203 protein-coding genes, 1 tRNA gene and 7 pseudogenes (2 of these 211 cut by a window edge) are annotated in these 228890 nt (G+C 58.0%); 152 read left to right on the forward strand and 59 right to left on the reverse strand.

Annotation, left to right across the window (positions count from 1 at the left end):
• The 3 genes in view from CGLAMM_RS08645 to CGLAMM_RS08655 are tightly spaced (at most 40 nt apart) and all read right to left on the reverse strand, a layout consistent with a single transcriptional unit that may run on beyond the window.
• A protein-coding gene (locus CGLAMM_RS08645) for an ATP-grasp domain-containing protein (protein ID WP_394818571.1) crosses the window boundary here: on the reverse strand, positions 1-1053 show its start. 1611 nt of this gene lie to the left of the window's left edge; only the first 1053 of its 2664 coding nucleotides appear in the window; it begins with the start codon at positions 1051-1053; its stop codon lies off the left edge, out of view.
• Positions 1054-1076: 23 nt separating this feature from the next.
• Positions 1077-1841 carry an iron-containing redox enzyme family protein gene (locus tag CGLAMM_RS08650; RefSeq protein WP_394818570.1) on the reverse strand — a complete coding sequence of 255 codons (765 nt, stop codon included), beginning with the start codon at positions 1839-1841 and terminating at the stop codon, positions 1077-1079.
• A 40-nt stretch (positions 1842-1881) separates the two neighbouring features.
• Positions 1882-2169 carry a 2Fe-2S iron-sulfur cluster-binding protein gene (locus CGLAMM_RS08655; RefSeq protein WP_394818569.1) on the reverse strand — a complete coding sequence of 96 codons (288 nt, stop codon included), beginning with the start codon at positions 2167-2169 and terminating at the stop codon, positions 1882-1884.
• 489 nt (positions 2170-2658) lie between these two features.
• Here CGLAMM_RS08655 and CGLAMM_RS08660 point away from each other — a divergent pair, with 489 nt between their 5' ends.
• Positions 2659-2856, forward strand: coding sequence for a hypothetical protein (locus CGLAMM_RS08660; protein ID WP_394818568.1), 198 nt, complete (start codon positions 2659-2661; stop codon positions 2854-2856).
• A gap of 547 nt (positions 2857-3403) precedes the next feature.
• On the opposite strand, the gene dps is transcribed toward CGLAMM_RS08660, so the two are convergent.
• On the reverse strand, positions 3404-3940 hold the full coding sequence (gene dps, locus CGLAMM_RS08665) for a DNA starvation/stationary phase protection protein Dps (protein WP_394818567.1): 537 nt from the start codon (positions 3938-3940) through the stop codon (positions 3404-3406).
• A gap of 342 nt (positions 3941-4282) precedes the next feature.
• Between dps and CGLAMM_RS08670 the strand changes: the two genes are divergently transcribed.
• Positions 4283-5497, forward strand: a complete 1215-nt coding sequence (locus CGLAMM_RS08670) for an MFS transporter (protein WP_394818566.1) — start codon at positions 4283-4285, stop codon at positions 5495-5497.
• A 30-nt stretch (positions 5498-5527) separates the two neighbouring features.
• Here CGLAMM_RS08670 and CGLAMM_RS08675 read toward each other — a convergent pair whose 3' ends face one another.
• A complete protein-coding gene (locus CGLAMM_RS08675) occupies positions 5528-8038 on the reverse strand; it encodes a glycosyltransferase family 2 protein (RefSeq protein ID WP_394818565.1) in 2511 nt (836 codons plus the stop codon).
• Positions 8039-8481: 443 nt separating this feature from the next.
• Here CGLAMM_RS08675 and pstC point away from each other — a divergent pair, with 443 nt between their 5' ends.
• The 8 genes and pseudogenes from pstC to CGLAMM_RS08715 all read left to right on the forward strand — a co-directional run bounded on the left by pstC (position 8482) and on the right by CGLAMM_RS08715 (position 16241).
• On the forward strand, positions 8482-9456 hold the full coding sequence (gene pstC / locus CGLAMM_RS08680) for a phosphate ABC transporter permease subunit PstC (protein ID WP_418115606.1): 975 nt from the start codon (positions 8482-8484) through the stop codon (positions 9454-9456).
• Between the two features lie 71 nt (positions 9457-9527).
• Complete coding sequence (gene pstA / locus CGLAMM_RS08685; protein ID WP_394819063.1) at positions 9528-10340, forward strand: phosphate ABC transporter permease PstA; 813 nt, start codon at positions 9528-9530, stop codon at positions 10338-10340.
• Between the two features lie 16 nt (positions 10341-10356).
• Positions 10357-11163: a phosphate ABC transporter ATP-binding protein PstB gene (gene pstB, locus CGLAMM_RS08690; RefSeq protein WP_394818564.1), complete on the forward strand. Its 807-nt coding sequence runs from the start codon at positions 10357-10359 to the stop codon at positions 11161-11163.
• A 23-nt stretch (positions 11164-11186) separates the two neighbouring features.
• Positions 11187-11897 (forward strand): phosphate signaling complex protein PhoU, encoded by a 711-nt coding sequence (gene phoU, locus CGLAMM_RS08695; protein ID WP_394818563.1) that lies wholly within the window; start codon positions 11187-11189, stop codon positions 11895-11897.
• Entirely contained in the window at positions 11881-12594 is a 714-nt protein-coding gene (locus CGLAMM_RS08700; protein WP_394818562.1) for a response regulator, read from the forward strand. The genes phoU and CGLAMM_RS08700 overlap by 17 nt, the downstream gene beginning before the upstream one ends.
• Positions 12595-12603: 9 nt before the next feature.
• Complete coding sequence (locus CGLAMM_RS08705) at positions 12604-13791, forward strand: ATP-binding protein (protein ID WP_394818561.1); 1188 nt, start codon at positions 12604-12606, stop codon at positions 13789-13791.
• Positions 13792-13948: 157 nt separating this feature from the next.
• Positions 13949-14904 (forward strand): annotated as a pseudogene (gene pstS / locus CGLAMM_RS08710) (phosphate ABC transporter substrate-binding protein PstS).
• Between the two features lie 92 nt (positions 14905-14996).
• Positions 14997-16241 carry a dicarboxylate/amino acid:cation symporter gene (locus CGLAMM_RS08715; protein ID WP_394818560.1) on the forward strand — a complete coding sequence of 415 codons (1245 nt, stop codon included), beginning with the start codon at positions 14997-14999 and terminating at the stop codon, positions 16239-16241.
• Positions 16242-16270: 29 nt separating this feature from the next.
• Here CGLAMM_RS08715 and CGLAMM_RS08720 read toward each other — a convergent pair whose 3' ends face one another.
• Complete coding sequence (locus CGLAMM_RS08720) at positions 16271-16438, reverse strand: hypothetical protein (protein ID WP_394818559.1); 168 nt, start codon at positions 16436-16438, stop codon at positions 16271-16273.
• Between the two features lie 39 nt (positions 16439-16477).
• On the reverse strand, positions 16478-17917 hold the full coding sequence (locus tag CGLAMM_RS08725) for an amino acid permease (RefSeq protein WP_394818558.1): 1440 nt from the start codon (positions 17915-17917) through the stop codon (positions 16478-16480).
• A gap of 580 nt (positions 17918-18497) precedes the next feature.
• Between CGLAMM_RS08725 and CGLAMM_RS08730 the strand changes: the two genes are divergently transcribed.
• The 3 genes from CGLAMM_RS08730 (at position 18498) to CGLAMM_RS08740 (ending at position 20576) form a co-directional block, all read left to right on the forward strand.
• Positions 18498-18743 carry a hypothetical protein gene (locus CGLAMM_RS08730; RefSeq protein WP_394818557.1) on the forward strand — a complete coding sequence of 82 codons (246 nt, stop codon included), beginning with the start codon at positions 18498-18500 and terminating at the stop codon, positions 18741-18743.
• On the forward strand, positions 18740-18880 hold the full coding sequence (locus CGLAMM_RS08735) for a hypothetical protein (protein ID WP_394818556.1): 141 nt from the start codon (positions 18740-18742) through the stop codon (positions 18878-18880). Before CGLAMM_RS08730 ends, CGLAMM_RS08735 begins: the two co-directional genes overlap by 4 nt.
• 73 nt (positions 18881-18953) lie before the next feature.
• A complete protein-coding gene (locus tag CGLAMM_RS08740; RefSeq protein ID WP_394818555.1) occupies positions 18954-20576 on the forward strand; it encodes a dihydroxyacetone kinase subunit DhaK in 1623 nt (540 codons plus the stop codon).
• A 19-nt stretch (positions 20577-20595) separates the two neighbouring features.
• On the opposite strand, the gene CGLAMM_RS08745 is transcribed toward CGLAMM_RS08740, so the two are convergent.
• Entirely contained in the window at positions 20596-21420 is an 825-nt protein-coding gene (locus tag CGLAMM_RS08745) for a fructosamine kinase family protein (RefSeq protein WP_418115607.1), read from the reverse strand.
• Between the two features lie 5 nt (positions 21421-21425).
• Positions 21426-21923 (reverse strand): low molecular weight protein-tyrosine-phosphatase, encoded by a 498-nt coding sequence (locus CGLAMM_RS08750; protein ID WP_394818553.1) that lies wholly within the window; start codon positions 21921-21923, stop codon positions 21426-21428.
• 291 nt (positions 21924-22214) lie between these two features.
• On the opposite strand from CGLAMM_RS08750, the gene CGLAMM_RS08755 reads away from it, so the two are divergent.
• The 20 genes from CGLAMM_RS08755 to CGLAMM_RS08850 all read left to right on the forward strand — a co-directional run bounded on the left by CGLAMM_RS08755 (position 22215) and on the right by CGLAMM_RS08850 (position 44238).
• Positions 22215-23048, forward strand: a complete 834-nt coding sequence (locus tag CGLAMM_RS08755) for an urease accessory protein UreD (protein WP_418115608.1) — start codon at positions 22215-22217, stop codon at positions 23046-23048.
• A gap of 12 nt (positions 23049-23060) precedes the next feature.
• On the forward strand, positions 23061-23363 hold the full coding sequence (locus tag CGLAMM_RS08760) for an urease subunit gamma (RefSeq protein ID WP_394818551.1): 303 nt from the start codon (positions 23061-23063) through the stop codon (positions 23361-23363).
• Positions 23347-23694: an urease subunit beta gene (locus CGLAMM_RS08765; RefSeq protein ID WP_394818550.1), complete on the forward strand. Its 348-nt coding sequence runs from the start codon at positions 23347-23349 to the stop codon at positions 23692-23694. Before CGLAMM_RS08760 ends, CGLAMM_RS08765 begins: the two co-directional genes overlap by 17 nt.
• Positions 23691-25397 carry an urease subunit alpha gene (gene ureC, locus CGLAMM_RS08770; RefSeq protein ID WP_394818549.1) on the forward strand — a complete coding sequence of 569 codons (1707 nt, stop codon included), beginning with the start codon at positions 23691-23693 and terminating at the stop codon, positions 25395-25397. The genes CGLAMM_RS08765 and ureC overlap by 4 nt, the downstream gene beginning before the upstream one ends.
• Positions 25397-25867, forward strand: a complete 471-nt coding sequence (locus CGLAMM_RS08775; RefSeq protein ID WP_394818548.1) for an urease accessory protein UreE — start codon at positions 25397-25399, stop codon at positions 25865-25867. Before ureC ends, CGLAMM_RS08775 begins: the two co-directional genes overlap by 1 nt.
• A 37-nt stretch (positions 25868-25904) precedes the next feature.
• On the forward strand, positions 25905-26597 hold the full coding sequence (locus tag CGLAMM_RS08780) for an urease accessory protein UreF (protein ID WP_394818547.1): 693 nt from the start codon (positions 25905-25907) through the stop codon (positions 26595-26597).
• Positions 26597-27235: an urease accessory protein UreG gene (ureG, locus tag CGLAMM_RS08785; protein WP_394818546.1), complete on the forward strand. Its 639-nt coding sequence runs from the start codon at positions 26597-26599 to the stop codon at positions 27233-27235. The genes CGLAMM_RS08780 and ureG overlap by 1 nt, the downstream gene beginning before the upstream one ends.
• Before the next feature lie 17 nt (positions 27236-27252).
• Positions 27253-28134: a HoxN/HupN/NixA family nickel/cobalt transporter gene (locus tag CGLAMM_RS08790; protein ID WP_418115609.1), complete on the forward strand. Its 882-nt coding sequence runs from the start codon at positions 27253-27255 to the stop codon at positions 28132-28134.
• A 1254-nt stretch (positions 28135-29388) separates the two neighbouring features.
• On the forward strand, positions 29389-31503 hold the full coding sequence (locus CGLAMM_RS08795; protein WP_394818544.1) for an AfsR/SARP family transcriptional regulator: 2115 nt from the start codon (positions 29389-29391) through the stop codon (positions 31501-31503).
• A 111-nt stretch (positions 31504-31614) separates the two neighbouring features.
• Positions 31615-32142, forward strand: a complete 528-nt coding sequence (locus tag CGLAMM_RS08800; RefSeq protein ID WP_394818543.1) for a DUF3576 domain-containing protein — start codon at positions 31615-31617, stop codon at positions 32140-32142.
• A 71-nt stretch (positions 32143-32213) separates the two neighbouring features.
• On the forward strand, positions 32214-34811 hold the full coding sequence (leuS, locus tag CGLAMM_RS08805; protein ID WP_394818542.1) for a leucine--tRNA ligase: 2598 nt from the start codon (positions 32214-32216) through the stop codon (positions 34809-34811).
• Positions 34812-34814: 3 nt separating this feature from the next.
• Positions 34815-35465, forward strand: coding sequence for a hypothetical protein (locus tag CGLAMM_RS08810; RefSeq protein ID WP_394818541.1), 651 nt, complete (start codon positions 34815-34817; stop codon positions 35463-35465).
• A 6-nt stretch (positions 35466-35471) separates the two neighbouring features.
• A complete protein-coding gene (gene holA / locus CGLAMM_RS08815; RefSeq protein ID WP_394818540.1) occupies positions 35472-36482 on the forward strand; it encodes a DNA polymerase III subunit delta in 1011 nt (336 codons plus the stop codon).
• Between the two features lie 225 nt (positions 36483-36707).
• The gene (locus tag CGLAMM_RS08820; RefSeq protein ID WP_394818539.1) at positions 36708-37733 is read left to right on the forward strand and encodes an SDR family oxidoreductase; all 1026 of its coding nucleotides are present in this window, start codon (positions 36708-36710) and stop codon (positions 37731-37733) included.
• A gap of 291 nt (positions 37734-38024) precedes the next feature.
• On the forward strand, positions 38025-38960 hold the full coding sequence (locus CGLAMM_RS08825; RefSeq protein ID WP_394818538.1) for an ABC transporter permease: 936 nt from the start codon (positions 38025-38027) through the stop codon (positions 38958-38960).
• Entirely contained in the window at positions 38957-39928 is a 972-nt protein-coding gene (locus tag CGLAMM_RS08830) for an ABC transporter permease (RefSeq protein WP_394818537.1), read from the forward strand. Before CGLAMM_RS08825 ends, CGLAMM_RS08830 begins: the two co-directional genes overlap by 4 nt.
• Complete coding sequence (locus CGLAMM_RS08835; protein ID WP_394818536.1) at positions 39925-40881, forward strand: ABC transporter ATP-binding protein; 957 nt, start codon at positions 39925-39927, stop codon at positions 40879-40881. Before CGLAMM_RS08830 ends, CGLAMM_RS08835 begins: the two co-directional genes overlap by 4 nt.
• A complete protein-coding gene (locus CGLAMM_RS08840) occupies positions 40878-41822 on the forward strand; it encodes an ABC transporter ATP-binding protein (RefSeq protein WP_394818535.1) in 945 nt (314 codons plus the stop codon). Before CGLAMM_RS08835 ends, CGLAMM_RS08840 begins: the two co-directional genes overlap by 4 nt.
• 130 nt (positions 41823-41952) lie before the next feature.
• Positions 41953-42765 carry an N-acetylmuramoyl-L-alanine amidase-like domain-containing protein gene (locus CGLAMM_RS08845; RefSeq protein ID WP_394818534.1) on the forward strand — a complete coding sequence of 271 codons (813 nt, stop codon included), beginning with the start codon at positions 41953-41955 and terminating at the stop codon, positions 42763-42765.
• Positions 42766-42777: 12 nt separating this feature from the next.
• Positions 42778-44238 (forward strand): SH3 domain-containing protein, encoded by a 1461-nt coding sequence (locus CGLAMM_RS08850; protein ID WP_394818533.1) that lies wholly within the window; start codon positions 42778-42780, stop codon positions 44236-44238.
• A gap of 422 nt (positions 44239-44660) precedes the next feature.
• Here the strand turns inward: CGLAMM_RS08850 and CGLAMM_RS08855 are convergent, their stop codons facing one another.
• The 4 genes from CGLAMM_RS08855 to minC all read right to left on the reverse strand — a co-directional run bounded on the left by CGLAMM_RS08855 (position 44661) and on the right by minC (position 46909).
• Complete coding sequence (locus CGLAMM_RS08855; RefSeq protein ID WP_394819061.1) at positions 44661-45071, reverse strand: YidB family protein; 411 nt, start codon at positions 45069-45071, stop codon at positions 44661-44663.
• Between the two features lie 2 nt (positions 45072-45073).
• Complete coding sequence (gene minE / locus CGLAMM_RS08860; RefSeq protein WP_319807040.1) at positions 45074-45334, reverse strand: cell division topological specificity factor MinE; 261 nt, start codon at positions 45332-45334, stop codon at positions 45074-45076.
• Entirely contained in the window at positions 45331-46146 is an 816-nt protein-coding gene (gene minD / locus CGLAMM_RS08865; protein ID WP_394818532.1) for a septum site-determining protein MinD, read from the reverse strand. Before minD ends, minE begins: the two co-directional genes overlap by 4 nt.
• Before the next feature lie 100 nt (positions 46147-46246).
• Positions 46247-46909 carry a septum site-determining protein MinC gene (gene minC / locus CGLAMM_RS08870; RefSeq protein ID WP_418115610.1) on the reverse strand — a complete coding sequence of 221 codons (663 nt, stop codon included), beginning with the start codon at positions 46907-46909 and terminating at the stop codon, positions 46247-46249.
• Positions 46910-47084: 175 nt separating this feature from the next.
• Between minC and CGLAMM_RS08875 the strand changes: the two genes are divergently transcribed.
• Together CGLAMM_RS08875 and CGLAMM_RS08880 are read left to right on the forward strand one after the other, a co-directional pair.
• On the forward strand, positions 47085-47753 hold the full coding sequence (locus tag CGLAMM_RS08875) for a glutathione S-transferase family protein (RefSeq protein ID WP_394818530.1): 669 nt from the start codon (positions 47085-47087) through the stop codon (positions 47751-47753).
• A 131-nt stretch (positions 47754-47884) separates the two neighbouring features.
• Positions 47885-48568 (forward strand): DJ-1/PfpI family protein, encoded by a 684-nt coding sequence (locus tag CGLAMM_RS08880; protein ID WP_394818529.1) that lies wholly within the window; start codon positions 47885-47887, stop codon positions 48566-48568.
• Here CGLAMM_RS08880 and CGLAMM_RS08885 read toward each other — a convergent pair.
• Positions 48556-48990 (reverse strand): hypothetical protein, encoded by a 435-nt coding sequence (locus CGLAMM_RS08885; RefSeq protein WP_394818528.1) that lies wholly within the window; start codon positions 48988-48990, stop codon positions 48556-48558. The genes CGLAMM_RS08880 and CGLAMM_RS08885 overlap by 13 nt on opposite strands.
• Positions 48991-49244: 254 nt before the next feature.
• Between CGLAMM_RS08885 and CGLAMM_RS08890 the strand changes: the two genes are divergently transcribed.
• From CGLAMM_RS08890 to rplF, 32 genes are all read left to right on the forward strand, one after another.
• Positions 49245-50474, forward strand: a complete 1230-nt coding sequence (locus CGLAMM_RS08890) for a DNA recombination protein RmuC (protein WP_394818527.1) — start codon at positions 49245-49247, stop codon at positions 50472-50474.
• Between the two features lie 46 nt (positions 50475-50520).
• Complete coding sequence (locus CGLAMM_RS08895; protein ID WP_418115611.1) at positions 50521-51246, forward strand: response regulator transcription factor; 726 nt, start codon at positions 50521-50523, stop codon at positions 51244-51246.
• Between the two features lies 1 nt (position 51247).
• Positions 51248-52675, forward strand: coding sequence for a sensor histidine kinase (locus tag CGLAMM_RS08900; RefSeq protein ID WP_418115612.1), 1428 nt, complete (start codon positions 51248-51250; stop codon positions 52673-52675).
• A 155-nt stretch (positions 52676-52830) separates the two neighbouring features.
• A complete protein-coding gene (locus CGLAMM_RS08905; RefSeq protein WP_394818526.1) occupies positions 52831-56001 on the forward strand; it encodes an efflux RND transporter permease subunit in 3171 nt (1056 codons plus the stop codon).
• A gap of 82 nt (positions 56002-56083) precedes the next feature.
• Positions 56084-57268 (forward strand): efflux RND transporter periplasmic adaptor subunit, encoded by a 1185-nt coding sequence (locus tag CGLAMM_RS08910; RefSeq protein WP_418115613.1) that lies wholly within the window; start codon positions 56084-56086, stop codon positions 57266-57268.
• Complete coding sequence (locus tag CGLAMM_RS08915; RefSeq protein ID WP_394818524.1) at positions 57265-58854, forward strand: efflux transporter outer membrane subunit; 1590 nt, start codon at positions 57265-57267, stop codon at positions 58852-58854. Before CGLAMM_RS08910 ends, CGLAMM_RS08915 begins: the two co-directional genes overlap by 4 nt.
• Before the next feature lie 221 nt (positions 58855-59075).
• Positions 59076-59510, forward strand: coding sequence for a 50S ribosomal protein L11 (rplK, locus tag CGLAMM_RS08920; RefSeq protein WP_394818523.1), 435 nt, complete (start codon positions 59076-59078; stop codon positions 59508-59510).
• Positions 59511-59514: 4 nt separating this feature from the next.
• On the forward strand, positions 59515-60201 hold the full coding sequence (gene rplA, locus CGLAMM_RS08925) for a 50S ribosomal protein L1 (protein ID WP_394818522.1): 687 nt from the start codon (positions 59515-59517) through the stop codon (positions 60199-60201).
• A gap of 285 nt (positions 60202-60486) precedes the next feature.
• Positions 60487-61002 (forward strand): 50S ribosomal protein L10, encoded by a 516-nt coding sequence (gene rplJ, locus CGLAMM_RS08930; RefSeq protein ID WP_394818521.1) that lies wholly within the window; start codon positions 60487-60489, stop codon positions 61000-61002.
• Between the two features lie 94 nt (positions 61003-61096).
• Positions 61097-61483 carry a 50S ribosomal protein L7/L12 gene (rplL, locus tag CGLAMM_RS08935; RefSeq protein ID WP_319807054.1) on the forward strand — a complete coding sequence of 129 codons (387 nt, stop codon included), beginning with the start codon at positions 61097-61099 and terminating at the stop codon, positions 61481-61483.
• 191 nt (positions 61484-61674) lie between these two features.
• The gene (rpoB, locus tag CGLAMM_RS08940; protein WP_394818520.1) at positions 61675-65850 is read left to right on the forward strand and encodes a DNA-directed RNA polymerase subunit beta; all 4176 of its coding nucleotides are present in this window, start codon (positions 61675-61677) and stop codon (positions 65848-65850) included.
• Between the two features lie 82 nt (positions 65851-65932).
• A complete protein-coding gene (gene rpoC / locus CGLAMM_RS08945) occupies positions 65933-70186 on the forward strand; it encodes a DNA-directed RNA polymerase subunit beta' (RefSeq protein ID WP_394818519.1) in 4254 nt (1417 codons plus the stop codon).
• Positions 70187-70505: 319 nt separating this feature from the next.
• A complete protein-coding gene (gene rpsL / locus CGLAMM_RS08950) occupies positions 70506-70877 on the forward strand; it encodes a 30S ribosomal protein S12 (RefSeq protein WP_023979007.1) in 372 nt (123 codons plus the stop codon).
• Between the two features lie 14 nt (positions 70878-70891).
• A complete protein-coding gene (gene rpsG, locus CGLAMM_RS08955) occupies positions 70892-71368 on the forward strand; it encodes a 30S ribosomal protein S7 (protein ID WP_319807057.1) in 477 nt (158 codons plus the stop codon).
• Between the two features lie 97 nt (positions 71369-71465).
• On the forward strand, positions 71466-72656 hold the full coding sequence (gene tuf / locus CGLAMM_RS08960; protein ID WP_319807058.1) for an elongation factor Tu: 1191 nt from the start codon (positions 71466-71468) through the stop codon (positions 72654-72656).
• A 120-nt stretch (positions 72657-72776) separates the two neighbouring features.
• Positions 72777-73085 carry a 30S ribosomal protein S10 gene (rpsJ, locus tag CGLAMM_RS08965; protein WP_319807059.1) on the forward strand — a complete coding sequence of 103 codons (309 nt, stop codon included), beginning with the start codon at positions 72777-72779 and terminating at the stop codon, positions 73083-73085.
• Positions 73086-73095: 10 nt separating this feature from the next.
• Entirely contained in the window at positions 73096-73779 is a 684-nt protein-coding gene (rplC, locus tag CGLAMM_RS08970; RefSeq protein WP_394818518.1) for a 50S ribosomal protein L3, read from the forward strand.
• An 11-nt stretch (positions 73780-73790) separates the two neighbouring features.
• A complete protein-coding gene (rplD, locus tag CGLAMM_RS08975) occupies positions 73791-74408 on the forward strand; it encodes a 50S ribosomal protein L4 (RefSeq protein WP_394818517.1) in 618 nt (205 codons plus the stop codon).
• Positions 74409-74449: 41 nt separating this feature from the next.
• Positions 74450-74746 carry a 50S ribosomal protein L23 gene (locus CGLAMM_RS08980; protein WP_319807790.1) on the forward strand — a complete coding sequence of 99 codons (297 nt, stop codon included), beginning with the start codon at positions 74450-74452 and terminating at the stop codon, positions 74744-74746.
• Positions 74747-74762: 16 nt separating this feature from the next.
• A complete protein-coding gene (gene rplB, locus CGLAMM_RS08985; protein ID WP_319807062.1) occupies positions 74763-75593 on the forward strand; it encodes a 50S ribosomal protein L2 in 831 nt (276 codons plus the stop codon).
• An 18-nt stretch (positions 75594-75611) separates the two neighbouring features.
• On the forward strand, positions 75612-75890 hold the full coding sequence (rpsS, locus tag CGLAMM_RS08990) for a 30S ribosomal protein S19 (protein WP_319807063.1): 279 nt from the start codon (positions 75612-75614) through the stop codon (positions 75888-75890).
• A gap of 1 nt (position 75891) precedes the next feature.
• A complete protein-coding gene (rplV, locus tag CGLAMM_RS08995; RefSeq protein WP_319807064.1) occupies positions 75892-76329 on the forward strand; it encodes a 50S ribosomal protein L22 in 438 nt (145 codons plus the stop codon).
• Position 76330: 1 nt separating this feature from the next.
• Complete coding sequence (gene rpsC / locus CGLAMM_RS09000) at positions 76331-77008, forward strand: 30S ribosomal protein S3 (protein WP_319807065.1); 678 nt, start codon at positions 76331-76333, stop codon at positions 77006-77008.
• Positions 77009-77055: 47 nt separating this feature from the next.
• Positions 77056-77472: a 50S ribosomal protein L16 gene (rplP, locus tag CGLAMM_RS09005; protein ID WP_319807066.1), complete on the forward strand. Its 417-nt coding sequence runs from the start codon at positions 77056-77058 to the stop codon at positions 77470-77472.
• A 1-nt stretch (position 77473) separates the two neighbouring features.
• A complete protein-coding gene (gene rpmC, locus CGLAMM_RS09010; protein ID WP_319807067.1) occupies positions 77474-77707 on the forward strand; it encodes a 50S ribosomal protein L29 in 234 nt (77 codons plus the stop codon).
• Between the two features lie 13 nt (positions 77708-77720).
• A complete protein-coding gene (gene rpsQ / locus CGLAMM_RS09015; protein WP_319807068.1) occupies positions 77721-78002 on the forward strand; it encodes a 30S ribosomal protein S17 in 282 nt (93 codons plus the stop codon).
• Positions 78003-78016: 14 nt separating this feature from the next.
• Entirely contained in the window at positions 78017-78385 is a 369-nt protein-coding gene (gene rplN, locus CGLAMM_RS09020) for a 50S ribosomal protein L14 (protein WP_319807069.1), read from the forward strand.
• The gene (gene rplX, locus CGLAMM_RS09025) at positions 78385-78705 is read left to right on the forward strand and encodes a 50S ribosomal protein L24 (RefSeq protein WP_319807070.1); all 321 of its coding nucleotides are present in this window, start codon (positions 78385-78387) and stop codon (positions 78703-78705) included. The genes rplN and rplX overlap by 1 nt, the downstream gene beginning before the upstream one ends.
• A gap of 9 nt (positions 78706-78714) precedes the next feature.
• Positions 78715-79281, forward strand: a complete 567-nt coding sequence (gene rplE / locus CGLAMM_RS09030) for a 50S ribosomal protein L5 (protein ID WP_394818516.1) — start codon at positions 78715-78717, stop codon at positions 79279-79281.
• A gap of 115 nt (positions 79282-79396) precedes the next feature.
• Positions 79397-79702, forward strand: a complete 306-nt coding sequence (rpsN, locus tag CGLAMM_RS09035; protein ID WP_319807072.1) for a 30S ribosomal protein S14 — start codon at positions 79397-79399, stop codon at positions 79700-79702.
• A 15-nt stretch (positions 79703-79717) separates the two neighbouring features.
• Positions 79718-80116 (forward strand): 30S ribosomal protein S8, encoded by a 399-nt coding sequence (gene rpsH, locus CGLAMM_RS09040; RefSeq protein WP_319807073.1) that lies wholly within the window; start codon positions 79718-79720, stop codon positions 80114-80116.
• A 12-nt stretch (positions 80117-80128) separates the two neighbouring features.
• The gene (rplF, locus tag CGLAMM_RS09045) at positions 80129-80662 is read left to right on the forward strand and encodes a 50S ribosomal protein L6 (protein ID WP_418115614.1); all 534 of its coding nucleotides are present in this window, start codon (positions 80129-80131) and stop codon (positions 80660-80662) included.
• 107 nt (positions 80663-80769) lie between these two features.
• On the opposite strand, the pseudogene CGLAMM_RS09050 reads toward rplF, so the two are convergent.
• Positions 80770-80949: pseudogene (locus CGLAMM_RS09050) on the reverse strand (30S ribosomal protein S3); the annotation flags it as partial.
• Between CGLAMM_RS09050 and CGLAMM_RS09055 the strand changes: the two are divergent.
• The 11 genes and pseudogenes from CGLAMM_RS09055 to CGLAMM_RS09105 form a co-directional block, all read left to right on the forward strand.
• Positions 80947-81025: pseudogene (locus tag CGLAMM_RS09055) on the forward strand (50S ribosomal protein L18); the annotation flags it as partial. The pseudogenes CGLAMM_RS09050 and CGLAMM_RS09055 overlap by 3 nt on opposite strands.
• A gap of 13 nt (positions 81026-81038) precedes the next feature.
• On the forward strand, positions 81039-81617 hold the full coding sequence (rpsE, locus tag CGLAMM_RS09060; protein WP_418115615.1) for a 30S ribosomal protein S5: 579 nt from the start codon (positions 81039-81041) through the stop codon (positions 81615-81617).
• Positions 81610-81798, forward strand: coding sequence for a 50S ribosomal protein L30 (gene rpmD, locus CGLAMM_RS09065; protein ID WP_319807077.1), 189 nt, complete (start codon positions 81610-81612; stop codon positions 81796-81798). Before rpsE ends, rpmD begins: the two co-directional genes overlap by 8 nt.
• Before the next feature lies 1 nt (position 81799).
• The gene (gene rplO, locus CGLAMM_RS09070; RefSeq protein ID WP_394818515.1) at positions 81800-82285 is read left to right on the forward strand and encodes a 50S ribosomal protein L15; all 486 of its coding nucleotides are present in this window, start codon (positions 81800-81802) and stop codon (positions 82283-82285) included.
• A gap of 102 nt (positions 82286-82387) precedes the next feature.
• Positions 82388-83749, forward strand: a complete 1362-nt coding sequence (gene secY / locus CGLAMM_RS09075) for a preprotein translocase subunit SecY (RefSeq protein WP_394818514.1) — start codon at positions 82388-82390, stop codon at positions 83747-83749.
• Positions 83749-84354: an adenylate kinase gene (locus CGLAMM_RS09080; protein WP_394818513.1), complete on the forward strand. Its 606-nt coding sequence runs from the start codon at positions 83749-83751 to the stop codon at positions 84352-84354. Before secY ends, CGLAMM_RS09080 begins: the two co-directional genes overlap by 1 nt.
• 196 nt (positions 84355-84550) lie before the next feature.
• A complete protein-coding gene (gene rpsM, locus CGLAMM_RS09085; protein ID WP_319807081.1) occupies positions 84551-84928 on the forward strand; it encodes a 30S ribosomal protein S13 in 378 nt (125 codons plus the stop codon).
• An 85-nt stretch (positions 84929-85013) separates the two neighbouring features.
• Positions 85014-85406 (forward strand): 30S ribosomal protein S11, encoded by a 393-nt coding sequence (gene rpsK, locus CGLAMM_RS09090; protein WP_319807082.1) that lies wholly within the window; start codon positions 85014-85016, stop codon positions 85404-85406.
• Positions 85407-85549: 143 nt separating this feature from the next.
• Positions 85550-86569, forward strand: a complete 1020-nt coding sequence (locus tag CGLAMM_RS09095; protein WP_394818512.1) for a DNA-directed RNA polymerase subunit alpha — start codon at positions 85550-85552, stop codon at positions 86567-86569.
• 41 nt (positions 86570-86610) lie between these two features.
• Entirely contained in the window at positions 86611-87030 is a 420-nt protein-coding gene (gene rplQ / locus CGLAMM_RS09100) for a 50S ribosomal protein L17 (protein WP_394818511.1), read from the forward strand.
• 364 nt (positions 87031-87394) lie between these two features.
• Positions 87395-87568 carry a DUF1328 domain-containing protein gene (locus CGLAMM_RS09105; protein ID WP_394818510.1) on the forward strand — a complete coding sequence of 58 codons (174 nt, stop codon included), beginning with the start codon at positions 87395-87397 and terminating at the stop codon, positions 87566-87568.
• Positions 87569-87615: 47 nt separating this feature from the next.
• Here the strand turns inward: CGLAMM_RS09105 and CGLAMM_RS09110 are convergent, their stop codons facing one another.
• From CGLAMM_RS09110 to CGLAMM_RS09125, 4 genes and pseudogenes are all read right to left on the reverse strand, one after another.
• Entirely contained in the window at positions 87616-89145 is a 1530-nt protein-coding gene (locus tag CGLAMM_RS09110; RefSeq protein ID WP_394818509.1) for an efflux transporter outer membrane subunit, read from the reverse strand.
• Positions 89145-92419: pseudogene (locus CGLAMM_RS09115) on the reverse strand (efflux RND transporter permease subunit). Before CGLAMM_RS09115 ends, CGLAMM_RS09110 begins: the two are co-directional and overlap by 1 nt.
• A complete protein-coding gene (locus CGLAMM_RS09120) occupies positions 92416-95595 on the reverse strand; it encodes an efflux RND transporter permease subunit (protein WP_394819059.1) in 3180 nt (1059 codons plus the stop codon). The pseudogene CGLAMM_RS09115 and the gene CGLAMM_RS09120 overlap by 4 nt, the downstream one beginning before the upstream one ends.
• Positions 95595-96740 carry an efflux RND transporter periplasmic adaptor subunit gene (locus tag CGLAMM_RS09125; RefSeq protein WP_418115616.1) on the reverse strand — a complete coding sequence of 382 codons (1146 nt, stop codon included), beginning with the start codon at positions 96738-96740 and terminating at the stop codon, positions 95595-95597. The genes CGLAMM_RS09120 and CGLAMM_RS09125 overlap by 1 nt, the downstream gene beginning before the upstream one ends.
• A gap of 401 nt (positions 96741-97141) precedes the next feature.
• Between CGLAMM_RS09125 and CGLAMM_RS09130 the strand changes: the two genes are divergently transcribed.
• The 3 genes from CGLAMM_RS09130 to CGLAMM_RS09140 all read left to right on the forward strand — a co-directional run bounded on the left by CGLAMM_RS09130 (position 97142) and on the right by CGLAMM_RS09140 (position 99493).
• A complete protein-coding gene (locus CGLAMM_RS09130; RefSeq protein WP_394818507.1) occupies positions 97142-97435 on the forward strand; it encodes a CsbD family protein in 294 nt (97 codons plus the stop codon).
• Between the two features lie 260 nt (positions 97436-97695).
• Positions 97696-98328 carry a ribonuclease HII gene (locus CGLAMM_RS09135; RefSeq protein ID WP_394818506.1) on the forward strand — a complete coding sequence of 211 codons (633 nt, stop codon included), beginning with the start codon at positions 97696-97698 and terminating at the stop codon, positions 98326-98328.
• Positions 98329-98455: 127 nt separating this feature from the next.
• Complete coding sequence (locus tag CGLAMM_RS09140) at positions 98456-99493, forward strand: site-specific DNA-methyltransferase (protein WP_394819057.1); 1038 nt, start codon at positions 98456-98458, stop codon at positions 99491-99493.
• 37 nt (positions 99494-99530) lie between these two features.
• On the opposite strand, the gene CGLAMM_RS09145 is transcribed toward CGLAMM_RS09140, so the two are convergent.
• The 6 genes from CGLAMM_RS09145 to CGLAMM_RS09170 form a co-directional block, all read right to left on the reverse strand.
• Positions 99531-100127, reverse strand: a complete 597-nt coding sequence (locus CGLAMM_RS09145) for an ankyrin repeat domain-containing protein (RefSeq protein WP_418115617.1) — start codon at positions 100125-100127, stop codon at positions 99531-99533.
• A 110-nt stretch (positions 100128-100237) separates the two neighbouring features.
• Positions 100238-100666 carry a hypothetical protein gene (locus tag CGLAMM_RS09150; protein ID WP_418115618.1) on the reverse strand — a complete coding sequence of 143 codons (429 nt, stop codon included), beginning with the start codon at positions 100664-100666 and terminating at the stop codon, positions 100238-100240.
• The gene (locus CGLAMM_RS09155) at positions 100653-102293 is read right to left on the reverse strand and encodes a hypothetical protein (RefSeq protein WP_418115619.1); all 1641 of its coding nucleotides are present in this window, start codon (positions 102291-102293) and stop codon (positions 100653-100655) included. The genes CGLAMM_RS09150 and CGLAMM_RS09155 overlap by 14 nt, the downstream gene beginning before the upstream one ends.
• Positions 102290-104971, reverse strand: coding sequence for a DUF4159 domain-containing protein (locus tag CGLAMM_RS09160; RefSeq protein WP_394818503.1), 2682 nt, complete (start codon positions 104969-104971; stop codon positions 102290-102292). Before CGLAMM_RS09160 ends, CGLAMM_RS09155 begins: the two co-directional genes overlap by 4 nt.
• Entirely contained in the window at positions 104968-105834 is an 867-nt protein-coding gene (locus CGLAMM_RS09165; protein ID WP_394818502.1) for a DUF58 domain-containing protein, read from the reverse strand. Before CGLAMM_RS09165 ends, CGLAMM_RS09160 begins: the two co-directional genes overlap by 4 nt.
• Before the next feature lie 61 nt (positions 105835-105895).
• The gene (locus CGLAMM_RS09170) at positions 105896-106906 is read right to left on the reverse strand and encodes an AAA family ATPase (RefSeq protein ID WP_394818501.1); all 1011 of its coding nucleotides are present in this window, start codon (positions 106904-106906) and stop codon (positions 105896-105898) included.
• A 79-nt stretch (positions 106907-106985) separates the two neighbouring features.
• On the opposite strand from CGLAMM_RS09170, the gene CGLAMM_RS09175 reads away from it, so the two are divergent.
• From CGLAMM_RS09175 to CGLAMM_RS09185, 3 genes are read left to right on the forward strand one after another with little or no spacing between them, the layout of a single operon-like run.
• Positions 106986-107588, forward strand: coding sequence for a DUF1285 domain-containing protein (locus CGLAMM_RS09175; RefSeq protein ID WP_394818500.1), 603 nt, complete (start codon positions 106986-106988; stop codon positions 107586-107588).
• A gap of 9 nt (positions 107589-107597) precedes the next feature.
• Positions 107598-108800 (forward strand): CCA tRNA nucleotidyltransferase, encoded by a 1203-nt coding sequence (locus CGLAMM_RS09180; RefSeq protein ID WP_394818499.1) that lies wholly within the window; start codon positions 107598-107600, stop codon positions 108798-108800.
• Positions 108801-108822: 22 nt separating this feature from the next.
• The gene (locus CGLAMM_RS09185) at positions 108823-110607 is read left to right on the forward strand and encodes an ABC transporter ATP-binding protein (protein WP_394819056.1); all 1785 of its coding nucleotides are present in this window, start codon (positions 108823-108825) and stop codon (positions 110605-110607) included.
• Between the two features lie 15 nt (positions 110608-110622).
• Here CGLAMM_RS09185 and CGLAMM_RS09190 read toward each other — a convergent pair whose 3' ends face one another.
• The 3 genes from CGLAMM_RS09190 to gpmI all read right to left on the reverse strand — a co-directional run bounded on the left by CGLAMM_RS09190 (position 110623) and on the right by gpmI (position 114450).
• Positions 110623-111102 carry an RNA pyrophosphohydrolase gene (locus tag CGLAMM_RS09190; RefSeq protein WP_394818498.1) on the reverse strand — a complete coding sequence of 160 codons (480 nt, stop codon included), beginning with the start codon at positions 111100-111102 and terminating at the stop codon, positions 110623-110625.
• Between the two features lie 124 nt (positions 111103-111226).
• Entirely contained in the window at positions 111227-112714 is a 1488-nt protein-coding gene (locus tag CGLAMM_RS09195) for a S41 family peptidase (RefSeq protein ID WP_418115620.1), read from the reverse strand.
• Positions 112715-112911: 197 nt separating this feature from the next.
• On the reverse strand, positions 112912-114450 hold the full coding sequence (gene gpmI, locus CGLAMM_RS09200) for a 2,3-bisphosphoglycerate-independent phosphoglycerate mutase (RefSeq protein WP_394818497.1): 1539 nt from the start codon (positions 114448-114450) through the stop codon (positions 112912-112914).
• Positions 114451-114616: 166 nt separating this feature from the next.
• Here gpmI and msrB point away from each other — a divergent pair, with 166 nt between their 5' ends.
• Entirely contained in the window at positions 114617-115006 is a 390-nt protein-coding gene (msrB, locus tag CGLAMM_RS09205; RefSeq protein WP_394818496.1) for a peptide-methionine (R)-S-oxide reductase MsrB, read from the forward strand.
• Here the strand turns inward: msrB and CGLAMM_RS09210 are convergent.
• Positions 114990-117758 (reverse strand): M16 family metallopeptidase, encoded by a 2769-nt coding sequence (locus CGLAMM_RS09210; protein WP_394818495.1) that lies wholly within the window; start codon positions 117756-117758, stop codon positions 114990-114992. The two genes, msrB and CGLAMM_RS09210, sit on opposite strands and share 17 nt — an antisense overlap.
• 186 nt (positions 117759-117944) lie before the next feature.
• On the opposite strand from CGLAMM_RS09210, the gene CGLAMM_RS09215 reads away from it, so the two are divergent.
• Positions 117945-118454 (forward strand): hypothetical protein, encoded by a 510-nt coding sequence (locus tag CGLAMM_RS09215; protein ID WP_394818494.1) that lies wholly within the window; start codon positions 117945-117947, stop codon positions 118452-118454.
• A gap of 11 nt (positions 118455-118465) precedes the next feature.
• On the opposite strand, the gene CGLAMM_RS09220 is transcribed toward CGLAMM_RS09215, so the two are convergent.
• Genes CGLAMM_RS09220 through cysQ form a run of 3 tightly spaced genes read right to left on the reverse strand, consistent with a single transcriptional unit; the run spans position 118466 to position 120839 of the window.
• A complete protein-coding gene (locus CGLAMM_RS09220) occupies positions 118466-119023 on the reverse strand; it encodes a hypothetical protein (protein WP_394818493.1) in 558 nt (185 codons plus the stop codon).
• Positions 119020-120039, reverse strand: coding sequence for an L-threonylcarbamoyladenylate synthase (locus tag CGLAMM_RS09225; protein ID WP_394818492.1), 1020 nt, complete (start codon positions 120037-120039; stop codon positions 119020-119022). Before CGLAMM_RS09225 ends, CGLAMM_RS09220 begins: the two co-directional genes overlap by 4 nt.
• Entirely contained in the window at positions 120039-120839 is an 801-nt protein-coding gene (gene cysQ / locus CGLAMM_RS09230; protein WP_394818491.1) for a 3'(2'),5'-bisphosphate nucleotidase CysQ, read from the reverse strand. Before cysQ ends, CGLAMM_RS09225 begins: the two co-directional genes overlap by 1 nt.
• A gap of 236 nt (positions 120840-121075) precedes the next feature.
• On the opposite strand from cysQ, the gene CGLAMM_RS09235 reads away from it, so the two are divergent.
• From CGLAMM_RS09235 to nadC, 5 genes are all read left to right on the forward strand, one after another.
• Entirely contained in the window at positions 121076-121585 is a 510-nt protein-coding gene (locus CGLAMM_RS09235; protein WP_394818490.1) for an NADH-quinone oxidoreductase subunit B family protein, read from the forward strand.
• Positions 121582-122445: an NUDIX hydrolase gene (locus CGLAMM_RS09240; RefSeq protein WP_394818489.1), complete on the forward strand. Its 864-nt coding sequence runs from the start codon at positions 121582-121584 to the stop codon at positions 122443-122445. The genes CGLAMM_RS09235 and CGLAMM_RS09240 overlap by 4 nt, the downstream gene beginning before the upstream one ends.
• A 149-nt stretch (positions 122446-122594) precedes the next feature.
• Positions 122595-123581, forward strand: coding sequence for a quinolinate synthase NadA (gene nadA / locus CGLAMM_RS09245; RefSeq protein ID WP_394818488.1), 987 nt, complete (start codon positions 122595-122597; stop codon positions 123579-123581).
• 6 nt (positions 123582-123587) lie between these two features.
• Entirely contained in the window at positions 123588-125060 is a 1473-nt protein-coding gene (locus tag CGLAMM_RS09250; protein WP_394818487.1) for an L-aspartate oxidase, read from the forward strand.
• 18 nt (positions 125061-125078) lie between these two features.
• Positions 125079-125939 (forward strand): carboxylating nicotinate-nucleotide diphosphorylase, encoded by an 861-nt coding sequence (nadC, locus tag CGLAMM_RS09255; RefSeq protein ID WP_394818486.1) that lies wholly within the window; start codon positions 125079-125081, stop codon positions 125937-125939.
• Between the two features lie 27 nt (positions 125940-125966).
• Here the strand turns inward: nadC and CGLAMM_RS09260 are convergent, their stop codons facing one another.
• Entirely contained in the window at positions 125967-127436 is a 1470-nt protein-coding gene (locus tag CGLAMM_RS09260) for a mannitol dehydrogenase family protein (RefSeq protein WP_418115621.1), read from the reverse strand.
• A gap of 130 nt (positions 127437-127566) precedes the next feature.
• On the opposite strand from CGLAMM_RS09260, the gene CGLAMM_RS09265 reads away from it, so the two are divergent.
• From CGLAMM_RS09265 to CGLAMM_RS09295, 7 genes are all read left to right on the forward strand, one after another.
• A complete protein-coding gene (locus tag CGLAMM_RS09265; RefSeq protein WP_394818480.1) occupies positions 127567-128781 on the forward strand; it encodes a TIGR03862 family flavoprotein in 1215 nt (404 codons plus the stop codon).
• Between the two features lie 15 nt (positions 128782-128796).
• Entirely contained in the window at positions 128797-130263 is a 1467-nt protein-coding gene (locus tag CGLAMM_RS09270) for a helicase HerA domain-containing protein (protein WP_394818481.1), read from the forward strand.
• A 51-nt stretch (positions 130264-130314) separates the two neighbouring features.
• On the forward strand, positions 130315-130512 hold the full coding sequence (locus tag CGLAMM_RS09275) for a hypothetical protein (RefSeq protein ID WP_394818482.1): 198 nt from the start codon (positions 130315-130317) through the stop codon (positions 130510-130512).
• 451 nt (positions 130513-130963) lie between these two features.
• Positions 130964-131731, forward strand: coding sequence for an SDR family NAD(P)-dependent oxidoreductase (locus CGLAMM_RS09280; protein ID WP_394820225.1), 768 nt, complete (start codon positions 130964-130966; stop codon positions 131729-131731).
• Between the two features lie 255 nt (positions 131732-131986).
• The gene (locus CGLAMM_RS09285) at positions 131987-132940 is read left to right on the forward strand and encodes an alpha/beta hydrolase (RefSeq protein WP_394820226.1); all 954 of its coding nucleotides are present in this window, start codon (positions 131987-131989) and stop codon (positions 132938-132940) included.
• 204 nt (positions 132941-133144) lie between these two features.
• Positions 133145-133393: a hypothetical protein gene (locus CGLAMM_RS09290; protein WP_394820227.1), complete on the forward strand. Its 249-nt coding sequence runs from the start codon at positions 133145-133147 to the stop codon at positions 133391-133393.
• 13 nt (positions 133394-133406) lie between these two features.
• Positions 133407-134300, forward strand: a complete 894-nt coding sequence (locus tag CGLAMM_RS09295; protein WP_394820228.1) for a LysR family transcriptional regulator — start codon at positions 133407-133409, stop codon at positions 134298-134300.
• A gap of 590 nt (positions 134301-134890) precedes the next feature.
• Here CGLAMM_RS09295 and CGLAMM_RS09300 read toward each other — a convergent pair.
• Positions 134891-134967, reverse strand: a tRNA-Arg gene (locus CGLAMM_RS09300).
• Positions 134968-135178: 211 nt separating this feature from the next.
• On the opposite strand from CGLAMM_RS09300, the gene polA reads away from it, so the two are divergent.
• From polA to CGLAMM_RS09315, 3 genes are all read left to right on the forward strand, one after another.
• The gene (gene polA, locus CGLAMM_RS09305; RefSeq protein ID WP_394820229.1) at positions 135179-137953 is read left to right on the forward strand and encodes a DNA polymerase I; all 2775 of its coding nucleotides are present in this window, start codon (positions 135179-135181) and stop codon (positions 137951-137953) included.
• A gap of 5 nt (positions 137954-137958) precedes the next feature.
• The gene (locus CGLAMM_RS09310) at positions 137959-139653 is read left to right on the forward strand and encodes an ABC transporter substrate-binding protein (protein WP_394820230.1); all 1695 of its coding nucleotides are present in this window, start codon (positions 137959-137961) and stop codon (positions 139651-139653) included.
• A 188-nt stretch (positions 139654-139841) separates the two neighbouring features.
• The gene (locus CGLAMM_RS09315; protein WP_394820231.1) at positions 139842-140216 is read left to right on the forward strand and encodes a hypothetical protein; all 375 of its coding nucleotides are present in this window, start codon (positions 139842-139844) and stop codon (positions 140214-140216) included.
• Between the two features lie 52 nt (positions 140217-140268).
• On the opposite strand, the gene purD is transcribed toward CGLAMM_RS09315, so the two are convergent.
• Positions 140269-141525, reverse strand: a complete 1257-nt coding sequence (gene purD, locus CGLAMM_RS09320) for a phosphoribosylamine--glycine ligase (RefSeq protein WP_394820232.1) — start codon at positions 141523-141525, stop codon at positions 140269-140271.
• 57 nt (positions 141526-141582) lie between these two features.
• On the opposite strand from purD, the pseudogene xseA reads away from it, so the two are divergent.
• Together xseA and CGLAMM_RS09330 are read left to right on the forward strand one after the other, a co-directional pair.
• Positions 141583-143015: pseudogene (gene xseA, locus CGLAMM_RS09325) on the forward strand (exodeoxyribonuclease VII large subunit).
• On the forward strand, positions 143012-143323 hold the full coding sequence (locus CGLAMM_RS09330) for a hypothetical protein (RefSeq protein WP_394820234.1): 312 nt from the start codon (positions 143012-143014) through the stop codon (positions 143321-143323). The pseudogene xseA and the gene CGLAMM_RS09330 overlap by 4 nt, the downstream one beginning before the upstream one ends.
• Before the next feature lie 263 nt (positions 143324-143586).
• On the opposite strand, the gene CGLAMM_RS09335 is transcribed toward CGLAMM_RS09330, so the two are convergent.
• Positions 143587-143946, reverse strand: coding sequence for a hypothetical protein (locus tag CGLAMM_RS09335; RefSeq protein WP_418115622.1), 360 nt, complete (start codon positions 143944-143946; stop codon positions 143587-143589).
• Entirely contained in the window at positions 143943-146252 is a 2310-nt protein-coding gene (locus tag CGLAMM_RS09340) for an Rne/Rng family ribonuclease (protein WP_418115623.1), read from the reverse strand. The genes CGLAMM_RS09335 and CGLAMM_RS09340 overlap by 4 nt, the downstream gene beginning before the upstream one ends.
• 846 nt (positions 146253-147098) lie before the next feature.
• On the opposite strand from CGLAMM_RS09340, the gene CGLAMM_RS09345 reads away from it, so the two are divergent.
• The 6 genes from CGLAMM_RS09345 (at position 147099) to rodA (ending at position 154654) form a co-directional block, all read left to right on the forward strand.
• Complete coding sequence (locus tag CGLAMM_RS09345; RefSeq protein WP_394820236.1) at positions 147099-148670, forward strand: 2-isopropylmalate synthase; 1572 nt, start codon at positions 147099-147101, stop codon at positions 148668-148670.
• A gap of 258 nt (positions 148671-148928) precedes the next feature.
• On the forward strand, positions 148929-149975 hold the full coding sequence (locus CGLAMM_RS09350; protein ID WP_319807127.1) for a rod shape-determining protein: 1047 nt from the start codon (positions 148929-148931) through the stop codon (positions 149973-149975).
• Between the two features lie 23 nt (positions 149976-149998).
• The gene (locus CGLAMM_RS09355; RefSeq protein WP_394820237.1) at positions 149999-150937 is read left to right on the forward strand and encodes a rod shape-determining protein MreC; all 939 of its coding nucleotides are present in this window, start codon (positions 149999-150001) and stop codon (positions 150935-150937) included.
• A gap of 13 nt (positions 150938-150950) precedes the next feature.
• Positions 150951-151499 (forward strand): hypothetical protein, encoded by a 549-nt coding sequence (locus CGLAMM_RS09360; protein ID WP_394820238.1) that lies wholly within the window; start codon positions 150951-150953, stop codon positions 151497-151499.
• Between the two features lie 153 nt (positions 151500-151652).
• Entirely contained in the window at positions 151653-153515 is a 1863-nt protein-coding gene (gene mrdA / locus CGLAMM_RS09365; RefSeq protein ID WP_394820307.1) for a penicillin-binding protein 2, read from the forward strand.
• A complete protein-coding gene (gene rodA / locus CGLAMM_RS09370; RefSeq protein WP_394820239.1) occupies positions 153515-154654 on the forward strand; it encodes a rod shape-determining protein RodA in 1140 nt (379 codons plus the stop codon). The genes mrdA and rodA overlap by 1 nt, the downstream gene beginning before the upstream one ends.
• Before the next feature lie 52 nt (positions 154655-154706).
• On the opposite strand, the gene glyS is transcribed toward rodA, so the two are convergent.
• Both glyS and CGLAMM_RS09380 read right to left on the reverse strand, forming a co-directional pair.
• Entirely contained in the window at positions 154707-156776 is a 2070-nt protein-coding gene (gene glyS / locus CGLAMM_RS09375) for a glycine--tRNA ligase subunit beta (protein ID WP_394820240.1), read from the reverse strand.
• Positions 156769-157614, reverse strand: a complete 846-nt coding sequence (locus CGLAMM_RS09380) for a glycine--tRNA ligase subunit alpha (RefSeq protein WP_394820308.1) — start codon at positions 157612-157614, stop codon at positions 156769-156771. Before CGLAMM_RS09380 ends, glyS begins: the two co-directional genes overlap by 8 nt.
• A gap of 189 nt (positions 157615-157803) precedes the next feature.
• Here CGLAMM_RS09380 and CGLAMM_RS09385 point away from each other — a divergent pair, with 189 nt between their 5' ends.
• The 3 genes from CGLAMM_RS09385 (at position 157804) to aspS (ending at position 162276) form a co-directional block, all read left to right on the forward strand.
• The gene (locus tag CGLAMM_RS09385; protein WP_394820241.1) at positions 157804-158574 is read left to right on the forward strand and encodes a DUF2076 domain-containing protein; all 771 of its coding nucleotides are present in this window, start codon (positions 157804-157806) and stop codon (positions 158572-158574) included.
• 242 nt (positions 158575-158816) lie between these two features.
• A complete protein-coding gene (locus tag CGLAMM_RS09390; protein ID WP_394820242.1) occupies positions 158817-160340 on the forward strand; it encodes an FAD-dependent oxidoreductase in 1524 nt (507 codons plus the stop codon).
• Between the two features lie 148 nt (positions 160341-160488).
• Complete coding sequence (gene aspS, locus CGLAMM_RS09395; protein ID WP_394820243.1) at positions 160489-162276, forward strand: aspartate--tRNA ligase; 1788 nt, start codon at positions 160489-160491, stop codon at positions 162274-162276.
• Between the two features lie 17 nt (positions 162277-162293).
• On the opposite strand, the gene CGLAMM_RS09400 is transcribed toward aspS, so the two are convergent.
• Both CGLAMM_RS09400 and CGLAMM_RS09405 read right to left on the reverse strand, forming a co-directional pair.
• Positions 162294-163064 carry an exodeoxyribonuclease III gene (locus CGLAMM_RS09400; RefSeq protein WP_394820244.1) on the reverse strand — a complete coding sequence of 257 codons (771 nt, stop codon included), beginning with the start codon at positions 163062-163064 and terminating at the stop codon, positions 162294-162296.
• Positions 163065-163110: 46 nt separating this feature from the next.
• On the reverse strand, positions 163111-163485 hold the full coding sequence (locus CGLAMM_RS09405; RefSeq protein WP_394820245.1) for a HesB/IscA family protein: 375 nt from the start codon (positions 163483-163485) through the stop codon (positions 163111-163113).
• Between the two features lie 56 nt (positions 163486-163541).
• Between CGLAMM_RS09405 and CGLAMM_RS09410 the strand changes: the two genes are divergently transcribed.
• From CGLAMM_RS09410 to serS, 8 genes and pseudogenes are all read left to right on the forward strand, one after another.
• Positions 163542-164711 carry a deoxyguanosinetriphosphate triphosphohydrolase gene (locus CGLAMM_RS09410; RefSeq protein ID WP_394820246.1) on the forward strand — a complete coding sequence of 390 codons (1170 nt, stop codon included), beginning with the start codon at positions 163542-163544 and terminating at the stop codon, positions 164709-164711.
• Between the two features lie 35 nt (positions 164712-164746).
• Positions 164747-166546 (forward strand): annotated as a pseudogene (argS, locus tag CGLAMM_RS09415) (arginine--tRNA ligase).
• Positions 166546-167724 carry an SPOR domain-containing protein gene (locus CGLAMM_RS09420; protein ID WP_394820248.1) on the forward strand — a complete coding sequence of 393 codons (1179 nt, stop codon included), beginning with the start codon at positions 166546-166548 and terminating at the stop codon, positions 167722-167724. The pseudogene argS and the gene CGLAMM_RS09420 overlap by 1 nt, the downstream one beginning before the upstream one ends.
• Before the next feature lie 3 nt (positions 167725-167727).
• A complete protein-coding gene (locus tag CGLAMM_RS09425) occupies positions 167728-168534 on the forward strand; it encodes a segregation and condensation protein A (protein ID WP_394820249.1) in 807 nt (268 codons plus the stop codon).
• Positions 168531-169103: an SMC-Scp complex subunit ScpB gene (gene scpB, locus CGLAMM_RS09430; RefSeq protein ID WP_394820250.1), complete on the forward strand. Its 573-nt coding sequence runs from the start codon at positions 168531-168533 to the stop codon at positions 169101-169103. The genes CGLAMM_RS09425 and scpB overlap by 4 nt, the downstream gene beginning before the upstream one ends.
• The gene (gene tatB, locus CGLAMM_RS09435) at positions 169078-169701 is read left to right on the forward strand and encodes a Sec-independent protein translocase protein TatB (protein ID WP_418115624.1); all 624 of its coding nucleotides are present in this window, start codon (positions 169078-169080) and stop codon (positions 169699-169701) included. The genes scpB and tatB overlap by 26 nt, the downstream gene beginning before the upstream one ends.
• A 201-nt stretch (positions 169702-169902) precedes the next feature.
• Entirely contained in the window at positions 169903-170697 is a 795-nt protein-coding gene (gene tatC / locus CGLAMM_RS09440; RefSeq protein ID WP_394820252.1) for a twin-arginine translocase subunit TatC, read from the forward strand.
• 14 nt (positions 170698-170711) lie between these two features.
• Positions 170712-171974 carry a serine--tRNA ligase gene (gene serS / locus CGLAMM_RS09445; protein ID WP_394820253.1) on the forward strand — a complete coding sequence of 421 codons (1263 nt, stop codon included), beginning with the start codon at positions 170712-170714 and terminating at the stop codon, positions 171972-171974.
• 251 nt (positions 171975-172225) lie between these two features.
• On the opposite strand, the gene CGLAMM_RS09450 is transcribed toward serS, so the two are convergent.
• Positions 172226-174637: a helicase-related protein gene (locus CGLAMM_RS09450; RefSeq protein WP_418115625.1), complete on the reverse strand. Its 2412-nt coding sequence runs from the start codon at positions 174635-174637 to the stop codon at positions 172226-172228.
• 222 nt (positions 174638-174859) lie between these two features.
• On the opposite strand from CGLAMM_RS09450, the gene CGLAMM_RS09455 reads away from it, so the two are divergent.
• Both CGLAMM_RS09455 and gorA read left to right on the forward strand, forming a co-directional pair.
• Complete coding sequence (locus CGLAMM_RS09455; protein ID WP_418115626.1) at positions 174860-175744, forward strand: ferredoxin--NADP reductase; 885 nt, start codon at positions 174860-174862, stop codon at positions 175742-175744.
• A gap of 41 nt (positions 175745-175785) precedes the next feature.
• Complete coding sequence (gene gorA, locus CGLAMM_RS09460) at positions 175786-177180, forward strand: glutathione-disulfide reductase (protein WP_394820255.1); 1395 nt, start codon at positions 175786-175788, stop codon at positions 177178-177180.
• Between the two features lie 106 nt (positions 177181-177286).
• Here the strand turns inward: gorA and CGLAMM_RS09465 are convergent, their stop codons facing one another.
• From CGLAMM_RS09465 to CGLAMM_RS09475, 3 genes are all read right to left on the reverse strand, one after another.
• Positions 177287-177661: a hypothetical protein gene (locus tag CGLAMM_RS09465; RefSeq protein ID WP_418115627.1), complete on the reverse strand. Its 375-nt coding sequence runs from the start codon at positions 177659-177661 to the stop codon at positions 177287-177289.
• Between the two features lie 205 nt (positions 177662-177866).
• Positions 177867-179171 carry a glycosyltransferase family protein gene (locus tag CGLAMM_RS09470; protein ID WP_418115628.1) on the reverse strand — a complete coding sequence of 435 codons (1305 nt, stop codon included), beginning with the start codon at positions 179169-179171 and terminating at the stop codon, positions 177867-177869.
• A 496-nt stretch (positions 179172-179667) separates the two neighbouring features.
• Positions 179668-181674 carry an HAD-IA family hydrolase gene (locus tag CGLAMM_RS09475; protein ID WP_394820258.1) on the reverse strand — a complete coding sequence of 669 codons (2007 nt, stop codon included), beginning with the start codon at positions 181672-181674 and terminating at the stop codon, positions 179668-179670.
• 318 nt (positions 181675-181992) lie between these two features.
• On the opposite strand from CGLAMM_RS09475, the gene CGLAMM_RS09480 reads away from it, so the two are divergent.
• From CGLAMM_RS09480 to gltX, 4 genes are all read left to right on the forward strand, one after another.
• Positions 181993-183387, forward strand: a complete 1395-nt coding sequence (locus tag CGLAMM_RS09480; RefSeq protein ID WP_394820259.1) for a class II 3-deoxy-7-phosphoheptulonate synthase — start codon at positions 181993-181995, stop codon at positions 183385-183387.
• Positions 183388-183473: 86 nt separating this feature from the next.
• Positions 183474-184610 (forward strand): beta/alpha barrel domain-containing protein, encoded by a 1137-nt coding sequence (locus CGLAMM_RS09485; protein WP_394820309.1) that lies wholly within the window; start codon positions 183474-183476, stop codon positions 184608-184610.
• A 1-nt stretch (position 184611) separates the two neighbouring features.
• Entirely contained in the window at positions 184612-184998 is a 387-nt protein-coding gene (locus tag CGLAMM_RS09490; protein WP_394820260.1) for a hypothetical protein, read from the forward strand.
• A gap of 146 nt (positions 184999-185144) precedes the next feature.
• Complete coding sequence (gene gltX, locus CGLAMM_RS09495) at positions 185145-186479, forward strand: glutamate--tRNA ligase (RefSeq protein WP_394820261.1); 1335 nt, start codon at positions 185145-185147, stop codon at positions 186477-186479.
• Positions 186480-186533: 54 nt separating this feature from the next.
• Here gltX and CGLAMM_RS09500 read toward each other — a convergent pair whose 3' ends face one another.
• From CGLAMM_RS09500 to bla, 3 genes and pseudogenes are all read right to left on the reverse strand, one after another.
• Positions 186534-187388, reverse strand: a complete 855-nt coding sequence (locus tag CGLAMM_RS09500; RefSeq protein WP_418115629.1) for a CDP-alcohol phosphatidyltransferase family protein — start codon at positions 187386-187388, stop codon at positions 186534-186536.
• Positions 187389-187398: 10 nt separating this feature from the next.
• Positions 187399-188075 (reverse strand): annotated as a pseudogene (locus tag CGLAMM_RS09505) (phosphatidylserine decarboxylase).
• A 192-nt stretch (positions 188076-188267) separates the two neighbouring features.
• Complete coding sequence (gene bla, locus CGLAMM_RS09510) at positions 188268-189155, reverse strand: class A beta-lactamase (protein WP_394820262.1); 888 nt, start codon at positions 189153-189155, stop codon at positions 188268-188270.
• 163 nt (positions 189156-189318) lie between these two features.
• On the opposite strand from bla, the gene gloB reads away from it, so the two are divergent.
• Positions 189319-190038: a hydroxyacylglutathione hydrolase gene (gene gloB, locus CGLAMM_RS09515; protein WP_394820263.1), complete on the forward strand. Its 720-nt coding sequence runs from the start codon at positions 189319-189321 to the stop codon at positions 190036-190038.
• Positions 190039-190043: 5 nt separating this feature from the next.
• Here gloB and CGLAMM_RS09520 read toward each other — a convergent pair whose 3' ends face one another.
• The 4 genes from CGLAMM_RS09520 to CGLAMM_RS09535 form a co-directional block, all read right to left on the reverse strand.
• On the reverse strand, positions 190044-191039 hold the full coding sequence (locus CGLAMM_RS09520) for a hypothetical protein (protein WP_418115630.1): 996 nt from the start codon (positions 191037-191039) through the stop codon (positions 190044-190046).
• 265 nt (positions 191040-191304) lie between these two features.
• Positions 191305-192108 carry a lysophospholipid acyltransferase family protein gene (locus CGLAMM_RS09525; protein ID WP_394820266.1) on the reverse strand — a complete coding sequence of 268 codons (804 nt, stop codon included), beginning with the start codon at positions 192106-192108 and terminating at the stop codon, positions 191305-191307.
• Positions 192109-192165: 57 nt separating this feature from the next.
• Complete coding sequence (locus tag CGLAMM_RS09530; RefSeq protein ID WP_394820267.1) at positions 192166-192753, reverse strand: YdcF family protein; 588 nt, start codon at positions 192751-192753, stop codon at positions 192166-192168.
• Positions 192754-192817: 64 nt separating this feature from the next.
• On the reverse strand, positions 192818-193222 hold the full coding sequence (locus tag CGLAMM_RS09535) for a hypothetical protein (RefSeq protein WP_394820268.1): 405 nt from the start codon (positions 193220-193222) through the stop codon (positions 192818-192820).
• A gap of 169 nt (positions 193223-193391) precedes the next feature.
• Here CGLAMM_RS09535 and CGLAMM_RS09540 point away from each other — a divergent pair, with 169 nt between their 5' ends.
• The 5 genes from CGLAMM_RS09540 to CGLAMM_RS09560 are packed head-to-tail and all read left to right on the forward strand — an operon-like array spanning position 193392 to position 199586.
• Positions 193392-195263 carry a response regulator gene (locus tag CGLAMM_RS09540; protein ID WP_394820269.1) on the forward strand — a complete coding sequence of 624 codons (1872 nt, stop codon included), beginning with the start codon at positions 193392-193394 and terminating at the stop codon, positions 195261-195263.
• The gene (locus tag CGLAMM_RS09545) at positions 195260-197209 is read left to right on the forward strand and encodes a response regulator (RefSeq protein WP_394820270.1); all 1950 of its coding nucleotides are present in this window, start codon (positions 195260-195262) and stop codon (positions 197207-197209) included. The genes CGLAMM_RS09540 and CGLAMM_RS09545 overlap by 4 nt, the downstream gene beginning before the upstream one ends.
• A gap of 48 nt (positions 197210-197257) precedes the next feature.
• Positions 197258-197821, forward strand: a complete 564-nt coding sequence (gene hslV, locus CGLAMM_RS09550; RefSeq protein WP_394820271.1) for an ATP-dependent protease subunit HslV — start codon at positions 197258-197260, stop codon at positions 197819-197821.
• A 14-nt stretch (positions 197822-197835) separates the two neighbouring features.
• Positions 197836-199149: an ATP-dependent protease ATPase subunit HslU gene (gene hslU / locus CGLAMM_RS09555; protein ID WP_394820272.1), complete on the forward strand. Its 1314-nt coding sequence runs from the start codon at positions 197836-197838 to the stop codon at positions 199147-199149.
• Positions 199149-199586, forward strand: a complete 438-nt coding sequence (locus CGLAMM_RS09560; RefSeq protein WP_394820273.1) for a SufE family protein — start codon at positions 199149-199151, stop codon at positions 199584-199586. The genes hslU and CGLAMM_RS09560 overlap by 1 nt, the downstream gene beginning before the upstream one ends.
• Before the next feature lie 11 nt (positions 199587-199597).
• Here the strand turns inward: CGLAMM_RS09560 and CGLAMM_RS09565 are convergent, their stop codons facing one another.
• Positions 199598-199912 carry a hypothetical protein gene (locus CGLAMM_RS09565; protein ID WP_394820274.1) on the reverse strand — a complete coding sequence of 105 codons (315 nt, stop codon included), beginning with the start codon at positions 199910-199912 and terminating at the stop codon, positions 199598-199600.
• 333 nt (positions 199913-200245) lie between these two features.
• Between CGLAMM_RS09565 and rpmI the strand changes: the two genes are divergently transcribed.
• From rpmI to lpxB, 5 genes are all read left to right on the forward strand, one after another.
• Complete coding sequence (gene rpmI, locus CGLAMM_RS09570; RefSeq protein WP_011251850.1) at positions 200246-200449, forward strand: 50S ribosomal protein L35; 204 nt, start codon at positions 200246-200248, stop codon at positions 200447-200449.
• An 11-nt stretch (positions 200450-200460) separates the two neighbouring features.
• Positions 200461-200832: a 50S ribosomal protein L20 gene (gene rplT, locus CGLAMM_RS09575; RefSeq protein ID WP_319807167.1), complete on the forward strand. Its 372-nt coding sequence runs from the start codon at positions 200461-200463 to the stop codon at positions 200830-200832.
• Positions 200833-200913: 81 nt separating this feature from the next.
• Positions 200914-201984, forward strand: coding sequence for a phenylalanine--tRNA ligase subunit alpha (gene pheS, locus CGLAMM_RS09580; RefSeq protein WP_418115631.1), 1071 nt, complete (start codon positions 200914-200916; stop codon positions 201982-201984).
• Between the two features lie 3 nt (positions 201985-201987).
• Complete coding sequence (gene pheT, locus CGLAMM_RS09585; RefSeq protein WP_394820275.1) at positions 201988-204450, forward strand: phenylalanine--tRNA ligase subunit beta; 2463 nt, start codon at positions 201988-201990, stop codon at positions 204448-204450.
• A 7-nt stretch (positions 204451-204457) separates the two neighbouring features.
• Positions 204458-205651 (forward strand): lipid-A-disaccharide synthase, encoded by a 1194-nt coding sequence (lpxB, locus tag CGLAMM_RS09590; RefSeq protein ID WP_394820276.1) that lies wholly within the window; start codon positions 204458-204460, stop codon positions 205649-205651.
• Positions 205652-205675: 24 nt separating this feature from the next.
• Here lpxB and hisI read toward each other — a convergent pair whose 3' ends face one another.
• Together hisI and ygfZ are read right to left on the reverse strand one after the other, a co-directional pair.
• Positions 205676-206101 (reverse strand): phosphoribosyl-AMP cyclohydrolase, encoded by a 426-nt coding sequence (gene hisI / locus CGLAMM_RS09595; RefSeq protein ID WP_394820277.1) that lies wholly within the window; start codon positions 206099-206101, stop codon positions 205676-205678.
• Positions 206085-206900, reverse strand: coding sequence for a CAF17-like 4Fe-4S cluster assembly/insertion protein YgfZ (gene ygfZ / locus CGLAMM_RS09600; RefSeq protein ID WP_394820278.1), 816 nt, complete (start codon positions 206898-206900; stop codon positions 206085-206087). The genes hisI and ygfZ overlap by 17 nt, the downstream gene beginning before the upstream one ends.
• A gap of 182 nt (positions 206901-207082) precedes the next feature.
• On the opposite strand from ygfZ, the gene CGLAMM_RS09605 reads away from it, so the two are divergent.
• From CGLAMM_RS09605 to CGLAMM_RS09630, 6 genes are read left to right on the forward strand one after another with little or no spacing between them, the layout of a single operon-like run.
• Positions 207083-209380 carry an adenylate/guanylate cyclase domain-containing protein gene (locus CGLAMM_RS09605; RefSeq protein WP_394820279.1) on the forward strand — a complete coding sequence of 766 codons (2298 nt, stop codon included), beginning with the start codon at positions 207083-207085 and terminating at the stop codon, positions 209378-209380.
• The gene (locus CGLAMM_RS09610; protein WP_418115632.1) at positions 209377-209589 is read left to right on the forward strand and encodes a hypothetical protein; all 213 of its coding nucleotides are present in this window, start codon (positions 209377-209379) and stop codon (positions 209587-209589) included. Before CGLAMM_RS09605 ends, CGLAMM_RS09610 begins: the two co-directional genes overlap by 4 nt.
• The gene (locus CGLAMM_RS09615) at positions 209586-210182 is read left to right on the forward strand and encodes an MlaE family ABC transporter permease (RefSeq protein ID WP_418115633.1); all 597 of its coding nucleotides are present in this window, start codon (positions 209586-209588) and stop codon (positions 210180-210182) included. The genes CGLAMM_RS09610 and CGLAMM_RS09615 overlap by 4 nt, the downstream gene beginning before the upstream one ends.
• Complete coding sequence (locus CGLAMM_RS09620; RefSeq protein ID WP_394820281.1) at positions 210179-210904, forward strand: P-loop NTPase family protein; 726 nt, start codon at positions 210179-210181, stop codon at positions 210902-210904. Before CGLAMM_RS09615 ends, CGLAMM_RS09620 begins: the two co-directional genes overlap by 4 nt.
• On the forward strand, positions 210879-211841 hold the full coding sequence (locus CGLAMM_RS09625) for an MlaD family protein (RefSeq protein ID WP_394820282.1): 963 nt from the start codon (positions 210879-210881) through the stop codon (positions 211839-211841). Before CGLAMM_RS09620 ends, CGLAMM_RS09625 begins: the two co-directional genes overlap by 26 nt.
• Complete coding sequence (locus CGLAMM_RS09630) at positions 211838-212740, forward strand: hypothetical protein (RefSeq protein WP_394820283.1); 903 nt, start codon at positions 211838-211840, stop codon at positions 212738-212740. Before CGLAMM_RS09625 ends, CGLAMM_RS09630 begins: the two co-directional genes overlap by 4 nt.
• On the opposite strand, the gene CGLAMM_RS09635 is transcribed toward CGLAMM_RS09630, so the two are convergent.
• The 3 genes from CGLAMM_RS09635 to CGLAMM_RS09645 are packed head-to-tail and all read right to left on the reverse strand — an operon-like array spanning position 212694 to position 214712.
• The gene (locus CGLAMM_RS09635) at positions 212694-212957 is read right to left on the reverse strand and encodes a hypothetical protein (protein WP_394820284.1); all 264 of its coding nucleotides are present in this window, start codon (positions 212955-212957) and stop codon (positions 212694-212696) included. The genes CGLAMM_RS09630 and CGLAMM_RS09635 overlap by 47 nt on opposite strands.
• Positions 212954-214396 (reverse strand): PepSY-associated TM helix domain-containing protein, encoded by a 1443-nt coding sequence (locus tag CGLAMM_RS09640; RefSeq protein ID WP_394820285.1) that lies wholly within the window; start codon positions 214394-214396, stop codon positions 212954-212956. Before CGLAMM_RS09640 ends, CGLAMM_RS09635 begins: the two co-directional genes overlap by 4 nt.
• Positions 214389-214712, reverse strand: a complete 324-nt coding sequence (locus tag CGLAMM_RS09645; RefSeq protein WP_418115634.1) for a hypothetical protein — start codon at positions 214710-214712, stop codon at positions 214389-214391. The genes CGLAMM_RS09640 and CGLAMM_RS09645 overlap by 8 nt, the downstream gene beginning before the upstream one ends.
• 130 nt (positions 214713-214842) lie before the next feature.
• On the opposite strand from CGLAMM_RS09645, the gene CGLAMM_RS09650 reads away from it, so the two are divergent.
• A complete protein-coding gene (locus tag CGLAMM_RS09650) occupies positions 214843-215667 on the forward strand; it encodes a TonB-dependent receptor plug domain-containing protein (RefSeq protein WP_418115635.1) in 825 nt (274 codons plus the stop codon).
• A complete protein-coding gene (locus CGLAMM_RS09655; protein WP_418115636.1) occupies positions 215664-217076 on the forward strand; it encodes a TonB-dependent receptor in 1413 nt (470 codons plus the stop codon). Before CGLAMM_RS09650 ends, CGLAMM_RS09655 begins: the two co-directional genes overlap by 4 nt.
• Positions 217077-217172: 96 nt before the next feature.
• Here the strand turns inward: CGLAMM_RS09655 and bioB are convergent, their stop codons facing one another.
• Entirely contained in the window at positions 217173-218177 is a 1005-nt protein-coding gene (gene bioB / locus CGLAMM_RS09660) for a biotin synthase BioB (protein ID WP_394820312.1), read from the reverse strand.
• A 215-nt stretch (positions 218178-218392) separates the two neighbouring features.
• On the opposite strand from bioB, the gene CGLAMM_RS09665 reads away from it, so the two are divergent.
• From CGLAMM_RS09665 to fabD, 7 genes are all read left to right on the forward strand, one after another.
• Entirely contained in the window at positions 218393-219214 is an 822-nt protein-coding gene (locus tag CGLAMM_RS09665) for an acyl-ACP desaturase (protein WP_394820313.1), read from the forward strand.
• A gap of 42 nt (positions 219215-219256) precedes the next feature.
• Positions 219257-219910 carry a hypothetical protein gene (locus CGLAMM_RS09670; protein ID WP_394820288.1) on the forward strand — a complete coding sequence of 218 codons (654 nt, stop codon included), beginning with the start codon at positions 219257-219259 and terminating at the stop codon, positions 219908-219910.
• Positions 219911-219989: 79 nt separating this feature from the next.
• Complete coding sequence (locus tag CGLAMM_RS09675; protein WP_394820289.1) at positions 219990-222053, forward strand: M13 family metallopeptidase; 2064 nt, start codon at positions 219990-219992, stop codon at positions 222051-222053.
• 78 nt (positions 222054-222131) lie between these two features.
• The gene (locus CGLAMM_RS09680) at positions 222132-224162 is read left to right on the forward strand and encodes an HWE histidine kinase domain-containing protein (protein WP_394820290.1); all 2031 of its coding nucleotides are present in this window, start codon (positions 222132-222134) and stop codon (positions 224160-224162) included.
• An 89-nt stretch (positions 224163-224251) separates the two neighbouring features.
• Positions 224252-224974 carry a glycine betaine ABC transporter substrate-binding protein gene (locus CGLAMM_RS09685; protein ID WP_394820291.1) on the forward strand — a complete coding sequence of 241 codons (723 nt, stop codon included), beginning with the start codon at positions 224252-224254 and terminating at the stop codon, positions 224972-224974.
• A 656-nt stretch (positions 224975-225630) separates the two neighbouring features.
• Entirely contained in the window at positions 225631-228042 is a 2412-nt protein-coding gene (locus CGLAMM_RS09690) for a TonB-dependent receptor (protein WP_418115637.1), read from the forward strand.
• A 269-nt stretch (positions 228043-228311) separates the two neighbouring features.
• Positions 228312-228890, forward strand: partial view of an ACP S-malonyltransferase gene (gene fabD, locus CGLAMM_RS09695; RefSeq protein WP_394820293.1) — the 5' portion only. It continues 387 nt past the right edge of the window; only the first 579 of its 966 coding nucleotides appear in the window; its start codon is at positions 228312-228314; its stop codon lies beyond the right edge, outside the window.

The raw sequence follows: 228890 nt of genomic DNA on the forward strand, positions 1-228890 counted from the left end.
ACCCGGCACCTCGCCACTATCCGGGTAGCTCAGTCGCTGCAGGGTGGGACGCAAGGCCGCGCCTTCCAGCAGTAAGTCGAGCCAGAGCGTCAACATACTGGCCTCGCCATTCAGCGCCTCGACGCTGTGGGAAATCAGGCTGCCACCGATACGCGGGTTGGCCTCAATCAGATCCCATCGACTTCCGTTGAAACGGGTCTCGATGTGGAAGCAGCCATCATTCACCTCCAGACAATGCAGAGCGCTCCGTATCCACCTTATGCCAGCGGCAATCGCTTCCCGGCCGATGGAAATCGGTGGGCTCGTGCAACTATCCTCAAGGACGGTGACTTGATTCTCGGTCAGACCACATTTTTCGTGGATGGCGAGGATAAAAGCTTCCCCTCCCAGCACCAGCACCTCGAAGCTGAACTCGGCCCCGTCCAGATAGTCCTCGACGAGAAACTCCACGCCGTTGCCAATGACATTGGCGTAGACCGTATCCTGACGAATCTGTTCAGAAATCCGTTCAAGCGTCGACCAGGTCAGATCCGGCGTCAGCTTGAAGGTGCCGTAGGACGCGACACCCTGGATCGGCTTGATAAAATAGTCAGTGCCTGTCCCCTGCAGGGTTTGCAGGCGTTCAGGTGTCAACGTCTCGGCTTTGACCTGGCTGAGGCCCGCGGCGTGCAGGACGTTTCTGACATAGAGTTTGTTGCGCAGTAGCGGCACGAGGGCAGGCGCTACGTCCTGCACCTCCAGCCTTTCATTGGCATAGGCCATCAAGTGTCGGTAACCCTCCCACACTGAGATGCATGCCCGCACGTGAAGGCCCTGCCGGTGGAGAGAATCGATGGTGTTCAGAACATCGCCTTGCTTTAGCTCGTGGGAATCCACGGTGAAGAGGAGCGATGCCTTTGATCGGAGGATCTGCAAACGCTGATCCCCGTGCTCAGGCAATGGCCTGGAACTCAGCACCCACGGATGCAAACCCCGTTTCTCAATCGCAGCAATAAGATCTTCCGCGAATGAGAAGCCGCAATGGCTCAAGATAAGAACGCCACCGTTCTCCATGATGCGTACTCCTTTAGCTGATTTTATGCGGCGAGCGTCTCGGTCAGCGCGCCGACCTTGTCGTCGTGAAGCTCTTTGAAGTACATCGCCAGAATGTCCTGATGCTCCCGGAGGTAGCGTTTCAGTGACGCGATATCTTCCTCACTGCGCAGCAGGTGGCGCACGGCCTGCCAGACTTCGCCAGGATGATCGTCATTAATGTCCGTGTGGGAGTGGGAGATCTGCCCGGAGATGTTCTGCTCGCCGATAGATTCCTTGAGCGCCTCGATCTTGCGTGGCTCCAGCTTCACATTCACATATTCCACCAGATAGGAGTAGGCGACGACACCTAACGGACCCTCATGGTCGAGCAGGTAGGAAAAGTAACCAACCAGCAGCTTGGTCGACAGATAGGGCTCGGTGGACAGGAAGGTCTCCCGGGATACGCCCGCGCGCGTCAGATCCTGAATGAACAGCTCGTCATGGAGCATTTCTTCATTTTCATAATTCGCCCAGATCTGCGCGGCCCGCGGACTTATTTTGGCTATTTCCGCCAAAGCCTTGGACTCCGCGACACGGAGGAGCCGGATGCGCCATGCGGTCTCGATCAGGTGACGTTGATAATAGGCGGAGTTGACCGTCTTGCCTTCAAGGTGCGCGGCGTAAGGCACGGTTTCATACCAGTTATCAACCTGGCGATCGATGATGGCATCAATTTCCGCACGCAATTGCGCGGAACGCTGCGCGTTAATGTAAGGTGCACCATCATGGTCATAACCCACATGCTTCACACGATTTTGAATACTCACGACAATTTCCTTTCGTTTTTCAACCAAAAATCGAATAGTTTTATTTCGCGACACGTAATGTGACCGCACCATTCAGTTGGCATTGACATGCCAGCCTGAAGCCTGGACCAGAGAAGCCAAGCATCTCTAGAAATTCGTCCTCGTCTTCTTCTTTACTGTTGAGATTTGCGAGGCCGTCCAACACCTCGATGACACATGCGCCGCAAGCACCTGATTTACAGCCGAACGGAATGTTGTCCTCACGCAGTTCGTGTTCCAACTCCGTCAATTGCACCCCTGCCGGAAGCAGCACCTCGGTCTCGCTTGGCATCATCTTGATTTTGAACATGTGTCCTGTTCCCCGAAGCCGTTGTGAGCATGCCCGCCTGAGTTGTCGGGGCTCTCAAACCTGAGGGCGAGCATAACAATCTAGTTTCAAAATGCTACTGCATTTTATTCACGAAAAGTTCAGACACAGATAGTTCTCGTATATTAGGGGAAGGGATTTCAGTCCTCTGGCGTGTAGAGCAGCCCAAACGCAACTTAAGGTTGCTGACTTTAAGAGCTTTGCTACTGATCGATTTCACAGGAAATATTTTTGCCCCTCATTAATCCGAAGAACTTCCATCCCGGTTAGTATCGAACGACTGGTCCCCGGAAGTGGCGGCTTAATTTCATATCAACATTACAAGTCGTTCATGTTCCGCGCGACATCGTGATCTCGCATTGCCCCTCGACCATGAGGCGAATCGCCCGACTCGAGTCGGTAGAGACATCCTTCAAGGCCCCTGCCAAATTCTGATTACGCAACGTGCCGCTCCGCGCGTGAGCCAGGACCATGCGCAGCCCGGGTGACGCGGGCATGATGCAATCGGCCTCAAACGTGACGCGTGATTACCGGATGGTCGCGACGAGCCTCATCAGGCCCGGGTCACACGCGGCTCTGCCATGGCTGCTGAACTATAATGAGTCGCGTGAAGCGGCCGCGCGATGGAGAGGTGCTTCTGACGGTCACTATCATCTTGCCCGGCCGTGACGTGTCATATTGGCGGCCCTGCGCGAACCGGCAGTTGGCAAATGCCGGCATAGGAACGTCCCCCCATCGCCGCGCATTGCTTCGAATCGCCAAGGGGAGGCGCTGAGTCGTTAAAGCGCGTTACGCCCGGGTCGTGCCAAGGCCGGATCATCTTCAAATGTTGGTCAAAGCGCCATGGTTTGTCGACCGTCATCGCGGCGGTGACGTTTTCGATGATTCGCAGGACTGCGTCCGTCTTGCCACAGGCGGTCAAGCGGCCTGTTCCAATCCGCATGGGCGCGGTCATCGGGCAGCGCCGATCCGTCCGGAGCCATGTGTTCGGACCTGTCCCATTAGCACGGTCAATTGATGAAAGGCTTTTTGTGGCTTTGAAAACGCAGGCAGCGCGCAGTTCCGATCCGCAGCGCGGCGGCGCATTGGGCACGCGAATGTTGCGCCAGCCAGTCAGGCATGCTGGACGTTACAGGGGCCTCACCCAAATAATTGCTGACGCTTTTTCAGGCAAAAAAACGCCCCCGAAGGGGCGTTTTCATTTTATAAGTTCCGTTTAACGTGCGCCATTATGGTCGCCATCCCGCATGGTGCCCGTCGGCGCCTGGACGTGGGCTTCCAAAAACCACAGATGCTTGTCAAGGGCGCGCGATGCTTCCGTGAAGAGGTCTGCTGTGTCGGCGTCGCCAGCATCATCCGTTTTGTCAATCGCGTCGCGAACATTATTGGCGACGGTGCCATAACGATCAATCAGCGCGGCCACATGGTCGGAAATCATGGAAATATCGGTCGGATACGGTTTGCAGGAGGATGTGCTGGTCACATCTTGCGCCGTGCCGAGGGCGGTCCCGCCAAGTTGCACCACGCGTTCCGCCACTTCATCGACAAGGGCGTCGATACTGTCTCGGAAGCCATCAAGCATTTCATGGATGCCGATAAATTGTGGCCCCTTTAAATTCCAATGCGCCTGCTTCGTGATGAGCGAAAGATCAATCAGATCGGCGAGACGCGCATTGAGCGTTTCGATCGAGACCGCTTTGGCATTGGATTTAAGGTTATTCTGCGTCGTGTGCATCATATTTCTGGAAGTCATCACATTGTCCTTTGCCTTGTAAACTGGGCCAGCCCGCCGCCACGCTGACGCGGGAAATTCCCTGACCTTCAAGGGCTTCAAACTTAATCGTTGTGCGCCCGCGCGCTGAAATCAAGAGGGGTCTGCGGCGCGACAACTTAAATTGCGCGCGGATTCCCCCAATGATTGTCCGCCGCGTTGCGCGTCGTCGGGGATGAACGATTGAGCGCGCGCCGAGTTGAATAAAAAAATAGTCAATCGACGCATTGAACCGGCTTAACTATTTCCTAGGGGCATGCTCTTGGTACATAGACTGCCGAAGCCTGCGTTTGTCGCCGGTGGGTGAGACTTAATGAGGAGTTTATGGGCGCTTCCCATCACGATGTGATCCCCCGCACATCCCGAGAAAATCTGATTATTTTTATCGCCCTTGGTCTTGGTTCCTTCGCGATCGGAACGGCCGAATTCGCGGCCATGAGCATCGTGCCCATGGTTGCGCATAGTTTCGGCCTGACGGACCCGCAGGCCAGTTACGCCATTGTCCTCTATGCTTGCGGCGTGTGCTTCGGCGCGCCCATCATCGCACTCTTTTCCGCCAGGATGAGTCGCAAGCGCATGTTGATCGCGATGATGTTGTTTTATTGCATCGCAAACGGCCTGAGCGCGTTGGCGCCCAATTTTGAGACATTCCTGATCTTCCGCTTCCTCAGCGGCGTGCCGCACGGGGCTTATTTCGGCATTGCCGGGATTGTCGCCTCCTACCTTGTCCCGCCAAATAAAAGGTCGCAGGCCGTGGGGCGTGTCATTCTCGGCCTGACATTAGCGACCATTTGCGGCGTGCCGCTGGCCAATTTCCTCGGGCAGCTTGTGGGGTGGCGCTGGGCCTTTGCCCTTATCGCCGCCCTGGCCGCCCTCACCATGGCGCTGATCGCCCGCTTCTCACCCGATGTCCGTCCGCGGGAGAATGCGAGCATTGTCTCGGAAATGTCAGCCTTGAAGCTCAAGCAGGTCTGGTTGACACTGGCAATTGGGGCGGTCGGTTTCGGGGGGGTGTTTTGCGTCTACACCTACCTCGCTTCGATCCTGACCCATGTGACCCATGTCCCCGCCACGCTTCTGCCTGTGCTCCTCGCGATTTTCGGGGTTGGGATGACGGTGGGCACGGTTGTCTGTGCCTTCCTCGCGGACCGACGCATGGTGCCGACGCTGGGCGGCGTGCTGCTGATGGGGGCGGCCTCCATGGCGGGCTTCCCGGAGGCAGCGCACCGTTTTATCCCCTTATGCATCAATGTCTTTATGATCGGCGCCAGTGGTGGACTCGCCACGGTCGTCAATTCCCGCCTTCTTGCTGTGGCGGTGGGGGCTGAAGGATTAGCGGCGGCGCTTAATCAGAGCGCGTTTAACATCGCCAATGCGGTCGGGCCGTGGCTGGGCGGCATCGCCATTACGTCCGGCCTGGGCTGGAGTGCCGTTGGTTGGGTCGGGATGCTTCTATCCCTCGGTGGGTTTGGGATTTACCTTGCCAGCGTCGCGGAGGAATATCGCACCAGCGGCAAATCAATAACCGAGATGGAGTGACCCAACAGGCGAGGCCCGCATGAAGCGGGCCTAAAGCTTGTCCGGCACGGGGATTTCCTCCGGTCGACGCAGATCCATAAAAGGTGTGGCATCAGTGCGGAAGTAACGCGCAAAATACGGGTCGACCTCGAAATCCTCATATCCAGCCCATTTCTCCCGCATGAACTGCGTCTCCAGGAAGAAGCGCGTCTCATGTTCAGGCCGATCATCCGTGCCGCGGGAATGGCTTTCATAATGATGGGCCACGCTGTCCGCCACATAAAGGACGCGATGTCCGGCCTGACGGATTTTGAGGCACAGATCGACGTCATTATAAGCGATCGAGAGATGATCCTCATCGAATCCACCGACAGCGAGGAAAATGTCGCGTCGCGCCAGCATGCAGGCCGCCGTCACGGCGGAGACCTCATGCGTCAAAGCGATGCGCCCGATATAGCCCTTATCATGGCGTCCAAAGCGGCGATGAGCATGCGCGCCAATCACATCCGGGCCGATTATGACACCGGCATGTTGGATGGTCTCATCTTTATAAAGCAGCATATTCCCGACGACGGCGACATCCTCCGCCGCGAGACACTCATTGACCATGAGGCGAAGCCAGTCGTGATTTTCAATGACGACATCATTATTCATGAACAAAATAAAGGGCGCATCTGTATGACGAACGGCAAAATTATTGAGGCGGGAAAAATTGAAGGCTTCTTCCACCCGTAAAACCGTCACGCCCTTGATTTTACGCATGCGTGAGACAAAGCGCTTTGCGACGGGGGTGACTGACCAGTTATCGATGAGAATAATATCGAAGGCGGCATATTGTGTGCGGTCGAGAAGCGCTGTGACACAGCGTTCCGTCATATCGATCTCATCTTTGAACGGGATGATGATCGTCACGCGTGGCGACGCCCGATATTGCCAGCGCACGTCGTAAATCGTCAGTTTATCGATAGAGGCCGGTTTGGCTTTGAGGCCGCGCCGCTTCAGATGCGCCGCGACAGCCCGCACCCCCGCTTCAACGGCATAGCTTTTATTTTTCAGACTGGCCGCCGTCGAATTTTCAGTAATGCGCCAGTGATAGAGAATATCCCGCACATGACAGATGTCCGAGGGTTGCAATATCTCGACCGCACGAAGGAGGAAATCATGGTCCTGCGCACCGTTATAAGTGCTATCAAGCAGGCCTATTTTGCGGGCGAGCCCCGCGTGAACCATTGTCAGATGACAGATGTAATTGCAGCCCAGTAAATATCGGTAAGAAAAGTCCGGTTTCAAATTCGGGTCGCGGAAGCGCCCACGCAGGTCAATCTTATCTTCGTCGGAATAAAGCAACTGGGCGTTTGTGCGCAGCGCAGCGCGGACCATGACTTCCAGCGCGACATCAACCAGCACGTCGTCATGGTCGAAAAACGCAAAATAATCGCCTTTCGCTTTCATAAGTCCCGCGTTGGTGGCGCCGGCGATGCCTTGATTTTTCGGGAGCGAGATGACTCGAATCCGCTTATCCGCCGCGCAGAAATTATCGATCTGGCGTGAAATTGTCGCATCAGCGCGGCCATCATCAATAAAAATAAGCTCCCAATGCGGGTATGTCTGCGCCATGACGGATTGCACCGCCTGGATAAAATCCGTCAGAATGGGCTTGTAAACGGGGCAGAGAACCGACACGCGGGGCGAATGGGGCAGAGGAGCGTGTGTCCGCTCATGATCAACCGCTGTGCGGAGGCGGGCATAGTAAGCGCGGGCCCAGGCGTCGTAATCTGAGAGATTATATCCCCCATGCGGCATAATGTCGCGGATTTTGCGACGCAGCGCTGAGAGATCGCGATGCAGGCGGTCAATCGTCTCTGTCACATCGACAAGTTCCGCCTCAAGCCGATCGTCGGCGATGGATGATCGCAGCGGGCTGTTGGTAAGCGCCACGCCTGATGGCTCAACCGTGACGGCATAAAGATGCGGCTTTCCATCTCGAAACGCCGTGGGCACGGGCACTGAGAAACCACAGAGCCCGTCCGCATCGAGGGATTCACCGACATCCCCACGGAAGCGATCCGCTTTGACACGCGCAATATGACGTCCGTCAATCGATAAAGCGACCGTTGCCCCGCCTTCCAACGCCCCGCTTTCCCCCGGGATGAGGACCCAACCCACCACCTGACCCTGGCGAAGCCCTTCAAAGTAGCCGGTAATCTGCTGGGCGGCGTACTCGCCGATCAGAAGCTCTTCCGTAAAGTCCTGCCCGCTGCCGGAGGCGCTGACAGGCACAATGCTGCCATCAGGAAAGCGGAAGGAAAGGGCATGTGCCTGACCGTCAAGATAAGTCGCGGGGATTTCGAACGTAAATCCGATATTCTGCTCGCCTGATTTCATAAGACCACCGAGGTCCGGGCGCGCCGCCGCCGCCTCCACCGTGGCGACTTCCTGCCCATCCATCAGCACGTGGATGTGAAGGGGGCCGCGGCGATTGAGATGGATGGCCCAACCGCGTGCCACACCGTTTTCGTAAAAATCAACCAGTCCACGGAATGGTGAATTCTGCGCCGTCATGATGGAACCTGTAGCCTGAGAATGATCGACAGGGAATGTCCCTGTTTTATGTATGGTGTCTCCCTTATGCGCTGTCAAAAAAGCTTTTCCTGATGGTCGCCCGATTTCGCGCCGCCTTATTATTTCACAGTGTGGCAATGTCGTGCAGCGCGCGTGAATGGGGCGTCGGAGGCGTTTTCAAAAAAACTTCACAAATCCGTTGCATAAAGGTCGCTGGAAAACCCTGCCCCAAGAACAGGCAAGGAAAATCATTGTGAGGAACGCCCCTTAACGGGTTGCATGACAGGGCGCGCAAGCAGCGCCTGACCCGCTACGTCGTAAGGGTCGCGCTTCGAACCCTTGACGATTTCAGGCGCATTCGCGTTATAACCGGGTCATTAGCAAAGCGGATTGGTTTTTATTGTTCAGTCTGCTTTCCCGTCAGGTTAGGGTCCGACACACATATGGCGCTTATCCCCGATGCTCGAGACGTCGGTCGATCCATTCCTCAGATTGGCGAGACGCCATTTTGGAAAGGGGATCGCCTTTTTCGGGGTGTAGCGTGCCTCTGCGCGCTCATTGTGCTGCTCGCTCTGGGCGGGCTCGTTGTCAGTATGGGGGTTGGCGGGTTCGCCGCCTTCCGCCATTTCGGCCTTAATTTCATTATCTCCAATGTCTGGAACCCGGTCACCCAGCAATATGGTGCGCTTGCGCCTGTCTTCGGGACAGTGGCATCAACCTTCATCGCGGTGCTCTTTGCCGTGCCGATTGCTTTTGGCACCGCCTTCTGGCTGACCTTCATTGCACCGCGCATTGTGGCCTCCACCTTTGCTTCCGCCATTCAGCTCCTTGCTGCCGTGCCGTCCATTATTTTCGGCATGTGGGGGTTTTTCGTCATAGTGCCTTTCATGGCGCGTCATGTGCAGCCTTTTCTCCATCATTACTTTCGGCACACGCCTTTCATCCAGCATCTTGTGAGCGGACCGGCCTATGGCCTCGGGCTGATGTCTGCCGGGATCGTCCTTGCAATCATGATCACGCCGCTCATGACGGCCATCATGTGCGACGTCTTTAAAGTCGCGCCGACCATGTTGCGGGAAAGTGCTTTCGGCCTGGGCGCCAACAGGTGGGAAGTCATGCGTCGCATCGTGGCGCCCTGGGCGCGGACGGGGATTATCGGCGGGATCGTCCTCGGCACCGGGCGCGCCCTGGGAGAGACGATGGCCGTGACCTTCGTCATCGGCAATGTCAACATCATGGGCTGGTCACTCTTCTCCCCCCGGAACAGCGTGGCCTCGCTTATCGCGCTCGAATTTCCCGAGAGCGCTGCGGGAAGCCTCAAATTATCATCCCTGCTTGCGCTTGGATTTATCCTGATGGTCCTCTCCTTCGCGACACTCGGTGCAGCACGTTGGCTGCTGCGCGGTAAACAGGCATGAAACACCCTCATCAGGCACCGCATCCCCAGCAGCATGGATGGCGAAAAAGCGGTATCCTGCGGCGGCGCCATATGGCGGACCGTTTCGCCACACTCCTCGGCACTCTGGCGACGGTGAGCCTCGTCATCGTGCTCGTCTCCATTTTATGGACGCTGCTTAAAAATGGCCTCGCCGGCATGTCCGTGGCGACGTTTCTGGTTCCGATGGGACCGCCGGGCCATCATTCGGGCCTTGCCAATGCGATCATCGGCAGCCTGATCCAGACATTTATCGGCCTGTTAATGGCGACGCCCATCGGGCTGGGCTGCGGGATCTATCTGTCTGAATGTCGAAGCGGCGGGCGCCTCGCTTTTACGGTGCGCTTTGTTTCCGATGTGCTTCTCTCCGCGCCTTCCATTCTGATCGGACTTTTCGTTTATCTGATCCTTGTCGCACCCTTCCATCGTTTTTCCGGTTTCGCGGGGGCGGTGGCGCTGGCCATCCTGGCTGTGCCGATCATCGTGCGCACGACGGAGGATATGCTGCGCCTCGTGCCGGTTGCGATGCGTGAGGCCGGCTCGGCCCTCGGGGCCACGCAATGGCGCGTCGTGCTGCTTTTATGCCTGCGCGCCGCCGCGCCCGGCGTGCTGACCGGCATCCTGCTGGCACTGGCGCGGGTCAGTGGGGAGACAGCTCCGCTTTTATTTACATCGCTGGGAAATCAGAACTGGTCATTCAGCCTGAACCGGCCGATGGCAAGTCTTCCCCTCGCCATATATCAATATGCCGGGGCCTCATATGAGGATTGGGTTCGCCTTGCCTGGGCAGGCGCGCTGATCGTGACGATTGGCGTGCTGGGCATCAATATTATCGCACGGTTCTGTATTCGCGACACTGGTCGTTAAAGGATAGGCAGATTGCATGAGTCAGGCTTCTGAAGCACTGAAAGAGCGGGACGCGGCGCGCATCAAGGCGGATGCCGCCATCGCCGTCCGGGACCTCAGTTTTTATTACGGACATCACCAGGCACTTAAAAAGATCAATCTGGACTTTCTGAAACAGCGTGTCACGGCCATGATCGGGCCTTCCGGCTGCGGCAAATCCACATTGCTGCGGGTTTTCAACCGGATGTATGATCTTTACCCCGGCCAGCGCGCCGAAGGGCAGGTGACATTTGACGGGGTCAACATCCTTGACCCGTCACTTGACGTGAATGTGTTGCGGGCGCGGATCGGCATGGTTTTTCAGAAGCCAACACCTTTCCCCATGTCGATCTATGAAAATATCGCCTTCGGCGTGCGACTTCATGAGAAATTATCCCGCTCTGAAATGGATATGCGCGTTGAGGATGCCCTCACGCGTGTGGCACTGTGGAAGGAAGTCCGCGACCGCCTGAAAGACGGGGCGACGGGGCTTTCCGGCGGGCAGCAGCAACGCCTCTGTATCGCCCGCAGCATCGCCACGCGGCCGGAAGTCCTGCTGCTGGATGAGCCAACCTCTGCGCTTGACCCGATTTCAACAGCGCGGATTGAGGAGCTACTGGACGAGCTGAAGGAGGATTTCACTATCGCGATCGTGACGCATAACATGCAGCAGGCGGCGCGCTGTGCGGACCAGGTGGCCTTCTTCTATATGGGGGCGCTGGTGGAAGTGGGAGACGCCGACAAGATGTTCACCAACCCCCGCCAGAAACAGACGCAGGATTATATTACAGGACGATTTGGCTGATACGGTTTTCATGAGGTGTCGAGATGGGTATGGATGGCGTACACACCGTTAAAAGTTTTGAGCATGAGCTTGACCATCTGCGCGGCATGATGGCCCGCATGTGCGGCATTGTTGAAAACCAGGTTTCTCAGGCCGTTTCAGCGGTCCTCGACCATAACGTCACCGCAGCGCAGGAGGCGATCGACCATGATCCGATGGTTGATCAGCTTGAACGGGATATTGAAGGGCTTGCGATCCGCCTTCTCGCCCTCCGCAGCCCCATGGCGGGCGACTTACGGGAAATCGTGTCGGCGCTCAAAATCAGCAGTGACCTCGAACGTATCGGTGATTACGCCGCCTCCATTGCCCGACGCAGCACGCGGGTGGACCTGACCGATAGTCTCTCCCTCTCCGGTCTGCGTAATATGGGACGGATGGTGCAGGAAAATCTCCGTCGCGGCGCCGATGCCATGACATTGCAGGACCCGGAACGCGCCCAGGAAGTCTGGGAGGCGGATTGCGAGGTCGATGAATATTACACGGCTCTGTTCCGGGAACTGGTGACTTATATGATGGAAGACCCGCGCAATATTGGGCCCTGCATCCATCTTCTCTTTATCGCCAAAAATCTGGAGCGGATCGGTGATCACACCACCAATATCGCCGAGCGCGTCTTTTACGCGGTAAAGGGTGAAAACCTCCCACCCGTGCGCCCGAGAGGGAAGAGCTCGGCCGCGGATGCGATCGACCAGTGATGTGACGTCCGTGGCGCCCCTTATTTTTCTTGTCGAGGATGATTCCGCCCTCCAGACCATGCTGCGCTATAATCTGAGCAAAATGGGCTATCGGGTCGAGGCGTTCACGATGGGGGAGGCGGCTTGGGCGCGCCTTCAGGATGCGCCGCCGGACGCGATCATTCTCGACTGGATGTTACCCGGCCTGTCGGGGCCCGATCTCTGTCGCCGGATCCGCCTGACCGAGGCCCTGCGCACCCTTCCCGTTCTCCTGATGACGGCGCGATCGGCGGAGGAGGACAGTATTGAGGGACTGGATAGCGGCGCCGATGCGTTTCTGACCAAACCTTATAGCGTAGAAGCGCTGGAAGCCCATCTGCGCGCCCTTCTGCGCCGCGCGACCCCGTCACGCAATGAAGTATTGCGTTTTCAGGATCTCACACTCAATTCGCAGACGCGCCGCGCCTCACGCGGGCCGCATCCTCTGAATCTCGGCCCGACCGAATTTCGTCTTCTCGAATTCTTCATGCGTCACCCGCGGGAGGTCTTTTCGCGGGAAACACTTTTAAAACGTGTCTGGAATGAAAATATCTTCGTCGAATTGCGGACGATCGACGTGCATATCAGGCGCTTGAGGCTGGCGATGAAAGCCCATGACGGCATTGATTACATCAGGACAGTCCGGTCGGCAGGCTACGCGCTTGACGATCAGGCCTGACGGCTTTCCATGCTGACGATCATATGGCTCGTCATGATAGGGGTCATCCTTATCCTTTTCTGGCGGATCTTGCGCGACAGGGAGAGGGGGCGGCGGCTCGTCACGCCGTCACGCCCCGATTTATCGTCGCGCCCGACGGACACGGATGAATCGCGCTTCTCATTTGCGGAATTTGTGCCAGTCCCGTTGATTGTTCTCGATCGAGCGGGGCGTTCTGTCGTCACCAATCATCGTGCGGTCGCGATGTTCGGGGACGCGCTGGGCGCGGTCCTGCGACATCCCGCTTTGCAGGCGGCCGTCAGCGCGGCGCGATCCGGCAACCCGGTCTCCACACAGTTGGAAGTTGACGTGCCGGTGCAGCGTGTCCTCCAAATTCGTTTGAACAGATGGGGGGAGACTGAGACACGCAAGGCACGCAGGCGGGAAGATTTCATGATTGTCGTGCTGGACGATTATACAGAGGCCGCCACCTCGCAGCGCAAGCAGGCGGATTTCGTCGCCTATGCCAGCCATGAGCTGCGCACGCCACTCGCTTCCATTTCCGCGATATTGGAAACAATCGAGGGGCAGGCTGCTGATGACCCGGCGGCGCAGAAGGAATTCCTCGCGATCATGTCGCGCCAGGCAGCGCGGATGGGCCGGCTGATTGACCGGCTTCTGCATCTTTCCCGCGCGCAACGACTCGCCCATTGGCGGCCGGAGACGGAATTGCATCTCGACAGGCTCTGGCCACGTATGAAGGAGGAAATTGCCGGACTTAGCCGACAATATGCCGGTCAGGTGATGATGCCGGAGGCGGTGTCCGCAGCCATTTTCCCCGGTGATGCGGATCAGTTGGTTCAGATGCTTCTCAACCTGGTCGAAAACGCCGTGAAACATGCCGGGCCGCATTGTCAAATTGAGGTGTCGGTGCGTCGTGAAGCCACGTCCGGCATTATTTTCAGCGTATCGGATGATGGGCCAGGTGTCGCCGCGCAGCACCTTCCCCGATTGACCGAACAATTTTATCGCGTCGCCAGTGAGAATATTGGCGGGTCCGGGCTTGGCCTGGCCATCGTCAAGCAAATTGTCGATCGGCACGCGGGCCGGTTGAAAATCAGCAGCGCGGCGGGGGAGGGGTTTCGTTGCGAGGTGTGGCTTCCCGGTGCCGTGACAAACCATGACGCCGAAACCACGCCCCCCATGGATCATGCGTGAACATCATTCCGATGCTTGTCAGGCCCGGGTGAATCGCGCAAAAAACAATGTCCGATGTGAGAGATGAAAAGTGAAGAACGACGCCGCTCAGAAAAGGCTACTGAATATGCGCCTCAAACGATGGACTATTCTTTTCACGGGATGGGCCTTTTGCCTGATGGCGCAGGCAGCTTCGGCGGATGAGATCACGGGGGCTGGGTCCAGCTTCGCGGCCCCAATCTATGGGGCATGGGGTGAGGCCGTCAAAGCCTCGCACCATATCTTCGTCAATTACCAGAGCGTGGGCTCGGGCGCCGGTGTCAACCAGATCCTCGCCCGAACCGTCGATTTTGGTGCAACGGATAAACCGTTGGAGCCGGCAAGTCTGGCAGCGGGCCACCTTTACCAATTCCCCAGCGTTATGGGCGCGATCGTCATTATTGCGCACCTGCCGGGCGTGGATGTTTCCCGCCTGCGTCTTGATGGGCCCACCTTGGCCGGCATATTTGACGGCTCGATTCTCGATTGGGATGACCCGCGGATCAAACGGCTGAACCCGGGCGTGAACCTGCCGGAAACATCTGTCGCGCCCCTGCATCGTGCGGATGCCTCCGGCACTTCTTTCGTTTTCACCGCCTATCTCTCCAAAGTTTCTCCAGCCTGGAAGCGCGGGATTGGCGCCGGGGCTTCCGTCGCGTGGCCGGGCGGCGCAGGGGCAAGGGGGAATGACGGTGTGGCGGCGGGTGTGCGGCAGACGGATGGCGGCATTGGTTATGTCGAATATGCCTACGCAAAGCAGAATCATTTGCCGGTGGTCGCGCTCGCCAATCGAACGGGCGCTTTTATCAAGCCGGATATGGCCAGCTTCGAGGCCGCAGCGCGCGCGGCGCCGTGGCAGCGCGCGAAGGGGAATGTCGTTGACCTGCTCGATACGGGGGGGCGAATGGATGGCCGATTATGAGCGCCACCTACGTCCTCGTCCCGCGCGACCATGTCAAGGAAGCTGTACGGCGTTTTTTCGCCGCGGGCCTGATGGAGGGCGATGCCGAAGCACGTGGACTCGATTATGTCCCTCTGCCGCAGAGTGTCAAATCCAGAATCCTCGCTGAATGGCCGGACCCAGCGCGGAGATGAACCCGTGACGGCCTTCATGGCGTCACGGGATTTGGCGTTACAGGCGAGTCCGGTTAATAGAGCCCTGAACATTTAAAAATCGAGGGTATCGTATGAAGCAAAATTGGATGTTGTGGGCCATCATCATCGCCATGATTGCCGGGATCGCGGCGGGGGGTGCCATCCATGCCCTTTGTGCTTCCGCGGCCATGCAGCAGCAAATCTCCAATTATGTTTCCATCGGCTCTACAATCTTCCTCCGCCTGATTAAAATGATTATCGCGCCATTGGTCTTTTCCACCCTGACGGTCGGAATCGGGCGCATGACTGACGCGGCCAGTGTGGGGCGTGTCGGCGGCAAGGCATTGCTCTGGTTTATATGTTCGTCACTCTTCTCGCTGACATTGGGCATGTTGCTCGTCAATTTCTTTGAGCCGGGTGGCGGTATGCACCGCATCTCCATGTCATCCGCATCCGGCATTTCGACAAGTGGCCTCAACCTCCTCGACTTTGTCAATCATCTCGTCCCGGATTCCATCTTCCGTGCGATGAGCGATAATGAGATCCTCCAGATCGTCGTCTTCTCTATCATTTTCGGTTGCGCTGCTGCGGCCTTGCCTGAGAAGTCGAAACTTGTCCTCGAATGGGTGGAGAGCTTCTCCTACATCATTCTCAAAATGACGAACTTCATCATGCTGATGGCGCCAATCGCTGTTTTCTGCGCTTTGACGGCGACGATTGGCGTCAATGGTCTTTCGATTATCGTCAGTTATGGCAAGTTTATGGGCGAGTTCTATCTGGCGCTCTTCGTGCTGTGGCTTTCGCTCGTCGGTGTTTCTCTGATTTTTCTCGGCAAATCGGCTTTCAAACTGGTTGACCTGCTGCGTGAGCCCTTCCTTGTCGCTTTCTCAACCAGCACCTCTGAAGCCGCGTACCCGCTTATCCTGGAACGTCTCGCTGAATTTGGCGTCGACCGGAAGATCTCATCTTTCGTGCTCCCGCTCGGCTATTCCTTCAATCTCGTCGGGACGATGATGTACTGCTCTTTCGCGAGCATCTATATTGCGCAGGTCTATGATATTCCCCTGGCGTGGAGCACGCAGATCGCGATGTTGTTGACCCTGATGCTGACGAGTAAGGGCGTTGCCGGTGTGCCGCGCGCATCGCTCGTGGTGATTGCGGCAACGCTGACGCAATTTGACCTGCCGGCGGAGGGCGTCGTGCTGATCCTCGGTGTCGATACGTTTCTGGATATGGGGCGGTCTTCAACCAATGTTATCGGCAATTCCCTTTCTGCGGCCCTGGTGGCGAAGTGGGAAAATCAACTTAAGCCCATGGCGAAATTATCGAAGACCTGACTTCTTCCTTTCAGGGTCCGGTCTTCCGATTATAATGTTTTCGCGGGTGCCGCGCTGTGCCATCGCATGAGTTCGAGGCCGCCTTCAGTGATCGCGCGCCCCGTTCCCGCGATGGAGATGCGGACGCGATACCGCCGCGCGACGCGTCCAGCATCGTAGCCGCCATAAATATCGCGCCGGGGAGCGGATTTCTCCATCCCCCCGGCGCACGATGCTTCGCTGAAGCGAGGTGCCGCCTATCCAACTGGATGAATGCGTGCGGACTCTTCCACGCTCTCATCCACATAACGCCCCCGCATTTTCCACCCCAAGATGAGGGCGATCGTGATGACGGGGATGAAGGCGATGGTGATCGTGCCGCTGGGGTAGTCGAACGCCATCATGACGATAACGAGCGCAAAAAAAGCCAGGGTCAGCCAGGAGGAGAAGGGATACCACGGCATTTTGAAATTCTGCTCCGGGATGAGGCCTTCCCGGATGCGGGTGCGCATCCGCATATGGCAGAGAATAATGCAGCTCCAGCTTGCCAGAATGCCGAGCGCTGAAAGATTAAGGGCAATTTCAAACACGGAGGATGGTATCAGATAGTTCAGCGCCACCCCGATCAGATAGACGCTGACCGTCGTCAGGATCGCCACATAAGGGACGGAAAAGCGGTTCATCTTCTTGAGGGCATGGGGGGCGGAGCCGCCGAAGGCCATGGCGCGCAACATGCGCCCTGTCGAATACAGGCCGGAATTGAAGCTTGAAAGCGCGGCGGTGATGACGACGACATTCATCACGTTCTCAATGCCCGGAATATGCAGCGCGTCCAGAAACGTCACAAAGGGGCTTTGATCAGCGCGGTAGGCCCACCACGGCATCACGCAAACGAGGAGTATGACGGAGCCAACATAAAACACGGTCACGCGCAGGAAGATCGACCGCACCACCCCGCGGATAATCTCACGCGGGTTATGGCACTCTCCGGCCGCGACCCCGACAAGCTCAATGGCGGAGTAAGCAAAGATAATGCCCTGAAGCAGGAGGAGCGACGGCATAATGCCATGGGGAAAGAGGCCGCCATTAGCTGAGATCATCCAGAAGCCCGGGCGACGTCCATCGACGGGGATATGCCACCCGCAAACCCAGATCCCGATGATCAGGAAAAAGACGAGCGCCACCACTTTGATGATGGAGAACCAGAATTCAAATTCCCCGAAATAACGGACGCTGATCAGATTGACGAGCCCGATGAAAGAGAGCGCGATCAACGCGAAGACCCATTGCGGCACGTCACCGAAGACCGGCCAGAAATGCATATAGACAGCGACAGCGGTAATATCGACGATGCCCACCATGGTCCAGTAAAGGAAGGTCATCCATCCGGCGATATAAGCCGCGCGCTCACCGTAAAATTCACGCGCATAAGAGACGTAACTCCCGGCGGTGGGGCGATACATAATCAGCTCACCCAGGGCCCGCAGGATGAGGAAGGAGAAAAACCCGCAAATAAGGTAATCAATCGCGAGGGAAGGGCCGATTTGCTGCAGGCGCGCCCCGGCACCGAGAAAAAGCCCGGTGCCAATCGCGCCACCGATCGCGATCATCTGCATCTGTCGACGACCGAGATCCCTGTGGTAACCTTCATTGGCCGGGTCGATGAGAGGGGTATCCGCCGCGTTATTCTGAGTCAAAATTCTTTCCCCTCTTTGCGGATTGCCACTTAACACAAATCGCAATCGTAATGAAAACCGGGCGCCTTGCCAATAGAGCGGTCCCCGTCAAAACGCTTGAGGCGACGGCGTCGGGCACCGTCAGAAAGGGGCGACGCGTGACGCATCCGGGTCGGTCAGGGCACACACCCGCCTGAATTTTGTTGGCCCGGGCGGCCTATTTCAGCATTTAAGGTGATTGCGGCTTTCCACTCAACAAATTATCCCGGAGAGCATGAACTTCCGGTGAAGAAACCGCGTTTACGACAACTAAACGAAAAGTTTTCGTAAATTAAACGGTTTCTTAAATTTATGATCGCATCATCTAGCGTATCCTCCGCGTTGACCGAATGGGAATGTAAACTTCCCGATTTTAAATGACGGCGCGACATCATCGGTCTTCGGACGGTCGAGGGGTGTCCTTGCCACAGCATGAGCAAGAAATTCGATGTTAACGTTTCAAATTATCTTCGAATCCTTACTCGCGATGCTCTTGGTCGCCACCATCGCCGTGACTGCGAGCGTCGGTCGAAACATGAGGCGTCTTCAGCAGGAAAAGAAAATGACTTACGCGCTCGTCGCCATGCTGGAGCGCGCGACGAGCACGGCACAGGCTGAGGCCGTCAGTTTAACGCGCCTCGTGGATATGATCCGGGCGGAACGCGGACAACCCGAATCCGGCAAAAGTGGGACGGCAACGTGCTGCGCGAATAATGAGGCCGACCCCTCGCTTTCTGACAGGAGCGCGCCTCGGACGTCGCGAGAGGATCAGAAATTCGGCTCCCGCTCGGAACATTCTTCTCTATGACGGTTCGGCGCCTCATGCTGGCCGTCATGATTATCCTGCTCACTGTCATCATGATAAGTCTTGCCCAGAAAGTCCTGTTATTCAGGCAGGCGCAGGATGATGTCGGCTACAGCCATATGGCGGAAATGGCGCATTAACACGTCCTGACATTGTGATTTGCCACCCGCGCGCATGTAGGACATCGTCTCCGCATAGGATCGGAGACAGGTCATGCTCAAACGCTTCCTCAACGCGCAGGATAAACTCGTTTCCGAAGCCATTGACGGGCTTCTCACATCATCCCAGGGCGCGCATCTGGCGCGGCTCGATGCGGGTGCCGGCATCAATGTTGTGCTTCAAAAACATGTGCCGCCGGACCGTGTCGCTGTGATTTCCGGCGGCGGGTCGGGTCACGAGCCTGCCCATGCGGGTTTCGTGGGGCGCGGTATGTTGACAGCCGCCGTCTGTGGCGCGGTTTTCGCCTCACCGGGAATAGATGCCATCCTCTCCGCCATCATCGCCGTGACCGGCCCGGCTGGCTGCCTCCTCATCGTCAAAAATTACACAGGCGACCGTCTTAATTTCGGTATCGCGGCGGAGCAGGCGCGTGCGCTCGGCTATAAAATCGCACTTATCATCGTCGGGGATGATATTGCGCTGGGTGAAAATGCACGTGCCAGGGGGATCGCGGGCACGATCCTCATCCATAAAATTGCCGGTTATCACGCAGAGAGGGGGGCCGCGCTGGATGAGGTGACGCGTCACGCGGAGGATGCTTCCCGTAAGGTGCGTTCCCTGGGCCTCGCTTTAACCGACTGCAATGTTTATGACGGGAATCATCAGGATCGCCTCGGCCCCCACGAGGCGGAACTGGGCCTCGGCGTTCATGGGGAGCCCGGCGCGGAAAAGATCCCCCTCGCGTCGCTTGACCAACTGATGCACCAGGTGGTGGCACGGCTCGAAACCGCGATGACCTCCGGCAATCTCATCGTCATGGTCAATACGCTGGGCGCGGTGCCGCCTCTGGAGGCCTGTGCGATCGCTGCAAGCTTCACTAAAACTGCGCTGGCGAAAAGGACAAAATGGGTGATCGGCCCGGCCCCGCTCATGACATCTCTGGATATGGTCGGGTTTTCCCTGTCGCTCCTCCCGGCGGAAGAGGCGTTTGTGGCCGCGCTCCGCGCGCCGGTGGAACCTTCTTTCTGGCCCGGCATGGCCCCATTTTCACCCGTAGCAACCCTGCCCGCACCCGAATTGACGGAAAGTTTCACATCGCCCGCATCACGCCATGCCGCGCTGGAAGCCCACTTGCGGACTGGTCTGGATGCCCTGATCAACGCCCGACAGGATCTGAATGCGCTTGACGCAAAACTCGGCGATGGCGATGCAGGCTCGACTTTCGCGGATGCGGCGCAGATTATCAGCGATGCTTTCCCGAAATTGCCTTTTGCCTGTCCCGACGCGCTGTGCGCGACTTTGGGGCGGTTGCTGGCACGCCATAGTGGTGGGTCAAGCGGCGCTCTGCTCTCCATTATGCTGACGACAGCCGGGCAGGCGAAAAATCCGGTGCAGGGGCTGAAGCGCGGTCTGGAAGCCATGACGCGCTATGGTGGGGCTCAGAGAGGGGATCGCACGATGCTCGACGCCCTCTGGCCCGCGATCACCTGCCTCGACCAGGGGGGCTCCCTGCCTGAAGTGGCGGAGGCAGCACGGAAAGGGGCAGACGATACGGTCAAAATGAAGGCGGGCGCGGGGCGCGCGGCGTATGTCCCCGCCGCACATCTTGATAATATCGTCGACCCCGGCGCTGAGGCCGTTGCGCGATTCTTGGCCGCAATGGCTGCGACGGGCTGAGCAACGCCCCGCGGGCGCCCTATTCACACGCAGGATTGAAATGATCGGCGATCCGGTCAAGCAAATTCGAGACGAGCCCCAGATAAGAGTTGCCAAAAAGTCGATGATGCATCAAAGCGGGCCATAATTGGTAGATGGTGAATTTCGGCTGTAATGACGTCACATCAATTTGATAAGCGTCCCAGAAGGCTTGAGGTGGCGTGGAAAACAGCGTCAGTACGGCAAACTCCGCATGGGCATCGCCAATCATGCAGGCCGGGTCAATCAACGCGCTCACACCGTGATCCGAGAAGAGGACATTGCCCAACCATAAATCACCATGCAAGAGGGCGGGTTTCGGGTGGCTTGGCAGGTGCCGTTCCATCAAGGCCGCCATTCCTTGAAACTGCCTCTGCAAATGCGGGGGCAGGGCGTTTGCGAGGGGGCAAAGTCTTTCCCGCATCCAGAAAGCGGCCCAATCGTGAGATTGTGCTTTCGGCAAGGTCACGCGCCCGATTGCATAATCATCAGACCAACCATAAGGCGCGTCCTGCGCCACATCATGCATCTTCCGAAGGGCGGTGCCGAAACCCCGCCACCCCGCCTCTGACGCGGAGACGTTCGGGATATAAGAGATGATCAGCAGGTGATCAGTCACATGGAGCACGTCCGGAACCGGCGCGCCACAGGCTGAGAGAGCCTGCAACATGCGGGCCTCAGCGTCAGGCGCTGGGCTCGATTTGGCGATAAGTGCCTCATCCCCATCAAGCGTGACATGCCAAACGGAAGACGTGTCACCCCCCTGCATCTCCGCTATGCGGACAATTTTCCGTGGGGCGAGAACCGCCGCCAGCGTCGTTTTCATCGGAGTCATGAGCGGGGTGCTGTTTCGGCGTCATTCTCACCCCGATCGAGGCAGGACCGGGCAAGGGCTGCGCAGGCAGACGTAATTTGCGCCCAGGCTTTTTCAAACGCGGCCATGTCTTTGTAATAAGGGTCTTCGACGCTCACATTTTTCTGCCCAGGTTGAAAATCCATCAGGAGATGAATTTTATCCCGCGCGGCCGGCGGGGCGCGACGTCTCAACGCGCACAAATGTCCGTTATCAAGGGCCAGAATATGGGTGTATCGCTCAAAATCTTCATCTTCCAGCCGCTTGGCGCGGTAATGCCCGATTTCCAGACCCGCCGCCGCGGCAACATGCTGCGCGCGCTCATCCGGTGGGTCACCAACATGCCACCCATCAATCCCTGCGGAGGCGATGTCGATGGACAGGCCACGTTGCGAGGCTTCCTTCCGCATCGCGGCCTCGGCCATGGGTGAACGGCAAATATTCCCCGTGCAGATGAAGAGAAAGGAAGGGCGCATGAATCATCCTTGCATATTGATGGCGTTTGCCGATGGGGCGACGGGAGCATGTCATCGTGCGGTGACGAGATAAAGCCGCGTAACACGGCTATTTGCGCCCGCCGATGCGAGGCCATTTGGTGAAACGCCCATAATCTCCGCGGCTTCTATCCGCATGTCAGATCATCCTCTCACATAATGTGATCAAAATCAGCCATTGCAACTCGTTGCAAAAGCCAAACAACCATGTAACCTGACCGGGAATATTGCTCCGGAGCCAGAAAAGCTTTGCAAGCCCTATCCGAAAAGGCGATGATCCAGCCCCCCGCCCTTAAGCTGCAACGCGCTGAGGGGGCGCTGAGAATGTCCGTAAAAAAGGACGGGGTGAGGACGCGCCTTGATCAGTTACGCCAAAGCGGTTGCCTGAAAACCTTTTTCCCCCATTCGCCGCATTCGGCGCTGGAATGCATCCTTGTCAATGTCTCTGGCGGCATTGCCGCGTCAGATCGCCTTGAAAGCCTGTTCTCGTGCCCCGCGCGCACCCATCTCATCCTCTCGACACAAGGGGCGGAGCGCTACCAGCGCGTGCGTGATGGCGAGGCACCTTCTCAAGTCACGACAATATGTCACGTGGGTGCAGGTGCCCAACTGGAATGGCTGCCGCGTGAGACGCTTTACTATAATGACGCTTATGTCACGCGGAACTTTGAAGTTCATCTGACTGCCGATGCGCGTTTCACAAGCGTGGAGACGCGCGTTTTCGGGCGATCTTATGCCGGGGAGCGCGTGCAACGCCTGCGATTGAAGGAGCGAATGTGCGTCTACCGGGATGGTGCGCCCCTTTTTATTGACGCCGTTATATCGGACGCCATCAGCGATGCGGTGCTTGATCGGGCGGCCATTGGCGATGGGGCGCATGTCCAGCAATCTATCCTCCATGTTTCTGATGAGGCGACCATTTGTCTTGATGAAGTCAGGACCGCAATTCGTGGCGTGAATCATGTTCATATGGCGGCGTCCGCCTGGAATGGCGTGATGGTTATTCGGCTTCTGGCCCGCCATCTGGATCATGCTCTTAAAGCGGGGGAAGCGGCCTTGAAGGTGGTGCGGCGCGGGGCCGACATGCCGCCATCCTGGCGTTATTAGCAAAGGAAGTTCATGCGGCTGACACCACGGGAAAAAGAAAAACTCCTCATCTCTCTCGCGGCGATGGTGGCGCGTAACCGGTTGAGTCGCGGGGTGAAACTGAATCACCCGGAGGCCGTCGCCTTGTTGACGGATCACATTATTGAAGGCGCCCGTGACGGACAGAGTGTTGCAGGATTGATGGAATCTGCCGCGACCGTTCTGACGCGGGGCCAGGTCATGTCCGGCGTGCCGCAACTTATCGCGGAGGTGCAGGTTGAGGCGACGTTTCCCGATGGCACAAAACTGGTGACGGTCCATGACCCCATTCGATGACCGGGATTTCCTCAATCAGGTCGTTCCTGGTGAAATCATCTGTGCCGATGCGGATGTCCCGATCAATGTCGGCGTGCCGCGTTGCGTTTTGCGCGTGCGCAATGCAGGGGACAGGCCCATTCAGGTCGGCAGCCACTATCATTTTGCCGAGGTCAATCAGGCGCTTCTTTTCGACCGTGCTGCGGCGCGCGGCATGCGTCTCAATATCCCCTCCGGCGCGGCCGTGCGGTTTGAACCGGGCCAGGCGCGCGATGTCATGCTGGTACCTTTTCGCGGCCTGCGCGTCGTGATTGGTTTTCAAGGGGCGGTGATGGGGAAACTTGACCCATGACATCCATGCGACGATGGGATTACGTCAGAAGCTTCGGCCCGACAACAGGTGACCGCGTCCGCCTTGCCGATACCAACCTCCTGGTGGAGGTTGAGCGGGACTTCACCCTTTACGGTGAGGAGGTCAAATTTGGCGGCGGCAAGGCGATCCGCGATGGAATGGCGCAATCCCAGCTCAGCGCGGAGGAGGGGGCGTGTGATACGGTCATCACCAACGCGCTGATTATCGATCATTGGGGGATCGTCAAAGCGGATATCGGGTTGCGGGCCGGACGCATCTGCGGGATCGGCAAGGCCGGTAACCCGGATACGCAACCGGCTGTGGATGTCATTATCGGTCCCTGCACTGAGATCATCGCCGGGGAAGGTAAAATCGTGACAGCGGGGGGTGTGGATACGCACATTCACTTCATATGCCCCCAGCAGATTGACGAAGCTTTGGCCGCGGGGATGACAACCTTGCTGGGCGGCGGCACAGGCCCGGCAACCGGCACAGCCGCCACGACCTGCACGCCCGGCCCGTGGAACATCCATCGCATGTTGCAGGCTGCTGAGAATTTGCCTGTGAATGTCGGGTTCGCCGGGAAGGGAAATGCGTCGCGGCCTTCAGCTTTGGAGGAAATGGTGCGGGCCGGGGCGTGTGCGCTCAAACTGCATGAGGATTGGGGCACCACCTTACGCACGATCGATACTTGTCTTTCCGTTGCTGACAGGATGGATGTGCAGGTTATGCTGCATTCCGACACGCTGAATGAAAGTGGTTATGTCGATGACACGATTTCGGCGATCGGGGGAAGGACGATCCATGCTTTCCATACGGAGGGGGCCGGGGGCGGGCACGCGCCGGATATCATCAAACTCGCAGGACTTAAAAATGTCCTGCCTTCCTCCACCAACCCGACGCGCCCTTATACGGTCAATACGCTGGAAGAACATCTCGATATGCTGATGGTCTGCCATCACCTTGATAAATGTTCCGCCGAGGACATGGCCTTTGCGGAAAGTCGGATCCGTAAGGAGACCATCGCCGCCGAGGATATATTGCACGATATGGGCGCGCTCTCCATGATGTCTTCTGACAGTCAGGCCATGGGGCGCGTGGGCGGAGTCATCATCCGCACCTGGCAGACTGCGCATAAAATGAAGGCGCAGCGCGGCGCACTGAAGGGGGATGGCGCGGCAGACAATGAGCGGGTCAAAAGATATATCGCGAAATATACCATCAACCCCGCCATCACCCACGGTCTCGCGCGGGAAGTCGGCTCAATCGCCAGCGGTAAATTAGGGGATCTCGTCCTTTGGGAGCCCGGATTTTTCGGGGTGAAGCCGTCTATCGTGGTTAAAGGCGGCATGATTGTCATGGCGCAGATGGGTGACGCAAACGCCTCCATCCCCACCACGTCTCCCATCATGCCGAAACCGATGTTCGGCGGGCTGGGACGCGCCGTCTCTGAAACCTGCATCACTTTTGTTTCTCAGGCGGCGGTGGAGGAGGACATCAAACACGCGCTTGATCTCAAACGCCTTATCCTGCCGGTCAGCAATGTGCGCGGCGGTATCAGCAAGGCGGATATGGTGCGTAATAACGCCACGCCGCATATTGAGGTGGATGCGGAAAGTTACGAAGTGCGGGCCGACGGTGTGCTCCTGACCTGTGAACCGGCAATGGCCCTGCCCATGGCGCAAAGGTACTTTCTCTACTGATGATACGTGGCACGAAAATCCTCCCCGCGGGGCGTTGGGACGCGGCGCGGGCTGCGACATCTTATCGCGCCGATTATGAAGGCCGGTTCAGGCGGCGCATGGTCCTGACGCTGGCAGATGGGTCGGAGGTTCTACTTGATCTTGACACGCCGACTCTCATGCGTGACGGGGACGGGCTCGCTCTGACGGATGGCCGGATTGTCCTGATCGTGGCGGAAGCCGAGCCTCTCGTCGAAATCCGCGCCGATTCCATGGATGCCCTCCTCAAATTGGCGTGGCATGTGGGTAACCGACATATCGGTGCAATGATCCATCATGATCGCATCACGATCCGGCAGGACCCGGTGATTGAGAAGATGATAGAGGGGCTTGGCGGACACCTGACGCACGTGCATCGCGGTTTTGATCCGGAAAATGGCGCTTACGCCGCGCCCGGCCCCGCAAACCATCATCACCATCACCCTGCATGACGCATCTCCGCGCTAGTTGACCCGTGATCAGACCTTGATGAAACAGCATGAACTGGACTCCGTGCGTCTGTTGCGGCTGCTGAACTGGGTGTCACCCGCTTTGCCGATCGGGAGTTTCGCTTACAGTCACGGGACAGAATGGGCCGTTGAAAAGGGTGACATCCGGGATGCTGAAACGCTGACTCTCTGGGTGCGGGACCTCCTCCACCATGGTTCCTTCCGCGTTGATCTTGCGGCGGTGCTGACGGCGTGGCGCGCCGAGGATGATGACGCGGCCCGTTCCGCCGCGGCCCATACGCTGGCGCAAGCCTCATCGCGGGAGAGATGGGAGGAGACATTGCAGCAGGGCAAAGCCTTTCTGCGCGCTGTCTATAACTGGCCTGATATTGAGGCGCCCCAAACGGAGACGCGCCGGTTGTCACCCCCGCCGCAATGCCCTTTGCCGGTCGCTTTCGGACTGACGTGCCGCCAACATGGTTTCGATGAACAGATAACGCAACTCGCTTATGCTCATTGTGCCGTGTCGGCGGTGATCTCTGCCTGCGCGCGGCTGATCCCGCTGGGTCAGACAGAGGCGCTGCGCGTTCTGGCGGCGCTGGAAGACGAGATTGTGCGGACGATCGCGAGGATGCAGAATGTAACTCTCAATGATGTCGGCAGCATATGTTTCGCGTCCGACCTGGCCGCGATGCTGCATGAAACGCAAAAAACAAGGCTGTTCAGAACGTGATGAAACATCAGAAAAAACCCGATCATTCCCGGCCTCTTCATATCGGGATCGGCGGGCCGGTTGGCTCTGGCAAAACAGCGCTCATGCACAGATTATGCCTGTTTTTCCGAGACCAATACGAAGTTGCGGTCATCACCAACGACATTTACACGCGGGAAGATGCTGAATTTCTGATCCGCGCCGGGTCCCTGCCGGCGGATCGCATCCTGGGTATCGAGACGGGCGGCTGCCCGCATACGGCCATCCGGGAGGATGCCAGCATCAATCTCGCCGGGATTGAAACGTTGACGGAAAAATTTCAACAGCTCGACATCATCCTGATTGAAAGCGGCGGCGATAATCTTGCCGCCACCTTCAGCCCGGAGCTTGTTGACCTTACACTCTATGTCATTGACGTTTCGGCAGGTGACAAAATCCCGCGCAAAGGCGGCCCGGGCATTACGCGCAGCGACCTTCTCATCATCAATAAGACGGATCTTGCCTCCTATGTGGGCGCAGATCTTAACGTCATGGCGCGTGACAGTCGGCTCATGAGGCGGGATCGACCTTTTCTCTTCACCAATCTGCGCGATAATGAAGGTGTGACGGAGATTGCGACTTTCATCATGCAGAAAGGCGGATTGAAAGTCGCAGCCTGAAGGAAGGTGAAGCAAATATGGTGATCAACCTTCTCCTGCTGAATATCGGCCTGTGGGTTTTGGCTGCGCTGACGCCCGGCATCCCTTATGCCGTCATCCTGCTGGCCTGGACGCTCGGGCTGAGGCACGCACTTGATGTCGATCATATCGCCGCGATCGATGCCGTATCACGGCAGATGATGTCGCGCGGCCGTCCGGCGCAGCGTGTCGGGCTGTATTTCTCAATCGGTCATTCCGCTGTCGTCCTGACAGCGACCTGCATCGCCGCGTGGTATGCCTCATCCCATGTCCTGGAAGACGGGCCGCCTTTGATCGGTAATCGTTTCAGTGCACTCTTTTCCGCCATGTTTCTTCTTTTCATCGGTGGTGCCAACCTTGCCAGTCTCTTCCACCCTTTGAGGCCCATGCAGACGCGGAAAGGATGGGGGTGGTTGATGTCGCGGGTGACCTCACCCGGTCATATGGTCGTGGTGGGCTTCCTGTTCGGCCTCGGCTTCGATACGGCGAGTGAAATCGGCCTTATGGCCTTGACGGCGGCGCAGCGCGCTTCAGTCTTCGCGGTCGTGTTGATCCCTGTCATTTTCGCGGCGGGGATGATGCTGGTCGACGGGATTGATTCGTTTCTGATGGTGAAGCTCTGGAGCCGCCCTGCGCAACGTGTCACCTACCGTCGCCTCGTCACACTAGTTTCCGCTGCCATCGCCCTCTTTATCGGGGGGCAGGAACTCCTCGCCTGGGGGGCGTCCAACCATCCCGTCATTGCAAAATTGACGGGTTGGATCGACGCGCATGTTACGCAGATGGGAGGGGCCATTATCGTGGCGTACGTTCTGCTCTACTTCCTCATGAGGCGACGCCTCGATTTGAGTGTGAAAATGCGGATCGGGTCGCACTTATAGACGCGACACCGTCAAAGGTTTTTGAAAGAGCACCGACCCCGTCATGTTGAGCCGGTGCGCCAGGTCCTCGCGCTGAGAGGATGATTTACCCACGCCGTGCGCGCGCGGCTTTGCCTTCACTTGTCAGTGCAGGAAGGCCCTTCGGCCATCGGCGTGTTTGTGAACTGCCACGAGGATCGACCCGCAGACGGGCCGCGGGGATGCGTCGTTCCGTTTCGATCTTCTCCCATTGAGGCGCGGGAAAAACGGCGTTTTAAAGCGGATTTTCCCCGGTCATCGGGAGGATAACCGCATCTCAAATATCTCCGTTCTTCCATCAAAAATGCCGCCGAAGCGGCGATCTGCGGGCGTTGAGATTTTTAGTGGATAACTTTCAGTCTTTCAGCTGGTCTTCCTCTCGAGCCTGCCGATTTCGGCATTTGCAACCCTTAAAAAGGCAATTATTTTCCGCGCGCATGGCATGACCGTTTGATTGACTGAAGCGACAATCCTCGCGTCGTCGGTTTTACATCGTTAGATGCGGGTTTACTTCCCGCGTTTTCCAATTCAACTGGTTTGACTTAAGCCCGATTTGAGCCCGATGCGCCCTGTTGGGGCTGAAGGGCCTTGCTGCTGCCGCATTAATGCACAACATCCAATGATTTAAATGATGAAGATGTAATTATGGTGTCCGCGGCGGGATTCGAACCCACGGCCCCAGGATTCATACCACTTCAGCTTTCACTGCCGGCTCTGACGCCGTTCGTGGTCTGGACTGTCTCTTGGCCTTGATTTCCTGAGGAAATGTTAGGCCCCGCCCGTTCAGTCTCTACACCTTCGCCTGCATGATGCAGTGCGCTTGGCTCGGGATTGGCACGGCCTTCGATGGCCAGAGCTTTCCCCGAATTTGAGCGGATCCGCAGGAGAGGTTTCCCCCTCTAGCGCCCAATTACTTAGGAATCCTGTGCTCTATCCTGCTGAGCTACGCGGACATCATCCGCCCGATGATTAGGTTATTTCCCGATATGAAACAAGCGGCAAATAATACGCCATTATTCACGCGTCTTCAGACAGAGGGCTGCAAGCCAACGCGCCGAGTCGCACGGAGTCGCCCGTTTGGCTTCCGGGTTTATAAGGAAGTTAAGAAAGTATAAGCATGTCATGAGCACCGTTTTGCGGCGGGTGTGTTTGTTGCAGTACGAATAGGTATGATTGTGTCACAAAATGGCGACCTTCGCCGCACCGGTACAGTCCAGGTAAGACGGGGTCCGAGTCATGTATAATCTGCCTTCGAGAAGCTTTGGAACTTCGGAGGGAAGCCTCCTCCGGATCCGCCTTCTCGGAACGATGGGGGCAGAGACATCCGGCGGACTGAGTGTGCTTCCGGTGGGTGGCAAGACGCGGGGTCTGTTAGCTATTCTGGCGCTTTCCGACCGCAAACCCGTTATGCGCAAAACCATTGCGGACCTGCTCTGGAGCAACAGGGCGGATGACCTGGCGCGCGCTTCCCTCCGGCAGGAAATCCATCGCCTCCTTGTCGCATTGAATCCGTTAGGCGCTGATATTGTCGAGGTTCAGCGTCAGGCCCTGACACTCAAGCCTTTCCTGACCTGGGTGGATGTCGAGAAAATCCTGCATGGCGGTATTGAGGCGCTTCAGCTTGTCCCGTCACCCAGTGAGGGGCTGCTGACCGAACTTAACGCCATTGACCCGGCTTTTGACAACTGGCTGGCGGCGCAGCGCAAACGCCTCGATCGTCACGTCCTGTCTCTTTACAGTCAGGCCCTGGCGCAGGTTGAAGACCCGGAAGCCATGCTTGCCTATGCGGAAGGACTCTTACAGCGCGACACCATGAACGAATTGGGCTGGCGTGGACGCCTTCAGGCCTATGTCACCAAAGGTGAGATGGGCAAGGCCTCACGTACCTGCGCAGAGATCATGGATCTTTTCAATTACCGCCTGGGCGCATTGCCCGGGCCGGAAACCATGCGATTGATCCGTGAGATACAGGCTCATGCGGCATCGGAAACAGCCGAGTTCGGATTTTCGGAAAGTCAAAATCTGTTCAAGGAGACGGAGGTCGCGTCGCGTGAGGTGGTAGCGAATGAGACACCGACCATCAGAAGCAAGCCCGCCCCGCATCGACATCCGGTCGTGTCAGGCAACGTCCCCCGCACACTGGGACGCGTCGCTGTCGAAGCTTTTTCAGCCCCGTCGGAAGTTCATCTGACACCCACGGCTTTCGCCCTGGCAGAGCAGCTCGAGGTTGAACTCGTGCGGCTTGATACGCTGCAAGTGGTTTTCCGTCCCGGGCAGAAAAGCGCGTCATCCGCCAGTCCCTTCTTTCAGGCGGCGCATCAGGCCATTGATTTCCGCGTTGTCAGCATCGTTCATTCCGGAGAACCGCGGGAGGCGTCCCAGCGCGGCGTTGACCGGAACTGGGTGACCATCCGCCTGATCAGCTGCAAAGACGATGATTATGTCATCTGGGCGGACCGCCTGAACCTTCCGCAGGAGGAGGCGGAACGAAATGCCTTCAACCGGCATATCGCCTGGTCACTGCAATGGGCGTTGATGATCTGGGAAGGGCAGCGCGCCCTGAACCGCCCGATCGCTGAATTGAGCGCCACGCGTCTCGCCGCGCGGGCCGCCTGCCTGCTGACACATTGTGACTCCGCGCGTTCGGAGGAACTGAATGAGCTTGTCCGACGTGCTGAAGCGAAAGACAGTGAAAACATCATTGTGCTTTACGTCAAAGCGCTGGTCGGGCTGGTGCGGTATTTCACACGATGGCATCCGATCGAAGAGGAAGAGTGCAGGGCGCTCTCCCACGCGCTTGATCGTATCAGTTCCTATCTGAGATATAATCCGCTCAGCATCAATCTCATGCTCTATGCGCGCCTTGTCTTTCCGGGACAATATGAACAGGCACGCGCACTTTATTCGGAAAGTGCGGGGCGCTCCTTCAAATATGTGTCGCCCTCCATAAACTGCTTCAATGCGATCAACGCCCTTCTGGACGGGGATCGCGTGCGGGCCTTGAATGAGATCAGGGAATTCAGCGCCCGCAAAATGGCCTCCGCGGCCCTGGCATTGCTGGAGCCGATCGGCGCCATGGTGTTGCATGCCTGTGGTGAACATGCCGAAGCACACCAGGCCTGCACCGCTTATATCTGCCTCTATCCCAGGTCTGAAGCCGGGCTTCTCGTCTATCTGATGGGGCTGATCCAGCGTCGCGCGACGGTTGACGCCGCCGTGGCGGGCAAGCGCCTCCTACGTCTTGCGCCGGACGCCACCGTGACGGGCATCCTCGCGCGCTTGAGCTACCTGCCCCCCATGATTTATGAATGGGTGCGTCAGATGCTGACCCTTTCCGACCTGCCGCGTTAAGACGCCGTGTCAAAGCTTGGCTTTAGCTGAACCACAGGATAGAAAAGACTCGGACCCAACCACCTTGCGCGCCCACCGGGCCGCGCATAATCGTTTCAGCTCAGAGGTAACATGATCGCATCCGCGCGCCCGAAGCCAGACCACTGGTCCCGCCATCATCACCACATTCTGCGCCTGAATGTTTTTGCGGGCGCGCTCCTGTTTTCCCTGCTTGCAGGCTGTGGCTCCGACCGGGACCCGAGCGGCCTTGCAAAGCCGAAAAATCACCTTATGACGGTCGATCGCGGTGCGTCGGGGGGAGATGATCAACTGAAAGACGGCGTCAATGTCTATCTGTGGCGCGGCGCGCTGGATACGCTGTCATTCATGCCATTTTCCTCCGCCGATGCCGTCGGGGGTATTATCCTGACGGACTGGTATACGCCCCCAACCAGCCCGGATGAGCGGTTTAAAATCGCTGCTTATGTCATGAGCCGCCGCCTGCGCTCAGATTCCCTGCGTGTTGCCGTCTTCCGGCAGGAGAGGCAGGGCGGGCAATGGGTCGATAGCCCTGTTTCTTCCAACACGGTCTCCGATATCACGACCCGAATTCTTAACCGCGCGCGTGAGTTACGGGCCGAGAATAAGGGCGGGGACTAGACGCTGCCCGGCCCGAGAGTGCATCTGACAGCCCGACACACGTGAATTGACGAAAAGAATACCGACCTCCCATGACGACCGCAGAAAACACCATCCTGGATTTTGAAACGACGGAGCTGAAATGGCAGAAAGCCTGGGAGGAAATCGGCGCTTTCTCAGTCGGGGATGTGCCGGATTCTGACGCGTCGACTTACTATGTGCTCGAAATGTTTCCCTACCCCTCAGGCCAGCTCCATATGGGGCATGTGCGCAATTACGCGCTGGGGGATGTCGTGGCGCGCTATAAAAGGGCGCGTGGCTTTCAGGTGATGCATCCAATGGGGTGGGATGCTTTCGGCCTGCCGGCGGAGAATGCAGCGCGGGAGCACGGCGTGCACCCGCGGGAATGGACACTCAGCAACATCGCCAAAATGCGCACGACATTGCAACGTCTGGGCTTCTCCCTTGACTGGTCGCGGGAGGTCACGACGTGCCTGCCATCTTATTTCGGGCATCAACAGAAATTATTTCTCGACATGTTCCGGGCCGGCCTCGTTGAGCGACGTGAATCCGCTGTCAATTGGGACCCGGTCGATCAAACCGTGCTGGCGAATGAGCAGGTGGTGGACGGGCGCGGATGGCGCTCCGGCGCGTTGGTTGAGCGGCGTCATCTCGCGCAATGGTTCCTCAAAATCACCGATTTTGCCGAGGAACTGCTCGACGGGTTGGCGGAGCTTGAGGACTGGCCCGCGCGTGTGCGGGCCATGCAGGCACGCTGGATCGGATTTTCAGAAGGCGCGCGTATCACTTTCCCGCTGCATCACCCGCCGGAAGGGTTTGATGCCACGGCAGATGCGATCGAGGTCTACACAACCCGGCCTGACACGTTATTCGGCATGGGATTTGTCGCCATCGCCGCGGATCACCCCCTCGTGGCGCGACTGGCGCCACATAATGAGGCGGTGCGCCTCTTCGCGGAGGAATGTGCAAGGCTGGGCACGCGGGAAGAATCGATCGAGAGCGCGGAGAAGCGCGGCGTCGATACAGGTTTGCGGGTCGTCAATCCATTTGCGCCGCATGAGATCTCACCTGTGTGGATCGCCAATTTTGTGCTGATGGATTACGGTACGGGCGCTGTTTTCGGCTGCCCCTGCGGGGATCAGCGTGACCTCGATTTTGCACGGAAATATCACCTGCCCGTGCGCTCCGTCATTCTGCCACCGGGTGAATCGCCTGAAAGCTTCGTCATTGAAGACAAGGCTTATGTCGGTGACGGTACGCTTTATAATTCGGGTTTCCTTGATGGGCTCGATACAGAAACGGGCAAAAAAAGGGCGATCACCGCGTTGGAGGATATGGGCGCTGGTGTCGCGTCCGCCAGTTGGCGCCTACGGGATTGGGGCGTGTCCCGCCAGCGTTACTGGGGCTGCCCGATCCCGATCATCCATTGCGCCACGTGCGGTGCCGTGCCGGTGCCGGACGCGCAATTACCGGTGACATTGCCGGAGGATGTTTCTTTCGACATATCCGGCAATCCGCTGGATCACCATCCAAGCTGGAAGCACGTGACCTGCCCCCAATGCGGCGAGGCTGCGACGCGGGAAACGGATACTTTCGACACGTTCGTTGATAGCTCCTGGTATTTCGCGCGTTATGCGTCGCCTCACTCCGTCGCGCCGGTTGATCGGGAAGCGGCTGAGCGCTGGCTGCCGGTCGATCGTTATATTGGCGGGATTGAACATGCCATCCTGCATCTGCTTTATGCACGCTTCTTCACGCGGGCGATGAAGGTGACGGGACATCTCGATGTGAGTGAGCCTTTCAAAGGGCTCTTCACGCAGGGGATGATCACGCATGAAAGTTATCGCGACGCGTCCGGCTGGCTTTCACCCGAGGATGTGCGACGGGAGGGTAACCGGGTTGTGCGCAGGGATAATGGCGCGCCGGTCACGATCGGCCGCTCGGAGAAGATGTCCAAATCCAAGCGGAATACGGTCTCCCCGACGGAGATCATCGCGCGTTACGGGGCGGATACGGCGCGCTGGTTCGTGCTCTCCGACAGCCCGCCCGAACGTGATATTGAGTGGACTGAGGCGGGCATTGCGGCCTCCCATCGTTTCATCCAGAAATTGCACCGATTAATCACGCATATTGCCGAGAATGACGCGCCGGATGCGTCTCATGCCCCGGGTGGCCGCGCCTTGCGGCAGGTGACGCATCGCACCATCGCCGCCGTGACCCAGGCCATGGAGGGCTTTACCCCGAATGTCGCCATTGCACGTATTTATGAGCTGACTTCCGCCCTTGCGGATGCGGAAAAAAGCCATGAAGCCGGCATGGCGGCGGCACGGCGTGAGGCCGGCCGGACGCTGGCCTTGCTGATCGCGCCGATGATGCCCCATCTGGCGGAAACGCTGATGCATCGCCTCGCACCTGAGGCCGGTCTGGTGGTCAGTCAGTCATGGCCGGTCGCGGAGGAAGCGCTCCTGACCGTCAGCCATGTGACTTTGGGCGTTCAGGTGGGTGGCAAGCTGCGCGGCACGATCGATATTTCTGTCGATGCCGATGAGGAGACCGTCTTCTCAGCCGCGATGTCAGAGCCTAATGTTGCACGCGCTTTGAAGGGTAAAACCATCCGCAAGCGCATCTACGTGCCCCGACGCATCGTCAATTTTGTCGTATCGGCCTGAAATATGAAAAAATTTGCGATCCTTTCGGCTTTGCTTCTTGCCTCATGCGGGTTTCGCCCGCTTTACGGTGAGGGGGGTGCGACCAAACAGTCGGCGCGCAGCGAGATGTCGCAGATTTTCGTGGATCGTATCAGTAATCGTGGCGGTCAGTTGCTCCGGCTGGCTTTGCAGGAGGATCTCGGTTCCGACGATGGGGCGATCCCGCAGAAATACACGCTGAGCGTTAGTCGCAATGTCGGAATTGATGCGGTCGATATCCATAAGGACAACACGTCGGGTCGTATGCGCGCCAATGCCTCAGCACATTGGCGCCTTTACACTGTGGCGGATCAGCCGCAGCTCCTGGCGGAAGGGGATGCCTCGCTTCTCGACGGCTACACGACGACCTTCCAGCAATATTTCGCGCAGTCATTGAATATGGAAGCTTTGGACGCCCGCATTTCCAAAAACCTCGCCGGGCAGATTTCGGAGCAGCTGGCCGCGTGGTTTACGTCTCACGTCACGCCCGCCCAGAAAAATAAACCTGTCGTGCCGGAATATTTTGATCCGAACGCCATGCCGTCACGCAATGGCCAGCCGATGCAGAAAGCGGGGCCGGATGGCTTCCCGGCGGCGGCAACAGGCCGGACGGATATCGGTATTGATGATGAGTGAGACCGGATGAAGATCGAACCGCGACGCACCGACCATGTGCTTGGTGACGCTTCATCATGGCGCGGCTTTGTTCTTCATGGTGAGGATCATGGTCTGATCCGTGAGCGGGCGATCAAGGTCGCGGGTCAGATCGTGCCGGATAAAGGTGATCCTTTCCGCGTCGTCGTGCTGGACCGGGAAGGTCATGCCCGCCTTGAAGAGGAGGCCACGGCGCTTTCCCTGATCGGCGGGCGGCGGCTCATCTGGGTGCGGGATGGGCAGGATCCTCTTCTGCCAATGTTGGAGCGCGCGCTTGATGGCGCAGCCGACAATGTCATTCTCATTGAAGCGTCGGGGCTGGCTTCACGCTCCAAACTGCGCAGCGCGATGGAAAAGCGGCCAGATGTCGCTGTGATTGCGTGTTACGCGGAGGAAGGGCGATCCCTTTCTGCCGCGTTGCGCACGATGTTTGACGCGGCACACATCCGGGTGGATCGGGATGCGATGGCGTGGCTGTCAAGCGTGCTTCCCGCCGATCGCGCCGTCATCCGTCAGGAGGTTGAAAAGCTCATCCTGTTTGCTGAACCGTCAGCACCGCTCAGCCTTGATGATGTGCAACTCTGCATCGGTGACACGCGTGCGGAAAGCCTCAGCAATGCCACCTCAAGCGCGCTGGCGGGTGAGCGTGCGCAGGCCGATGCGGCGATTGAGCGCGCCATCGCGGATGGCGCGGCGCCGGTGGCCATTGCTCGCGCGTGCTCTTACGCGCTTCTGCGTGTCCTGACGGTCCGACACGCGATGGATGAGGGCGCATCCCCCTCCGAGGCGGAACGCGGCTTGCGCCCGCCGCTTTTCTTTAAGGTCGCTGATCTCTTTCGCACGGCTGTGCGGCGTTGGGACAGCGCCGCGCTTCTCGCTGCCTGTTCCGCAACGCAGGAGCTGGAGCTGGCCTGTAAGCAGACGGGGGCACCTGATTACGCCCTCGCGCGCCGGCATATGGCCCGCTTATGTTTCGGGCCACGCGCTTTCTCCGCTTGACGGGCCTGGTTTTCAAGCCCGGTCATCGACCGAAAATCCCGGCATCACGCGTTGCGCAGGCGCCGCCTTAAGTCCCTCGAAACAGAAAAGATATAGGATGACCCGCGTCGCCGATCAGCTGTCGGCGAGGCGCGTCAAAATGCGCGCTTTCCAACATTTCATCGCGGGAACACCGTCCCTCACTGATCGTTTAATTAACCTAACATTCAGCAAATGAGATGCGAAATGAGTAACGGAAAAGCGAAAGACAGGAAGATGTCGGATGCACGTCGTTCGGTCTTGAAAGGCGCCGCGGCGGGCCTGGCCGGTCTGGTCGCCACATCGTCCCGCGCCGAGAGTCGGGCAGCGGGGCAGAACATGGCCGCGCCACCGATTTCAGATTACCGGAACCTTTACCCGAAGGGGCCCTTCTCCGAACAACCGCAAAATTGGCCGGGCCTGGCGAGTAAAATGTTGCCGCGGCCGGACCATGGGGAGGAAACCTATCACGGAAACGGCAAGATGGCGGGGCGTAAATGCCTGATCACGGGCGGCGATTCCGGCATCGGGCGCGCCGTCGCGATCGCTTTTGCGCGCGAGGGGGCGGATGTCGCCATCAATTACCTTCCTCAGGAGGAGGAAGATGCGCGTGAAGTCATTGCCCTGATAAAAAAGGAAGGCCGCAAGGCGATTGCCTTGCCGGGCGACCTCCGCGATGAGGCTTTCTGCAAAAAACTGGTCAATGATGCGGCGCGCCAGCTTGAAGGTCTGGACACGCTGGTCAATGTCGCGGGTCGGCAGAAATTTTACAAAGACATCGTCGAGATGACGACGGAAGATTTCGACTGGACGATGAAAACGAATATTTACGCCTTGTTCTGGCTGGTGCGCGCCGCTGTGCCGCTTCTGCCCAAAGGTGGGGTGATTATCAATACGGCTTCCACCAATGCGTATGAGCCGATGGAAATCCTGATCGATTACAGCATGACGAAGGCCGCCATTACAAACATGACGAAATCCCTCGCCAAGCAGCTCGGGCCGCGCGCCATACGCGTCAATGCCGTCGCGCCGGGGCCTTTCTGGACGGCGCTTCAGACAAGTGGCGGGCAGCCGAAGGAAAAATATATGCCGATGGGCCAGGACACGGTTATTGGACGCGTCGGGCAGCCGGTCGAGATCGCGCCGACATATGTAACCCTGGCCTCCAGTGAGGCAAGTTACCTTACGGGGCAGGTTTGGGGTATCACGGGTGGCAATGGGCTGCCGGGGTGACGTTGATAGGGTGGGCGGCGCACATTTATAAGCGCGTTGCGCCGCCCCTTTTTAAAGCGGCGTGCGGCGCGGATCACATTGTCACGCTGGAAAGTGGTCAGGTGCGATTGGACACCCGGCGGGAGAGAATGTTTTCGGAAAGAGCAAGGCGGATTATGTCTTGACGTGCCGGTTGCGTACGCGACGATGCAGGCAAGGTACTACGCTCATGTTACGGAGTTAATGTGCGCGATGGCGGCAAGGCTGGACGTCAGAAGATTACGGGGAGGGAGATCGGTGCGAGCGTGGATCATGCGTATACCCATCTCCGTGCTTCTTGCTCTCGCCGTGCTCAGCGCCATCGTGATGGGCGCGGTCTTCGCAGCGCCCTATGCGCACCTCTATGATATGACGCCGTTTGAAAGTCATATCGTCGACACAATCCAACGGGATGGTCATCGGGTGGGTGTCATGCAACGAAATGACAACTCGCTTCATCTCGGTTACACGCCGATCGGACCAAGCTGGCGAGCCGGTCCCTACGCGCTGGGTGCCGATGCGCAAGGCCGGGATGTCGCGTCACGCCTCCTTTACGGTGGTCGCAACAGCCTCATGATCGCCAGTGCGGCGGCGCTTCTCGGGCTGACACTCGCGACATTTCTGTCCCTTTGGGCAGGTTTTGCCGGGGGGTGGGTGGAACGGATCGTGTCATGGATCATGACCATGTTATGGGCGGTGCCCGTCTATCTTTTCGCAAGCTGCCTCTCCATGACGATGTTGCGGGACGGGCTCCATCTCGGCCCCGTGACTTTGACAGCCGATAACCGCCTCATCCCTGTTTGCGTCATCGCGGCCGTTTACCTTCCTTATGCAGCGCGCCTCCTGACGACCCGCGTCCGGCAATTGGCGCATCGTGACTACGTTAAAATCGCCGCTTCTTTCGGTGCGTCGCCTGTTAAAGTGGTGGTGCGGGAAATCCTGCCGGGGCTGCTTCTGTCCCTCATGACGTTTTTTCCGCTTCTGATGGCGCTTTGCCTGCTGGCGGAATCCGCTCTTTCCTTCCTGTCACTCGGTGTGCAGGCGCCGGATGTCTCCTGGGGGTCAATGATCCGCGACGGGGAGGGGCTGATTTATACCCGACCCGTCATTGCGCTCCTGCCGGGCATGATGATCATGCTGACCGTTCTCAGCCTCTATATCCTATCTGAAAGCTGGACCCGCGCCCTGGGCCGGCGCGACGTGATATGAGCTTCATCCTCCGACGCTTCGCCCATGGTTTCGCGGTCCTGGCGGGTATTTCCGTGGTGATGTTCACAGTCTTTTTCGCGACGCCAGGCACGGACCCCGCCGCCCGGCTCGCTGGTAAAGGCGCCAGCCCGGCTTTGCTGGCTGAAGTGCGTCACCAATATGGTTTCGACAGGCCGCTTCCGCAGCAATATGTCCTCATGATGTATGGGATTTTCATCCAACGCCGCCTGACATCCTATGTGCATCACGGACAGAATGTCGTGTCGCAGGTGATGGCGGCGGCGCCGGTTACATTCTCGCTTGTCGGGCTCGCGGCGGTGATGACCGCCCTGGGGTGTCTGTCCCTCGGTATGGGCGCCGCTTTGCTCGGGCACCGGGCCGGGGCCGGGCTGCTCGCGTTTCTGTGCCTTCTTATGGTGGCGACGCCCGTTTTCTGGCTGGGTGAAATCGTTAATATGGTGACGCAGGGTGCCTGGCATGATCGCTGGATTTTCAGGTGGGTGCCGGGTCTGGGCTACACGCCATGGACTCAGGACCCTGTCAGATGGTTGACGTGCCTCATCCTGCCCGCCGGGACGTTGTCCCTGGCTTTTACGGGCCTTTATGCGCGGATGCTGCGCGCGGAACTTCTGACAGCGATGCGCAGTGCGCCCATTCGGACGGCATGGGCGAAGGGGGCCGGACCGTTCCGGGTCTGGACGGCGCATGGTTTGCGGCTCTCCCTCAGCGGTGTCATTGCCTTATTCGGGATGGATTTTGCCCAGCTCGCCGGGGGTGGCGCGCTCCTCGTCGAAGTTGTTTTCGCTTTGCCCGGCATCGGGCATCTGGCCTTCGAAGCTCTGAACAGTTTTGACCTGCCCCTTTTGATGGCCGTCGTCATGTATGCGGCCCTGTCCATCGTGGTCACACAGGCACTGATCGACATTCTTCTGGCCAGGCTCGACCCCCGTTTAAAGTCCACGCCATGACCCCCGCGCCGCCTCTTCTTGATGTGCGTGGATTATCGGTGGCAACACCGGAGGGTATCACATTGGTCGAAGATGTGTCGTTTCTTGTCCAGCGCGGTGGCTCACTCGGCATCGTGGGAGAATCCGGTTCGGGCAAAAGCGTGACGGCGCTGACGATCGGAGGCCTCGTCCCGGAATTGATCGTGACGGGACAAAGGGTGTTTCAGGGTCAGGACCTGTCAGCGCTTTCCGCCAAAGCTTTGCGTGCGAAACGAGGGAGCGATCTCGCTTATGTCTTTCAGGATGCCGGAACTTCCATGCTCCCCGTGCGGACGATCGGCGCGCAAATCATGGAGCAGATCCGCCTTCATCAGAATGTCAGCCGTCACATGGCCCGGCGTGAGCTGATCACGCTTCTGCAGATGGTTGGCCTGCCGGACCCGCAGGAGATGCAGCATCGCTATGTTCACCAGCTTTCGGGCGGGATGCGGCAGAGAGCGATGATCGCGATGGCGATTTCATGCCAACCCGACCTCCTCATCGCGGATGAGCCTAATTCAGCCCTTGATGTAACGGTGCAGGCGCAGATCCTCGCGGCTTTACGCCGCCTGCAGAAATCCGGCATGGCGCTGATCCTTGTCACGCATGATATCGGCGTGGTGGCCGAAACCTGCGACCACATGGCTGTTTTCTATAGCGGCATGATACTTGAAAGCGGCCCGACCCACCTGATACTAAGCCGCCCGCGCCATCCTTACACCATGGCTCTACTGGCGACCGTCCCCACCCTGGAGGGGAAGCGCGGAGGGCGGCCATCGCCTTTGCCGATCATCAGGGGCACGTTGCCGCACCCTTCGGCGCGTCCGACGGGATGCGTCTTTGCACCGCGATGCCCGCGCGAAGGGCCGGAATGCCATGTCCGCCCCGCATTAAGGGATATTGACGGGCGGCAGGTGCGATGTATCAAAGCATGACCACACCCCTGATCGAGATGCGCGATATTTATAAAAGTTTTCCCGGTCACCGCCGAGGTAGCCCGATCCAGGCACTGCGCGGTGTCAGCCTGTCGCTTCAGCGCGGTGAAACGCTTGCGATTATCGGGGAATCCGGGTGCGGGAAAACGACATTGGGGCACATCATGGCGCGGATGTCGGCACCGGATCGGGGACAGATCCTTTTCGACGGTATTGATGTCACCCGACCGCGCCGACGCCAGAGGAACGCGCTGCGCCGCAAGATTCAGATGGTGTTGCAGGATAGCGGGGCGGCGTTTAATCCTTTCTGGCGGGTGGGGAGTGCGCTGCGTGCGCCGCTGAAAATAATCCGTCATGCCAACCCGACTCAACGTGCGCAGGAGGTGCTGGAAGCTGTCGGGTTGCCTTTAAGTGTCATGCATCAATTCCCGCAGGAATTATCCGGCGGCCAGCGGCAGCGCCTTAATATCGCGCGCGCTTTGACGATTGCCCCCGAATTGCTGATTGCTGATGAGCCCACATCCGCCCTGGATGTTTCGGTTCAGGCGCGCATCATTCAGTTACTGGCGGATCTCAACACGCAGCATCATTTGTCGATGGTTGTGATCACGCATAATCTTGCGACCGTTCCCTACCTCACACGCACGGTGGCAATTATGTATCTGGGGCGGATTGTGGAGTGGGGCGCGAGTGATGATGTGCTTTATGCGCCGCGTCATCCCTATACACGCCTGCTGATTGACTCTCTGCCGGGACGCCGAGGGAGACGTGCGGCGCCGCCGATGGGAGAAGTGCCCAGCCCAGTCCATCCACCCCCTGGCTGCGCCTTTCACCCGCGTTGTGTTCGGGCGCAGTCAATCTGCCGGGAGATCATGCCCGAACTCTCAGGCGCATCACTGAGCCCGCGCCGCGAGGCCTGTCACTTCCCGCTCGATGGATGAAGCGTTGCCACCGCGTGACGAGAGGCGCCTGAATATGAGCGGGCCGGTTCCGACAAGGTTAACTCTCTATCCAATGACAAAATTATCTGAGAAGATCCGATGGATTTTTCTGAAGAAAAGGTGCGTCGTGATGCGAGGAAAGACATGGCTTCTTCTGCTGCTATCGGCATGTCTGGCAAGCTGCGCCGCATCAGAACCGCGTGAATATCAGACCCCTATCAGCAGCCCCACGGAAAAGAAGCTGGATGACATCTTTCGAACCTTTGTGCGCCCGCGAAAAGGTCAGGATCACGGTGAAATCATTAACCGCGTTTCCGCTGCTTTTCTTGGTACAGCTTATCGCGGCGGCACGCTCATTGGCGGACCTGACGTGAAAGAGGCGCTGGTCGTGAATTTCAGTTTCGTTGATTGCACGACATTGATTGAATATGTCGAAGCGCTGTCGCGCAGTCATGACAGGGAGACGTTTCTACGGAACCTCGTTCATATTCGTTACGCGAATGACAAGGTGACTTATACCAGCCGACGACATTTCTTCTCTGACTGGTACTCGAGGCAGCCTCGTATTGCGCGCGATGTCACAGCGGAAATCAGCCCGGATTACGTGACGGTCGAAAAAGACCTTAATCGCCTGCCAAATGGCGAACCCGACTTGCCGGGTATCGGCTTCACGCCGCGCAAATTAACCTATATCCCAGCGGCGGCGATCAATGAGAACGTTCTGCATCATCTCCGGACGGGCGACTATGTGGGGATATATTCTTTTGGGGAACAGGAGGATGTCTCACATGTGGGCATCGTCGTGCGGCATGACGGGCGCGTCTGGTTTCGAAACGCCTCTTCCCTTCCTGAAAATGAAAAGGTCATCGATTCACCTTTTCTGGATTACATCCGCTTTAAACCAGGTATGATCGTGATACGAGCCGAACAGACTGGCTACTGACGGAGATGCCAAATGAAAATCTATCACGCCGTCAGAAATCGTAACTTATTATTTCTGACGATAACCCTCATTTTAACTTCCTGCCAAACGGTCCCATCAGGTAAAGAGGCGCAGGATGCTGCCTATCCTGGTCGTGCGGCAGCTCTTTACATTGATCCGACAAAAACAATCTTTCCACTCGATAATTATCCGCAAATTGTTGATAAATGGCTTCCTGCGGGGCCTGACTCAAATACGCCGCTTATGGATGAGGCGACGCAGCAGAAATATTTTGCCGCTTTGAAAACCCGTTATTTCGGCCTTGGGCGGGATGAAAATTCACCCTGGAACGCGACTTACATCGCCTCTGTCCTGAAAAAAGGGCCGGAAACTGTCCGAGATGCCAGTGTCAGTCAGTTGCTTTCAGATAAGAAAGTTCTGTGGGGGCAGAATTTCAGGCCCCACTCAACCCGTTGGAAGTCGGAAGTTAGGGGGAATGCGGATACGGAAATCAGCCACGACTACCACCCCGCCCATCGCGCCATCGCCATCCGGGAATCATTGGTGAGGGTGCTCCCGACCGATGACCCGGCCTTTGACGATTACCGTCTGGCGGGGCAGGGCTATCCTTTTGATAATCTTCAAATGTCCTCCATCCGTCCCGGCGTCCCGGTTTACATATTGACGACCAGTCGCGATGAACGCTGGAAATATGTGCGCACGCCCACGGTGACAGGTTGGGTGCATAGTGAGGATGTTGCATCCGTCAGTCAGGGTTTCGTAACGGATTGGGTGGGGATGGCCAATCGCAATCTCGGCGCCATCATCCGGGATTCTGTCAGTGTCGCCGATGGCGGTCGATTCTTCTTCACCGCGCGGCCGGGCACGATATTGCCGTTCCGAAAGTTGCGGCATGGTATTTTTCAGGTTGCGGTTCCAGCGCAAGGCCGGGGCGAGGGTGCGGAGCGCCATTGGGTGACGCTGGATGATCAAGCTTTTGTCCCGATGCCGTGGCAAATGGTACCGGGCCATCTCGCGACCCTGTTACGGACAATGGGCGACCGGCCTTATGGATGGGGGAACGACTACTTCCATAATGACTGCTCTGCCGAATTGCGCAGTCTGCTCATGCCGTTCGGCATCTTCCTGCCTCGGAATTCGGCCGCGCAAATCCAATCTGCTGCTCGCGTGGTTGATCTCAGCAAAGAGGACGTTGATGCGCGCCTGGCTTATCTGAGGGATCACGGTAAGCCCTTCAGAACGCTCATCTACATTCCGGGCCATATCATGCTTTATATCGGCAATACGGTAATGAACGGGCAAAATGTCCCGATGACCTATCAGGATCTCTGGGGGCTTCGACCCAAAAACGGGAAGAGCCGCAGCATCGTCGGCGGCTCTGTCTTTTTCCCTCTGCTCGCCGCTTATCCGGAAGACCCGGATCTCGTCTCTCTCGCGGGGAAAACACAGTTCAAACTGGGTTTTATTGAGTAAAAACTCATTGCCGGAAACGTCTCTGAGTGGTGCGTCATTGATTGAGAGGTTGATGATGCACCATCCATACCCGAATTTTTGTCGGAATCCCTGCTCAATTGAGATGGGACGATGGAAACGCGGCGCGCGCGACGGCCGATACGTATCGGAGAGGTGACTTTAAAGAGCGCAGGCGACGCGTGGGCTTCCGATAGGAAGCTTTGACACGCGCCGTGCCAGTCACGGGACAAGGGAGGCGGGCGGCGGGAGCCGTCCGTCCCGTCATTCAAGTAAGGCCGCCAGGAATGCGTTGATAACTTGCGATCGGAAGCGCCGCGACGCTGTCGTGACCTTCCAAGCCACGCAGATTTTTACTGCGCGGCGAAGCATGGCCGCCTCGGCAGAAAGCCGGATTAACCCTGGCAGGTCAGCGGACATGCCGGTCAGGCTGTCGCCGGCGGCTCACCATTGACTTTGCCGTCAGGGGTCTGACTATCGACGAGGCGCGGAAGAATCATGGCCAAGGCGGGCATGATCAGTGACGACGAGATTCCCGTTTTGGAAATCAGCGTCTGCACCTGCTCGTTCGATAGGAGAGTCTGAACTTCTTCCGTGGAGATCGGCAGGTTTTTGCCATTGCCGATCCAGGATCGCACTTTTTCGTCCAATCCCGCCGCTTTCGCCTGTTGAAGAAGGGTCTGGATACCTTGCTCTGACATAAGCAGCTCACTCAGGCTGCCGCCCAGTTTCTTCTGCAGCGGGCCACTTAGGCCGCTTATGGCTGAATTAAGAATGTTATTGAAAAATCCGCTCATGGCACCCAATCCTGTTGATCGGGGAAGGGGTGCGCACAGACTTAACTGGCCTTCTCCAGCCCCGGCATTTCAATGTCAATTTCCAGCGTGGCGCATTCACCATTGGCGCTGTCCATTTTGACGTGAACCTTTTCATCATCAATGGCGACATGCTTTTTGATGACAGCAAGGATCTCGCTCTGTAACTTTTTGATAAGCTCAGAGTTCCCGTGATTGGACCGCTCATGCGCGAGGAGAATCTGCAATCTGTCGCGGGCGACGGAACTGGTTTTGGGCCGGGAGAAAAAGTTGAATAGGCTCATGCTGATCTCTTTTTGAACAACCGGTCCAGGATGCCCTTGCGCTCAACCGGAATCTGAAGGTCGATCTTTTCCCCGTTCAAGCGTTTCGCGGCGTCGACATAGGCCCGCGCCGGGGCGGAATCGGGGTTTGAGAGGGTGACGGGCGCCCCGACATTGGAGGCTTTCAGCACTTCCTCACTCTCCGGCACGATGCCGATCAGCGGGACAGAGAGGATTTCCAGCACGTCCTCCGTATTCAGCATTTCGCCTCGCGCGGCGCGGTTAGGGTCATAGCGGGTGAGGAGGAGGAATTTCTCGACCTTCTCACCCTCAATGGCGCGCTCCGTCGTGCTGTCGAGCAAGCCGATAATGCGGTCACTATCGCGCACGGAGCTGACTTCCGGGTTGGTCACGACTACGGCCATATCGGCGTGATGCATCGCCATCTGCGCCCCACGCTCGATGCCAGCCGGACTGTCACAGATGATCCAGTCGAATTTCTCACGCAGTTCAGCCATGACGCGGGCCACGCCCTCAGATGTCAGCGCGTCTTTATCCCGTGTCTGCGAGGCAGGCAGGATGGAGAGCGTCTCACATCTTTTATCCTTGATAAGCGCCTGGCCGAGCTTGGCATCTCCCTGGATGACATTGACGAAATCGAACACGACGCGGCGTTCCGCCCCCATGACGAGATCGAGGTTGCGCAGTCCGACATCGAAATCGACGACGACCACATTTTTGCCATCCCGCGCCAGCGCGGCACCTAGTGCCGCTGTCGACGTGGTTTTGCCTACACCGCCCTTACCCGACGTGACTACCAGCACTTTGGCCATATGCGCTCCAGGTTCCTCTTAGTTTTATGGTCCGATCAGGACGTCGCAGTCTACTGACATTGAAACGTTCTCGGCAACGCGGAAAATTCAGAAATAAAGTTCAGGTGAGCGGATGCATCAGGACATGATCGGAATCCAACAGGGCTTGCGCGGGTTGACCGACACTTTGCTGATCGATCTCCTCCGCCGTCATGTAAAAGCCATCGATGGCGAGGAGTTCCGCAAACATGCGCCGCGCGAAGATCCGGGCCGCCCCGTTGCCGCCGACCCCGGCAATGGCCCGGCCGCGGAGGGGGCCATAGACATGGATGCTGCCGGAGGCAATCAGCTCCGCCCCGGGGGCCACGCCACCAGCGACGACGATGTCACCTTCCAGCCAGGTCACGATCTGCCCGGATCGCACCGGCGTCTCGACAAAAAGCGTGCGCCCTGCTGTGAGGGTGAATTCGCCTGCCGTGCCCTCCGCCTCCGTTGCGTCCGGGGGCGCGATATCATGGGCGCGCCCCCCGGTCAGAACGGGCGGAAAATCCCAATTGCGCAGGGCCGGCCATGTGCGGTCGCCCCCTTCAATGCTGACCGGTATGATATGGCGATCCCGCAAGGCCGCCTGGAGGTCCGCCAGCCCTTCAGCAGCAGCATCCAGTAGACCGAGATCAAGGATAATCGGCTTGCCGCTGAGAAAAGCGGATGAGCGCGCCACCTGATGATCAAGCGCGGACAGCCAATCCGCAATCGGGGCCTGAGGGGCAAGGACGAGGGCCATAAATGAGCGCCCACAGGCCCGTATGGTCATAGGACGCGGGGATTGGGCGATGTCGACTGTTTGCTCGGACATTAAATCTTCTCAAAAAGCATGAAGCGAATGCGGGCTTTTAAAGTTTGAGCTTGTAACACGGTTTGGCTTGTTGCCAACGTCAACGCCCATTAATGAGTACCGGATGCGCATTCTTTATCACCTTCCTTTATCACCTCAAAGTCGTCTTGCACGGCTCTCTCTCTCGGAAAGACGCATTCCCTTTGAGACGCGCGTGGAAAACGTCTGGGAAAGTGGCGAGGACTTCCTCGCACTCAACCCGGCGCGTGAAGTGCCCGTGTTGGTTGAGGAGTACGGCCTTGCCGTCCCTGGCGGTAGTGTTATCGCGGAATATCTTGAGGAAGCCTATACGGGCGCAACTTTATTGGGTCATACTCTCGAAGAGCGTATCGAGACGCGTCGGCTTCTCAACTGGTTCGACGTTAAATTTCATAATGAAGTGTCACGAAACCTGTTGGGGGAAAAGGTCGATAAGCGGATCTCCGGCCGTGGCACGCCGGACGGGACGGCGATCCGCGCTGGTTACGCCAATCTGCGCTTTCACCTCGATTATATTGGCTGGCTTTCGGAAACGCGTGCCTGGCTGGGCGGCGCACAGCTCACTTATGCCGATCTCGCGGCTGCCGCGCATCTGTCCTGTCTCGATTTTATCGGGGATATTGACTGGTCACGCGCCCCCTTCGCGAAGGACTGGTATGCGCGCGTCAAATCCCGCCCCAGCTTCCGGGCTCTTCTGCATGATAAGCTGCCCGGCTTTACCCCGCCGCCTTATTATATGGACCTTGATTTCTGAAGCGTCGACTCTGGCGACAGAGCGCCAGTCACGCCCTGATAAAATCCAAGCCCCGTGCAACGTAAGGCAAACGAACCCGACACCGGCCTGATGCGCTTACGTGAGAAGAGATTCCGTGCGGAGTGACAAGGATGACGAAAGTAATCGCGATTTTGGCCACCCATGGCGTTGAGGAGGTTGAACTCCTGAAACCCTGGAAGAAACTCAAAAAAGCAGGTTATGAAACCTGGCTCGTCGCGCCGGAGAAGGGTCGCATCCAATCCATGCGGGGCGATATCAAACCTCGGAAGAAATATAAGGCAAATTTAACGCTTGAGGAGGCTGCCGACCGGCGCCTCGACGGCCTTGTCCTGCCAGGTGGAACGGTCAACGCGGATACGTTACGTGGAAACCCCGCCGCCATTGCCTTTGTCCGCAAATTTGTCCGCAGCGAGGCGCCGATTGCGGTCATCTGCCACGGTGCCTGGATTCTGATCGAGGCGAAGGGCGTCAAATCACGACATATGACATCCTGGCCCACATTGAGGACGGAGCTCGAGTACGCAGGCGCGCATTGGAGAGATGAAGCGCTGGTTGAGGACCGAAATATGATCTCCTCACGCAAGCCTGATGATCTCGACATCTTCTGTGAGGCGCTTATCGGGCAATATGAACGCCCCACCCCCGAGGCGCAGCCGCGGCGGCGGCCCCTCCGCGCGGCCCCGTCAAAAGTGAAGCGGGGTAGTGAGGCGGAAGGGGCCAAAGCCCGACCTGCCGCGGGGACCAGAAAACGCAAACCGTCGGCAAGGCCCGCTACGGCGCGTCAAGGTGCGTGATTGAGCAGATGAAAGGCGGCAATCCTGTCACCCTGCGGCGCCACGCCAAGAAACGCCCCCCGTGCATCATAGACGCGACCGTCCGAATTTTGCCGACCGAGAATGCCGCCTTCCGCTGAGGTGAAGCGCCCGTTATCAACACGCGCCAAAAGTCGGCCCCGCGCGTCGGAAATGCGACCCAACGCGTCCAGATGCAGGCGGAAATCACTGCGTGGACCGGTGACGAGATCATTCGCCGTGCGATGGTTGAAAAGCCTGCCTGCGCCTTCATAAGCCTGGCCTTCCGTCAGATCTTTGGAGAAGATCCCGCCACGCGCGTCGGTGGTGCGGCCGAGATCATCCATGTCCTGAGCAGCCGCCATGCCCGGCATGATCGTAAAAAAGGTCAGGATGCAGAGACAGGGTGTACGGAATAATCTCATCAAGAGCCTCATATAATAACCATGGTCACGAAGGCGAGGTGGTATAAATCACAGCAAATCATCACATGTTTTTATTGTGGAAGATACGGTAAAAAATAATGAATAGCGGCGCGATGCTTAGGTATCCCCGAACCTGCCATCGCGGGACAGGAAAGTTTTATCGCGCAAATCGGTGATTGACCCTTGACGCGACGCCGTCTTGAGGCAGGCTTTCGCCATCCTTCACAAATTAACAGATCACGGAATCATTCTCCATGCATGTCGCCGTCGCCTCCTTTCTCCCCTGGCTCATCGCGTTTTTCTGCCTCGGGGTCGCTCTTTCTGTCTGGTTACGCGCGGGGAGGCGCGGCACGGCGGATCTTCTGACGCAGCTCGATCAGATGAAGACGCATGTTCAGGATACGCAGAGCACGGAAAGTCGCGCGACGCAACTGGCATTTCGGGAGGCGGAGCGCGCCCTGACCGCGCGCATGGAACGCATGCATCTGGACGTGAATGAGCGGCTCGGCGATGTCGCGCAACGCCTCTGGCGAGAGCACGCGGAGGCCCGACTTGCGCAATCAGATGCGCTGAAGGAAATGGCAACTTCCAACGCGACGCAGCTTGCGGCCATACGCGCTTCCGTCAATGAGCAATTGAGCGCCAGCGTTGAAAAACAGATGCAGACCTCCTTCGCCCGTGTGGTCGAGCAATTTGCCGAAATGCAGAAAGCGATCGGGGAAGTAACGGCTGTCAGCGCCCAGATCGGTGATCTCAAACGTTTATTCACCAATGTCAAAACCCGTGGTGGCTGGGGTGAGGCGCAGCTTAAAGCGATCCTCGATGATATTCTGCCGCCCGACGCTTATGAATGTAATTTCCGCATCCCGGAGAAAAACGTCTTCGTCGAATTTGCGATCAAAATGCCTTCACGCGCCCATCCGGCACCTTACCTGTCGATCGACTGTAAATTCCCGACCGATTCATATGAGCGGCTTCTGAGCGCCATCGAGCGCGCCGATGCACCCGCGGAGCGGATTGAGCGCCGAAATCTCGAAACGGCGATTCGCCTTGAGGCCCGAAAAATGGCGGAAAAATACATTTCGCCGCCCTCGACCGTGGAATTTGCCGTCCTTTACCTGCCGACCGACGGATTATACTCGGAAATCGCCCGTATCCCCGGCTTGATCGACGAACTTGGCCGCGTTTCCCGCATTATAGTGATGGGACCGTCAATCATCCCCGCGTTGTTGCGCACAGTGCATCTCGGTTATGTCACGATTGCCCTTGAGGAGCGGACAGACACCATCGCGCGGCTGCTTGGCGTCACCCGACAGGAAATCATGAAAATGGACAGCGTTCTCGAAAAATTGGCCAAAGGCGCCGGAACGATGAGCAACACAATTGAGGCTGCTCGTCGCCGCACGCGCGTACTCGGCAAGAGGCTTCGTGAACTCGATGCGATTGAGGACGCGACGGAAAGGGACCTCGAGGATGAAATTTAAATTCGCTTTTAGTTCAGACATCTCAACGTTTAAGTAATTATAAGCCATGGTCAGACAGGATAGAAAAGTTTCGCAGGACGATCGTGACGAGAAAGCGCCGCATGTGCTCGTCGTTGAGGATGACGACACATTGGCTGCCGAAATCGTTGCGGAGCTTGAGTCGCGTGGTTTCAAGACGGACCGCGCTGCCGACGGGCGTGAAGCGCTTTCGACCGCGCGGAGCGGACAATTTGATATATTCGTGATGGACAGGATGCTGCCGCATGTTGACGGGCTGAGCGTCATTGAAGAGCTGCGTCAGAGTGAAATCATGACGCCGGTCCTCGTGCTCTCGGCTTTATCTGCCGTTGATGAACGCGTGCAGGGTTTCAAGGCGGGTGGGGATGATTACCTCGTCAAGCCCTTCGCGATGGATGAGCTGGTCGCACGTCTGGAGGCGCTCCTGCGTCGCCCGAATTCGTCCCGCGCCACTAAACTTCGCGTGGGACCACTTGAGATGGACCTTATCGATCGCAAGGTGGATCGCATGGGGCGCGAGGTTGACCTCCTGCCGCGTGAGTTTCGCCTGCTTGAATATCTCATGCGACGCCCGAATCAGGTCCTGACCCGCACCATGCTGCTTGAGGATGTCTGGAATTATCGTTTCATCCCCCAGACAAATCTCGTCGATGTGCATATCGGCAAATTGCGGCGCAAGGTGGATGCCCCCGGTGAGACGCCGCTTATCCATAGTATCAGGGGGGCCGGGTTCATGCTGCGTATCCAGGACTGATTTGCAGATTCTGGGGCTTTTCAGGACCGCGACATTCAGACTGACGCTCGCCGTCGTCTTTACCGTCGTTGCGGGTGTCGCGAGCAACCTGACCTTCTTCTATCTGAGATTTGTCAGTTCGGAGATTATTTATCTTCAGAATGTCCTGCGGCGTGAGGCTTTCATGATCGCCCAGCGCCCGGAACTGACAATCGTGCAGGTGCTCGAGGGTATCAATGGCAGTAAAATCCACCTGACTCTTGATGGGGTTGGGCTTTTTGACCGGGATTTAAGTTATATCGCCGGAGATTTCCCTTCCTGGCCCGACGGGTTACGTATTGAGGATGACGTTCAGCAGCTTAATTATGCGCCACCCCTCCGCCCGCGCTATAATTACCTGTTTCTGACAGCGCGCCTTCCGTCACGCCATGTGCTTGTTTTTGCGATTTCGCAGCGGCGTCTTGATAGTTTGCGCAATTCTCTGCTGCACACGATGGTTTACTCCCTCCTGCCACTTATCGCCTTCGCTTTAAGTGTCGGGATTTACCTCAGTCACCGCACATTATCCCGCGTTGGCGGGCTGAATGAGGCGATTGAGCGTATCATGGAGGGGGACCTCTCGGGCCGTTTACCTGCAGGCCGGTCCCGCGATGATCTTGAACGTCTGGCGGGTTCCGTTAATCGGATGCTGGACCGCATTGAATATCTGATGGTTGAAATCCGCAATGTCGGGAATGACATTGCGCATGACCTCAGGACTCCGCTTTCCCGTATGCGGGTGCGGTTGGAGCGGGCCTTGAATGGAGAGCGCAACGCAGCCGAATTGCATGAGGTAATCGAAAAAGCGACGCAGGATCTTGACCAGTGCTTTTCAACCATCACGGCGATCCTGCGCATTGCGGAACTTGAGGACGGACGGCGCAAGGCGGGTTTTGCGACGCATGATCTCCGCATTATCGTGGCAGATATGGTTGAGCTTTACGAGCCGATTGCCGAGACCCATCAGCTCACCCTGATTGATAAATCATCCCGTGGCGACCCGTTGCCGATCAATTGCGACCGGGATCTGCTGATTGAGGTCATGGCCAATCTTCTCGATAATGCCATCAAATTCACGCCCGCTGGCGGTCACATCGAGGCAGCGGCCTATCGTGAGGGCAATCAGATTGTGCTGCGTATCGCGGATACCGGCATTGGCATCCCTGAATCTGAGCGTAAGGCGGTGATCGGGCGTTTTTACCGGTCGGATAAAAGTCGCCACATCCCAGGGAGCGGCCTTGGGCTCAGTCTGGTCATGGCCATCCTCCGCCTGCATGGAACTGCGCTCGAAATCTCGTCTTATCGAGAGGGGACGGCCAATCCAGGCGCTGTTTTCCAGATGTCTTTCACGATGCATCAGGAGGAGGAGACCGACTCATTGCTGACAGAACCTCTACCCGAAACCCTCTGAACCGCCGGCGGGCTTCGTTATAACCAGCCGATTTTCAAGCCAATCCGAGCAGAAACCTGACCATAGTTTCATGTGGCGCGGTGTGGAGTCGATGCGTCGAAACGTGATAAAGCTGCGTTTCGCCCGCATACGCCCTCGATTTTCGGACCGTCTGGATGAATAAAGTTGTCATCACCGCGCTGCGGCGCCCCTATAGTTTTGTCGTCCTTTCCGTCCTGATTGTCATTTTCGGCGTGCGCGCGGCCATCACGACGCCGACCGATGTTTTTCCGAGCATTAAAATCCCGGTTGTGGCCGTCATCTGGTCCTATCTTGGCCTCATGCCGGAGGATATGTCGGGCCGGATCGTCTATTATTATGAGCGCGCCCTGACCACGACGGTCAATAATATCGAGCATATTGAAAGTGGCTCTTTCTACGGGCGCGGCATCGTCAAGGTGTTTTTCCAGCCGGGCGCGGATGTTTCAACGGCGCAGACGCAGATCACCTCCGTCTCCCAGACAATTATCAAGCAGTTGCCGCAAGGGGCGACGCCACCGCTGATCCTGGCCTATGACGCGTCCTCCGTCCCCGTTTTGACTCTTCAGATCAATTCAGAGACGATGAACGGTGCGGACCTTTATAATCTGGCGTCCAACCTGATTCGCCCGCAACTCGTGTCGATACCGGGCGTGGCCATACCCGCACCTTATGGCGGCCTTGCGCCCTACATCACCGTGGACATCGTGCCATCCAAGCTCATGGCGCATAATCTTTCGGCGGTCGATGTCGGGAATGCACTCAATAAACAGAATATCGTGCTCCCCGCCGGTGATCAGCGCATCGGTCCCTATGATTATATGGTTGAGACGAATGCCCAGCCGAAAGAGATCGAGGCTTTCAATAACCTCCCTCTCAAACAGGTTGGGAATGCCGTCGTCTATCTGCGCGATGTCGCCAATGTGCACCCGGGTGGGCCGCCGCAAACAAATATGGTGCTCGTTAAAGGGCGGCAATCCGTCATGATGGTCATCATGAAAAGTGGTGACGCCTCGACGCTTTCCGTCGTGTCGGGGGTGAAAAAACTGCTGCCGCAGATTTCAGAGTCCCTCCCCAAGGGGACAAAAATAAAAATCCTGACGGATGCCTCAAAATTCGTCAAAGACTCCGTTGAGGATGTGGTGCGCGAAATGGTGATCGCCGCATTGCTGACCAGTCTGGCTGTGATGCTTTTCCTCGGCTCATGGCGCTCTACCCTGATTGTCTCGACATCCATCCCGCTGGCGATCCTCTCTTCACTGATCTTTCTGCAAATCTCGGGGCAGTCCATCAATGTGATGACGCTGGGCGGGCTGGCCCTCGCTGTCGGCATCCTTGTTGATGACGCGACCGTCATGGTTGAGAATATCGACGCGCATCTGGAAATGGGGAAGGATCTGGAAATCGCGATTATCGACGCGGCCAATCAGATCGTAATCCCGACCTTTGTCTCGACGACCTGTATCTGCATCGTCTGGTTTCCCCTCTTTGAACTGACAGGGGTGGCGGGATGGCTTTTCATGCCGATGGCGGAAGCGATTATTTACGCCATCGCGGCCTCTTTCATCCTGTCCCGAACGCTCGTGCCCACCATGGCGAAATATTTGCTGGCCGGTCATGATAAGGCGCAGGAGCACCCGGCAGATCATCATACGGCCGGGTTTTTCACACGGTTTCAGATGCGTTTTGAGACGGGTTTCAAGGATTTTCGCGACCGGTATGAGGTGCTCCTCAGCCATCTGATCGCGGCGCGGCGGCTTTTCATCCCTTCTTTCCTCGCTGTTTCGGTGGCGTCGATGGGCCTCTATCTTTTTGTCGGGCGTGATTTCTTCCCCGAAATCAAGTCGGGGACTTTACAGCTGCACATGCGTGCGCCCATTGGCACGCGATTGGAGGAATCCGGCAAGATCGCCTCGCTTGTCGAAAAGAAAATGCATGAGGTACTCCCCGGTAAAATCAGCTCCGTCCTGAGCAATTGCGGCCTGCCATTTTCCCAGATGAACCAGGCCTTCATCCCTTCACCGACTTTGGGCGCCGAGGATTGCGATATCACCGTGTCCCTGAAAAATGACGAGAGCCCGATCGCAACCTACCGCCAGGAATTGCGCGCGGCCTTGCTGGATGCGTTCCCGGGGACGCAATTTACCTTCCAGCCTGCCGATCTGACCGCGAAAATCCTCAATTTCGGGTTGCCCGCGCCGATTGATGTGCAGGTGGTGGGGCGCGACCTGTTCGGAAATTATGAATTTGCCAAAAGGTTGAAGAAGAAACTTCTGACCGTCCCCGGCCTGGCGGATCTCTCCATCCAGCAACCCATGACGAAGCCCACGATACGCGTGGCCGCGCAAAGAAGTTACGCCATGGGGACAGGCATTACGGAAGAGGATGTCGCGCGTAATGAACTCGTTGCGCTTTCAGGCAGTGCGCAGGTGGGGCAGGTTTACTGGCTGAGTCCGCAGGGCATCGCGCGCCTGATCGATGTGCAGGTGCCCGCAACCTATCTGCAAACCATGAATGATCTGGAGACGCTGCCGATCGATAAAGGGGATGGCAATCCTGAGAACAAGCCACCCCAGCTGCTTGGAGCGCTGTCAAAAATCAGCATGACGGGCACGCCGGCGCAGGTGTCGCATTATAACATTATCCCGGTCTTCGATATTTATGGGTCCAATGAAGGGCTGGATCTCGGCCGTGTCGTGGATGAGGTTAAAAAAGTGGCAGACTCCATGCGATCGCAATTACCACGCGGGTCCCACATTGTGTTGCGGGGACAGGCAGTGACGATGGTCGAGGCTTACGGGCAGCTGATCATCGGGCTCATTCTTTCTGTCGTGCTGGTTTATCTCGTGATCGTGGTCAATTTCCAATCCTGGCTTGACCCTTTCGTCATCATCACGGCTTTGCCAGGGGCGCTGGCCGGAATTGCGTGGAGCCTGTTCCTGACGCATACATCCCTTTCCGTCCCGGCCCTGACGGGGGCCATTATGTGTATGGGCACATCGACGGCCAATGCCATCCTCGTCGTCGCCTTCGCGCGGGAGCGGCTTGAAATCCACGGTGACGCCCTCAAAGCCGCGCTGGAGGCCGGGTATGAGCGGATACGCCCGGTTATCATGACGGCGCTTGCCATGATTGTCGGCATGATCCCGATGTCAATGAGCAACTCGGATAATGCGCCGATTGGTAAAGCTGTGATTGGCGGGTTGTTGGTGGCGACGGTTGCGACGTTGCTTTTCGTGCCCTGTGTTTTTGCCATGGTCCATCATCGCCGGACGGACCCCACCCCGGCAGAAGGAGTGCGGACATGAAGCTGGCCCATAACATTACGCTTCAACGAAAGCAGATCCTGATGCTGGTGGGGCGGCGGCGCTGCTGATTGCGCTGATCGGCATGATTGAACGGCACTTCCACTACCGTGCCCTGCGCAAAGAGGTGGAAGACCTGGCGCGCGTCCGCGTCACCATCATCCATGCCGAACCGGCACCGAAGGAGCGGAAGCTTGACCTGCCCGCCAATCTGGCCGCGTGGTATCAGGCGCCGATTTACGCGCAGGTCTCCGGCTATGTGAAGATGTGGTACAAGGATTACGGGGCGCACGTCAAAACCGGCGATATCCTCGCGGAAATCAGCACGCCAAGCCTTGACGCGCAATATGAGGCCGCGAAGGCCAATTACGAAGTCGTGGCCGCGCAATATCGATTGGCCGTCATCACCGCCGAACGCTGGGCGGCGCTGCGCAATACGCAGGCCGTCTCACGTCAGGAGGTTGATGTCCAGGCGGCGAATGCGGCAGCAAAAAAGGCGCAGGTGGATCAGGCGCGCCATGAGGTTGAGCGCTTCGAGGCGCTGGAAAATTTCAAGAAAATTGTCGCCCCCTTCGATGGGATTGTCACGTCGCGTCGCGTCAATGTTGGTGATTATGTCAATGAGGGCAGTGGCGACCTCAATGGGCGTGGCGGCGCGTCGGAATTATTCACGGTTGCGGATATTCACCGCATCCGCGTCTTTATTTCCATCCCGCAAGCCTATGCCTCGATCATCTCAGACAAGCTTTCGGCCAAAATAACTGTGCCGCAATATCCGGGTCGGAAGTTTACAGCGGCTTATCTCGCCACGGCGCAGGCATTTTCACCCGCGACGCGCACGGTCGTGACGGAGCTGGCGCTGGATAATAAGGACCATATTTTATGGCCGGACTCTTATGCGACGGCGCATTTCATCGTGCCGGGAACGCCGGATATCCTCATCATCCCGGTCAATGCGCTTATTTTTAGAGCGCAGGGGACGCAGGTTGCCACGGTGGTGGATCATCATATCCACCTTGTCAGCGTCGAGACCGGGATCAATTACGGCATGACGATCCAGATTATTGACGGTATCAAGCCGGGCGATGACATTGTCGGGAACCCGACCGCCGATATGATGGAGGGGGATGAAGTGAAGATTGTCCCCACCACGAAGGGTTACAATGACAAGGCCGCGCAATCCGCCGCCCCGCCGAACCATCCGGTCGCGCCCATCCAGGTGCTGCCGGACCGCGCTGCGCCGGAACATGTCGGTGCAACCCGCAAATGAGGCGCGTCCGGGGACAAAAACGCGGTGAAAGAGGGCGCGCTGCGCGTCGCTCCTTTTCAACGCTCCTCATTTTGCTGACGGGGTGTGATCTCGCACCGCATTATCAGCCGCCTCATTATATTTACCCGAATGGCTGGAAAGGTCAGGGCGTGCTGGAAGATGCACACCCGAATGATGCGGCTTCCCGCGGGACATGGTGGGCGGTTTTCAAAGACCCTGAACTAAATCGTCTTGAGACGCTGCTGGCGGAAAATAACCCGGACCTTCAGGCGCAGGCCGAAATCTTCACGCAGGCGCGTGACGTCGCCCGGGAGGCGGAGGCCCAGTTGTACCCGCAGGCCGGTGCAACAGGCGGGATGAGCAATAACCGCGCGTCCCGCACGCGGTTATGGCGCACGCAATCCAGTGCCTCACCCATCTACATGTCAAACGTCTTCTATAGTGGCGCCGCGACGTGGGAGCCGGATTTCTTCAATCAGATTCGCAATACCGAGCGCGGCCAGCGCAATCTGGCGCAGGCGGCGGCGGCGGATTACGCCAATCTGCGGCTGATGCTTCAGGCTGAACTGGCCTCCACTTATATCGGCCTACGCGGGTTGGATGCCCAGATCGCGGTCTATCGTGATTCCATCACCTATTTTGAGGCCGCCGTTAAAATCACGCGCCTGCGCCAGGCGGGGGCGATAGCCGCCGGGCTGGATGTGTCACGGGCTGAAAATCAGCTCCACAGCACCATCGCGGCGCTGGAAGGGGTGCAGGCGCAGCGTGAGGTGCTGGAACATGCGATCGCCGTCCTCGTCAACCGCGCGCCCGCTGCTTTCAGCATCGCGGCGCGGAAGCGTGACGTTGTGCTGCCCTATGACACGGTGCGCGTGCCGCAGGGCCTGCCATCCCAACTTCTTGAACGCCGCCCGGATATTGCCGCGGCGGAGCGCCGCCTGTCATCCGCCAGCCATGCGATCGGCGTGGCGCGCGCCGCCTTCTACCCGGTCGTGACGTTCAGCCTGAATGGCGGGTTTGAGAATAACGGCTTCAGCCTTGGCAATCTCGCCAACTCCATGTGGTCATATGGTGTGCAGGCGGTGGAGCCGGCCTTTACCGGCGGCCTGCGTCGCGCCGCCTTGCAGCAGGCCTGGGCGCAATATCGCCAATATGCGGACGCCTATCGCGGCACGATCCTTTCCGCCTTTCAGGATGTCGAAGATGGTCTTTCCCAGACGCGTTTTTATGACCGTCAGACGAAACAGCAATATGAGGCGGTGTCCGCGGCATTGCGCACGCAGCGCATGACGATGGCGCTTTATACAGGTGGACTGACCAATTACCTCGATGTCGTGGTGGCGCAACAGGCGGCGCTGACAGCCCGGATCGCCGCCGTGCAGGCGCAGACCGTGCAGCTTCAGGCCACTGTGCGGCTGATCCGCGCCCTGGGTGGCGGCTGGACGCGGCAGAGCCTGCCGACAATGAAGCAGATCAACCCGATCCATCCATTGCAATATGAGGGGCTGCACCAGGCCCTTCCGGTTGACGATGTCAGGGAAGGGGCCCATCCCGAATCATCCGACCTGACCGGGAAGGGGCCGTGAGCGGGCCGCTTCACCCTGTGCGCGGCGTGCCAGTCGGCGCTTGGAAAAGCTTAATCGGGCAGCGTAAATGATGATCTCGGGATATATTTCACTTGACACGTCGCCCTTTAAAAGGATACGGGGCGCCACTTAGCGAAACGCGGGAGAGGCCGGGACGTGCTGCAAGGCATGACGGATTCGATTGTACCGCGGTTCGGGTCAACGATAAAGGAGTCCCGGATATGGCCAAAAAAATTGTTGGCTACATCAAACTGCAAATCCCTGCGGGTAAGGCAAATCCATCCCCGCCAGTGGGCCCGGCGCTGGGTCAGCGCGGCCTCAACATCATGCAGTTCTGTAAAGAATTCAACGCGAAGACACAGGGGCTTGAGCCCGGTATGCCGATCCCGGTCGTGATCACGGCCTATGCGGATCGTACATTCAGCTTCATCACAAAAACGCCGCCGAACACGTATTTTTTGCTGAAAGCCGCGAAACTGTCCAAGGGCAGCCAGACCGTTGGCAAGGCAGCATCTGTCGGCAAGGTGACGACCGCGCAACTGCGTGAAATTGCCGAAACGAAATTTAAAGACATGAATGCGCATGACATTGACGGCGCCGTGCGTATGCTCGCCGGTTCTGCCCGTTCCATGGGCCTCGATGTGGTGGAGGGCTGAGAAGATGGCCAAGACTAAACGTCTCGTCGCCGCCAGGGGTGCTGTTGATCGCGCGCGTGCCTATTCAATTGAGGAAGCGGTTTCCCTGATCAAGACCAACGCCAAAGCTAAGTTTGACGAGACCATTGAAGTCTCGCTGAATCTCGGCATTGACCCGCGTCATGCTGACCAGATGGTGCGCGGGCTGATCTCCCTGCCAAATGGCACGGGCAAGACCCTGCGTGTCGGTGTTTTCGCACGTGGCCCGAAAGCGGAGGAGGCGAAAGCCGCCGGTGCTGAAGTGGTCGGCGCTGAAGACCTCGCTGAAAAAGTTCAGAACGGCGAAATTGAATTTGACCGTTGCATTGCCACGCCGGACATGATGGCGCTGGTGGGTCGACTGGGTAAAGTGCTTGGGCCGCGTGGCCTGATGCCGAACCCCCGTCTCGGCACTGTAACAATGGACGTCAAGGGCGCCGTCACGGCGGCCAAGTCCGGCCAGGTTGAATATCGCGCTGAAAAAGCCGGTATCGTGCATGCGGGCGTGGGCAAAGCGTCGTTTGAAGCTGAGAAGCTGGTTGAGAACATCAAAGCGCTTGTGGACGCGGTGCAGAAGGCACGCCCGACCGGCGCGAAAGGCACTTATCTGAAAAAAGCGGCGGTCTCATCGACAATGGGGCCGGGTGTGCGCGTGGACATCGCGTCGCTGTAACAGCTTTTACGAAATTGATGCCTGCCGGGAAGCCGGGAGGTATCAAGGGTGTGGTTGATGCCGCACCCATCCTGTCCAAGACCGCACGTGCCCTTCGGGGCTTAAAGGGCATCTGCCCCCGCGCGACAGACGGTTTGCCGGATTTGGCGTAATTTCGGTTACGCATGCACTGGCCTTCCTGATGACGGACAGGCGAGCGGTGGTGACACGCTGTTTCAACAGGGTGAAGCCGCCAAGGGTAACCAGGCTGCATGAGATATCATGCAGCTGACGAGGAGACAGCAATTGGACCGTCAGGAAAAGCGGGCCTTCGTCGCATTCCTCGCCGAGGTGTTTGCCAGCACATCCATCGTGATCGTCACCGAAAATAAAGGTTTGACGGTTGCTGATGTGACGGAGCTGCGCAGGCGCATCCGAGCGACGGGGTCGACTTATAAGGTTGCTAAAAATCGACTGGTCAGTCGTGCTCTGGAAGGGACCCAATTCGACGGTATCGCGCCGTTGCTCAAAGGACCGACCGCCCTGTCATGGGGTGCGGATCCGGCGGCAGTGGCAAAGGTGCTTGTTGAGTTCGCCAAAACGAATGAGAACCTGGTTGTTCTGGGTGGTGCGCTTGGAAGCCAGACGCTTGATGCGTCCGGTGTCAAAGCACTGGCTGAACTGCCATCTCTGGACGAGCTGCGTGCAAAACTGGTGGGTATGCTCAATACACCCGCCACGCGGATCGCCGGTGTTGTCCAGGCTCCGGCCGGACAGCTTGCTCGTGTTTTTGGCGCCTATTCCAAAAGCGAGGCTGCCTAGTCTTGTCATCTAGCGCAATTTCATCTCCTGCCCGATGGGCGGGGTTTGGGATTGCATCGTTTAAACCAGTGCATTTATAGTGGGACCATTCATCATGGCCGATCTTAACAAAATTGTCGAAGAACTCTCAACCCTGACCGTTCTTGAAGCGGCAGAGCTCTCCAAACTCCTTGAGGAGAAATGGGGCGTTTCTGCAGCGGCGCCGGTTGCTGTTGCAGCGCCTGCTGCTGGCGGTGCGGCTGCCGCGCCTGCTGAAGAGCAGACAGAGTTCAATGTTCTCATCACCGACCCGGGTGCAACCGCGATCAACGTGATCAAGGAAGTCCGCGCCATCACGCAGCTTGGCCTGAAAGAAGCCAAACAGCTCGTTGACGACAGCAAGGCCGCGCCGAAAGCCGTCAAGGAAGGCGTCAGCAAGGACGAGGCTGACAAGCTTAAAGCCCAGCTTGAGAAAGCCGGCGCCAAGGTCGAGATTAAGTAAGCGTGACAGAGGCTTCAGGCGTCCCTCAGGCGCCCGTCGCTTCTTCAGTTTAGCGAGGAGGGCGGCACCCGCGTCGGTGCCGCCCGCTTTGCCGTTTTCGATAAAGAGGTTATAACGGTCAGTCGTTCCGGTCGCCGTTGCAGGTCATGTCGGCGGAGACTTGAAGGTCTGGTTCTTAGAGGCAGGGATAGATGAGCGCAGTCAGCAAATCGTTCACGGGACGCAAGCGGATCCGTAAGAGTTTCGGGCGTATTCCCGAAGTGGCTCCAATGCCTAACCTCATTGATGTGCAGCGGTCCAGCTATGAGACATTCCTGCAGATGAATGTGAGTGCCGACAGCCGTCAGCGCACGGGGTTGCAGGAGGTTTTCAGCTCCGTTTTCCCGATCAACGACTTTGCGGGGCGCGGTCGTCTGGAGTTCGTCTCCTACGAATTGGAGGAGCCGAAATATGACGTTGAGGAATGCATTCAGCGCGGCCTGACATTCGCGGCGCCGCTCAAGGTCATCCTCCGCCTCATCGTCTGGGATGTGGATGAGGATACGGGCTCCCGTTCCATTCGGGACATTAAGGAGCAGCCTGTCTATATGGGCGATATGCCGCTCATGACGGATAATGGGACGTTCATCATCAATGGCACGGAGCGTGTCATTGTCAGCCAAATGCATCGCAGCCCCGGCGTGTTCTTTGACCATGATAAGGGCAAGACGCATTCATCCGGCAAATATCTCTTCACGGCGCGTGTCATACCTTATCGCGGCTCCTGGCTTGATTTTGAGTTCGATGCCAAGGACCTGATTTATGTCCGCATCGACCGGAAGCGTAAATTGCCGGTCACGACCCTGCTTTATGCGCTTGAGGGGGCACAATCCGCCGCGGCGCGCGCAGCGAAAGCGGCGGAGGGTGGCGATGTTGACGCCCTTTCCGTCCGCGGCATGGACCCGGACGAGATCCTGGAGCAATTTTACGGCACGGTCGTCTTTTCTAAAGGTGACAAAGGCTGGTCCCGCCCGTTTGACCCGGAGGCTTTCCGTGGTCTGAAGCTGCTGGAAGCGCTTTATGATGCCGATACGGGCGAGATCGTGGCTGAGGCGGAAGCCAAGCTGACCAGCCGCGTCGTCAAGAAGATCGCTGAAAAAACCCGTGACGTCCTCGTTGGTCGCGCTGATCTGCTGGGGCGTTTCATCGCGCGTGACATTGTCAATGAGCACACGGGTGAGATTTATGCTGAAGCGGGTGAGGAACTGACGGACGCACGTCTGACCACCCTTGAGGAAGCCGGTATTGCCGAGATCCCGATGCTGGCGATCGACACGACTCATGGGCCGTGGATCCGTAACACGCTGGCCGTGGATAAAAACAATAATCGCGATGATGCGCTGATCGATATTTACCGCGTCATGCGCCCTGGAGAGCCGCCAACCCCGGAAACGGCTGAGGCGATGTTCCAGGGTATCTTCTTCGATCCGGATCGTTACGACCTTTCCGCCGTCGGCCGCGTGAAAATGAATATGCGTCTGGAAATCGACGTGCCGGATTCCGTGCGCGTGCTCCGCAAGGAAGATATTCTGCGCACGGTCAAGATCATGTGCGACCTGAAAGACGGGCGTGGTCAGATCGATGATATCGATAATCTGGGCAATCGCCGTGTCCGTTCGGTCGGTGAATTGATGGAGAATCAATATCGCATCGGCCTGTTGCGTATGGAGCGCGCCATTCGTGAGCGTATGGGGTCCGTCGATATCGATACGGTTATGCCGCATGACCTCATCAACGCCAAACCGGCGGCGGCTGCGGTGCGTGAGTTCTTCGGCTCATCCCAGCTCAGCCAGTTTATGGATCAGACGAACCCGCTCTCGGAAGTGACGCATAAGCGTCGCCTTTCCGCGTTGGGCCCGGGTGGTCTGACGCGTGAGCGGGCCGGGTTTGAGGTCCGAGATGTTCACCCGACCCATTATGGCCGTATCTGCCCGATTGAAACGCCGGAAGGGCCGAATATCGGTCTGATCAATTCCCTCTCAACTTACGCGAAGGTCAATAAGTACGGCTTTATCGAGACGCCCTATCGCCTCGTCAAGGATGGGATGCTCCAGGATGGGTGGAAATATCTTTCCGCCATGGAGGAGGAGAAACTCATCGTCGCGCAGGCGGATGCCAAGCTCGATAAAGAGACAGGACGCCTGACGGATGAACTGGTTTCCGTGCGTCGGTCCGGTGATTTCCGTCTCGTCCCGCCGGAGCAGGTGACGGCTTGTGACGTTTCGCCCAAGCAGCTCGTCTCCGTTGCCGCGGCGTTGATTCCGTTTCTTGAAAATGACGACGCCAACCGCGCGCTGATGGGGTCCAACATGCAGCGTCAGGCCGTCCCGCTCGTGCGGGCGGAAGCGCCGCTTGTCGGCACAGGTATGGAAGCCGCGGTTGCCCGCGATTCCGGTGCGACCATTGTGGCACGGCGCGACGGCGTCGTTGACCAGATCGATGGTGCCCGTATCGTTGTCCGCGCCACGGGTGAGACCGGTGCGACGGAGGGTGTCGATATTTACCGCCTGCGTAAATATATGCGTTCCAACCAGTCGACCTGCATCAACCAGCGCCCGCTGGTGCATATTGGTGATGTCGTCAAATCCGGTGACATCATCGCGGATGGCCCGTCGACCGAACTGGGTGAACTGGCGCTGGGGCGTAATGTGCTCGTCGCCTTCATGCCGTGGAATGGCTACAACTTTGAGGATTCCATCCTCATCTCCGAGCGCATTGCGCGTGATGACGTCTTCACTTCAATCCATATTGAAGAGTTTGAAGTCATGGCCCGCGACACAAAGCTGGGTCAGGAAGAAATCACCCGCGACATCCCGAATGTCGGTGAGGAAGCGCTGCGCAATCTCGACGAAGCGGGTATTGTCTATATCGGTGCGGAGGTGAATCCCGGCGATATTCTGGTTGGTAAGGTGACGCCGAAAGGCGAGAGCCCGGTCACGCCGGAAGAGAAATTGCTGCGTGCCATTTTTGGTGAAAAAGCCTCCGATGTGCGTGACACATCCCTGAAGCTGCCGCCCGGCACGACGGGGACGATCGTTGATGTGCGTGTCTTCTCCCGTCGTGGTATCGACAAGGATGAGCGCGCCATGGCCATTGAGCGCGCCGAGATCGAACGCCTGTCTAAAGACCGGGATGATGAGCGCGCCGTGCAGGAGCGGAGCTTCATCAACCGTCTACGCGAGCGCCTCCTGAATCAGTCGGCAGGCGCGGGATTCAAAGGCATACGTTCCGGCACGGTTATCACCGATGAGGTGCTGAATGAGCATCCGCGCGGTGCATGGCGTCACATTGTGGTGTCGGAAGACAGTGTGATGTCCGAGCTCGAAACGCTGCGGCGTGAATATGATGCCGAAATGGCGCGTATTCAGGCGCGGTTCGAGAGCAAGGTTGAGAAGCTCCAGCGTGGTGACGAGTTGCCACCAGGCGTGATGAAGATGGTCAAAGTCTTCGTTGCGGTGAAGCGCAAGCTTCAGCCGGGTGATAAAATGGCGGGTCGTCACGGCAATAAGGGTGTCGTCTCCCGCGTCGTGCCGGTCGAGGACATGCCGTTCCTCGAAGATGGCACACCGGTTGACCTCGTGCTGAACCCGCTGGGCGTGCCCTCACGTATGAATGTCGGGCAGATCCTGGAAACCCATCTGGGCTGGGCGTGTGCCAATATCGGCCAGGATATCGGGCGCCTTGCGGACGAATATCAGCGCAATGGTGAAGAGAAAATGGCCTTGCTGGAGCGTCTCCGGACGGTCTATGGCGACGCTGTTTTCGATAGCGACATTGCGGATATGAATAACGCGCAGCTTTCCGAACTGGCGGGTAATCTTCGCCGCGGCGTGCCCATCGCAACCCCTGTCTTCGATGGGGCGTCGATCCCGGATATTGAAGATATGCTGGATAAAGCGGGGGTTGATCGTTCCGGTCAGTCTCAGCTGATTGACGGGCGCACGGGTGAACGCTTTGAGCGTAAAACGACGGTTGGGTATATTTACATGCTCAAACTGCACCATCTTGTTGATGACAAGATCCATGCGCGTTCCATCGGTCCTTACTCACTCGTGACGCAGCAGCCGCTGGGGGGTAAGGCCCAGTTCGGTGGGCAGCGCTTCGGTGAGATGGAGGTCTGGGCGCTTGAGGCTTACGGTGCGGCCTATACGTTGCAGGAAATGCTGACCGTCAAGTCGGACGACGTCTCCGGTCGTACCAAGGTTTATGAAGCCATCGTGCGTGAGCAGGATGATTTCGAAGCCGGTATACCAGAGAGCTTCAACGTCCTGATTAAAGAGCTCAAATCTCTCGGCCTGAATGTCGATCTGGAGCAAAGCGCATCGTGATGACGCTGTCATTTGTTGAAAATTGCATTGATGATAAGGCGCGCGCGGCCCATGGCCGCCGCGTGAAATGGGGTCTTGGCGCATGAACGAACTGATGAAGATTTTGGGCCAGACGGGCCAAAGCCTGTCTTTTGATCAGATCAAAATTCAGCTCGCTTCCGCCGAGCAGATCCGGTCCTGGTCCTATGGTGAGATCAAAAAGCCGGAAACCATTAATTACCGCACCTTCAAGCCGGAGCGTGACGGGCTTTTCTGCGCCCGCATTTTCGGCCCGATCAAAGATTATGAATGTCTGTGCGGCAAATATAAGCGCATGAAATTTCGCGGCATTGTCTGCGAAAAATGCGGTGTTGAAGTTACGCTCGCGAAAGTGCGTCGTGAGCGTATGGGCCATATTGAGCTCGCCTCACCCGTGGCGCATATCTGGTTCCTGAAATCCCTGCCATCCCGCATCGCGACGCTGATCGACATCACGCTGAAAGATCTCGAAAAGGTCCTGTATTTCGAGAGCTATATCGTCCTCGAGGCGGGCACGAGCCCGTTCAAGCAATATAGCCTGCTGTCGGAAGATCAATATTTCGACGCTCTGGACGATTACGCGGATGAGGGCCTTGAAGTCGGTATCGGCGCGGAGGCCATCAAGAAGATCCTCTGGAAAGCCCGCCTCCATGCGGAGGAAATCGACCGCCCTGGCCTGGTGGACCGGGAAGGGCGCGACCAGGATAAGTCTGACGGCGATCTGCTGCGGGAAGATCTCAAAGCCGCGACGTCCGAAGCGAAGCGCAAGAAGCTGGTCAAACGCCTCAAGCTTTATGATTCATTTGCCGAGAGCGGTTCCCGCCCGGAATGGATGATCCTGGACCTCGTCCCGGTGATCCCGCCGGAATTGCGGCCGCTCGTCCCGCTTGATGGCGGGCGTTTCGCAACGTCGGACCTTAATGATCTTTACCGGCGGGTCATCAACCGTAATAACCGCCTTAAGCGCCTGATTGAGCTTCGCGCTCCGGATATTATTGTCCGGAACGAAAAGCGCATGTTGCAGGAGGCGGTGGACGCGCTGTTCGACAATGGTCGGCGTGGGCGTGCGATTGCGGGCGCCAATAAGCGTCCATTAAAGTCCCTTTCGGACATGCTGAAAGGCAAGCAGGGGCGTTTCCGTCAGAACTTGCTGGGCAAGCGCGTCGATTATTCCGGTCGTTCCGTCATCGTGGTCGGGCCGGAACTGAAGCTGCATCAATGCGGCCTGCCAAAGAAAATGGCGCTGGAGCTGTTCAAGCCCTTTATTTACTCGAAGCTTGAGAAATATGGTCACGCCACGACCATCAAAGCCGCGAAACGCATGGTTGAAAAGGAACGCCCGGAAGTCTGGGACATCCTTGAAGAGGTGATCCGCGAGCATCCCGTGATGCTCAACCGCGCGCCGACCTTGCACCGACTGGGCATTCAGGCTTTTGAGCCCGTCCTGATTGAAGGCAAGGCCATTCAGCTCCATCCACTCGTCTGCACCGCGTTCAATGCGGATTTCGACGGGGATCAAATGGCCGTGCACGTGCCCCTCTCGCTGGAAGCCCAGCTTGAGGCGCGTGTGCTGATGATGTCGACAAACAATATCCTCAGCCCGGCCAATGGTAAGCCGATCATTGTGCCGTCACAGGATATCGTGCTGGGGCTTTATTATCTCAGTCTTGAGGTGCCGGAATATCTCGCGACGCCGGATCAGGCGGAATATGATAAGGAAGGGCGCGTGACCAAAGCCGGTCCGCCCGCCTTCCACTCCGTCGCCGAAATTGAACTGGCGATGAATGAAGGCACGCTGAAACTGCACGACAAGATCCGCCTGCGTCTGGAAGTCCCTTCTGCCGAGGGGCAGGTGACGCGTCGTGTGGTGATCACCACGCCGGGTCGCGCCCTGATTGCGCAGATCCTGCCGGATAATGCGGCTGTGCCGTTTGAGGTCGTCAATAAGCAGTTGACCAAAAAGAACGTCTCCGACGTGATCGACGCGGTTTACCGTCATTGCGGCCAGAAAGAGGCGGTGATTTTCTGTGATCGCCTCATGGGGCTCGGTTTCCGCCACGCGGCGCGTGCCGGTATCTCCTTCGGCAAGGATGACATGATCATCCCGGTCGAAAAGCAGGCGCTTGTTGAGCGGACCCAGGCCGAGATCAAAGAGTTCGAACAGCAATATCAGGATGGTCTGATCACCGCGGGTGAACGTTATAATAAGGTGGTCGATGCCTGGTCACGCTGCACGGATGAAGTGCAGGTCGCGATGATGAAGGAGATCTCAAAGCAGGTCATCGGCAAGCCGACCAACTCCGTCTGGATGATGAGTCATTCCGGGGCGCGTGGGTCGCCAGCGCAGATGAAGCAGCTGGCCGGGATGCGCGGCCTGATGGCCAAGCCATCCGGTGAGATTATCGAGCAGCCGATTATTGCCAACTTCAAAGAAGGGCTTTCCGTTCTCGATTACTTCACCTCCACCCATGGTGCGCGTAAAGGTCTCGCAGACACGGCGCTTAAAACGGCGAACTCCGGTTACCTGACGCGCCGTCTGGTCGATGTCGCGCAGGATTGCATCATCGTTGAGAATGATTGCAGCACGGAGCGCGGCCTGACCGTGCGCGCGGTTATGGATGGGGGTGAGATCGTCTCCTCCCTTTCCGAGCGTATTCTGGGACGGACTCTCTCCGCGGATGTCCTTAACCCGGCTGACGGCAAGGTCCTCTACCCGCGCAACACGCTGGTTGAGGAAGCGGAAGCGGAGGCGATTGAGCAGGCCGGGGTTGAGACGGTGCAGATCCGTTCTGTCCTGACCTGTGACAGTCGCGTCGGCGTTTGCGCGCATTGTTATGGGCGTGATCTGGCGCGCGGCACACCGGTCAATATCGGTGAGGCTGTCGGCGTCATCGCGGCGCAATCAATCGGGGAACCCGGCACGCAGCTCACGATGCGTACCTTCCATATTGGTGGTGCGGCGACGCGCGGTGCTGAGCAATCCATGGTGGAAGCATCCCGTGACGGCAAGGTCACCATCCGCAACCGCAACGTCGTGCAGAACAGTCAGAACATGACGATCGTCATGTCGCGTAACTGCGAGATCGTGCTGACGGATGAGAAAAATGTCGAGCGTGCCCGCTATCGTGTGCCTTATGGTGCCCGATTGCTGGTCACGGAGGGGCAGAATGTCGAGCGCGGCCTTAAAATGGCTGAGTGGGACCCTTACACCCTGCCGATCATCACTGAGGAATCCGGCACGGTCGAATATCTCGATCTCATCGATTCAATCACGCTGGTTGAGCGGATGGATGAGGTGACGGGCCTGACCTCTCGCGTGGTTGTCGATTATAAACAGGGCGCTAAAAGCGTCGATCTGCGGCCGCGTCTGCAGGTCAAGGATGCTTCCGGCAATGTTGTGAAACTGGCGAACGGGAATGACGCACGTTACTTCCTTGCACCGGATTCTCTCCTGTCGGTCGATAATGGCGCGAAGGTGCACGCGGGTGACGTCCTGGCGCGTATCCCGCGTGAAGGCTCTAAAACACGTGACATCACGGGTGGTCTGCCGCGTGTCGCCGAGCTTTTCGAGGCACGGCGTCCGAAAGACCACGCCATCATCGCCGAGACGGAAGGTCGCATCGAAATCGGTCGTGACTATAAGTCGAAGCGCTGCATCATCGTCAAAAATGATGAGACGGGTGAGGAGACGAATTACCTCATCCCGAAGGGCAAGCATGTTTCCGTTCAGGAAGGCGATTTTGTCCAGAAGGGAGACCCGCTGGTCGATGGTCCGCGCGTGCCGCATGACATCCTCAAGGTCATGGGTGTCGAAGCCCTGTCGGATTACCTCGTGAATGAAATTCAGGATGTTTACCGTCTTCAGGGCGTGAAGATCAATGACAAGCATATTGAGGTCATCGTCCGGCAGATGCTTCAGAAAGTTGAAATTCTGGAGCCGGGCGACACAACCTATCTTGTCGGGGAAATTGTTGACCGGATCGAGTTCGAGACGGAGAATGACAAGAGATTGAAGTTGGATGAGGCGCCGGCGCGGGGTGCCCCTGTTCTGCAGGGCATCACCAAGGCGTCGCTCCAGACGCAGTCCTTCATCTCGGCAGCATCCTTCCAGGAGACGACGCGAGTGCTGACAGAGGCCGCAACAGCGGGCAAGGTCGATACGCTGAATGGCCTGAAAGAGAACGTCATTGTCGGACGTCTCATCCCGGCGGGGACAGGCAGCGTCATGAATCGCCTGCGTGCGATTGCCGCCTCTCAGGACCGCCAGCGTCTGGGGCAGGCTTCCGTCGAAACGACCGAAGAATCATCGGAGGCTTGAGGTTGAAAACAAGCGCGCAGCGTCAGGCTGCGCGCTTTTTGCTGGGGTATCAGTAAATATCGTGGCGACTCTATCCAGATGCTTGACTTTTGCTGGTAAGCGCCGTAGGTAACGCGCTTCCGGCTTCCCCCGTCTCTCGGGACGTCAAGGCCGAGGATAGACTTTATTTTTTGCTTTGGACGCCGTTTATCTTTGGTAAACCAAGGTCTGGGGTAGATTTGTTTGGCGGGCGATCTTGCATCGCGCGCTGAGTTGTGTTGAATGCGCGCGGATCAGGTGCGAATCTGGTCTGTCTTTAAACGAGAATCGGGAAGGGCGAATGCCGACCATCAACCAGTTAATCGCAAAAGGGCGTGAGCCTGCTGCGAAGCGGAATAAAGTGCCAGCCCTGCAAGGGTGCCCGCAAAAGCGTGGCGTGTGCACGCGCGTCTATACGGTCACACCGAAGAAGCCGAACTCGGCCTTGCGTAAGGTGGCAAAAGTCCGCCTGACAAACGGGTATGAGGTCGTCAGCTACATCCCCGGTGAAGGGCACAATCTGCAAGAGCATAGCGTGGTGCTGATCCGCGGCGGCCGCGTAAAGGATCTTCCGGGTGTGCGCTATCACATTCTCCGTGGTGTGCTGGATACACAAGGTATTGCAAAACGCCGCCAGCGTCGCTCGCTTTACGGCGCGAAACGTCCTAAGTAAGAGGAATATAAGGCATGAGTCGCCGACATCGCGCTGTCAAGCGTGAGATCCTTCCCGATCCGAAGTTTGGAGACGTCGTCATTACGCGCTTTATGAATGCGCTCATGTACGATGGTAAGAAATCGACTGCTGAAGGTATCGTTTACGGTGCGCTTGAGGCTGTCCGCCGTCGTGGTGGTGCTTCGGCGGATCCGGTTGCGATGTTTCACGCAGCGCTCGACAACGTCAAGCCTGCCGTCGAGGTGCGCTCACGCCGCGTCGGTGGCGCGACGTATCAGGTGCCTGTCGAAGTCCGTGCGGAACGTCGTCAGGCCCTGGCAATTCGCTGGGTGATCGACGCATCGCGCAAGCGTGGCGAAAACACGATGCAGGAGCGCTTGTCCAACGAGCTGATGGATGCGATCAATAATCGCGGTTCGGCCGTCAAAAAGCGTGAAGACACGCATCGCATGGCTGAAGCCAACAAGGCATTCAGCCACTACCGCTGGTAAGTTTAACCAGCTCAACAGTTTCGGGTTTCAATCGGGACCTGATGTTAATGAGCAATCTTCCCCGCCGCAACTTCGGCGGTGGGTTATGGAGAGAACGATGGCTAAGGCTAAATTTGAGCGGACGAAGCCGCACTGCAATATCGGAACGATTGGTCACGTTGACCATGGCAAAACCTCACTGACCGCTGCGATCACCAAGACGCTCGCCAAGTCAGGTGGTGCGACATACCAGGCTTATGATCAGATCGACGCGGCGCCGGAAGAGCGTGCACGTGGTATCACGATCTCGACCGCTCACGTTGAGTATGAGACGAAAAACCGCCATTACGCGCACGTCGACTGCCCGGGCCATGCTGACTACGTCAAGAACATGATCACCGGTGCGGCACAGATGGATGGCGCGATCCTCGTTGTTTCCGCTGCTGATGGCCCGATGCCCCAGACACGTGAGCACATCCTTCTCGCGCGCCAGGTGGGTGTTCCCGCGCTGGTCGTCTTCCTGAACAAGGTTGACCAGGTGGATGACCCTGAGCTGCTTGAACTCGTTGAGATGGAAGTGCGTGAGCTTCTCTCTTCCTACCAGTTCCCGGGCGACGATATCCCCATCATCAAGGGTTCCGCGCTCGTCACGCTTGAAGACGGCGATGCCGAAATCGGTGAGAACCGCGTTCTTGAGCTGATGGAAGCGGTTGACTCCTACATCCCGCAGCCTGAGCGCCCGATTGACCGTCCTTTCCTGATGCCGATTGAAGACGTCTTCTCGATCTCCGGTCGTGGCACGGTTGTGACGGGTCGCGTTGAGCGCGGTGCGGTCAATGTCGGTGAGGAAGTCGAGATCGTCGGTCTCAAGGACACAGTCAAGACGACAGTGACCGGCGTTGAGATGTTCCGCAAGCTTCTTGATCGTGGTGAGGCGGGCGATAATATCGGTGCCCTGCTGCGTGGCACGAAGCGTGAAGACGTTGAGCGCGGTCAGGTTCTGGCCAAGCCCGGCTCCATCACGCCGCACAAGAAGTTCAAGGCAGAAGCCTACATCCTCACGAAAGAGGAAGGTGGCCGTCACACGCCGTTCTTCACCAATTATCGTCCCCAGTTCTACTTCCGCACGACGGACGTCACGGGTGTTGTCCAACTGCCGGAAGGCACGGAGATGGTCATGCCGGGCGACAACGTTGCGATGGATGTTGAGCTGATCGCACCGATCGCGATGGATGAAGGTCTTCGTTTCGCGATCCGCGAAGGTGGCCGGACTGTCGGCGCAGGTGTGGTCGCGTCGATCACCGCCTGAACGAAAATATAGCCTCTTATGGGGGCTGACCTGACCGGGCGCACCTGGTCGGGTCAGCCTTCGAGGCTTAGAAGGAGCAGGGTAGCCCCCGAACCTTATTGAGTTGGACGATTTATAAAGATGGACAGCCAAAACATCCGCATTCGCCTCAAGGCATACGACCACCGCGTGCTCGATAACAGCACGAAGGAGATCGTGAACACGGCGAAGCGCACGGGTGCGCAGGTTCGGGGTCCCATCCCGCTACCGACGCATATTGAGCGTTTTACTGTTAACCGCTCGCCACATGTGGATAAGAAAAGCCGCGAGCAGTTCGAAATTCGGACTCACCGCCGCCTGCTCGATATTGTCGAGCCGACCCCGCAGACCGTGGACGCCCTCATGAAGCTCGACCTCGCCGCTGGCGTCGATGTCGAGATCAAGCTTTAAGGTCCAGACGATGCGCACCGGATTGATCGCAAAAAAGTTGGGCATGACCCGACTCTTCAAGGAAGACGGCACACACGTGCCTGTCACCGTTCTTCATCTCGACGATGTGACGGTTGTCTCCACCCGTAATGTTGAGCGTGACGGCTATACGGCCGTGCAACTCGGTATGGGCAAGGCAAAAGTCAAAAACGTCTCCAAGCCCATGCGTGGGCATTTCGCCGCCGCGAAGGTTGAGCCCTGCAGGAAGCTCGTCGAATTTCGTGTCAGTGACGATGCGGTGCTTGAGGCGGGGACACGCCTTTCAGCCGCGCATTTCGTCGTGGGCCAGAAAGTGGACGTGACCGCAACGAGTAAAGGTAAGGGTTTTGCCGGCGCCATGAAGCGCTGGAACTTTGCCGGTCTCGAAGCCTCGCACGGCGTTTCCATCAGTCACCGTTCACACGGTTCGACGGGACAGCGTCAGGATCCCGGCAAGGTCTTCAAAGGCAAGAAAATGGCCGGTCATCTTGGTGATGAGCGCATCACCACGCTGAACCTCGAAGTCGCCGCGGTGGATGAAGAGCGTAATCTCATTATGGTTCGTGGTTCGGTCCCGGGTGCCAAAAACGGCACGGTGCTGATTCGCGATGCGATCAAGAAGGACCGTCACGCTGACGCGCCGTATCCGGCTGCGACTCTGACGGCCGCCGGTTGAGGACTGAGGGCATGGAATACGAGATCAAGACCCTCGATAACGGAAGCGCCGGTAAGGTGACCCTTCCGGAGGAATTGTTCGGCATCACGCCGCGCAATGACATTATGGCCCGCGTCGTGCATTGGCAGCTTGCCAAACGTCGTGCTGGCACACACCGTGTCAAAGGCATGGGCGAAATTTCCGGCACGACCAAGAAGCCCTATCGCCAGAAAGGCACAGGCTCTGCGCGCCAGGGTTCGTTGCGCGCCCCGCAATTCCGTACAGGTGGTGTGGTGCACGGGCCGGTTGTGCGTGACCATGGTTATGACCTGCCGAAAAAAGTGCGCCGCCTTGGCTTGATTTCTGCATTGTCGCAGAAAGCCGCGGAAGGGAAGGTCGTCATCCTGGAGGCTGTGACCGGCGTGCAGAAAACACGTGATGCCGAAGCCAAAATGAAGGCTCTCGGCCTGACATCGGCTTTGATTGTTGATGGTGTCAATCCGGATGTCGGTTTTGGGCGTGCCATCCGCAACCTGCATAAGATTGATGTGATGCCGTCGATCGGTGCCAATGTTTACGATATCCTCAATCATGAGGTGCTTGTCGTGACGCGCGCCGGGCTTGATGGCCTGAAGGAGCGCCTGGCATGAGCACGACAACCGTTCTGGCGCGCCGTGAAAAGGCCGCCCGCATGAGCCGTGAGGCGATGTTTGACATCATCCGCGCGCCCGTCATCACTGAGAAGGCGACAGCTCTTTCAGAGAATAACCACGTCGTCTTCCGCGTCGCACTTGAGGCGTCCAAGCCTGAGATCAAAATCGCGGTCGAGACGCTGTTTAACGTGAAGGTGCTTTCGGTGAACACCCTCGTTCAGAAGGGCAAGAGCAAAATGTTCAAGGGGCGGCCAGGTCGCCGCTCTGACACCAAGAAAGCATATGTCAAGCTCGCGGATGGTCAGTCGATCGACCTCACGGCGAAGCTGAGCTGACGCGGGGCAGGGAATCATGGCACTAAAACACTTTAATCCGACGACGCCCAGCCTTCGTGGCACCGTCCTTATTGACCGGAGCGAGCTGCATAAGGGGAAACCCGTCAAGCAGCTGACGGAAGGTAAGAACAAATCCGGCGGTCGTAATAATCACGGACGCACAACGTCGCGCTTCCGTGGCGGTGGGCACAAGCAGTCCTACCGTTACGTTGATTTCAAACGTCGCAAATTCGATGTTGCGGGCACGATTGAGCGGCTGGAATATGACCCGAACCGCACTTCTTTCATCGCGCTCATCAAATATGATGATGGTGAGCTTGCTTACATCCTCGCGCCGCAACGCGTGAAGTCAGGGGATCGTGTCGTTGCAGGTGCGCGGGTTGACGTCAAGCCCGGCAATGCGATGCCGCTGGCGGCGATGCCGGTGGGCACGATCGTCCATAATATTGAGCTCAAGATCGGTGCAGGTGGCAAGGTCGCGCGTTCAGCCGGGACTTACGCCCAGCTTGTCGGCAAGGATGCCGGTTACGCGCAGATCAAGCTGCAATCCGGTGAGTTGCGTCTTGTCCGCGGAGAATGCATGGCGACAGTCGGTGCCGTCTCAAACCCGGATAATATGAACCAGCATATTGGCAAGGCCGGTCGCAATCGTTGGCTGGGGCGCCGCCCACATAACCGTGGTGTTGTCATGAACCCGGTTGATCACCCGCATGGTGGTGGTGAGGGCCGTACTTCAGGCGGGCGTCATCCGGTGACGCCTTGGGGTAAGCCGACAAAAGGTTACAAAACGCGTAGCAACAAGCGCACGGATAGCTTGATTATCCGCCGCCGCAAGACCGGTAAGTAAGAGAGGGGCATTAGAGAGATGGCACGTTCCGTCTGGAAAGGCCCGTTCGTCGACGGGTACTTGTTTGGTAAGGCAGAAGCTTCACGTGCGTCGGGTCGCAATGAGGTGATCAAAATCTGGTCACGTCGTTCAACGATCCTGCCGCAATTTGTGGGCCTGACATTTGGTGTGTATAACGGGCGCAAATTCCTGCCTGTGCAAGTGACGGAAAATATGGTCGGACATAAGTTCGGCGAGTTTTCCCCGACGCGCACATTCACGGGCCATGCGTCCGATAAAAAGTCGAAGCGGGGCTGAGATGAGCAAGCCAAAGCATATTCGCACACTTGCCGATAATGAGGCGCAGGCCGTGGCACGCAATGTTCGTGTCAGCCCGCGCAAGCTTGACCTGGTTGCGGCCATGATCCGCAACCTGCCGGCTGACAAGGCGATTGCGGCGCTGACTTTCTCCCGCCGTCGCATTGCGCAGCAGGTGCGTAAGACTCTTGAAAGCGCGATTGCAAACGCTGAAAATAATCATCAGCTTGATGTGGATCAGCTGGTGGTGAAGTCGGCGGAGGTCGGTAAATCAATCGTCATGAAGCGCTTTCATGCGCGTGGTCGTGGTCGCTCCGCCCGGATTGAGAAGTTCTTCAGCCACATCAAAATCGTGGTCGCTGAGCGGGCTGCGACAGAAGATGCCCCTGCGAAGAAGACTCGCAAGCGCAAAGACGTAGCAGAACAGAAGGCGGCCTGATATGGGACATAAAGTCAATCCGATCGGGCTTCGGCTCGGTGTCAATCGCACCTGGGACAGCCGCTGGTATGCGGGCCAGGATTACGCGAATCTTCTTCATGAGGACCTCAAGCTTCGGGCATATCTTCGTCGCAAGCTCGCAGGTGCCGGTGTTTCCCGCGTTGTGATCGAGCGTCCGGCCAAAAAGCCTCGCGTCACGATCTACGCAGCCCGTCCGGGTGTCGTGATCGGTAAAAAAGGTCAGGATATTGACGCGCTTCGTAAAGATCTGAGCCGTATGGCGAAGGCTGACGTCGCGCTTAACATCGTGGAAATCCGCAAGCCTGAAATTGACTCGACACTTGTTGCGGAAAACATCGCGCAGCAGCTTGAGCGCCGCGTGGCGTTCCGCCGGGCGATGAAACGCGCCGTGCAATCCGCGATGCGCCTCGGGGCGCAGGGGATCCGGATCAATTGCTCCGGTCGTCTCGGCGGTGCCGAAATCGCGCGTATTGAGTGGTATCGTGAAGGTCGCGTGCCGCTTCATACGCTTCGTGCGGATATTGATTACGGCGTGGCAACGGCAAAGACGACCTATGGCACTTGCGGTGTGAAGGTCTGGATCTTTAAAGGCGATGTCATGGCGCATGACCCCCTTGCCCAGGACCGTCGTGCCGCTGAGCAAGCGCCGCAGCGTTGAGTCGAAGTTCAAAACAAGCGTCGTGAGGCGCGTGAGGATAACTGATCATGCTTTCCCCCAAGCGGACGAAGTTTCGCAAAGCCCATAAAGGCCGTATCCACGGCCTCGCAAAAGGTGGAACGACGCTGAATTTCGGCGCGTTCGGCCTGAAAGCGCTTGAGCCCGAGAGGATCACGGCGCGCCAGATTGAGGCATCTCGTCGTGCGATTACGCGTGCGATGAAGCGCGCAGGTCGTGTCTGGATCCGCATTTTCCCGGATCTTCCGGTTTCCACCAAGCCGGCTGAGGTGCGGATGGGCTCGGGTAAGGGCTCGCCTGAATATTGGGTCGCACGCGTCAAGCCGGGCCGCGTCCTTTTCGAGATTGAGGGCGTGCCGCCTGATGTCGCGCGCCATGCGCTCGAACTCGGCGCGGCGAAACTGCCGATTAAGACCAAGTTCATTACACGCATTGGAGATGCCTGAGATGGCCGACACGTTCAAAGTCGCCGATCTACGCGGCAAGACGTCTGATGAGCTTGAGGCTCTTCTGCTTGATCTGAAAAAAGAGCAGCTGAATCTGCGTTTCCAGGCTGCGACCGGGCAGTCTGAAGGTGCGGGCCGGGTGCGGCTGCTGCGTCGTGCTGTCGCGCGGATCAAGACAGTTTTGCATCAATCGAAGAACAGTGCGGGCGCAAAAACGTCCGCCGTTAAGTCCTGAGAGGAGACGGACAATGCCAAGGCGTGTCCTGACTGGGCGAGTGACTAGTGATAAGATGGACAAGACGGTGACCGTCCTCGTGCATCGTCGCGTTATGCACCCGCTTTATAAAAAGTTTATTCGCCGCTCCAAGAAATATGCGGCGCATGATGAGCTGAATGAGTGCAAAATCGGCGATACCGTCCGTATCGAAGAATGTGCGCCGATTTCAAAACGCAAGACGTGGATGGTTGTTACGCGCAACGGTGCGGCACTTGGTGCGCCCGCAGCTGACGCCAGCCCTGTTTCGGCTTAAATAGGGGGCTAAAAATGATCCATCCCGAGACCAACCTTGACGTTGCGGATAATTCCGGTGCGCGTCGGGTGCAGTGCATCAAGGTGCTGGGCGGTTCCAAGCGTAAAACCGCTTCGGTCGGCGACGTGATCGTCGTTTCCGTCAAGGAGGCGATTCCGCGCGGTAAAGTCAAAAAAGGTGATGTCCATCAGGCGGTCATCGTCCGCACCTCTTATCCGGTGCGTCGTGCGGATGGCAGTGCCATTCGTTTTGACAAAAACGCGGCGGTGCTGATCAACAAGTCTATGGAGCCCATTGGTACGCGTATCTTCGGCCCCGTCGTGCGTGAGCTGCGTGCCCGCAAGTTCATGAAAATCATCTCCCTGGCTCCGGAGGTCCTGTAATGGCCGCGCGTATTAAAAAGGGTGATCAGGTTGTGGTCATTTCCGGTGCGTCCAAAGGCGTGCGGGGTGAGGTGATGTCCATCCTTCCCAAGGTTGAGAAGGCTGTCGTCCGTGGCGTCGCCATTGCGAAACGCCACACGAAGCCGAGCCGCCAGAATGAAGAGGGCGGCATCATTGCGAAGGAGATGCCTGTGCATCTCTCAAATCTTAAACTTATCGATCCGAAGAGTGGCAAGCCGACCCGTGTTGGTTTCCGCGTTCTTGATGACGGCCGCAAAGCGCGCGTCGCCAAGGCGACCGGCGAGATTATCGAAGGCTAAGGGGGCGATATGAGCGACAAACACGCACACGCTCTGCCGCGCCTGCAGGAACGTTACCAGCAGGAGATCCGTGAGCAGCTTCGTCAGCAGTTTGGCTATAAAAACATTCTGCAAGTGCCGAAGCTTGAGAAGATCGTCCTTAATATGGGCGTCGGTGAAGCGGCAGGCGATCAGAAAAAACTGGATGCCGCCGTCGCGGAGATGGCGCTGATCGCAGGTCAGAAGCCGGTCAAGACGTTGGCACGCAAGGCGATCGCCGGTTTCAAAATCCGCGAGGGCCTGCCGATTGGCTGTAAGGTCACGCTGCGTCGCGCACGTATGTATGAGTTTCTCGATCGTCTCGTTACGATCGCGATGCCGCGCATTCGTGACTTCCGCGGGCTTCCGGCAAATAAGGGCTTCGATGGTCGCGGCAACTTCGCGATGGGCATCAAGGAGCAGATTGTGTTCCCTGAAATCCAATATGACAAAGTTGATTCAGTGCGCGGCATGGACATCATTTTCGTGACAAATGCACAGAGCGATGATGAGGCCAAAGCATTGCTGAAAGCCTTTGACCTGCCGTTCGCGGCCTGAAAGTTTCGTGGTGCCTTTCGTTTTTTGATTGCAAAGAGGCGAAGGGCGCCTTTATAGACACGCTGTTTGGAAAACCGTCGGGATTGGCCCGACAGGTTCCGGGAGAAAGTTTAGCATGGCAAAAGTCTCCGCCGTGAACCGCAACGCGAAGCGCGCGCAAATGGCGCAGCGCGATCGTGCGAAGCGGACCGCGCTTAAGGAAATCATCAAGGATCGTTCTCTTCCTGTGGAAGAGCGGTTCGATGCGTCGTTGAAACTCGCTGAGATGCCGCGCAATGGCTCACGCACGCGTGTGCGCTTGCTGTGCAAGGTCTCTGGCCGTCCGCGCGCCAATTATCGGAAATTCCAGCTCAGCCGTATCGCGCTTCGCGATCTGGCATCAACGGGCCAGATTCCCGGTATGGTTAAATCGAGCTGGTAAGGGTTTAAGACGACAATGTCCCTCTCCGATCCTTTGGGTGATATGATCACCCGTATACGTAACGCGCAGCGTGCACGTCACGCCTCCTGCGTTGCACCGGCGTCCAAACTGCGTGCCAACGTGCTGGAGGCGCTGCGCCGCGAAGGTTATATTCGTGGTTACACGACCGAGGAACTCCGCAAGGGTGTCTCCCAGTTGCGTGTCGAGCTGAAATACGCGGATGGCCAGCCGGTCATTAAAGAGATTCACCGCGTTTCCAAGCCAGGGCGTCGCGTCTATTCCAAAATCAAGGAATTGCAGCGCGTCTATGCTGGTCTCGGCGTTTCCATCCTGTCCACACCTCGCGGCGTCCTTTCGGACGTTGAGGCCCGCGCTGCCAATGTTGGCGGCGAGGTCCTCTTCCGCGTGTTCTAAGGGAGGGATGCAATGTCACGTATTGGCAAATATCCGGTTCCGATCCCTTCAGGCGTGGATGTCACCATCGCTGGGGGTATCCTTACCGCCAAGGGTAAACGCGGCCAGCTCAGCATGCCTCTGTCCCGCTTTGTCGAGGCGAAGGTTGAGGATGGCAAGATCGCCATTCAGCCTGTCGGCAACCGCTCGCGTGAAACCTGGACGATGTGGGGTACCACCCGGGCGATCGCCGCGAACATCGTCAAAGGTGTCTCTGAGGGTTTTTCCAAAACGCTCGAAATCACCGGGACGGGTTTCCGCGCCAGTGTCCAGGGCTCGAAACTGGTCATGAATCTCGGTTTCTCGCATGATGTGGTCTATCCCATCCCGGCCGACGTCAAAATCACGACGCCGCGCCCGACGGCGATTACCGTCGAGGGAAATGACAAGCAGCGTGTCGGACAGGTCGCGCTGGATATTCGTAGTTTCCGCAAGCCGGAGCCTTATAAGGGGGGTGTGCGTTATGAAACTGAGGTTCTTCGTCGCAAGGAAGGCAAGAAGAAATAATGGCTACGCAGCATGGTATGCAGGAGCGCCGTCGCAAGCGGTTGCGTTTCCAGCTTCGCCGCAAGAGCGGTGGCACGCGCCTCACGACGCTTGTTTTGAACTTCGACTCAACGCTGCGGCGCTTGCTCAGCGGCACGACGGTCCTGGGCAAGGGGGTCATGCGCCATGACATCGCCTTTAAAGATCCAGACCTTCACACCGCAAGTGCCATAGGTCGTCTTTGCCGTTGCCACGCCGTAATCAATATCCGCACGAAGCGTATGAAGCGGCACGCGACCTTCACGGTGGATCGCGGCGTATCTCTATCACGGCCGTGTCAAGGCCCTTGCTGAGGCTGCCCGTGAGGGCGGACTCTCGTTCTAGGAAAGGATCACACATGGCACGAGAGCCAAGAGAAGGCGGCCGCGGTGGTCGCGAGCGGGAGCGCGAGGGCGACGATCTTGTTGACAAGCTCGTCACGATTAACCGCGTCGCCAAGGTTGTTAAAGGTGGACGTCGCTTCGCATTTGCCGCCCTCGTGGTCGTTGGTGACCAGAAGGGGCGCGTCGGTTACGGCGCCGGTAAAGCACGTGAAGTCCCTGAGGCGATCCGTAAAGCGACGGAACGTGCGAAGCGCGGCATGATCCGCGTCCCGATGAAGGAAGGCCGCACGCTGCATCATGACAGTTACGGGCATTTCGGTGCGGGTAAAGTTGTGGTGCGCGCAGCTGAAGCGGGAACGGGCATCATCGCCGGTGGGCCGATGCGCGCTGTCTTTGAATCGCTGGGCGTTAATGACGTTGTTGCCAAGTCCCTTGGCACCCGCAACCCGCATATGGTCAAGGCGACATTTGCCGCGCTTGAGCGTTGCAGCAGCCCACGTGCTGTCGCGGCGCGTCGTGGCAAAAAAGCCTCGGATCTCTTCCCCAAGCGGGGCCAGGCCGCTGAGGGCACGGCGGAGGCTGCAAATGGCTAAAAAAAATGCGACAGTCCGCATCCGGCAGATTGCCTCTGCGATTGGCCGCAAGCCAGGCCAGAAAGAGACCCTCGTCGGTCTCGGTCTGCGCGGCATCGGCAGCCAGCGTGAGCTTGAGGATACGCCGGCCGTTCGCGGGATGATCCGTAAAGTTGCCCACCTTCTGCAGGTGGAGGGATAAAATGAAACTCAACGAACTTCGTGACAATGAGGGCTCGCGTTACCGCAAGAAGCGCCTTGGTCGCGGCATCGGCTCCGGTAAGGGTAAAACCTCCGGGCGCGGCGTCAAAGGCCAGAAGGCGCGCGAAGGTGTATCGCTGAATGGTTTTGAGGGTGGTCAGCTCCCTCTCTATCGTCGTATGCCGAAACGCGGCTTTACCAATATTTTCCGTAAGGAATATGTTGCGGTCAATCTTGGCCGGATCCAGAAGGCGATTGACGCGGGTAAACTGGACGCAGCAAACCTCATCACTGAGGAATTGCTTCGGGGTGCCGGGCTCGTCAATGGTGGCAAGATTGCGGGCGTGCGCATCCTCGCGGGTGGGGACGTCACAAAACCCATCAAGCTTGAAGTCGCCGGCGCCTCAGCGGCGGCTGTTCAGGCTGTCGAGAAGGCAGGCGGCTCTCTCGCCGTCACGCAAAAGGCGGAAGTAACGGCCGAGGCGTGATTTCCGCTCAGCCATAGCATTGCAATGCATGCTGTCTTCACGGATAAACAGAACAGCGTCCCGCTATGGCGGCGGCGCTGTTTTCGTTGAAAGGTTAGCACAATGGCTTCTGCAGCAGATCAGCTCGCAGCCAATCTGAACCTCAGCTCCTTCTCCAAAGCGACGGAGCTCAAAAAGCGAATCTGGTTTACGCTTGGTGCGCTCATTATTTACCGCCTCGGGAGTTACATCCCGGTGCCTGGTGTCGATGCAACGATTCTCGGCCAGATCCTTGCCGGGCATAGTCGCGGCATTCTTGGCATGTTCGACATGTTCTCAGGGGGTGCTCTGGGCCGCATGACGGTCTTCGCCCTCAATATCATGCCCTATATCAGCGCGTCCATTATCGTGCAGCTTCTCTCAACGGCGCTTCCCTCCCTGGAGGCTCTGAAAAAGGAAGGGGATCAGGGGCGGAAAAAACTCAATCAACATACGCGTTACCTCACTGTGCTGATCGCGCTTTTCCAGGCGTACGGCATAGCGATGACGTTGCAGCATATGACTGGGAATGGCGGTGTCAGCGCCGTCGTCAATCCGGGATACCCGTTTATCTTCACCGCCGTTCTGACTCTCGTTGGCGGGACGATGTTCCTGATGTGGCTTGGTGAGCAGATTACGGCGCGTGGTGTCGGTAACGGCATCTCCCTGATCATCTTCGCCGGTATTGTCGCGAACCTGCCTCATGCTTTGGCCAGCCTCTTTCAACTGGGCTACACGGGCGCGCTCTCACCGTTTTTCGTGCTTTTGTTCCTCGTCCTTGCGGCGGTGACGATCGCCTTCATCGTTTTCATGGAGCAGGCGCAGCGCCGCGTCGTCATCCAATATCCCAAACGTCAGGTCGGTAGCCGGATGTATGGGGGTGATTCCACCCATATGCCGCTCAAGGTCAATACAGCGGGTGTCATCCCGCCAATCTTTGCTTCCTCCGTTCTGCTGATCCCCGTGACACTTGTCGGCTTCTCAGGCGGTAAATCAGGGGGATGGCTGGCGTCTATCGGGCAGGCACTCAGTCAGGGACAGCCGCTTTACATGGTGACTTACGCCGCCATGATCCTCTTTTTCTCTTACTTCTACGCGGCGGTCAGTTTCAACCCGGAGGAAACGGCGGAGAATTTGCGGAAGCAGGGCGGGTTTGTGCCGGGCATCCGGCCAGGAAGCAACACCGCGCGATATTTTGACCGTATCCTGACGCGTCTGACGACGATCGGCGGTATTTATCTCGTCGCTGTGTGCTTGCTGCCACAGGTGCTCATCAGTCGTTACAATGTCCCCTTCTATTTTGGGGGGACGAGCCTCATCATCATCGTGTCCGTGACTATTGATACGATGACGCAGGTGCAGTCGCATCTCGTGGCCCATCGCTATCAGGGGCTGATGCGCAAGCAGCGTGGTCGGTCCGGTAATCGGGTTGGGGTGCGGCGTTGATGAATATCATTCTTCTGGGCCCGCCCGGCGCAGGAAAGGGCACGCAGGCACAACGTCTGGAGCATGATTTCGGCCTGAAGCAGATTTCAACAGGCGACATGCTGCGTGCCGAGGTAAAGGCGGCGACGCCGCTTGGCAGCCAGGCGCAATCCCTCATGGAAAGGGGCCTCTTTATCCCTGATCCGATTATGATCGAGATGATCCAGGGGCGTATCGAGCGGCCTGATTGCAAGTCAGGCTTCATTCTCGACGGCTTCCCGCGGACGGAAAGCCAGGCTGTTGCTTTGGATGATATGCTGCGTGCGCGCGGGGCCCGGATTGACGCGGTGATTCTTCTCGAAGTCGTGCCCGATATTATTGTGGATCGCCTGGCCCGGCGCACCAACGCGGATGGCACCAAGCGGGCGGATGATGCGCCGGAAACGGTGCGGAAACGTCTGGAAGTCTATGCCCAGCAGACAGCGGTGATTCTGCCGTATTATGAGCATGCAAAACGTCTGAAACGCGTCGATGGAATGCAGGATGTGGAGGCGGTCTATCACGCCATCCTGGAGGCCCTCGGCCTCAACGCACCGCAGGAAACAGATGGTATCACGCAAAAGTGATAATATTCATTTGACTCAGCGGGGCCGGTCGTTATATTCGGCCCCCTTATCACACGAGCTGCCAGGATTGTCGTTTTCCTCATTCAAGGACTTGCGATTCCTCATTTGGTGAAGCGCGGTAGAAATCTAGCAAGCCCGATGAGGGCTGAGGCATAAAAACAGAGTGCGGCTTCCGGGCCGACAGGGAGAGTGAAGCGTGGCACGTATTGCCGGCGTAAATATTCCGACGACAAAGCGCGTCGTCATCGGTCTCAGCTATGTCTACGGCATCGGGCCGTCGACAGCGCGGAAGATCTGCTCCAGGCTCGGCATTGCTGACGCAAAACGTGTCAATGAGCTGAGTGATGATGAAATCCTCAAGGTCCGTGAGTTGATCGATTCCGAGTATCGTGTTGAGGGTGACCTTCGTCGTGAGACAGCGATGAATATCAAGCGCCTGATGGATCTCGGTTGCTATCGTGGCCTGCGTCACCGTCGCGGACTTCCTGTTCGGGGCCAGCGCACCCACACCAACGCACGTACTCGCAAGGGTAAGGCGGTGGCGATTGCCGGTAAAAAGAAAGTCACGCGTTAATCGCGTTTATTTAATGGTGAAGCGGGTGGTGAGTATCGTATTCACTGCCCGATTTGCGTAAAAACTGATTTGGGACAGGGTCAATATGGCGAAGGCGGCGGCTCCGCGTATCCGTAAGAAGGAACGCAAAAATATTATCTCAGGTGTTGCACACGTGCTTTCCACGTTTAACAACACACTGATCACGATTTCGGACGCCCAGGGCAATGCAATTGCCTGGTCATCTTCGGGCGCGCAGGGCTTTAAAGGGTCCCGCAAGTCGACGCCATATGCGGCCCAGGTCGCTGCTGAGGATGCAGGTCGCAAAGCGCGTGAGCACGGCATGGAAACGCTTGAGATCGAGGTCTCCGGTCCGGGCTCGGGGCGTGAAAGTGCCCTCCGCGCGTTGCAGAGTGTCGGTTTTTCCATCACCTCAATTCGTGATATGACTCCGGTGCCACATAATGGCTGCCGTCCTCGGAAGCGCCGCCGCGTCTGATGGTTGCGCGCCGCACCCGGCAAAAGTGCGGTTTCGCCAAGTTTGCGCGGCCCTTATTAAGTGTCGCGTTGTCCTGACCCCGCATGTGCGAGGTTGATACTTCGCTGCGTAGCAGCGAAAAAGTTTTTTGAAAGGCCACGACCTTGGTCCTCCAAAAGAACTGGCAGTCTCTTATTAAGCCGGAGAAACTTGAAGTTTCCCCCGGCGTGATGCCGTCTCATAAGGCGACCGTGGTTGCCGAGCCGCTTGAGCGGGGCTTCGGCATGACGCTGGGCAACGCCATTCGGCGCGTCCTGCTCTCCTCCCTGCAGGGGGCTGCGGTGACGGCCATTCAGATTGATGGGGTTCTTCACGAATTCTCCTCCGTGCCGGGTGTGCGGGAGGATGTGACGGATATCGTCCTTAATGTGAAGCAGCTTGCGCTGCGTATGCATGGGGATGGCCCCAAACGGATGATCCTGTCCGCCACGGGCCCGGGTGAAGTGACAGCGGGCCAGATCCAGGCCGGTCATGATATTGAAATCATGAATCCTGACCTCGTCATCTGTACGCTTGATCATGGTGTGAAGCTGGGCATCGAATTCACGGTCAATACCGGCAAGGGTTACGTCCCTGCCGCCGCCAACCGCCCGGAAGACGCGCCGATCGGCCTGATTCCCGTCGATGCGATTTATTCGCCGATCCGCCAGGTCTCCTACAAGGTTGAGCAGACCCGTGTCGGACAGGTGACGGATTATGACAAGCTGCTTCTGACGGTGGAAACAGATGGTTCGGTGACGCCTGAGGATAGCCTCGCTTTGGCGGCGCGTATCCTTCAGGACCAGTTCCAGCTCTTCATCAATTTTGAAGAGCCTCGCCCGGTCCGCCAGGAAGAGCCACGTGATGAGCTGCCGTTCAATCGCAACCTCCTCCGCAAGGTGGACGAGCTTGAGCTCTCTGTCCGCAGTGCCAACTGCCTGAAGAACGACAACATCGTCTATATCGGTGACCTCGTTCAGAAATCCGAGCAGGAGATGCTGCGCACCCCGAATTTCGGCCGTAAGTCGCTCAATGAGATCAAGGAAGTCTTGACCTCGATGGGGCTGTCTCTCGGCATGAATGTTCCCGCCTGGCCGCCTGAGAACATTGAGGACCTCGCCAAGCGTCTCGACGAGGTCTTCTGAGACAACCCTGGCATCTTTTAATAGAGTAAGGAATTCATATCATGCGTCATGGTGTTGCCGGGCGTAAACTCAACGTCACCTCATCTCACCGCGCGGCAATGTTCCGTAACATGGCCGTGTCGCTCATCAAGCATGAGCAAATCACCACCACGCTCCCCAAGGCGAAGGAAATCCGCCCTGTCGTGGAGAAGCTGATCACACTCGGCAAGCAGGGCACGTTGCATGCGCGTCGTCAGGCTTTTGCCCGGTTGCGTGATGAAGCTATCGTCGCGAAGCTTTTCTCAACCGTTGCGGAGCGTTATAAGGCCCGTGCAGGCGGTTATACGCGTGTGCTCAAGGCAGGTGTCCGTTATGGCGACAATGCGGATATGGCCGTGGTTGAGCTGGTGGAGCGCGATATTGAGGCGAAGGGCAAGGATAGCGGTCCCGTTCAGTCCGCGCCTGAGCTTGAGGCTGAATAACAAGCCTCCACGGATAGCGTCGATCAAACCCGTCTGGTCAAACCAGGCGGGTTTTTTTATCCAGTCATGGACTATGACGGCCAGCGTCTGCACCACCTGCAACGGCAGGAAAATAATGCGTAAAGCGGGGCCATGATCCGCATCCGCCCTTCTTCACTGGCGATTCTGCGTGCAAGGTTTGTCCTTCATCCGAAGAAAATACCGGTGATATTTGACCGTCCGCCGCGAAGACAAGCACGAATATTTACCGACCAAACATCTATTGCTTAAATACAAAGGTTTTTCGAGTATATAACAAGCGCGCTGTTGTGGAACAAAATCAGGCCTCCCGCGTTGATGAGGGCGTGACCTCCAGGAGATTTCCATGCTTAAGCTCGCCTTGTTATTTCTTGTCATTTCCCTGATTGCGGGATTGTTCGGATTCACCGGAATATCCGCCGCATCAGCGGGGATTGCCAAAATCCTCTTCACCATCTTTGTGGTGCTATTCCTTATCTTCCTTGCTATGGCGGTCTTCGCCGGTAAAAGCATCACCTGACGTCAAAGTCACGTCGGCATTGCGGGAGAAGCCGGACAGGCGTCGGCTTATTCCTTCGCTTTACGGAAATACCCGTCAATAAACGGATTATTTGACGTTAACGACTGCCGCTTGGGAAGTGAGGCGGCATCCCATCCACCCCCGAGCGCGGTGATCAGCGCAACGTGGGATGTCCATTGTGACTGACGCACGCCTAAGGCCTGGACCTCGTAATTCAAGGCGTTCTGCTGGCTGGTGATGACCGTCGTGTAAATCTCGGTGCCGGCCATAAAAGCATTCATGGAAACGCGGACAGCTTCTTTCGCGGAGGCGACGGCCGCTTCCTGCTCGCCATATTGTTGTTCGAGTATGCGCAGGTTGGAGAAATTATCTTCAACATTCTGCAGAGCTGTCAGCACGGTCTGGCGGTAATTGGCGACGGCCGCATCGTAATCCGCTTTTGCACTCCGCACGGCCGCGCGCCGCGCCCCGCCAGAGAAGATCGTTTCGGAAGCGGCAGCCCCTAATGACCAGAATCGCGACGCGGCACGGATCAACTCATCAAGCGGGTCGCCGCTATAGCCATATTGTGCGGACAGCGTAAATTGCGGGTAGTAGGCTGCGATCGCCGCGCCTATAGCGGCGTTGAACCCCGCCAGCTTGCGCTCTGCGGAAGCAATGTCGGGCCGCCTTTGCAGCAAGGTGGAGGGCACAGCGGCGGGCACAGCGGGCAAACCGGGGGGAAGATCGGCTTCAGGGATGGTCACCTCGGCAGGCGCTTTGCCCATCAGTACGGCAATCGCATGCTCATATTGCGCGCGCGCAACACCTGCCTGGGTCTCCTGCGCGATCGTCTGCTGCAATTGATAGCGCGCCTGGAGCAGGGCAGAAGGCTCGGCCACCCCGGCTTCCGCCTGGTTCTGTACGATGCGGAGCGCTTCTCGGAAGTAGGAAACGTTGCGCGCGTAAAGGCGGCGCAGACTATCCTGATAGCGCATATTGAAATAATTCGTCGCGAGTTGCGCTTGATAAGATAATCGCGCATTGGCGAGGTCAGCGGCGCTGGCCTGGGTCAGGTCAACCTGCTGCTCCACCTGGCGACGGATTTTACCCCAGATATCAATCGTCCAACTGGCGCTGGGGCTGGTGGACCAGGTATTAACCGTGGTCGTGTGGCTGTAATTCACGAAGGAGCCCGCCGAGGCACTTCGCGACTGTCCGCCCTGCGCATTGCGGCTGAAGGAGAAATTGCCGTTAAGCGTCGGGAATAATTGCGCGCGTACGCTGTCAATCATCGCACGGGCTTTGCGATATTGCGCCTCATATTGCTTGACGTTCTGGTTGGTGATGTTGACCTGATCTTCCAGACCATCCAGCGTGGGGTCGCCGTAAATGCGCCACCATGGACCTTTATCCACTTCCGCCATTTCTGGCTGTGCAACGGTCCAGCCCGGCGGCGGGTTGGGGGCCTCTTTGAAAATAGGTGAGATGATGGCTTGCGGACGCTTATAATTCGGCCCCACCATCCAGCAACCTGTCAAAAAAGGCGTCAGCACGAGGGCCGATAAGAAGGTGTGTGCGGGCAGGATAGGGCGCATCAGCTTTTTGATCCGTGGATGAGGCGATGGAGTGTCAGGCAGGTGGCGCGCATGAAGCGACTTGATGCGCGTCCAAGGCGATCAAGGATGAGGAAAACGGCGGGCACGGTGAAGAGTGTCAATGCCTGACTGAAAATCAGCCCGCCCAAAATGGAAATGCCGAGTGGGCGGCGGAGTTCTTCCCCGTAACCGCCTGTGACGATCAGCGGGATGGCGCCGAAAGCCGCGGCCAGGGAGGTCATGATAATCGGGCGAAATCGCGCCAGGCTCGCACGTCGGATGGAGGCAACGGGCGATAGCCCCGCGCGATCCTCCCGGATGGCGAAATCGATCAGGATGATGGCGTTCTTCTTGACGATGCCGATGAGGAGGATCACCCCGATCATCGCCATAAGAGAAAATTCCTCCCCGGCAAGTCTCAGAGCGATAATCGCCCCGGCCCCGGCTGATGGGAGCGTTGACAGGATGGTGACAGGGTGGACAAGGCTTTCATAAAGGACGCCGAGAACGACGTAGACAGCAACGAGCGCGGCGAGGACCAGATAAGGTTCTTTTTGAATGGTCTTCTGAAATAAAGCCGCGTTCCCGGCAAAATCGACGCGCATCTCCGGCGGTAGGTGAATTTTGACGGTCGCCGCCTTGATCGCAGCGATCGCCTGCCCCAGCGAATGTCCGGGGCGAAGGTTGAATGAGATCGTGGAGGACACGGCCTGGGCCTCGTGATGAACAGCCAGGGGATTAATGGTGGGAACGATGTCCGATGTCATGGTCAGGGGGACCATCGTCGCGGCTTGTGTCGTGACGGCGGCGCCGCTGGATGTATTGGCCCCGCCGGCGAGGCTGTTTGCCATCTGGTTCTGATAAGCGGCCTCAGCCGGATTAAGCGGCGCTGACGACGCGTCTGCTGTACGCACACGGAGATTATTGGAGGCAATGCCCCTGGTGGGGTGCCGCCTGTCGTACTGACCCAGCTTTGCAAAAGGCTTACGGGGCTTCTGGCAAATCGCGGGTCAGCTTCCATGATCACGCGATACTGGTTGGACGGCGTGTAAATGACAGACGCTGCGCGCTGGCCGTAAGCATCGAATAATGTGTTGCTGATGAGTTGCGCTGTCAGCCCATATCGCGCAGCGAGGTCACGTTTGATGGCGATATTGACGGAAGCCCCGCCTTGCTGAAGATCGGAATTCGGGTCGGAAATTTCCGGCAGGGTCGAGAGTGCTTTGACGAGACGCGGCGTCCAGACGGTCAAAGCCTCGGCGTCGGGGCTGAGAAGCGAGTATTGATAAGCGCCATTCCCCCGGCGTGCACCCGTCCTCACGCCGCCCATCGACAGGAAGTAAACGTCAGCGCCCGGTAGATTGGCGAAGGAACGGTCAAGCGCGGCGACAAGCTGCGCCGCTGAACGCTTGCGTTTCGATTTCTCACGAAGGGAGACAAAGAAGCTTGTCTGGTTTGCCTGCCTTCCGCCGAAAAAAGCGATATAGTGATCGATCTCAGGATAATTTTTCAGCCCTTCCTCGACGCGTGCGGTCTTCTCACGCATGTAATCATAGGACGCGGACTCATCGCCCATCACGCGCCCCAAAATCATGCCGACATCCTGTTCGGGAAAAAATCCCTTCGGCATGTTGATCAATAGCACACCGGCGAGAATCAGCGTCCCGGGTAAAGTTAGAACCATCCACCATTGATGGCGAAGCGAGAAATCAAGCATGCGCGCATAAACCCGCTCCACCCGCGCAAACCCGCTCTGCAGAGTAAGGGCGACGGAACGGGGGCTCTCCCGGCCATTTAAGGGGCGCAGAAGAAGCGCGCAGATCATCGGTGTCAATGTCAGAGAGAGGACCATGGAGATGACGAGAGAGATGGAAATCGTCATCGCAAATTCGCGAAAGAAACGGCCGACAAGGTCATCAAGAAGAATGATCGGGATGAAAACGGCAATCAGGGAGGACGTCATTGAAACGACCGTGAAAACGACTTCCCTGGCGCCAACCAGCGCCGCGCGCAGGGGCGTCAGGCCGCGCTCAAGGTGGCGGGTGATGTTTTCGAGCACGACGATGGCGTCGTCAACAATGAAACCGGTAGAGATGGTCAGGGCCATCAGGGAGAGATTATCGAGCTGATACCCGAAGAGATATAAAGCGGCGAAACTGCCGATAATGGAAACCGGCACCACGATGGCCGGGATCAGCACCGCCGCGACACTGTGCAGGAAGACGAGCACAATCCCAATGACGAGTATAACCGCGATAAAAAGCGTCAGACGCGTATCTGCAAGGGAGGATCGGATGATGCGGGAGCTGTCCGCCATCACATGGACATCAACATCATTGGGCAGAGCGGATTTTATAAAAGGTAGACGCGCCTTTAATCCGTCAACCATTTTGACGATGTTTGCCCCGGCCTGCGCATAGACGATCCCCACGACCGCTCGCTTCCCGTCGAAACTGCCGTAAGTGTAAAGATCCTCCTTGTCATCCTTGATCGCCGCGACGCTATTCAGCCGGAGTGGACGATTATTGCGGTAGGCAATGACCAGATCGGCATAATCGGCGGCTCTGCGCGCCTGGTCATTCGTGTCAAGCATATAGCGCCTGTCACCAGAATCGAGGAAGCCTTTCGGTGTGTGCGCATTTGCCGAGGCGAGGGCGGCGCGCACATCTTCAAAACCAATGCCGAATTTGTAAAGGGAGAGCGGGTTGATCTCGACCCTTACGGCCGGCATGGCACTTCCGCCAATCTCGACCTCACCCACCCCTTCAACCTGGCTGAGCTGCTGCTGAAGCGTATTGGTCGCGATGTCGTAGAGCTGCGCGGGTGACCGGCTGTCTGATGTCAGGGCGAGGATCAGGGCCGGAGACCCGTTGGGATTAAATTTAAAATAAAACGGATTGTCGCGCATGGTCGTCGGCAGATCATGCCGCGCCGCCTGAATCGCCGCCGAGACATCGCGCGCCGCGCCGTCAATATTTCGTGATAGGTCAAATTGCAGGATAATCCGCGTCTGACCGCTGGTGGAGGTGGATGTCATTTCCGTCACGCCGGAAATCGCCCCCAAATGACGCTCAAGCGGTGCCGCGACGGTGGCAGCGACCTCCGACGGGGAGCCACCAGGTTGCTGCGCGATGACGAGAATCACCGGCAGGTCGATATTCGGGGCGTCCGCGACCGGTAAAAGCCGGTAAGCAATGGTTCCGGCGACTAAAAGGGCCAGAGACATTAATATCGTCGCGACCGGCCGCAGGATGAAGGGGCGGCTGATATTCACGCGTCACCATGTTCCGCGATGCGTTCAGCATAAGTCTTCAAGCCGAAACGCCGACGTATCGCGGCAGCCACGTGGTCAAGATACAGGTAAATGACGGGTGTCGTGAAAAGCGTCAGTAATTGTGAGAAAACCAGCCCGCCAATAATTGCAATACCGAGGGGGCGCCTCAGCTCGGCGCCGACGCCCGTATCGATCGCCAGTGGCAGCGCGCCGAAAAAAGCCGCCAGAGTCGTCATCAGAATAGGCCGGAACCGCATGATGGCCGCAGTTTTGATGGCCTCAAGGGGTTTTTGCCCACCGCGACGCTCCGCCTCAAGGGCGAAGTCGATCATCATGATCGCATTTTTCTTGACGATCCCGATCAGCAGGACAATCCCGATGATCCCCATCACATCAAGATCTTTCCCGCAAATAATCAGCGCGATCAGCGCGCCCACCCCGGCAGAAGGCAGGGTGGAGAGAATAGTGAGGGGATGGATGAAGCTCTCATATAAGATGCCGAGAACGATATAGACAGCCGCCAAGGCCGCGATGATGAGGAACAATTCATGACTGAGCGCAGCCTGAAAGGCCGCCGCTGTGCCCTGAAAACGGGTTTCGAAAGCGGGTGGAAGGTGAATTTCCGCCTGAGCCCGGGAGATTGTGGACGTCGCGTCGCTGAGTGAGTAACCATCGGCGATATTGAATGAGATGGTCGTGGCGGGGAAATGGCCATAATGCGTGATCAGCAGGGGGGCGCGCCGAATATCCTGCGTCGTGACCTGACTGAGCGGCACGAGGCCGGAACTGGGCCGCCTCTGGGGGCCAGACGCGCTTTCCCCCATTTTATCAGCTGCGCCGGGAAGGTAGAGTTGCTTGAGCTGTTCAAGCGAACCCTGAAACCGGGGTTCCGCCTCCAATATCAGGCGATATTGATTGGATTGCGTATAAACTGTGGACACTTGACGCTGCCCGAAACTGTCATAAAGCAGGTTATCAACCGTCTGGGGGGTGATGGCGTAACGCGCCGCCGTCGCGCGATCCAGCGTCAGGTAAGCCATCAGGCCGTTAGATTGGAGATCGGATGTCACGCCTTTAAGGGCGGGCTGCTGCTGAAGCGCCTCAATAAGGCGCGGCACCCAGAGTTTGAATGCGTCATAATCCGCATTTTCAAGCACGAATTTATATTGCGTTGCTGAAAGGGCTGAATCGAGAGAGAGATCCTGCACTGGTTGCAGGTAGAGGCGCGCGCCGACGACGTGGTTCCCGGCTTGTGAAAGGCGCGCCAGGGTCGTTTCAAGCGACGCCGTGCGGGCTTTCCGCGGTTTCAGGCTGATCATCAGGCGGCCCGTGTTCAGCGTCATATTTTCACCATCGACGCCGATAAAGCCGGAAATATTCTCGACATCCGGCACTTTCAGAAGCGCTGCGATCACGTGACTCTGCCGGTCCTTCATCCCTTCGAAGGAGATCGTTTCCGGCATTTGCGTAATGCCCTGTATCAGCCCCGTATCCTGCGTGGGGAAGAAACCTTTCGGGATAATCACCGCCAGCCACAACGTCAGAACAAGGGTGAGGAGAGCCGTCAGGGCAGTGAGGCGCCGATGCGCCAGCACGATGTCCAGAAGCCGCGCATAGTAAGCGATGAGGCGATTGATCCCGCTTTCAATCCCGCGTGCAAACTGCCCCCACCGCCCCGAATTTCGGGAGCTGTGGGGCCTTTCGGTGAGGAGGCGGGCGCACATTGAGGGTATCAGCGTTACCGCGACCACGGCGGAGAGGGCGATCGTCACGGCCAGCGTCACCGCGAATTCATGGAAGAGCCGCCCGACAACATCCCCCATGAAGAGAAGCGGGATGAGGACCGCGATGAGGGACACGGTGAGAGATATGATCGTGAACCCGATCTCCCGCGAGCCGATGATGGCGGCGGTGTAGCGGTCCTCTCCCTTTTCAATATAGCGGGAGATATTTTCGATGACGACGATGGCATCATCGACGACGAAGCCGGTCGCAATCGTCATGGCCATCAGGGAGAGATTATCGAGCGAGTATCCCAGTAGATAGACAACCCCGAGACTGCCCACGATGGAGATCGGCACGCTCAGGCTGGGAATGAGAGTCGCCGGGACATTGCTCAGAAACACGAAGATCACCCCGACCACCAACAGGATGGCGAGGGCCAGCTCAAACTCCACGTCGGCGACGGAAGCCCGGATGGTGGTTGTGCGGTCTGTCAATTCCGTAATCGTGATGCCGGGTGGCATGGTCGATTGCAGGCGCGGCAGGAAGGATTTGATCTTATCGACGACAGCGACAACATTGGCCCCCGGCTGACGCTGAACACTTAGAATCAGCGCTGGCGCCTTGCCGGACCATGCGGCGAGCTGTGCGTTTTCAGGGCCTTCAACGACCTGTCCCACGTCGCGCAGCCGTATGGCGCCATTATTCTGGTAGCCGATAATTTGATTCATCAGCTCTTCGGGCGATTTGATCTGCCCATCAATATGCAGTGTCGTAGCGCGGAGCGGCCCCTCAAACGCGCCGGAGGGGGCGTTCACAATAACTGTGCCGAGTATTGTCCGCACCGTGTCCAAAGCAATGCCGTAAGACGTCAATTTCGGGATATTGATCTGGATGCGATAGGCTTTGCGCTGGCCCCCGGCAAGTGTGACCAGCCCCACCCCCGGCACCTGGCTGATATGCTGCAATAAACGTGTCGTCACGTAATCCTGCACGCTGGTCAGTTTGAGCGAGTTGGAGGTGACGGCCAACGTCAATATCGGTGTATCGGCCGGATTGACCTTGGCATAAATGGGCGGCGCGGGCAGGTCGGAGGGCAGGAGCGACCCGGCTTGATTAATCGCGGCCTGAACCTGCTGTTCGGCAACATCCATCGACATATTTAGACCAAAGCGCATCGTGATGAGCGATGCACCGCCGGATGATTGTGAAATCATCTGGTCAAGGCCCGGCATCTCGCCCAATTGCGTCTCAAGCGGCTCACTGATGGTGCTTTCAACCACGTCCGGATTGGCGCCTGGATAAATTGTCGTGACAGTGAGTGTCGGATATTCCACATCCGGCAGGGCGGCCACCGGCAGAAAACGGTAGCTGAGCAGCCCTGTCAGGAAGATGGCGATCATCAGCAGGCTGGTCGCGACCGGCCTCTCTATAAAAATCCGGGACGGATTCATCATTTTTTCGGCGCCGCCATATCCGGTTGCGAGGTCTCGTCGCTGTCTGAATTTTCGATGCGGATTTTCGACCCTTCTCTCAAATGGTTCGTGCCCTGCAACACAACCCGGTCGCCCGTTGTAACGCCCTGGAGGATTTCAGTGCGGGTTGCATCACTCTGCCCTGTCAGGACCGTCCGGAGGGTCACGGTATCATCCTTTTTAATAAGATAGACGTAAGCGCCGTCCGGGCCGGTTTGCACGGCATCCGCGGGTAGGAGAATCACATCATGTAACGTCCTGACATTGAGTCGCGCATTGACGAATTCATTGGGGAAGAGGCGCTCGTCAAGATTGGGGAAAATGGCCCGCATCCTGACCGTGCCTGTGGCCGTGTCAATCTGGCTGTCCACGGCCTGAACGGACCCTTCCGCGATCTTCACGGTGTTGTTGCTGTCCCACGCCTCCACCTTCAGCGCGCCGCTTGACGTCATGGCGGCCATCACGTCCGTCAGTTGATTTTGCGGCACCGTCATCATGACGGAAATCGGTTGCATCTGCGTCAGCACCGCCAGGCCACCTGATTGCCCGGCCGTGAAATAATTGCCACGATCAACCGCGCGAAGGCCTATGCGCCCATCGACAGGGGCGCGGATATGGCAATATTCAAGGTTGAGGCGTGCATTATCGACGTTGGCGCGGTCAAGCTTAACCGTCCCCTCTAATTGCTGAACCTTATATTGTGCGTCTTTCGCCGTCATGGCGGCGACTGATTTCTGGCGGATCAGCTTTTCATACCGGCCGGAATTGATGCGCGCATCCGCAAGCTGGGCCTCATCCTGCTGCAATGTGCCCAAAGCTTGTTCCAGCGCGATTTCATAAGGGCGTGGGTCGATTAAAACCAGTTCATCGCCTGATTTAACGTGTTGCCCCTCTGAAAAATTGACCGCCATGATGTAGCCGCTGACTCGTGATTGCACCGTAACATTGGTGATGGGCACGACTGTTCCCAGCTCCGTCATGATGATGGGCAGATCCCCTTTCATAGCCGTCGCCACGGTCACGGGCTGGGCAAATGCGCCCTCGGCCGTGTAATCCGTTTTTTTTGTCCCATGCAGGCACATGCGAAGGAAAAAGAGGCAGATCACGGCGGCGATAGCGGTCATGATAATTTGACGGCGTCGGCGCGGATTTCTCATCCATTTCTGGGCGGAGGTAGCGTCCATCTGAGTCACGCGGTTTTCCTGGTCATGAATGCGTTGATCCTGGCGCGTGCGCGGGTGAAACGCGTCGCGCGATTCAGCGATTTCCCTGTTAATCGCTTGTGACGAAATTGGTAACACAAGTCATTAAAATTTATCATCGTTGCTTTTATTGCCATGCCGTTAAAACGGCCTCGCAAGCCAGGAAAGAAAAGCAACAATATGTAACGCCTCTGCGTTAAACTTGTCCCGCAGGCAACAGTTTGGCGCCGGCATTTCGTTAATGGATGACAATTGTTCCCGCGATGGCTCTGTTCGCTGCAGGAATTGTCGCTTATGCTGGTCCATCCTTAGAGGAGGCTTTTATGACAAAGAATATCGAGGACAAGGCAGAAGGCATGATGAACGAAGCGAAAGGCCGCGTGAAGGACGCAGTGGGCGGCCTGACGGGCGATGCCAAGACGCAGGCCAGTGGCAAAATCGACCAGATGTCCGGGATGGCGCAGCAGGAATTCGCTGATCTTTACGACGAAGCGGAAACAATTCTCGAGCGCGCGACAATATTTGTGCAGGATCGCCCGGTCATCTCCGTTATTGGCGCCATGCTCGTCGGGTTGTTCGTCGGCATGCTGATGAAAAGTTGTTGCAAAGCGAAATAAGCTTTTCAAGCGCGGCGCTTTCGCAAATGTGACGCCATGATGACGCTTTCTCGACACCCGGTTAACCGCCGCACATGTTGAAGGGGCGGGCACCGGAGCGGGGTGCCTTGTGCGCCTGTCAGGTGTCGTGGGGCATGGATCTCATGGTGATCGGCGGTGCTGATCAGTCCGGGACAAAACGGCACTTTACTTTTTGTGCGCCATCTGATTCAAACCCGATTCGAAGTGGGTGAGGAAGGGGAGAGGTCAGCGACCGCGTAATGCCGGATTTCAGATATGAATATGAAAACGGTGCCCCTGAGCGCGCTGTTGCGGGGCTGGACGAGGTCGGGCGCGGCCCGATCGCGGGACCTGTCGTCGCAGCTTGCGTCGTCTTTCCCCATGACTTGCCCCTATCTCTGCAATCCATGATTGATGATTCCAAAAAATTATCGCCGATGCGGCGCCTCAGCGCCTTCCAGGCGCTTACGGGGGGCGTGTGTCATTTCGGGGTGGGTGCCGCGTCCGTCAGAGAGATCGAAGCCCTCAATGTCGGTAAGGCAAGTCATCTCGCTATGCGGCGCGCCATGAAACGCCTCCCTTTCTTGCCGCACATTGCGTTGGTCGACGGCAAAGCGCGCGTCGATCTGCCTTGCGAGGTCAGGATGATCATAAAAGGTGACCAATTAAGTCTGTCGATAGCTGCGGCGTCCATCATCGCCAAAGTGACGCGAGACCATCTGATGGCGAAACTCGCCCGCCGATATAAGGCTTACGGTTGGGAAAGAAATGCCGGTTACGGTACGGCAACCCACCTTCAGGCTCTGAAATCTGCCGGTGTGTGTCGCCATCACCGGCGTGGCTTTGCGCCGGTAAGTGCCATGCTGGCGCAAGCTGGATGTCTTGGCGCGTGACATATCCGGCTGCGATACGTCGCCTGCATCCCATTAATGCTCCACGCTCTGATTTAGGGGGATATTACGTGTGACTCATCAGGACTTCCCGATCGACCAGATTCTATGTGGTGAATGCGTGTCGACGATGCGGAGCCTGCCTTCTTCCAGCATCGACTGTATTTTCGCGGACCCGCCATATAACCTGCAGTTGCGCGGGGAACTGCGTCGCCCGGATGAAACCGTTGTCGATGGCGTGGATGATGACTGGGACAAATTTACGGATTACAGCGCCTATGATCGCTTCACGCGGGACTGGCTCGCGGAGGCGCGGCGTCTCCTGACGCATGATGGCACGATCTGGGCCATCGGGTCCTATCATAATGTCTTTCGTCTCGGTGCAATCATGCAGGAGCTCGGCTTCTGGATCCTCAATGACATTGTGTGGCGCAAAGCCAACCCCATGCCGAACTTCCGCGGCAGGCGATTTACCAATGCGCATGAAACCATGATCTGGGCTGCGCGCGGGCCGGATAGCAAATATTGTTTCAATTATCAGGCCATGAAAACCCTGAATGACGATGTGCAGATGCGCAGTGACTGGTACCTGCCTCTCTGCACGGGCAATGAACGCGTCAAGAACGTGCATGGCCTGAAGCTTCACCCCACCCAGAAGCCGGAAAGCCTGCTGCATCGCGTCCTGATTGCCTCGACGCGCTCCGGCGATGTCGTGCTTGACCCGTTTTCCGGCACGGGTACGACCGCCGCTGTTGCCAAACGTTTGGGACGGCATTTTGTCGGGATCGAGCGGCACCCCGATTATGTTGAGGCCTCACGCCTTCGCGTTGACGCCGAGCAACCGCTTTCGGAGGAACATGCTGCCGTGACGCCCGCGAAACGGGAAATGCCGCGTATTCCATTCGGGACTTTTGTCGAACAGGGAATGCTGCCAGCCGGGACTGAATTATGTGACCGGCAACGGCGTCTGCGTGCGGTCGTCAGTCCTGATGGGAGTCTCGTCAGTGGAGGCCAGCGTGGTTCCATCCATAAAATGGGGGCACAATTGACGGGCGCGCCTTCCTGTAATGGCTGGACGTTCTGGTATTTTGAGCGCAATGGCGAGTTGCTTCCGCTGGATATCCTGCGCACGGAATCATCGCAGACCAAATTGCGGAATGCTGGCTGACGGCAAAATAAAGCGGCCTCCTGAAGGGGCCGCCTTGTTACTTCGACCCGAAACCCAGAAAGCCGACTTCCGGCGCGGCGTGGCCGCCTGAAACGTCATAATGATGCACCGGCCTGGCCTTCTGCCGCATCTCAGCCTTTACCGAGAGGCGGTGGCCTTCGGCGGCATTTGCGTCGGAAACATCTTCATCAAAATTGGCAAGCCGACCCGTTGAGTCGGAGCCGCGCATCGATAGGAGCAGGAAAATAATATCCTTGCGATTAAGGTCGATCGCCAGGTCAAGTGGCGTCTGGTCGAGGATATTATGCGCGTAAATATTGGCGCCACGTCCCAGCGCTTCCTTCGCTGCGTTGAGGCTGCCGCGATTGACCGCATCATATAAAGCGTCGGTCGGGTTAAGGTCGCGATTCGCGTGACCGGCATCCTGCTCCTGCGTGTCCGCACCGGGTAGGGCGGAGGGCGGCGCCGCTGCTTTCGCGGCGCGACGGGCTTCCGCCGCTTTCTGGGCTTCCGCCGCTTCCTGCTCTGCCTCCGCCTCATCCGCCGTTTGCCCGAGGACAGAAGTGGCGGGCAATGTCACCCAGGCGCTAAGTCCCAATATGGCGATAAGCAAAAAGCGCGGCAGGGGGCTCAACGGAAATGCAGGTCGATTGGCAGACATTCTACTCTCTTAGCCTTGAAGCGAATATAAATCGATACCCCTCGCCAACTTAATGCGTGGCGCACAGCCTATAAACATGCCGTTCAGATTTTTCGTTCCCGCCACCAGGCGAAGAAGATGCAGAAAATAATAGAAAGCGCGCTTATCCACGGTGGCAGGATCTGGCGGGTTTTCATGCGGGACGGGTCAGCTTCACGCCCTGGCGGGAAGGCCCAGACGGAGCGTCCATACCGTCCGGGGTGAAGCGAAAGCCTTGTCTCAGCATCGAAATTATTCGACCAGACGATGTGCCCGGATGATTGCTGCACCAGAGGATCAAGTCGCGATGACGTCGCACGCAGATCCTGCCCTTCAAGCGTTTCAGCATGTTCCGGCAGAACGAATGATTCAAGATCCCCCTGCTTGAGGCGCCAGATACCGGGGCTTGGCTGGACTACAGCATGGTTCGTGAATGCGCCCTTCCCATCAGAATGAAGAGACAGCGTGAAATGACTTGAGTCAGGCCGTGTCACCTCGACAGGCTCGTCGATTCGCGGTTGCAGACTGTGCCGGGTGATGTCGAGCCGGTTCCCGGAGATCTGGCCCGAAAGTTGTTCCGCTTCGAGGGCTGGCTCCTTCATCAACCAATGGGCCAGCCGGCGCAGGAGTTGCGCCTGCGGGCCGCCGCCCCCTCCCCACGGGACCAGAGCCAGATCTGATCGGAAAACAGCATGGCGACGCGTCCCTCTCCCGCCTGGCCGAGGACGAGGAGGGGTTCTCGTCCGGTCCCTTCATGACAACATCGCCCTTAACGGAGGCGGGCGCGACATTCAAAGCGCGGTACCAGGGGCCCCAATGCGGGGGCAAGCCATTGACGACAGGGTGGCGTTGACCCAGCGGCGTCAGTTGCGGGACAAATTTGCGGTCCATCACGCCATGAGCCTCCGCCGTCGCCGGCAGGATCTGCGCAAGCGGCGTGTCTTTCAGGGAGCCATCTTCAAGAAATTCCGGTCCCGTGAGTAATAACAGTCCACCGCCGCCCTGCACGAAGCGCGCGATATTTTCCATATAAGCGTCCGGCAACAGGCCCATCGTCTTGAAACCATCCAGAATGATGAGATCAAACTGATCAATCTTCTTCTCGAAGAGCGCCTGTGTGGGGAAGACGACCAGCGCCATCTCATCCGTTGATGTGCCATCATCCTGCTCCGGCGCACGCAGGATCGTGAAATGCACGAGATCAACGGCCGGGTCGGAGCGGAGGAGACGCCGCCACACGCGTTCCCCCGGATTGGGCGCACCGGAGACGAGAAGCACCTTGAGCCGCTCCCGAATGCCGTTGATGTGGAGTGTTTCGATATTATTCGCCGTGGTCATCTCACCCTGCAACGGTGAAACCTGGATGACCACCGGCATGTCCCCGGCCGCTTTCACCGGTACTTTGAGCGTCTCAGCATGGCCGGTTTCAACGGTAACATGTTGCGGCGCGGCGTGGCCCGCCTGCAAACTTACCTGCGCCTTGTGCTTCTCCGTGCTCCCGTGATCGATGACTTTGATGACGATTGATGCATCTTTGCCGACAATGCCGTATGTCGGCGCTTCCAACACCATGATCTGCCGGTCCGTTTCCTCCTTCTTCCCGGTCAGGACGACGTTGAGAGGTCGGGGCCCGCGCCCCGTATCGGCGGCGAAAATTCTCGGCAATCTGGGCGGCGCGTCATGCACCATGCCATCCGTGATGAAAATGGCCCCGGCGAAACGACGTGGGTCAGTCACCGCATTTTGCAGGTCGGTGAAAAGCGTCGTGCCTTCCGATCCTGAATCGGTCGCATGAATGATTTTGAGGTTGAGGCCGCTTTCCTGCCCTGCCGCATTCCTTATTTTCTCAAGGGCCGCGCGCGCTTCCGCCTGGCGATGCGCCATCTGCATGGAGGGCGATTCGTCAAGCACGACATATACATCTGAGGCACCCGGCTTATACGCGATCCGGTGAGAAATGGGATTGAGAAGCCATATTCCGGCGATCAGGAAGGTTAAAAAGCGCGGTATCGCACCCCGCATGCGACGAAACACAGCATAGGTGGAAAACCCAAGGCAGATCACCAGAAAAGGGATTACGACGAGCCATGGAAGGAGCGGCGAGAAAGAAAGCGTTGTCATGGCTGAAGCCGCTTGAGCAGAGCGGGGACTTTCATTTGATCCTGCTTATAATTGCCGGTCAGGGCATAAATGATGATGTTGACGCCGAAACGTTCCGCAAGGGTGCGCTGGCGATCACGACCGGGGATGACGGCATAGGGGTGATTGCCCTGATCATCCACCGCCCAGGCCCGCGCCCAGTCTGCCTGCCCGATAATGACCGGGCTGACACTGTCATTATTCGGGTCCGCATTCCGCGCCACCCAGACGGCCTTCCCCGCATAACGCCCGGGAAAGCTGCGCAGGATGTAGAAGCAATGGGCAAGAATATGCCGTGCATCCAATTTCGCCAAAGCGGGAAGGTGAATGCCGCGCGTGACCTCAGCAAGGTGGCGCTGCGCTGCTAAAGCGTCATCATCCTCTTCCCCCGCATCAATGATGTCGATCAGAAGCATGCCCCCATGGGCGATGAAGTCTTCAAGCGCCGCGTTACGTTTGGCCTCAAATTTTGTCTGCGCGTCGATAGGCCAGTAAAGGAGGGGATAGGGCGCGAGGTCATCCTCCCCCGGCCGCACGCCATCCGGTGCCGCCAGTCTGGCGGATGTCCGGTCAGATGCATAATCGGAAATCCCTTTCATGCCTTGGCGCGACACGGCGTCCAGCGTTTCCTGCCCGGTCAGTATATAGGCGAGGCGCGTGGCGCGCGCCGCCTCCGCAACGGAGGTCGCTTGTGCCGCGGTTACCGCAGGGCGTGCGGAGAAACCTAGAAAAACTAGCACGCCGAAAATCATCAGGCCCAGATGCCGCGCGCGTAAAATGATGTCCGCAAGCAGGCAAAGCACGCCGATCAGAACAAGCGCCGCGCCCGCATCATGTGTCGGCGTCAGCTGTCCCGCCGAAATGACACGTCCCGTCATTGTTTCACGCTGGAGCGGCGTCACAAAAGGGCCGAGATTATAGGCGTGCGCCGCGCCCTGCATGCCATACATGCCCGGTGGGTGGGCCGGGCCCGGGCGCGTCACGGTGAGGGTCGAAGCTGTGAGAGGTTGAACGCCATCCACAGCTTTCCGCAAATCGCCCTCATCGCCCAAAAGCTGGAGGGGTGGCCACTTATCGGCCGTGGATTCAGCCGTCACACCCGTTGAGCGCCGCACGATACGATCCAGCATATCGGGGAAAAGTCCGGTGAGGGGCAGGTTGCTCCATTCCGGGCCGCTATCCGCATGAAACAGCACAATCTCGCCGCGGCCGAGATTTCTGGCGGTGACGAGAGGCGTGCCGTCCGTCAATCGGGCCCATATCCTGCCGGGCAATTCCGGGTCGGGCTGGGCGATGACCGTCCTGCGAATGACGAGATCGCCCGGTGGCACAAGTCCGTTAAAAGGTGAGGCGGGTGGAAAAGCGGCGAGGGTTTGAGGTTTTTCCCACGACATGACGCTGTCGAGATCCCGCAGATTCCCGACAAGGCGCACGGGCAGGAGACTGTTTTCGGGCGATCCGTCCTGATTTTCCCCCATCGCAGCGTCTACCGTGCTGACGAATCGTACCAGCCAGCCGCCCTGCATCACGAAATCCTTCAGGCGGTGCTGGTCATCAGTGCGTAAGGCCGTCTGGGAAGGCCAGATGATAACGGATAATTTCTGCGCAAGGAGTTGATCCAGCCGCCCCTGCCGCATGTCTGAAATCTGTGACAAGGCATGACGCAGATAAAATGAGGGCGTGTTGATGTCATCGCCCTGACCTGGCGCCAGTAGCAACCCTACAGGATGACGCTGGCGCGAGTCATTCATCAGAAAGATACTGGCGGGGCCAGCTTGATGCCCGTCAGAAAGACGGAGCGACACGCGTGCCATTTTCCGTTGTACGGGCGCCGGGAGGTTGCTTTGCCATTCGAGGCTTTTCTGGCCGGCGGTCAGCACAATATGATCACGCCGCAAAGTGAAATGACTCGCTGTCTCGGCCACGACGTCGAGTTCAGTCGGCGCCGTCCCCAGGCGCGAGATCAAGAAGCGCGGGGAATGATTACCTTCGCCGACCGTTTTGAGCGAGAATATGTCGCGATCCGGGAGGGTCAAGGTGAACCATCGTGATGCCGACTGGAGTTGCGCGCGGAAGGAAGCGTCGTCATCCGTCGCGACACCGTCTGAAAGCAACAGCACAGTGCGACCGCCCAACGCGACATCCTTGAGTGCCTGAGCACGTTCTGTCGGCCAGGGGCGGGGCCGGACGCGCTGAAGATGCGCGCGCAGAAGGCTCAGATCATGTGAGACCACCGGGCCGGTAAAGCTGCCATCATCCTGACGCGCGGTGGCGACCAACGTCACGGCATGGCCGTGCGCGAAGCTGTTTTTACCCAGGCGCAAAATCGTTTCGCGGATCAGCGTCTGATTGGGATAGGCCGCCCAGCCATTATCAATGATGAGGGTGATATCGTCATTTCGCCACCCGTCCTGGGCCGCTTTCGGTGACCAGATGGGATGGGCGAGGCCGAGAATGATCAACGCAAGTGCAACCGACCGCAAAATGAAAAGCCAGATTGACGCCCGCGCAGGCGTGGATCGCCGGACCTGAATGGATTGCAGGATTTTCAGTGGCGGAAAAATATATTGTTTCGCAGGTGGCGGCGCCATCCGCGTGACCCAATAGGCAAATGGCAAAACCAGCAGGGCGAGAAGCAGAAGCGGATGTAAAAACGTCATCGCGCTTCTCCATGCGTTCGGGCCGATAATCTGGCGTGGAGCGGCCTTAACATTGACGCGACATCACCGTTGGTCGGCATCAGCGTGAAGCTCCCGCCGCGCTGCACGATGAAGTGACGCAGCGCATCCAGATGATCGCGCAGGGATTTCTCATAAGTCCGAGCGACGTCATCATCAATGGACATGCGATGGCGTATCGCGGCTGAACTGTCGGAAAGGGCGGTAAAACCGCGAAAAGGCAGAGAGATTTCGGCGGGGTCAAGCACGCAGATCAGATGGAGATGCCGCCCCAGAGGGCTCAAACCTGCGAGCGTCTCTTCAATCTGGTCAACCGACCAGAGGAAATCGCTGACCAACACGATTTCTGAGGAAGGCGGCACATCGCCCGCGTCAGGACTTTGCGCCTGCTGGCAGGCGACCAATCTCTCGCCAAGGGCGGCAAGGGCGCGTGCCGTGCGGAAAGGTTGCGCTTTCGTGCCGCGGGCGGTGAGGGCGACATTTTCACCACCCTTTAAAGCTGCGCCGCCCAGTGCGATTGCTGCGATAAACGCCACGTCGCGCTTCAGGGGAAGGCGCGCCCTGGAGCGCCATTGCATGGAGGCGCTGACATCGCACCATAAAGCGAGGCTTCGCTGGGTTTCGGCTTCCTTCTGCCGCACCCATAATTGTCGGGAGCGGGCGGATTGACGCCAATCTATGTGACGTGAAGGTTCATGCGGTTGCGCCAACCGGAATTGCCAGAAATCCTGCCCCATCCCCGCGCGCCTGCGACGATGCGTGCCGGACTCGAGGCGGCTGACTACGTTCTGCGCCTGCAGAAGCAGGGCCGGCAAATCCGTAGCTCCGTCGGGAGGCGCCGACAAATACTCTTCCGCCTTGCGGCCCCCAGAGAAAAATGAAGAGATTCTTGAGAAATCCCACACGTCAGGCAAGTCGACGGACAGCGCTGGCGATGACGGAATCAATCGTGATCCCGGCTGATTCCGCGGTGAATTTGAGTCCCATGCGGTGGCTCAGTGTCACCTGCGCCAGGGCTTCAATATCGGCGATATTGGGGGAGAGGCGTCCCGTCAGCAGGGCGCGTGCGCGGCAGGCGAGCATTAAGGACTGGGCCGCGCGCGGCCCGGGGCCATAAGCAAGATGTTGCGCCTCCGGCAGGTGAGAGGTTTCCGGTCTCAGCTCTCGCACCAGATGGATGATCGCATCGGTAATCTTCTCTCCCACTGGCAGGCTGCGGATAAGATGTTGCGCGGCGAGAAGGGTCTCGGCGGAAAAGAGCGGCGCAATCTCGGTTTTTTTGACACCCGTTGTAGCGACAAGCATACGTTTTTCCGCATCAGCGTGCGGATATGTCAGCTTGATGCACAGCATGAAGCGGTCAAGCTGCGCTTCCGGGAGGGGATAAGTCCCCTCCATATCCAGCGGGTTCTGGGTGGCAAGGACGTGAAAAGGTCGGGGCAGCGCGTGCTCCTCCCCGGATTGCGTCACACGATATTCCTGCATCGCCTGAAGCAGCGCAGATTGCGTGCGGGGGCTGGCGCGGTTGATTTCGTCCGCCAGAAGCATCTGGGTGAAGATCGGCCCGGGGATAAAGCGAAAGCCGCGTTGACCGGACGGCGTCTCCGCCAATATTTCGCTGCCGGTGATATCGGACGGCATGAGGTCGGGCGTGAATTGAATGCGCTTCGTATCAAGGCCCAGAATGCGCGCGGCGGTTGACACCAGTAACGTTTTCCCCAGTCCCGGCACACCAAGCAAAAGCGCGTGTCCCCCGGACAGGACGGCGGTAAGCAGATGCTCGATCACCGCCTCCTGGCCAAAGATTATGCGCCCGATCGCATCACGCGCGTCAGAAAGGCGCGCCACCAACCGATCGGCCTGCGCGAGGAGGGCATCACCTTTCCCGGATTGTGTTTCGACGCTGTGATCGGTCATAGTTATCACTCTTATCGCTAAGGGGTTTTATCGCGAGACTTCCGTTACCACATAAGCGGGATGGAGGAGGATAAAAGGTTTGGAGACGCAGATGTCGGATGGCAGCACAACTGAAAATGGGGCAGACGTCCTGTCGGACGTCGTGGCAGAAGCGCCGACCGCGCCAGGCAGGACGGCGCGCCGTGCGCTTCCTTTTCTGATAAAGCGTCAAGGCACATGGCTGTATCAGGGCTCTCCCATCAAGCGTAAAGAAATGGTCTGCATGTTCGCATCAATGTTGCGACGCGACAAGGAGGGACATTTCTGGCTTAAAACCCCGCGGGAAGAGGGGATGATACAGGTTGAGGACGCGCCCTTCACGGCGGTTGAACTTAATTTCGAGGGAAGTTGCGGCCGCCATCAGACCCTCTCTCTGCGCACGAATATTGATGAGATCATTTCCGTCAATGCGGCGCATCCCCTTATCACGCAATGGCGTCAGATGGTGACGCCGGATGCCGCGCCCGTGCCCTACGTTCAGCTTCGCCCTGGTGACGGCGACTTTCCAATCCTTGCGCGGTTGACGCGCGCGGTTTATTTTGAGCTTGCAGCCCTTGCCGTCCCCGGTCAGGTTGGTTGCGAGAAATGTATGGGTGTCTGGAGCGATAATTGCTTCTTCCCCCTTGCACCCCACCTTGACTAAAGGTTCTCAATGTCTCTGAGACAGCTTGTCTCTCACGACACGGCGCTGAAAAAGCTCTGGCAGCACCTGCCGCAAGCGCGGCTTGTCGGGGGCTGCGTGCGGGATCTCTTATTAAACTTGCCCGTCCATGATTTTGACCTCGCCACCCCCCAGACGCCGGACGTCGTCACGCAGACCCTTGAGGCTGCGGGCTTCAAGGTTTACGCAACCGGGTTGCGCCATGGCACGGTGACATCTGTCATTGAAGGCCGCGCCTTTGAAATCACGACATTGCGGCGCGATGTCGCCACGGATGGTCGCCATGCCGTTGTCGCCTGGACGGATGACTGGCGGGAAGACGCGGCGCGGCGCGATTTCACCATCAATGCCATGTCCTGTGACAGGGCGGGGCAGGTCCATGATTATTTCGATGGCCAGGCTGATCTCGCTGCCCGGCACCTCCGCTTTGTCGGGGATGCGGAGACGCGGATCCGGGAAGATGCGCTGCGCATCCTGCGGTTTTTTCGTTTTCTGGCGCGGTTTGACGTGGCGAAGCCGGATCAGGCGGCGCTTACCGCCATACGTGATCTTCATGCACTGATTGAGCGGCTTTCCGGAGAGCGCATCGCGGCTGAAATCATGCGCATTGTGGTGCTTGACCGCGCGCCCTTCGTGCTCAACCTGATGCAGGAAGTGGACGTGCTGCCACATATCGTGTCGCACCCCAACCTGCATTTTTTCAGCCATCTTCTCTCGCTTGGTGCGCCGGCTGAGCCGCGTCTCCGCCTGGCCGCACTTCGCCCAGCGCCGGACGAGGTGAAACGTCTTCGCTTATCGCGTGAAGATACTGATTTCATCAATTCTCTCAACGCACCCCGGCCACTGCTTGACCCCGTGGCGGACGACGCGGCTTTGCGTCGCGCCCTCTCGGAAGTGCCGCCGGAACGACTGACCCTTCGGAGTTGGATGGATCAGGCCGCTGACCCGAGCGGCACATCCATTGAGCTCTGGCAAAAATTCCGCACGCGCCTAAGCGCGATGGAAGCGCCCTTATTTCCCCTTCAGGGCCGCGATCTGCTGGATGAAGGCATGTCACCCGGCAAGGCGCTCGGCACCATTCTTAAAGCGACGGAAGATTGGTGGCGTGCGCGCGGATGCGTTGACGGGCTGTCAGCATGTCTGTCATACGCATTGACGCTTCGGGGCTTTTCCCGCAGTTCCTCGCCGACATAAACGAGACGCCATGACAAAGCCGATGATGGCGCCGCGCACGCCGCCGCGTAAAATTGACCCTCAGGGCGCTCGGGGAAGGGCGCTCCTTTGGCGCATCTGGCGAGATGAGATCCGTCATTATAAATGGCGTGTGACGGCCGTTATCATCCTGACATTATTGACGGCGGGGCTGACCGCGCTTTACCCGCTCGTCATCAAGCGGGCTGTCGATATGTTTACGGCGCGCGACCCACGCATCCTCTATCAGGTGCCCGCGCTGGTGGTGATGCTGACCGGGTTGAAGGCCCTGTGTCAATATGGGCAGTCACTGAGCGTCCAGGCGCTGGTTCTTCTCGTGATCCGCAACCTTCAATTCAGAATGTTCGGACATGCTTTATCGGCAGATATTGCACGGATTGAGCGTGAAGCGCCCGCGCAATGGGCCAGTCGCTTCACCACTGATGCGGTCTCGATCCGGGACGCCATGGTGCGTGCGGTCAATGCGCTGGGTGATGTTGTAACCGTGATCGGCCTCGCCCTTTCCATGATTTATACGGACTGGGAACTCAGCCTCATCGCCTTGCTGCTTTACCCCGCCGCGGCCGTGCCGATCCAGAAGCTCGGTCGGCGCGTGCGGCGTGCGTCCGGCAGTATGCAGGAGCAGATCGGCAAGACCGCCTCCATCCTTAATGAAAGTTTTGCCCTTGCCCGACAGGTGCGTGTCTATGGGCTGGAACCTGTTGAGACCCGGCGTATCGACCACTCTCTTGAACTCCTGCACGTTGCTTTCATGAAGATCACGCGCGGGCGGGCGCGCGTTGACCCGGTGCTTGAAGTTCTCGGCGGCACCGCGATTGCCCTTGTGCTGGGCTTTGCAGGGTGGCGCTCGACAATGGGCGGGTCCGATTTCGGGGGCTTCACCGCCTTCATCGCGGCGCTTTTTGCAGCGTCCCGTCCGCTCCGCGCACTCGGCTCCCTCAATGCGGCGCTTCAGGAGGGGCTGGGCGGGGTCGAACGTGTTTTTGCCGTTATTGATGAGCCGCCCGCCGTTACGCAAAGTCCAAACGCACGGAATTTACCGGAGGGGCGGGGCGATCTCATGTTCAGCCACGTTCAGTTCTCTTACCCGGATGGGCGTGTGGGGCTGCGTGACCTGAGTTTTCATGCCGCGCCTGGCCAGACTGTGGCACTGGTGGGGCCTTCCGGCGCGGGTAAATCCACGGCATTGAGCCTGATCCCGCGTTTGCATGATGTCACGTCGGGCGGCATTACGCTTGACGGCGTTGACCTGCGTGACCTCGATTTGAAAGTGCTGCGCAGCGCCATCGCCTATGTCAGCCAGGATACGACGTTATTCGATCTTTCCGTTGCGGAGAATATTCATATAGGTCGGCCCGACGCGACGGAGGCGGAGGTTGTTGCGGCCGCGGAAGCGGCTGCCGTTGACTTCGCGCATGAATTACCGCGTGGCCTGCACACGCTTGTCGGACCGGGCGGGGGGCGTCTTTCCGGCGGGCAACGGCAACGCGTTGCTTTGGCCAGGGCCTTGTTGCGTGACCCGCGCCTCTTACTTCTTGATGAGGCAACCAGCGCGCTGGATGCGGAGAATGAGGCTAAGGTGCAGGAGACTTTGGCGAAATTGCGACAGGGACGCACGACAATCGTCGTGGCACATCGTTTGGCGACGATTCAGAGCGCTGACCTGATTGTCATCCTTGCCGATGGCCAGGCTGTGGAATTCGGCACGCATCAGGAGTTACTGGCCCGGGGTGGGCTTTACGCGCGCTTCGTTGAAAACCAGTCCCTCGGCGTGCTCACCGAGGCTTGACGCTTTTCAAAGCGCTCAGCTCTGCGCCATGCGCGCGAGCATGGGCAGGATTTTACGGTAAAGAGACCGCTTGAAGCCGAGTTCGTAGGAAAACACCTCGGCGAGGTCGACCCACCGCCAATCTTTGAATTCAACAGGGAGATGGCGGTCGAGGCGGATATCGTGATCCTGCCCCGTAAAGCGCATCGCGACCCATTTCTGGGTCTGACCGCGGAAGGCACCGCCCAGAGCGACGCCGACAAGGTGGGATGGCAGATCATAGGACAGCCAATCCGGATGTTCCCCGACGATCACCGCCGCACGTGTGCCAATTTCCTCATTGAGTTCACGCATGGCGGCGTCTCTGACTGATTCATCTTCGTCGATACCGCCTTGGGGGCACTGCCAGATCTCACGCCGCATATCAGCGCGCCGCCCGAGGAAAATCTGCCCCGTCTGGTTGAAAAGCGCAATCCCGACATTTGGCCGGTAGGGTAAGTCAGATTTATGCGTCACTGAAGTCACCCTCCCTCATCCCTGCGCCCTTTTTTGCCTGAACATTCACCGGCATCTCTGATCGTGAAAATGCCGGAGACACGTCCCTCCGCGATCGTCATTTCGCTTGACTGAGGGGGGCGGATTACCCTTTACCATCATGATCGCGCTTATGCGGTGAGGCTTGGCCTTTCTCCTCACCCTGTTTCTTTACTGCCGTCTGCGATATCGGGTTAGAGAGAGGATAAGCGTCATCCGCCAACCCCGCTAAAGCCCGCGCGACACGCACGCCCTCCTGAAGCTGAAAATCGGTTGCCGGTTTCTCAAGCTTGAAGGCCGGCCAGTTTTTAGGCGGCTGGTCCGGGATGGATTTCGTTATGGCGGGGAGGTCGGCACGTTTGGAGACTTCCTTGCTGACACCGCCGGAATTACTCAGAACGTGATTCAGATCAGCCTCATGGTAACCATAGCCGTCATCATCTTCACTCTGCTTGACGCTGATATCCGGCAAAATACCTTTCGCCTGGATTGACCGCCCAGAGGGCGTGTAATAACGCGCCGTTGTCAACCGCACAGCCCCGCCATCCGGCAGGGGGAAGAGTGATTGCACTGAGCCTTTACCGAAAGACTTCTGACCGACCAGCACGGCGCGTCGATGATCCTGCAAGGCGCCCGCCACGATTTCGCTCGCGGAGGCGGAGCCCCCATCAATCAGGACGACAATCGGCAAGCCATGCGTCATGTCCTTGCCCGAAGCGTCCCAGCGGTGATTATCCGCCGGGTGACGGCCCCGCGTCGAGACAATTTCACCCGTATTAATAAAATCGCCACTGACCGCGACGGCTTGATCCAGCTTGCCACCCGGGTTGAGGCGAAGGTCGATAATGACGGCTTTGATAGCCTTTTTATGCTGCTTTGCAATCGCGCTCCATGCCTTGCGCAGCTCGGCATCCGTATTATCGTCAAATTCAGAGATACGAAGATAGGCGACCGGCCCATACACCGCGGAACGCACAACCTGGATATGAATGATCTCACGCGTCAAAGTCAGTTTGATCGGTTTCGGTGCTTTCGGCCGGATGATGGTCAACGTCACTTTCGTGCCCGGATCACCGCGCATTTTCATTACGGCCTGGTCAAGTGACATTCCATTAAGGGATTTGCCATCGACTTCCGTAATGTAATCGCCGGGCTTCATCCCGGCGCGGAAGGCCGGAGTGCCCTCAATCGGCGATACAACGCGGACATGTCCATTTTCGTAAATGACCTTCGTCCCCAGCCCCCCGAATTTGCCGCTGATCTGGGTCATCATCTCCTTATATTGTTTTTCGGTCATGAAAGAACTGTGCGGGTCGAGATTACCGACCAGGCCATCCAGGGCGTTCTCAATCAGTTTCTTGTCTGTGACTGGCTCAACATAATCATTTTTGACGAGGTCAAGGACGGAGCCGAAAAGATTCAGGAGTTTGAGCGTCTCTTCCGGAGAGTCGCTTTTCTGGGAAGCGTCACGCGCAAGCGCGCTTGCGCCGATCAAAGATTGGTAACGGGACGGATCACTGAGGCCGATGAATGACGCCACGCCCAAACCTGCTAAAAAGCTTGATCCTAATATCAGACCTGTGCGGAGCTTCATCCTGAGATCCTTACAACAAATAACGTCTGTCCCGTTACCGGGCGGTGAGGCCGCCATGACGGAACAGTTTCACCCCACGCCATGCGACGCGCTAACGGGCGACATTGATTTAAAACATTCTGCGCCATGGGGGTCAAATCTCTTTTGACCCGTTCGGCTTCGCCTTGTCGGAGAGGTAAGCGTCCCGACTCAAAAGGTCACGGCGGTGCGATCAGCGACGTCCCCGTCATCGCCAGAGGTTGCTTGAGTTTAAGGAGCGCGAGAAGCGTCGGGGCGACATCGGCCAAACGCCCATCCGTAATTTTCGTTACACCCGGGGCCTTGAGGATAACCGGAACAAGGTTGAGCGTGTGCGACGTATGCGCGCCACCGGTCTCATCATTTTTCATGGTCTCACAATTGCCATGATCCGCTGTCACAAGCAGCGCGCCCCCGACTTTCTCAAGCGCCTGATCGATGCGGCCGAGATTTTCATCCACCGCTTCGCATGCTTTGATAGCGGCGGAAAGAATGCCGGAATGCCCTACCATATCCGGATTGGCGAAATTCAGCACAATGAGATCAAATTGTGCGCTTTCAATCGCCTCAACGGCGCGATCCGTTAATTCGGCGGCGGACATTTCAGGCTGAAGGTCATATGTCGCGACTTTCGGGGAGGGGATCAGAATGCGCGCCTCACCCGCTAATTCGCCCTCTTTACCGCCATTCAGAAAATAAGTGACGTGCGGATATTTCTCCGTTTCCGCCATGCGCAATTGTTTTAAACCGGCCGATGCCACGACTTCACCGAGGAGGTCTGAAAGATTTTCCTTCGGGAAAAGCGTTGTCATGAGCGGGGCAAGCTCATCCCCGTACGGCGTCATCCCGGCAGCTGCGACGAAGGTGATGCGCGGCCCACGATCAAAACCATCGAAATGCGGCTGTAAAAATGCATTGAGGATCTGACGGATGCGATCGGCGCGGAAATTCGCCGCGAGCAGCGCGTCGCCATCTTTCATGCCGTGATAGTCGCCAATCACGTGCGGTAAGACGAACTCATCATTCACGTCATTCCGATAGGACGCAGGCAGCACATCCTCCGCCCGCTCAGCACGCGCGCCTTGGCCAAAAGCCAAAGCATCATAGGCAAGCTTGACGCGCTCCCATCTCTTATCACGATCCATCGCATAATAACGGCCGCTGACCGTCGCAATCCGGGCTTCATCCGGCAGAAGGTCAACCATTTCCGCCATGAACCCCTCTCCGGAACGCGGGGGCGTGTCCCGGCCATCCGTGAAGAGATGCAGGGCCACTTCGACCCCTTCCTCCGAGATAATGCGGGCGAGGGCTGCAATGTGATGATGATGCGCATGCACACCACCGGGCGAGACAAGGCCCATGAGGTGACAGGTCCCACCGGACTTTTTGAGTTTTTCGATAAGGTCCTGAAGCGCCGCATTATCTTTCAGCGAGTCATCTTTAACCGCGCGCGAGATGCGTGGCAGGTCCTGCATGACGACGCGTCCGGCACCGATTGTCAGATGGCCGACTTCCGAATTGCCCATCTGCCCCTCGGGGAGACCGACATCCTCACCGCTTGTGCGCAGGAAGGCATGCGGACTTGTCTGCATCAATGCGTCAAAATGCGGCGTCCGCGCCTGGCGCACGGCGTTATGTTCATACGCCTCACTATAGCCGAACCCATCCAGGATAACGAGCATAACCGGGCGCGGCCGCGGGAAGACGTCAGCAACCATTAAATATCTCCTGTTCTCCGTCAGCATCATGCCGCCATCTGACGTAAATGCGAAGTTTATGCGTTCTCAAAATTTATGTAAGCCCTTGAAGCGCCAGAACAAGCGCCAAGATCTCTCTATATGCCGGTCAATGGGATACAGGCATTTTCAATCAGGAGAAAGTCACGTGAGCACGCAGGATGGCCAGCGCGATGAAAAGCCTCATTTAACGCCGGCACAACGCCACATCATCGAAAATCACGGTACGGAACCGCCAGGGTCCAGCCCGCTCCTTTATGAGAAGCGCCGGGGCGATTATCGATGCGCCAAATGCGGGGCCTCGCTTTTTTCCTCAGAGACGAAATATGAAAGCGGGTCCGGCTGGCCGTCATTCTGGGATGTCAGGGAAGGCGCCGCCGGCACGAAAGTGGATCACCGCCTCGCCATGGAGCGGACGGAAATCCATTGCGCCCGATGTCAGGGGCATTTGGGGCATGTCTTCCCGGACGGTCCGCAACCGACCGGACTGCGCTACTGCGTTAATGGTGCGGCCCTCAATTTCATTGAGAAGCCTTAGAGCCGCCTTTCACATCGGCATGGCGTCGCTTGGCGTCTGGGACAGGCGTGGCAGCATTTTGTTCCGGGCCGAGTATGGCGGTGACAAGCCTCGATGTCGCCGTATGCGCGCAGAAAGCATGTTGAACATTTTGCGGCGTCATGTCGAAAATCGCCTGAGCCTTCCGATCTTCCTCAACCAATGGCAATCCGAGGGATTTCAGGCTGAGATAAATACTGGCGAGGCTGCTGAAACTGGCGCGGCTCATCGGAATCGCACGCAGCATCGAGGCTTTCACTGTCCGCAATGTGTCTGCCGAGATCGGCGCAGCGCAAAGTTGGTTGAGTTCCTGCGCGGCCAGTTCACGCGCTTTGTCGGCTTTATCCGGGTCCGCACCATAGGAAATCGTGAATGCGCCCCGATTCCGCGCCCAGGAGAAACCGCTTCCAACGGAATAGACGAGACCCGTCTCCACACGCAGTTTCTGCAAGAGGCGCGCATTGAAGCCGCCCCCCAGCACCTCATTCCCGAATTCGAGCGCATAGCGGTCCGGGTTGCGAATGCCCTGGTCGATATTTTCCACCAATGTCACATCGCTCTGGGTTCTCCCGGGGTCAGCGACATAAATCTCGCCGGGCTCGTTGTTCGGTCGGGGCGGGTAATCCAGCGCCATTTGTGAGTCCGGGTTTTTCCAATTTCCGAAAGCTGATTTGATGAGATCGAGAGCGTGTTTCGACGTGATATTACCGATGACGACGATCGTGGTGCGATCGGGACGAAACACTTTACGATAGGTTTCGATCACATCCTCGCGCGTGATCGCGCGCACGGACGCAGGTGTCGCTTCACGAAGAGAGGGGTCTTTCGGCGGGTTGAGTTTCTTCAATATGTCGCGGTCAAGACGGTAATCCGGCGAATCGATCACGCCAGGAAGCGTCGCGATGGACTGCTGCTTCATCGTCTGAAAGTCACGCGACCGGAAAGCGGGATGGCGTTCAACTTCTGCCATGAGGTGAAAGGCCGCATCAAATTTATCGGTCAGCGCCGTGACGGAAAATGTCAGCCCCGTATCCGCATCCGCGCCGAGATCATCGAGCGCTTCGGCAAATTTCACGCGATCATGCGCCGAACTGCCATAGAAGAAAAGCTGATCCGTCAGATTGAGCAGACCTTCCTTGCCCGGAGGGTCCTGTAAGAAGGGGTTATTTTTCACCCCGCCAACAAGCTGGATTGTCCTGCTTTCCGGTTCAGGCTTCACCATCAGCGTCAGGCCATTATCCAGATGGAAAACCTCCGGTTGAGGCAAAGGTTTGGGCAGCTTCAGGCGTGAAAGCGCGTCATTGGCCCAATCAGGCAGGGAAGTGCCTTTTTCAGGGGTGGGGAGAAATTTCTCCGTCACTTTACCGGCAGGTTCCGGCGCGTCAGCATGTTGACTGGGCAGGATGATCCCCGTCAGGGCCTTCTCTGACTTCAACACCTTTTGGGCAAGCGCATTAACGTCTGCACCCGTTACACGGGCCACTGCGTCCGCCAACGTCTGTGGCGTGGCTTTCGGGTCAATCGCGAGGGCATCCGCCCAGTTTGACGCCAGGCCGCCAATGCTGTTGGCCGCGGCCGCGGCATCCGTCAATGATTTGCGTTTCGCGGCGGCGACGAGGGAGGGGGCGATGCCGTGCAGACGGACATTCTCGAGGATCTGACGCACTTTTTTCAGGAGGGGCTGTGGGTCACCACCCTGGGGAAAGGCCGCGTAAACCATCAGGACGCCGCCTTTGAGCCGAGGTGCGTATGAGGCCGCCGCATAAAGCGCCTCGCCTGATGCGCGCAGGGCAGCGAGGTCACCCCTCTCACTATTGAGCGTATCCTCAAGCACTTCCATCACAGGGTAAGCGGCATCCGCAGCGCCCGGCGCGGGAAAGGATATGACGAACATGCCTGAGGCGTAATCGCTCTGCATTTGGATGGTTCGGGCCGTCACATCATGTTCGTGGAAGGAGGGGCGCGCCGGGAGGGGGTGCGACGGAATCTTGCCAAAATGCGCCGCAACCTGACGGAACGCCTTTTTTGGCTCAACATCCCCGACGATAAGGAGGATGGCATTATTGGGCTGGTACCATGTTTCGTAAAAATGACGCAGGCGCGCCGTATCGGTTTTGTCAAATGAGTCACGCGTGCCCAGCGCATCATGCGCATAGGGCGAGCCCGCGAAGAGATAGGCGTTCTGTTTGACAAGATAGCGCGCGATCGGCTTGGAAAGATTGAGGGAGACCTCCTGCTCAATTGCGCCACGCTCACGCTGCCAGTCAGATTTAGTGAGCGAAAGATGCTGCATGCGATCCGCTTCAATTCGCAGCAGGAGATTGAGATTTTCAGCCGGCGCCTCGAAATAATATTGGGTGATGTCGTCCGTGGTGGAAGCATTATTGAAATTTCCCAGATGCGCGCTGATGGCGGAGAGCTGGCTGCGACTGACCTCTGACGTGCCATTGAACATCATGTGCTCAAGCGCATGGGCCGTGCCGGGGAATTCATCCGTCGTCATGGCTGACCCGACGCGGTAGATCATCTGCGTGCGGACGACAGGGGCAAAGTGATTGGGCACGATGACGACTGTCAAGCCATTAGGGAGCGTGCGTCGCAGCACATTTTCCGCGGCACCGGCCTGCATGCCGGAGACAAAGCGCCCGACTGCGAGAGCCTGACTATTCCAGACCCCATTGAGGGTGAATGCCAGCAGGAAAAAATGAGGGATGAGTCTGAGAAAATTCATCATGGGAGGTGCTGGCCCTTTTAATATGACGCGACGTTATCACAGCGGTGGAAAATGTCTATTTGACGGTCACGCTATTTATGAATCTGAAAACGGATCTTTGTCAGGGCGTTAAATCAGGGTCGCTCGGTTTTGTTAATGTCGACAAGGTGGTATGGTCGAACTCTGTCGAGTCAGCAAGGTGCCGTTATGTCGTTCGTTTCTCGGGTCAATCAGATGGATCTCTGGATTCTGGATCGTGTTTTCCAGCCGATCGCTGATCGCCTGCCGGAAAAATGGCCACCATTTGAAGTCGGGATGAGCTTTCAACTCGGCGCGCTGCTTTTTTACGCCACGTCGGTCATTCTGATCATGGTGATTAACGGGTTGGGACTGGCATCCGCGTTTTTTGACGTCCTCTCCTGGGCAGTGGGGCTGGCGTTGTTCGTCGGGATTATGCGTATGCGCGTGCTCGTCCGACCGGGACATGCCAACCCTTTGCGCATCATGTTACAGGGGCTGCGGCCGCTCTCCATCGCATTTGCGCTTTTCTCACTCTGGCGCGGCGCGGGGCCGGGTCAGATCTCTGATCTCGCATGGTGCTTCATCGTGCTGTCAGATGTCGCCTTTTCCGTCGGGCTTTACTTTATCTCCTGCCTGCAAAACCCGCCCCAGGTAAAAATCAGTGAAAAAGTCATTCTGCTGCGTCCGACACGTTGAAGGGTGTCGCTCTATGACGGCCTTGCATTATTATAAGGCTCATTGAGGTAGGATGCCCTGTCAATGACCGGGGCGAAGCTGAAAGCGTGATAAAGCTGTGCCACCGCGACGCCGAGCACGATGCCGGCGAAAAGCGCAATATAAACCATCATCATGGATCGAGAGCGACCTTGTGTCTCGATTTCCAGAAGCGCGCCGATTTCAGCATGAGATTGCCGGACCTGAAACATCTCCCGCTGAAGGGCGAGGGACTGGGCTTCCGCCGTTCTCAAGCGCACATCCAGCGTCTGGAGATTAGAGGTCAGGAGTTGCACGTGGCGGCGCAGATTGGCGTTTTCCTCGTCGAGATCCGCCTTATTTCCGGCGGAGCTTCGGCGGCGCGTCGGTTTGGGCGGGTCGATGGCGATGTTGGCGAAGAGGTTTTTCAGGGCACCGCCTGTCGTGCCGTTTTTCCGGGCGCGCGTTTTCAGCGCCGTGAGGGCGGCATGGGATTGGCCGTCTTCTTCTTCCAGCACCAGAGCGAGAATATCGGAAAGGATTTTGATCTCCTTCATATCAATCTCGCTCATGTCAGACTCTCTGATGCGTCATGCCCGGGATGCCTCGTCCGGGGGGCGGCGGCGCGTTTCAGCCGGTCCATGATGGCCTGCCCGAGACCGTGTTCCGACATTTTCATGACCGCGATACCTTCAAGGCCCTGCGCGCATCCGGTTTTATCAAGAAAGTGCAACCCGGCATAAAGGCGCGCGGCGGCCTCCACCATGTCGCCTGACGCGCTCAGATTCCAGATGAGAGGCGCATCAGGGAAGGGCGTGCCGAAAGCCAGGAGCGCCTCATTTTCGTGACAGTCCTGGGCGTTGAGCCTGAGGGGCAAACTGGGTGCATAATGCGACGACATCAGGCCAGGGCTGCGGAGAACCGCGTCATTTTCCTCAGGTGAGGGGACCGCCTCCCTTCGGGCGAAGGGACCGATAACACGCTCAAGCGCGTCATTCGTGATCGCGCCCGGGCGCAATATAACGGGGTGCGCGCCAGTCAGGTCCAACACGGTGCTTTCGAGCCCGACGGGGCAGTCGCCCATATCGAGGACAGCGTCGATGCGACCTTCCAACCCCGCGAGGACGTGTGCGGCACTTGTGGGGCTGACTCGGCCGGACGGGTTAGCGGATGGCGCGGCGACAGGCAGCCCGACCTCCTGTAGGAGTGCACGCGCGACGGGGTGCGCGGGCACCCTTACCGCCACCGAGGCGAGACCCGCGCAGGCCAGGTCACAGATCCGGCTATCGGCGTGGCGCGGGAGGATCAGCGTCAACGGTCCCGGCCAGAAAGCTTCAGCGAGGCGCTGTGAGATCGGCGATGCAATGACTTCATGTAAGGCCGCTTCAATCGTGGGGAAGTGAGAAATCAACGGGTTGAAGACGGGTCGGTTTTTTGCTGCAAAAATGCGGGCGACAGTTTCAGCGGATGTGGCGATGCCGCCCAGCCCGTACACGGTCTCCGTCCCGAATGCCACAAGGCGCCCGTCACGCAGCATTTGCGCGGCCTCGGTAATATCCGACCTTCTCGCCTGTAACAGCCGCGTCATCACGCCCAGATGACCCGATCACGCACGTGATCACTACAGCAGATGAAACTTGAATTAAGCCAGCCCGCCTTGCCGTAACGTAATATGTCGCCGGATAAATCCCGGATGGAGCCGCCCGCTTCCTCAATGATGGCTTGGGGAGCCGCTGTGTCCCATTCCATCGATGGGGTGAAGCGCGGGTAAATATCCGCTGCGCCTTCCGCAACCTGCATGAACTTGATGGATGAGCCGGCCGGGACGATGGAGTCGATCTCGTAATTTTTCCGCCATGCGGCGAAATGCGGGAGATTCATGCAGCGTCGTGACGTGACGACGCGGAGGTGTTCCGGCGCGGGAGAGGCGCAGGTGATGCGCGTTTCCCCGTCAGCGTTTTTCCGCCAGGCGCCGTGCCCGCGCGCGGCATAATACTGGATGTTGTGCCCCGGTAAGGTGACCACCCCGATAATGGGCTGTCCGAGATGCACAAGGCCGATATGGATCGCGAAATCATCGCCCCCGGCGGCAAATTCATCCGTGCCGTCAATCGGGTCAACCAGCCAATAAGTATCGCCATATAAAGGTGCACGGCCCTCGGAAACGCTTTCTTCCGCAATAACGGGTATATCGGGCGTGACATGGCGCAGCTTTTCGATGATAAAATGCTCAATGCGGCGGTCAACAGTTGTGACGGTTGAGCGATCCTGCTTTTTATGCACAGTAAAACCGTCCTGACGACATTGGATAATATCCGATGCCGCTTCAGCGGAAATATCGATCACTGACTTGAGAATCGCGTTATTCTGGGGGCAGGGTGTCAGCACGTCATCAACACTTTTTTGAGGAAAAAATAATCTTTGGGGCCACAAGGGTCACTAACTTAACATGTTTTTCGGTTTCGCGGCATATTGATAGTGCGAGCGGAACTGTTCACGAATGATCGAGGTGAGCGCGTCGTCAGGTGGGCGACGCACCGCACCGGGCCAGGTGGACCGGATGCACGTCGCGTGATGGCCATCCTGGGCAGATTCATCTTCCGCCTCAATCAGAGGGATGTCATATGCTAATCCTCCGCGCGATTATCGAGGCTCATTTTCTGCGGAATAGGCCACGCTCAGGACGACAGGTCCCGCCTCTCGCGTTATTCCATGCGCAGGGGGGTGGTTGTGACCTTTGCACCGGCAATCTTAATCGCCTGCAATCCGCCGCGTGGGAGGACCTGTCATATGGATTGCGCTTCGTCCAGACACCTTATGAGGCCGAAATCATGGTCCTGACCGGCTCCCTGACGCGCGTAGCCTTTGAAGATATCCAGAATATATGGCAGGTGATGCCCGCGCCAAAGGGCGTCATATCCATCGGCAACTGCGCCATCGGAGAAAGCGATTTCGCGGGTCTCTATGCGGTGATCAGAGGCGGGATGGCGCCTCACCTGAAGCAGCCCGTCAAGCTCAATAGTGTCATCAAAGGTTGTCCCCCCTCCCTTGATCAGATTGCTGACGGATTAACCGATATGTGTCGCGATGCGGTTACCCCCCGCCAGGCCCGCCCCGCGGAAGCCACGCCATGAACGCGGAGTTGATCGCGGTCGTGCTTGCCGTGCATGACGACACCCCGATGGTGCGCACTTTGGAGGAGGGGCGGAGCCTGCCCTCCGGTCCGTTAAGGACAACCCATGCGTCCCTGCAGAAAGGTGTGCGCGACTGGGTGGAGCAGAAGACGGGCTTCCACCTTGGCCATGTTGAGCAGCTTTACACGTTCGTTGATCCTCCCTGCACGGATGGCACGCGCGTGACGCGTATTTCCTACATGGCGCTGACACGCGTCGGCGCGGATACGGAGAGGTGGAAAAGCTGGTACGATTACCTTCCGTGGGAAGATCGCAAAACCACAGCATCATTGCCGATGGTAGCTGTGCTGGAGGAAAAGCTGCTGAGTTGGGCGGGGAATGATCATCTGCGACAGCAGCGCTGCGCCTTCAATTTCGGTCTGGACGGCATGGCCTGGGACGATGAACTCGTCCTGCAACGTTATGAACTGATGTGGGAGGCAGGCCTGGTGCCTGAAGCACCGCACTTTGTCGGCGGAGTCAATTTCGGGCGCAGTATGACAAGCAATTCCCGTCGTATCCTCGCCACATCGATCGCGCGGCTTCGCGCCAAAATCAAATATCGTCCGCTTGTTTTTGAGCTTCTACCCGAGATTTTTACGTTATGGGAGCTTCAACGCACGGTGGAGGCGATTGCAGGGCGGGCGGTGCATAAGCAGAATTTCCGGCGTTTAATCCTGCACCAAAATCTTGTCGAGAAAACGACCGGACTTTCCTCGTCGAGTAAAGGCCGCCCGGCACAGCTCTTCCGCTTCAGGCGGGAACTCGTTGGGTCCCGGCGTTTCATGGGGTCGAAATTGCCTCTGGTCAAATCATCCTGAAGAGCCTCGCTGAAACGTGTCACCGCGCGCATCGTGAGACCTGGGGAAATGCGCCTTGACTTTCCGGCGGCGCGACCGATATTTTTGAATATCTTCTTTTTTTGGCAATGTTTATGCTCAAATAGAGCATAAATCGGGGGATGTTGCTGATGGTGATAGGTGGGGAAGCATTGGTTTCGCGGGATGCGCTTTACGCGCCGATGGCGCGCCTGATGACGCGTGATGCCTGGGAAGCCCACTTTGCAGACGATATCGAAGCCATCCTCGCGCTGAAAAAAGAGCGTAATGCCGTGATACTGGCACATAACTACCAGACGCCGGAAATCTTTCACGGCGTCTCCGATATCCGGGGCGATAGTCTTGCTCTGGCGCGTGAGGCGGAAAATACGGCGGCGTCCGTCATCGTTATGGCTGGCGTGCACTTCATGGCAGAAACCGCCAAACTCATGAATATGGACAAAACAGTCCTGATCCCGGATGAAGCAGCGGGTTGTTCTCTCGCCGAGTCCATCACCGCGGCCGATGTGCGCGCCCTCAAAGCAGCGCATCCCGGCGTGCCGGTGGTGACCTACGTCAATAGTTCTGTCGCCGTGAAGGCGGAGACCGATATTTGCTGCACATCAGGCAATGCGCGGCGCGTGGTTGAAAGTCTCGGCGTGCCGGAGGTTATCATGATCCCCGATGAATTTCTGGCGCAGAATATTCAGAATGAAACCGGTATCCGCATGATCACCTGGCCGGGACATTGTGAAGTGCATGAGCGCTTCACACCGGGCGAAATCCGTCAATATCGCCGCCTGCATCCGGGCGTGACGGTTCTGGCCCACCCGGAATGCCCGCCAGACGTCGTGGCTGAGGCGGATTATGCGGGTTCAACGGCGGGCATGATTGATTATGTCAGGCGATCCGGTGCGGGCAAGGTGCTGCTGGTGACGGAATGCTCAATGAGTGACAATCTTGCCGTCATGCACCCGGAAGTCGCGTTTGTACGCCCCTGTAACCTCTGCCCGCATATGAAGCGCATCACTTTAGCATCGATCCGCAAATCTCTTGAGACGATGGGGGCGGAGGTCACTATACCGCCCGAGATCGCAGCGCGCGCGCGTCAGGCTGTGGCGCGGATGCTGGCCGTCTAGACGCTGATGTTAAAAAAGCCGGAGAGTCGTCTGCACGGTCAACCTGTCATTATCGGCAGCGGCATTGCCGGGCTTATGACGGCGCTGATGATACGGCGGCCCTGCATCATCCTCTCTCCCGGCGCGCCTGCAGAGACCACGTCCAGTTACCTGGCGCAAGGCGGCATGGCCGCAGCGATCGGGCCGGACGACTCGCTGGAACAGCATATCGCCGACACCATCGCCGCCGGTGCTGGATTATGTGACCCGGAAGCCGTGCGCGCAATCCTGACTGACACGCAGGCGGTCGTCGCAGCGTTGGAGCGCTTCGGCGTATCCTTTACCCGCCGATACGATGGGACTTACTATTTTCATCGTGAGGCTGCGCATAGCCGGGCGCGTATCCTGCATGCGCAGGGGGACGGGTCAGGCCGGGCCATGATGGAAGCCCTCATGGCGGCGGCGGCCAGAAGCCCGGACATCACATTTCTGCACGGCCGACGCCTGACGGATATCGCGACCCAAGACGGGCATGTCGCCGGGTTGTGGCTGGAAGACGGCACGTATCTCCCGACCACCCAATGTATTTTGGCGAGTGGCGGAGCGAGTGGTTTATTCCCGGTTTCCACCAATCCGCGTGGCCATGATGGCGGGCCGATTGCGATGGCGCTGCGCATCGGCGCGCGGGTGATGGATCTCGAATTCACGCAGTTTCACCCCACAGCACTCGCGATCGGTGCGGTTGCGGGCCGCCACTTTCTTATCAGCGAGGCCGTGCGCGGTGCAGGGGCTGTATTGGTCAATGAAAAAGGGGGGGCTTTCACGGACCCTTTGCAGCCGCGGGATATCGTGGCCCGGGCGGTGGCGGCGCAGGAAGGCGAGGGCCACAAAGTTTATCTGGATGCACGCGGCTTGTTCCCGGACGGGTTCGGGCGTCATTACCCGACCATTTATCGCCTTTGTCGCCAAAACCATATTGACCCGGATCGGGAACGCATCCCCGTCACCCCCGCCGCCCATTATCTCATGGGAGGCTTGCAGACGGATCTGACCGGTCGCACGCATATTGGCGGCCTCTGGGCCTGCGGTGAGGTCGCCGCGACAGGGCTGCATGGGGCGAACCGCCTGGCGAGCAATTCCCTTGTGGAAGCCTGTGTCATGGCGTCCCGTGTCGGGCGTGCCTTGCAGGATATGACGCTGTCCCCATCGAAACGTGGCGCGCCAAGACCGCCCCCCGTCAGGCGATGTGCGGCGGATGTCAGGGCGGTTATGGGGCAGCATCTTGGTTTGCTGCGCGATGGTCGTGGGCTTGCGGCGGCTCACCGGGTTTTTTCAGCCGATATGGCGCATGATGATCACGCACTGATCGGCGCGGCCATGGCATATGCTGCCTTTAACCGGAAGGAAAGTCGCGGCAGTCATTACCGGGTCGATGCGCAGCCAGCGACGCCCCCGCGACACAGCGTCCTGACAATTGACGATCTGAAACGAACCGCCTGAGAAATGAGGAAATGCGCGATGTGGCCACGTCACTTACCTGATCTGGAATGGAGGCCGATCATTGAGGCGGCATTGCGGGAAGATCTCGGCATTGGCGGCGACGTGACTTCGCAATTGGTGATCGACCCTTCGGCTTCAGTGCGCGCGGTTTTCCGCGCCCGTAAAGCGGGTGTTCTGGCCGGGCTGCCTGCGGCGCGACTTGCTTTCTCCTGCCTTGATCCGCAATTGCATTTCACAGCGATGAAGCAGGATGGGGACAGGCTGCATCCCGGCGATGTCATTGCCGAAGTCTCCGGCAATGCGCGCTCAATATTGGCGGCAGAGCGCACGGCTTTAAATCTGCTCTCTCATCTGAGCGGGATCGCATCCGTAACCCGTCAGATCGTTGATAAGGTCGCCAGGTTCGGGACACGCGTCACCTGCACGCGCAAGACACTGCCGGGCCTGCGCGCGCTTCAGAAATACGCGGTTTCAATGGGGGGCGGCCATAATCATCGCTATCGTCTCGATGATGCGGTGATGATCAAGGATAACCACATCGCGATTGCGGGCGGTATTGCCTCCGCCCTGACGATGGCGCGCCGCCATCTCGGCCATATGATGAAAATCTCACTTGAAGTGGATTCACTGGAGCAGTTGGAGGCAGCGATCGTGGCGGGCGGGGCGGATATTTATCTTCTCGATAATATGTCGCCGGAGTTGCTGCGCCGCGCGGTGAAACGTGTCGCGCGCACGGCCATTACGGAAGCTTCAGGCGGTATCACGCCGGAAACCGCCGCTTCCGTGGCGGCAACAGGGGTGGACGTGATTTCACTCGGTTGGCTGACGCATAGTGTGACGGCGCTCGATATCGGTCTTGATATTGACAGCGCATCCTGACGTGAAGCGGATCATTTCTCAGCGTTTTCAACCATCCAGAAGGCGTTCCAGCGCCTTCAATGTCCCCTGGCGCCCGATACGCTCCTCCCATCGACGGATCTCCGACACAATGGAGGGGCGCTGATGCAGATTGAAATGCTGAAACACGGAGAGTGACAGGGCGTCACGGCGGCTGGTTTCACGCTCCGTGTCGGGCATTTGCGGCTCAAACGGCTCGAAGTCCTGTCCGTCATCCGTGACGCCGCGCAGATATCTGATGAAACAGGCCAGGACGAAGACCATCCGCGTCACATCGCCATCTTCCTCCACAACATGATTAAATGTCGGGGCGAGAAAAGTGGCAAGTTTGCTCCACCCGTCACCCGTGATGCGCGGCAGGCGGTCAATAATATGGGGGTTGCTGAAACGTTTGATGATCGTGGCCCGATAAATATCGAGATCCATGCCTTTCGGGGCGGGAAGCGTGGGCGCGACGTCCCGGCGGAGAAAAATATCCACCAGCTCCCGGATCATCGGGTTTGTTATGGCGTCCCGAACATTATTGAAACCCGCGAGCTGACCCGGATAAGCGAGGACAGAATGCGCAGCGTTGAGCATGCGCACCTTCATGAGTTCAAACGGCCCCACATCCTCGACGAATTGCACGCCGACTTCCTCCAGGTAGGGGCGGCCATTCACGAAGCGATCCTCGATGACCCATTGTGCGAAATCTTCTGAAATAACGGGCAGCGCATCCTGAATGCCGCTTGCCTCATCAATCGGCAACGCATCTTCCTTGAGGACAGCCGGGGTGATGCGATCAACCATCGCATTGGGGAATGTCACGTTTTCCTCGATCCATGCGGCCAGTTCCGGGTCAAGCGCTTCGGCATGGGCCATGACGGCCTGATGAGTGATGCGGCCGTTATGGCGGAGATTATCGCATGACATGACGGTAAAGGGCGCGATGCCGCGGGCGCGGCGTAATCTGAGCGCTGCAACGATAAAGCCGAAGGCGGAGTGCGGATGGTCCGGATCTGCCAGTTCCGCCTGTGTCGCGGGATGATCGATCTGGTAACGGCCCGTGCCCGGCTCCTGATTATAACCGCCTTCCGTGATCGTCATGGAGACGATCCTGATTTCCGGCGCGGCCATTCTCTCAAGCACCGCACGCCTGTCGTCGGGCGCAAAGAGATAGGACACGATGGAACCGATAATCTGATGCGTCTCAGAGCCGTCATTTTTATAGCGCGTCAGCGTATAGAGATTATCCTGCGCCGCAAAAACATCGCGTTTGAGGCGTTCATTTTCATCATCCAGCAGGCCGACGCCACAAATACCCCAGTGGGTATTGCCGGAATGATTGAGAAGCTGGTCAATATACCAGGCCTGATGAGCGCGATGGAAATTACCGACGCTGAGATGGACAATGCCCGCCCGCACCTGGCTGCGATCGTAATTAAAGAGGTTTTTACCGGAGGGAAGCGCCGAGAGTGCGCGCTGATTGAGCGGGATCATGAACAATGTCCTTGCATGCAGATGTGATGTCCTGCACTTCTTTCGGTCCGTTGAATCGAAGCAGTCCTATAAGGGGGATGCAAGCGAAACTTAAGATGATCCAGGAAAGTTTACCGATGCGCAGAACCCGATGACAAAAGGATTTAACCCGGAAATCGCCGTCATCGGTGCGGGGCCTGCGGGGTTGATGGCGGCCGATTTTCTCTCCAAAAAAAAATTTCATGTCACCATCTATGAGCAGAAGCCGAATGCGGGACGTAAATTTCTGCTTGCCGGTCGGAGTGGCCTTAATCTGACCCATGCAGGGGGGCTGGACCACTTCCTGAAGCAATACGGTGACGGCGCGGCGTGGTTGCGTCCGGCGCTGGAAAGTTTCACGCCGGATGACGTCATTCATTTCGCGGAAAATCTGGGTCAGGCGTGCTTCACCGGGACGAGCGGTAAAATATTTCCCGTCGGGCTGAAAGCCACCCAACTTCTCCGCGCGTGGCTGCGGCGCCTGCGTGAGCGGGGCGTGGCGTTTCAATATCGCACACACTGGTGCGGTTTTGGTGATGGCGGCACTATTTTATTCGCGCATGAAGGCGCCGTCGCGGCGCAGAAACCGGATGCCGTCCTCCTTGCCCTGGGTGGCGCATCATGGCCGCGCACCGGGTCAGACGGGGCGTGGACGCGTTATTTCCAGCCCGACATGCTGAACCCGTTTGCACCCGCCAATTGCGGTTTCCGCGCCGCCTTGTCCCCTGCATTTTTCTCAAAGCATGAGGGTGCGGTGCTGAAGAGTGTCACGGCGCATTTTGAGGGACGGAAAAGCCGGGGTGATATCACCGTCACGAAAAACGGGTTGGAAGGCGCACCGATTTATGCGCTCTCAGCCCCTTTGCGCCAGCGGATCACCTCGCAGGGTGCGGCAGAACTCCGCATTGATCTGCGACCGATCATGTCGATGGATCAGTCGCGAGAGAATGTGGCTCGGTTGCGTCCACGGGAATCACAATCGAACCATCTTCGCCGTCTCGGACTCTCACCCGTGGCGCGCGGCCTTTTTCAGGAAGCCTGGTTTGATCATCGTGACGGGTTGGATCTCGCAACCGCCCTGCACAATGTGCCCGTGAGGCTTGAGCAACCGGCGGACATGGCGCGCGCTATTTCTGTGGCGGGGGGCGTGCGGCAGGCGGCGGTTGATTCCGGCTTTATGCTCCGTCAGAGACCGGGGGTTTTCGTCGCGGGGGAAATGCTGGATTGGGAGGCGCCGACCGGTGGTTACCTCTTGCAGGCCTGCTTCTCCACCGGTTATCTCGCCGCTTTATCCGTTGAGAAATGGCTGACTCGACATGCGGGCTGAGGTATCGATGCGTTTATGAATGCGGCAATCTCCCTGGGGCAGGGCCAGGATGGACACGATGTCCTGCTCAACCTGCCGGAACTTCTTGCGACGCGCCTGTTGGTGCAGGGCAATTCCGGTTCAGGCAAGTCCCATCTTCTGCGTCGCCTGCTTGAGCAAACCGCCACAACCGTGCAACAGGTCGTGATCGACCCGGAAGGCGATTTTATTGCCTTGGCGGAACGCTATGGCCACCTGATCGTCGATGCGGCGGATCAAAGCGACACCACCTTGCGCGCTGCGGGTGAGCGGGCGCGCATCCATCGCGCCTCCGTTATTCTGACGCTGGAGAGTCTCGATGCGGAGCGGCAGCTTCGCGCTGTCGCGGCTTTTCTGACGGGGATGTTTGAGGTGGCGCGCAGTCACTGGTATCCGGTGCTGGTCATCGTCGATGAGGCGCAGCTTTTTGCCCCGGCCGCCGGCGGCGACACGTCGGATGAAGCCCGTCGCCTTTCCCTTAATGCCATGACAAACCTGATGTGCCGTGGGCGCAAGCGTGGCCTTGCCGGTGTCATCGCAACCCAGCGCCTTGCCAAACTCGCCAAGAATGTCGCGGCGGAAGCCTCAAACTTCCTTATGGGCCGCACATTTCTGGATATTGATATGGTGCGGGCCGCCGATCTGCTGGGGATGGAGAAACGTCTGGCAGAGGGGTTTCGCGACCTCGCGCGCGGGCAGTTTATGGCATTGGGGCCTGCTTTAAGCCGCCGCCCTCTCAAGGTGATGATCGGCGCGGTTGAAACGCGCAGCATGGCGGCCGGGCCGGAATTATTGCCGTTTGAGGCAATGCGGGGTGAGGATCTGCGCGATATCATCCTTGAGCCGGTGGCCAGCTTCACCGCCCCGCCACCGCGTGAGCCCCGACCGCCACCGCCGGACCTCCTTAAACAATTGGAGGCCTACACGGCCGAGCGGCAGAAACCCTCAGATAATGCGCCCGGGCAGGCGGCGGCCCTGATGGAGGAGGCCAGTCCGGAGGATGTATGGAAGATGGTCGAGGCCGTCCATTTTGAGAGCGAAGCGGCGTCGCGGCCGCTTCCCGCTCTGTTTCAGGATTTCCAACTCCGGGCGCGCATCAGCCAGGTTGATGTGACGCCAATCGGGCCGGAGAGCTTTCGCCTCATCCTGGGTGGCATCCGTGCCGGGGTGGATTATGCCTATGCGCAGGGGGCGATCTGGGCCGAGGCTGTCAAGATCGCGGCGGCCCTGCCTGAGGATGTGCAGGGGGTCGGCCTTCTGCTCGCTTTTGCGGCGCAGCAAACCGCACCCTGCCCGAATGACGCCGCGATTGCGGCCGCCTACGGCACATTTTCCCTCGGGCGCGCCCGGCGGCAATTGACCTATTTGCAGGAGCAGCACGTTATCGTGGTGCAGGAGAGTAATCGGGGCCGCCGCGTCGCCTTTATCGGGACGGAATGGCAGACAGACTGGGCCCCGGCCTGAGCCCTCCTGACGCTTGTAAGCCGATATGAGTGCACTGGGGGAGGCCGCTTGATGACGAATGATGAACTCGTTGTGATCCGCCAGATCAATGGCGACGACGCCGTGTATGACGCCCATCTCTCTGGTTACGATGTGATCGTGCCGGTGCAAATTCACCATCACGGTCCGCATCACGCCATCAAGCACCACATGAAGGAGATCTTCTTCTCCGCGGCGCTTATCATCGATATGACGGTGAAGGCCGCGTGAGGATGGGGGGGGAAATTTTCGCACATGCGCGGTCGCCTGAAAACGGCCTGAAACGGCACGGCTTCTGAGGCGTGTAACGCATCCCACGCGTCGGCCCGTATAACGGCAAATCAGGCTCCGAAGCCGATGCGCTTTTCTCGACCGGGCGACCGATCTCCGGCGGTGCTGGAGGGTTGCAGCGGGTAGCAACAGCACATAGGCCAAGCCACCTCCGCGGAATAATCATCTGCATCACGAGATAATCGAACCGGCGTTCCCCGTCGGGCCCGCATAGATTGCTGGTCATCATGAGTTATATTCACAAATTGATTGGGCGGCCGCGCTGTTTCGCGCCAGACATTCATGAGAATAATTCATATCCGTAAGCAAATTACCGACACTAATCATCACGCGCCCGGAGCCCTACCTTGTAGAGACTGTGCGAAAGCCCCGATCTGGAGGAAGGGTCACGATGATGACGGCAAAATTCAACTATGGCGGTAAGGTCGCCTTCATTACTGGCGCCGGCACCGGGATCGGACGCGCAGCCGCTCTTGCATTCGCGAGAGCAGGCGCGAACGTCGCGATCGTCGGCCTTAACGACGACAGCAACAAGGAAACTCTCAAGCTGGTCGAGGCGGCCAACGGCCGCGCCATTGCGCTGCTGGCCGACGTCGCCAATGAGACAGAAGTAGAGGCCGCTATTAACAGGACGGTCGAGATTTTCGGTCGTTTGGATTTCGCTTTCAATAATGCGGGCGTCGAGCAACCAGGCATGTTGTTCGGTGAACTTAACAATGACGAGTGGCGCCGACAGATCGCAGTCAATCTCGGCGGCGTCTACTTCTGCATGAAGCACCAGATCGGGCAGATGCTGAAACAGGGCGGCGGCGTGATCATCAATACTGGCTCGGGTGCCGCCGCGAAAGGTTTCCCCAGGCAGGCCGCATATTGCGCCGCGAAGTTTGGCGTCGTCGGCCTCAGTAAGGGGGTTGCACTTGATTATGCCGACAGGAACATCCGTGTGAACGTCGTGTCGCCCGGTATCATTGCGACGCCGATGATGGATCGCTTCTCCGGCGGCACAGAGGAAGGTCGCAGGAAGGTCATCGCCCAGGAACCAATCGGCCGAATGGGGCGACCCGAAGAGATCGCTGGCACGGTCCTGTGGCTCTGCTCGGATGTTGCGGCCTTCACCACGGGAGCGAACATCATCGTCGATGGCGGCCAGACGACCTGAAGCCGCCCGGGCGCGATTCACGAATCAAGCGCGACGCCGCAAATGACGCAGGCGACCTGATCGCGGGGCTGAGTCCGCCCATATCGATCGAAAAAGGAGACGGACATGAGTGGACAAAGTGAACTCCGGATCAACACCGAACAAGGGGCGGTTGAGGATCCCGGGCGGCGAAACCTCCTCAGGTTATCCGGCGTAAGTGCGGCCGCCCTGGGCGCCGCATCGTTACTGCCAACGCCTAATGCAGAGGCTCACACCATGACAAATGACTGGGATAAGGTGTTTCCCCGAAGCGCCAACGTCGACCATCAAAAAATCTCTTTCAAAAACCGCTATGGCATCACCCTGGCTGGTGATCTCTATCTCCCCAAAAACCGCGCCAACGGTCGCCTGGCGGCGCTGGCGGTCGGCGGGCCATTTGGGGCGGTCAAAGAGCAATCGTCCGGCCTTTACGCGCAGACCATGGCGGAGCGCGGTTTCGTCACCCTGGCCTTCGATCCGTCTTACACCGGGGAAAGTGGCGGGGCACCCCGCAATGTTGCCTCACCCGATATCAACACTGAGGATTTCATGGCGGCCATCGACTCTCTCGGCCTGCACGACGCGGTCGACCGCGAACGGATCGGCGTCATCGGCATCTGCGGCTGGGGCGGGATGGCGTTGAGCGCTGCGGCGGTGGATAAGCGCGTCAAGGCCGTCGTCGCCAGCACCATGTACGACATGACCCGGGTTATGTCGAAGGGCTATAATGACAGCATGACGCTTGAACAGCGTACGCAGACCCTCGAACAATTGAGCCGGCAGCGCTGGACAGATGCGGAGCGCGGCACCCCTAACTATCAGCCGCGCTACAACGTCGAGCGCAAGGGCGAGCCGTTCATGATCGACTACCACGACTACTATATGACGCCGCGCGGTTATCACCCGCGCGCTGTCAATTCCGGCAATGCCTGGACGATTACAACGCCTCTGCCTTTTAATAATCTTCCCATCCTGACCTGCATTTCGGAGATTTCGCCGCGCCCGGTCTTGTTCGTTCACGGTGAGAAGGCCCACTCGCTGTACTTCGCCCAAACCGCCTATGCGGCTGCAGCGGAACCGAAGGAGCTGATGATCATCGCCGGCGCCAGTCACACCGATCTCTACGACAAAATGGATGTGATACCGTTTGACAGGCTGCAATCGTTCTTCAACCAGCACCTTGCCGCGTGAAGCGAGCAGGAACTGACACCTATAGCTCATGGAAGATAAATAGAGACCGGGGGACAAGGGCATGTTCAAGTCGTTTCGCGGCGACGCCGTCATCGAACCTGGATTGGCTGAACCTGTCATGGCTCAAGATCATATGCGCATCCTATCTGACTGGGGCGAGGTGGCTGCCGATCTCGTCGACAATCAGGCCGCACGATCGCTCGGATGCTGCTGCTCACCGTCGAACTAAGCGACCATCTCCGACAGGAGAAGACGCGCAATCTTCTTGCCCCGCTGCCAGGGATCATCATGTTCGGGAGGATATCCGGTGACATGGCAATTCTCGACCGTCTGGGCGCCATCACAATGCCCATCGAAGCTGCCGACTGTCCGCCATCCGGACGGTCGGTCGATGCGCCATCGAATAGCTGTATTTTCCCGCTTTCAGCTTTATTATCGGAAGCAGAAGCGTGAAAAGGAATTATGAGTGCACCGCCAGAACGTTAACGACATGCTTGCTTTTCTGGCCGTCGGACGAGAGCGCAGCTTCACCAGGGCAGCTGCGCGGTTCGGGATTTCTCAGTCGGCCTTGAGCCATACGATCCGTCAGCTCGAGGCTCGCCTGGGCGTGCGCCTGCTCACGCGCACCACGCGGGCGGTCGCACCGACAGAGGCTGGTGAGAGGCTGCTGGACAGGATCGGCCCGCACTTTGACCAGATCGAGATTGAGATCGATGCTCTGAACGCGTTGCGCGAAACTTTGGCAGGGACAATCAGAATCAACGCGTCGGACTACGCCATCAGCAGCGTGCTTTGGCCGAAACTCAAGATGTTTCTTCCGAAGTATCCCGACATCAGGATCGAACTTCTGCTCGATAATGGTCTGACTGACATTGTCTCCGAACGCTTTGACGCGGGCGTTCGGATGGGCGAGCAACTCGCGAAAGATATGATATCCGCTCGTATCGGGCCCGATATTCGTTTCGCGGTCGTCGCCACTGAAGCGTATTTCTCGCGTCGCACCATCCCGGAACGACCTCAGGATCTGACGCAGCACAACTGCATAAATTATCGGTTTCCCACGTCAGGCGGGCTTTATGTCTGGGAGTTCGAAGAGCGGGGTCGCGAGATCAAAGTTAAAGTTGATGGCCAACTCGTCTTCAACAACATCTTTCATGTCCTCGATGCTGCACGCGCCGGCCATGGAGTAGCTTACGTTCCTGAGGAAATCGCGATTCCTCATATAGAAGAGGGTTGTCTCCGGCGCGTTCTGGAGGATTGGTGTCCTTATTGGGACGGCTATCACCTCTATTACCCGAGCCGCCGCCAATCATCGCCCGCCTTCGTGACGTTCGTCGAGGCGATGCGCCACCGCGGATGACCACGGCCATCTAGTTGGTCCTACCTGACGGTGCCTGAAATGCGACCCTTCACCATCTGCCGCATAGGGACCGTCGGCAAAAGCGAGCTTGACGGTCTATCGACTGAGGTTGTGTTTCACCGAAACATCGCCGATTTTTGCGAGCGAGCGCTCATCCGTGAGAGTCGCAGCCCGCCGCGGCTTCCCGGTGAGGGACGGATCCCCACCCGCCTGGATCTCGTTTTTTTTAAGCGTGCACCGCGTCGCGTGCGGCCGCCAATGAGACGTCAGGGTAGCTGCCGATGGCGAGACGCTTCGCAATTCCTGCCCAGCGGTATTACAGATACCAGAACCGCGCTCCTGTGGTTCTAACACCGAGATACAGGGCGCCAGCGTCTGAAACGCGATATCGCTTCCCTTTTGCGGCTCACTTCCTACTTTTTATATCCGTTAACACGTGACCCCCACCCTTTTTTCGTTGCCCCCAAATTTGCCCCCAAATTCGTGCGCTTGCATGATAAGGGGTGAGAAGCCATGAGAAGAGTTTATGGCGGGAAACCGGGTAAAATCAAGGGTCGTGAGTGGGGATGAGAAGCCGTGATAACGGTTATTGGCGGACCCGAAAGGATTCGAACCTTCGACCTTCGCCTTCGGAGGGCGACGCTCTATCCAGCTGAGCTACGGGTCCATCGGGATGTTGCATAGCCAATTTCCCGCCCCGACGCCAGAGCCATGCCGTAAAAACTTGCGTCCGCCGCCATGAAGGCCCGATCCGTCGGCTAAACGCCGCTTTCTTGCATAAGAATCCGCTTTCCGGCAGGATCGGAACGCGGCCAGGCCCGTTTTAAAAAGCGTCACAGATTGAGCCTGCATAGACTGAGAGACAGGGTGTCACATTGATGGAACAAGAAAAACACCTCATTCTGGTCGATGGGTCGGGCTTTATCTTCCGGGCTTTTCATGCCCTGCCACCGATGCACAGCCCGGATGGCACGCCCGTCAATGCGGTTTACGGTTTTACCAATATGCTCTCCCGCCTGATGCGTGAGCATGTCGGCACACATCTGGCCGTTATTTTTGATGCCGGGCGGCAGACTTTCCGCAATGACATCTACCCCGCTTATAAAGCCCATCGTCCTCCCGCCCCGGAGGATCTTGTCCCGCAATTTGCTCTGATCCGGGAGGCGACAAAGGCCTTCAATGTGCCGTCCATCGAATTACCGGGCTGGGAGGCGGATGATCTCATTGCCTCTTATGCTGAAGTTATCGCGCGTGAAGGCGGTCGGTGCACGATTGTTTCATCAGATAAGGATCTGATGCAGCTCGTGACGGAAAAAGTGCAGATGCTTGACCCCATCAAGCAGCGCCCGATCGGGGTGGAAGAGGTCCATACAAAATTCGGCGTGCCGCCGGAACGCGTTGTGGATGTGCAGGCTTTAATGGGAGATTCAACCGATAATGTGCCGGGCGTGCCAGGTATCGGGCCTAAAGGTGCCGCCCAGCTTGTCGCTGAATTCGGCAGTCTGGAAGATGTGCTGACGGCCGCACCGGGGATGAAACCTTCTAAGCGCCGGGATGCGCTGATCGAACATGCGGAGAATGCGCGCCTTTCCCTCAAACTGGTGACACTGGCACGCGATGTCGCGCTGCCGGAACCGATTGAGGCGTTGGGCTGCCGCGACCCTTCGGGGGAAATATTGGGTGGTTTTCTGGCGCAGATGGGTTTCAATTCCATCAGCCAGCGCCTCGGACTGCGCCATGTTGCGCGACCGACCCCGTTGCCAGCCGCGCTGGATGGCGACGCCGCAACGCATGGCGCGTCAACCCCACCGGCCTCACCCGCGAAGCAGCCGGATTTCGGCCCGTATGAAACGGTCACAACAACCACGCAACTTGAAAGCTGGGTGCAGCGCATCAAGGCTGGGGGTTATGTGGCTGTCGATACGGAGACGGATAGTCTCCAGCCCCGCCGGGCGACGCTGATCGGCATTTCTCTGGCGGTGCGTGCAGGGGAGGCGGCTTATATTCCGTTAGGCCATCAGGGTGATCTTGAAAATCTGGTGCCGCCTCAACTTGAGACGGCGCAGGTTCTCGCCGCGCTGACGCCGATCTTCCATGATGATGCGATCCTAAAGATTTTCCAGAATGCGAAATATGATCTCCTCGTTTTCCAGAATGCCGGGGTGACGGGTATCGCGCCCATTGATGACACAATGCTGCTTTCCTATGCCCAATCGGCGGGGGCGCATGGTCACGGGATGGATGAATTATCCCTCCTCCATCTGGGACATCGCCCGATCACTTATGATGAGGTGACGGGCACGGGGCGGCAGCGCCTTCCATTTGCGCGCGTTCCTGTCGATAAGGCGACGTCCTACGCGGCGGAAGACGCGGATGTAACATTCAGATTATGGCTGAAACTCAAGGCGATGCTGGTGCAGACTCGCGCCGTGCGCATTTATGAGACGATGGAGCGGCCACTCATCCCGGTCCTTCAGAATATGGAATGGGCCGGCATCAAGATTGATGTCGCCGAGCTTCAACGACTCTCTACTGATTTTGCCGCGCGCATGAAGGTGATGGAAGCGGAGATCCATCAACTGGTGGGGCGGGACTTCAATATCGGTTCGCCCAAGCAATTGGGAGAAATTCTTTTCGATGAAATGAATCTCTCGGGCGGCAAACGCACCAAAGCGGGGGCCTGGGGCACGGACTCGTCTGTCTTGCAGGAACTGGCGGATCAGGGTCATGCACTGCCCGAACATATCCTCGCCTGGCGGCAACTCGCCAAACTGAAATCGACTTACACGGACGCGCTTCTGGAACAGCGGGACATGAAGACGGCGCGCGTGCACACCTCCTACCATATGGCCGGCACGACAACGGGTCGCCTTTCTTCAAATGATCCGAACCTTCAGAATATTCCGATCCGCACCGAAGAAGGGGCGCGCATCCGCCACGCTTTCATCGCGGAAAAAGGGCGCAAACTCGTTTCAGCGGATTACTCCCAGATTGAACTCCGCCTCCTCGCCGCAGTGGCCGATATCCCAACCCTCCGGGAGGCTTTCGCGCTGGGACAGGATATTCACGCCCGCACGGCCTCGGAAGTTTTTAATACACCTCTTGAAGGCATGGACCCTCTGACCCGTCGCAGGGCGAAGGCGATCAATTTCGGGATTATTTACGGTATCAGCGCTTTCGGCCTGGCCCGCCAGCTTGGCATCCCGCAAAATGAGGCGCGGCATTATATCGCGACGTATTTTGAGCGTTATCCGGGCATTAAAACCTATATGGACCGCACAAAAGAGGAAGCGCGGGAGAAAGGCTATGTTGAGACGCCATTTGGTCGGCGCTGTTACGTCCCCGGCATTACTGAAAAAAATGGCGCGCGTCGCGCTTATGCCGAACGTCAGGCCATTAATGCGCCCTTACAGGGCGGCGCGGCGGACATCATCAAAATGGCCATGATCTCGGTGGATCGCCAGCTGAGAGACAATGATTTTGATGCCCAGCTTCTCCTGCAAGTGCATGATGAGCTTGTCTTTGAAGTGGCTGCTGAAAAAGCGGAGGCATTGGCGGGCTTCCTCCGCGAGACGATGAGCAGCGTTGCCGATATCGGGGTGAAACTGGTCGTTGAGACCGGCATTGGCGATAATTGGGCTGAGGCGCATTGACCGGTTTGGGATGCGCTGTTTGGGGGCTGGGGTCCTCGTTCCGGCGGTTCTTCACGGTCCTGACCGGCCTTATCCTGACGCTTTTCCTCGCAATGCAAGCCGCTTTGGCGCAGGGTGTGGCGGATGACAGCGTAAAGCGGGGGCAACCGCATCGTGGCGGCACGCTACGCGTCACGATGGCGTCACCCAGTGAGACGCTGGACCCACAAATCACTTATTCCAGCGCCTATCTTCAGATTTTCGTTTCCGTCTATGACGGGCTTCTGGCCTATCGCCGCGCTTCGAGCAAAGAAGGGCTGGAAATCGTGCCGGACATCGCGGAGGCCCTGCCCACGGTGAGTCCCGATGGGCTGACCTGGCGTTTCCGCATTCATGACCACATATTTTTCTCTAATGGCGCGGCGCTGACGACCGATGACGTGGTCGCATCCATGCGGCGTCTCTTCCGCGTTGGCAGCCCGACAGCGGATTCATTTTACCGCAATATCATGGGGGCTGAAAAATGCCTGCAACATGCTGCGCAATGCCGTCTCGAAGGCGTCACAGGTGATGTGAAAAGCCGAGTCGTCACCTTCCGTCTGCGACAGCCCGATCCGGAATTCGCGCAGAAACTGGCCTTCAGCCACGCCGTGATTCTTCCCCGAGATGTAACAGGGCGGGATAGCGGCGCTTCACCTCTGCCCGGCACCGGCCCTTATCATATCACCAAATATGACCCGTCAACGGGGATGCGCCTCGAGCGCAATCCCTTCTTCCGCCCGTGGTCGCCATTGGCGCAACCTGATGGGTACGTCGACCATATCCAGATTGATTTCGGCCTGACGGATGAAGCTGCCGTGACGGCGGTGGAGCGGGGACAATATGATGTCATGCTGGGTGAAAAACCGCAGGATCGTTACAGTGAACTGGGAGATCGCTACGCGCGTCAAATCCATCTGCAACCGCTCCTGGGGTATTATTACCTCGTCTTGAATGTGCGGGAGCCGCCTTTCACGTCGATTAAAGTCCGTCAGGCACTGAATCAGGCGATTGACCGCCGGGCCGTCGCCATTTTGTATGGGGGTGAAGCGGTGGCGACGCCTTTATGCGACCTCATCCCCGATGGCATGCGCAAGCGGCCATCGGATTGCGCCGCGCGGGCGCACCAACGGCCGGATCTGGCCAAGGCGCGGCGAGTTATAAGGGAGACACCTTTTGCGGGTGCAGCGGTGACCCTCGTCGTGCGCAATAATGCGGTGGATACGAATATCGGCCTTTATGTGAGGGACCTTTTGGAGAAACTGAGCTTCAAAGCTTCCATCCGCACCCTCGCGCCAGCCAGTCTCAGCAGTTATATCGGCAATTCGGACCATCACGTCGCCATCGCTTTAACGACCTGGTACGCTGATTACCCATCCCCCTCGGTGTTTCTTTATGATCTCCTCGGATGCGAAAACATCCATCCGGGGCTTGATATCTCGACCAATGCGTCGGGTTATTGTGAGCCCGTTCTGGAACGCCTCATGAAGCAGGCTATGACGACTCAGGACAAGGCGGAAGCGGCACAATTCTGGGAGGAAGCGAACGTGATGGCAATGCGTGCAGCGCCTCTCATCCCGCTCATCCAGCCGCGCTATATCGATTTCACATCCGCCCGACTTGGCCATTATCGTTACTCATTGCTGAACCATCTCATCCTGTCAGAGGTCTGGGTAAGGTAGGCCAGTTTAAGGCGCGACCACACCGCGGCGATGGCGGCAGGATAAGGGAGGAAGGCGACGATGGCGGTGTGGCGATCACGTTAAATTGCACTCTTTAAATGCAAAAATTCATCTCGGCAGCGTTAAAGACATGTTACAAATCGCCAGAATATATCTGTGAAAATGTTACATTATGAGAGATACGTGACATGCCGCATCAAATGATGGTTGCCGTTTTCGATACAGCCCGCCATGCACGTGCGGCCCTGCTGCAACTGGTTGAGGCCGACATCCCTGCTCATTCCATCCATCATCTGCGCCGTAATCCTGTCTTACGACGCATGGCGCGCGGGAGCGACCTTTCCCGGACGCAGCGCCGCCGCACCGTCACGCGTGGGGCGTTGATTACAATTGACCTGACGCATATCGTCCCCGACAGGGCCCGGAAAATCCTTGCGGCGCATCACCCCTTTGATGTCCGAATCATCCAGCAGGACGTCGCGACAAGCACGCCGCCCGATCAACAATATGAGCCGAGCGACTTCAATGACGTCGTCGAAATGACGGAGTTTTATTCAAGGTGACGCACGGTGGAATTGTCATGACCCCGAAGCGGGCTCTGCGGCCCGGGCAGCGTCAACGACCGATATCGCGCCGGTAAAATCCGTCATCCCATTTGATGGCGCCGACAGCTTCATAGCCACGGGTTAAAGCATCATTAAGGTCATCTCCAATCGCGGCGACCGCGAGGACGCGCCCACCCTCCGCGACGAGGTGGCCACCTTTCATTGACGTGCCTGCATGGAAGACTTTGACGCCTTCCAGCGCATTCGCCGCCTCTATTCCCTCAATCACACCGCCTTTCTTCGGCGCGGCAGGATAACCCTGCGCGGCGATCACGATGGATATGGCGATTTTGTCGCTGAAGCGAATAGGTAGGTCCCCGATCGCACCTTTGGCCAGCCCGGCGAGGATCGGCAATAAATCGCTCTCGAGACGGAGGAGAAGGGCCTCGGCCTCCGGGTCACCGAAGCGCACATTATATTCGATCAGTTTCGGCCCGGCATCTGTCAGCATCAGCCCCGCAAAAATAACGCCTTTAAAAGGCGTGCCGCGACGTTGCATCTCAGCCAGCATCGGACGCACTGTGAGGTCAAGTGCGGCTTCCTGCGCGGCCGCGTCAAAATCCGGCGGGGGGGAAACGGCGCCCATCCCCCCTGTGTTCGGCCCGGTATCATTTTCACCGACGCGCTTATGGTCCCTCGCCGCGCCGATGAGGACAGCCTCCGTCCCGTCACAGAAAGCAAAAAGGGAGACTTCCTCACCGGATAGGCATTCCTCCACAACAATGCTGCTTCCGGCGGACCCGAAATCACCGCGGGTCAACATCGTGTCGACGGCTTTCTGTGCCTCCTCCACCGTTTGGGCGACGATCACGCCTTTCCCGGCGGCGAGACCATCCGCTTTGACAACGATTGGCGCGCCCCGCCGCTGGATGAAGGCATGCGCGGCCTCAGCCGTGTCAAATCGCTCCCACCGCGCCGTCGGAATATTGGCAGCGTCAGCAATCTCTTTGGTGAAGGCTTTGCTGCCCTCCAAAGTTGCGGCGGCCTGGGTTGGCCCGGCACAGGCAATGCCAGCGGCGTCACACGCATCTGTCAGCCCGGCCACAAGCGGCGCTTCCGGCCCCGGCACGACGAGGTCAATTTTCTCTGCCTTCGCGAAACGGACGAGAGCCGCAATATCGGTCACGTCGATATTGATGCAGGTGCCGAGTTCAGCCATGCCGGGATTGCCCGGTGCCATAAAAAGGGCCGAAAGCAGGGGAGATTTGCGTAGACACCAAGCCAGAGCATGTTCCCGGCCACCGGCGCCAACGAGGAGAACCCGCATAAAAATCCTTGCGAAACGAGGTTTGTTTTAAACGCCTCCTAGCATAGAATGCGGCATATGAGTGAGAGCGAAGCGCAAATTTCCGACAACGTACCGCAATATTCGGTCTCCGAACTCTCAGGCGCGATCAAACAGGCGCTGGAATCCCGCTTCGGGCGTGTCAAGGTGCGTGGTGAGGTGACGGAACTCAAGCGTTACCCGTCCGGGCATATTTACCTGTCCCTCAAGGATGAAGGCGGCAAGATCGCGGCCGTTATCTGGCGCGGCGTGGCCGGGCGGCTGGATTTAACGCCCGAGAACGGGATGGACGTCGTCGCGACCGGGCGCGTGTCCGCTTATGGTGAGCGCTCCAGCTATCAATTGATGATCGATCAATTGAGCTTTGCCGGGGAGGGCGCGCTTCTGGCGCGGATTGAGCAGATCCGCGTCAAATTATTGCAGGAGGGGTTGTTTGACCCTGAACGCAAAAAGCCACTGCCTTATTTTCCGGCGCGCATCGGGGTGATCACCTCATCGCAGGGCGCTGTGCTGCATGATATCTGCACCACGATTGAGCGCCGTTTCCCACGAGATGTGCTGATCTGGCCGGTGGCGGTGCAGGGGCAGGGCGCGGTGGAACAGATACTCGCCGCGCTTGCGGGGATTGTGGCGGCGCAGCCGGATATTGTGATCCTCGCGCGGGGCGGTGGCTCGCTGGAAGATCTCATGGCGTTTAATGATGAGCGCGTGGTGCGGGCTGTCGCCGCTTTTCCGCTGCCTCTCATTTCTGCCATCGGGCATGAGACAGACACCACGCTGGTGGATTATGCTGCTGATCGCCGTGCCCCGACACCGACGGCCGCGGCGGAAATGGCTGTGCCGCAGCGTAGTGAGATGCTGGCGGACTTGGCCCACCGCGCCGCGCGCCTGCTCAGCGCCGGAAACCTCGTGCTGCAACGTGCGGCGGCGCGCCGTGACCGCGCGGCAAGCTTCATGCCGGACCTCCCGGCTTTGCTGGAAACCTCCCGTTTGAGGCTGGATGATCGGACGCAGCGCCTCAGTTTCGCTTTACCCTCCTTCGTGCAGAAATTGCGCGCACGGCATGACAGGGTTCAGTCGCTTTTGACGTCGCCACAGTCATCCATCGCGGCACGGCGTCAGACCGTTTATGAGGCGCAGGGACGCTTGCGGGATTGCCTCAATCTGGCGGTTTTCAAAGCGCGGCGTGGCTTTGTTGCCCTCCCGGACCAGACACGGATTATTCAGGCGTCACTCGTCCTGAAGCGTTCCGTCTTTAATGGGGTGTCGCGTCAGCTTGAGGCTGTGTCCCCCACGCTGTACTGGCGCGCGGTTACGTATTGGTGCAGGATGGCGCAGGTCGGCCCGTGACTTCCGCCCATGGTCAGCCACGAGGGGGTGCCGTCACCCTGACTTTCGCGGATGGTGAGCGAAAGGGCCGTATCGAGCCCGATGCAGGTCGCGCAATGCCGCAAGGAGATCTCGGATTATGACATGCCCCCTGATGTTACGCCGTGCACTTCTCGCGCTTTTACTTCTTCCGGCTTTATCTGCCTGTGGCGGGGCGCCGCAACATCCGTCACCCCGGGCGCAGACGTCAAAGCCGTTTTTTACCAATGACGTCTCGGCCCCCCTCAATACGCCGCTTTGCGGCATTGCCGCGCAGGAGGCCAATGCGATGGAGAGCGCGAGCTACTCCTCGCCCCTCCGAACCGGCAATCGCTGCGTGCAGAATGCCTGTTTTTCTCCATTAACGGGATCATTTATTGCCGCCTCAGGCTACCGAAGTGTTTGCCGCTGATGGCGCGGTAACAGGGTCGGGCTCGGATGAGGGACGCGCCTCACAGCTTTCCGAGCTTACGACAAGAAACGGGTCGGCTTGAAAGGCATGGAACTGTCCAGACATTCTCCCGGCTTCCTTCCATGAGGGATGACGTCCTCATGCCAGCCTGAAATTCGGGCAGCCGCGCAGAAGCGCCTGACCGTATTTCCGCGTCAGCAACCGGTTTAGAAAAACAGGATCAGTTGCGCCAAAAGGGAAGGGGCGCGACGGCCCCTTCCTGATTATCGGCTCCACCAGCCCTTACGGCGGGGCGCTGGCTTGGCGTCGCCATCATTTGCGGCTGACGCTTCCGCGATCACCTGTTCATCCTTTTGGTCGGTTGACGCCGCGTCCGCTTTGCGGGTCGATGTGCGGCGGCGTGTGCGCGGTTTGGCGGGCGCCTCATCGCCTTGCACAGCGACATCCGGCTCAGCCTCCGCGCTTTTGACGCGTCGCGTCGCGCGGCGGCGTGGCGCTGGGCGCGGCGTTGCCTCTGAGAGGGCATCGGGCGCGGCTGCGTGGTCCGATGTTTCAGCTTGGACCGGCGGCGCATCCTGTGACGCCGCAATTGCGGGCGGCGGGGCGTCTGTCGCCTCAGTCACGGGTGAGGGGGTGTCGCTCCGGCGACCACGTCCACGGCGTAACCCACGACGCGGCCCACGGCGTCCTTCCGGCTTCTCCGCACTGACGGGGGCGGGGGCGGTACTTCCGCTTCCTGCACCGGCGGCGACACGTCCATGATGACGGGTGACTCTTCAATCATATCGAAAATATCGAATGAGGCCCCGGCAAAGGGATCAGCCGGTGTCGGGCGGCTGCGCCAGTGATCACCCTGGTCATCGCCACGGCGCGCATGTGGCACCACCTGCTGCTTCTGGCGCGCAGCGACTTCCTGAGGTTCCGTGATTTCAATCTGGCGCACGACGCGTGGGCCGCGATGGGGCGTGGCTTCTTCTGCCGCATGACGTTCCGCCCCGTCATCCTCCGCGTCATCTGAAGCTGATGAAGCGTCGGAAGATTCCTCATTCCGGCGTCCACCACGGCGGCGGCGGCGGCGACGGCGACGGCCTGTCTCCGCATTTTCTCCATCACCCGCACTTTGCGGGGCGTCCGGCGTAGAATGTGCGTCATCCTGGTGCGGGGCGGCATCCTCGTGCAGGTCATCGTCCCGTTTCACCGTCCCACGCGTCGCCGGGGCCGCTTCTCGATTATGTGGTGGGGCCTCATGCATGCGCACGCGCTCGATCCGCATATCCGCCGCGAATAATGTATCATCGGCGACAAATTTAACGCTCATAGCGTGACGCTGCTCGATCTCTCCCAACCATTGACGCTTCTGGTTGAGGATATAAAGCGCAACATCTGAGGAAACATGGACAGAAATTTCAGCGGCGCGTTGGCGCAACCCTTCCTCATCAATTGTGCGGAGCACCTGCAGGGCCGCGCTTTCTGTCCCGCGTATATAACCCGTGCCTTTACAATGAGAGCATGGGGTGAGGACGGCTTCCGCGATAGAGGCACGCAGACGCTGGCGCGACATCTCAAGCAGGCCGAAATGGGAGATCTGGCCGATCTGGATGCGTGCCCGGTCCGATTTAAGCGCTTCCTTGAGTCGCTTCTCGACCATGGCGTTATGACGACGACTTTCCATATCAATAAAGTCGATCACGACAAGGCCGGCAAGGTCACGCAGGCGCAATTGACGCGCTACTTCCTCCGCCGCTTCAAGATTGGTGCGGAGGGCCGTATCCTCGATATTCCGCTGCCCCGTGGAACGCCCTGAATTCACGTCAATGGAGACCAGAGCTTCCGTCTGGTTGATGACGATGTAGCCGCCGGACTTCAGCGTTGCTGTCGGGGAGAAAATCGCGTCAAGATGTCCTTCGACGCGATTACGGGCGAAGAGGCTCTGGCCGTTATTGCGCCATAACTTCACGAGATGCGCATTATGCGGCATGAGGTTGCGCATAAATTCCCGTGCGCTTTTCCAGCCTGATTCACCGTCAACGAGAATTTCGGTGATGTCCTTGCTGAAAAGGTCACGTATGGCGCGCTTGATCAGATTGGCTTCCTCATAAACCAGGGAAGGCGCGATGGAGGAAAGGGTGCGGTCCCGGATATGATCCCATAATTGCAGAAGATATTCGCAATCGCGGGTGATTTCCGCCTCAGGGCGCTGCGCCCCGGCTGTGCGGACGATCATGGCCATGCTGCGCGGGAGGTCCAGCTCCGCGATGATGTCGCGCAAGCGGCGCCGGTCATTTTCGGAAGTGATTTTTCGTGAGACGCCACCGCCACGCAGGGCGTTCGGCATCAGGACGCAATAACGGCCCGGCAGTGAGACATAGGTTGTCAGGGCTGCACCCTTATTGCCACGTTCTTCCTTAACCACCTGGACGAGGATGATCTGCCGCCGGCGGATCACCTCCTGAATGCGGTAATTCCGCAGGAAGCGCGCCATACGACGGGCGGAATTGCTTTCCTCACCTGTATCATTTTCACCGCCGACGATTTCCGGCGGGGGTTGGTCCTCACCGTCATCCTCAGCGTCACTGACCTCGTCACCTTCCGGGATATTGTCCTCGACCGGCGGTTCAATGATTTCAGGCTGGTCCTCAATATCGGCATTCTGGAGCGCCAGAAGCTCTTCACGGTCCGCGACCGGGATCTGAAAATAATCCGGATGAATTTCGCTGAAAGCGAGGAAACCATGGCGATTCCCGCCATAATCGACAAAGGCCGCCTGAAGGCTCGGCTCTATCCGGATGACTTTGGCGAGATAGATATTGCCTTTTATCTGCTTCCGCGCCGATGTCTCAACATCGTAATCCTCAAGGCGATCGCCGTCCATGACGACGACCCGCGTCTCTTCCGCGTGGGTCGTGTCGATCAGCATACGTTTTTGCATTAATGTATAAACTCCGATCAGCCGAAGCTGATATTATGGCAGGCCTGGCCAACACAGACGGGGCGCAGGCGATGGGTGATAAAAACCTCTCCGGAGCCATACGAGCAAGGACGTGCGCCTTGACCGTGACGGGGCGTCGCGACATGTCCAGCATCGTGACGCACGCGTGCGGCTGCATCCGGTGATGCAGTCCATCGGGTGAGGCACAGAGCGCGAGACGAGCCAAAATTTGCCAGCTCCAAAAGTTATAACCTTTTGCCGATCAGGCCGGGCGTCACAACCCATTGAAAACCGCAAAAAATGCGGGGGGCGGACACGCAACCGATCAGATCGGCCAATGGAAGTCAGATGGCAGGAAACCCGGGGAATCAATTGATCCGACCGCGGGGCTCGAACGCCGTTCTGAAACCCTTCCTTCCCCACAATGACTTAAAACGCCGCCTTTCGCAAGCAAGCTCTCGCTTCCGAGTCATATTCTTGCTGATCCCGCCTCATTTACGACTTTTTTGGAAAGTTATTTACATGATTTTTTCGGTTCCGATACCCTGCGTGATCAGGGCCGAAATGGCAAGAAACCGCCACGCGCGACGTTGGCGGTCCTTAAAATTTTTTTGCCAGACCAACATGACGCTGGTGCAGCGGCGCGATATCATTTATCGTCATCTCCATGGTGCTTTCAGGCAAAATTTTCGGCTTATCATGTGTGGCGACCCTGCCACCAATGCCGCATACCTGTGCGCTTCTCTCGCTACGACTTATCTGCCCCTGAGCATAATGGCCGTCTCACGGCCTTGATGCGCAGGGGGTTTTCGTCGTTTTCAGCCTGAATTCAAGCGAGAGAAAATTATGACCATCCAGCACCCTTCCTTTGGCGACATCTCCGAAAATCGTGTCATCATTTTTGACACGACCCTCCGCGATGGAGAGCAATCGCCCGGTTTTTCCATGAACCTTGATGAAAAGCTGCGCATGGCGCGGGCTTTGGAGAATCTGGGCGTCGATGTGATTGAGGCCGGCTTCCCCGTTGCATCACCGGGTGATTTCGAAGCGGTCAACGCCATCGCCAAAGCGGCGGCGGATGTTGTCGTGTGTGCCCTTGCACGAAGTGGCGGCCCGCGCGATATCGTGGCGGCAGGTGAGGCGATCGCGCCCGCGCGGCGTAAACGCATCCATAATTTCATCTCCACTTCTCCGCTTCATATGAAATATAAGTTGCGCATGACGCCCGAGACGGTGCTGGAGCTGATTGCTTCAGGCAATCGCGCGTCACGACAATTGACGGATGACGTGCAATGGTCAGCGGAGGATGGCGCGCGGACGGAAATTGATTTCCTCTGTCGCTGCGTCGAGGTCGCGATCAGAAACGGCGCCACAACGATCAATATTCCGGATACAGTCGGATTTTCGACCCCGGAGGAAATCGCCGCGATATTCGAGACGTTGCGGCAACGCGTGCCCGGCGCGGAAAAAGTCATTTTCTCAACCCATAATCATAATGATCTCGGGCTTGGGGTCGCGAATTCCCTCGCTGCACTCATGGCAGGCGCCCGGCAGGTTGAATGCACCATCAACGGGATCGGTGAGCGTGCCGGCAATGCGGCCCTGGAGGAGCTCGTCATGGCGATTCGCACGCGTCACGACAAACTTCCCTTCACCCACGCGGTGCACACGCCGTCACTGCTTGGCGTGTCGCGTCTGCTCACCGGCATTACCGGTTTTGACGTCCAGCCGAATAAAGCGATCGTCGGGCGCAATGCCTTTGCGCATGAGAGTGGCATCCATCAGGATGGCATCCTCAAAAACGCTGCGACCTACGAGATCATGACGCCGGAAAGTGTGGGTTGGACGAAGTCCGCCCTTGTTTTAGGGAAACATTCCGGCCGTGCGGCTTTCCGGGATAAGGTGGCGTCGCTCGGTTACACATTGTCGGATGCGGAAATCGAACATGCTTTCGCTCGGTTCAAGACGCTGGCGGACCAGAAAAAATCGGTCTTTGATGATGACATCATCGCGCTGGTTGATGAGGAGAATCACCTCGACGCGGCCATCCAGTTTGACAATATCAATGTCCAGTCCGGCTCCGCGCGCGATGCATGGGTTGAACTGACATTGATCGTGTCAGGCGCGCGTAAAACCGCTGCCGTCACGGGCAATGGCCCTGTTGACGCAGCCTTCAAGGCGATTGCGATGATCTGTGAAAATGACGCGCGCCTTGCCCTTTTCAGCGTTGCCGCCGTCACGGGTGAAACGGATGCACAGGCCAAAACAACGGTGCGGCTGGAGAAGAATGGCAGGACGGTCGATGGTCAGGGGGCGGATGTCGATACGATTGTCGCCGCCGTGAAGGCTTATGTGCACGCGCTGAACAAGCTGACGACCAAAGCGTCACGTTGCGCGCCGACAGAGCTTTCGGCGTAAAGGAAGTCACTGTCATTTGGTTAAAAAACCGCGTTACGACCGCTGTCAAGGCGTCGTTGCGCGGCCCGGCGCTGTGCAAGCTGCTAAATTTAGGCTTTCAAACCGATTTTTTTATTTTCTGCCCTTGCTCATGGTGTAGTCGCTCGCTAAGCGGGAAGACGTGACAATTGCCTCGCTGCAAATCTGAGTCGCGATGAGCCGCTTCACGTCTTCAACGTGCGGCATTTGTGCATCCCCTTTCCTGGCCAGGAGGCTTGAATGTTTTCACGTCTGCTGGGTCTCATGTCGGCAGACATGGCTATTGACCTCGGCACCGCCAATACTCTCGTTTATGTCAAGGGAAGGGGCATCGTCCTTGACGAGCCCTCCGTCGTTGCCATCACGGAGGTGCGTGGCAAGAAGCAGGTTCTCGCTGTCGGGGAGGAGGCGAAACATATGCTGGGCCGCACGCCCGGCAATATCACGGCAATCCGTCCGCTACGGGATGGCGTGATCGCGGATTTCGACGTTGCGGAAGAGATGATCAAACATTTCATCCGCAAAGTGCATAATCGTCGCGCTTTTGCCAGCCCGCAGATCGTTGTCTGCGTTCCCTCAGGTTCAACAGCTGTTGAGCGCCGCGCCATTCAGGAAAGCGCGGAAAGCGCCGGTGCACGCCGCGTTCTGCTGATTGAGGAGCCGATGGCGGCGGCCATCGGGGCTGGACTGCCCATTACCGAGCCATCGGGCAGTATGGTCGTTGATATCGGGGGCGGCACGACGGAAGTCGCCGTTATCTCTCTGGGGGGGATCGTTTATGCGCGCTCCGTCCGTGTGGGTGGCGATAAGATGGACGACGCCATTATTTCCTACATCCGCAAATCCTTTAACCTGCTGATTGGAGAAAGCTCAGCCGAACGACTTAAGATTGATCTCGGCTCTGCCAGCATGCCGGAGAACGCGACAGATGGCGGGCCGGTGCGGGCCGTGAAGGGGCGGGACCTCATCAATGGTGTCCCGCGGGAAATCGTGGTGTCGCAAGCCCAGATCGCGGAAAGCCTCGCCGAGCCTGTGATGCAGATCATTGATGCTGTCGCCACCGCGTTGGAAAACACCCCACCGGAACTGGCAGCCGACATTGTGGATAAAGGCATTATGCTGACGGGTGGCGGGGCGATGCTGAACCGTCTGGATGATGTTTTACGCAGTGCAACGGGCCTTCCTGTCAGTGTCGCGGAAAACCCTTTGACCTGTGTTGCGATAGGTACAGGGCGGGCACTTGAAGAAATTCGTCGTTTGAGAAGCGTGCTCGTCTCGATGTACTGACCCGAGGGAGAAGCTTCCCGATCATGCTTTCCATCACGCTGCGTCAATCGTTACAGAAGCTTCTCCTACCTGTTTACCTGTTTTTCGCCATGGCTCTGATGATCATCGGCATTTCCGCCCCATCATCAGTTGAGGGCCTGCGTGTGCGCGTCTTCGACTTCCTGACGCCCGCTTACAGCCTGGCCGCACAGCCGGGACGCTGGGTCGGGCGATTTTGGAGTTATGCGAGTGACGTCACGCATCTTCTCGCTGAAAATGCGGAATTGCGCACCGAAAATGCGCGGTTGCGGCAATGGTATGACGTTGCCACAGCGCTTGAGGATGAGAACAGGCGTCTCAAAGCCAATCTGAAATGGCTGCCGGAGCGCACGATCAGCTTCGTCACGGGGCGCGCCATCCGCGATGCATCCGGCCTGTATAATCGCTCCGTCCTCATTGCCCTGCCGGAAGCCCATGAGGTGCATATTGGCGACCTTGTCCTGGGCGGCACCGGCGTGATTGGTCGTATTTCAGAAATCGGGCCGTCAACAGCGCGGGTATTGCTGATCAATGACCCGGTCAGCCGTATCCCCGTTTTTCTGTCTTCCTCAGAGGGGAGTGCGATTATGACGGGCGATGGATCCGCGACGCCGCGCCTGATGTATTTTGCGCATGATGACCACCCGGTCGAGGGAGAGCGCGTCGTGACCGGAGATCAGGCCGGGCAGGAAAATGCCGTCACGGCTTCCGGCGTGCCGAATGGCGTTTTTATCGGTGTCGTGCATTATAATGCGTCGCACACGCCGGTCGTCATTCCGGGCGGTCACCTCAACCATCCGGATGTTCTCCGTGTGCTTGATTTCAAGGAGATTGACGCGCATGGCCCTGTAGCGCCAGGGCGTGTCAGGAAAATCAATAAGGCCAGAGACCGGTTTGGCCTCCCTGAAAGTATTTTCCCCAATGTCTGGAAGGGGCAGGGATGAAGAGGTCATCTGCGTGAGGGAAAGACGCTCTTCAGCGCCATCGACGACAATCTACCAGAGACGACTGGACAGTGTCATTCGCGCGGTGCTGCCTTCACTCTTCATCATCGCCGTAACGTTCTTACTCACCGGTGTCATCAGTCCGGTGGGCAAAGAGGGTTTTGTCTTCGCCGTGGCGGTGGATACTGTCTTTTACTGGACAATCTTCCGTCCGGCCTCAATGGATGCGACCGCGGTATTCCTCATCGGGCTGGTGCTTGAAACCATCAATTTCTCACCCCCGGGGACGCTGCTCTTTTCCCTCCTCGTCGTGCACGGAGTCGCGCAAATGTGGCGCTATGGGCTGAGCCACATTAATTTTATTTTGGCGTGGCTCCTCCTCACCTTATTGGCCCTTGCCATGGGCGGTGTTGAATGGCTTGTCTCCTGCATCAGCATGGCACGCGGGTTACCGATCACACCTGCTATTTTCCAGGCCGCGTTGACTTCTGGCATCTATCCTATATTGGCGACGTTATTCGGCTGGTTGCGACGAATAGGGGCAGATGCAGAAGATATTTGAAATAATATCTCATTCATCCGCCTATTGTTTGCGTTATAGGGGTCAGGGGAACAAAATCCCGTAACAAACGGGGCTGAGTGGCGTCCGGAGGCGTTGGGTTTGGTCGGATTGAATTGGAAGCGCTTGAAGACACGCCGCTCCGCCTTGCGCGCCATGGAGACGGCGCGTCCTTCGCGTGGCGTTTTCACCCGACGGGCCATGCTCCTTGCAGGTGGGCAACTGGGCATTTTTGGCTTCCTGGGTCATCGGCTTTATGATCTGCAACTTGTGGAAGGCGCGCATATGAGCGCGCTCGCCGCGCGGAACCGGACAAGTAAACGCCTGCTGGCCCCGGCGCGCGGCGCGATCACCGACCGTTTTGGCGTCCCGCTGGCCGGAAACAGCCAGAACTGGCGCGCGCTGCTGATGCCGGAAGAAACAACCGACATCCATGCAACGGTTGACCATTTCGCCCAGATCATCCCGCTGGAAGATTTTGAACGCACGCGGATCTCGCGGGACATTAAAAATCTGCGGCGTTATGTGCCGATATTGTTGAAAGAGTTTCTCTCCTGGGACGATATGGCGCGGATTGAGGCGCAGGCTTTCTCATTGCCCGGCGTACTTGTGGATGTCGGTTCAACACGCACCTACCCTTTCGGGCCGCAACTTGCGCATATTGTGGGTTACGTGGCGCCGCCGACGGAAAAAGACGTCGCCAAGACACCTTTACTGGCCCTGCCCGGGATGCGCGCCGGGCGAGAAGGCATCGAGCAGACGCAGGACGATTTGCTGCGCGGTGCGCCCGGTATGGTTGAAATGGAAGTCAATGCCTATGGCCGCGTCCTTGGAGAGCTTGAGCGCGTCGAGGGCGCGCAGGGCGACCGCGTTGAGCTGACGATTGATGCCGGCTTGCAGCAAATGGTGCTGGGGCGTATCGCTGACGAATATGCGAGCGCCGTCGTGATGGATTGCCGCGATGGCGCCATTCTGGCGATGACGAGCACGCCGTCTTTTGACCCGGCTCTTTTTGACTCCGGCGTCAGTCACGCGCAATGGAAAGCCTGGGTGAGCGACCCGAATGCGCCATTGACGAACAAGGCCGTTGCCGGTGTCTATCCGCCGGGCTCAACCTTCAAGCCCGCCGTCGCTCTGGCCGCCCTCAAATCGGGGCTGGTGACGGAGGAGGATCGCTTCGATTGCCCCGGCTATTACGATCTCGGCGGCACGCGCTTTCATTGCTGGCGCAAACATGGTCATGGCAGCGTCAATATGCGACAGGCGCTTAGATATTCCTGCGACGTCTATTTTTACAAAGTCGCGCAGAAAATCGGCATGGATCAGATCAAAGACATGGCGTCGCCCCTCGGGCTCGGCGTGACGCTTCCTGTGGAGCTGCCCCACGTGCGCGCCGGCAATGTGCCCACACCGGCCTGGCGGCGGAGAAAGGGCCATCACTGGAACCGTGGTGACACCGTTGTGGCAGGGATTGGACAGGGTTTTGTGCAGACGACGCCGTTGGAACTGGCGACCTACGCCGCGCGCATTGCGTCGGGTCGTGAGGTGTCGCCTCATCTGATCCGACGCACTGTGACGCGTGAGGGCGTTAAGATCAATCTGCCAATAGCCCCCGGGCTGGAACTCCAGCCTGAATGGCTGGATGTCGTGCGGGGCGGGATGTTCGATGTGATCAACGCGCCGGACGGTACGGCAACGCGGGCGCGTCTGGACTTGCCGGGCATCCAGATGGCGGGCAAAACAGGCTCCGCACAGGTGCGGCGTGTCTCGCGCGCGCAGCGAGAAAGCGGGCATTTCAATTCCATGAAGCTCCCGTGGGAGCAGCGCCCGCATGCGCTCTTTATTTGTTACGCCCCTTTTGACAAGCCGCGTTACGCGGTCGCCGTTGTTGTTGAGCATGGCAATGGTGGCGCGGCGACGGCGGCACCCCTGGCGAGGCTGATTATGACCGATGCACTTCAGCGCGATCCCTCCGGCCGGGAACACGCCCCAGGCGTGACGGTCGCGGAGGCGGGTTAGTGGATCAACAAAAACGGCTCTGGCGCGCACAGCCAGGTTTTCAGCTTCTCTCAAAATTTTTTCAGATCAACTGGTTCTATGTTGTCCTGATCTGCGGACTGGCCGGTGTCGGTTATATGGCGTTGTTCTCAGCCGGCGGAGGGAGCGCGAAATCCTTCGCGCACCCGCAGATTGTCCGTTTCGCTTTCGGGCTGGTCATGATGGTGTTCGTGGCCTTCGTCAGTCCGCGCTTTCTGCGCCGTCTGGCGATCCCGATCTACCTGTTATCCATAGTGCTGCTGGTGCTTGTCCTGCATATGGGGCACGTCGGTAAAGGGGCTGAACGTTGGATTATGATTGCGGGCATCCAGTTCCAACCCTCTGAATTCGCGAAAGTCGCCCTCGTCCTCATGCTCGCAAGCTGGTTCCATCGCGTGAGCCGTGAGAAGATGGGGAACCTGCTTTACCTTATTCCACCGGCGATTATGACACTCCTGCCGGTCGCGTTAATCCTGAAAGAGCCCAATCTCGGCACGGCGGTCATCACGGCGCTAATCGCGGCGGCGATGTTTTTCGTGGCGGGGATGCGCTTGTGGCTGATTGTGATTCTGGCGGTGCCTTTACCGTTTCTGGGGGGCTTTGTTTACAATCACCTGCATGATTACCAGAAGGCGCGTATCGATACGTTCATCCACCCGGAAACGGATCCGCTCGGCGCGGGCTATAACATCATCCAGTCCAAAATCGCCCTTGGCTCAGGCGGGATGTGGGGTGAAGGCTATCTACGCGGGTCGCAGGGGCAGCTTAATTTTCTGCCGGAGAAACAGACGGACTTTATCTTTACGATGATCGGGGAGGAATGGGGGTATGTCGGCGCCATTGCCGTGATGGCGCTGCTGGCGTGCCTCAGTATCGGCGGCGTGCTGATGTCGATGCGCTGCCGCAATCAGTTCAGCCGGTTGCTCGCCCTCGGGATCGCCATCGATTTCTTCATGTATTGCGCGGTCAACCTCTCCATGGTGATGGGCGTCATCCCGGTGGGCGGGGTGCCTTTGCCGCTCATCTCCTATGGTGGGTCGGCGATGCTGACAATGATGTTCGGGTTCGGGCTGCTTCTATCCAGTTGGGTGCACCGCGATGAACGTGAGAGGGTGGATTAGGGAGGTGGTTTCCAATCAGGCTCTGGTCTCAGCGCCGCCTCTTCACGGCAGCCTATCCCTGAATTTGTGAGAAGTCCGCGATCTGGCCTAGCACTTCATTGACCCTATTAAGAAGGCGCAGCCGGTTGATGCGGCGGGCAGGGTGAGGGTCGTTGACTTTCACGGCCTCGAAGAACTGGTCGATCGGCGCGCGGAGGGTCGCGGCGGCTTTCATAGCCTTTTCGTAGTGAGTCCAGTCCATAAACTTAGCGATTTCCGGTGCCGCACTCTTAAGAGCTTCGTGAAGCGCCCGTTCAGAAGGATCGACAAAAAGTCTTTCATCCGGCTCACCCGTGTGAGGGCCATCTTTCCGATTTTCGATGTGCAGGATGTTCGCGGCGCGCTTACTTGCAGCGACAAGATGTGGGCCGTCACCTCTGGAAAATCTCAAACGAAGCGCTTCCGCGCGCCTCATCAGATCTCGTATGTCATTATCCATCGCTTTCGACATGACAGCTGCGATAATATCCTGAGCGACACCGTTTCCCCTCAATTGTACACGCACACGTTCAGCCATGAACTTGTCGAACTTCGCGAAAACTGCCGAATGGTCGCAATTGACTGGTTGCAAAGTAAGCGCCTTCCTGAAAACGTCCTCCAAATCCAATGTCAATCCTGCTCTGTCAATGACACGGATAATGCCGAGCGCGGCACGCCTTAGAGCAAAGGGATCACCAGAGCCCGTTGGCATCTCGCCAATCGCGAAAAAACCGGCCAGAATATCGAACCGATCCGCGAGAGCGACGGCGATGGCGGCGTAGGAAGGCATGCCGTGTTCGCCATCAGCGCAAGAAAGATAATGGGCCCGAATTGCCGCTGTTACTTCGAAGGCTTCCCCGTCATGTTTGGCATAATATTCACCTGCAATCCCTTGCAATTCGGGAAATTCGCCTACCATGCCAGTTGTCAAATCCGCCTTGGCGAGTTCCGCTGCGCGGTGCGCATGACGTTTTTCCTCATTCGTCTCGCAGACGATATCGGCAATCACGTCCGTTAGCTCAACTAAACGCTTGACGCGGTCGCCAACCGAGCCAAGTTTTTCGTGGAACGTGACGTTATCCAGCGCGCCGACGCGGGATTCTAAAGTCACTTTGCGGTCCAGCTCCCAGAAATGCCACGCATCGGCGAAACGTGCGCGTAGGACACGTTCATTCCCGGCAATTGTCGCGGCCCCGCCATCGGGAAATTCCTGATTGGCGAGGAACAGGAAGAAAGGCGCAATGCTTCCACCATCATAACGCGTTGCGAAATAGCGCTGATGCGTGCGCATCGACACCTGCCGCACTTCGTCAGGCAGCTCCATAAACTGGGCGTCGATCTTGCCTAACATTGGCAAGGGCCATTCTGTGAGGCCCACGACCTCATCGAGCAGGCCCTTATCTTCAACGATCTGGAGATTCTGTGCCGCGGCAACTTCCTTAAGGCCCTTCTGGATAACATCCCGTCGCGCCTCCGCCTCAAGAATAACCTTCCGCTCCCGCAGCCCCTCCCGGTAACCCTCATACGAGGACACCGCAAACAATTCCGGCGCGAGGAAACGATGTCCCTGTGACAAATTGCCGGATGTCAGCCCGTGGCCGTCATCATCCCCGCGCGCCAGCGTGAAGGGCACGATGTCGCCATCCAGAACCGCGATCATCCGGCGCAGCGGGCGCACCCATGTGAAGGCGCTGCCATTTCCCCAGCGCATGGATTTCGGCCAGGTGAAATTCCAAAGCATCTCCGGCACGATTTCCTGCAGGAAAGATGCCGCGCTGCGTTCCGCGATTTCGCGATTCAGCACCCAGAAGCCTTTTTCCTCCTGCAGATCAGATTTTTTTGCGTCATGCTTGCGCAGGAAGCCCATTACAGCCTGGTCCGGCGCGGTGACACGCGGGCCACGTTCCGACTGCGTTGAAGCGGGGACGGTGGCGTCAATGGTGACAGCAAGACCGATGCGCCGCGGCCCCCAGAATGGCTTCAAATCGAATGGCTTCAGAGCTGACAGGCGCTCCTTCAGAGCCTGCGCGAGCGCTTCCGTGGCGGGCTGCTGCATGGCGGCAGGGATTTCCTCACTTTCCAGCGCGAGAAGAAACTCAGCCATGATGCACCTCTTTTTCACCTGCGAGCCAGGCTTCGCAACTCGCCTTCGCAAGCGTGCGCACCCTGCTAATATAGGAGGCACGTTCAGAAACGGAGATCACGCCGCGCGCGTCAAGCAGGTTGAAAATGTGACTGGCCTTCAGGCAGTAATCGTAAGCGGGTTGCGCCAACCCGTCCGTCGCCAGACGCGTCGCTTCCTGCTCCGCATCAATAAAGTGTCGAAAAAGCATTTCTGTATTGGCGCATTCAAAATTAAACTTGGAATAATCCTGTTCCGCCCGGCGGAAAATATCGCCATACGTCAGGCCCGCATCATTATAAGCGAGGTCATAGACATTCTCCACGCCCTGCACATACATGGCGAGGCGTTCCAGCCCATATGTCAATTCGGTTGAAGGGAGCTCGGTCGCGATACCGCCCACCTGCTGGAAATAAGTGAACTGCGTCACCTCCATCCCATCGCACCAGACTTCCCATCCCAGTCCCCAAGCGCCGATTGTCGGGTTTTCCCAGTCATCTTCCACAAAGCGTATGTCATGGAGATGCGGGTCGATGCCGATGGCGCGGTAGGATTCAAGGAGGAGGTCCTGACTATTTTCGGGTGTGGGTTTAAAAAGGACCTGATACTGATAATAATGTTGAAGGCGGTTCGGATTTTCCCCATAACGCCCGTCAGAGGGGCGGCGGCAGGGTTGGACGTACGCCGCCTTCCAGGGGCGTGGCCCGAGGGCGCGCAACGTTGTATGCGGGGAGAGCGTGCCCGCGCCGAGTTCCGTATCATAGGGTTGCAATATGGCGCAGCCCCGCTCTGACCAGAAGGTGTGCAGACGCAAAATCATATTCTGAAAGGAGAGGGGCGTCCCCCGATCCGATGGCTGTAACGTCACGCTCGACAGCTCCGAAGTCTGATAAAGCCTCCCTCTTAACGCCTCAGGACGGGGAAGAAAACACATCTTCGCATGATACTTGCCAGAATAGGGAATTGCCCCCACATTCAAATGACATTGTTTTGACGCGGAGAGCGCCCCATGAACCAGCAGGAACGTGACCTTATTGCGCAATTTGTCGCGCGTGTCGGTGGTGAGCAAAGCAATGCCCAGCCCGGCACGGCCCTTGCCCCTATCGACCCGGAAGCGGATCAATGGATCAAGGAAAATTTTTCAAAACATCCGGAGGCCGCTTACCGCGTAACTCAAATGGCGGTGGTTCAGGAGGCGGCGCTGGCTGAGGCGCAAAATCGCATTCGCCAATTGCAGTTTCAGCTTCAGCAGGCGCATCAACAGGCCCAGCGCGGCGCGTCAGGCGGGTTTTTGAGCAATCTGTTCGGCGGTAATCGCGCGCAGCAAAATGCGTCGCCGCCGCCCGGCTGGGGCGCACCGCAGGGCGCGCCGGGCCCTTACCCACAGCAGCCCGCGCCCAATCCGGGTTTCGGGGCCCAGGGTGGTTACCCACCCAATTACAATACCGGTATGTTTCCGGCCCGCGGAACCGGGTTTCTCGGCTCGGCTTTGACGACGGCGACAGGCGTCGCAGGCGGTATGTTGGCGGCAAACGCCCTATCCAGCCTGTTCTCAAGCCATCATTTCGGCGTTGACCCCGCTGCGGGCGGCCTTGCCGGCGGGGCTGCAACCGGTAATTTCGGTGAAATGGGGCAGGACCCCTTCGCCGGGTCCGGGATTGATGCCGGAAATGATTATGACGTGGACCAATGGGGTCACGGCGATAATAACCCCAGTTGGGGGGGTGACGACGCAGGTTGGGGCGGCGATGATGGCGGCGGGTTTGACGATTCGTTCTGACCTGATCGGTTCGAGGGACGTGGCGCCCGGATGCGCCCTCAGGCGTGTCAGAAATTTAGCGCGGATTTCAATCTGTCCGACGTTGATTCGATAGGCTTTTTCAACACGCCCGGTTTCATTCATCTCCACGTCATCTGAGGCCCCACCGCATCTGGCGGGCCATGTTTCGTTATGACTTGCTCAACCCTTTTGCGGGACTTGCGTTCTCTCTTCCTCGGAGTTTCCGATAGAAAGGCGCTCTTATGAGTGAAGTCAGGAAAAGCTGGGTTAAAGTCGCCGCGTTTGACACGTTGGAGGAAAATATCCCCAAGGCCGTCAAACTGGATGACACGCCGCTTATTCTGCTCCGTATTGCAGACGGGGTGCGTGCTTTCGCCGGGAAATGTCCGCATAAGGGTGCGCCGATGGAGAAGGGGGTTGTCTGCTCCCTCACCAATTTTACCCATGCGCTCGTCTGCCCCTGGCATAAAGCCGTCTTCTCGGTGGAAAATGGACGCAGAATTGCCCCCCCGGCCCTCGATCCGCTGGAAAGATATGAGGCAATGGTGCGGGGCGGTGATGTCTATGTTTCCGTCAAGCCGAAAGCCCTGCCACAACCCACCCCCATGCGGCAGCATGAGCACGTGGCCATTGCCGGTGCGGGTGCCGCCGCGCTGGCCGCCTGCGTGACCCTAAGGGAGTCCGGCTTTGAAGGGCGCATCACCATGATCAGCCCTGAAGAGCGTAAACCTTATGATCGCACTGCGCTCAGTAAATCCACCCTCGCCGCCGCGCCGGAAGATATTGAAATCCCCCCATTACGTGATGAAAACTGGTACACGGAGCACCGCGTCGATCTCGTGCATGATAAAATCGTGCGTTTCGATTATGAGACGCGCACCCTTGAGCTGAAAAAAGGGGATGCGATTACGGCGGAGCATGTTTTGCTCGCGACCGGATCGGCGGCGAAGCAACTCGATATTCCCGGTATCGGATTTGAGGGTGTCTACACTTTGCGCAGTGCCGCCGATGCACTGGCCATTGCGGGGCAACTGGGGGACAAAGTGGCTGCCGTCATTATCGGCTCCGGTTTTATCGGTATGGAGGCCGCCGCCGCCTTACGAAAAAGAGGTGTCGGTGTCACAGTCGTTTCCCGAACGGAATTCCCGTTTGAGAAACAGTTCGGCCCGGACATCGCATCCAGCCTGCGCCGCCTGCATGAGGATCACGGCACAGCCTTTATCCCCAAGCGCAATGTCGTGAAAATCAGGGGAAAAGGGCGTGTGGACTGGGTTGAGCTGGATGATGGAACGCGCCTGACGGCTTCAGTGGTGCTCGTAGGAGCGGGGGCAGAGCCTGAATTGCATTATATAGACGGCCTTCCCCGTAATCCCCGCAATGGTGGCCTGGATGTGGATCATCATATGTCGCTGGGGAATGATGTTTTCGCGGCGGGGGATATTGCGAGTGTGCCCTTTGGTGAGAAACGCTACCGCATCGAGCATTGGCGCACCGCGCAAAGCCAGGGGCAGATTGCTGCGCGCGCCATGCTGGGCCTGCCGGTTGAGGAACTGACGACGCCTTATTTCTGGACACAGCAATATGATCAGAAGTTGGAATGGGTGGGCTGGCCGGGTGAGGATTATGACCATATTGAGATCGATGGTGATGTCGATAATTTCAAATTTATCGCCCGGCTGGAGAAAAAGGGAAAACTGGTCGGGGTGATTGGCTCAAAACATCCGAAAGAGATGGGGCGCATCGCCGTCCGCTTTGACGAAGCTTGACATAAGCCGGATTCGGCGGCTTTTTGCGCAGTCAAACGGTGCCCTCTTATTCCTGCCATCGTCTCATCAGGTTTTCTTGACCTGATTCGAGGCTTCAGCGATGCCGAGGGTGCGCGTTGACTGCGTACGCCAGAACAGGAAAGCCGTGATGCATCTTTATCGATCCCATTATTGCAACGCCCTCCGTGCGGGTGATGCGGGCACGACTGTGCGGCTTTCAGGCTGGGTGCATAGCAAGCGGGATCACGGTGGCCTGCTCTTTATCGATTTACGGGATGAACGCGGCGTGACGCAGATCGTCATCCCCGCCGGAACATCCTTACTGGACGTTGCTGAGCGCCTCCGTGTGGAGAGCGTCATCACGGTCACGGGTGAGGTTGTTCTGCGTGAGGGGGGGCAGCGCAACGCCAATATCCCGACAGGTGATATCGAGATCCGCGCGCAGGATCTGGTGGTGCAGTCAGCCGCGACGGTGCTGCCTTTTCAGGTGAATGGCAGCGAGTCCTATCCCGAAGATCTGCGCCTGAAACATCGTTATCTTGATCTGCGGCGTGAGCAGATGCATCGCAATATTCTTCTGCGTTCCCGCATTATTGCAAGTCTGCGGCAACGGATGCAATCCCATGACTTCATCGAGTTGCAGACGCCGATCCTGACGGCTTCCTCGCCGGAAGGGGCGCGAGACTTCCTTGTGCCGGCGCGGCTTCATCCAGGCAAATTTTACGCTCTGCCGCAAGCACCCCAGCAATTCAAGCAATTGGCGATGATCGCCGGGTTTGATCGCTATTTCCAGATCGCCCCGTGTTTCCGGGATGAGGCCTCCCGCGCGGATCGGAGCCCGGGCGAGTTTTATCAGCTTGATTTCGAGATGGCTTTCGCCACGCAGGAAGATGTCTTTGCGGTTATGGAAGACGTGCTCGGCGGCGTCTTCTCCGAGTTCGGCAAGGGGCGGACGGTGGATCAGGCGCCCTTCCGCCGCATCACTTACCAGGATGCGCTTGATCAATATGGTTCCGATAAACCCGATCTGCGCAATCCTCTCATCATTTGTGACGTGACGGGCGTTTTTGATGGCGCTTCTTTCGGGCTGTTCGCGCAGATCGTTGCGAAAGGCGGATGGGTGCGCGCCATCCCGGCCCCTGGCGCGGGGACGAAACCGCGTGGTTTCTTTGACAAGCTCAATAACTGGGCGCGTGAGAACGGCGCCGGAGGGCTGGGTTACATTATTTTTGAGGAAGATGGCGGCAAGGGGCCTATCGCCAAAAACCTTGATGCGCAACGCGTCACCGCCATCCGTGAGGCTTGTGGCCTTGCCGCGGGGGACGCTGTCTTCTTCGCGGCTGGCCCACGTGAGGATGTGACGAAATTTGCCGGGCTCGTGCGGACGCGTGTTGCGGAAGAGCTTGATCTGGTTGAGAAAAACGCTTTCCGCTTCTGCTGGATTATTGATTTCCCCATGTATGAACGCGATCCGGAAACGGGGCGGATCGATTTCTCACATAATCCGTTTTCCATGCCGCAAGGGGGGCTGGAAGCGTTGCAGACGCAGGACCCGTTGGAGATCAAAGCCTATCAGTATGACATCGTCTGTAACGGCATTGAGCTTTCCTCCGGCGCGATCCGTAACCATCTGCCGGATGTCATGATCCGCGCCTTTGAAATCGCAGGATATGATGAAAAGGTCGTGGAGGCGCATTTTGGCGGCATGTTGAATGCCTTCCGCTTCGGCGCGCCGCCGCATGGCGGTTCCGCACCTGGTGTGGATCGCATGGTGATGTTGCTGGCGGATGAGCCGAATATCCGCGAGGTGATCCTCTTCCCGCTTAATCAGCAGGGGGAGGATCTGATGATGGGCGCACCTGCCCAGATCACATCTGAGCGTCTCAAGGAATTATCTCTGGCGCCCCTGCCACCGAAACCCAAAATCGTTTCCTGAGAGGCGATCGGCGCACCTCATCGCGCCGGCAGGAAACCGAACGTGACCGGCGCGTGATCCGACGCCCGGTCTTTCTCCCGCTCGGCACGATCGACCTCCGCCGTCGAGAGCCTGTCCGCCATGGAGGGGGAGAGCAAAGCGTGGTCAATCCGTAACCCGCGATTGCGCGGCAAGGCACCGGCCTGATAATCCCAATATGTATAACAGGGGTCATGCGGGTGCAGGACGCGCATGGCGTCCGTCAATCCGAGATGAAGAAGGCGTCTCCAGGCTTCCCGACTTTCCGGTCGGATGAGGGCATCATGCGGGTCCAGCGCGCCGGGGGCGAAATCAAAATCGGTCGGGCAGATATTATAATCGCCGAGGAAAATGAATGCCTGCCCGGAAACAAGTTTCTCATGTGCGCGCCGCGTCAGCGCCGCGAAGAAATCCAGTTTTTTCTGAAATCCGTCGGCACCTCCGGAATTGCCATTCGGCAGATAGAGATTGCCGATGCAGATATCGCCGATGACGACTTCCAGATAGCGGGCTTCATCATAGTCAAAACCGTCCAGGCCCGGTGAGATCACCTTTGGTTCCTCACGCGTCAAAATGGCGACACCATTATAGGCTTTCTGCCCCATGACGGTGCAATGATAGCCAGCTTCCTGCAACGTGGCGGGGAATTGCGCGTCCTGGCATTTCAACTCCTGCAAGCAAAGCGCATCCGGCTGATGCGCCGCCAGCCACGCCATGACGGCTGTGCCCCTCTGACGCACGGAATTGACGTTCCAACTCGTGATTTTCAAATCGCGCCCCTCTTATTCTTGTTCATTCCCTGATCAATGCGGGCCCTTAATCGAGGGAGAAGCTGGAGCCGCACCCGCAGGAGGAGGCCGCATTGGGATTACTTACCGCAAAATGCGCGCCCATCAATTTATCCACCCATTCAAGCCGCGCACCGGAAAGGAGGGTCATACTCGTTTCATCGACGACAACCGAAACGCCGCCCTGCTCAATCACAATGTCATCCTCATGGCGTGCGTCATCGAGTTTGAATCGATATTGAAACCCGTTACACCCCCCGGCATCCACCGCGACGCGCAGGGACGTGCCCGAGGGCGCGCTCTGCTCCGCGAGGATTTCCCCGATGCGACGTGCCGCCTCGTCCGAGACGGAAAAAGCGGGGCTTTCAGGGGCGGGGTTTTGTGGGGCTGAATTTGTCGTCATAATGAGTCAATATAATCGGTAAACCGCTAATCTCAAGGATCACCTGGAGAGTTGCCATGACGCCACCCGACATTGCCTGCTACGCCGTCCGCCCCGAGACGGCACGCGGGCGTCTGCACCCTGAGGCAGACTCGCCATCCAGGACGCCATGGCAGCGTGATCGGGACCGTGTGCTGCATTCAGATGGGTTTCGGCGACTGCAATATAAGACGCAGGTCTTCATCAACCATGAAGGCGATTTTTTCCGCACCCGACTGACACATTCTCTCGAGGTCGCCCAGATCGCCCGATCCATCGCGCGTCAGCTCCGCTTGAATGAGGATCTCACTGAGGCACTGGCCCTGGCGCATGATATGGGGCACACGCCTTTCGGACATGCGGGTGAAGATGCGCTGCGCAAATGCCTGGAGGATGAGGGCGGGTTTGATCACAACACCCAGTCCATGCGTCTGGTCACAAAGCTGGAGCACCGATATCACGGTTTTGACGGGTTGAATTTGACCTGGGAAACGCTTGAAGGGTTGGCCAAACATAATGGCCCGCTCCGCAAACCCACCCGCTATCTGGCCGATTATGATCGCCTCCATCCCCTCAATCTCGAAAGTTACGCGTCTGCCGAGGCGCAGATTGCCGCCATGAGCGATGATATCGCCTATCATGGGCATGATCTGGATGACGGATTGAAATCCGGGCTGATCTGCTTCGACGACCTTGAAAATCTGCCCGTGATCGGCGCGGCGTTGCAGGCCGCATGGGCGGTTGTTCCGCAGGATGCGACCAGCCGGAAAAGCCGCATCCGGCATGAGATGGTCCGTCAGATTATCGGCGATCTCGTGACGGATCTGACGCAGCAATCCCGTCAAAATCTTGAAGCGCTCAACCCGCAGGTGGCCGATGATATCCGCCTGGCGGACCGGCCGGTCATTGGCTTCAGCGAAAACATCCGCGCCGCCAATCACCTGATAAGGCGGTTTCTGATGGACAGGCTTTATCGCCATTGGAAAGTGAAACGTATGACGCGCAAGGCGCGGATGGTTACGACCGATCTCTTCAATGTGCTGGCGGAGGATGTCGCGCTCCTGCCGGATGCGTGGCGACATTCCGCCATTACGGCGTCATCAGCAAGCGACCGCAGGCGCGTCGTAGCGGATTATATCGCAGGCATGACCGATCGTTTCGCGATGCAGGAGCATCGACGTCTGACAGAACTATCGGTATTAGGTTGAACCGTTCATTTTACAGGTAAGAGAAGTCAGGATTCATGGTCGATCACGTTTCGGGTGCGCAGAATTGTCTGTTCAAGCAGTATCAGCAGGTGGTGCGGCAGACTCTGCGCGATATCGTCCCCGATCTCCCGGATGAGATTTTGGACCGTGTGGAACTGACCCCGACGAAAGATCCACTTCATGGCGACATGGCGACGAACGGCGCCTTGCTGGCCGCAAAACCGGCCCGGCGCAAACCGCAGGAAATCGCGGCGTCTCTTGCGAAAAGGCTTCAGCAAAAGGAAGAGATTGCTTCCGCCGAGGCCGCGGGCCTGGTTTTGTCAACATCACCCTCTCCCCCGGAATTTATCAGAATCTGCTTCCCGGTATCCTGCGTCAGGGTGCGGCGTATGGGGAAAGCGCCATTGGCGGCGGGAAGCGCGTCAATGTGGAATATGTTTCAGCCAACCCGACAGGCCCGATGCATGTCGGGCACTGCCGCGGCGCGGTTGTTGGTGATGCGCTCGCCCGCCTGCTTCAGAAGGCCGGATATGCCGTCCTGAAAGAATATTACATCAATGATGCCGGGGCGCAGGTAACGGCATTGGCCTGGGTGGTCTACTGGCGTTACCTCCAGAAAATCGGGACATCCCTCACAGAGGATGCTTTCGCCGCCCTGACGCCGACCGGGCTGCAATATAGGGTGAGTATCTTCTGCCCGTTGCCGACATGCTGGTTGAGAAATATGGCGCGTCCCTCGCCACCTCTGAAAAAACCGCTGCACCGACGGAAAATTGGTTTGAAACGGTGCGCCGCGCCGCGCTGGACGCCATGATGACGCAGATCCGAGCTGACCTTCAAGCTTTAGGCATCTCGCATGATGTTTTTTCAAGCGAAGCGGATGTTTACGCCCGGGGAGAGGTGGATCGCGCCATCAAATCTCTTGAAGGGAAAGGCCTGATTTATGAAGGCGTCCTGGAGCCCCCAAAGGCAAAACCCCGGATGACTGGGAGCCGCGGCCGCAAACCCTCTTCCGATCCACGTCTTTCGGCGATGATGTCGATCGCGCTCTCAAGAAATCAAATGGGGAGAACACATATTTCGCCAATGATGTGGGCTATCACAGCCAGAAAGCCAGCCAGGCCGACCTCCTGATTGATGTGCTGGGCGCGGATCATGGCGGTTACGTCTCCCGCATGCGTGCGGCGGTGCAGGCCCTGACGGATGGTCGCACCGCGTTTGAAGTGGTGATCTGCCAGATCGTCCGCATCTTAAAAAACGGCGTGCCGGTGCGTATGTCCAAGCGCGCGGGCACTTTCGTCACATTGCGTGATTTGTTGGATGAGGTGGGCAAGGATGCTGTCCGCTTCACCATGCTGACGCGCAAGGCCGATGCGCAGATGGATTTCGACCTTGACCTCGTGATTGCGCAAACGCGTGATAATCCGGTTTTCTACGTGCAATACGCCCATGCACGCTGCTGCTCCGTCATCAGGGCGGCACGCGACATGTTCGGTGGAGATGTGGATGCCGCGCTGGCGGGTGATGCCCCTCAGCTTCATACCATCGCATCTGCCGCTGAACTCGCCGTGATTCGCCGTATGGCCAGTTTCCCGCGCATGGTTGAGGGCGCTGCCCTTGCGCGGGAGCCGCATCGCATCGCGTATTATTGCGGTGAACTTGCGGCAGACTTCCACGCTTTGTGGAATAAGGGGCGGGAAGACACCACGCTGCGCTTTCTGCGGGAAGATGAGAAAGAAGCCTCTCTCGCGAAACTGGCGCTCGTGGCCGCCGTCGCCAATGTGCTGCGTTGCGGCCTCGCTATCCTGGGTGTGACCCCCGCCGAGGAGATGTGATGCAGAATGACGATCGGCCGGGGCATGGCGCGCCGGAGGGATATGACGCAGCGGGACAGGACCCGCACCAGAAGCCTCAAGACGATTTTACCGACCAGGTCTGGCAGGAAAATCCGTCCCACGCTGATCGTCCTGCGCCGTCAGTGCCCCATGGGCGTGAGCGCCTCGGTGTCGTGTCGATTGATACAGAACCACCCCCGTCTCGCATCAGGCGGCGCGCCAAACAAGTGCGGGTGGAGAGCCCTTCGACAGCGCCAGTCGGCCGTGTCGCCAGGCTGATCGCCCGCCTGTCACGCGCGCCCGCCGCGCCGGAAGACGACTCTTCCCGCCGCCTCGACCCCCGCGCGGCAAGTCAGATGCGTGACACGGCGATGGGGCGTCAGAATGTCACGGCTTTCGCGCAATCCGATAAAATGACCCGTATGCTGGTCTACGGCGCTGGCGGGATCGGCGCCATCCTTGCCCTGATTGTCGGCGTGCGCTCCCTGCTTGATGGTCATCGCGGGGAAATCGCCATTATTGCCCCGCCGCCCGTCCCATTGCGGGAAAAACCGCTGGACCCTGGCGGGATGCACGTTCTGAGCGGGATCCCCGCGGATCTGGGCACGGCGGGCACGGGTCGGGCCCATCTGGCGCCGGGGCCGGAACAACCGAAACTGGCCGCTTTGGCCGCGCGCTATGCGGCGTCACAACCTGACCCCTCGGAGGCGACCGACACGCCGTCGGTCGATGAAACAGCACCCACCAATACGCCAACGGACAAGCCGCAGGACGCACCAGCGCAGGCCCCGGCAGTCATGGCGCCAGTCAAAACGCAGCCAACACCCGCGCCGCAGCCACGTCAGGCAGTGCAGGCCGCGCCGCCTGCGCCGACGGATGCCAGCGCCCATCTGCCCGTGCGCAAAGCGGTGCTTTCCGCATCACCGCCCGCCAGTTCATCTTATATCCAGCTCGGCGCTTTTAATCAGGCGGATAAAGCACAGCGTGAATGGACGCGCATTGCACGCCGGATGGAGGGGCAGCTTTCCCGGAAACCCGTCTTTATCGTGCCGAAACTGATCCGTGGGCAAATGCTCTATCGCATCTGGGTGGGCGGCTATCCCTCTTTGGCGCACGCGATGGCGGCATGCAGCGTCGTGAAAGGGCGCAAATTGCCCTGTTACGCCGTCCGACGGTGAAGAATGCGTGCGCCGACGCCAATACCTGCCGAGAACCTGCCGGAAGCAACGTTAAAAGAGGCGGAGAAGCCCTGGCTCGCTCTGGACGGTTTTGAAGGGCCGCTTGACCTCCTCTTCGACCTAGCACGAGCGCAGAAATTCGATCTCACCCAACTCTCGATCCTGGCACTGGTCGAGCAATATCTCGCTTTCATGGAACATGCCCGTCAGGTCCGCATTGAACTGGAAGCGGATTGGCTGGTGATGGCGGCATGGCTGACCTGGCTGAAATCCAAGCTGCTTCTGCCGCAGGATGACGCACTGCAGGACGTGCAGGAAGCGACCGGGCAATTGCAGGACCGGCTGGAGGCTTTGCAGCAGGTGCGTTCTGCCGCGGCGTGGCTGTCGGGGCGGCCTATTCTCGATGAAGTCGTGTTTGCACGGGGCGAGGAGGAACGCTTGACCGTTATAGACCGCTCCGGCCTGACGACCGATCTGCCGGTTCTGATCGGCGCTTATCTCAGCCTGCATCGGCGACGTCACCGAAAAAAAATCTACACGCCCAGACTTGCCCAGTTCTGGACGATCGGAGATGCGCTTTCGGCGTTGCAGCGCCTGTTAAATACGACACAGCGCGGCTGTTGGCGTGACCTTGAGGAGATTTTCCGCGCGCAGGCGTTGGAGACGCCTTTCGCTTTCAAAGCCGCTTTTGCCGGGGCGCTGACGGCCTGCCTTGAATTGGCGAAGACAGGCGCTTTAGAATTGGAACAATCAGAGCCCTTCGCGCCAATCAGGTTTGGCCCGGCTGTCTCGGGGGAGATTTCGTCATGAACGCGCTGCATCTGTTGGAAGGGCTGATTTTTGCAAGCCGGGAGCCGGTGACGGAGGCCGCCATGCGCGATGTTCTGGCGCGGTCAGGATTTGAACCCAGTCTCGTGCCGCAATTGCTTGAGCAATTGATGCAGGATTATCGATCCCGGGCCGTCACATTGCAGAAAATCGGCCCATCCTGGCATTTCCGGACGCGACCGGAATATGCGGCGGCGCTGACCCGCGTCATTGAAAAGCCACGGCGTTTAACGCGCGCCGCAATGGAAACTCTGGCCATCATCGCCTATCACCAACCTTGCACGCGCGGGGATATTGAGACAATCCGCGGCGTTTCCCTGAGTCAGGCCGTGTTCGATGTGCTGATTGAAGAGCGCCTCATCGCCCCGTCCGGTCGGAAGGACGTGCCGGGCCGCCCCGTTCTCTGGGCGACCACATCGCGATTCCTCGCCAAATTCGGGCTTGAAAATCTTTCCGCCCTCCCACGGCGGGAGGAGTTGATACTGGACCCTGACTTGCTGGATGTGCCAGAAGATGACGCGGAAGATGTCGCGCCGGTCGCGACTTCCTGAGGCAGGTCACATTATGTTCGATTTCAGTTGGTCCGAGGTCGCGGTTGTCGTCATCATCGCCCTGATTTTTATCGGGCCAAAAGATCTGCCCGTCGCGATCCGCTCCGTCAGCCGCGCCGTCAAGGCAATCCGCCGCATGGCCAGCGAATTTCAAACGCATGTGGATGACTTCGTGAAGGAGGCGGATCTTGAGGAGGCCACGTCGTCCTTAAGGGACCTGCATCCAACGCATATCCGCGATCGCCTCCTCAAAAACATCGACCCGGACCGCACTTTGCGCGACGGGATCGACGTGACGCCGCCCCCGCCGTCACTTTCCTCCCCATCGCATCGCCCTACGGAACGCGATCATCAGGAAATTCCACCCGAGGTGACGCGGACAGCACCTTTGTCAAACGTATCAGCGGACAAGAAGCACGCTTTTCCCATCGGCGCGATACCGGCCAGCCTGCCGCCCGCCACCGCGCAGCGCATCGCCCGGGAAAGCCGGGATAAAATGGCACCGCGTTACCTGCCGCCTGTCCGTGTCATGCATGGTGGTCGGCGCGTCAGTCTGGACTCAGGCAGAAAGCTTGCGAAAAGTCGGCTGGATGTTTGAATTCCTCTTGCGCCCACGCAATAAATAGGCCCCGGATCCGTCGCGATCACAATCTGTCATCAGCGATCCCGCCCGCATTTTTGATCTCATGATCTCGTCGCGCCAGCGCGCCGTGTGTAGTATGTCACGTAACGGGGCCGCCGTGCTGACAAGCCTAAGTGGCAGAACATCAGTCAAAGGCCACAAAAAGGGCAGAGGTGGATGACGGATCAGGATCACACGACGATGCATGACAGGGCCATGCCGCTTCTGGACCATCTCATTGAGTTGCGTCGTCGGCTGCTCTGGTCTTTGGGGACGTTCGTCATCGCATTCTTCTTCTGTTATCATTATGCCGAGACGATTTATTTCTTCCTCGCGCGCCCGCTTGAAACAGTGATGGCGCAGAAGGGGGAGGCGCTGCACCTGATTTACACGGCTTTGCCAGAGGCGTTTTTTACCTATGTGCGGGTCGCTGTGTTTGGCGGCTTGTTTCTCTCATTCCCCATGATCGCGGTGCAGGCATGGATATTTATCGCGCCCGGTCTGTATCGTAATGAAAAACGAGCTTTCCTACCTTTCCTTCTCGCGACGCCTTTTCTGTTTATTCTCGGCGCCGCACTGGCTTATTTCATTATCTTCCCCGTTGCGTGGAAGTTCTTCCTGTCATTCCAGACGAATCCGGCCGGATATGGCGGTATGCATGTGGAGTTACAGGCTAAAGTCTCGGAATATCTTTCCCTAGTCATGAAACTGGTGCTGGCTTTCGGCGTCGCTTTTGAACTGCCCGTCGTGCTGACCCTGCTCGCGCGTGTGGGGATTATTTCCTACAAAGACCTCAAGCGTTTCCGACGATATGCCATTGTTGCGGCCTTCGTTATCGCCGCCATCCTGGCGCCGCCGGATGTGATTACGCAGATTGGTCTCGCCGTGCCGCTCATCTTGCTTTATGAGGTCTCGATCATCACCGCGCGATGGGTTGCACCGCAACGCGCGCCCCATCTTTCTGAAGACTGATAAGAGGTTCGATTATGCATGATCTGCGTGCCCTGCGGAGCGAGCCGGACGCATTTGATGCAGCCCTCAAACGGCGCGGCCTCCCACCCCAATCTGCGGAAATTTTGGCAGAGGATAAAGCGCGCCGTGACGCGCTGACCGCCCTTCAAACGCACCAGAGCCGCCGGAAAAATCTGGCGCGTGAGATCGGGCAGGCGAAACGCCAGGGGCAGGACAGTACTGCTTTAGAGGCGGAAGCCACGCAATTGCGGGATGAGATGGCGGCGTTGGAAGCGCGCGCGGAGGATGCCGATCGCCGCGTCAACGCATTGCTGGAAAATCTGCCCAACATCCTTGATGGGTCGGTCCCCGAAGGTCGTGATGAAACTGACAATGTCGTCGTAAAACAGGTCGGCGACGTGCGCGAATTTGCGTTCACGCCCCTCCAGCATTTCGAGTTGGGGGAAAAACTTGCCGCCATGGATTTCCCCACCGCCGCGAAGCTTGCCGGGGCGCGATTCACGGTCTTGCGCGGTGCATTGGCGCGGCTTGAGCGTGCGCTGGGTCAGTTCATGCTGGATATGCATGTGACACATGGCGGTTATCAGGAAATGTCCGTCCCTCTTCTGGTGAATGATGCCGCCATGTATGGCACGGATAAATTGCCGAAATTTGCCGAAGATTCCTTCCGCACGGAGGATGGACGCTGGTTGATCCCGACAGCGGAGGTGCCTCTGACGGCCAGCGTGGCAGGCGAAATTCTTGATCGCGATTTATTGCCTTTGCGGATGGTCGCCTTGTCACCCTGTTTCCGGTCTGAAGCTGGTTCCGCAGGGCGTGATGTACGCGGCATGTTACGCCAACATCAATTTACGAAGGTTGAGCTTGTCTCCGTCACTTTGCCGGAGGAGAGCGCGGCAGAGCATGAGCGCATGACCCGTTGCGCTGAGACCGTTCTGGAGCGGCTTGGCATACCTTACCGCCGTGTGCTGCTCTGTGCCGGAGATACAGGCTTCGGGGCGGCCAAAACCTATGATCTGGAAGGTTGGCTGCCGGGGCAGAATGCGTGGCGTGAGATATCCTCCTGCTCAAATACGCGCGACTTTCAGGCACGCCGGATGAATGCGCGGTTTCGTGCGGAGAAAGGTCCAGAATATGTGCACACCCTCAACGGGTCAGGACTCGCTGTCGGGCGGACCCTGATTGCCGTGCTCGAAAATTACCAGAATGAAGATGGCTCCATTGAGATACCGGAGGTTTTGCATCCTTATATGGGCGGGCTGACGCGCCTGGCGTGAGACGCGCTCTGGCCCGTTGAGAGGATATCCTCAATGTGCGGGAATGCCCACTCAGCTTGATGGGAGACCGACCATCCCCACGCGCACCGGGTTTGAGCCGTGCAGACACCGTCATGGCGCGACCTTCTCATCTTCTCGGCGGGCACTGTCACATGATGAGTCGCTTGGCGCCCCAGATCCCTGACAATGTGCTACCGCTGATAAAAGAGCAGCACAAAACAGGATTTTGAAGTCGCGCCGTCGCGCCAGGGTCAGGAACGGCGTCGCGTCCGATGGAGACTGGGGCGGGAAGATGGTTTGCCTGCCCGGCGATGACGCGCGCCAGGCCCATCATGATGGCGCACGGACTCGCGCCGATGGCTCTGTTGCCGCAATACCGACTCGATCCAGTCATTCAACGCTTCCGTATGCTCCGCCGCGCGATCCGTCTCACGGTAAAATTCGGGGAAGCGGATTGAAAGCCACCGCCAGGCCACGAGGCGCTTGTGCCTTTTTTCAGCGCGTTCCAGCTCCTCGCGTCCGGCTTTGGCGGGCGGCGTCAACCGTCCTGTTCCGGGGGGCGGGACGGCGTGACCTGCGGCATGTTCAGCTGCCCAGGAGACGAGCCGCGTGATTCCATTATCCCGCTCATCGATCGGGCACATGGCATATGTCCAACGTTGGGATAGTTCGAGACCCTCGACGCCTTCAAGCGCCGCCGCGATTTCCATCGGTTGTTCCATATCGGCGAGACGGTAATTCGGGTCATCCGCGCGCAAGACGGCGCGTTTGATGCGCGTCAACACACCATAGAGACTCTCTGAACCCACCTCATCCGCAACGGCACGCACGATATCCATGTCGGGCTGCACGAGTGGGCGCAGCTCCACCATGGGTTCCGGCGGGGCTTTTAACATGCGGTCAATCATATGGACGTTACCCGCACCGGCCAGCACGCCGACAATCCCATCCTCATGATGTCCGTAACGCCCCGCGCGCCCGCCAATCTGTTTGACTTCCTGCGGAAGGAGGTCTCGGGACTGTCGTCCATCATATTTTTTCAACGCGCTGAAAATCACACGCTTGATGGAGAGATTGAGGCCCATGCCAATCGCATCGGTGGCGACGAGAATATCCGCGTCACCACGGTTGAAGCGCGCTGCCTCCGCACGCCGCACTTCCGGGCTGAGCGCGCCGTAGACGACGGCCACACGCCGTCCCCGCGCCATCAATTCAGCCCGCAGGTCAAGCACGTCGCGACGGGAAAAGGCGATCACCGCGTCGCTGCGCCCTAATTGGTCAAGCCGTGTCGGGCCGTTCGCGGCGCGGAGGGGGCTTTTACGCTCGAGTGAGACTTCATCCAGCGGGTCATTACATAAACTGGCGATCCGCCGGATCAGCGGGATGCAATCAGGTGCGCCGAGAATATAGACGGTGCGCGCCGGCACGCCCATGATGGCTGCCGTCCACGCCGCGCCCCGGTCCGGGTCCGTCAACATCTGGGCCTCGTCAATAATGGCGACGTCGACCGGCGTGTAGAAAGGACACATCTCCACAGTTGCCGCAATGTGTTGCGCGTTCGGGACGAGGATGCGTTCCTCCCCCGTCATCAGCGAGGCGGCCACGCCGCGTTTCCCGAGCGCTTCCTTGAATTCATGCGCGAGCAAGCGCAGCGGGGCAAGGGCGAGGCCGCTTTCAGCCGCGGCAAGGGCATCGAGCGCCGCGTGGGATTTGCCGGAATTTGTCGGGCCGGTAATCAGCACCAGGCGGCGCTTCAAGGCGCGTGCCGTCTTGAAATGCCCGGCGTACCGGTCCAACGCCGCCACACGCGCAATGACGGCATTGCCGATTTTGGCGCCAACCGCGGGGGCGTCGGGGCGTCGGGTTGCGTCATCCTGACGTGACCGCCACCGCCCCAGTTGGTGGCGCAATTTGCGCAACATATCGGGGTCAAATTCGAAACGTTCGACCCCGTCAGACTGAGTTGTGCGCCGCGCAATGGGAAGGCGGTTTTCGGCAACCCAGCGCAAAGCTTCCTGCCGCGAGCAATGCAGAAGGGCAGGGACCTGATCAAACCCGACGAGGCTGGCCTCCCAGCGGCGTAACTTCTCAATCTCACGCTCTTGTCTCTGCGCGGCCTTCCGCCGGATTTCCGCCTCCCGCGCGGCTTGAGCCTGCTCCTGCGCGATCAGTTCCGACTCAAAAGCGAAGTCCCGCACGCCGAAGATCTCAGCGATGCGGCGGGCGAGGTGATCTACCTGCTGACCGGAGAGGAACTGCCCGCTATCTGACAGATCCGCTTTGACCGCCGCGAAGACATCGCCCGGCACATGAGAAATTTCCCGGAACCGGTCAGCGATCACGATGTCGAGATAATGACGAAGCAATTCATCTCCCGCCTCCGGGTGATCAATGCGTCCCGCAGCCTCGATCATATCCTCCTTGGAAATCCAGGGTTCATGCGCCTGGCGGGCGAGATACATCATGCGGGACGCCCAGCTCTTCCGGCGGATCGTGCATAATATGTCCCGCCAGGCTGCATCGGTGATCTTATCTTCACCCGGCGATAGGGCGCGGGCGACCAGGCGCAAGGCGCGTGGCGTTTCCTTGGCGGAGGGTTCAAGACCGGTCGAATGCGTGGCGGAAGCAAGTGCACGTTGTGCCGGAGAGCTGGTTATATCCATATCTTCTGTTGTGAGGATTTACGCAGGGATACGCAATTGAAAAAGGATCAGAGGTTGTGATGACCTGCAATAAGCTGCAGAATCATGCATATAGTATAGGTCCCGCCGCGTGACGGGCGAAGTCGAGGGTTCCCCTCTCTTAAGAGATGTTTTAGTGATAGTGCAGTATATGCCGCACCAGGCGTTTCTTGATATGCGCACTTAACGGAGAAATTTGCCGCGATGTTCGTCCCTGAGTCTCTTCCGATGCCGACAATTTCCGAACCTCTTAGCGGTTTATTACCGGTTGAAGGGCATCCCGGTCACTATCGCCTTGCACCACCTTCGAAGGAATACAGCCATCTTCACGCATGTGAAGTCCTGTCGGTGCATCATTGGACGGATCGGCTATTCACCTTCACCTGCACGCGTGACCCTGGCTTGCGGTTTGAGAACGGTCAGTTCACCATGATCGGGATTGAAGTGGACGGCAAGCCGCTCCTGCGTGCTTACTCAATTGCTTCGGCAAATTATGAGGAGCATCTTGAGTTCCTCTCCATCGCAGTTGAGGACGGCCCTCTTACTTCGCGCCTGCGCCATGTGAAAGTGGGCGATACGGTCCTCGTCGGGCGTAAGCCGGTGGGGACGTTATTGCTGGATAATCTCAAACCGGGACGCAACCTTTATTTCCTCTCGACCGGGACGGGCCTGGCCCCCTTCATGAGCCTGATTGAAGACCCGGAATGCTATGAGCGCTACGAGCATGTTGTGCTGAGCCACACTGTGCGTGTCTCTGCAGAACTGGCTTATATGAATCTCATCCGCCATGACCTGCCGCAGCATGAATTTCTAGGTGATTACGTGGCCCGGCAGCTTAAATATTACCCGGCCGTGACGCGTGAGGATTTTGAAGTACGTGATCGGATCACGACGCTGATCCAGTCTGGCAAGATCTTCAAGGATCTCGATCTCCCGCCGCTTGATCCGGAACATGACCGGGTGATGATCTGCGGTTCACCGGAGATGCTGGCGGATACGGAGAAACTTCTGATCTCGATGGGTTTTGAGGAAGGCAATATGAGCCATCAGGGCTCATACGTTGTTGAGAAGGCGTTCGCGGAACGCTGACCCTGCGTCAGGTGGGTACGGGAGCGATGGAGGTGTCCGCCATGGCAGCAGAATATGATCTCCTCGTCATTGGTGCGGGTTCGGGCGGGGTGCGTTGTGCCCGCATCGCAGCTCAGCATGGGGCGAAGGTGGCGATTGTGGAAGCACGCCATTGGGGCGGCACGTGCGTTAATATTGGCTGTGTGCCGAAAAAGCTGATGGTCTATGCGGCGGATTACGCCGCGACAGGCCCGGAAGCGCAGTCTTTCGGGTGGGAAGGCGCAGCGTGGCAGCATGATTGGGCGCGGCTGATCTCTGCAAAAAATGACGAAATTGCCCGCCTGAATCAGATTTACACTGCAATGCTTGAAAAGGCGGGTGTCACTTTATTCAAAGGCACAGCCGCTTTCCTGTCGCGTCATGAGGTGGAGATCTCGCCTTCCGCGCTGGATCCGTCCGCAGGTAAGCAGCGCATACGGGCGCGCAAAATCGTCATCGCCGTGGGCGGGGCACCCTCACGACCGGACATTAACGGGGCCGAACTGGGCATTGTTTCCGATGATGCTTTTTACCTGGCGGAACGTCCCAGAAAAATCCTGATCATTGGGGGCGGTTATATCGGCGTCGAATTTGCCGGGATTTTTTCACGTTTGGGCAGTGATGTCACAATGGTGTTTCGCGGTGAGCGTCCGCTGCGTGGGTTTGATGATGACCTGCGCACGCATCTCACAGAGGCAATGACCCGGCACGGAATCACGTTGCGGCCCGGCACGTCACCAAAGCGGATCAAGCGCCTACCGGACGGGACGCTGGCGACGGAGTTCGATCAGGGCGATGAGATGACAAGTGATTGCGTGTTTTTCGCGACGGGTAGGCATCCGGCGATCGACGGTCTTAATCTCGATGCGATTGGCGTGACATGTCGGGAGGGGCGTGTCGTGACGGATGCGTCATTCGCTACCTCAGTCCCGGATATTTACGCCATCGGTGACGTGACGGATCAGATCAATCTGACGCCCGTCGCCATCGCGCAGGGCCATATTCTCGCGGATCGGATCTTCGGCGGTCATGACCGTTACTGGGCTTTCGAAACCACACCAAAGGCCGTGTTCTATAGCCAGCCCCTCGCCAGTGTCGGTTTGACGGAAGAGGAAGCGGCACAGGACGCGGCGGTGGATATTTATTTGACGCGCTTCCGACCCATGCGGCAAAGCCTTCTTAAGGGGGATGATCAGGTCCTGATCAAGCTTGTCGTCGATTCAGGCGATGAAAGGGTGGTCGGCGCGCATATGATGGGTGACGCGGCACCGGAGATCATTCAAGCTGTGGCGATTGCGGTAACAGCCCGCCTGAAGAAAGCGGATTTTGACCACACGATCGGCATCCACCCGACATCGGCGGAGGAAATCGTGACAATGAGGACGGTGACGCGCCGTACGCCTCAGCGAGGCGTCTGATTTCAGCCGCTGCTTTACTTAACGTCGTGCCAACTTAAGCGACGCGTTTGGCGCTCTAATTCATAAGCAAGGCAGGCGCGAGTCCGGGGCTGAGCGCCCTGCGGGTTCAGTTGCCGCGCGGCGCGACCCACCCGTTACCGGTGGAATCGCCAACCTGGCCGCGCGCGGTCGGGCTGCTATTCGCGTAAGCCGTCCCGAAATTTGAGAGATTGGCGCCGGTGGTCGGGTCACGCTGGATGTTGGCATCGTGATCCGGATCCGGGCCATGCTCAATTTCTGTTGATGGGGCGATCTGATAGCCTGGCGGGGGCTTCTGCGCATGGGCGCGGAACGTATCGCCATGACCTTGGTAATGATAACCGGAACGCGACGTGCCACTGCGGCCTGTCCCCCCATCGGAACCCTGCGCTTCCGCCATCGCGTCCGATGCCATCAGGAAACCGCAGGCCGCAAGGGTCACGGCGGAAAGGCGCAACATCATCTCGAATCCCCATTTATGAGAATGAATATTTCAGGGCACTTCCGCGCAGCGTAACCTGCATCTCAGCAAGTGAACCGTTTCCCAGAATAGGTTACGGATCCCATCGTCGTCCAGCGTTTTTTAAGTCGTCCTTGACCGTCCTCTGCACCTTTCAACTTACAAAAACGGCGTGTTGGCTTGACGCCATCAGATGCGTTCAAGCGGGTCATGATCTTCTGCGCCGCCAGGTGTGGAATCTGAACAATGAGAGAAACCTCGACACGCATCGCCTGATAAAGGTGGGACTAGTTAATTGTTCGTGAAGCGACCTGATAAGGGAGTGACTCTCCTTTATCCGATGATCCCGGTCATGAATCTGAAGTTGAAGGTCACGAATCAGATCATCGCGTTCACGGATCCACGCGTCCCGTTCACGGATCCATTCATCCCGATCCCGTATCCATTTATCGCGATCCGCGATGAACCGCATCTTTCTGGGCAGGACATAACGGAGCAGAAAGTGATTATTGAAAGCTTGGGAACAGACGACGCTCATGCAGCGATCCAGACGGGCGAATGACTTCATGGCGTCACGATTTTTAGGGACTTTCCGCCGATAATATTTGAGATCGCGAAGGAGGAGGTCAACCCAGAAGCGCATCAGAAACGGCTTCTGTTTCCTGTAAAATTGCGGAATGACTGGCTTGAAGTGGGTGACTTCTTCAAAAATCTCCATGGCAGTTTTTTTGACCGGTTGATCCCGACCGGAAAAGTTAAGCGCGGCCGCCATCTGATAATTTTCATCGGTCAGCCAGCCTGGACCCCCGAAATGATCATAACAATAAACGGGACGATGGGCCAAAATCGCCATTTGCACAGTTTTTCCGATCGTCATGACGGCGTCGCAGTCATGAAGGATCTCCGGTCGCATCATGGTGACGTTGCCACCTTCTCCCAGATGATCAACCGTGTAACCGGCGGAAATCAGCAGCTCACGTGCTGCGAGCACCTCATCTGGGCAATGATTGGAGACGATGAGGATTTTTCGTATCGCGTTGATCGGGGTGTGCGAGATGTAAGCATCCTGCGTCGGGTTGGGCACCACAATCGCCTTCCGGTAAGCGGCGCCGAATGCTGCCAAAGCTTTACGGGTTTCAACACTATTGGCGATAATATGCGTGGCGATTTCACTCTCAAGGCGGGAGAGGGGCGCCTCGATCTCGATATACGGGGAGAGATGGGCAAATAATATGTAAGGGAGGCCAACCTCGCAAAGTTGTTCCATCGCCTGCGCATCGAGCAGAAGCGACAAGGCGTTTTGCTGCGTATAGATCAGATCGTAAGCGGTAAGATCAATATCGTCACCGCTTTTCGGGATAAGGCCGGCCGTGCGTAGGCTGGCGTCAAGCGGCGCCGCGATGTGATGGGCGTAAACATGGACGTCAAATTTACGGCGGCGTAATTCCTGACCGAACTCAATGATAACCAGTTCAGAGCCGGAAAACGTGTCCAGGCGGCCAGTGCAGAGCAAGGCTTTCATTTTTTCACAAAGCCTTCTTTTTATTGGTTTTTACTGGAGGGTGCGCTGATATTTTTCACGGCCCGAAGGATTTTGCCCGACAAGAAAGAACGATTTTGACGTTTATGTGAGGTGCTTTGTAACACAGGCCGGAATGTCGGAAAGTTAAATCACAGTAAGATTTATAATTCGTGAAGAGACCCTATTTCAAGAGAATGATAAATCTTCTTTTAAGAAAATCGAAGAATGTCAGACAGCGCCGATCCGGGCGTCTGCCTCATTGCATGGCGCACTCTCGTGGCGTGGGCAATGTCGAGTCACCATGTCAAAGTAGGTTTGATGCGCGCGCAGCCCGCCGCGACCTTATAAGATCGTTTTTGAGGAGGTCTGATGGAGTGACAGGGTCACAGGTGGCGCTTCGGCTGGCGTCCCATCCAAGCCTCAACGCGACGCCACCTGATGGGGGCGTTGGATTTCAGCTTGATCAGAAAATAGACGTAATCTGAATCTATCGCTTCAGACGTCGACGCAGGACGCGCTTGGCACGCATCCAAGTTAGACGCAGGCCCTCCTGACGGAAGGAAATCAAACCCAACCGGATATAACTGCGCCAGCTTGTCGCCTGCTGCACCTCGGCATAATGGCCATTCTGCGTAGACCAGAATGTCCCGATGGTTGCAAAACCGGAGGCACCCAGCTCACGACTATGGGGCAATAAAGCGAGTTCCTCATATTCATAATTTGTGGGCGTGGTGATGAGGCTGCTGAAAAGGTCGTAAAGCGTGTCGCGCATTTCATTCAATGTGATATGAGAGACGCTTGGTTTGAAATGCTCCGCGAAAAGACGGATCTCATCCTGCATCTGTGCGACGAAATTGCCGATAAGAATTTCATATTGCCGTTGATGCTGCGTGGAGACCGGCCTCACGCCATCCTCGCATTCCTCAAAATGGCTGATCTGCGCGTGTGTGGAGGCAAAAGCCAGCTCAAGCAGTTCAACGCCGCGCTCGGCAAGGCGCACCCAGTTTCTATCCTGCCCGTGATGGAAGAGGAAAGAGCGGATATCCTCATGCATGTAAGCATGCTCAAGCGTGCCCACATAATAGCCGCGGAATTTTTTGCCGAGAATGAGTTCTGTCCGGCGTTGTGATGTCAGTGCCCAGCCACAATCCGCCATGGCGTCATGCGCCGGGTCAAACCCTTCATCCTTTAAATAATGTTGATAGGCGTTCATTTCCCGCGCGGCGATGCGACGCCAGATCGGGCGGCACTCCTTCATCGCGATCAGCGCCGCAGAGGTTTTTGCGGGTGTATCAAGGACGCGGTCTAACGGTGTGTAAATTGAAAGCGCATTGAGCAGCTCGGCCTCACCCGCCCCGATGCCCAGCCGCTGGACGCATTCACGCAACGTGCAGGCGGTGCTTGTGCTGAGGACAGAGCCGATTTCTTTCTCAAACGCTGTGTGGAAAGCGGGCACCATCGTGAGGCGGCGGGAACTCTGCATAATGCTGGCACGACCTGGCAGGCCGAGAATATCCCAGATCTCCTTCGTGATATAGCCGTCCCGCGTGGCAAGACGTAAATGCGCGACCTGGTCAATCTGCATCACCGCGTTGAGCCAGGCCGCGAAACCTGTAACGAGTGGGCCGCCATACATCGCCCCGAAAACGCGTGCGATGGGCGCCTCAGGATGGCGGGCGCGGAATTGGGCTATAAAAGCCAGGGCGAGCGATGCAAAAAGATTAGGTGACGTGTCGGCACCATGTTTCTGCACCTGAAAAAGCTTATGCAGGGCAAGCTGATTAAATCGCCCATCCCGGAAAAGCTGATCCAACACGGAAGGAATGTGGTAGCCGACGACACCTGCCTTCAAAGCGGCTTCGCAATCCGCCTTGTAATTATCGCCAATATGCGTGATGCGCGCGGTGTCAACGCCGCATGACCGGGCGACAACTTCATAAAGCGTGCTTTCATGCTTGGATGTCTGATGTTCGCACGAGACGAAAATTTCATCGACAGTCAGGCCGTTTCTGGCCAGCACGGACGAAATCATCGATGCGGGCAGATACATGTCAGAAACCGCGATCACCTTTTTACCAAGGGATCTGGCGAGGTCATAAATCGGGCCGATCGCGGGGGATCGCTTGAGGATCTCTCCCTCTGTCGTGAGCTCCAGCGCTTTCAGGGCCTGAAAGCTCGTCTGGCCGAGGCCGGGCAGTTTGATCTGCTGATAAATCTCATCAATCGTGACTTCAGCCGACCCGCTGCGGGCGTGATTTTTCTCCCGCGCCAGGCGCTCAGCCAGGATCCTTGCATCGTGAAATCCCTTGACGCCGGATTGCCGCTCCATCAGCGTGAAGACATCAACCGGCCGCGCGAAGGGGCGCACCAGAAGCGTATCGAACACGTCGAAAGAAACAACCTCCGCCTGCTCAATGAGCGGCCTGACAGCTTCGACGTGAGCGGGCAATTTGCCCGGTTGATGGCTGATGACGTTTACCTCAGGTTTGGCCATCGGGTACATACTCACGTCTTGCATTCGGGAAGCTATCCAATATCCTGAGGCGATGAATTTTCCAAGGTGATTTGACGTCGTAAAACGCCGTGAAGGGTACTGAAACTGGAGAATTTTTGCGGGCAACACAAGGCTGAAAACCTTAATTATTTCTTAAATATTAACCGACGCGTTGGCGCGGAGACGTTTGCGAGGCCGACATAAAGAGGCATTACCTCGATATTGCTTCATCTTTCCCCGATTTTTCAGTTGTTTCCGCGGCGCCCCATGCCTATCTATCGAGCCGACGCATTTCATTTTTAGGAAAGATCGAAATCGATGGACCCGGATCGCTTCGCTACCGCGCCTGAACGCTGGACGCCGGCAAGCTGGCGTTCTCTCCCCGCGCGTCAAATGCCGCGATACCCGAATGACGCGGCGCTCGAGGCCGTTGAGGCCCGGCTTCGCAAATATCCGCCCCTCGTCTTTGCGGGGGAGGCGGAGCGACTGCGCCTCCAGCTTGCCAAGGCGGCACAGGGTGAGGCTTTTATCCTGCAAGGCGGAAATTGCGCGGAGAGCTTCGCGGAGTTTCAGGCTGACAACATCCGGGACACTTTTCGGGTGCTTCTGCAAATGGCGGTTGTGCTGACTTTCGCCGCCCGCGTGCCCGTCGTCAAAATCGGCCGGATGGCGGGGCAATATGCCAAGCCACGTTCCTCCGATGAGGAAACGCGAGAGGGCGTTACACTGCCCTGTTATCGCGGCGATATTATTAACGGGCCGGATTTTACGGAAGCCGCGCGCATTCCTGACCCGGCACGGATGGAAACAGGTTATTTCCATTCCGTGGGGGTGATGAATCTTCTTCGTGCCTTTGCCAATGGCGGTTACGCCAATCTCAACAAGGTTCATAAGTGGAATCTGGGTTTCGTGCAGCGTTCGCCGTCGGGCAAACGTTATGCCGACCTCGCCAATCGCATTGACGAGGCGCTCGGGTTCATCTCAGCCTGCGGCTTCAATGCCGCCGCGCCGCAATTCAATGAGACTGAATTTTACACCTCCCACGAAGCGCTTCTTTTACCTTATGAGCAGGCTTTGACGCGGGTCGATAGTCTGACGGGTAAATGGTATGATTGCTCTGCGCATTTTCTCTGGATCGGGGACAGGACGCGGCAGCCTGAGGGGGCACATGTTGAATTCCTCCGTGGCGTCAGCAACCCGATTGGCATCAAGGTCGGGCCAACATCCACGGTAGAGGATCTGGAAAAGCTTTTGCAGATCCTGAACCCCAAGGATGAGGCGGGTCGTATCACCCTCATCTCTCGTATGGGCCGCAGCAAAGTGCGGACGCATCTGCCGCCCCTCCTTGCCGCTGTGCAGAAGACGGGTCGCACTGTCACATGGATTTGCGACCCGATGCATGGCAACACGACCACAACGGCGAACAAGGTCAAAACCCGGTCCTTTGAAGCGATCCTTGATGAAGTTATCGGGTTTTTCTCAGTCTTTCAGGAGGCGGGGCTTCGGCCCGGCGGCGTGCATCTAGAAATGACCGGACAGGATGTCACGGAATGTGTCGGAGGGGCGCAATGTCTCACAGAGGCGGATCTCGCCGGGCGCTATGAAACATTCTGCGATCCACGACTGAATGCGGAACAATCTCTTGAAATGGCCTTCCTCCTCGCGCATGAATTGACAGGCTGCTTCTCACCGGCGCTGGAACAAGCGGGTTGAGCGTGTCCGATCTGTTCGGTCACGCTTCCATCTGGCGTGGCGTCATGGAGCGTGATGCTGCGCCGTCTCAAGGCAGCAAGCGGGCGATGCTTTCAGCGGCGGATGTGCCCGGCTGGACAGACGTTTATTTCAACCGCACGGAAAATATCGTCGTCGCCCAGGGCGACATGCAGGTGACATACGCGTTTTTCATCCGTCGCCCCGTCCTCGCGGCCCTTGGGCCGATGCTGGAATGTCTTGAAAAAGTGACGATTGAAAAAGGCGTCAAAGTGGATGTGGCGCTGCCCTTCAAAGAGGGGGCGTGGGTCGGGGCTGGAGAACCGATTGCGTTCCTCACCGGCCCTTTCTCACAATTAGCGTCCCTGGAAACGATTCTCCTGCAAAAATTGGGAAGTTGCTGCGTCGCGGCGCATAATGCCTATCAAATGGCCATGTCGATGCCCCGGACACCCTTCCTCGCCATGGATGCGCGCCATTGTACAGGGCCGGAAATGCAGATCATGATGTCTTATGCCGCCGCGGTTGGCAGTCGCGCGGCCCATCAGGAAGGTGCTGTCGGTTTCGTCAATTCCGCCAATGATGTGACGGCGTTCCTCTTCGGGCAGGCACAGGGGGCGGGCACGATGCCGCACGCCTTGGTTGGCTATGCGGGCAGCACGATCCGGGCGGCGGAGATTTATCACGACCGTTACCCGCAGGAAAAAATGACCGTCCTCGTCGATTATTTCGCGCAGGAGGTCACGGATACCATCGCCCTTTGCCAGAGATTTCCGCGCCTGGCGGAAAAGGGAGATCTCAGCATCAGGCTGGACACACATGGCGGGCGTTTTCTTGAAGGGCTCGATACGCAGAAATCCTACGCCATCCTGGAAAAACACGTCCCTGGCGTCACGCGGCGTTACCGCTCAGAGGCGGAGCTTCGCTATCTGATCGGGTCCGGCGTTTCCGCCGCGGCTTTGTGGCGGATGCGCGAGGTGCTGGATGCGCATGGGGGTGCCCATGTCAAAATTGTCGCCTCATCCGGTTTCAGCGTGGAGAAATGTCTCGCCATGCATGATGCACGGGCCCCGGCAGACATCGTCGGTACAGGGTCCTATCTGCCGCATAAATGGGACGAAACCTATGCGACGGCCGATATCGTCGCTTACGACGGCGTGTTACGTGTCAAATCAGGGCGTGAGCATCTGATGGCGCGCTGGCAGGATTTCAGGAAGAGCAAGTGATATGACCAAGCCCGACGCGCATGAAGCGCAAAGCTGGACGGTGCGCATTCTGGACCATTCCGGCGCATCGGAAGATGATATTGTCGAGAACATCCCTAAATTCCTGGACCTGGCGCATGCCAATGCCTTCGCGCGGGCTTACGTCCGAGACAGCATCGAACGCGGGCGTGTCCGCGGGGCGTCACCGCGGGATGTCATTGAAAACTGGTATAGTTTTGGTGAGGATGCGATCGTTGTCGATGCGGGTGATGACGGTTGGCGCTCCGCCAATGAACTCGATGATTTCGCGGCTAATCCCGCCACGCCGATGGAACGCGACTGGCGTGCCCTGGACCCGCGCCGACTTGTCGAGGATGACGAGGAATTTTTCCCGGAGGGGGAGGGGTAGGTCATCCCTCATGCCGCAATTGCCTGACAAGGCCTCGTGCGACGCGATGACATGACCTCATCGCCACCAACATAAGTTTAACAGGGAATATCCCTGCCAGCTTTTACGACTGGAAATTTATTTCACGGCGCGGCATAGAGAGCGTCATGAAACTTCGTTTTGCTCCCAGCCCCACAGGTTATCTTCATGTTGGCAATGCGCGTCTTGCCATTGCCAACGCGCTTTATGCGCGGCATCACGCGGCGCAATTCCTCCTGCGCATTGATGACACGGATACAGGTCGGTCCAAAGCGGAATATGAAAACGCGATCCGGACGGATCTCACCTGGCTCGGCATTGCCTGGGATGAAACAGCCCGGCAGACGGCCCGGCTTGACCGTTATCAGGCCGCCATTGAGGCACTGAAGGCGAGCGGACGCCTCTATCCCTGCTTCGAGACGGAGCAGGAACTGGCCGCCAAGCGTGAGGCGCGCATCCGCGCCCGGAAGCCCCCGATTTATGACCGCGCCATGCTGTCCCTGACGGCGGAACAGCGCGCCAAGGCAGAAGCAAACGGAAAAGTGCCTCATTGGCGCTTCCGCCTGTCAGACGGACATCGCGCCTGGCAGGATCTCGTCATGGGGGACTGCCAGGTCAAACTCACCGCGATTTCCGACCCCGTGCTGGTGCGGGCGGATGGCACCATCCTCTACACACTCGCTTCCGTCGTTGATGACCTTGAACTCGGCGTGACCCACATCATTCGTGGTGAAGATCACATCACCAATACGGGGGTGCAGCTCGATATCATCGATGCTTTGGCGGGGCCGAAAGCGCGCTTTACCTTTGCCCATCTGCCCCTTCTGCTGGATGAAGGCGGGGGCAAATTATCCAAGAGGTTCGATTCCCTCTCCCTCAAATCCCTGCGTCAGGATGGGGTGGAGCCGGATGCAATTATTTCCTACCTTTCCCGCATCGGCAGTGCCCTGAACCCCGCGCCCATGCGTTTTGATGAAGCGGTCAAAACCTACGATATCAGCGCAATCTCCCGAGCGGCGGCGCGTTTCGATATGCGTCAGCTGCTAGGCCTTAATCGACGCCTGCTTCAGGTTCGCGCTTATGAGGGGGTGAAGTCCCGCCTGCCTTCCGACCTGCCGGCGGCTTTCTGGGACGTCATCCGGCATAATATCGATCTTCTGCCGGAAGCGGCGCATTGGTGGTCCATCGTCACGGATGACATCACCCCACCCGCTTTAAAGGCGGAGGCGGATTTCCTTGCCCAGGCCATTTCGACATTACCGACCGGGGACTGGGATGAGTCGACCTGGCAGGTTTGGGTGTCAGCCCTGAAAGCGGCGTCAGGCCGAAGCGGGAAATCGCTTTTCATGCCGCTTCGTCTTGCTTTGACGGGAGAGGAAAACGGGCCGGAATTGAAGGCGATCCTGCCCTTTATCGGTCGGAAAAAAACCGTTCAACGGCTTGAGGAGGCCGCGGCGAACTGAGGCCTGAGGTGAGAGCGGCCTGTGATTCCGTCAGTAAGGTGCCCCTGATCAGCGTTAAATGATCGTTTCAACTTCTTCCGAAAGCGCCTCGGCCTCTCTTTTGAGCTTTTTGAAGCTTTGACGGCTGAACGGGATCATCAGCAGATAGACGAGGGCGGCGAGGGCCAGGGCGGCCCAGGGGTCGGAAATCAGGAAGGTCGCATAAAGAACCGTCCCGAGCATGATCGGCAGAATATGCCGTGACGGTATCCTGAAGTTCTTAAACGACCAGACGGGCGTCGTGGAGACGAGCAAAGCTGCAGTCATCACCAACATAATGGCGGAGAGAAGCGGCTGATGGGCGCAGGTAAAGAGCCATTCTGATTGAATGCGGCGGGCCTCCAACCCCATGAAGAGCGGGAAGAGCACGATCAGCGCCCCCGCAGGCGCTGGGACGCCGGTAAAATAGTTCGCGGAATAAGCAGGCTTGTCATCATCCGCGAGGCTGGCATTGAAACGCGCGAGGCGCAGCGCCATGCAGACCGTGAAGAGGATGCAGGGAATAAAGCCGTAGCGCCCCCCCTCCCATTGTAACGTCCACAGAAAAAGCAGCAGGGAAGGGGCGACGCCGAAACAGACGAAGTCGGACAAACTGTCAAATTCCGCGCCGAAATGCGATGTCGCGTGCAGAAGCCGCGCAATGCGCCCGTCAAGCCCGTCAATACAGGCGGCGACCAGAAGCGCAATTGCCGCTTCCTCAAACCGGTTTTCGATGCCGAAGCGAATGGCGCTTAGCCCCGCACAGAGGCCGAGCATCGTCAGAATATTCGGGATCAGCCGGTTGAAGGACAGGCCGCGCACGCGGGGGCGTCGCACACGAAGGGGGTTAAGGCGTCTCAGGCGCCGCTTTCTGGCTCGGTTATGTGACATGTTCGCGATATTAGAGTTCTGCAATCACCGTCTCGCCGCCGACCATTTTCTGGCCGACACTGACCAGAGGCGTAACGCCGTGCGGCAGGTAAAGATCGGTGCGGGAGCCGAAACGGATCAGCCCGAAACGTTCACCCGGCTCAAAACGACTGCCTTCTTCCGCGTAGCAGACGATCCTGCGGGCAATGAGGCCGGCGATCTGGACGATGGCCATGTGCCGCCCGTCATCCAGCGTCAAGCGCACCTCGTTCCTCTCATTGAGATCCGAGGCCTTGTCGAGACTGGCATTAATGAATTGCCCTGCATGATAGGCGACGCGTGTAACGATCCCCTTTGACGGCATCCGGTTGATGTGCACATCCAGCACGGAAAGAAACGTGGCGACGCGCCAGACAGGCTGATCCCCCATATCCAACGCTGCCGGTGGGGTGGCAAGTTCCACCGATGTGACATGGCCATCCGCCGGGGCGAGGGCGAGATTGGCGCGGGCCGGGGGAACACGTTTCGGGTCGCGGAAAAAATAGAGGCAGAAGGCAAGACCCGCCAGCCCGACATGCCCGACCCACCGCGTCGCCCGCCACGGCGTGGCGCGACCGATCAGGGTGACGAGCCCCGTCAAGGCGAGGAAAGGAGTCGCTGCCTTATGTGGGGGGCGATGACGGTTCGGATCGATTGCAAAAGGGACATGGTAAAACCTTTACTGCCTGCACCGGCCAGAATGGTCAGACGATGCTGACCGACCGGCATATGGAGCGTATCAGCCTGTGACGGCGCCGATCCTACATGATGTTGCGCGGTTTAACGAGGGGTTTGGACCGTAAGAGGCGTCCGTCAGGGCGTCGTGACCCGGGAGGACGTCGCACAAATGGAAAGCTTCCCTCAGGTCGGGGAAAACTTCCGGACGATGCGGCGGGTGATTTCCGCGATGAGGCGATCCTGCGCCTGGCGATGCAACGTCGTGCGTGTAAGGTAAATCGCGACCGACATCATCGTGCCGTCAGGCAAACTGACAAGACCAATATCGCCGCGCGTGCCATGCGCGCCCGCGCCGGACTTATCGTAAACATCCGCCTTGCGCCCCAGCCCGGATTGTATCAGGGAGGATGTCAGCGGGGCATTGCGCATCCAATGGGTGAGGTGTTGCCGGGAGGCGCGGGACAGGATGTGACCCGTCAATATCTTTTCGATATTGCGACGCATGGCGTTGGGAGAGGTCGAGTCCCGATCATCCCCCGCTTCCGCCGCGTTTAACGCCGGTTCATAACGGTCAAGGCGGGAGACAGGGTCGTGGATCTGCCGGGCAAATTGCGTCCAACCCGCCGGGCCGCCTAGTTCCCGCAGGATAAGATTGGCCGCGCTATTATCGCTCTGTTGGATCGCGGCGGCGCAGATCGCGCTCAGATACATACCGCCTTCATGAAGGTGGCGTTTCGCGACAGGCGCGTAGGTTTGAATGTCCTTCTCCGCATAGCGGATGAATTGTCGCAAATCCCGTTGACCCGAATCCACCAACGCCAGCAGGGCGGCGACAGAGATGAATTTATGCGTGCTGCACATCGGAAAAAGCTGGTTGGGCTGAAAGGCCAACACGCGCTTTTCACCGTGAAGCCGCGCGGAAAAACCGATCCGCCCGCCCGCGCGCTTCTGTAAGGCGTCGATATCTCGCGCCCCGCTGAAATCCGCGATTTCTGCGCTGAAAGCCCGTGGCGCCAACGCGGCGCTGATGCCTGAAGCCAGAATTTCACGGCGGGTCGGGCGGTGAGACATTGCTTGGGCGCCTTGCAGTATCAGGTGAAGCGCGTTGCGTCCTTCTGCGCGCGTCGACGCATTCTGCCGCAAAAACGCCCATCCGGCACGTTCCTTTTTTCGACAGGCGTCGGGACGTGCTATGCCCTGTCAGGCGCTCCTATTATTCAGCGGTGAGACCAGGATGAAAATGCACGTCACCCCCCTACAAGCCTTCGGGGATAATTACATTTGGATGATCCATGATCCGCAAAGCGGCTTAAAGGCGGTGGTGGACCCAGGTGAAGCCGCGCCCGTTTTCGAAGCGTTGGACGGGGCGCCCCTCGATGCAATTCTGCTGACCCATCATCACCAGGACCATATTGGCGGTGCGGAAGCTTTGCGGTCGGTGACCGGGGCGCGCATTATCGGCGCGGCGTCTCAGGCGCATCGATTGCCGCGCCTTGATGTGGCCGTCAAGGAAGGGGACGTCATCGAGGTGGGGGCCGTGCGCGGCAACGTCATTGAAACGCCCGGACATGTGCTGGGGCATCTCAGCTTTTTCTTCCCGGAAGGGCCAGCTTTATTCAGTGGGGACACGTTATTCAGTATGGGTTGCGGTCGCTTGTTCGAGGGGACGCCGGAGATGATGTTCGAGACGCTGAAAAAATATGCAGCCCTGCCCGATGAGACAAAACTCTATTGCGGCCATGAATATACGTTGTCCAATCTCGCTTTTGCCCGCACCCTCAACCCTAAAGATGAAGCTTTACGTGCTTACGACCTGAAAGCGCGGGCCTTGCGAGAAGCCGGGCAGCCGACTTTACCAAGCCTTCTGGGGGAGGAGCGACAGCTCAACCCTTTCCTTACCGCCAAAACCAGCGGGAAACTCGGCCAGTTGCGGGCTCTGAAGGATTCCTTCTGATAGCGTCAGGCGGGGGAAGAGACGGTGATCGCGTTGAAAAGCGTCCGTAATTGCGCGTGTGCGGCGGGCTCAATCTGCCAATGCTGGACGCGAAGGCTGAAAATCATATGGTCCGGCACGTGTTCGTCCGTTTTCTCCAGCAGATCCATCAGGCGCGTGCGCGCGGTGTCCTCTAACGGCATTCGTTGCGCGCTGCGCCAGCGTTCGATGGCTGATCGGATGTCCCTCAGTTCTGTTGTCAGTCTTCCATCGCCCTGACCGTCAATTTCACCTGATAAAATCACGGCGAGTGGACCGACATGCCCCGCAACCTGCTGAATATAGGCGCGGGTCAAGTGAAGAGCTGCGGAGGAGGCGCCCGGCTTCAAATCAAGCGCCGCTTTGATATGCGCGTCTGAAAGCGTCACGGGTGGCAGCGGAAAAGATCCGGAATTATCCGTCCCGATTGTCGGTGACAAAGTGAGCCGATCGGACCGGGCGGAAATGGCGCCTCTGAGAAGCTTTTGCGCATCGCGTGGCTGGATGCGTATATCTCCACCCAAACGCGCTGCCGCGATGGAAAAAGCGGGTTCAGACTCGGACATGATGGAGAGATCGGTGATGCGGAAGCCTGTCCGACGACCAAGGCGATTGAGCTTGAGATGAACGGATGAAGCCGTCGCGATATCCCCCCCAATACGCCGCATCATGACGGTGGAAAAATCGAGGTGCGGCCGCAGAAAGGGGTGATGGGTCACGGTAAGGGCGCGCGCTGAAAAGCGATGCCGCGTGTCATCGTGAATATCAATGTTACGATAAGTGATCGCCGCCCCGAACAGGCGCGTCTGCTTTTGGATTATCGGGTCATAGGCCACGTGCCAGCCATGCGCTTTCATCGCGGTGATCGCGTGATGCATCTGCTGGTCAAGCATATGATGGGCCGACCAGGACGCCGCCACATGGGCGATGATTGTGCAAATGAGGCACACGGAAAAGCTTTTGATCAGCGTCCACGTGGTCATAAAGAGGCGTCCTTTAACGTCACGTTTCGGGTTCGAAGCGGTTTTCTCCTGACTTCCCCGCGATTCCCGATGAGTCAAGTTATCCCCAGCGCACGTTCCGAGTTTCTTAACTAAAATTTTTGCCAGTGCGGCATGTTTTGTTGAAAAACGAAGCGTGTCGGCGCCCGGCGGCGACTGGGGTCTTAATAAACGGGAAATACCGTCTCACCGTTGTTTTTACTTGTAAAAATCAGGGTAGAGAGAGTCGTTTCGCTTCCGGCGCCGTTCAGCCCGGCGCGTCAAGGGCCGCGCCTTTATTCCCTTGGGATATGGTTGGGACAATGTTCTCCTCAGTTACGTCCACAGAGTTATCCACATGGTTATACAACCCTCCGGATTTTTCCAGCGCCTGCCAGGAGGCGTCGATCATGGCGATGAGGTTTCCACGGCTGCTATCCATAGCCAGAGCGGGGCCGATGACAATTTTCAGAGCACCCGGAAACTTCGTCCAACCTTCGCGGGGCCAGAAAAGACCTGAATTTGTGGCGACAGGCACGACCGGCGCGTTGGCTTGTTTCGCCAACGCCATGATGCCGGGCTGAAGTGGCACGCGTTCCCCTGGTTTAACGCGCGTCCCCTGCGGAAAAATAATAACCTGGCGACGGTCATCGAAACGATCCTGTGTGTCCCGGATCAGGCAGCGAAGCGCTTTTGACCCGGCGGAACGCTCGACCGGGATCATCCCGGATAATATCAGCATCGGGCCGACAAGTGGGATACGTGTCAGCTCCTTCTTGATGATGTACGCTGGCCTCTCCACAAGGTTCATCCAAACGAACCCGTCAAAAAATGATTGATGTTGGGAGGCGATCAGGCACGGCGTATTGGGAATATTTTCCCGTCCAATAATAACGATTTCAATCCCGCATATTTTACTGAGCCCCAGAAGCGTCAGGCGGCTCCAGAGCCGGGCATAGGTCAGCGCGCAATCCCGGCGCTTGAGGAGGCGAAGAGGCAATGCGCCCAGTCCCATGATAATGGTCAATATAAAAAAATAGAGTTGGAAAAATATGCTTCGCGCGACGCGCATGACGTGTCCCTACCAATGTTCCCAAACGTGCAAAAGTGGCACGCTGTGTCAAGATAATCAAATGTCAGGTTTCAGATTTTCCCCACGTGAAAAACGCAGTAGCGAGCCGAGCCATTTCATGTATTCAACAGTCAGAAGGCGCGCTGTGTAAAAGCTGGAAGGGTGTCGCAAGGCGGGAGACTGGATGGGGTAGGGGTAAAGCTCAACTTCCGGGACGGCGCGATGGATTTCTATAATGGCGCGGCGCACGTGATATCCTGCCGTCACGACCAGTAAAGTATGAATTTGGTGCGCCCGCACCCAACCCGCCGTCTCCGCAGCATTGCCAATTGTTGAAATTGCGCGTCGGCCGAGCGTGATATGATCGGATGGAAGAAGCGAGAGGGGAGAACCCTCATGCAGCCGCAATTGCGGCAGGGTCGTATGCGCACCGACGCCGGAGATCAGCAGATCTCGTCCAAACCCGCGTTCGAGCAGGTCAATGGCAACCTCAACACGCTCCGCACCGCCTGTCAGCGCGACAATTCCGTCACATTTGACGAGATCATAATGGCTGCGCATGGCATCCAGGCTGAACAGGATCAACCCCGTCAGCCACGCGGCGAGGAGCACGGCGACGCTCAGCGGAATAAGGCGGCGCGTCATGGCATGATGTCTCGAAAACGATGGGGGGAGGGAAATGCGCAACCTGCCATCATTCCGGGTGAGGTCAGATCCGCCGTCCCGCATAAACCGCCACAGTTGAGGCGATGGCAGCGACGAGCATCATCAGAAAACCGTCAAAAACCAGATTGGAGGCCGTTAATGTCAAGCCTGAGAATGAAAGATGGGCGGGCACGATATTGTCGAGCGGCCCCAGATTAATGTCAGACTGCGCGGACACCATTTTCGCCTTATCCGCCAATAAATTTGTTAAAGAAGGCGCGATCTTCCAGATAAGACCGGCGATGAGGGCAATCGGCGCAAAAAACTCGGCAATCTGTTGGAAGAAATGCGCGGCACAGTAAAGCGCCGCGAAAAACAAGCCGCGAATACCGATGAAACGGCGTTCCGGACTGTAGGAAGATGCTGCCCGTGGCGCGTGTCCCATGGGGGCGCGTAAATCAGGGTCCATTTTAATTATCCCAACAACATGATCGAACTTGTCCTGAAGGGCTTCCGGCCCTGCCTCTCAAATCTCTCTCAGAGGTAGCCTTGGACAATGTTAAATGCAATGATCCAAATGTGAAACTATTTGGCCGTTACATGGATGCAGGACGCGGCAGGGAGGGGGTCGGGCCTGGATGACGTTGACGAATGAAAAACCGCTCATCCTCCTGGTGGAACCTCACGACGCCGCCGCCCTGCCGCTGACCGAACTGCTTGAGGGGCAGGGCTTCACGGTTGTCCGTGCGTTGACGGGTGAGGCCGCCCTCGCCGGTTTTGAACTGTCGCACCCCGACCTTATCGTGTCCGACTACCAATTGCCGGGCATGAATGGTGGGCAGATGATACGGCAAATCCGCATGAACACCCAGATGCGGTCAACGCCCATCCTCATGCTGACAGAGGATGGCGGGCTGGGCCATACGCGTGAGGGGCTTGAAAGCGGGGCTGATGCCTATCTCTCCAAATCCGCACATCCGGATCTCATCATTTTGCGGATACGCGCACTTTTGCGGGACGGATCGGACTTTCCGCAGGCGGAGGCAGCGGGGTCTTTCCGGCGTGCGCGCATTGTGATCGTGACCCGACCCATTGAGGCGGAGGAGGATGACACGGTGGACAGGCCCGCCCGATGGGCGCGAAATGACGATGGCACGTCGCTCGGGGAACTTCTGTGGCGGGATGGGCACACTGTCACGACGGTTTCCGGGTCAAGTGAGATGATTCAGGGAGGGTGGTTCAGCGGGGATGAAGGGCCCGACCTTCTGATCCTCGATCTGACGGCGCCCCATGATGACAGTGACAGTTTCTGCCGAAGCATTGATGCGCGGCGGCATGATGTAGTGGAGGCGGGCGCGGCGGCTTTCCGTATTATCGGTGTGGTGGAGGCTGAGCAGTTCCGGCGTCATTCCTCGGCTTTTCTTTTCGATGCGGGGGTCGATGACCTCGTCCCGGATGATACCGCGCCGGAAGTGCTCGCTTTACGCATCAAGGTCATGGTGCAGCGCAAACTGGCGCAGGATGCGCTACGGGAAGAGGAGATCCGCCGGCAGGTTCGGGAGGTCGCTTTTAAGACAGCGCGGAGTGAAGCGCGGGCCGTCGCGGCAAAAGCCGCCATCGCGGAGGCGCTCGCCCAGGCGAATGCCGAACTGGCGGAGGCCAATGCGCGCTTGCTGGAAACGCAGTCCCAACTGGTGCAAACGGCCAAAATGGCGTCTTTGGGCGAGTTGGTGGCGGGCATCGCGCATGAAATCAATAATCCGCTGGCATTTATCATCGCCCATGAGGAGACAATCGCCCGCGTCCTGAACGAGCTTGCCAACCCACCCGAGGCGCTGACGGAAAAGGCGCGGTCCGACCTCATCGGAAAATGCATCAATCGCACCGGCGCCATGCGCATGGGCCTTCAGAGAATCCAGAACCTCGTTTTGAGTCTCAGACGTTTCTCCCGCCTGGACGAGAGTGCCTTCCGTCAGATTGATGTGTTCGAGGCGATTGATGGCTCCCTCGCTTTATTGTCGCATAAGTTTGGCGGCGACATCATTGTGGAGCGTCACCTTGCCGCCCCCCGCACTCTCATCTGCCAGTCAGCATTGGTCAACCAGGCTGTAATGAATATGGTCAGCAATGCCGCCGATGCGATCCGCGCGGAAGGGGCGTCCGTCAACCCGGCAGAGGGTGCGGCTTTGGGCCGCATCGTGATTGAGACATCGCTTCAACAGTCGGAGGACGGGGCGTTTTACGTCATCAGCGTCGCCGATGATGGGCCCGGCGTGCCTGCCGCGATAAAAGGCCGGGTGTTCGAGCCATTTTTTACCACGAAGCCCGTGGGGGAGGGGACGGGGCTGGGCCTCGCCATTGCTTATGGCGTCATCGATGCGCATGGCGGCCATATAGAGGTCAATGAAGCGCGTCTCAAAGGGGGGCGCGGGGATGGCGCGCGCTTCACGATGACAATACCGGTCAAATGGACGCCATCCGGACTCGAAACAATAGGAAAAATTGAATGACCCATCCGTCCGCGTCGCCTGTCAAGACATCTCGCAGCCTCATCCTGATCGTCGATGATGAACCGGAAATACTCGTTGCTTTGAGTGATTTGCTCGAAGGTGAATTTGACATCATCTCCACCACCAGCCCCCATGAAGCCCTCACCCTTGTCAGGGACCATCCCGAGATCGCGGTTATCATCTCTGATCAAAGGATGCCGGGCATGACGGGGGATGTTTTTTTATCACAGGTGCAGGATAAGACGGATGCGAAAAGCATTCTCCTGACCGGCTATGCAGATCTCTCCGTGGTGATCACCGCTCTCAATCAGGGTCGGATACAGTTTTACGTACACAAACCCTGGGATTCGGACGGGTTAAAAGCGATGGTGCGGGAGAGTGCAACGCGTTTTCACACTGAAAAAGCCCTCTTCAAGGAGAGATTTCTCCTTCAAAGTACCTTGTGCGCCGCTGCGTTCGATATCGTGTTCTCTGACGCTGGAGGCCGGGTGATCCGGCACAATATAAATCGCGAGATGGACAGCGTTGTCGCCATTCAACGTGAGGGTGACCGGGAAGTGCTTGAGGAAACGCTTTACCCTGAGGAAGAGCGTGACGCCATCTCCGCCCAAAGACGGGAGGTGGTGGTGCGGGGAAAGCTCGAACAATGCGTCCCCGTCACGCGCGATGGTATTACAAGCTGGCTGGAGCGGACACGCATCGTTCTGCCCTGGCCGCGCCAGGCTGATGGCGCGCTTCTCCCTGCCGGGCAGCGTTGGCAGGCCAGTTTCGAAAGGGACGTGACGGAACGCCGCGCGCTAGAGCAGAGAATGCGCCAGGATGATAAAATGCGCGCGTTAGGCACTTTATCGGGCGGTATCGCGCATGACTTCAATAATCTGCTGACGGCCATCCTCGGCTCACTTGATCTTTTACACGATATGCTTCCGTCCGATGGGGAGGGCGACGCATCCGTCCCGAAAAAGCTTGTCGAAAACGCCATCGACTCCGCCCGTAAGGGCGCAACCCTGACGCGAAGCCTGCTCGAGTTCGGTCGACCGAAATCATCGGCCCTGCAAGCCGTCAATGTCGTCAGGCTGGTTCGTAATCTGAAGGAGCTGCTGTCCCAAAGTCTCAACCGCGCAAGTGATGCCGCCGGAGAAACCGGGAAATGCGCGTTGGATCTCTCACATGTCGCGCGGCGAGCGGACGATCTTTACGCCCAAAGCGACCCGGAACAGCTTGAAATGGCATTGCTCAATCTCTGCATCAATGCGCGGGATGCGATGCAGGATGGTGGCACGGTGGCGATTCATATCGAGGAAGACATTTCGGCACCTTCCGCGGAATTTGTGGTGATCTCGGTTTGTGACGAGGGACATGGCATGACGCCCGAAATCGCTGCCCGTATTTTTGACCCGTTTTTCACCACAAAGAAACTCGGCCAAGGTAGCGGCCTCGGTTTATCGACGATATATCGCTTCGTCAAAAGATGCGGCGGAGATATCAAAGTCAGGAGCGCGCCCGGTCAGGGGACATGTATGTCGCTGCTTCTGCCGAAAGTCCCGGCGCAAGGGGCTGAGCTTGCACCTGATATGGCGGCCATCCACCGCGAGACGCGACAACTGAAAATCTTGCTGATTGACGATGAAGCGCCTGTGCGCCTGGTGACAGAGCAGTTCCTGCGGCGCAGTGGTCACGAAGTTGTCAGCGTGGCGGATGGCGAGGCCGGGCTTGCCTGCCTCCTGGCCGGGCAGAGATTCGACCTTGCGATATTGGACCTGATGATGCCACGCATGAGTGGTCAGGAATGCGGAAAACGCCTTGTACAGAAGCAGCCGGATCTCAGACGCCTTTATATCAGCGGCTATGCTGATGCGGCGCATCGACCGCCGCACCACCAGGTGCTCGAGAAACCTTTCACGCGGGCAATGCTGGATGAAGCGATCGCTTCAATCATTAATTAGAACGATCTCCATCTTGCTTTGCGACAGGTTTTAACTATCTAGATGAACATGAAAAACACGCATCAAAACCCCGATTATGTTGGATGGCACGGCACCACAATCCTTTGCGTGCGACGCGGGGACAAGGTCACGATGGCCGGCGACGGCCAGGTGACATTGGGTCAGACGATTATCAAGGGCAATGCCCGCAAGGTGCGGCGGATTGGCAAGGATAAAAATATCCTCGCGGGGTTCGCGGGGGCGACGGCCGATGCCTTCACCCTTCTGGAGCGCCTGGAGGCCAAACTCGCGCGCTACCCGAATGACCTGGAAACAGCGTGCGTTGAGCTCGCCAAGGATTGGCGCACGGATCGCTATTTACGTCGGTTGGAGGCAATGATGGCGGTCGCGGATAAGGATCGATCCTACACACTGACGGGCAATGGCGATGTGCTGGAGCCGGCAGACGGCATTATCGCGATCGGGTCCGGCGGCAATTACGCCCTCTCCGCGGCGCGCGCCCTTATCGACATTGAGGGTCTGTCGTCGGAGGAAATTGCCCGACGCGCGATGAAAATCGCCGGAGACGTCTGCGTCTATACGAATCACGCTGTCACGGTTGAAACGCTTTAGGTCAGGTATCAGGAATGAAAACGCCGCAACTTTCTCCACGAGAAATCGTGTCGAAACTCGATCGCTATATTGTCGGGCAGACTGATGCCAAGCGCGCCGTGGCCATTGCCCTCCGAAATCGCTGGCGGCGGGCGCAATTGCCCGATGCCATGCGTGAGGAGGTTGTCCCGAAAAACATTCTCATGATCGGCCCTACAGGCTGTGGCAAAACCGAGATTGCCCGGCGGCTGGCGCGGCTGGCGCAATCTCCTTTCATCAAGGTGGAAGCCACGAAATTCACCGAGGTGGGTTATGTCGGGCGCGATGTTGAGTCGATCATCCGCGACCTGATCGAGGTGTCAATAAATATGCTGCGTGATTTGCGGCGCAAGGATGTTCAGGTCAAGGCTGAAGCCGCGGCAGAGCAGCGCCTTGTCGACGCCCTCGTCGGGGAGCAGGCCTCGGCGGACACCAAAGCCAAGTTCCGTCAACGGCTCCGAAATGGGGAGTTGGAGGATAAGGAGGTTGAAGTTGACGTTCAGCCGGATGGCGGTCGCGACAATGGGGAAATGCCGGGCCTGACACCTGGCGCGGTAATCAACATCTCCGATATGATGAAGAACATCATGAATCGCGCTCCCCAGAAGCGCCGTTTAACGATTTCCGCGGCGCGCAGCCTGCTGGTTCGGGATGAGTCGGATAAGCTTCTGGATGATGACAGTCTCGCGCAGGAGGCCGTGCGCCACACGCAGGACCACGGCATTGTCTTTCTTGACGAGATTGACAAAGTCTGTGCCCGGTCGGCCGAGGGTGGGGCGCGCGGTGCCGATATTTCGCGCGAGGGCGTGCAGCGTGACCTCCTGCCACTGATCGAAGGCACAACCGTGTCCACTAAATATGGTCCGATCAAGACGGATCATATTTTATTTATCGCGTCCGGCGCTTTCCATCTGGCCAAACCTTCCGACCTGCTGCCCGAGCTTCAGGGCCGCCTGCCCATTCGCGTCGAATTGCAGGCGCTCACGCAGGATGATTTGCGCCGCATTTTGAGTGAGCCAGAGCATTCCCTCATCAAACAATATATCGCCCTCCTGCAGACAGAGGGTGTGACGCTCTCATTCACGGAGGACGCGATTGACGCTCTCGCGAAAACAGCGGCGGAAGTGAACAGTAATGTTGAGAATATCGGTGCGCGACGATTGGCGACGGTAATGGAATATCTGCTGGAGAATATCTCTTTCTCAGCGTCCGACAAGGGAAATGAGGTGATCGAGATTACAGCCATAGACGTTTTTGACCGCGTAGGTCCGTTGACCGAACGGGATGATCTCAGCCGGTTCATCCTCTGATGGCGGCACCTTTCGTCTCACCGCCGGAAGAAACGGCGGCGGCCGCCATCGCCGCCATCGCGGACGAGCTTGCGCTCTTCGATGACTGGACGGACCGATATCAATATATCATCGAAGTGGGACGGCAATTACCGGCTTTTCCCGAAGCCTGGCAGGATGACGCCCATCGTGTGCCCGGCTGTCAAAGCCAGGTATGGCTTGAGGCACAGCGTGAGGGCGGGAGGATCTATTTTGCAGGAGAGTCGGACGCGGCCATCGTAAGCGGCCTCGTCGGCTTGTTACTGCGTGTCTATTCGGGGCGCAGTGCGGCGGAAATCAGCGAGACGCCGCCGGACTTCCTGCATCGTCTGGGGCTTGTCAAAGCCCTCTCCGCCAATCGTGGTAACGGGGTGGAGGCGATGGCGCGGGCCATCCGGCGCGTTGCCGCGGCTGGATAGCCCGCAGCGTCTCAGTGCGCCATGGCAGGTTGCGGCACATCCGGCATCACGGGGGACGTCGCTTTGTCCAGAGACGGGGTGGTCGTCATCGCGCCTTCCGTCGTGCACGCGGTGAAGCGACCCTTATCGTCACGGCATTTTGTCGGGCGCGGTGTGGTGCATTTTACGAAACGGCCGGTTTTGTCATCGCGGCAACGGACCGGCTTTTTCTTCACACATTTAACGTAGCGGCCTGTATCGGCGTCGCGGCACGTTTTAGCCTGCACGGCCATCGGCGCAACCAGCAGGCTGAGGGCGAGTGAGGAGGCGAAAAGTCTTTTCAGCATCGGGATTTCCTTCACGCGGGAATGCGGGGCTTGATGTCATGGATTGACGAACATCTAAGCGGCTCAACGTCAGCAAGGTTGCACGCCCGTCCATCTGCACGGCGTCAAAGAGGTGAAGCGTGCACCCGGTTCGTATCGTGCTGCGCCTGTCCCGCGCGCGGCCGTGGCGCTTCCCTTGGCGAGACGAGTCAAAAAAGGTTGTTTCGACGGGCGAATTCGGCTAGGTGACACACCTCACCTGCGCGACCGTGGCCAGATAAGTGGCATGCCCGGCCGCAGAATGCTGCCGCCCGAAAGGGTTTGTGCGGCCTGGTTAAGTTTAAGGAGACCGAAATGCCCAAAATGAAGACGAAGTCGTCGGTGAAAAAACGCTTCAAGATCACCGCGACGGGTAAAGTGATGTGCGGCCCCGGCAATAAGCGCCATGGCCTGATCAATCGCCCTCAAAAGATGAAGCGCACCAACCGTGGTCCGCAGACCATGACGGATATGGACGCGAAGACAATCAAGCAATGGGCCCCCTACGGGCTTTCTTGAGGAGATAGATCATGGCACGTGTCAAACGGGGCGTGACGACTCACGCGCGTCACAAAAAAGTTCTGGAGCTGTCCAAAGGTTATCGCGGGCGCTCATCGACAAATTACCGCATCGCGCTGGAGCGGCTCGAAAAGGCATTACGCTATGCTTATCGTGACCGCCGCAATAAAAAGCGTGATTTTCGCGGTCTCTGGATTCAGCGTATCAATGCCGCCGTGCGTGAGCATGGGCTGACCTACAGCAAATTCATCAATGGCCTGTCCCTGGCGGGGATTGAGATTGACCGTAAGGTTCTCGCCGCGATTGCCTTTGACGATGCGGCGACATTCGCGGAAATCGTTAAAAAGGCCCAGCAGGCGTTAGAGCAGCCCGCCAAGGCCTGATTTCCCAATCTGGTGTTCAGGAAATGGGCCGTCTTGCTTGAGGACGGCCCTTTTTTTATGTTGCGTGATGACGGGTGAATAATGGTGGACGATCTCGACATTCTGAAGAGCACGACCCTGGCCGACCTTGAGACACTGCGTGATGAGGCTTCATGGGAGGCGCTCAGGGTCAGGACGCTCGGCAAGTCCGGCTGGCTGACGCAGCAGCTCAAAGCGCTCGGCCCCCTCGCACCGGATGAGCGCCGCCTTCGTGGCGCGGCGCTGAATCAGGTCCGGGACGCGCTCAATGCAGCCTTTGCACAGCGGAAAAAAGCGATCGAGTCGGATCTCCTCGCCGCCCAGCTGGAAGCAGAGCGCGTGGATGTCACCATGCCCGTCGCGCGGCGTGAGGACGGGCTGCTCCATCCCATCCATCAAACGATCGATGAGATGATCGATATTTTCGGCGGAATGGGTTTTGGCGTAGCGGAAGGGCCGGATATCGAAAGTCAGTGGCATAATTTCTCCGCCCTGAACACGCCCGAGCACCACCCCGCCCGAACAGAACACGATACGTTTTACCTGCCGCGCCCACGTGCCGACGCGCCCGAGCCCGTTTTGCGCACGCAGACATCGGGCGTGCAGATCCGCACCCTACTGAGTAACGCGCCACCCCTGCGGGTAATTGCACCGGGCCGGACCTATCGCGCCGATCATGATGCCACGCACTCTCCGATGTTTCATCAATGTGAAGGTATCGTGATTGATCGCGACATCACGCTGGCCCATCTTAAATTCTGCCTCATCGCCTTTCTGCGCGCATTCTTCGATAAGCCGGATCTGCCCGTGCGTTTTCGCGCCTCCTATTTTCCGTTCACGGAGCCATCGATGGAAGTGGATATCGGCTGGTCCCGTAAAACAGGCAATATCGGCGCGGGGGAAGACTGGCTCGAAGTGCTTGGCGCCGGGATGGTGCAACCCCGTGTGCTGGCAAATTGCGGCGTTGACCCGGAAGTCTGGCAGGGCTTTGCTTTCGGTATGGGCGTGGAGAGACTGACGATGCTTAAATATGGCATCCCCGATTTACGCTCATTTTATGAGAGTGACCTGCGCTGGCTGCGTCATTACGGTTTTTCCGCCTTTGAAACGCACATTCCGGGCAAGGGGGTCTGAATTATGAAATTTACCCTTTCTTGGTTACGGGAACATCTTGATTTCACGGCTTCCATTGAGGAGATCACGTCGGCGCTGAACCGGATCGGCCTCGAAGTCGAGAGCGTTAAGAATCAGGCTGAGCAATTAGCCGGTTTCCGCGTTGGTAAAATCCTCGAAGCGCGCCCCCACCCCAATGCGGATCGCCTGCAGGTCTGCGATGTGGCGGCGGGGCCGGGATATGAGAAGGTGCAGGTCGTTTGCGGCGCACCGAATGCCCGGACCGGGCTGCATGTCGTGTTCGCCCCGCCGGGCACCTATATTCCCGGCAGCGACATGACCATTAAATCAGGTCAGATCCGCGGTGAGGCCAGTGGCGGCATGTTGTGCTCCCTGCGTGAGCTCGGATTGGGCGAGGAGAGTGACGGCATTGCCGAACTGCCGGAAACGGTGGTGCTGGGCCAGCCTTACGCTGATTTCGCCGGATTGAACGAGACGGTCATTGACATCTCCATTACGCCGAACCGGGGTGACGCGCTGAGTGTGTATGGCATTGCGCGAGACCTCGCCGCTGCCGGGCTCGGGCGCCTGAAAGCGTGGCTCGCTGAAGTTGTGGACGGGCAGGGTCCCTCGACGATTAAATGGAAGATCGACCACGACGATGCCTGTCCCTATGTTGTGGGGCGGCTGATCCGCAATGTCCGCAACGGGCCAAGCCCCGCCTGGCTGCAGAACCGACTCAAATCGGTGGGTCTGCGCCCCATATCGGCGCTCGTTGACGTGACCAATTTCCTTCTGATGGACATCGGACGCCCGTTACACGTCTTCGATGCCGCGAAGCTGTCCGGCGACACGCTGTCCATGACATGCGGCCATGGTGAAACCTTCAACGCGCTGGACGGAAACGCGTATTTGTTGCGTGAACAGGATCTGATCGTTGCAGATGAAAGTGGCGTCCAGTCTTTGGCGGGCATCATTGGTGGTGCGGCAAGCAGCGTTTCCGAAGAAACGCAGCACGTCTTTATTGAATCCGCCTTGTTTGAACCTGTCCGTATCGCCCTGACGGGGCGGCGTCTCGGTATCCATACGGATGGGCGCTACCGGTTTGAGCGCGGTGTTGACCCGGCTCTGGTCCTGCCCGGGTTGGAAGCGGCGACAAAACGCATCCTTGATCTGTGCGGCGGTGAGGCGAGCGAAGTTGTTTCTGCGGGGGCCTTGCCCGATTGGCAGCGCACGGCGCGTCTTCGCTTTGAAAAGCTCGACAGCTTCGGAGGGGCCGTGCTCCAGGCCGATGAGGCTGTGGAAACGCTGGAGCATCTGGGATTTTCTGTCGCTTCTCGGGACGCGGCTTCCGTAACCGTGCATGTGCCGTCATGGCGGCATGACATCGCAGCCCCCATTAAGCTGGACCCGTCGCCAACGCTGGATGACAACGCCGCGGAACGCGCGGCGCAGAGCGTTACATTGGTGGAGGGGGAGCGAGACCTCATTGAAGAGATCCTGCGGATCCGCGGATTAGATGAGATCGTACCGCGCCCCTTGCCGGAATTTAGCGGCGCGGCGAACCCGACCGTCATGGCGAAGCGCATGGCATCGCGGCGTGCCCGGCATTTATGCGCGGCGCTGGGCTTGACAGAAACCATCGGTTTCTCCTTCGTCTCAATGGAGGAGGCGGCACTTTTCGGTGAAACATCCGAGAAATTATCGCTCCTGAACCCGATCGCCGTAGATCTGAGCCATATGCGGCCGACACCGTTGATCAACCTTGTCAAAGCCTGGCACCGTAATGAGGCGCGCGGTGCGGTCCGCGCGGCGCTCTTTGAGGTCGGGCCAGGTTTTTCCCCGTCCGGACAGGCGACGCTGCTTGCAGGATTGCGCGCGGGTGAAACCGCGCGTCGGCCCGGCGCACGGGCACGGGAATATAATTTGTGGGATGTGAAAAGTGACTTAATGGCACTCCTCGACGCGATGGGTGTCCCGTCAGAGGCGGTGACCGTGTCACGCAACGTACCGCCTTATTTCCATCCAGGTAAATCAGGTGCCGTCCAACTGGGACCGAAAACAGTTCTGGGCTATTTCGGTGAACTCCATCCGCAGATCGTCCGGGAAATGGGTTGCAGTGGCACTCTGGCGGTTTTCTCGCTTAATCTCGACGTTCTACCGGCCCGAAAGGTTAAAAAGCGTCAGGCGCCGGAAATTCCCAGCCTGCAACCGATCCACCGGGATTTCGCCTTTATCGTGGATAAAACGGTGGATGCGCAGGATCTGCTGAGGTCCGTGCGCGGCGTCGACCGAAATCTGATCACCGCTGTCAGTCTCTTCGACGTCTTTGAAGGCGGAAATCTGCCTGACGATAAGAAGTCACTAGGGGTTGAGGTGACCATCCAACCCCTGCACACGGCGTTGAAACTTGCAGAAATTGATGCCGTCGCCGAAAAAATCGTGAATATCGCGACTAAAGCGGTCGGGGCCGAATTGAGGCAGTGAGGCCAAGATGACCCATCCAGCCCGTCCACGTATCGTCTGGCTTCTCGCGGGGGAGGCAAGCGGCGACATTCTTGGCGCGCGGCTGATGGAGGCTTTGTCCCAACTCGACCATAATATGATGTTCGTTGGGGTCGGCGGCGCGCAGATGGAGGCGCTCGGCCTGCACAGCCTCTTCCCGATGCAGGATCTCTCCATCATGGGGCTTGCGGAGATCCTCCCGCGTATCCGCAAGCTTTCAGCGCGGCTGGATGAGGCGGTGAATGACATCACTTTGCGCCAGCCCGACGTCATTGTGACAATTGACAGCCCGGGCTTCGCCCTGCGCCTTTTGAAGCGTATCAAACATCTCGGCATCCCGCGCCTGCATTATGTGGGGCCCCAGGTCTGGGCCTGGCGGGAAAGACGCGCCAAATCCTTCCCGCAATTATGGGACCGCCTGTTATGTCTTCTCCCCTTTGAGCAGAGTTGGTTCAAGGAGCGGGGCATTCCCGCAAAATTTGTAGGGCATCCAGTCATTCAATCCGGGGCCGATTCAGGCGATGGGGCGCATTTCCGGCGACGACACGGGATTGCGGATCACGTTCCGATCATTGTGCTTCTGCCGGGCAGTCGGAAGTCGGAAGTACCGCGTCTTTTACCGATCTACGGCCATATGGTGGCGATATTGAAAGCGCGTTTCGGCGAGGTCTGTCCCGTTATACCCATCTCTCCCCTGATGCAGGGTGTCGTGCGTCACGCGACGGCGAAATGGGCGGAGCCGCCGCGAATCATCGTCGATATGCATGATAAATTTGACGCATTTGCCGCGGCGGGAGTGGCCATGACAAAATCGGGCACCTCGACCCTCGAGCTTGCCCTGGCCGGCACGCCGATGGTGGTGGCCTATCGCGTGCATGCCCTCACGGCTTATTTTGCGAGACGGATGATCAAAGTGCCGTTTGTCGCGATGGTCAATCTCCTCGCCGGGCGGGAGATCGTGCCGGAACTGCTGCAGGAGAAATGCACGCCGGAAAATCTCGCTTCCGCCGTTACCCGGCTTCTGACCGACCCGAATGCGCGCGCGGCGCAGAAAACCGCTTTTACAGATATCATGTCGCAATTACATGCGCCGGATCGGGATGGCACGCCCGTCACCCCGGCTGAAGCGGCGGCCCATGAAGTCATGGCGCTCCTCCCACCCTCTGAAAAGCTGACATTGTAAGATCACGCGAGACGTATGATCACCTTAAGCTTTGGGATAAAGTTTTTCCGGCGCGATCTCGGGGTTGGCGTTCTCGACCAGTCCGTCCGGCGTGACGGAGAGGTAGAAGCAGCTGCGCCGACCCGTATGACACGCCACGCCCTGCTGAGCGACGTGAAGTAGAACCGCATCGCCATCACAATCGAGCATTGCTGACACTAATATCTGCACCTGCCCCGACGTCTCCCCCTTGCGCCATAATTTCTGCCGGGAGCGGGAGTAGTAACAGACCCTTCCGGTCGTCAATGTCTCCCGCAAAGCGCCTTCATCCATCCAGGCCAGCATCAGGACTTCACGCGGTGCCGTGGCGGATTGCGCGATGGCGGCGACAAGCCCATCCGCGTCGAAACGGACTTTCTGTAGGATTTCCGAAATGCACGAGTCTGAAGGCGGATTATATGTCTGAGTCATCAATTGGAAACCATGCAGGAGGTGAGGGAATAATATCGACGCCGTTATGTCGGAATGACCGCCGCCAAAACGGTTTGCGCAATAGTGCGAAGCCACTTTGCCCGAAAACGAGGCGGATTTCCCCGGCCTCCTGCCCATCGTCCAGCATCAGGATTGTGCCGGGGGCAGGCAGACAGGCCTGGGAGGTTTTAACGGGGACGAGACGCTTTTTGACGCCGCCCCGATAATGCATACGCGCCGTGACTTCCTGACCGACATAACAGCCTTTCGTCCAGGATATGCCATGGAGAAGGTCGAAATTCGCCTCCAGCAATAAAGTCTCATCAATTTGATAGATAGAAGAAGGCGGCAGCCCCAACGCCAAACACCGCGCCGCGTAATCCGAAAGATCATGATCGCATTGCAGCGTGTCCGCGCCGTCAAGGATGATCTTCCGCCAGCCTGCCTGAGGGAGGCGCGGGTCGGCGCAGGCGCCAGAAGGGGGCGGCGCGTCCCACCCCGCAAAAACCTGCCCTTGAAGGAGGGATATTTCGATTTTTGCCCGTAAGCTGTAGCGTTTGAGCTGGGTGAGGGTCGCGTCCGCCCGGGTTTCATCAATATCCAGCAGCAGCCTGTCATCCCGCGCTGAGAGGAAGAAATCAGCCCGATAACGTCCCTTCGGCGTTAAGAGAGCGGCCCAGATCATCGTGCGGGCGTCACATGTCGCGACATCATTGGAGACGAGGCCTTGTAAAAATGCGACGCGATCCGGTCCGGAAATTGAGATAACCCGTCGGTCAGAAAGCCTGGCGCATGCCATATGATGTTTACCGCCTTGATACACGTAAAATTGCAACAGTCGCGCTTGACGCACCTATCGGCTTTAAGCTGTGATAGAAGCGAGCAATTTGCAAGTATCGTTTCCCGCGGCGAGATTTTCGCCCGCCATGCTCTGCGTTCAGTGCGGTTGGCTGTTCGGGAAGACTGCACCGGAGGTGAGGTTTGCGCCGTTTTGAGATCGTAAACCCGGAAGATCATTCCATCGACAGGCGTTTCCGGCGGGGAATGGCCCTTGCCGCCCCGATTATCGGGATCATCGCCATTGTCGCGGTCATCAGCGCTGTCTCGGTGCATTCCTACCATGTCACGCGGGCGCGCGTGATCGGACTGACGCAGACACTTCTGCACGAGCAGCAGAAACTCCTTACCCGGGAAGTCTCGGATTATCTCGGACCCGCACCGCAATCCGCCACCATCGCGCAGGACCTCCTGACGGACCCGCTCAGCGATGCGCCGCCGCGGACATTTCTGGATTACGGCCGGTCCCTTCTCAATCATCTGTCGCAAATTGACAGCATGTTCATCGCGGATGATCGCGGCACATTCTGGTTCATCAACCGCGCACCGCGGGCGGTTTCGGACGGGGTGGAATGGGTCCGCCTCCTTCCGGGGAAAGATGTTTTCCGCCACTGGTATTATAACCAGCAGGGCGACCTTGTGCGGACGGAGGACAAGCCCGCCAATGGCTATGATGCGCGTCAGCGAGACTGGTATTTACGGGCCGTGCGCCACCCCGGCATCAGCTGGGCTGAGCCTTATCCGTCCCAATCAAGACATGAAATTTTCTCGACAGCCTCCAGCGCCCTGACGCTCAGAAACGGGCATCGGGCTGTTTTCGCCATTAATCTCTCTCTCACGCATCTTTCCGGCTTTCTGGAAAAAATGAAGATCGGACAAAATGGCAAGGCAATCATTCTTGATGAGAAAGGGCGCGTCGTCGCGGGAAGTGATCTGCTGAAAATCGCCGCGCAGGCACATTGGCAGTTCGACAAAATGGCGATCGATGCGAAACAAACGCCTGTCTTCTCACGCGCATTGTCCCTTTACCGCATCTATGGTTCCGGGGTTAAAATCATTTCGGGCCGGAAGACCCGCTATGTGACGATTTACTCGTCTCTCGATGCCATTCGACCCGGTTGGCTCCTTATCCTCCATGCGCCGGAAAGCGATTATGCGCGCATTATCTCCGTTGCGGGTTGGCAGGGTTTTGCGTTCTCCCTGTTGATCATCGCGCTGGCCGCGGGCCTCGCCGGCCTGCTTTTCCGCGAGAAGCGCCGCACGTTGCGTGCAACGCGTCAGGTCGATGACTTGCGCGATTCCCAACGTGTTGCGGAGGGGCTGATCGGTCGGCTCGTTGAGGATGATAATATCTTCGACATTGCGCAGCAGGCGCCGATTTTAAGTGAGTCGGTCGCTGAGATCACCGGCACGTCGCGCGTGGCGCTCTGGCGCGTTCAGGAGGCGGATCGCCGCCTCATTTGTGAGGATGCGTATGAGGCGGCGACGGGGCAGCATGGTGCCGGCCGTGAAATCAATCCTGATGAGGCCCAACCGCTTCTGGAAGCGTTGGAGCGCGTCTCCAGGCTGGATAACGAGACGCCGGACTCGGCGCATGTTTTAAGGCCTCTCTGGCGTGCGGAGGGCCTGACGGGTGATGTTACGGATTACGCGGTTTACCCCATCCGGCGCCAGAACGGCCTTTGTGGGCTGACCGTGCTGACGGGCGCCGTGACGCAGCCGGACGGAACGAAATTCCTGCCGCTGATCAACGATATGATTGCGCTTCGCTACGCGGCCATCGCGCAGGATGAACGCGTGACATCCGGCGATGGCCCTCCTGCTGAAGCTGATGTCGCGCCGCGACCCGTGACAGCGGCGAAAGTCGTTTTTCTGGATGCGGGGGAAAGTGGGTTTCAGACAGGCTGCTTCCCGGCCGTGCCCGTTGCGACCATTCAATTTATTCATCAGGATGTGCCGGATGTTCAGGCAACCGTTGATCTCTTCCAGAAGCTCGCCACCAAGCTGGAGGAAGTTGCGGAGACCTATGCGCTTTCCGTCGTGCAACTGGCTGGTAATCGCGTTCTCCTCGTCGGCAAATGCGGCGCGGCGCTTGACCCGGACTCGGTTTGCGACGTGGCGGATGCCTTGCTGGAACTTCGCGAGGCGGCCCAACGCATCCTGAATGCGGCGGATATGGTCCGCAATTTCAATATGGGGCTGGATGTCGGGCCTGTGCTTGGCGCGCATGTCGGGCGCGACGGCGCGCGTTACGCATTGTGGGGAGAAGCTTTCGCCAATGCGGATCGTCTGGCCATGTCCTCTGCGGAAACCGGGTCGATTCAAGTTTCCGATGCGGCCTGGGCGGTATTGAAGGATCGCTTCCTCTTCCGGCCGCGCGGTGCGTTTTTCATGCCGGGTCGTGGATTGACCGTAACGCATATTTTGGCCGCCCGGAGATGACGGAGGTCAATCTTCTTCTGCTGCATCGCCTCGCAACAATCGGTCGTCTCACGCGTCGCATTTTGCGGGCGACGCTGATTACGCTCAGTGCCGCATGGGGCGTCGTTATTGAAGCCCTTTCCGTCGGCAATTGGCGTCGGACGGTTCGGCTCGAATTCCGGTCCACATTGGTGCAGGCGACAGGCGGGGCCTTATCAGCACGCTTGTGACGGGTGCTCTGGTCGGGTTCGCGCTTGTGGCGCAGACGATTTACTGGCTGGGCATTGCCGGGATGGCGGACGCGGCCAATGCGCTTATCATCACCATCCTTGTGCGGGAGGTTGCGCCCGTGCTGGTCTCTATCATTCTCCTTGGTCGCAGTGGCATGCTTTCCCTTGCGCAACTGGGGCAACTCACCTTGGGGCGGGAGATGCGCGTGCTGCGCGGTATGGGGATTGATCCGTTTCTCATGTTCGTCATGCCGCGCGTTTTGGCGATGACGGTCAGCGCCTTCACACTCGGTGTCGTCTTCAGTGTGATGTCGCTCGTGTCCGGCTACGCGGTGTGCCGGTTCGAATCCGTGATATCCGTGCCTTTATGGACGTTCCTCTATGAAGTGACGGGGGCAATGCAGCCGATCGATTATCTGGCCATCCCGCTGAAATTTCTCGTCAGTGGTTTCAGTCTCAGCCTCAGCACCTGCCTGACCGCGCTTGATGTGCGGCATGATGATGATTTCTCAACCCTTCTGCCGAAAGGCTTCATGAGTGGGATGCTCGCCATCCTTGTCGTCAATGTCGCGCTCGGGATTATTTTCGGATGAGCGCGACATCACGTGCCATGCTGGAATTGCGCCAGGCGCGCCCCGCTCTAACGCGGGGTCATGACCTGACGGGAAGTTACGAGCTCAGCCTCAATGCGGGTGATTGTGCCGTCATCTCCTGCATGAATGACCTCCTCTCCGCGGCCTTCGTGGATCTGCTGATCGGCTTGCGGCCCCTCACTTCAGGGCAAGCCTTCTGCCTCGGGCTGGAATGGGACCGTCTCTCCGCCAAACGTGCGGATGCGTTACGCGGGCGCATCGGGCGTTATACTAATCAGGGGGCCTGGGTCGGGCTTTTCACGATGGATACAAATATTCTTTTGCAGCAGATGCACCACACCACCTTGCCCATTGCACAGCTCGTGCAGGAGGCTGAAAATTTATGCCATATTTTTGACCTGCCAGGACTGCCGACATTGAGGCCGGACCTCATGCTCGCGCGAGACCGCCGCAAGGCGGGCCTTGTGCGGGCTTTTCTGGCGCGCCCGCCTTTGGTGATCCTTGAAAATCCACTGGATGAGGATACAGGTCTGGACGCGGATGTCGTGCTTCAGCAGGTGACGGAGGCGCGTTTGCGGGGCACGGGCTTTCTGTGCCTGACGCAGAACCCGGCGCTCTGGTCGCGCTATCGTGGCCGTGGCGTCAAATTCTATCAGCTTTATGAGAACGGTCTGGAACCGATCGCGGGGGGGAATAATGCTCGGCTTCCGGAGGCGGCGTGACGCCGATGTCAGTGGCGATCCCACAATAAATCTGCGCTACGCCAATGAATGGGTCGGCGGGCTTGTGCTTGTCGCCATCGGGGTCTTTATTTTCGCAGTGATCCAGGCCGGTGTGTTACGGGAGTGGCTGACACCCTCCGGCCGCCTGCATTTTCAGCTTCCGCAAAGTGGTATTGCGGGCCTCGCTGTCGGTAATGATGTTGAACTCATGGGCACGCGGATCGGTACCATCCGGGAAGTGAAAATCAATGATCACGGCAATATGTATGCTATCGCCACGATTGACCCGCAATTTGAGCCTTTTATCCGTGATGACAGTAAGGCCATCATCAAAAGGCGCTTCGTCGTGGCCGGGGCGAGTTACATTGAGCTGACGCGCGGACAGGGCGCGCCGCTGGACTGGGCCTTTGCCGCGGTGCAAGCGGAGGCGGAGCAGAACCCGGGCGACCTCATCATCAAAACCGTCAATGATGTCCGGGCGCAGCTTGTCCCGACAATCCAAAGTGCCGAGAAAATGGTGACGGATCTTGCCACGGTGACAACCGCCCTCAAGGACGGACAAGGACTTGCTGGCGGGCTGATCATGGATCACAAGCTCCTTGCACGCGCTGACGGGATGACGCGGGACCTGCAACAGATCATTGCCCAGCTTCGCCCGCTCGGGAAGCAGGTTGACGCGATTATGAAGCAGACAAACGGGGCCGTCAGCAACGTTAATCACATCACGGACAGGCTTAAGCGTTCGACGCCGCAAATCCGATCCACCATCACCAATGTTGATCAGGCAAGCGTCGCGCTCCCGGCTCTGTTGACTCAGGCGCAGATGACGGCGGATAGTTTGCGCAAATTATCGGATCAGCTTCGGCAGTCCTGGTTATTGGGAGGCGGGTCAGCATCCCCGCAAAACGATCTGCCCGTCGGGGAGATTTCACCATGACGCGTCAGCGCCTCAATCGCGCAACGAGGTGTAGGCACAGCACCCTTCACCGGTCCCGCATGTGGATGGCCCTGAGTGGTGCGGTGCTTTTGTCGGCCTGCGGGCGTGGCGCCGCGCCACCCGTCGCGGATCAAAAGATGCAACAATCTCTGGATGCCGGGCGCAGCGCGTATGATCTCGGCTATCGGGCGCAGGCTCTCTCCGCTTATCGCATGGCTTACCAGCGCGCTCTTCTCAGCAATGATCAGGCCGGGCTGGGCTCGGCGGGATATAATCTCGCTGTGGTTCATCTACGGGATCATCAATGGCAGGCCGCGCTTGATGCCGTCTCCATGACGGAAAAAGACCTGGCGATACGGGGGTTCGGGACGCCGGCGCGCCTGGCGCTCGTGCAGGCTGCGGCCCTGTATCAAGGGAAGAATTATGCGCAGGCTGCCAGGATTGCCTGTCATCTGCCTTCCTCGCCTGTCGCGTTCGGGCTGAGGGCGCAGTATTTCTGCGGAGTGAGCCACGTTGCGCTAGGTCACGATACGCAGGCGCAGCAATCCCTGACCGTGCTTGACCATGCAGGCGCGCGAGATCTGCGCCTGAGGGCTGACCGGGCCGCCCTACGAGCGCAGCTTCGACTGGCGCAGAGGCTTTACGCAGAAAGCCTCAGTGCCGCGCAGGAGGCCGTCACGCTGAATCGTCTGACCGGAAATCACGCTGCGATGCGCCAGATGCTCGATATCGCAGCCATAAGTGCGGAAAAACTGGGGCGCTCTGACCTTGCACAGGCGCTGACGCGTCAGCGCCAGCAAAGCCTGGAAGCGGAAAATGCCGCCCGGATCCCGTCAATTGAGCCGGATGACCCTAGCGCGGGGACGGCATTATCGCATAGCGAACCAACGCGGCGATGAGGCCGCCGGGTAAAGCCGTCAGAATGACGGTGATGAAGGCGCGAAGTGTCAGCGGGTGAAGCGATAATATCAACGCTGCCAGAGCGACCCACAGAATGGCGCGCATCATGTGGCGCAGGCGTTCCAGAGGAGCGGAAATAGGGCCTCTGAACCGGGTCACAGCGACTCCCAGAAGCAGAATGGCCCAGGCCGTTATGTCGAAAACCACATGTATCATGATTTTAAGCGCCGGGCACTGCAGAGAGCAAGGATGCCCAGCATGGCGGCGATAAAGTCTATGACGGGGTAAATGAGGGACGCATCGTGCCAAGTTACGTCGCGGGTTGAAAAATCAAGCACCGGAATAATCATACCGGCGACGGCGATGGCGAGAAGCTGACGACGCCAGGCCGTCAAATAGCGCCCACGGGAAATATCCAGGGATGCGGCGGCACTGGCCAGAATCCAGATCGAAAAGAAGGTGGCCGGTTCGACATGACATTGATCCACCATCCCTTCTGGCAGCACACGGCTGGCGGCGAGGTAGGCGAGCATCGCGAGCGGCAAGGCTGTCGTCACGGACAGTGTCGCGGCTTCACCCAGTTTAAAGCTGAAACGATGCCCATGTGCACTGCGTCTTTTCATGAGAAAAATGACGAGGCCCGCGGACATCATCCAACTGCCGGCAAGCCCTCCGGTGAAATAGAGGAAGCGAAACGGATAACGAGCCCAACGCGCGTAATGGAGCCCGGCAAGCCAGCCCTTCACATTGGTGATATCCGCTTTATGTCGCTCAAGCCGGGTCTCCCCTGAGGGGAGGGAGGCAACAAAAGCGTCGCGCGTGATGACCGAGCAGGCCATGTCACTGCGAAAATATCTGATGTCGTTTTGCGTAAAGGTGATGAAACCAACCTGCCCTTTGCCAAAAACCCCTTCCGCCTGACGCAGCAGCCGGGATATTTCGGACGCCTTCAGAGGCGCTTCCGGCGGCATGGCGGGTTTCTTCGCCTCCCGCGCCATATTATGCGGCATGGCAGGGAAGAGCCGCGTCGCGTGGATCGACGCGCCAGTGTAGGCCATCATCGCCATAAAAGGGATGAGCAGCACACCAATCAATATGTGCGCATCTGTCCAGGAGCGCAGCAAAGGCCCCTGACGCCGGAAAAGTAAAAAGTCAGGCAGAAGTCTTTTAAGCTGGATAATCACGCCCGCCCCCAGCGTGACGAGAAGCATCAGCGCTGCGATTTCCGTCGGGATGCTGCCCCAGGGTTTCGGAAGAAACAGACCATGGTGAAACACATAAAAGAACGTGCCACCATAAGTGACGTGGCGCGTGCGCAGTTCGCCGGAGGCGGGGTCAATAACCGGGCCGATGAAGCTCGTGCCATCATAATGCACGACACGCAGAAACGGGTCACGGAGCGAAGGAAGGATGATGAGCGGGATGAAGTTCTGCGCCTGCATTTGCGCCACTTCGTTCATTGCCGTGTTTATCCCGGCTTCCGTCATGTTAGGAGAAGGGTCGTGCGCGAGCTCTGGCTGCATCCAGCGCGTGATTTCCGTGTCGAAACTTGTGAGCGCGCCGCAGGAAAAAATCACAACCAGGAGAAGTCCCGCAATAAAACCGACCCATGCATGCAGCCAACCCATGCGTTGGCGCAGCGTGTCACTAAACATGGGAAGAATAATGCGCCTGACTTAATCTGTGTCCCGCGGCACCTGCGCCTTCCTGATGAGGCCGGGCGACGTCACGACGTTTAAACGGGATTGAAAACATTGCGAGCATAAAAGCGGGCATGAGAAAACACACCAGCAGATAACTGCAATTCGGCGCGAAAGGACAATGATAATGCGTCGCCACCCATTGATCGAGCTTCAACGCGCCAAATCCGAGAACCCACACACCGGCCAGCCCGCCAAGAAGCCGACGCGCACGACGTCCATTAAAGCGGTGCGCGGCCCGCCCATGCGTTCGGTTAAGATTGTGTCTCACTTGCAACAACTTACGTGAACCGTCCGAAAAAGCAAAAAACTGGTTAATTTTCAATTGCAACTGTTTCTCATTTGAGACAACTGGAAGGAAGTTGAAGTCAGTTCGACCCTTTGTCAACAAACATTTTACGATGGAGTCTCTTTTGGCGACCTCTCATACCCGCCAATTCTCTCGTTCATTTACGCGGGTTGGCCTTAACATTCTCGGCGCCTCAATAGGCTTCACCGCGCAGGCGGCACCGGCGACGCCTGTCGATGCCGCGATTCATCAATCTTCAGCCAGCAACGTGACTTCCGTAAATGCGCCGGATCGCGAAAACCTTGTGGTCCGCGCCAAACGTGAAAATCAGATGGAAGTCACGCAGAGTGGCGACCTCGGCGTGCTTGGGCATATGAGTGGTTTGGATGCGCCTTTCAATGTGCGCAGCTACACGTCGAGCATCATGCTCAACCAGCAGGCGCAGACGCTGGGGGAGGTGCTTGAAAATGATCCGTCCGTACGGATGACGTTAGGTTATGGTAATTTCTCCCAGATGTTCATTATTCGCGGCCTGGCTGTCGCCGGGGATGATGTCGGGATTGACGGGCTTTACGGCATCGCGCCGCGTCAGCTCCTTCTCCCGCAATTATATGAGCAGGTGCAGGTGCTCAACGGCACCAATGCTTTCGTCAATGGTGCGGCACCGGGTGGGACTTCCATTGGCGGGAGCGTCAATCTCAAACTGAAGCAGGCGGGTAAGGACCCGATCACGCGTCTGACCGGCAATTACGGTTCCCGCGGTCAGGGGGGTGGGGCGCTGGATGTCAGTCGGCGATTCGGGCGCAACGATCAGTTCGGTTTCCGGCTGAACGCGGCGGGTATGGGGGCAATGACGCCATTGAGGGCGAGAGTCGCCGTGCTGTCGCCATTGGCGGGGCTTTCGACTGGCATGATGTTTCCAACCATACGCGATTGATTACCGATATCGCCTACCAGAATCAGGGCGTCTATCACGGTCGCCCGGGTGTGCTGCTGTCATCCACCCTGACATCCGTCCCCCGTCCGCCTTCGGCTTCTGCCAATTACGGACTGCCCTGGACTTATACCAACCTCAATTACCTTTTTGGCCTCATGAGGCTGGAGCGTGATTTTACCCCGCATCTGATGGGTTACGCGTCATTCGGGGGCCAGAGCGGATGGGAGAAGGGCGATTACGCGCAGCCCACCGTGACAGATGTGCGGACAGGGGCGGCCACTTATGGCGGGATGTATGTCCCTGCCGTGACCACCAATGAAAGTCTTCAGGCGGGTTTCCGCGGGAAGTTCGATACCGGGCCGCTGCGGCACGAAGTCAATCTCGGCGGCTCTTCCGTATGGACAAACATGGCGACCGCTTATTCCATGGCGTTGACGAAAGGCGACACCAACCTTTACGGCCCTTACGGAAATCAGGCGCACCTGCCTTACACTTTTTCGGGCGGGAATGTCGATAATCCGCAGCTCAATAATGCGACGCGCCTCTGGAGCCTCTTCTTCTCCGACACGGTCAAGGCTTTTCATGACCGTGTCGCTTTGACGGCCGGGTTCCGCTATCAGAATATCCGGCAGATCTCCTATAATTACGGCGCCAGCCCGGCGGATCGTTACGCGCAGGGCGCCTTCACGCCGGTTGTCGGCCTGACCGTGCACCCGACCCGCCACACAGCGATCTACTTCAATCGGTCGGAGGGTCTTTCACCTGGCCCGACGGCGGGCGGCAATGTCGTGAATCTGGGGGAGATCTTCCCGCCTTATCGCACCGTGCAATATGAGGTAGGTGCGAAATATATTCAGCGCAATTTCGCGGCGTCGCTGGCACTTTTCCAGATGAGCATCCCCAGTTCCTATGTCGAGCCGCTGGGCGATACGGGGCGGTCGATCTACACCGTCAATGGCATGCAGCATAATCGCGGCATTGAGCTCAATATCAACGGCACGATCGTCAAAGGATTGCGCTTCAATGGCGGTGCCACCGTCCTTGACGCGACGCAGGTCCGCACGGCGAACGGTGCGCAGAATGGCCTGAAATCGCTGGGCGTGCCGGGCTATATGATCAGCGGTAACATTGAATATGATGTGCCGAAGCTGAAAGGATTGACCCTCGTCGCCCGCGTTGAGCAGACGGGACATCAGTGGGCCAATGCCGACAATACCCAGCGTGTTCCGGCCTGGACGCGTGCTGATCTCGCCGCGCGCTATGTCTTCCTCGCCGGTAAGAAACCGCTGACATTGCGCTTTGGTGTCGATAACATCGCCAATAACAGCTATTGGACGTCCGCCTATGGCGGCTACCTCTATCAGGGCCTGCCACGCGTCTATAAATTCTCCTTCACGACGGATCTGTAACGTAAAAAGGGGCGGTGACGCCCGCCCGTTTTTTCACACGGTAGAAACCGCCTTGCCGACTGTTAAATCAGGGCAGGGCGGTCTTTTTGTGCGGCTTTAATGGGTTTTTGTCGCCGGGCGCATACCAAGCTGCGCCAGAAGGCGACGATCTCGGTGTTCGCTCGGATTCGGTGTCGTCAGAAGCTTATCGCCGCAGAAAATCGAGTTCGCGCCCGCCATGAAGACAAGTGCATGGGCCTCGTCGCTCAAAAGTTCACGCCCTGCCGCCAGGCGGACATGGCTCGCGGGCATGGTGATCCGGGCTGCGGCCACGACACGTGCGAAAGTGATGGGGTCAATCGGCGCCGCATTTTCCAGCGGCGTGCCAGCGACGCGGATAAGGAGGTTGATCGGCACGCTCTCCGGGTGTTGGGGCAGGTTGGCGAGGGTCGTAATCAGCCCGGCGCGGTCATTCTCATCCTCACCCATCCCGACAATTCCGCCGCAACAGACATGAATGCCCGCGTCACGCACATTTTCAAGCGTATCGAGACGGTCCTGATAGGTGCGGGTGGAGATGATCTGGCTGTAAAACTCCTCTGACGTGTCAAGATTATGGTTGTAGTAATCAAGCCCCGCTTCCTTGAGGGCCGCACTTTGCGCGGCGGTCAACATGCCAAGCGTGACACAGCTCTCCAGCCCCAAAGCCTTGACGCCGCGTATCATCTCACACACGGTTTCCAGGTCATGGTCTTTGGGGGTGCGCCACGCGGCGCCCATGCAGAAGCGCCCGGCACCCGCATCTTTCGCGCGCTTTGCCTCATCCAGCACTTTCTCAATGCTCATCAGGCGCTCCGCCTGCTGACGCTCAGCGTGTCGGGCACTTTGGGGGCAATAGGCGCAATCTTCCGGGCATCCCCCCGTTTTGATCGAAAGAAGCGTTGAGATCTGGACTTCATTCGGGTCAAAATACGTGCGATGCAGGCTCTGCGCCCGAAACATCAGTTCAGGGAAGGGAAGCGCCAGCAGGGCCGCGACCTCGTCACGCGTCCAATCGTGCCTTATCTCGGATTTTCGGGTCATATCCGCGGATGGGGTGACAGGTTGCGCGTGTAAGGCCATGTTCATTGTCGCGAATGCTCCAGAAAACCATCATCAAATCGCCCAGCGATGCCATGAGACGAAACGTTTGTCACGATCAGGCAAAGCCGGGTCAGGCGACGGGCGCCCGTTGCCAGCGTTAACTCCGTCAGACTTTGCTTGATCCTGCGCGCAACGAGGCGCATGTTATTAGGTCAGGCGAGGTGTCCGCCGCAAGTGGCACATTTGGGGATCGTATGAAACACTGGCGCATTGAGCAACTGGATTGGGACGCTTTCGACGCAACGAAACTGGACCCTGATGTCATTCCTATCGTCAAAGCAGCTTCTGTGGTCGAGCGCAATAGTCTGGATTACGCTGCCTACCTCAATAACGTCTTCATCGGTGACCCGGATTTTGCCAAAGCCGCCGATGCGTGGGCGGTCGAGGAAGTGCAGCATGGCGACGCCCTCGGCAAATGGGCCATGCTCGCGGACCCGACATGGGACTATAAATCAGCCTTTCAACGCTACCGCCAGACTTACAAAATTGACAAGGACGTCGATGCCTCCATTCGAGGCTCCCGCACAGGTGAGCTGATCGCGCGCTGCATGGTTGAGACGGGGACGTCCTCTTTCTATACAGCCCTCGCTGACAGCACGGATGAGCCCGTGCTCAAGGCGATCTGTAAGCAGATTGCTGCTGACGAGTTTCGCCACTTCAAGCTTTTTTATGACCATATGCACCGTTATCTCGGGCGGGAAAAGCTTGGGGTGATCCGTCGGGCGCAAATCGCGCTGGGGCGTGTGCTTGAAAGCGAGGATGATGAACTCGCTTCCGCTTTTTACACGACGAATGTGCCGGAAGGCACAGATTATGATTACGGGCGCTGCATCGCGGATTACATGGCGCGCGCCATGCCGCGTTACCGCCCGAACCATATTCAGCGCGTTGTCAGCATGATTTTTAAAACGATCGGGATCAAGCCGCATTCCGTCATCCAGACAGGCACGGCGAAATTGATGTACCGGATCATCCAATTCAAATCCCGGCGGTATCAAAAACAACTGGCAGGCTGAGAAAGAGCGCGCAGCCCGCCCCCTAAGCAGGACATCCCGTCAATGAGGAAGAAAACGGTTCAGCCCTGCACCCTTCTTCGACCCAGCCGACTTGTCAGGCCCGGCCGCCTGAGTCTTACGTTGGGCGGTCTGCTCCTCCTTTCAGCATGTAGTGGCGTCTGGCGACATAATCCTTACGCCCTGCCCATCGCCCGCTACAATGCCGGGCCAGATACTCGAGCCGTGCCCAGTGCTTCCGTGGAAGCGGCGCGTCAGTTTATGGATCAGGTGGGTGTTTCACAATATACGTCCCCGGACTGGCAGCCGGGACGGGTGAGGGAGGTCGTCCTGCTGACCTTCCGGGATGATGTGTCGGCGATGCAGAAACAGGCCTTTGCCCAGCGTCTCGCGCGCCTGACGCAGGATTCCCGCCGCCCGGATGGAAGTCACCCGATCGACATGATTGAGATAGGGTGGGAGGGCGCGCAAACGCGAACCCCGATCGGCAGACACTTCCTGTATATTCTGCAATTCCGATCAGAGGGGGACCGGCACTTCGTCATGGGACCGCCCATCGTGACAGATCCGCAATTTTATGACCCGGCCTATGCGGCTTTCTCCGCTTTCATGGCCGGGCTGATTGTCGACCGCACGGAGTATGGTTATCATCCCGCCATCGTTCCGGGAATCGTTGCGCGATCAAAACGCGCATCCTGAAGGCGGGGGGCGACCCTCATAAATGCTTATAACAGACATGCCAAGCTCGGCATGAAAGACAAATATCAGGAGCTCTGGTTTGACCAAAAAATCTATTCTGAAAAAGAGTCTTCTTGCTGCGAGTGCGACCTGGTTGGTCGTGGCCGGGGCGCAGGCGGGTCGTGCCGAAACAAAGCCTTACCCGGCAGGATGGGGGTTTGACACAGCGGGGATGAACCGATCGGTCAAACCGGGAGATGATTTCTTCAGTTTCGCGAACGGCACCTACATCAAAAATATCCGCATCCCGGATGATCGCTCAAGCTTTGGCGCGTTTGACGTTCTGGCGGAAACAGCGCGTGAGCGCGTTAAATCCCTCTTGATGGAAGCGGGCAAAAACGCGCCGGACACCCCGATTACGACGCGAGAAAAACTGGGCGTTTATTATGCGACCTTCCTCGATGAGGCGAAAGCCAATCAGCTCGGCAATGCGCCGCTCAAGCCCTATCTGACTGAGATCCGCAACGCGCATGATGTCAAATCGGCCGTCGCTCTCTTCGGTAAAGCGTCTCACCAGTTTTTTTACAGCCCGTATGAAATCTCGATCATGGCGGGTTTTGACGACCCGACAAAATATGTCATCTCGCTCGGCCAGGGTCGTCTTGGCATGCCGGATCGGGATTATTATCTGAAGCCGGAATTCGCGGCGAAGAAAAAAGCCTATCGCGCCTATGTCGAGAAAATGCTGGGGCTGATCAACTGGCCCAATGCTGCGCTGGAAGCGACGCGCATTGTGACATTTGAGACGGAACTCGCCAAAGCGGAGTGGCCCCTTCAGGCCCTGCGCGACCCCCTGCGCATTAATAATCCGATGAGTCTGGCGCAGCTTCAGGCAAAAGTGCCGGAAATTGACTGGACACTTCTACTGACCGAGGCCGGCATCAAGCCGGAAGATTTCAAGTCCGAAAAACTTGTCGTGCTTGAGCCCGCTGCCATCAGAAACATGGCGGCACACATTGCCGGGCTGGATAATGCGACCCGGCAGGCGTGGATGGCGTTTCATCTTGCGGATAATGCGGCCCCCTGTCTCAGCCATCAATTCGTGCAGGCCTCATTTGATTTCAACGCACATGAGCTTGAGGGCCAGCCGAAACTGAGCGCGCGATGGAAACAATCCGTCAACGCCACGTCCGCCGCCATGGGTTGGGCCATCGGGCAGCAATATGTCAAACGTTATTTCCCGCCAAGCGCCAAGGCCAGCATCACCAGCCTTGTTGGGGAGGTGAAAGAGGTTTTTGCCGAGAGATTGCGGCATAATCCATGGATGTCACCTGAAACGCGTGAAAAAGCGCGGCGCAAGCTCAATAATTTTCGCATCGAAGTCGGGTATCCCTCCAAATGGCGTGATTACACAGCGTTGGACGTGAAAAAGGGCGATATTTTCGGCAATGCCACGCGCGCTGCGGCCTTTAACTGGCAGCATGAGCTATCCCATGTGGGTAAGGATGTTGACCGGGCCGAGTGGGAAATGACGCCCCAGACGGTTAATGCCTATAATGAGCCGACACAGGTTGAAATTGTCTTTCCGGCAGCCATCCTGCAGCCACCGTTTTTTGACCCGAATGGCGACACAGCCATCAATTACGGCGCGATTGGCGGCGTGATCGGTCATGAGATGACGCATTCATTCGATGATGAAGGGCGTCAATTTGACGAGAAAGGCCGCGTGCATCAATGGTGGACGCCGGAGGACGTGAAACGCTTCAATGCTCTGGCAGAACGTTTCGGCGCACAATATGAGAAATTTGAGGTCTTTCCCGGGCTTCACCTCAACCCCAAATTGACGATGGGCGAAAATATCGCGGACCTGGGTGGGCTCACCCTCGCGCTCAACGCCTATCATGCGTCACTCAAAGGCAAGCCGGCGCCGGTTGTGCATGGTCTGACGGGCGACCAACGTGTCTTCCTCGGATGGGCGCAGGTCTGGCGGGAAAAATTGCGGGATGATGTCGTCAGAAAACGTGTGACCACAGATCCACACTCACCGCCAAAAGCACGCGTCAATCTGCCAGCGCATAATCTTAACGATTGGTATGATGCTTTTGACGTAAAACCGAAAGACAAGCTTTATATTCCGCCCGAGCAGCGGGTTGTGATCTGGTAATTATATAACGGGGATTAAAGCGAAAGGAGGGCACGTGCCGGGCAGCGTCTAGGCATGTCAAAAAAGGAGACTTTTTGCATGTCCGGATTGCAGCCACCCGACGGCACGCCCGACGTGCCGCAAACTGGTGACCTTGGTTTGCGGCGTCATCTTCTCGACCTTGATAATGAGAAAACAGCCGTGCTGCGGGACCTGCTTTGTGTCGCGCGGGGGCTGTGTCTCGCCGAAGCGGCCTATGTCTCGGTCTTTCTTGATCATAAGGAAGCTCTGATAGTCCGTGTCGGTGCGCTGCCGAAGGAAATCCCTTTTCGCGCCGCTGACTTCCGCAGCTATCTACAGAAAAATCCGGTTTTCGAGACGTGCGACCTGCTACAAAGGCCGGAGCCCGGCCTGGCCGTGCTCATGGAAAGCCCGTGGTATTATCGTTTCTGTGCAATCCTTCCCTTGATGATGGGCGGTGCGCTGATCGGCGCCTTTGGCGTGCTGGATCGCAAACCGCGAAAGGATCGTCTGGGTGACGCGGCCACGTCGGCGCTCCGCGCCTTGGCGCGAAGTCTCGCTTCAACCCTCACCCGAAGCGCCTCACCAGCGCGGCCCGTCAGGTCCTCTGAACCTTCCGCCCCGGCCCGCCACCCCCCGATGCGGAAAAATGAGGATGTGAATAAGGGGGCAGCCGCGGCCCAACGCGTCAACCGCAATGGTCTCGTCGGTTTTTTTGAAGCAGATGTGCAGAATGGCACCGTACGCATTTCTCCATCACTTTGCCGGATGCTCTCCCTGCAGGAACGCGATATTTTCCCGATTTCCACCATCAGGCCCTGCATCCCCAGGTCGCCCTCCCGGCGCAATCTTCTTGATGGGCTTGGCCTGCATGATGGCGCGACGCTGGATTATAAAATCCGCCTCGGAGGTATTGTTACGGAGCGCCCCCGATGGCTGCAATGTCGTGTTGCGCTCATTAAAGGTGAGGATGCACATGCCGCCCATCTTTGCGGCATCGTCTCCGACGCGAGCGACCATGATACAACGATCAAACATTATGACCTTCTCGCCCTTTTGGGGAAAGAGCTGCGCCTCGCCCATCAGGCAGTCGATGCATATCGCATCGCGGCCCGGCATTTGGGTGAGAGCCTCGATGTCGATTATGTGCAATGTTTCCATTTTGACGCGCATACGGGGCATAAAAGCCAGGATTATGGCGGCTGGAGCCGTCGCGGCATGACGGAGATGCCGGACGTGCCACTGCAGGGGCGACGCATATGGCAATATCTCTCTCGCGGGATGGTGCTTGCGATCGGTGATCTCAGAGAGGTGAGCTGGCTGCTGCCGAAGGGGCAAAATGTCCCTGCGGATGGGCCGCGCGCCTATCTGATGATCCCCACAATCTGTGACGACCGTTTGAAACATTGTGTTGTGATTGCGTCGTCGCGGCCGCGCGTGTGGCGCGTTGCGGACACATATTTCACCCGTATTGTTGTCGACTGGGTTGAAGCGGTTTCCAATCTGACGGAAGCCCGTCTCGGACAGGAATTTCTTTACCGTGAAATGGCGCACCGCCTCAAAAATACCCTGACCATCGTCCAGGCCCTGGCGCGGCAAAGCCTGCGGGACTGTCGGGATCAAGCCAGCGTCAGATCGTTTGAAAGGCGGGTTCATGCGCTTGCTTCTGCCCATACGACGAGTATGGCCCGCAAAAGCAGAAAGGCTGAGTTGAAGGATGTCGCGCAGGATGTTTTGAAATTGATCGCGCCGCTGACACGATTTGAGTTGAATGGCGCGCGTGTGGCTTTGGGCGCAAAGACGGCGGGCTATCTCGGCCTGTTACTGAATGAGCTGGGCACAAACGCCATCAAATATGGTGCGCTTTCAAATGAAGCTGGCAAAGTGCGTCTTTCCTGGGTGGTTGAAGGCGCGGAAGAGGATGCCCGCCTCGTCATCAGATGGGTGGAGACTGGAGGGCCGCGTGTCAAAGCGCCGCTGCGTAAGGGGTTCGGGTCTCAAATGATTGAATATGGCCTGGGTGAGGGCTGTCACGCGACGCGTTCCTTTCCGCAAACCGGGTGTCAGGCAAGTTTCAGCATGTCGATGCGTAAAGCGGGTGAGGATTGATTTTTCAGGGCGTTCCTTTACTCATCACGGCAAAAGCGCGTCGCATTCAGGTCATCATCGCCGACGCTGCATGATTTTAGGATGGACGAATGGGCGTGATCAAACTCGGTTTTCTCCACACGGCACTCCATGCAGGATGTGCAAGCGCGGTGGCGCGAGTCATTGAGGCCCACGGGTTCGAGGTCGATTATGTTGATCTCACGCGTGGCGATGTGAAGGATGCGTTATTTACCAATCAGCTTGATATTTATGCGTCGAGCTGGCTGCCGATGGATGATGATCTGCTCAATGGTAATTATCGTGCGGTCGGTGATCTTTATCAGCCTCTCCCGTCCTGGCTGTCTGTCGGAGACGTGGTGATCGGGGAAGACGGGGCGGTGACATGTGACGCAATTTATGCAGCGGAGTCAGTCCGGCATCTCTACGCGGACGCGTTGCAGGCTTTCAAACGTACATCGCGTAAAGACGTCACCATCATTGATGATGAAGCCCTCTATCATCAGTTGAATCACGCGGCGCAGCAGAATCAACGCGTGCTCGTCGCGGCGATGCAGCCACATGCGGCGTTCTTTGATGCGCGCTTCAAGCTTGTTGAAGCGGGCCTGCTGGCGCTCGGTACGCCAATGCGGGCGCCGCTTCTGATTTCGGAAAATCTTGCGGAATGCGGTGACCCGGATCTATTCGATGAGCTTTCTGAAATGATGCTGGGGGTCAAGGTTATGAGCGCCCTCGATTACGCGATCACGGTTGAAGGCGTTGACCCGGAGGATGCGGCTGAATCCTGGCAAAGAGGTCGACTTATCCCGCGCTGATGTAAAACACGTTTTAAGTTTGTTGCTTTTCAGCATCAGCTGTGGCGGCAACATCGCGTAAAAATTTTATTAAATTGCTGCTCTCATTACTTGAAGTTATAGGACGCTCGACTCGTAATCGCGTGACGGAGGACGATAAACCCGAAGTTTTTGAAGCGCTTATGCCTGCGTTGGCAGGTCGTGCTCATGACAAGGTTACCGTCCCCTTGCCGGTTCTGAGACAATTCGATGACCGTACGGCGTGTGGGTGGCTTGTTCTGGCGGGTCACCTCTCAATGCACCCGGTCGTGGCAAACGATCAATCAGGAGGAAAGGCCCATGAATGCCCTTTCTTTCAAGCGACGGACTGCACATCGAGCGATCGGCGCAACAGCCATCGAACTTCCCTTCAAGTTCGGATGGGATGCCATCTCGACGATTCTTTTTCCTCGTCTGGTGAGAGCGCTGCGCCGCTCTGATAAGCAACGGAAATATGGCATCGTGCAGCCGGCGTGGCCCCCGAGTCGATAATCGCGCTCATATGTCCGCAGCCGGAACGCTGTTCCGGGCGGGACCCCTCATTTAATCGATAAAATTCTGGTTGTGCGCCTTCGCCTTCCCTGCTGCCTCGCAGTGGGGTGTGACGCTGTGCGTGCCGCCATCATGGTGAATATATCATGCAAGTGCTCGTCAATAAAATGTCGCGCATCATGCAGCAATATGGTGTTTTCGTTATTGCTGGATGCGTCATCTCTCCTTCATTTTCCGAAGCGAAAACGAAGGAGGATTCAATCAAAGCCCCCGTTTCAACATCCCCCGCCAAAAAGCCGCGTGGGACGATGCGTGGCAAAAGCATCGCGAAAAATGTGAGTTACGAATCGCGGAAGGATGAAGCGATCAATGTCAGCGCGGGCCGCTATATGCTGAAGGACCCCAATCGGCGCCTTATGACGCCGAAAGACTGGAAGCTCGTTATACCAGGGTCCAACCCTCTCTATATGTTGCAATATACGGAAGGCGCATCCCTTTCCGGCACGGATCCTTTCGGCGTGGATATGACGACGGCGGGGCTTTACCTCCGCGGTTTCCACATGAATGAACTCGGCGTGACTTATGAAGGCATCCCGCTCAATGATATTGGCTGGGGCGGTCTGACCGGCACGAACGTGCTTAAAATCGGCATTGCACAGGATCTGGGCGGTATTTCCGTATCCCCGGGGTCTGGCAGTGTGAGCACGTTTTCCGCATCCGATAATGGCGGCGACCTGCATTACTTCGTGCGGAACCCGAAGGACAAGGCAGGCGCCTCGATATGGCAGTCCTACGGAAGCAATCAAACGATACAGACAACGATTTCGGCGGATACCGGTCAGATCGGCCATCACGGCCCGAAGATGCTTGTCGGTTTTCAGCGTAACTTTAGCCAGAAATATATGGCTTATGGTGATCAGCAGGCGATGCGCGGCCACCTCAAGGCGGTTCAGGACGTTTCCTGGGGCGATTTTACCGCGTATTTTTCCGGCTCAACCGCCAAAGTGACGGAATATAATGATCAGTCATTCCAGATCAACGATCAGCTGGGCTGGCGGGGTGATTATCTCGCGCCGAATTACGCTTACGCCTATGATATCTCCCTGCCGGAAAATGCGGCGAAGGATTGCGGCAACGGTTTTACGTGCAAGGATCTGGCAGGGCTGGTCTCATATAATAGCGGGCATTCCTCCCAGGATCTCGTCGGCTCCCTGGCGCATGATTTCCGCATTTCCAAAATTCTTTCGGGTCGCGCTTCATTTTACATGACGCATAGTGACACACATGAGGTGCTGACAGATTCGGGTACCCCGTCTCTTACAGGCGCACCCTTCTCTGAGCAGGTCTGGCATCCGCAAAATCAACGTCTCGGGGGCACGTTGAGCCTGCGCGCCAAATGGGGCCATCACACCATGTCTGCTGGTTTCTGGCAGGAACATACGGACTCACGGGCATTGACCTCTTGGTATAATGAGCCGCTCCTCGGCACCGGGGCACCCCTCAGTGTTTTCGGAAATTTCTCTCAATATGGCCCGGCTTTCAAGACGCAGGCAAATTCCAGGTGGTCAACGTGGGAGCGTCAGGCCTACCTTCAGGACGACATCACTTTATCACCTGATCTGCATGCGGGGATCGGTTTCAAAACGCTCGAAACCTCTACATCAGGTGGCGGGCTTGAAGGGGATGCGCCGCGCGGGACGTTATCAACGCGCAACTACTTCCTCCCGCATCTGTCAGCTTCGTGGCAATGGTATAAGGGGCATGATGTTTTTGTGGATATCGCGAATAATGAGTCCGGCTATCGCGTGTCCCCGCAGGGTCAGATCGGTTACAGCGCTTCGGCCTGGACCGCCGGTGATCAGGCGGCTTTCGATGCGGCGACACGCCACATCAAGCCGGAAAATAATTGGAACTTCATCGTAGGCGGCCATGATAATCTCGGTTGGGTGCGTCTCTCATGGGATGCTTATTACGACCTGATTTCCAATCGTCTGCTCTCGGTCGCTGAAGATGATGGGGGGTTGAATAGCCTCACCAACACAGTGGCGGCTGTACCTCATTCCCACATTATTGGCGGTGATATCGCTATCAATCTGCCTGTCACACGTCGCTTCATGCTGCGTCAGACCTTAGGTGTCAGCAAGTTCACCTATGATAATGACCTCTTCGCGGATGGGAGGGTCTTTCCAATCAAAGGGTCAGCGCAGCCGGGATATCCGCCGATCACCTTATCTACGATGCTGATTTATTCCCATGATGGCACGGAGGCTGGCGTGGGTTCGACGTTCTACAGCCGTCGCCCCTTCTCTTACCAGAATGATATGTATGCTTATGCTTATTGGATGACCAATCTATATCTGCAGCATACCTTCAAACTGGGCGGGAAAATGCCGCCCGTCACGGCGCGGTTCGACGTTTATAATCTTCTGAACCGTAAGCTGATGGGGACGATCGGGACGAATGGCTTCCCGTTCAACCGTGATAAAGGTTACAGCTTTGGCACGATGCAACGCCAGGCCCCGCGTCAGGCCATGTTTACATTGGGGGTGAGTTTCTAACATCCTCTCATTCTGATCCAATCTGCGCGCATGACACCCCATTCCGTCTGCCTGACGGGATGGGGTGTCGTTTTTGAAACAGGGCAATCAACCCATCCGCCGCGACACGTGACGAGCGAGGTTGATGCGAAGAGGTCCAATGTGAGAGTGGGGTTCAGGCGGCGTTACCGTGCCGGCACGGCCCCCGGAAACAGCGCTCAGGTTTGACAGGCAGGACGGATTTCGCCAAGACCCGTTGGGTATTTTGCGTCAGTAAGGGAGGTGGCTGCATGGTCGGCCAATGTGCTTTTGTTTTTCCGGGCCAGGGAAGTCAGTCTGTCGGCATGGGTCGTGCGCTTTATGAAGCTTTCCCTGCAGCGAAAGAGGTTTTTCAGGAAGTCGATGAAGCCTTGCAGCAGCGCCTTTCCACCTTGATGTTTGAAGGGGAACCGGAAGAACTGACCCGGACGGAAAATGCCCAACCGGCCTTGATGGCCGTCTCACTCGCCGTATTGCGCGTACTTCAGAAGGAAGCGGACTGGCAGTTCACGGAAAAAGCACGTGTCGTGGCCGGACACTCACTTGGTGAATATTCCGCGCTTGCCGCAGCCGGGTCGATTTCCCTGACGGATGTGGCGCGGCTGCTCAGGACGCGCGGGCGCGCGATGCAGAAGGCCGTTCCCCCGGGTGAGGGTGGCATGGCGGCGTTGATTGGCGTGACAGCAGCGGAGGCCCTTGAAATTTGTGAGGAAGCCCGCCGACATGTTGACGCGTCCGGACAGGCGATATTGGAAGTCGCCAATGATAATGGCGGTGGCCAGGTGGTGATCTCCGGCCATAAAGCGGCGATCGAGGCCTCTCTCAATTGC

Source organism: Sorlinia euscelidii (assembly GCF_036452135.1).
Lineage (GTDB): Bacteria > Pseudomonadota > Alphaproteobacteria > Acetobacterales > Acetobacteraceae > Sorlinia > Sorlinia euscelidii.

What these genes read in the sequence shown, in the direction of transcription:
- CGLAMM_RS08655 (WP_394818569.1), bottom strand. Translation starts at nt 2,169, where the DNA reads ATGTTCAAAATCAAGATGATGCCAAGCGAGACCGAGGTGCTGCTTCCG.
- CGLAMM_RS08660 (WP_394818568.1), top strand. Translation starts at nt 2,659, where the DNA reads ATGCGCAGCCCGGGTGACGCGGGCATGATGCAATCGGCCTCAAACGTG.
- dps (WP_394818567.1), bottom strand. Translation starts at nt 3,940, where the DNA reads ATGACTTCCAGAAATATGATGCACACGACGCAGAATAACCTTAAATCC.
- CGLAMM_RS08670 (WP_394818566.1), top strand. Translation starts at nt 4,283, where the DNA reads ATGGGCGCTTCCCATCACGATGTGATCCCCCGCACATCCCGAGAAAAT.
- CGLAMM_RS08675 (WP_394818565.1), bottom strand. Translation starts at nt 8,038, where the DNA reads ATGACGGCGCAGAATTCACCATTCCGTGGACTGGTTGATTTTTACGAA.
- pstC (WP_418115606.1), top strand. Translation starts at nt 8,482, where the DNA reads ATGGCGCTTATCCCCGATGCTCGAGACGTCGGTCGATCCATTCCTCAG.
- pstA (WP_394819063.1), top strand. Translation starts at nt 9,528, where the DNA reads ATGGCGGACCGTTTCGCCACACTCCTCGGCACTCTGGCGACGGTGAGC.
- pstB (WP_394818564.1), top strand. Translation starts at nt 10,357, where the DNA reads ATGAGTCAGGCTTCTGAAGCACTGAAAGAGCGGGACGCGGCGCGCATC.
- phoU (WP_394818563.1), top strand. Translation starts at nt 11,187, where the DNA reads ATGGGTATGGATGGCGTACACACCGTTAAAAGTTTTGAGCATGAGCTT.
- CGLAMM_RS08700 (WP_394818562.1), top strand. Translation starts at nt 11,881, where the DNA reads ATGCGATCGACCAGTGATGTGACGTCCGTGGCGCCCCTTATTTTTCTT.
- CGLAMM_RS08705 (WP_394818561.1), top strand. Translation starts at nt 12,604, where the DNA reads ATGCTGACGATCATATGGCTCGTCATGATAGGGGTCATCCTTATCCTT.
- CGLAMM_RS08715 (WP_394818560.1), top strand. Translation starts at nt 14,997, where the DNA reads ATGAAGCAAAATTGGATGTTGTGGGCCATCATCATCGCCATGATTGCC.
- CGLAMM_RS08720 (WP_394818559.1), bottom strand. Translation starts at nt 16,438, where the DNA reads ATGGAGAAATCCGCTCCCCGGCGCGATATTTATGGCGGCTACGATGCT.
- CGLAMM_RS08730 (WP_394818557.1), top strand. Translation starts at nt 18,498, where the DNA reads ATGACTTACGCGCTCGTCGCCATGCTGGAGCGCGCGACGAGCACGGCA.
- CGLAMM_RS08735 (WP_394818556.1), top strand. Translation starts at nt 18,740, where the DNA reads ATGACGGTTCGGCGCCTCATGCTGGCCGTCATGATTATCCTGCTCACT.
- CGLAMM_RS08740 (WP_394818555.1), top strand. Translation starts at nt 18,954, where the DNA reads ATGCTCAAACGCTTCCTCAACGCGCAGGATAAACTCGTTTCCGAAGCC.
- CGLAMM_RS08745 (WP_418115607.1), bottom strand. Translation starts at nt 21,420, where the DNA reads ATGAAAACGACGCTGGCGGCGGTTCTCGCCCCACGGAAAATTGTCCGC.
- CGLAMM_RS08750 (WP_394818553.1), bottom strand. Translation starts at nt 21,923, where the DNA reads ATGCGCCCTTCCTTTCTCTTCATCTGCACGGGGAATATTTGCCGTTCA.
- CGLAMM_RS08755 (WP_418115608.1), top strand. Translation starts at nt 22,215, where the DNA reads ATGATCCAGCCCCCCGCCCTTAAGCTGCAACGCGCTGAGGGGGCGCTG.
- CGLAMM_RS08760 (WP_394818551.1), top strand. Translation starts at nt 23,061, where the DNA reads ATGCGGCTGACACCACGGGAAAAAGAAAAACTCCTCATCTCTCTCGCG.
- CGLAMM_RS08765 (WP_394818550.1), top strand. Translation starts at nt 23,347, where the DNA reads ATGACCCCATTCGATGACCGGGATTTCCTCAATCAGGTCGTTCCTGGT.
- ureC (WP_394818549.1), top strand. Translation starts at nt 23,691, where the DNA reads ATGACATCCATGCGACGATGGGATTACGTCAGAAGCTTCGGCCCGACA.
- CGLAMM_RS08775 (WP_394818548.1), top strand. Translation starts at nt 25,397, where the DNA reads ATGATACGTGGCACGAAAATCCTCCCCGCGGGGCGTTGGGACGCGGCG.
- CGLAMM_RS08780 (WP_394818547.1), top strand. Translation starts at nt 25,905, where the DNA reads ATGAAACAGCATGAACTGGACTCCGTGCGTCTGTTGCGGCTGCTGAAC.
- ureG (WP_394818546.1), top strand. Translation starts at nt 26,597, where the DNA reads ATGAAACATCAGAAAAAACCCGATCATTCCCGGCCTCTTCATATCGGG.
- CGLAMM_RS08790 (WP_418115609.1), top strand. Translation starts at nt 27,253, where the DNA reads ATGGTGATCAACCTTCTCCTGCTGAATATCGGCCTGTGGGTTTTGGCT.
- CGLAMM_RS08795 (WP_394818544.1), top strand. Translation starts at nt 29,389, where the DNA reads ATGTATAATCTGCCTTCGAGAAGCTTTGGAACTTCGGAGGGAAGCCTC.
- CGLAMM_RS08800 (WP_394818543.1), top strand. Translation starts at nt 31,615, where the DNA reads ATGATCGCATCCGCGCGCCCGAAGCCAGACCACTGGTCCCGCCATCAT.
- leuS (WP_394818542.1), top strand. Translation starts at nt 32,214, where the DNA reads ATGACGACCGCAGAAAACACCATCCTGGATTTTGAAACGACGGAGCTG.
- CGLAMM_RS08810 (WP_394818541.1), top strand. Translation starts at nt 34,815, where the DNA reads ATGAAAAAATTTGCGATCCTTTCGGCTTTGCTTCTTGCCTCATGCGGG.
- holA (WP_394818540.1), top strand. Translation starts at nt 35,472, where the DNA reads ATGAAGATCGAACCGCGACGCACCGACCATGTGCTTGGTGACGCTTCA.
- CGLAMM_RS08820 (WP_394818539.1), top strand. Translation starts at nt 36,708, where the DNA reads ATGAGTAACGGAAAAGCGAAAGACAGGAAGATGTCGGATGCACGTCGT.
- CGLAMM_RS08825 (WP_394818538.1), top strand. Translation starts at nt 38,025, where the DNA reads ATGCGTATACCCATCTCCGTGCTTCTTGCTCTCGCCGTGCTCAGCGCC.
- CGLAMM_RS08830 (WP_394818537.1), top strand. Translation starts at nt 38,957, where the DNA reads ATGAGCTTCATCCTCCGACGCTTCGCCCATGGTTTCGCGGTCCTGGCG.
- CGLAMM_RS08835 (WP_394818536.1), top strand. Translation starts at nt 39,925, where the DNA reads ATGACCCCCGCGCCGCCTCTTCTTGATGTGCGTGGATTATCGGTGGCA.
- CGLAMM_RS08840 (WP_394818535.1), top strand. Translation starts at nt 40,878, where the DNA reads ATGACCACACCCCTGATCGAGATGCGCGATATTTATAAAAGTTTTCCC.
- CGLAMM_RS08845 (WP_394818534.1), top strand. Translation starts at nt 41,953, where the DNA reads ATGCGAGGAAAGACATGGCTTCTTCTGCTGCTATCGGCATGTCTGGCA.
- CGLAMM_RS08850 (WP_394818533.1), top strand. Translation starts at nt 42,778, where the DNA reads ATGAAAATCTATCACGCCGTCAGAAATCGTAACTTATTATTTCTGACG.
- minE (WP_319807040.1), bottom strand. Translation starts at nt 45,334, where the DNA reads ATGAGCCTATTCAACTTTTTCTCCCGGCCCAAAACCAGTTCCGTCGCC.
- minD (WP_394818532.1), bottom strand. Translation starts at nt 46,146, where the DNA reads ATGGCCAAAGTGCTGGTAGTCACGTCGGGTAAGGGCGGTGTAGGCAAA.
- minC (WP_418115610.1), bottom strand. Translation starts at nt 46,909, where the DNA reads ATGGCCCTCGTCCTTGCCCCTCAGGCCCCGATTGCGGATTGGCTGTCC.
- CGLAMM_RS08875 (WP_394818530.1), top strand. Translation starts at nt 47,085, where the DNA reads ATGCGCATTCTTTATCACCTTCCTTTATCACCTCAAAGTCGTCTTGCA.
- CGLAMM_RS08880 (WP_394818529.1), top strand. Translation starts at nt 47,885, where the DNA reads ATGACGAAAGTAATCGCGATTTTGGCCACCCATGGCGTTGAGGAGGTT.
- CGLAMM_RS08885 (WP_394818528.1), bottom strand. Translation starts at nt 48,990, where the DNA reads ATGAGATTATTCCGTACACCCTGTCTCTGCATCCTGACCTTTTTTACG.
- CGLAMM_RS08890 (WP_394818527.1), top strand. Translation starts at nt 49,245, where the DNA reads ATGCATGTCGCCGTCGCCTCCTTTCTCCCCTGGCTCATCGCGTTTTTC.
- CGLAMM_RS08895 (WP_418115611.1), top strand. Translation starts at nt 50,521, where the DNA reads ATGGTCAGACAGGATAGAAAAGTTTCGCAGGACGATCGTGACGAGAAA.
- CGLAMM_RS08905 (WP_394818526.1), top strand. Translation starts at nt 52,831, where the DNA reads ATGAATAAAGTTGTCATCACCGCGCTGCGGCGCCCCTATAGTTTTGTC.
- CGLAMM_RS08910 (WP_418115613.1), top strand. Translation starts at nt 56,084, where the DNA reads ATGATTGAACGGCACTTCCACTACCGTGCCCTGCGCAAAGAGGTGGAA.
- CGLAMM_RS08915 (WP_394818524.1), top strand. Translation starts at nt 57,265, where the DNA reads ATGAGGCGCGTCCGGGGACAAAAACGCGGTGAAAGAGGGCGCGCTGCG.
- rplK (WP_394818523.1), top strand. Translation starts at nt 59,076, where the DNA reads ATGGCCAAAAAAATTGTTGGCTACATCAAACTGCAAATCCCTGCGGGT.
- rplA (WP_394818522.1), top strand. Translation starts at nt 59,515, where the DNA reads ATGGCCAAGACTAAACGTCTCGTCGCCGCCAGGGGTGCTGTTGATCGC.
- rplL (WP_319807054.1), top strand. Translation starts at nt 61,097, where the DNA reads ATGGCCGATCTTAACAAAATTGTCGAAGAACTCTCAACCCTGACCGTT.
- rpoB (WP_394818520.1), top strand. Translation starts at nt 61,675, where the DNA reads ATGAGCGCAGTCAGCAAATCGTTCACGGGACGCAAGCGGATCCGTAAG.
- rpoC (WP_394818519.1), top strand. Translation starts at nt 65,933, where the DNA reads ATGAACGAACTGATGAAGATTTTGGGCCAGACGGGCCAAAGCCTGTCT.
- rpsL (WP_023979007.1), top strand. Translation starts at nt 70,506, where the DNA reads ATGCCGACCATCAACCAGTTAATCGCAAAAGGGCGTGAGCCTGCTGCG.
- rpsG (WP_319807057.1), top strand. Translation starts at nt 70,892, where the DNA reads ATGAGTCGCCGACATCGCGCTGTCAAGCGTGAGATCCTTCCCGATCCG.
- tuf (WP_319807058.1), top strand. Translation starts at nt 71,466, where the DNA reads ATGGCTAAGGCTAAATTTGAGCGGACGAAGCCGCACTGCAATATCGGA.
- rpsJ (WP_319807059.1), top strand. Translation starts at nt 72,777, where the DNA reads ATGGACAGCCAAAACATCCGCATTCGCCTCAAGGCATACGACCACCGC.
- rplC (WP_394818518.1), top strand. Translation starts at nt 73,096, where the DNA reads ATGCGCACCGGATTGATCGCAAAAAAGTTGGGCATGACCCGACTCTTC.
- rplD (WP_394818517.1), top strand. Translation starts at nt 73,791, where the DNA reads ATGGAATACGAGATCAAGACCCTCGATAACGGAAGCGCCGGTAAGGTG.
- CGLAMM_RS08980 (WP_319807790.1), top strand. Translation starts at nt 74,450, where the DNA reads ATGAGCCGTGAGGCGATGTTTGACATCATCCGCGCGCCCGTCATCACT.
- rplB (WP_319807062.1), top strand. Translation starts at nt 74,763, where the DNA reads ATGGCACTAAAACACTTTAATCCGACGACGCCCAGCCTTCGTGGCACC.
- rpsS (WP_319807063.1), top strand. Translation starts at nt 75,612, where the DNA reads ATGGCACGTTCCGTCTGGAAAGGCCCGTTCGTCGACGGGTACTTGTTT.
- rplV (WP_319807064.1), top strand. Translation starts at nt 75,892, where the DNA reads ATGAGCAAGCCAAAGCATATTCGCACACTTGCCGATAATGAGGCGCAG.
- rpsC (WP_319807065.1), top strand. Translation starts at nt 76,331, where the DNA reads ATGGGACATAAAGTCAATCCGATCGGGCTTCGGCTCGGTGTCAATCGC.
- rplP (WP_319807066.1), top strand. Translation starts at nt 77,056, where the DNA reads ATGCTTTCCCCCAAGCGGACGAAGTTTCGCAAAGCCCATAAAGGCCGT.
- rpmC (WP_319807067.1), top strand. Translation starts at nt 77,474, where the DNA reads ATGGCCGACACGTTCAAAGTCGCCGATCTACGCGGCAAGACGTCTGAT.
- rpsQ (WP_319807068.1), top strand. Translation starts at nt 77,721, where the DNA reads ATGCCAAGGCGTGTCCTGACTGGGCGAGTGACTAGTGATAAGATGGAC.
- rplN (WP_319807069.1), top strand. Translation starts at nt 78,017, where the DNA reads ATGATCCATCCCGAGACCAACCTTGACGTTGCGGATAATTCCGGTGCG.
- rplX (WP_319807070.1), top strand. Translation starts at nt 78,385, where the DNA reads ATGGCCGCGCGTATTAAAAAGGGTGATCAGGTTGTGGTCATTTCCGGT.
- rplE (WP_394818516.1), top strand. Translation starts at nt 78,715, where the DNA reads ATGAGCGACAAACACGCACACGCTCTGCCGCGCCTGCAGGAACGTTAC.
- rpsN (WP_319807072.1), top strand. Translation starts at nt 79,397, where the DNA reads ATGGCAAAAGTCTCCGCCGTGAACCGCAACGCGAAGCGCGCGCAAATG.
- rpsH (WP_319807073.1), top strand. Translation starts at nt 79,718, where the DNA reads ATGTCCCTCTCCGATCCTTTGGGTGATATGATCACCCGTATACGTAAC.
- rplF (WP_418115614.1), top strand. Translation starts at nt 80,129, where the DNA reads ATGTCACGTATTGGCAAATATCCGGTTCCGATCCCTTCAGGCGTGGAT.
- rpsE (WP_418115615.1), top strand. Translation starts at nt 81,039, where the DNA reads ATGGCACGAGAGCCAAGAGAAGGCGGCCGCGGTGGTCGCGAGCGGGAG.
- rpmD (WP_319807077.1), top strand. Translation starts at nt 81,610, where the DNA reads ATGGCTAAAAAAAATGCGACAGTCCGCATCCGGCAGATTGCCTCTGCG.
- rplO (WP_394818515.1), top strand. Translation starts at nt 81,800, where the DNA reads ATGAAACTCAACGAACTTCGTGACAATGAGGGCTCGCGTTACCGCAAG.
- secY (WP_394818514.1), top strand. Translation starts at nt 82,388, where the DNA reads ATGGCTTCTGCAGCAGATCAGCTCGCAGCCAATCTGAACCTCAGCTCC.
- CGLAMM_RS09080 (WP_394818513.1), top strand. Translation starts at nt 83,749, where the DNA reads ATGAATATCATTCTTCTGGGCCCGCCCGGCGCAGGAAAGGGCACGCAG.
- rpsK (WP_319807082.1), top strand. Translation starts at nt 85,014, where the DNA reads ATGGCGAAGGCGGCGGCTCCGCGTATCCGTAAGAAGGAACGCAAAAAT.
- rplQ (WP_394818511.1), top strand. Translation starts at nt 86,611, where the DNA reads ATGCGTCATGGTGTTGCCGGGCGTAAACTCAACGTCACCTCATCTCAC.
- CGLAMM_RS09105 (WP_394818510.1), top strand. Translation starts at nt 87,395, where the DNA reads ATGCTTAAGCTCGCCTTGTTATTTCTTGTCATTTCCCTGATTGCGGGA.
- CGLAMM_RS09110 (WP_394818509.1), bottom strand. Translation starts at nt 89,145, where the DNA reads ATGCGCCCTATCCTGCCCGCACACACCTTCTTATCGGCCCTCGTGCTG.
- CGLAMM_RS09120 (WP_394819059.1), bottom strand. Translation starts at nt 95,595, where the DNA reads ATGAATCCGTCCCGGATTTTTATAGAGAGGCCGGTCGCGACCAGCCTG.
- CGLAMM_RS09125 (WP_418115616.1), bottom strand. Translation starts at nt 96,740, where the DNA reads ATGACCGCTATCGCCGCCGTGATCTGCCTCTTTTTCCTTCGCATGTGC.
- CGLAMM_RS09130 (WP_394818507.1), top strand. Translation starts at nt 97,142, where the DNA reads ATGACAAAGAATATCGAGGACAAGGCAGAAGGCATGATGAACGAAGCG.
- CGLAMM_RS09135 (WP_394818506.1), top strand. Translation starts at nt 97,696, where the DNA reads ATGCCGGATTTCAGATATGAATATGAAAACGGTGCCCCTGAGCGCGCT.
- CGLAMM_RS09140 (WP_394819057.1), top strand. Translation starts at nt 98,456, where the DNA reads ATGCGGAGCCTGCCTTCTTCCAGCATCGACTGTATTTTCGCGGACCCG.
- CGLAMM_RS09155 (WP_418115619.1), bottom strand. Translation starts at nt 102,293, where the DNA reads ATGACAACGCTTTCTTTCTCGCCGCTCCTTCCATGGCTCGTCGTAATC.
- CGLAMM_RS09160 (WP_394818503.1), bottom strand. Translation starts at nt 104,971, where the DNA reads ATGACGTTTTTACATCCGCTTCTGCTTCTCGCCCTGCTGGTTTTGCCA.
- CGLAMM_RS09170 (WP_394818501.1), bottom strand. Translation starts at nt 106,906, where the DNA reads ATGACCGATCACAGCGTCGAAACACAATCCGGGAAAGGTGATGCCCTC.
- CGLAMM_RS09180 (WP_394818499.1), top strand. Translation starts at nt 107,598, where the DNA reads ATGTCTCTGAGACAGCTTGTCTCTCACGACACGGCGCTGAAAAAGCTC.
- CGLAMM_RS09185 (WP_394819056.1), top strand. Translation starts at nt 108,823, where the DNA reads ATGATGGCGCCGCGCACGCCGCCGCGTAAAATTGACCCTCAGGGCGCT.
- CGLAMM_RS09195 (WP_418115620.1), bottom strand. Translation starts at nt 112,714, where the DNA reads ATGAAGCTCCGCACAGGTCTGATATTAGGATCAAGCTTTTTAGCAGGT.
- gpmI (WP_394818497.1), bottom strand. Translation starts at nt 114,450, where the DNA reads ATGGTTGCTGACGTCTTCCCGCGGCCGCGCCCGGTTATGCTCGTTATC.
- CGLAMM_RS09210 (WP_394818495.1), bottom strand. Translation starts at nt 117,758, where the DNA reads ATGATGAATTTTCTCAGACTCATCCCTCATTTTTTCCTGCTGGCATTC.
- CGLAMM_RS09215 (WP_394818494.1), top strand. Translation starts at nt 117,945, where the DNA reads ATGTCGTTCGTTTCTCGGGTCAATCAGATGGATCTCTGGATTCTGGAT.
- CGLAMM_RS09220 (WP_394818493.1), bottom strand. Translation starts at nt 119,023, where the DNA reads ATGAGCGAGATTGATATGAAGGAGATCAAAATCCTTTCCGATATTCTC.
- CGLAMM_RS09225 (WP_394818492.1), bottom strand. Translation starts at nt 120,039, where the DNA reads ATGACGCGGCTGTTACAGGCGAGAAGGTCGGATATTACCGAGGCCGCG.
- CGLAMM_RS09235 (WP_394818490.1), top strand. Translation starts at nt 121,076, where the DNA reads ATGCTAATCCTCCGCGCGATTATCGAGGCTCATTTTCTGCGGAATAGG.
- CGLAMM_RS09240 (WP_394818489.1), top strand. Translation starts at nt 121,582, where the DNA reads ATGAACGCGGAGTTGATCGCGGTCGTGCTTGCCGTGCATGACGACACC.
- nadA (WP_394818488.1), top strand. Translation starts at nt 122,595, where the DNA reads ATGGTGATAGGTGGGGAAGCATTGGTTTCGCGGGATGCGCTTTACGCG.
- CGLAMM_RS09250 (WP_394818487.1), top strand. Translation starts at nt 123,588, where the DNA reads ATGTTAAAAAAGCCGGAGAGTCGTCTGCACGGTCAACCTGTCATTATC.
- nadC (WP_394818486.1), top strand. Translation starts at nt 125,079, where the DNA reads ATGTGGCCACGTCACTTACCTGATCTGGAATGGAGGCCGATCATTGAG.
- CGLAMM_RS09260 (WP_418115621.1), bottom strand. Translation starts at nt 127,436, where the DNA reads ATGATCCCGCTCAATCAGCGCGCACTCTCGGCGCTTCCCTCCGGTAAA.
- CGLAMM_RS09265 (WP_394818480.1), top strand. Translation starts at nt 127,567, where the DNA reads ATGACAAAAGGATTTAACCCGGAAATCGCCGTCATCGGTGCGGGGCCT.
- CGLAMM_RS09270 (WP_394818481.1), top strand. Translation starts at nt 128,797, where the DNA reads ATGAATGCGGCAATCTCCCTGGGGCAGGGCCAGGATGGACACGATGTC.
- CGLAMM_RS09275 (WP_394818482.1), top strand. Translation starts at nt 130,315, where the DNA reads ATGACGAATGATGAACTCGTTGTGATCCGCCAGATCAATGGCGACGAC.
- CGLAMM_RS09280 (WP_394820225.1), top strand. Translation starts at nt 130,964, where the DNA reads ATGATGACGGCAAAATTCAACTATGGCGGTAAGGTCGCCTTCATTACT.
- CGLAMM_RS09285 (WP_394820226.1), top strand. Translation starts at nt 131,987, where the DNA reads ATGACAAATGACTGGGATAAGGTGTTTCCCCGAAGCGCCAACGTCGAC.
- CGLAMM_RS09290 (WP_394820227.1), top strand. Translation starts at nt 133,145, where the DNA reads ATGCTGCTGCTCACCGTCGAACTAAGCGACCATCTCCGACAGGAGAAG.
- polA (WP_394820229.1), top strand. Translation starts at nt 135,179, where the DNA reads ATGGAACAAGAAAAACACCTCATTCTGGTCGATGGGTCGGGCTTTATC.
- CGLAMM_RS09315 (WP_394820231.1), top strand. Translation starts at nt 139,842, where the DNA reads ATGCCGCATCAAATGATGGTTGCCGTTTTCGATACAGCCCGCCATGCA.
- purD (WP_394820232.1), bottom strand. Translation starts at nt 141,525, where the DNA reads ATGCGGGTTCTCCTCGTTGGCGCCGGTGGCCGGGAACATGCTCTGGCT.
- CGLAMM_RS09330 (WP_394820234.1), top strand. Translation starts at nt 143,012, where the DNA reads ATGACATGCCCCCTGATGTTACGCCGTGCACTTCTCGCGCTTTTACTT.
- CGLAMM_RS09340 (WP_418115623.1), bottom strand. Translation starts at nt 146,252, where the DNA reads ATGCAAAAACGTATGCTGATCGACACGACCCACGCGGAAGAGACGCGG.
- CGLAMM_RS09345 (WP_394820236.1), top strand. Translation starts at nt 147,099, where the DNA reads ATGACCATCCAGCACCCTTCCTTTGGCGACATCTCCGAAAATCGTGTC.
- CGLAMM_RS09350 (WP_319807127.1), top strand. Translation starts at nt 148,929, where the DNA reads ATGTTTTCACGTCTGCTGGGTCTCATGTCGGCAGACATGGCTATTGAC.
- CGLAMM_RS09355 (WP_394820237.1), top strand. Translation starts at nt 149,999, where the DNA reads ATGCTTTCCATCACGCTGCGTCAATCGTTACAGAAGCTTCTCCTACCT.
- mrdA (WP_394820307.1), top strand. Translation starts at nt 151,653, where the DNA reads ATGGAGACGGCGCGTCCTTCGCGTGGCGTTTTCACCCGACGGGCCATG.
- glyS (WP_394820240.1), bottom strand. Translation starts at nt 156,776, where the DNA reads ATGGCTGAGTTTCTTCTCGCGCTGGAAAGTGAGGAAATCCCTGCCGCC.
- CGLAMM_RS09380 (WP_394820308.1), bottom strand. Translation starts at nt 157,614, where the DNA reads ATGATTTTGCGTCTGCACACCTTCTGGTCAGAGCGGGGCTGCGCCATA.
- CGLAMM_RS09385 (WP_394820241.1), top strand. Translation starts at nt 157,804, where the DNA reads ATGAACCAGCAGGAACGTGACCTTATTGCGCAATTTGTCGCGCGTGTC.
- CGLAMM_RS09390 (WP_394820242.1), top strand. Translation starts at nt 158,817, where the DNA reads ATGAGTGAAGTCAGGAAAAGCTGGGTTAAAGTCGCCGCGTTTGACACG.
- aspS (WP_394820243.1), top strand. Translation starts at nt 160,489, where the DNA reads ATGCATCTTTATCGATCCCATTATTGCAACGCCCTCCGTGCGGGTGAT.
- CGLAMM_RS09405 (WP_394820245.1), bottom strand. Translation starts at nt 163,485, where the DNA reads ATGACGACAAATTCAGCCCCACAAAACCCCGCCCCTGAAAGCCCCGCT.
- CGLAMM_RS09410 (WP_394820246.1), top strand. Translation starts at nt 163,542, where the DNA reads ATGACGCCACCCGACATTGCCTGCTACGCCGTCCGCCCCGAGACGGCA.
- CGLAMM_RS09420 (WP_394820248.1), top strand. Translation starts at nt 166,546, where the DNA reads ATGCAGAATGACGATCGGCCGGGGCATGGCGCGCCGGAGGGATATGAC.
- CGLAMM_RS09425 (WP_394820249.1), top strand. Translation starts at nt 167,728, where the DNA reads ATGCGTGCGCCGACGCCAATACCTGCCGAGAACCTGCCGGAAGCAACG.
- scpB (WP_394820250.1), top strand. Translation starts at nt 168,531, where the DNA reads ATGAACGCGCTGCATCTGTTGGAAGGGCTGATTTTTGCAAGCCGGGAG.
- tatB (WP_418115624.1), top strand. Translation starts at nt 169,078, where the DNA reads ATGTCGCGCCGGTCGCGACTTCCTGAGGCAGGTCACATTATGTTCGAT.
- tatC (WP_394820252.1), top strand. Translation starts at nt 169,903, where the DNA reads ATGACGGATCAGGATCACACGACGATGCATGACAGGGCCATGCCGCTT.
- serS (WP_394820253.1), top strand. Translation starts at nt 170,712, where the DNA reads ATGCATGATCTGCGTGCCCTGCGGAGCGAGCCGGACGCATTTGATGCA.
- CGLAMM_RS09450 (WP_418115625.1), bottom strand. Translation starts at nt 174,637, where the DNA reads ATGGATATAACCAGCTCTCCGGCACAACGTGCACTTGCTTCCGCCACG.
- CGLAMM_RS09455 (WP_418115626.1), top strand. Translation starts at nt 174,860, where the DNA reads ATGTTCGTCCCTGAGTCTCTTCCGATGCCGACAATTTCCGAACCTCTT.
- gorA (WP_394820255.1), top strand. Translation starts at nt 175,786, where the DNA reads ATGGCAGCAGAATATGATCTCCTCGTCATTGGTGCGGGTTCGGGCGGG.
- CGLAMM_RS09465 (WP_418115627.1), bottom strand. Translation starts at nt 177,661, where the DNA reads ATGATGTTGCGCCTTTCCGCCGTGACCCTTGCGGCCTGCGGTTTCCTG.
- CGLAMM_RS09475 (WP_394820258.1), bottom strand. Translation starts at nt 181,674, where the DNA reads ATGGCCAAACCTGAGGTAAACGTCATCAGCCATCAACCGGGCAAATTG.
- CGLAMM_RS09480 (WP_394820259.1), top strand. Translation starts at nt 181,993, where the DNA reads ATGGACCCGGATCGCTTCGCTACCGCGCCTGAACGCTGGACGCCGGCA.
- CGLAMM_RS09485 (WP_394820309.1), top strand. Translation starts at nt 183,474, where the DNA reads ATGCTTTCAGCGGCGGATGTGCCCGGCTGGACAGACGTTTATTTCAAC.
- CGLAMM_RS09490 (WP_394820260.1), top strand. Translation starts at nt 184,612, where the DNA reads ATGACCAAGCCCGACGCGCATGAAGCGCAAAGCTGGACGGTGCGCATT.
- gltX (WP_394820261.1), top strand. Translation starts at nt 185,145, where the DNA reads ATGAAACTTCGTTTTGCTCCCAGCCCCACAGGTTATCTTCATGTTGGC.
- CGLAMM_RS09500 (WP_418115629.1), bottom strand. Translation starts at nt 187,388, where the DNA reads ATGTCACATAACCGAGCCAGAAAGCGGCGCCTGAGACGCCTTAACCCC.
- bla (WP_394820262.1), bottom strand. Translation starts at nt 189,155, where the DNA reads ATGTCTCACCGCCCGACCCGCCGTGAAATTCTGGCTTCAGGCATCAGC.
- gloB (WP_394820263.1), top strand. Translation starts at nt 189,319, where the DNA reads ATGAAAATGCACGTCACCCCCCTACAAGCCTTCGGGGATAATTACATT.
- CGLAMM_RS09520 (WP_418115630.1), bottom strand. Translation starts at nt 191,039, where the DNA reads ATGACCACGTGGACGCTGATCAAAAGCTTTTCCGTGTGCCTCATTTGC.
- CGLAMM_RS09525 (WP_394820266.1), bottom strand. Translation starts at nt 192,108, where the DNA reads ATGCGCGTCGCGCGAAGCATATTTTTCCAACTCTATTTTTTTATATTG.
- CGLAMM_RS09530 (WP_394820267.1), bottom strand. Translation starts at nt 192,753, where the DNA reads ATGACGCGCCGCCTTATTCCGCTGAGCGTCGCCGTGCTCCTCGCCGCG.
- CGLAMM_RS09535 (WP_394820268.1), bottom strand. Translation starts at nt 193,222, where the DNA reads ATGGACCCTGATTTACGCGCCCCCATGGGACACGCGCCACGGGCAGCA.
- CGLAMM_RS09540 (WP_394820269.1), top strand. Translation starts at nt 193,392, where the DNA reads ATGACGTTGACGAATGAAAAACCGCTCATCCTCCTGGTGGAACCTCAC.
- CGLAMM_RS09545 (WP_394820270.1), top strand. Translation starts at nt 195,260, where the DNA reads ATGACCCATCCGTCCGCGTCGCCTGTCAAGACATCTCGCAGCCTCATC.
- hslV (WP_394820271.1), top strand. Translation starts at nt 197,258, where the DNA reads ATGAAAAACACGCATCAAAACCCCGATTATGTTGGATGGCACGGCACC.
- hslU (WP_394820272.1), top strand. Translation starts at nt 197,836, where the DNA reads ATGAAAACGCCGCAACTTTCTCCACGAGAAATCGTGTCGAAACTCGAT.
- CGLAMM_RS09560 (WP_394820273.1), top strand. Translation starts at nt 199,149, where the DNA reads ATGGCGGCACCTTTCGTCTCACCGCCGGAAGAAACGGCGGCGGCCGCC.
- CGLAMM_RS09565 (WP_394820274.1), bottom strand. Translation starts at nt 199,912, where the DNA reads ATGCTGAAAAGACTTTTCGCCTCCTCACTCGCCCTCAGCCTGCTGGTT.
- rpmI (WP_011251850.1), top strand. Translation starts at nt 200,246, where the DNA reads ATGCCCAAAATGAAGACGAAGTCGTCGGTGAAAAAACGCTTCAAGATC.
- rplT (WP_319807167.1), top strand. Translation starts at nt 200,461, where the DNA reads ATGGCACGTGTCAAACGGGGCGTGACGACTCACGCGCGTCACAAAAAA.
- pheS (WP_418115631.1), top strand. Translation starts at nt 200,914, where the DNA reads ATGGTGGACGATCTCGACATTCTGAAGAGCACGACCCTGGCCGACCTT.
- pheT (WP_394820275.1), top strand. Translation starts at nt 201,988, where the DNA reads ATGAAATTTACCCTTTCTTGGTTACGGGAACATCTTGATTTCACGGCT.
- lpxB (WP_394820276.1), top strand. Translation starts at nt 204,458, where the DNA reads ATGACCCATCCAGCCCGTCCACGTATCGTCTGGCTTCTCGCGGGGGAG.
- hisI (WP_394820277.1), bottom strand. Translation starts at nt 206,101, where the DNA reads ATGACTCAGACATATAATCCGCCTTCAGACTCGTGCATTTCGGAAATC.
- ygfZ (WP_394820278.1), bottom strand. Translation starts at nt 206,900, where the DNA reads ATGGCATGCGCCAGGCTTTCTGACCGACGGGTTATCTCAATTTCCGGA.
- CGLAMM_RS09610 (WP_418115632.1), top strand. Translation starts at nt 209,377, where the DNA reads ATGACGGAGGTCAATCTTCTTCTGCTGCATCGCCTCGCAACAATCGGT.
- CGLAMM_RS09620 (WP_394820281.1), top strand. Translation starts at nt 210,179, where the DNA reads ATGAGCGCGACATCACGTGCCATGCTGGAATTGCGCCAGGCGCGCCCC.
- CGLAMM_RS09625 (WP_394820282.1), top strand. Translation starts at nt 210,879, where the DNA reads ATGCTCGGCTTCCGGAGGCGGCGTGACGCCGATGTCAGTGGCGATCCC.
- CGLAMM_RS09630 (WP_394820283.1), top strand. Translation starts at nt 211,838, where the DNA reads ATGACGCGTCAGCGCCTCAATCGCGCAACGAGGTGTAGGCACAGCACC.
- CGLAMM_RS09635 (WP_394820284.1), bottom strand. Translation starts at nt 212,957, where the DNA reads ATGATACATGTGGTTTTCGACATAACGGCCTGGGCCATTCTGCTTCTG.
- CGLAMM_RS09640 (WP_394820285.1), bottom strand. Translation starts at nt 214,396, where the DNA reads ATGTTTAGTGACACGCTGCGCCAACGCATGGGTTGGCTGCATGCATGG.
- CGLAMM_RS09650 (WP_418115635.1), top strand. Translation starts at nt 214,843, where the DNA reads ATGGAGTCTCTTTTGGCGACCTCTCATACCCGCCAATTCTCTCGTTCA.
- bioB (WP_394820312.1), bottom strand. Translation starts at nt 218,177, where the DNA reads ATGGCCTTACACGCGCAACCTGTCACCCCATCCGCGGATATGACCCGA.
- CGLAMM_RS09665 (WP_394820313.1), top strand. Translation starts at nt 218,393, where the DNA reads ATGAAACACTGGCGCATTGAGCAACTGGATTGGGACGCTTTCGACGCA.
- CGLAMM_RS09670 (WP_394820288.1), top strand. Translation starts at nt 219,257, where the DNA reads ATGAGGAAGAAAACGGTTCAGCCCTGCACCCTTCTTCGACCCAGCCGA.
- CGLAMM_RS09680 (WP_394820290.1), top strand. Translation starts at nt 222,132, where the DNA reads ATGTCCGGATTGCAGCCACCCGACGGCACGCCCGACGTGCCGCAAACT.
- CGLAMM_RS09685 (WP_394820291.1), top strand. Translation starts at nt 224,252, where the DNA reads ATGGGCGTGATCAAACTCGGTTTTCTCCACACGGCACTCCATGCAGGA.
- CGLAMM_RS09690 (WP_418115637.1), top strand. Translation starts at nt 225,631, where the DNA reads ATGCAAGTGCTCGTCAATAAAATGTCGCGCATCATGCAGCAATATGGT.